The sequence below is a fragment of the Bradyrhizobium sp. USDA 4538 genome, assembly GCF_024171045.1.
Lineage (GTDB): Bacteria > Pseudomonadota > Alphaproteobacteria > Rhizobiales > Xanthobacteraceae > Bradyrhizobium > Bradyrhizobium australafricanum.
The window spans coordinates 171,748-400,905 of the sequence record NZ_JALJZE010000001.1 but is presented as its reverse complement, the minus strand read 5'-3'; the positions used below and the strand labels follow the sequence as shown (position 1 = coordinate 400,905).

Genomic DNA, 229,158 nt, shown 5'->3' with positions numbered 1-229,158 from the left:
GGTTCCGGCAAAAGTTCCGAGAGGAACGAACTGGTTGTCGCCGCGCTGCGGCCTGGCGAACTTGACGGCATATTGCAGCTGGAGATCCCGCGGCTTGTTGGGCCATTCGAGGGAAATTCCCTCGATCCGGGCCGGCGCGGACGGTCCGGCAATCCAGACATTCGAGCCGACGGTCACGTCGCCCAGGCCCGCGACATGCGCGAGCAGCTTGAGGTCGCTCAACTCGCCGGGGCCGGCCTCCGGCTCGAACATGTCGAATGGCTGGCTGGCCGGCTGCTGCTCAGCCGCCTGTCCCTGGGTCAGCGGCTCGATCTTGATATTGGCGGCGGTCGATCCGCCGACGCGCCCTGCCGTGACCTCGACGATCAGGCGGCTCGGCCGGGCGACCGACACGACCAGCGCGGTCTCGGGCGCGAACAGGGTTCCATTGACCACGTCCGGTCCGGTAATGATATTACAATTGTTAAGGCTGGCGCGATCCGCGTATACGCGCACCACCGGAGGTGACACCTTATCATCTGCGCCATTGTACCGAACCAGGAAGAGACCCCGTGCCAGATCAATGGTTTTCTGCTGAATCTGTTCGTTCATTGTCGCCTGCGAGCCTAACGGAATGATTGATAAGTCTCCCGCAGTGTGCCCCAAAAATCTGTGTGATAGAAGGGGGCTTAATGTTAATCCGGTAAGATAGTTTTACTCGCCAATCGATGACATACCGCCGGTGATGATGCAGACCCTGACCCCAATCGAAGACCGCGCGGCCGGGGGGCGCGCTCGCCCGCCAATGAACGTCCTGTTCGTCCACAATAACTTTCCGGCCCAGTACCGCCACATTGCGCGCGCGCTCGCAGAGCAGCCCGGCAACAGGGTCGTTGCCGTCGGTTCGTCGACCGCCAGCACGACGCCGGATATCCGGCTGCTCAAATATTCGACGACCAAGACGGATTCCGCGGTCGTCCATCCGTTTGCCCGGCGCTTCGATGTCGAATCGCGGCGTGCCGAAGAGGTTCTGTACGCGCTGTCATCGCTGTCGGGGCAGGGCTTCGTGCCCGACCTGATCTTCGCGCATCCCGGTTGGGGCGAGACGCTGCCGCTGCGCACGATGTTTCCGCGCGCGCGGATCATCCTCTATTGCGAATTCTACTACGGTGCCGAGGGCAGGGACGTCGGCTTCGATCCCGAGTTTCCCATGACGGGCCTCGATGGCAATGTCGCACTCCATCTGAAGAATGCGACCACGCTGCTGGCGCTCACGGAATGCGATACGGGCGTCTCGCCGACGCCATGGCAGAGGTCGACCTTTCCCGCCGAGTTTCAGAGCAAGATCGAGGTGATCCACGAGGGCGTCGACACCGACGAGGTGAAGCCCAATCCCGTCGCGCGGTTTCAGCTTCCGAACGGTGCGACGCTGTCGGCGGACGACGAAGTGATCACCTACGTCTCGCGCAACCTCGAGCCGGTGCGCGGATTCCATATCTTCATGCGGTCCCTGCCGAGGATCCTCGCCGCGCGGCCGAATGCGCAGGTTGTGATCGTCGGCGGCAGCGGGACATCCTACGGGGCGAACCCGCCCAAGGGTTCGAGCTGGAAGTCGATGTTCCTGGACGAGATCAAGTCGGATATCGACCTGCGCCGGGTGCATTTCCTCGGCCGGATTCCTCGGGAACCGTATCTCGAGCTGCTGCAGATTTCCTCGGTGCACGTCTATCTGACCTATCCCTTCGTGCTGTCCTGGTCGCTGCTGGAGGCGATGAGCGCGGGATGTGCGGTGGTGGCATCCGACACCGCCCCGCTTCGCGATATCATCTCGGACGGCAACGGCCTGCTGGTGCCGTTTTTTGATATTGATGCGCTGTCGGATCAGGTACTGTCGGTGCTGTCACGGCCCAAGGCCTTCAAGAAGATGCGGATGAAGGCGCGCAGCTTCGTGCGGGACAATTACGACGCAAAGCGGGTCTGTCTGCCCCGGATGCTGACGCTCGTTGATGAAGGTGTCCTCCCGCGCACGTACGGGGGATAACGCCAGGAGTTTGCGATGCCGCTTGTCATCTCGGTTGCCCAGCGCAAGGGCGGAGTCGGAAAGACGACCCTTGCGGTCTTGCTCGCCGCAGAACTGGATCGGCGCACGGGCGTGGTGGGACTGGTCGACGCCGACTCGCAGGCGTCCGCGTGTCACTGGGCCGAGCCCGGCAATCTGTCGTTCCCCGTCTACCAGCTTGATCCGGAAACCCGGCCGGTCGCCGAATGGGCCAGGCTGATGCGCCAGATTCCGCATCAGATCATCGTGGTGGACTCCGCGCCGAACGATCGGGTGCTGGGCGCCGTGCTCGCGGTCGCCAATATCGTGCTGATGCCATGCACGCCGTCCGGGCTTGACATCGAGGCCACCGCGCGGACGCTCGACATCGTGCGGGAAGTGCGCGCCACGCGGCGAACGGCGCTCCGTGCCATGATCGTGCCGAACCGCGTCGACCAGCGCACGCTCGAAGGCCAGCAGCTGATCGAGGAGCTCGATACGCTCGACGAGGAGATCGGGCCGATGATCGGCAGTCGCTCGGCCTATGTGCGCGCCGTCGCCTTGGGGCAATCGGTCGCCGATTTCGCCGGCGGGACGCCCGCGGATCTCGAGATCAAGATGCTCGCCGATCTCGTGATGAGCTGGTGCGGGATCGCGCCCAGGCAGCGGGTGGCGATTTAACAGAGCGCGCCGGCGGCTTCACGACAGGCCAACCATGCCGGCATGGGAACGAAAGATTTCGGGCCGCAACCGGCCCTTGACCTGACGGCGGCGCCCCGCAGGCTTGGTTAACGGACTGCTCGCGCGCACCCTCGCATTTGAAACAAATGCCACCGCGCGCTTGAGCCCAAGCTCAAGACATTTCCCGTACATGCTTCCCGTCACTGTGGGGAGTGAAGAATGTACAACGTCAAGAGAGTGATGGCCCTGGTTCTGGCCGTCCTTGCGCTCGGGACAAGCGCACAGAACACCCAGGCTGGAATGGTCGGCTTCCCGCTGCCGCTGCGCGGCGTGATCGAGAAGATCCGCTTCAGCGAGCCGACGCTGGCGCCGATGGCCTACACCATGTTCTGCATGCGCTATGCCGACGAGTGCAAGCCGAAAGCCCGCGCCCGGATGGTGTTCCGCGGCGGCGCCACACGGCTGACCAAGCAACGCATCGCCGACCTGATCGAGGTCAACGCTTCGGTCAATCGCAGCATCGTGCCACAGCGCAACGAACGCGGCCTTGCCGGCGAGGAATGGTTGATCAATCCGGCGCGCGGCGATTGCAACGACTACGCGGTCAGCAAGCGCCACGAGCTCCTGGCGCGCGGCTGGCCGATGCGCGACCTTCTGCTGAGCGAGGTTGTGACCTCCTCCGGCGAGCATCATCTCGTGCTGGTGGTCCGCGCCAAGGGTGGAGACATCGTGCTCGACAATCTGAATGCGCAGATCCGCAGCTGGTCGCAGGCGCGTTATCGTTGGGTCAGGATGCAGACCCCGGCGAACCCCGACCACTGGGCCGCCGTTGCGCAGGCCGGCGCCTGAAGTTCTGAACGAGCCCCATCGATCGAAAATGGCGCGGCGAGACATTTCGCCGCGCCATTTTTTGCATCGGAGACGATCGCCAGCGCGTCGCGGCGACATTGCCGGAACGATTGGAGGCATCAACGGTTGATCCTGATCCAACCCATCGAGGCATCGACATGAAGCTGGCCGGCCTTGTCACAACAGCGGCGCTGGTCGTCGCTCTAGCCACGCCGGTGCTTGCACAGGGCACCGGGCAGACCACGCAGGGCACAACGCGCTATTCGATCGATGGACCGGGCGGCGGCGTTCCGACATCGCGGCCGCAGGCGACCCAGCCGGTCCCGCCGGCAACACCGGCTTACCCCTATGGCAGAGCGTCGCGGCACGCGCCGCCGGTCGGTCAACGGACCAACGTGCCGCTGGGGTCGCGCTAGCCGTCGCTTCGGCTGCAAATCCGTTCGGTCTTAACGCTATTCCCATCGTCATTTTGCCGCCTCGGACGGAATGTCGTACCGATGCGATCACTGCGCCGGTTGAGGCGCGGGATTGGTTCGCGCAGGGACGACACTTTTAAATGGCGAGCAGGGGTTCGATCCTGATCACGGGCGGCGCGGGATACATCGGATCCCATTGCGCCAAGGCGGTTGCCGAGGCCGGGTTTCTGCCGGTCGTCTACGACAATTTGTCCACCGGTCACCGTGATTTCGTGCGATGGGGACCGCTTGTGATCGGCGACGTCGCCGACCACGACAGGATCGCCGCCACCGTCCGCGACTACAATGCGCTCGCCGTGATGCACTTCGCTGCGTTCAGCGCGGTCGGCGAGTCCGTGGCGGATCCGCAGAAGTATTTCACCAACAACATTGCCGGCACGCTCGGCCTGCTGCGCGGCATGCGGGAGGCGGGCTGCGACCGCCTGGTGTTTTCCAGCACCGGCGCGGTCTACGGCAACGCCGGACGCGATCCAATTCCCGAGAGTGCCGCAGGTCCGACCGTCAATCCCTACGGCCGCTCCAAATTCATGATCGAGCAGATCCTGGCCGACTACCGCGCGGCCTATCGGTTCAACTCGGTCTGTCTGCGCTATTTCAACGCATGCGGCGCCGACGCCTCCGTCACCATCGGCGAACTCCGCGATCCCGAGACGCATTTGATTCCGCGCGCGCTGATGGCGCTGCTGGGGCACGTGCCGGACTTTGCCATCTTCGGCGAAGACTATGACACGCCTGATGGCACCGCGGTGCGCGACTACATCCATGTCGATGACCTCGCGAGCGCCCATATCGCGGCGCTCGAGCTGCTGCTGAGTGGCGACGCCGGCGGCGTGTTCAATCTCGGCACCGGCACCGGCTATTCGGTGCGCCAGGTGCTCGATGCGATCCGCGCCGAGACCGGTGAAGCGGTGCCGAGCGTGGTGCGCGAGCGCCGGGCCGGCGATCCGCCGATCCTGGTGGCCGATCCTTCCAGGTCGGAGCGCGGCCTCGGCTTCAAGGCCAGCCGGTCCGATCTCGGCTACATCATTCGCACGGCCTGGGCCTGGCATCAGAAGGCGCATCCGCGCCGGCGGTAGAGCATGATCCGGAAAAGTGCGAAGCGGTTTTCCGACAAGATCATGCTCAAATAACGATCAAGCCGCGGGGGCCTCAGTTCAATGTGATGTAGTGCTGTTCGGCCAGCCGCGAGAGGAACGGCATGTCAACAAGGCTTGCCACCAGGAAGACGGCGACCAGCGCCAGCACGAGCAGCATCAGGCCGCGCTCGCCATAGAGCTTCTCGGGTTTCTGCGCCGACGAGCCCGGCGACGTCGACATCGAGAAGTAGGTGGTGAACAGCATCACCACCAGCGGCATCGCAAGGACATACTCGATGCGGTACTTCACCAGGAACACCGAGAGGAAGAACACCGAGAACAGCGAATAGCTGAGGCACGAGGCCGTCAGCGACACCTCGGTATAGTGCCCGAAGCTCGCGCGGTAGCGCGCCAGCAGCTCCCTGCCATGGGACGCGGCAATCTCGCGATATTCGGACAGCCGCTTGGCCGCCATCAGGAACGCGCCGCCAAACCAGTAGCACAGGATCACCGAGCCCGGCGGCAGCGAGGTCGGGTCGATCATCGCCCAGCCGATCAACAGCCGCAGCGGATTGTTGACGGATTCCGAGATGACGTCGAAATAGGCCTTGTCCTTGCTGCGGAGCGGCGGGACATTGTAGACGATGCCCTGCAAGGCGAAGATGCCGGTTGCGAACAGCATCAGGCGGCTGCTCGCAGATGCGCAGACGAGACCGAGTGCGACCAGCAGCAGCCACTCGATTCCGATGATCTTGCCGTCCATCGCGCTCTGCACCGCGGAGCGCTGCGACTTGGTCGGGTGATGCCGGTCGAAGTCGCGGTCGAACCATTCATTGATCACATAATTGGCCGACGCGATGCAGATCGCGGCCACGAGGCCGAGGACGATCGCGCTTGCAATATGCTCGCCTCTCGGGCCGCGCAACAGCCAGGCGAGGACAATCCCGGGAACGATGAAGATGTGCTTGGTGCTGTGATCGAGCCGCAGGATGGCGAGATACTGCCGGATGCTTGCGGCCGGCGGCTTGCCGGCTTCGACCTTGCTGTCCATCAGCGCCATCGCGCGGTCCTTTTTCTGTCGTCGTTGATCGATCGCCTAGTTGAGGAGGTAGACGTCGAAACTCTCGTCGGTCTTGGCGGGGCCGAAGCGGCGGAGCATCGTGGTCGCTTCGCGGAAATCGCGGATCTGCGCCGCTGAGGCACGGAACGTCCGCCAGTCCTTGCCTTCGTCGTAGTTCCGGTCGGGCGTGATCTCGTCGAGCCGGTAGGCCAGCAGGATGATGACGGGCGCACGGGTCGTGTCGCGAAGCTCGCGGCCAAGGCGCAGGGTCTCGCCGAGATCGCTGTCCATCTTGCCCTTGCGCGAGAAGATCACGACGCTGCCGAATTTATGGTCGCGCGCGAGATAGATCCGGTTCTTGACGTAGTAGGGCAACGCCTCGACCAGATATTCCGGCTCGGCGAGGATCACTGCATTGGTGAGATCGGCGCGCGAGGCGATCAGGCGGCCGAGATCGGCGCTGCGGCTCGCGACCACGCCGGTCACCGCGTTGCGCAAATCGTTGATGCCGGCGGCGGTCTGGATCGCGAGCACCAGCAGGAGCGACACGCGTCCGATCGCCGGCAATCGCCGGTCGAGCCATGCGCGAGAGCCGGATGGCGCGGTGACCCGGCTCCAGCCGATCCAGTAAAGCGCGATCAGGAAGCTCAGCCAGACCGCGGCATGTCGGTAGGCACCGTTGGCGGCGACGGCGAAGAACAACGACGTCAGCAACAGGGCGGCGATGGCGGCGAGGAAGGCCGGTCGCCGCGGCAAGAGCCCGAGCGTCGCGCCGAACAGCAGCGCCGATCCCGCGATCCCCGGCAGCAGATTGGCAAACAGCGCGCCCAGCGACGTCGCGCCGGGGTTCACCAGCGCAAGGATTGCCGCCGCCAGCGGTGACTCGTGCGACCAGTCCCGGGCCGCGGCGTCATTATAGGTCGGCAGCATCGTCACCGCGCAGATCACGACGCCAATCGTCGCGATCGTTGCATTGATCGCGAAATTGGTGAGTTGCGGCGACCAGCGCCAGCCATCCGTCTCGAGCAGGTCGAGCAGCCAGAACAGCAGGAATGCGCCGGCCATGATCGCGCCGACGACGTTGGTGTTGGCGAGCAGGAACAGCAGCGCGCCGAGCAGCAAACCGCGATCGCGGTGGGCCCGATAGCAGGCCGCGATCGCGAACAGGAACAGGGCTGAGATGCCGTAGTTCCTGGCCATCACGACATATTCAAACAACAGCGCATGGCCCGTGATCAGCAGCAGGACCAACGGTCGTGGGAATGGTGACCGGAAGATCAGCAGTGCGACCGTGATGAGCCCGACCACGAAGGTGACGGCGGGCAGCACCTCGACCCGATCGAATACGGCGTGCGCGCCGCGCAGCAGAACGTACCAAAGGGCAGGGTGGCCCTCGCCATGCAACCCTCTCAGCATGGCGACCGGATCGTCGCCGTTCAGGGCAATGGTGAGCGCCCGGACCTCATCGCGCCACATCGCGTGACGGCCGATCTGGAAGCCGACCAGCGCGACCCATCCCGCGAGGAGCAGGACGTCCGGCCAGGATCGGCGGTCCCGCTTGGGCGCGAACAACCACTGGTCCAGGATGGGCAGAGAACGGGTCAAATGAATCCTGCTACTGCTCGGATCGGGACGGTCAAACCGGGGCGTCATCTGCCGGCCTGGTGGTTTGTGTTAACAGTAAAATCCACATAGAATGTTGTAACATTATGGGCAAACCAGACTAACATTTATGACGCCGACGCCGGCCCAGAGAACGGTCAGGGACATCGGTCCTGCGCACCCCGAGGTGGAGTTCGCGCTGGTGCTGGCACGAACCATCGATTCCGTGAGCGCCGACCCGCAGCTGCTGCGCAGCGCGGTCTACGAGCTCGCGCGGCAGAAGCTGCAGCAGCTCGCGCACGAGGATCCGGCGGAAAAGCAGCGTCTGATGCAGGCGCTGGAAGTGGCGATCGAAGGCGTCGAAGCGCACACCAAGAGCAATGTGATCGAGAAATTCGAGGTGCCGCCAGCGCGGGCGCTGCCCGCATTCCTCGAGGCGGCGGGCGCTGCGCGGCGGATCGAGGCACCGCCCCGGATCGATGCCGAGCCGGCCTTTGTCACGACGCTCGATCGCGTCGAGCCTGCCGCGGTGGCGCGCGGTCCGCGATGGTCGTCGTCGGCGCCGCTGCGTTACGTTGTCATGCTGGCGTTCTTCGGGTTGATCGCGGCCGTTGTCCTGCTGCAGCAACGCGGCGTGTCATTGGCCGCGGCCCGCGCGATGATTGCCGGCACGCTGGCATCGGCGCCGCCTGAAACCCAAAGGCCGGCGGTGGTCGCGGCCGTGCCGGCGCCGGCCGTTGCGGCCGAGCCGCCGGCACCAAGACGGCCATTGCCGACCGCCTATGGCGTCTACGCCGAGAGCGACGGCAAGCTCTACGAGCTGCAGCTGATCCAGGGGCGTGCGCCGGATCCGCGGGTGGCGATCTCGGCGGCGATCACCAGGCCGAGCGAGACCACGCTGCCGGACGGACATCTCCGCGTCATCGTGTTCCGGCGCGAGGGTGCCGGCGGCGCCTCCGATCCGATCGATGTGCGTCTGATCGCGCATGTGAGCCAGCAGACCACGTTCGACGCGACCGGCAAGCCGGTGGTCTCGCCGGGCGACGACAGCTGGGTGATCCGCAACATCTCGATCCCGTTCCGCGCGGCGCCGCTCAAGGACGATCCGCAAATGTTCGAGGTCCTGCCGCGCGACGACGTGCCGCTGCCGCCGGGACGCTACGCGTTGATCCTGAAGGCGCAGGCCTACGATTTCACGGTCGAGGGCGCGGTCACCGACAAGCGGCATTGCCTGCAGCGGCTGGCGGCCGCAAATGGCGTGTTCTACTCGGAATGCGAGAAACCGTGAGCGGGGTGTCCGTCCGGTTCAGTGTCGTGCTGGCGCTCCTGCTGGCATCGCGTGCCGCCGTCGCCGCACCCGCTGCCGAGACCGCAAAGCGCTGCCTGCGCGCGGCCTACATGGTCTACCCCTACAAGCGACCGGGGGCCGTGCCGATGAATGGCGATCGGCTGCATTTCTTTCAGCAATGCATGGCGCAAGACGACATGAAGTCGGCGGAAGCGAAGAAGCGCGATTGAGCGCAATGCGCCGGCCGCTCAGTTCGCGGACTGCTCCACGCTCGACCTCAGCCGGCCGAGCTGGTTGCGCAGCACGAGCAGCATGAAGCGACCGACGCCGATGCCGACCAGACCTCCCGCCACCTTGACGATCGCGTCGATCAGGCGGCCGTGACGGTCCGGTGTCAGGAATTGCATCGCTTCGAGCGTGAACGCGCTGAAGATGACAAGGAGCACGATCAGCGCGGTGCGCCGCGGGTAGCCCAGCACGAAGGCCAGCGCCATCACGGCGAAAGCAGCGAAATGCTCGATCTGCGGATGGAATAGCGAGGGACGGTCCTGGATCGGGGACAGTGTCACGAAGGCGATGAACGCAAGCGCAAGCCAGCCTGCAATCACGCCGAACCTCCGTATCTTTGAAACAAGCAACGCGTTCTTCCCGGTCCATATGCGCTGGGCGCACCGCGGTTGAATTAGCGCATCGCCGGTGTCAGCGACATGAAAATGGTCGTCGAAGGTTAACTTGCCGGTCGACTGCAAATGACCCGACATGTTGTCCGCGCTCCGGTCCGCCGGAAGGTTGCCAGCAACAATCGCTTTCAAGTTTAGGGTATTAAAATACCTTGGACTGAAACCCAATCTCACTTCGCGCGCATCTCATGGAGGGAACCAGGGGTGCTTGCGCGGGTTCCCGGGATGGTGCACCTGACGAAAAAATTAGCGGCGCCTTGCGGGTCCATTCATAAGCCGTTCACGGCCGGAAGCCTCATTTGGTGCCGGAATGTCGTAATGCTCACTCTCGGAGGCCAAAGTGCGTCTGCTCGTCGTTGAGGATGATCCGGATCTGAACCGCCAGCTCACCACCGCGCTGACGGACGCCGGCTATGTGGTCGATCGCGCGTTCGACGGCGAGGAGGGGCATTTCCTTGGTGATAGCGAGCCGTACGACGCGGTGGTGCTGGATATCGGCCTGCCGAAAATGGACGGTATCTCGGTGCTCGAGGCCTGGCGGCGGAACAAGCGGGTGATGCCGGTGCTGATCCTCACCGCACGCGATCGCTGGAGCGACAAGGTTCAGGGCTTCGACGCCGGCGCCGACGACTATGTCGCCAAGCCGTTCCACCTCGAGGAAGTGCTGGCGCGGATCCGCGCGCTGCTGCGCCGCGCGACCGGGCATGCCCAGGTCGAACTGAACTGCGGGCCGGTGGCGCTGAATACCCGCACCAAGCGGGTCACCGTCAACGGCAATCCGATCAAGCTGACCTCGCACGAGTACAATCTGCTCGACTATCTGATGCACCACACCGGGCGGGTGGTCTCGCGCACCGAACTGGTCGAGCATCTCTACGACCAGGACTTCGACCGCGACTCCAACACGATCGAGGTGTTCGTCGGGCGCATTCGCAAGAAGCTGGAAGTCGATATCATCCAGACCGTTCGCGGCCTCGGCTACATGCTGTCGCCGCCGACCTAAACCATTTTCGAGCGAAATGGATGCCGGTTCGTTCGCGTGAAGAAAGCGCGGACCAAACAACGGGATAAGAGCATGTCCTATTCAATCGGATCATGCTCTTAAGGTGCTTGATCGCGATGCGGGCATTGGCATGATCCGCGCCAGGAGGACTGGATTCGCCATGTCTCAACTCGCCTTGTCGCGGCCCGCTGACGCGATGTTCGAGCTCGTGCCCTGATGGGCGGCAGCTCGCTCGCGACACGCCTGTTCGTCTCGGCGACCGCCTGGGTGGTGGTGATCCTGGCGATCACGGGCGTCATCCTGTCGTCGGTCTATCGCGACGCGACCGAGCGCGCCTTCGACCGCCGGCTCAATCTCTATCTGCGCACCCTGATCGCCGAGGTGGCGACGCCGGACGAGCCGGCGGACCGCCAGTTCCAGTCGCTCGGCGAGCCGCTGTTCGACCTGCCATTGTCGGGCTGGTACTGGCAGATCACCCGGACCGATACCGAAAAGGGCGAGACCCGCGCCTCGCGCTCGCTGTGGGACAAGAAGCTGCCCAAGCTCGAGGAGCACGGCGCCGAGCTGACCGCCGCCGGGGTCCGGCTCGGCTATGTCGACGGGCCCGAAGGCCAGAGCCTGCGCGTGGTGGAGCGGCCGGTCGATCTCGGCGCCGACGGCAAGTTCCTGGTCAGCGTCGCCGGCGATGCCACCGAGATCTTCGATGAGACGCGCAGCTTCGACTATTATCTCGGCGGCACCTTCGCCGCGCTCGGCGTCGTGCTGCTGCTGACCACGGTCTTCCAGGTGCGCTACGGCCTCGCGCCGCTCAAGCGCATTTCGGATGCGATCGCCGACATCCGCTCCGGCCGCGCCGAGCGGCTGGAGGGCCGATTTCCGGTCGAGATCGCACCGCTGGCGCGCGAGACCAATGCGCTGATCGATGCCAACCGGGAGATCGTCGAGCGCTCGCGCACCCATGTCGGCAATCTCGCCCATGCGATCAAGACGCCGCTCTCGGTGATCGTGAACGAGGCGGCCGCGCATACCGCCGATCCTTTCGCCAGCAAGGTGCTGGAGCAGGCCGATCTGATGCGGGACCAGGTCGCGCACCATCTCGAGCGCGCGCGGATCGCCGCCCGTGCCACCATCGTCAGCACCATCACCGACGTCGCACCTGTGATCGAGGCGCTGCGCCGGACCATGGAGAAGATCCATCGCGATCGCGACCTCTCGATCGAGGCGAAGGCCGATCCGGCGGCACGGTTTCGCGGCGAGCGGCAGGATCTGGAGGAGATGGTCGGCAATCTCGTCGACAACGCCTGCAAATGGGCGGCTTCGCAGGTATTCGTCGAGGTGACCGTGGTCCCGCCCGAGGCCTCGGGCGCCGGGCCGAGGCTGCGCATTGTGGTCGACGACGACGGGCGCGGCCTGTCGGAAGCCGAGCGTGCCCAGGTGTCGCGGCGCGGCCAGCGGCTCGACGAGTCAAAACCAGGCTCCGGTCTCGGCCTGTCGATCGTGACCGATCTCGCCGGCCTCTACGGCGGCAATCTCACCCTGAACAACGCGCCGATCGGCGGCCTGCGTGCCGAGCTCGTGTTGCCGGCGGTGTAGCACAAGATGACTTTACTCTGAATCGAGCGGCGGATTCCGCTTCACCTCGCCCCGCGCGCGGGGAGAGGTCGGAACGCATCGTTAGATGCGTTCCGGGTGAGGGGGAGTCTCCGTAAACGCAGCTATCACCCGATACGCGGAGACGGCCCCTCACCCCAGCCCTCTCCCCGTAAGAACGGGGCGAGGGAGCGCACCGCCGTCGCGGTCGCCATCCGACCTAAACCCATCTCGCTCTAGGCGGTGTGGACTCTAAGGATTCCCTTTTAGGAGCAAATCAGATTCAAGGCTGCTTTTGGGAGGCAGTCTTGGGTGTGATGGATCGTCTGGTGTTGAGCGATGCGGCTTGGGAGCGGATGGCGCCGCTGATCATAGGCCGGCCTGACCAGAAGGGCTCGACCGGGCGCGACAATCGGATGTTCGTGGAAGGTGTGCTGTGGATCGTTCGCACGGGCTCTCCCTGGCGTGATCTTCCGGAAGCGTTCGGGGATTGGAACAGCGCGTTCCGGCGCTTCAGCCGATGGAGTGCCAAAGGCGTCTGGTGGCGGATCTTCGAGGCAATGTCCGACGATCCGGACTTCGAATATCTGATTGTCGATTCCACCATTGTTCGAGCCCATCAGCATGCTGCCGGGGCCAAAAAAGGGGGTCTGAAGATCAGGCGCTTGGCCGTTCGCGCGGCGGCCTGAGCACCAAGATACATATGGCCGTTCGCGGCTTGGGATGTCCGGTACGGTTCACGATCACCGCAGGCCAGAAGGGCGATGCACCGCAAGCCGCCACATTGATCGAGGGATTGCCTGCCGAGGTTTTCATGGCCGATACGGCTTATGACGCCGATCACCTGCGCCAGGACATTGCAGCCAAGGGCGCGCTCGCCGTCATCCCCAACAACCCGTCACGCGCGCTCAAGTATCCGCTCGACAAGCATCTCTATGCCCAGCGCCATCTCGTCGAATGCTGCTTCTCAAAGCTCAAGCAATTCCGCCGCGTCGCAACCCGCTTCGAAAAGACCGCCCGAAATTACCTTGCCGTCATCACTCTCGCAGCCATCGTCCTATGGCTGCGATAACTGTCCACACCGCCTAGTCTGCCTTGGGAGGATCGACGCCGCTATTCTTCCTAAACGGCTTCTTAACACGCCCGCCGCTATCATTGCGGGCGGACGGGCTGCGGCGCTTGCCGGGCACCAAGCTTTCACGACCGGGCATGAGCCAGAAATCGACCGAGCGGCTGAGGGATTATCTCGCGCAGCTTCCGCCGCAATCGCAGGCGCTGCTGATGCGGGAGCTGGAGCGCGCCGTCGAACGCGGCGATGACGTCGCCGTCGCCAATCTGGTCCTCGAGCAGCTGCGCAAGATCGTGCGTGGGGCCGAGGAGGACGAGCAGATCCAGCCGCGCAGCGACGACCCGGCACGGCTTCTGTTCCGGCCGCTCGAGCCGTTCCTCGCCGAGACCAATTTCCCGACGCGAGCGGGCCAGATCCGACGCGCCTCGCTGCTGCCGATCTGGCAATGGCTGGCCCGCGAGGGCGCGCCCGAAGCGGCTCGCGCGTTCGAGGCGGCGCTCGCCGCAGCCACGGAGAGCGGTCCGATGGAGACCGCCGCGCGCAAGTTCCAGCTTGCCGCCGCGGACGCCATCCTCAAGATCGCGGCGCCAAGCCAGGACGACCGCCAGCGCGCGCTGTCGCGCGTCGGCCCGCCAAACGTGGTCGAGGACCTGCTGCCGATCGGCCTCGTGCTGCAGGCCCGCGAAGCGCTGGAAACCCTCGGCAGCCGGCTGCCGAGCCAGATCCGGGTGTTTGCCGATTCCCAGATCGCCTCCGCGATGGAGGCGCTCAAGCTGCCGTCGCTGCAGACGCCGCAGCTATTGCCGTTCGCGCTGTCATTGATCGCGCAGCGGCTCGCCGCGCCATGGCAGATCATCCGTCTCGCCATCAAGATGGCGGCCTCCGACGACGAGCTCCGCGTCGCGGCAACGCCGTATGGCATCGCCGTCACCATCGCGCTGCATGATTTGTCGTTCGTCGCGGCCTGCCTGCGCACCGACATCAGGCGCGGGCATTTCGATTATGTCGGCGAGCAGCTCAAGACCCTGCATGATGGCGTCCGCGGCCTGCGCACCGAGCTTGATCTGCGCAATGATTCCACCTGGGGCCGCCAGCTCACCTCGGTGCGCGCCGATACTTCCAACGCGCTGCAATCGGAGATCGACAGCGTACCGGGCCGGGTCCGCCGCATCCTGCGCCAGCGCGCCGAAAAGGACATTACGGCCGGCGCCAAGATCGACATGTCCGAGGTCGAGGACGCCGCCGCCCTGATCGATTTCGTCGCGGTGTGCCGCACCTATGCCAGCGAGCTCGCCATCAACGAGGTGACGCTGCGGACCTTCTCCGACCTGCAACACTATGTCGAGCAGTCGACCGAAGGACTGGTGCAGTCGCTGCGCGGCGGCGACGCCCGGGTCCGGGCGTTCCGGCAGCAGCAGGTCAAGGCCGCGATCCGCTTCTGCGAGGTATTGTTCGGCCACGACTATGCCTCGCTGATGAACCGGGCCGCCGAAAACGCCGTGACCGGCGAGCGCAAGTCGTCGCGCGCGGGGTAGCGAGATCGCGCAATTCGCGAGCATGTTCGACGACAAGCCGACGAGCCCGCCAAGGCGGGACCATCAGCATTGCGCAATTTCGGAATAATGGAAGTGTGGCACTGATTTGCCCGACGTGTCAACCGTCAATCGAGCGCTGTTGGAAGCCCGCTCCTTTGCATGGGGTTGTTTTCGATATTTTGGTCGCGCGCGCCTTTGCCCGGAAACGTTCTTGCAATACCGCCGGAACGGCACCGGAAACCGCCTGATTTCGACCTTCCGCCGATCCAGCAATTGTCAATTGCCGGGCTCGCTGCCGGTAGTGTAAAGCGATTCTAAGGCGGCTTGCCGGAAGTCGCCGTTCCATCCGGGAACCGCTTGATGACGCTGTGGTTTGTGTTCGCGCTGATGACGGTCGCGGCGATCTTTGCCGTGCTGTGGCCGCTCAGCCGCCGCGGGCGCGCGGATACCGGCGGCAGCGAGGTCGTGGTCTACCGCGACCAGCTCGCCGAAATCGACCGCGACATGGCCGCCGGCATCATCGGTGCCGCCGAGGCCGATGCCGCACGGGTCGAGATCAGCCGCCGGCTGCTGGCCGCCGCCGATCAGGGCGGACGTGAGACCCCGGTGCAAGGCAACCTCAATCTGCGGCGCACTGCCGCGATCGTCGGCCTGGTCGGATTGCCGGTGATTGCCTCGAGCTTCTATCTCGCGCTCGGCTCGCCGCGGCTTGGCGACTTTCCGCTCGCCGAGCGCGGCCGGGTGGCCGATGCCAACCAGCCGCTCGCCAACCTGGTCGCACAGGTCGAGGCGCATCTGGAGAAGAACCCGACCGACGGCCGCGGCTGGACGGTGCTGGCGCCGGTGCTGTCGCGCCTCGGCCGCTACGATGAAGCCGTCCGCGCCTATCGCAACGCCATCACCTATGCCGGCGACAGCGCCGATCGCCGCGCTGATCTCGGCGAGGCGCTGATGGGGACCGCCGGCGGCGTCGTCACCGCGGACGCCAAGGCGGAATTCGAGCGCGCGGTCGCGCTGAATGGCGACGATGCCAAGGCGAACTATTTCCTCGGTCTCGCCGCCGAGCAGGACGGCCGCAAGGCCGATGCCGCGGCGCTCTGGCAGAAGATGCTGGCGAAGGCGCCGGCGGACGCGCCGTGGCGGCCGCTGGTGCAGGCCGCGCTCGTGCGGGTTGGCGGCGCTAGCTCGCCCGGCGGCGTTAGCTCGCCCGGCGTGAGCGCGCCGGCGCTGCCCGATGGCGCGGTGGCCGCGGCCAAGGACATGAGCGAGGCCGATCGGGGCACCATGATCAAAGGCATGGTCGATCGGCTGGCGACGCGGCTGAAGACCAATGGCGACGACGTCGAGGGCTGGCTGCGGCTGGTCCGCGCCTATCTCGTGATGGGCGAGCGCGACAAGGCGATGAGCGCGCTCGCGGATGCCCGTCAGGCGGTCGCCAACGATGCGGACCGGTTGCGTCAGCTCAATGAGGGGCTGAAGAATCTCGGGCTGGATGGATAACTTATGACGTCGAAAAGTGCGCGGCGGTTTTCGGAGGATGTCATGCGCAAGGATGGACGATGACCAGGAAGCAACGGCGTTTGACACTGATCGGCTGCGCGCTCGTCGTGCTCGCGATCGCCGCGGGCCTGGTGCTGAACGCGCTGCGCGATTCCATCGTGTTCTTCTCGACGCCGTCGATGGTCGCCGAAAAGCATCTCGGTCCGGGCAAGCGTTTCCGGCTCGGCGGCCTGGTGGAGCAGGGCTCGCTCAAGCGCGGCGACAATCTCGCCGTAACCTTCACCGTCGGCGACGGCGGCGCGACGCTGCCGGTCGCCTACAAGGGCATCCTGCCGGATCTGTTCCGCGAGGGGCAGGGCGTGGTTGCCGAAGGCGCGCTCGACGCCAGCGGCGTGTTCCGCGCCGACACCGTGCTCGCCAAGCATGACGAGACCTACATGCCGAAGGACGTCGCCGACGCCTTGAAGAAGCAGGGCCACTGGAAGGACGATTACGGTGCCAAATCAGGCAATACGCCGAGTGCCTCCGCGGCGCCGACCCAGGGAGCCGTGCGGTGATTGCCGAAAGTGGACATTACGCCCTGGTGCTCGCGCTTGGGCTCGCGTTGATCCAGTCCATCGTGCCGATCGTCGGCGCGCGCTGGCGCGATGCGGCGCTGATGAACGTCGCGCGCTCGACCGCGCTCGCCCAATTGCTGTTCGTTGCGGCGTCGTTCGCGGCGCTGGTGACGCTGCACGTCACCTCGGATTTCTCGGTCGCCAATGTCTACGAGAATTCGCATTCGCTGAAGCCGCTGCTCTACAAGATCACCGGCGTGTGGGGAAACCATGAAGGATCGATGCTGCTGTGGGTGTCGATCCTGGCGCTGTTCGGCGGCCTCGTCGCTGCCTTCGGCAACAATCTGCCGCTGTCGCTGCGTGCGCATGTGCTGGCGGTGCAGGCCTGGGTCGCCAGCGCGTTCTATCTGTTCATCCTGATCACTTCGAACCCGTTCCTGCGCATCGCCAATCCGCCGCTGGAGGGACGCGACCTCAATCCGGTGCTGCAGGATATCGGCCTCGCGGTGCATCCGCCGATGCTCTATCTCGGTTATGTCGGCTTCTCGATCTCGTTCTCGTTCGCGGTGGCGGCGCTGCTCGAGGGACGGATCGACGCCGCCTGGGCGCGCTGGGTGCGGCCGTGGACGCTGATGGCGTGGATCTTCCTGACGCTCGGCATCGCCATGGGCTCCTACTGGGCCTATTACGAGCTCGGCTGGGGCGGCTGGTGGTTCTGGGATCCGGTCGAGAACGCCTCGCTGATGCCCTGGCTTGCCGGCACCGCGCTGTTGCATTCGGCGCTGGTGATGGAGAAGCGCAATGCGCTGAAGGTCTGGACCGTCCTGCTGTCGATCCTGACCTTCTCGCTGTCGCTGCTCGGCACCTTCCTGGTGCGCTCCGGCGTGCTGACCTCGGTCCATGCCTTCGCGACCGATCCGACACGCGGCGTGTTCATCCTGCTGATCCTGTTCGTCTTCATCGGCGGCAGCCTGTCGCTATACGCCTGGCGCGCGCCGGCGCTGAAGCAGGGCGGGCTGTTCGCACCGATCTCGCGCGAAGGCGCGCTGGTGCTCAACAATCTGCTGCTCACCACCGCCTGCGCGACCGTGTTCATCGGCACGCTGTATCCGCTGGCGCTCGAGGTGCTCACCGGTGAAAAGATCTCGGTCGGCGCGCCGTTCTTCAATTTCACCTTCGCGCCGCTGTTCGTGCCGTTGTTGCTCGCGGTGCCGTTCGGGCCGCTGCTGGCCTGGAAGCGCGGCGATCTGCTCGGCGCAGCGCAGCGGCTGATGGTGGCCGGCATCGTCGCGCTGGTTGCGATGGCGCTGGTGTTGGCGTGGACCTATGGCGGCGCGACCTTGGCGCCGCTCGCGATCGGGCTGGCGGTGTTCGTGATCATGGGCGCGGTGTGCGATCTCGCCGAGCGCATCGCGCTGTTCCGGATTCCGTTGTCGCTCTCGCTGCGCCGCGCGCGCGGCTTGCCGCGCGCGACCTGGGGGACTGCGTTTGCGCATGCCGGTCTCGGCGTCGCGCTGATCGGGATCGTCTGCGAGACCACCTGGAACAGCGAATATATCGGCGCGATGAAGCCGGACGACGTCGCTCGCGTCGCCGGCTACCAGTTGCGGCTCGACGGCCTGAACCCGCGGCAGGGTCCGAATTTCCGCGAGATGGTCGCGCAATTCACCGTGACGCGTGACGGCGAGAAGGTCAGCGTGATGACGCCGTCGAAGCGCAACTTCACGACGCGCGGCGCCTCGACGACCGAGGCCGCGCTGATGACGCGCGGCGCAAGCCAGCTCTACATCTCGCTCGGCGATACCTCGGCCGACGGCGCGATCGCGGTGCGGATCTATCACAAGCCGCTGGTGCTGATGATCTGGTGGGGACCGGTGCTGATGGCGTTCGGCGGCATGCTGTCGCTGTCCGACCGCCGCTTGCGGGTCGGTGCGCCGAAGCCGGCGAAAGCGGCGCGCGCATTGCAGGCGGCCGAGTGATGCGGTCGCGCGCGCTTGCAGCCGCCGTGCTTGCGACGGCCCTGATGCTCGGGGCGATGCCCGCCCGGGCGGTGCTGCCCGACGAGGTCATGGCGGATCCGGCCAAGGAGGCGAGGGCGCGCGAGCTCTCCAAAGAGCTGCGCTGCATGGTCTGCCAGAACCAGTCGATCGACGATTCGGAGGCGCCGCTGGCGCGCGATCTCCGTCTTTTGGTGCGTGAACGCATCTCGGCCGGCGACAGCGACGGCCAGGTGATCGATTTCCTGGTGGCGCGCTACGGCGAATTCGTGCTGCTGAAGCCGCGCCTCAACGAGCACACGCTGCTGCTGTGGCTGACCCCGCCGCTGGCGTTGCTGCTGGGCGGCTTTGCGCTCTGGCGCCTCGGCCGGCGCAAGGCAAATCCGGCCGCGGGCGGGGGCGATTCCGCCGCCGGACTGACGTCCGACGAGCAGGCGCGCTTGGAACGGCTGCTGGCGGCGGAATCCGCGCCGAACAAGCCGCTTTAGTTCCCTTTTAAGTCCTTTATTTACCTGCGCTATTCTGCCGCAGCGGCGGCCGCCTCGATTACAAAAGTTTAATTCCGCAGCCAGCGCGCCGTAAGGCTGATGACCCCATGTTCAGACCCATCAGGTGCTCGCCCCCGGCACCAATGATTCTGGCCCTGGAGATTTCAAGACATGACCGACCGTCCCGACCTCTCGACCCTTCCGTCCTACAAGGCGCCGAAGCGCTCGCTGTTCTCTGCCCGCAAACTCGCGCTGATGGCGTCGGTCGTGGCCGGCCTCGGTGCCGCCACCTACGGCTTCAGCCCCTCGCACAACCCCGCCGACCTGTTCACGACGCCCGCGCATGCGCAGGTCAATAACGAGGTCAAGAAGGTTCAGCAGCCGGTCGGGTTTGCCGACATCGTCGAGCGCGTGAAGCCGTCGGTGATCTCGGTCAAGGTCAACATTCGCGAGAAGGTCGCGAAGGATGACAGCAACAACAATGACGATTCGCCGTTCCAGCCGGGTTCGCCGATGGAGCGCTTCTTCCGCCGCTTCGGCGGTCCGGATGGCTTGCCCCCGGGCCTGCGCGGTGGACCGCGCGGCGGTGGCGTGGTGACGGGCCAGGGTTCCGGCTTCTTCATCTCGGCTGACGGCTTTGCCGTGACCAACAATCACGTCGTCGACGGCGCCGACAAGGTCGAAGTCACCACCGACGACGGCAAGACCTATTCCGCCAAGGTGATCGGCACCGATCCGCGCACCGACCTCGCGCTGATCAAGGTCGAGGGCGGCTCCAACTTCCAGTTTGCCAAGCTTTCCGAAACCAAGCCGCGCATCGGCGACTGGGTGCTGGCGGTCGGCAATCCGTTCGGCCTCGGCGGCACCGTGACCGCCGGCATCGTCTCGGCCTCCGGCCGCGACATCGGCAACGGCCCGTATGACGATTTCATCCAGATCGATGCGCCCGTGAATAAGGGCAATTCGGGTGGCCCGGCGTTCGACGTGTCCGGTGAGGTGATGGGCGTCAACACGGCGATCTACTCGCCGTCCGGCGGCAGCGTCGGCATCGCGTTCTCGATCCCGGCCCAGACCGTCAAGAGCGTCGTCGCCCAGCTGAAGGACAAGGGCGCGGTCAGCCGTGGCTGGATCGGCGTCCAGATCCAGCCGGTGACCTCCGACATCGCTGACAGCCTCGGCATGAAGAAGGCCGAAGGCGCGCTGGTTGCCGAACCGCAGGCCAACGGCCCCGCGGCCAAGGCCGGCATCGAGTCCGGTGACGTCATCACCGCCGTCAACGGCGAGCCGGTGAAGGATGCGCGCGAGCTCGCCCGCACCATCGGTGGCCTCGCGCCCGGTAACGCCGTGAAGCTGAACGTGCTGCACAAGGGTCAGGACAAGACCGTCAACCTCACGCTCGGCCAGCTGCCGAACAACCTGGAAGCCAAGGCTGACACCGACAAGAGCGACAAGGGCAATTCGTCCCGCGGCACCGACGTGCCGAAGCTCGGCCTCACCGTCGCGCCCGCCAACAGCGTGGCCGGCGCCGGCAAGGATGGCGTGGTCGTGACCGAAGTCGATCCCAAGAGTGCCGCCGCTGAGCGGGGCTTCAAGGAAGGCGACGTGATCCTCGAGGTCGCCGGCAAGTCCGTCGGCACCGCCGGTGAAGTGCGGGACGCGATCACCGCGGCGCGCAATGACAGCAAGAACAGCGTTCTCATGCGCGTGAAGAGCGGCGGTTCGTCGCGCTTTGTGGCAGTGCCGCTGGCGAAGGGATAACTATCTATGAGTTGGAAGGCGTCGCCGGCATCAGTCGCCCCCGCCGACGGCGCTTTCCGGGGGGCGGGCCCCTTGCTCGCTCCCTACGTTGCCTTTCGATGGAATATGCCCCCCTCTGTCGGAAGGTCTCAGGGCGGTGAGGTCCCCCAGCTTCACCGCCCACTTTTTTCAAGCAATCGAGAATATGCGCGGTCGTCTTGCATGTGCAGGCCGGCCGCGTCATGCTGACAGAGGGCCAATTCCCGTGACCGCAATCGCTCCGCAAATGCGCATCCTGATCATCGAAGACGACCGTGAGTCAGCCGACTATCTGGTCAAGGCATTCCGCGAAGTCGGCTATATCGCCGATCTCGCCTCCGATGGCGAGGAAGGGCTGTCGATGGCCGAGTCCGGCGACTACGACGTGCTGGTTGTGGATCGCATGCTGCCGAAGCGTGACGGCCTGTCGCTGATCGGCAGCCTGCGCGACAAGGGCAACCGGACGCCGGTACTCATCCTCTCGGCGCTCGGCCAGGTCGATGACCGCATCAAGGGCCTGCGCGCCGGCGGCGACGACTACCTGCCGAAACCCTATTCCTTCGCCGAGCTGCTCGCGCGCGTCGAGGTGCTGTCGCGGCGCAATGTCGGCCCGGCCGAGGAGACGACCTACCGGGTCGGCGACCTCGAGCTCGATCGGCTGTCCCATCGCGTCGCCCGCGGCAAGGACGAGCTTACCTTGCAGCCGCGCGAGTTCCGCCTGCTCGAATATCTCATGAAGCATGCCGGGCAGGTGGTGACGCGCACCATGCTGCTCGAGAATGTCTGGGATTATCATTTCGATCCGCAGACCAACGTCATCGACGTTCACATCTCGCGGCTGCGCTCCAAGATCGACAAGGGTTTTGAGCGGCCGCTGCTGCATACCATCCGCGGCGCGGGGTATATGATCCGTGACGGCATTCGGTAAACTGATCCGGACCACGGCGTTTCGGCTGACGCTGGTCTACCTGTTCCTGTTCGCGCTGTTCGCCGCCTCGCTGCTGGCTTACTTCGCATGGAACACGCGGCGGCTGATCACCGAGCAGATCACGACGACGGTCAATGTCGAGATCAGCGAGATCACCGATATCTACAACCGCCGCGGCCTGCGCGGCCTGCTGGGCACCATGGGCAATCGTGCGCTGCGGCCTGGCGCCAACCTCTATCTGGTGACGGCGCCGAACGGGCAGATGCTTGCCGGCAATGTCGGCGCGCTGGCGCCGGGCGTGATGAGCACGCAGGGCTGGACCGAGACCGCCTATCGCCGGCTCGACGACCAGGACAAGACCGATCACCGCGCGCTGGTGCGGGTCACCCAGATGGACAACGGCTTCCGCCTGCTGGTCGGGCGCGACCTCGAGGAACGGCGGCGGCTGTTCGGCATCGTCGCCAAGGCCGCGCAATGGTCGATCCTCGTCGTCGTCGTGCTCGGCATCGGCGGCGGTATCTTCGTCGCCCGCCGCGTGCTGCACCGGATCGACGCCATGACCGGAACCACCAAGCGCATCATGGCGGGCGATCTGTCCGGCCGGCTCCCGGTCGGCCGCAGCGGCGACGAGCTCGATCGCCTGGCGGAAAATCTCAATGCCATGCTCGAGCGCATCGAGGCGCTGATGACGGGGCTGAAGGAGGTCTCCGACAACATCGCCCATGACCTCAAGACGCCGCTGACACGGCTGCGCAACCGCGCCGAGGAGGCGCTGGCGCGGTCGGGCTGCGAGGCCGACTATCGCGCGGCGCTGGAGCGGACCATCGAGGAATCCGACGGGCTGATCCGCACCTTCAACGCCCTGTTGATGATTGCGCGTGCCGAGTCCGGCCAGGCGCGCGGCAACATGGACGATTTCGACGGTGCCGATGTCGCCAACGGCATCCACGAACTGTACGAGCCGCTGGCCGAGGACGACGGCATGACGCTGCAGGTGAAGACCGTGCCGGCGCCGATTCACGGCAACCGCGAATTGATCAGCCAGGCCGTCGCCAACCTGGTCGAGAATGCCATCAAATACGGCAAGCCCGACGTCAGCGTGCAGCCGCTCAATGCGGATGCGCGGGAGATCCTGATCGAGGCGCGGCGCGAGGGCGACCAGGTCCTGCTCAGCGTCACCGACCACGGTCCGGGCATTCCCGAGGCCGACCGCAAGCACGCGGTCGAGCGCTTCGTCCGGCTCGAGGCGAGCCGGACCTTACCCGGTTCCGGTCTCGGCCTCAGCTTGGCCTCGGCGGTCGCCACGCTTCATGGCGGCGAGCTCAGGCTCGGCGATGCCCATCCGGGGCTGGTCGCCACCCTGGTGCTGCCCGCGCGGGCGGGCGGCAGTGACAGGCTTGCGGCTCAAACGCAGGATGTGCCACAGAAGGCGGCATGAATGCCGCCGCGCCGGGAAACGCGGATCGACATGGTCTGGCCGCGCGGTTCGCGGACGGACCGCGTGTCGCCGCGCCCACATCCGCCGATCAGCGCCTGACCGACTGGTTCGCCGAGCTCGAGCCGGCGCAATTGGCCGCGCTCAATGCGCTGCTTGAACATCCGTTCGCACGCGACATCCTGCGCGGCATCGCCGAGTTCTCGCCCTACCTGTTCGAGCTCGCGCGTGCCGACGCCGCGCGGCTGATCCGGATCCTGTCATGCGACCCGGAGTCGCATCTGGCCAACCTGATCGAGACGACGTCGCGCGAGGTGCTCGCCGCCGGCAGCGAGGCCGACGTGATGGTTCTGCTTCGCCGCATGAAGGCGGAGGCCGCGCTGATGATCGCGCTGTGCGACATCGGCGGCGTCTGGCCGGTGATGCGGGTGACGGCGGCGCTGACCGACATCGCGGTGAATTCGGTGCAATCGGCGCTGCGATATCTGTTCCGGCAGGAAGTGGCCCGCGGCCGGATGACCGCGGCCGATCCCGATCACCCCGAAGCAGGTTCGGGCCTGATCGTGCTCGCGATGGGCAAGATGGGGGCCGGCGAGCTGAACTATTCCAGCGACATCGACCTGATCGTGTTCTTCGATCGCGCGGCCACCTCGCTCGCCGAGGACATTGAGCCGCAGCCGTTCTTCGTGCGCGTCACCCAGGCGATGGCGCGGATGCTGCAGCAGCGCTCGGGCGACGGCTATGTGTTCCGGGTCGATCTCAGGCTGCGTCCGGACCCGGCCTCGACCCAGGTCGCGATCTCGACCGACGCGGCGTTGCATTATTACGAACGCGAGGGACGCACCTGGGAGCGTGCTGCGATGATCAAGGCGCGGCCCTGCGCCGGCGATCCCAAGGCCGGCGAGGCGCTGATCGCCGAGCTCGCGCCCTTTGTCTGGCGCAAGCATCTGGATTTTGCCGCGCTTGCCGATGTCCACGACATGAAGCGGCAGATGCAGACCTATCGCGGCCAGAGCGAGATCTCGGTCGAGGGCCATAACGTCAAGGTCGGCCGCGGCGGCATCCGCGAGATCGAGTTCTTCGCCCAGACCCAGCAGCTGATCGCTGGCGGCCGCCATCCGGAGTTGCGGGTGCGGCCGACGCTGGAGGCGCTCAACGTGCTCGCCAACAGCAACTGGATCACCTTTGAAGCGCGCGACGAATTGACGACGGCCTATGAATTCCTGCGCCGGGTCGAGCACCGGCTGCAGATGATCGCCGACGAGCAGACCCATTCGCTGCCCGAAGCGCCTGAGGATGTCGAGCGCTTTGCGCATTTCTTCGGCTACGAAAATCGCGAGGCCTTCGCCAGAGACCTGCTCGGCCAGCTCAAGATCGTGCAGAACCACTATGGCAAGCTGTTCGAGGGCGACGATCCGACCGGCACCGCAAAGCTGCCGGATATCGACTACGGCGCCGGACCTGAGGACGCCCGCCTCATCGAACATCTCGCCAATCTCGGCTTCAAGAAGCCCATTGCGGTTGCCGGCACCGTGCAGCAATGGATCGAGGGCGACTATCGCGCGCTGCGCGTCGAGGCGACGCGCGCCGCGTTCCTGGAATTCATTCCCGGCCTGATCGACGGCCTCGCGCATGCCGAGGAGCCTGACGATGCGGTGGCGGCGTTTGACCGTTTCCTCGGCGCGCTGCAGCGGGGCGGGCGGCTGATCTCGCTGCTCAGCCAGAACCGCGATTTCGTCGCGCTGGTGGCGCTGATCCTCGGCGCGGCACCGCGGCTCGGCGACATGCTGGCGCGGCAGCCGCAGATCATGGACGGCCTGGTTGATCCGCGCTTCTTCGGCGCGATGCCGGACAAGAAGGAACTGTCGGAGCGGCTCGCCGCCACGCTGCAGGATGCCTCGTCCTACGAGGATTTTCTCGATCGTCTGAGATTGTTCGGCCAGGAGAGCCTGTTCCTGATCGGCACGCGGATCCTGTCCGGCACGGTATCGGCGCAGCACGCCAGCACCGCCTTTGCCGATGTGGCCGAGGGGATCGTCCACACCGTGCACGGCCTCGTCACCGACCAGTTCGCCGCGCAATATGGCCGGATCAAGGGGCAGGAGACCGCGATCATCGCGATGGGCCGGCTCGGCAGCCGCGAGATGACGGCGTCCTCCGACCTCGATTTGATCCTGCTGTACGATTTCGATAGCGAGGCGCCGGACTCCGACGGCGAGCGCTCGCTGCATGGCGCGCAGTATTTTGCCCGCTTCACCCAGCGCCTGATCAGCGCCTTCACGACCCGGACCAATTACGGCGTGCTCTATGAGGTCGACATGCGGCTGCGCCCGTCGGGGCGCGCCGGCCCGGTCGCCTCGCGGATCGATTCATTCTCCGACTACCAGGAGCGCGAGGCCTGGACCTGGGAGCACATGGCGCTGACGCGCGCCCGCGTGATCTCGTCGTCGCCGGAATTCCGCGAGAAGATCGAGACGATCATCCGCAGCGTGCTGACCCGGCCGCGCGATGCGGCGTCGACCGCGGCCGACGTCGCCGACATGCGGCGCGCGATCGCGCTGGAGAAGGGCGAGGACGACGTCTGGGATCTCAAGCTCGCCGCCGGCGGGCTCGTCGACATCGATTTCATCGCGCAATATCTCCAGCTCGCGCATGCCGCGGCGAAGCCGGAAATCCTCAGTGTCTCGACGCTGCAGGTGCTCGACAATGCCGCCAAGCTCGGCCTGCTCGGCCAGTCCGAGGCCGAGATCCTGCGCTCCGCGGCGCGGCTCTATCATGACCTGACGCAGATCCTGCGGCTCTGCGTCACCGGCAAGTTCAATCCGGAGAGCGCGGGCGAAGACCTACTGCGCGTGATGGCGCGGGCCGGGGACACGCCGGATTTCTCCGCACTGGAGGCCCGCCTGCGCGAGACCCAGAGCGAGGTGCGCCGCGTCTTCAACGCGATCGTGGGGTAGGGGAAGCTACGATCTCAATCCCGTCATCCTGAGGAGCGCGTAGCGCGTCTCGAAGGATGCACGGCCACAGTCGGGCCGTCGACCCTTCGAGACGCCGCTATGCGGCTCCTCAGGGTGACGGTGATAGAGCAGGGCGCGGCTGCCTACGCCTGCTGCTTCAGCTTCTGCAAGGCATCGCGGACGTCGGGATCGAGGCCGGTGCCGCCGGCGTCGAGATGGGCGAAGATCTGCTTGCGCATCCGCGGATCCCAGAACTTCCAGATGTGCTCGGAAATGCCCTGCACGGCACGCTCGCGCCCCTGGCTCTGGAAGAATTTTCCGATCTGGTTCGCCATATAGACCAGTTTGTCAGGCGACGACGACATAAGCGGGCTCCTTGCCGGCCATCGCGCCTGTGACGCGTTCCGGATGCGTAAAGATTTCAAATCCATCGGCGCGAGCGATCGCGGCGAGCGTGATGCCGGCGGCATCCGCCATCCGCACCGCAAGCGCGGTCGGCGCCGACACCGCAGCGATCAGCGGCGCGCCGATCGCGGCGGTCTTCTGCACCATTTCGACCGAAACGCGGCTGGTGAGCAGCACCATGCCTTCGCCGGCCATGACCTTGTCGCGGGCCAGCGCGCCGGCGAGCTTGTCGAGCGCATTGTGGCGGCCGACATCCTCGCGCAGCGCCACGACGCCGCGCGCGCCCGTCCAGAACGCCGCGGCGTGCACGGCGCGGGTCTGGTGGTTGATCTCCTGCAGCGGCGCCACCGCCGCCATCGCCGCCATGATCTCGCGCGGCGAGAAGGCGCGGCCCGCGCGTACCACCGCGGCCGGCCGGACCGCCTCGCTGATGGAATCGAGCCCGCACAGGCCGCAGCCGGTCGGTCCGGCGATGTTGCGCCGTCGCTCGGCGATCCGCTCGGCCCTGTCGGGCCTGAGCCACATCCGAAGCTCGATGCCGTCATCGAGCTCGACGATGTCGAGGGTCTCGATCTCGTCGGCCGCTTGCACGATGCCTTCGCTCAGGCTGAAGCCCACGGCGAAGTCGCCGAGGTCCTCGGGCGAGCCCATCATCACGGCGTAGGTGCCGCCATTATAGGTCAGCGCGAGCGGCGTCTCCTCCGGGATCAGGCGCGCGCCGTCGCTGAAGACGCCGTCACGCCAGACTTTCCGCCTTGATTGGTGGACGGGCTCGCGCATCGTTACTCCGCGGCTTCCACCACCGGCGCAATGCGGCGGGAGTGCCGTGCCTGCTCGTCATAGGCCTTCTGCCAGTCGGACGGACCGTTCGACGGCGAGATCTGCACGGCGGTGACCTTGTACTCGGGACAGTTGGTGGCCCAGTCGGAGAAGTCGGTCGTGATGACGTTGGCCTGGGTGTCAGGGTGGTGGAACGTGGTGTAGACAACGCCCGGCGCCACGCGGTCGGTGATCTCGGCGCGCAGCGTGGTCTCGCCGGCGCGGCTCGCCAGCCGCACCCAGTCGCCGTCGCGCACGCCGCGCTGCTCGGCGTCGTGCGGATGGATCTCCAGCCGGTCCTCGGCGTGCCACACCACGTTCTCGGTGCGGCGGGTCTGTGCGCCGACATTGTACTGGCTGAGGATGCGGCCGGTGGTGAGCAGCAGCGGGTAGCGCGGGCCGGTGCGTTCGTCGGTCGCGATGTATTCGGTGAGGATGAACTTGCCCTTGCCGCGCACGAAGCCGCCGATATGCATCACCGGGGTGCCTTCCGGCGCCTTTTCGTTGCAGGGCCACTGCACCGAGCCGAGCTCGTCGAGCCTGGCATAGGAGACGCCCGCGAAGGTCGGCGTCAGCGCGGCGATCTCGTCCATGATCTCGGATGGATGGGTGTAGTTCATCTCGAAGCCCATCGCCTTGCCGAGCATGATCGTCACTTCCCAGTCGGCGTAGCCGTTGAGCGGCGTCATCACCTTGCGGACGCGCTGGATGCGGCGTTCGGCATTGGTGAAGGTGCCGTCCTTCTCGAGGAAGGTCGAGCCGGGCAGGAAGACATGGGCGTAGTTCGCGGTCTCGTTCAGGAAGAGATCGTGGACGATGACGCATTCCATCGCCGACAGCGCCGCCACCACATGCTTGGTGTTGGGGTCGGACTGCAGGATGTCCTCGCCCTGCACGTAGAGGCCCATGAAGCTGCCTTCGATGGCGGCGTCGAACATGTTCGGGATGCGCAGGCCCGGCTCGTTGTTGAGCTTGACGTTCCACATCGCCTCGAACTGCTCGCGCACCGCATCGCCGGCGATGTGGCGGTAGCCCGGCAGCTCGTGCGGGAACGAGCCCATGTCGCAGGAGCCCTGCACGTTGTTCTGGCCGCGCAGCGGATTCACGCCGACGCCGGGCCGGCCGATGTTGCCGGTCGCCATCGCGAGGTTGGCGATCGCGATCACCGTGGTCGAGCCCTGGCTGTGCTCGGTGACGCCGAGCCCGTAATAGATGGCGCCGTTGCCGCCGGTGGCATAGATTCGGGCCGCCTCGCGCAGCACCTTCGGATCGACGCCGGTCATGATCGCGGTGGCTTCCGGGCTGTGCTTGGAATCGGCGACGAAAGCCGCCCAGTCCTGGAACTCGCTCCAGTCGCAGCGCTCGCGCACGAAGGCCTCATCGACGAGCCCTTCGGTGACGATGACATGGGCGAGCGCGGTGAGCACGGCGACGTTGGTGCCGGGCATCAGCGGCAGATGCAGCGCCTTCACGTGCGGCGATTCCACCATCTCGGTGCGGCGCGGATCGATCACGATCAGCCTGGCGCCCTGGCGCAGCCGCTTCTTCAGCCGCGAGGCGAACACCGGATGGGCGGAAGCCGGATTGGCGCCGATGATCAGCACGACGTCGGTGTCCTCCACCGAGTCGAAATCCTGCGTGCCGGCCGAAGTCCCGAAGGTTTGCGACAGGCCGTAGCCGGTCGGCGAATGGCAGACGCGGGCGCAGGTGTCGACATTGTTGTTGCCGAAGCCAGCGCGGATCAGCTTCTGCACCAGATAGGTTTCTTCATTGGTGCAGCGTGACGAGGTGATGCCGCCGACCGCGTCGCGGCCGTATTTCTGCTGGATGCCCTTGAACTTCGCGGCGGCGAAATTCAGCGCATCGTCCCACGACACTTCCTGCCAGGGATCCTCGATCCGCTCGCGGATCATCGGCTTCAGGATGCGCTCCTTGTGGGTGGTGTAACCCCAGGCGAAGCGGCCCTTGACGCAGGAATGGCCGCGATTGGCCTTGCCGTCCTTCCACGGCACCATGCGTACCACTTCCTCGCCGCGCATCTCGGCCTTGAAGGCGCAGCCGACGCCGCAATAGGCACAGGTGGTGATGACCGAGTGTTCGGGCTGGCCGATCTCGATCACGGATTTCTCGGTCAGCGTCGCGGTCGGGCAGGCCTGCACGCAGGCGCCGCAGGACACGCATTCGGAGCCGAGGAAGCTCTCGTTCATGCCGGGCGAGACGCGGCTGTCGAAGCCGCGGCCGGAGATCGTCAGCGCGAAGGTGCCTTGCACTTCCTCGCAGGCGCGGACGCAGCGCGAGCAGACGATGCACTTCGAGGGATCGTAGGTGAAGTACGGATTGGACTCGTCCTTCGGCATCCAGTTGTCGTTTTCGCAGCCGTGCGATTTGGCGAAGACGTGGTTCTCACCTTCATAGCCGTAGCGCACGTCGCGCAGGCCGACCGCGCCCGCCATGTCCTGCAATTCGCAGTCGCCGTTCGCGGCGCAGGTCAGGCAGTCCAGCGGGTGGTCGGAGATGTAGAGCTCCATCACGCCCTTGCGCAGCTTCTTCAGCCGCTCGCTCTGGGTGTGCACGACGAGGCCGGGCATGACCGGCGTCGTGCAGGAGGCCGGCGTGCCGGCGCGGCCCTCGATCTCGACGAGGCAGAGCCGGCAGGAGCCGAAGGCGTCGACCATGTCGGTCGCGCAGAGCTTTGGAATCTGGGTGCCGGCTTCCATCGCCGCGCGCATGATCGAGGTGCCCTCGGGCACCGTGATCTGATTGCCGTCGATGGTCAGCGTGACCATCGTCTCGGATTTGGATTTGGGCGTGCCGAAATCGGTTTCCTGGATCAGCGACATCGTGATTTCCTTGCTATTCCGCGGCCTGCAACCGGGCCGGTGCGGGACCTAGATCTCCGCCGAAATCTTCCCGGAAGTGTTTCAGTGCGCTCATCACGGGGTAGGGCGTGAAGCCGCCGAGTGCGCACAGCGAGCCGAATTTCATGGTGTTGCAGAGGTCTTCGACAACAGCGAGGTTTTCCGCGACGCGCTCGCCATTGATGATCTTGTTGATGGTCTCGACGCCGCGGGTCGAGCCGATACGGCACGGCGTGCACTTGCCGCAGGATTCGACGGCGCAGAATTCCATCGCAAAGCGGGCCTGCTTCGCCATGTCGACGCTGTCGTCGAACACCACGATCCCGCCATGGCCGATCAGGCCGTCGCGCGCAGCGAACGCTTCATAGTCGAACGGCGTGTCGAACAGCGCGCGCGGGAAGTAGGCCCCGAGCGGGCCGCCGACTTGAACCGCGCGCACCTCGCGCCCGGTGAAGGTGCCGCCGCCGATCTCGTCGACGAGTTCGCCGAGCGTGACGCCGAAGGCGGTCTCGAACAGCCCGCCATATTTGATGTTGCCGGCGAGCTGGATCGGCATCGTTCCGCGCGAGCGGCCCATGCCGAAATCGGCGTAGGCCTTGGCGCCGTTGTCGAGGATGAAGGGAATCGCCGCGAACGACAGCACGTTGTTGATCACACTCGGGCGGCCGAACAGGCCCTTATGCGCCGGCAGCGGCGGCTTGGCCCGCACGATGCCGCGGCGGCCCTCGAGGCTTTCCAGCAACGAGGTCTCTTCGCCGCAGACATAGGCGCCGGCGCCGACGCGCACCTCGAGATCGAACTCATGGGCGGAGCCGCCGATGCGCTTGCCGAGCAAGCCGGCGCGGCGGGCGGCCACGATCGCCGCATTCATCGCTTCGACCGCGTGCGGATATTCCGAGCGGATGTAGATGTAGCCCTTGGTGGCGCCTACCGTGATACCTGCGATCGTCATGCCTTCGATCACGACGAAGGGGTCGCCTTCCATGATCATGCGGTCGGCGAAGGTGCCGCTGTCGCCTTCGTCGGCGTTGCAGACGATGTATTTGCGGTCGGCGCTGGCCTGCGCCACGGTCTTCCACTTGATGCCGGTGGGGAAGCCGGCGCCGCCGCGGCCGCGCAGACCGGACGTGGTGACGTCGGCGAGGATCTGGTCGGAGGTCAGCGTCAGCGCCCGCTCCAGGCCCTTGTAGCCGCCATGGGCGCGGTAGTCGTCGACCGAGCGCGGATCGATCACGCCGCAGCGGGCGAAGGTCAGCCGGGTCTGGCGCTTCAGCCAGGGAATCTCATCCGTGACACCAAGCCGCAGCGCATGCTGACCGTTGCCGGCCATCGCGTCGAGCAAGGATGGAACGTCCGCCGGCGTCGTCGGGCCGAACGCGACGCGGCCCTGGGCGGTCGCCAGTTCGACCAGCGGCTCCAGCCAGTACAGCCCGCGCGAACCGGTCCTGACGATCTCGATCGGCATGCCGCGCGCTGCTGCGGCCTGCTCGAACGCGAGGGCGACGTCGTCGGCGCCGACGGCAACCGCGCCGGCATCGCGAGGAATGAAGATCCGCATTGTCATCGCTGTGCCTCCGCGACCAGCGCGTCGATCCGCGCTTCATCGAGCCGGCCGACCACGCGGCCATCCAGCATCGCCGAGGGCGCGGTGGCGCACAGCCCGAGGCAGTAGATCGGCTCCAGCGTCACGCGGTCATCCGCCGTGGCATTGCCGAGGGCAACGCCGAGCTTGGCTTCCGCGCGCGCCGCCAGCGCATCGCCGCCGGCGGCCTGGCAGGCCTCGGCGCGGCACAGCTTGAGGACGTGGCGGCCCGCAGGTTGCTTCCGGAAATCATGGTAGAAGGTGAAGACGCCGTGCACCTCGGCGCGCGACAGGTTGAGCGCCTCCGCGACCATCGGGATCGCCGGCTCGGGCACGTAGCCGAAGGCTTCCTGCAGCGCGTGCAGGATCACCAGCGTGGCGCCTTCGAGCCCGGCGTGCTCGGCGATGATTTCAGCGCCGCGCGCCTTGTCCCAAGGTTCGTATCTCACCGTCATCAGCGCTTCTCACGATCAGTTTTTTGCTTCGCACATGAGAGTTGGAATCCTTCGAAACATCAATAAAGCTGTCTCATGCGGCGATTGCGAAACGCGATTAATAGCGTCGCCGAATGGATCGATGCGGGATCGTAATAATGTTCTGGAATCACGCACTTCCGGGGCGCTTTGGATTTCGGGATCGCACCCCGATCGTGCTACCTATGGACGTGTTGGGCTGCCGCTTGGGGCGCCGTTTTCCGAAGGGATTTGAACCTTGATCGACAAGCTGGAACTTCTGCTGGCGCTGGCCAAGGAACGGCACTTTGGCCGGGCTGCGGAGGCGTGCGGCGTCACCCAGCCGACGATGTCGACCAGTCTCAAGCAGCTCGAGGAAATCCTCGGCGTCATGCTGGTGCAGCGCGGATCCCGCTTCCAGGGCTTCACGCCCGAAGGGGAGCGCACGCTGGACTGGGCGCGGCGCATCGTCGGCGATGCGCGCGCGATGAAGCAGGAGATCAACAGCCTCAAGGACAAGCTGTCGGGCGAGATCCGGATCGCGGCGATCCCGACCGCGCTCGGCATGGTGGCCTCGCTGACCACGCCGTTCCGGGCGCGCCATCCCGACGTGCGGTTCCGCATCCAGTCGTGCACGTCGGCCGATGTGCTCGGTCTGCTCGAGAATCTCGAGGTCGATGCCGGGCTGACCTATATCGAGAACGAGCCGATCGGCAAGGTCCGCACCATCCCGCTCTATAACGAGAGCTATCGCTTGCTGACGGCGCCGGATGCGATGTTCGGCGACCGCAAGCAGGTGACGTGGAAGGAAGTCGGCACCGTGCCGCTCTGTCTGCTCACGCCCGACATGCAGAACCGCCGCATCATCGATCGCGCGCTGACCTCGGTCGGCGCGGAGGCGACGCCGACGCTGACGTCGAACTCACTGCTCGTGCTCTACACCCACGTGAAGACCGGCCGCTGGGCCAGCGTGATGCCGGCCAAGCTCGCCGAGACGCTCGGCCTTGCGGATGCCGTGCGCAGCATTCCGATCGTCGATCCGGTCGTGGACTACAGCATTGGCCTCGTGATCCCGCAGCGCGATCCGATGACGCCGTTGATCGCAGCCCTAGTGCAGGTCGCACGCGAGGTCGCGCCGACGCTCGAGAGCGCGTAGCTCCCGGCATTCTCTCGCAGCCTTTTCGCCACGGTTCCGGCACGGCAGCAACCGACCACGCGTTGTGTGGTTGTGTTGAAGCAAGTCCTGGTGTTCAGCCGGCGGACAATCTTCGCTTGCTCGCAGCAAAGATGGAACTCAGCGCCGGTTCGGCGGTTGCATTGCGGCGTCCCGGTCAGCGAGCAGGAGCTGCTTTGAATCGTCGCCAGTTACTCCACGGATCGGCCGTATTGCCGACACTCATGTTCTTGCCACAGCGCCAGGCCGCCGCCGCAGGGAGCGCGACGGACGCACCCTTCAACCCAGGCATGGTCAGGGAGCTTGCGCGCAATCTCGCCGGCAAGTCGTTCGAGGCGCCGGACGAGAAGTTGCCGAACGGTCTGACGGACCTGAACTACGACCAGTACCGCTCGATCCGCTTCACGCCCGAGCGCGCGCTGTGGCGCGGCGCGAAGCTGCCGTTCGAAGCGCAGTTCTTCCACCGCGGCTTCTTCTACAAGAACAAGGTCAAGATCTTCGAGGTCGCTGACGGCAAGGTCAGCGAAGTCAAGTACAGCAAGGACATGTTCTCGTTCGGCGAGACCGTGCCTGACTTCACCGAGACCGACCTCGGCTTTGCCGGATTTCGCATCCACGCGCCGATCAACAAGCCGAACTACTATGACGAGGTCTGCGTCTTCCTCGGCGCGAGCTATTTCCGCGCGGTCGCCAAGGACGAGACCTACGGCCTGTCGGCGCGCGGCCTGTCGATCGATACCGGCGAAGCCAAGGGCGAGGAGTTTCCGTTCTTCAAGGCGTTCTGGCTCGAGCGTCCCGTGCCCAACGCGACCTCGCTGGTCATTCACGCCTTGCTCGACAGCAAGAGCTGCGCGGCAAGCTACCGCTTCACGATCAGGCCTGGAGCGACCACGGTGTTCGATGTCGAGGCATCGCTCTATCCGCGTGCCGATCTCGAGCACGTGGGCCTTGCGCCGATGACGAGCATGTTCTTCTTCGGGCCCAACGATCGCAACGAGGTCGACGACTTTAGGCCGTCGGTGCACGATTCGGACGGGCTTGCGATCTACAACGGCAAGGGCGAGAGCCTGTGGCGCCCGCTGAGCAATCCGCGCGACCTCCAGATCAGCACGTTCCAGGACGTCAATCCGCATGGCTTCGGCCTGATGCAGCGCGAGAAGAATTTCTTCGCCTATCAGGACATCGAATCGCGCTTCGAGAAGCGTCCGAGCTTGTGGGTCGAGCCGATCGGCGACTGGGGCGAGGGCGCGGTCATCCTGTTCGAGATCCCGACCAAGGAAGAGATCCACGACAACATCGCCGCGTTCTGGCGGCCGAAGGCGCCGCTCAAGGCCAAGAGCGAGACCAATTTCACCTATCGCCTGCATTGGGGGCCGGATGCGCCGAAGCCGCATTCGCTCGCGCGCTTCACGCGCAGCGGCATCGGCGCCCATGGCGAGAACAGCAAGCTGTTCGTGCTCGACCTGTTCGGGGACAATCTGAAGGGGATCGATCCCAATAGCGTCAAGGGCGTCGTGACGGCCGAGAAGTCCGAGATCACGAATGTCGTCACGCAGCCAAATCCGAATACCGGCGGATGGCGGCTCAGCTTCCAATGCGCCGTCAAGAAGGACCCGATCGAGCTGCGTGCGCATCTGGCGCAGGATGACAAGCCGCTCTCCGAGATCTGGGTCTATCGATGGGCGCCATAGTCACGTCGCCTTATCCTGACGTCGCTGCGGCGGCCGACGGCTTCCTGCCACAAGAGAGCCCGCTTGCGATGTCGGCGGCCGATCTTGGCCGGCCGCCGCTTGCGGTGAGCAAGCCGGTGTCGGTCGGTGCGGGCATGTTGATGCGCCGCGCGTTCGTCCTGATGCTGACGGCGGCGCTGACCGGTGCCGGCGCCTACGAGATGTACATGGTGGTCCAGGTCGGCGGCGTGACGATCATGGAAGGCATGGTGCTGGTGCTGTTCGTCGCGCTGCTCGCCTGGATCGCGTTTTCGTTCGCTTCGGCGCTCGCCGGCTTCTTCGCCCTGCTTCGGCGCAACGGCAACGCCTTGCCGATCCGCGACGACGGTCCGTTGCCGCAGCTCGCGAGCCGGACCGCGGTCCTGCTCCCGACCTACAACGAGAATCCGCATCAATTGATGGCGCGCCTGCGCGCCATCAACGAGTCCGTCGAGGCAACCGGGCAGGGCGACAGCTTCGACTGGTTCGTGCTCAGCGACACCCGCGATCCCGATATCTGGATCGCCGAGGAGAGGGCGTTCCTCGAACTCTGCGAGGCCTGCGGCGCGCAACGGCTGTTCTACCGGCATCGCGCCGACAACACGGCGCGGAAGTCCGGCAATGTCGGCGAGTGGATCACGCGGTTCGGCGGCGCCTACCGGTTCATGATCGTGCTCGACGCCGACAGCCTGATGTCGGGCGACACCATGGTGCGGATGGCGCACGCGATGGAGACCAACCCGCAGGCGGCGCTGCTGCAGACGCTGCCGGTCATCGTCAATGCGCGCAGCCTGTTCAGCCGCCTGCAACAGTTCGCCGGCCGGCTCTACGGACCGATGGTCGCCGCCGGTGTCGCGTGGTGGCACGGCTCCGAGGGCAATTACTGGGGGCACAATGCCATCATCAGGATCGAGGCATTTGCGGAGCAGGCGGGGCTGCCCGAGCTCTCCGGACGCAAGCCGTTCGGCGGACATATCCTGAGCCACGACTTTGTCGAGGCGGCGCTGATGCGGCGCGCCGGCTGGGGCATCTACATGGCCCCGATGCTCGGCGGCAGTTTTGAGGAGGTGCCGCCGTCGCTATTGGATTTTGCCGCGCGCGACCGCCGCTGGTGCCAGGGCAATCTGCAGCATCTCGCCGTGCTGAGGACGCGCCGGTTGCATTGGATCTCGCGGCTGCATTTCATGACCGGGATCGGCTCCTACATCACCGCGCCACTCTGGCTGTCGTTCCTGCTGCTCGGAATCCTGATCTCGTTGCAGGCGCGCTTCATTCGGCCCGAATATTTTCCGAAGGGTTTTTCGCTGTTCCCGAACTGGCCGGCGCAGGACCCGGTGCTCGCCGCCTGGGTATTTGGCCTCACCATGGCGCTGCTGATCGTGCCGAAGCTGCTCGGCTTCATCCTGTTGCTGACGCGGTCGGACGTGCGCCGGCAATTCGGCGGCGGGTTCCGGGCGCTGACGGGCGTGCTCGCCGAGGTGCTGATCTCGGCGATGATCGCGCCGGTCATGATGGTGTTCCAGTCGATCGCCGTCGTCGAGATCCTGCTCGGCCGGGATGCCGGCTGGCAGACGCAGCGGCGCGATGACGGCGCGGTCGAGCGGCGGGAGCTCTATCGCAAGTACGGCGTTCCCACCGCCTGCGGTGTCGCGATGGCGATAAGCGCCTGGGCGGTGTCGTTGCCGCTGCTGCTGTGGATGTCGCCGGTGATCGTCGGCCTGCTGTTTGCGATCCCGATCGGCGCCTGGACCGCAAGGCCCGCGATGCGCGCGCTGTTCGTAACACCGGAGGAAGCTAAGCCGCCGCGCGTGCTGGTCCGCGCCAATGAGCTCGCATCGTCGCCGGCACACGCATCGGCCCCCGCGCTCGCGACGTTGCGGCAGGATTCCGGGCTGCTGCATCGTCATCTCTCGTCGCTGCCGCCGGCGCGGCGCGGCGGTCCGGGCGAGATCGATCTTCACCTCGCGGTGGCGCGTGCGCGGATCGAGGCAAGCGACAGCTTCGACCAGGCGGTCCGCCATCTCACGCCTCGCGAGACGCTGGCCGTGCTCGGCGATTCCGCTCTGCTGGAAGGGGTGCTTGCGAAGTAGTGTGGGGGCTCAGGCCGCTTCCGGCAGCTTCGTCTGCAGGGACCGCGGATCGCGCGGCAGCGTGACGCGGACGACGGTGCCGACGCCGAGCTTGGAGCGCAGCCGCATCGAGCCGCCGTGCAGGTTGGTGAGCGAGCGCGCGATCGCAAGTCCGAGGCCTGAGCCCTGGTAGCTCTTGGTGAGCTGGCTCTCGACCTGCTCGAACGGCTTGCCGAGCCGGCGCAGCGATTCCGGCGCGATGCCGATGCCGCTGTCGGCGATCAGGAGCACGATCGAGTCATCCAGCATCTGGCCGCGCACCAGCACGCGGCCGTGGTCGGGCGTGAATTTCACTGCATTGGAGAGCAGGTTGACGATGATCTGCTTGACCGCGCGGCGGTCGGCGACGACCGAGATCGTGCTTTCGATATCCGACTCCAGCGACAATCCCTTGTGCTCGGCGCGGCCGGAGACCACGCGCAGCGACTCCGCGAGGATGCCGGAGAGATCGAGCGGCTCCATGTCGAACTTCATGCGGCCGGCCTCGATCTTCGACATATCGAGGATGTCGTTGATGACCTCGAGCAGGTATTTCCCCGACGTCAGGATGTCGTGGCAGTACTCTGCGTATTTGTCCGAGCCGAGCGTGCCGAACAGGCCGCTGCCCATGATCTCGGAGAAGCCGATGATGGCGTTGAGCGGGGTGCGCAGCTCATGGCTCATATTGGCGAGGAATTTCGACTTCGCCGCGTTGGCGTCCTCGGCGCGGGTTTTTTCCTGCGAGTATTTTTCGGCGAGGTCGGCGAGCTCGACGGCCTGCCGCTCCAGCTCGGATTGCGAGCGCTGCAGGTCGATCACGGTGGCGCGCAGGCGCAGGTCGTTGTCGACCAGCTTCTGCTCGTGGGCCTTGATGCGGGTGATGTCGGTGCCGACGGAGACGTAGCCGCCGTCCTTGGTGCGGCGCTCGCTGATGTGCAGCCAGCTGCCGTCGTCGAGCTGGGCCTCGAAGGTGCGGGCGCCGGGCGCCGGCACGCCGCTCTCGTGCAGGCGGGTGCGCACTTCCGGCATGCTGCCGACCTCGATCACGGTCTCGTAGGAGGTACCGGGGCTGACGGCGGAATCGGGCAGCTTGTGCAGCCGTTGGAAGTGCGAGTTGCAGAGCACGAGGCGATCGTCCGCATCCCAGAGCACGAAGGCCTCCGGAATGGTCTCGATCGCGTCGCGCAGCCTGAGGTCGGCTTCCACCGACTTCTCGGCGAGGCTCTTCTGCTCGGTGATGTCGACCGCGATGCCGATCAGATGCAAGCCGCCGTCGGCGGCGGCGTGGCTGAGCTCGCAGCGCACCCGCAGCCAGATCCAGTGGCCGCCGACATGGCGCATGCGGAAGCTCTGGTCGATGTGATCGATCTTACCCGAGATCAGCTGGTCGGCGATGTCGAACAGGTTGATGTCGTCCGAATTCACCAGCGCGTTGACCTCGCCGAAGGTGAGGAGGTCGTTGCGGGTGTCGAGGCCGAGCAGGGTGAACATCGACTGCGACCAGAAGATCCGGCCGCGCGACAGGTCCCAGTCCCACAATCCGCAGCGGCCGCGGTTGAGCGCGGTGTCGATCCGGCCGCGCACGGCGTCGTTGATCAGGTCGCCCTCGCGGGCGCGGGTCGATTGCCAGTGGAACGCGAAGCCGAGGATCAGCACCACGAAGCTCGTGGTCGCCGACAGCGTCACCGAGAGCGCCGCATCCGATCCCCAGATCGGCTCGTTCATCTCCTGGATGACGACGACCTGGCCGGGCAGCGACTTGACGAGCTGCGAGATCGCCAGCGCGCCGGTGCCGCCGGGCAGCGTCATGTCGCTGACCGTGCCCTGCTGGCCGGGCGCGACGAGCAGCTGCGCGGTGGAGACGATGTCGAGGATGCGGTCGTTCTCGCCGGCGCCGTCGACCGGCACGCGCGCCAGCACGCGGTGATCGGCGCTGGTGATGATGACGTGGCGGCCATAGGCGATGCCCCAGGACGGGATCAGGTCCGGCAGCAGTTCCTGCATCCGCTCGATGTTGGCGAGCCGGTCGCGCCGCACCGAGGTCAGGCGATCGAGACGTTCGGCGAGGATGTCGGAGAGCGCGGCGAGGTCGCGCTTCATCGCGCCGCGCTTCTGCCGGTTCTGGTCGATCACCTGGACGAAGGCGCCGAGGCAGATCGTGATGAGGAAGGCGATGATGAGGGTAGGGACAGCGCGGCGCAGTGCAGGCTCGGCCGTCAGGAGCCTGTGATAGGCCGGTTTCGCGATCGACTGCGCCAATCCCTTGATCGAATCGGATTGGACGCACGCGTTCGCTGCATGCGCGCGCGCCATGCCTGAGACCCCCGCTCTAAGCTGATTTTTTACCCGGTTCGGATGCTCCCCACGATGCATCCGAATCATGATCATTTGAATCCAGATTTCCGGGACTGTCGAGAGTCAACGATTCGTTAATGCGAAAAAATTCTTGTCCCGGGAAGAATCATGCGGCGCAAAGCGAGTCCGAAACGGGAACGGCTCCGTAGAATTACGCGCGCGTCGGCTCTGCGTGACTGATCACACGCTTCACGGTGGGGAACGCACGACGCAGTTTGCGTTCGATCTCGTCGACGCTTTCGTGCACCTTGATCACACTCATCGAAGGCTGCGCGCGGCAATGGAAGTTGACGACCTCGCCGGCGTCGGTGTTGCGGACCCGCACATTGTGGATGTCATGGATCGCGCCGCCATCGGCAAAACCGGTCAGCGCCGCCTTGATGGCTTCGACGCGGTCCGGCGCGGCGTCGGTTCCCCACGGCAGTTCCGGCTCGAGCGGCTCGATATGGGTGTCGACCTCGACGTCCTCGCCGAAATCCTCGCGGATCGCGCGCTCGAGCCCGTGGGCGATGTCGTGCGCTGCGTCCAGCGCCATGTCGCTGTCGACCTCGAGGTCGATGCCGACGATCAGCTTGCCGCCGATGTCGTGCACCGTGACGTGGTGGATGGCGAGGCCGGAATTGCGCGCGATCACCATGATGCGCTCGCGCACGCTCTCATTGTCGCGCGCCACCGGCACCGCGGTGAAGGTAAGGTCGGCGTCGCCGAACGTCTTGGTCACCGCCGCCTGCGCCCGGCGCTTGATGTCCTCGACGCGGTCGATCGGGTAGGTGCGCGGCACCTTGGCGATGGCATCGATGAAATGCGTCGCGCCGACCATGCGGACGCGCAACCGGTCGACATCGACCACCCCCGGCACGGCCTTGATGGCGGCGGTGGCCTTCTCCAGCGCGCCTTCGGGCGCGCGGTCGAGCAGGGTCTCGACCGTCTCCCGCGCCATGCGCAGGCCAAGCAGGGCGATCATCACCGCGACCGCGATCGCCGCCGCGGCGTCGCCCCACCAGAAGCCGAGGCCGGCCAGCACCAGGCCGACGATGACGGCGGTCGAGCCCATCACGTCGGAGGCGAAATGCAGCGCATCGGCGGCCAGCGCCTGGCTCTTGGTGTCGCGCGCGGCGCGGTGCAGCGCACGGGCCCGCCACAGATTGACGCCGATATCGATGACCAGAACGACAAAGGGAATGGCCGAGATCGACGGCGGCGGCGCGCCCTCGCGCAGATGACTGTAGGCCTGCACCAGGATGCCGCCGGCCAGCACATAGAGCAGCGCGATGATGCCGAGCGCCGAGACGCTCTCGAATTTGCCGTGGCCGTAATGATGCTCGGCGTCGGCCGGCTGGTCCGATACCCGCACCACCGCCCAGGTGATGATGGTGGCGACCAGGTCGATCGACGAGTGCAGCGCCTCGGAGATAAGCGCCAGCGATCCGATCGCGATGCCGACCACGAACTTCGCCACCGCCATGCTGCCGCTGGCGAGGATCGAGATCGCGGCGACCGATGTCTTGGTGGAGGGTGCGCTGGTGCTGGAAGAGCTCATGGGCGGCGGTTTAGCAGGGAGTTGGTGAACATCAAGTGTCGTTGATGAAACGCAATCGCCACTCAGTTGCAATTGCAGGGTTTTGCCAAAATCACGCGGTCGTCCTGGCGAAGGCCAGGACCCATGACCAAAGGGTTGTGTTGTTGAAGTGAGCTGTAGCGACTGAATCGCGTCATGACTCGCATTCGGGGTAATGGGTCCTGGCTTTCGCCAGGACGACGCTGGACGTGTTGCGCGACGTGTCAACTAAACATCCGCGTTCTCGCGGCGCGTTTCGCTAGAGCGCAGCGAAACCCATCATCTCGGCGTGCGGATGCAATCGATGGGTTTCGCTGCGCTCTACCCATCCTACGAGCTAATGATCCAAAGCTGCTCTTGCCATTTAAGGACCGATTGGTCTATATATCGGCAATGAGCCGCCAAACCACCATGCAGGCGCCCCGTGGCCGCCCGCGAAGTTTCGACGTGGACGCCGCCATCGAACGCGCGATGAATGTGTTCTGGTCGCGCGGCTATCACGCCACGGCACTCCCGGACCTGCTGCGTGCGACAAAACTCTCGCGCGGCAGCCTTTATGCCGCTTTCGGCGACAAGCACTCGCTGTTCCTGCGCGCACTCGATCGCTACATTGCCGATGCCCTGACCCGGATGGATGACGAACTCGATCCCCGCAGAGATCCGGTCGATGGCCTGCGGGCCTACCTTGCCGGTTACGTTGAACGCGCGTGCGGTGCCAATGGCCGGCGCGGCTGCCTGTTGGTGGCGACGGCGATGGAGCTGGCTGGCCAGGATGCCGAGGTTGGCCGCCGCTTCGCGAGCTTCTTCAAAACCATGGAGACCAGGGTGGCGGACGCATTTTCCCGTGCGGAGACCGCGGGCAGATTGGCCGATGGCGTCGAGCCTTCGAGTGCCGCCCGAATTCTGATCTGTTTCCTTTGGGGGCTGCGCGTGGTCGCCAAGACGGCTCCGGCACGTACCACGTCGCAGGCCACCGCTGACGCGCTCCTCGCTCGCTTCATCAAATAAGCAACTGTTGGAATGACCTTTGATGTCCACTGTACGTCCGCGGGATCTGCGTGCCGATATATGGACCGATCGGTCTTGAAAGGAAAGATGCCATGTCTGCCATCCAGATCATCTGCGCGGTGGCCGTTCCCTTGCTCTGGGGTTATCAGTTCGTGGTCATCAAGGTCGGCGTCACCGAGTTTCCGCCGCTGTTCTTCCTCGGACTGCGCTTCCTGGCCATCGCGCTGCTGCTTGTTCCGTTCGTCAGAAGGCCGACACGCCAACAGCTCGGCCCTGTCGCAGCTATTTCGGTTTTCCTCGGCGGACTGAACTTCGGGCTGTTCTATGTCGGCCTTGGGCTCGGCTCGGGGAGCATGTCGGCCGTCGCCTATCAACTCGCCCCGCCCTTCACCGTGCTGCTCGCCTGGCCGCTGCTCGCGGAGCGGCCGTCGCTCATCACATCCGCCGGCGTGGTGCTGGCGTTCGTCGGCGTGGTGGTGCTGGCGGCGGGGCCGGGGCTGTCGGCAAACGCGCTGCCGCTGCTGCTCGTGGTTGCCGCGGCGTTCGCATTCGCGGCGTCCACCGTCCTGACGAAACGCTACGGCCCTTTCGATCCCCTGATGCTGATGGGGTGGTCGTCGCTGCTCACCGTGCCGCAGGTGATGTTGATGTCGTTGCTGCTCGAATATGGACAGCTGGCGAGCCTTGGCACGGCGGATCAACGTGGCTGGCTGGCGCTCGCCTACACCGTCTTCATCGGCGGCATTGTCGGGTTCGGCCTGTGGTTCTGGCTGATCGCCCGCTGCTCCATGGCCCGCGTCGCGCCGTTCGGACTGCTACTTCCGGTGTTCGCGCTGATCTCGAGCGTGCTGTTCCTTGGCGACAGCGTGACGCCGAAGCTGATTGTCGGCGGACTGCTTGCAATCTCCGGCGTCGCCATCACACAAGTCAGGCCGGGTGCGTAGGCGAGCCAGACGTAGCGCTCGCAGGGACGGAATTCGGCCGTGGCCGATGGCTCCCGCTTCCACAACAGGGAACCGCCTTCGGGCGGCCTTCCGCTTGCGTAAAATGCGAACTGTTCGCCATCGCCAGGACGCGAGCGTGTGCGGCAAAACAGCGCTCTCTCAGCGTGGCCGGTGCGCCGCGCCTCGCCTCAGAGCCGGCCATCGCGGCATGCAGGGCTACTCGGAGCGTGATTTCGCGCGCCAGACATCTTTTTTTTGACCGCTCAGCCCGCAGCGTTGGTGTGCAGCTTGTGCCAGAGCGCGCAGCCATGCGGACGGATGCTGCCGGACATGTTTCGACGTCGCAACTTCGGGTGGAACGATTGCTCTCTGGACGTGTTTGGCGGCGATGCTCTCGGTGCTCAGGGAGTGGACCAATATCCAATGTAAAGGGAGAGGCCACATGAGGAGCGTTTTCGCGAAGGCGTCAATCCTCGGGGTTGTCAGCGCGGGGCTGATCGGTACGGCCGCGGCACAGACTCAAGATTTGCGCAAGGGCGCGGCCGATGCGACCAAGCAGACGAATTCGGTCTTGCTGAAACAGCTGCCGTTTAACGACACCTCCGATTTCGACGCCGCGAACAAAGGCTTCATGGCCGCGCTGCCTTCCGAGGCAATCAAGGGAAGCACGGGCAACGCGATCTGGAACCCGCAGCAGTATGGCTTCATCAGCGACGCGACAGCCCCCGATACGGTCAACCCAAGCCTGTGGCGACAATCCCGGCTGATCAACATCTCCGGCTTGTTCGAGGTGACCGACGGCATCTATCAGGTCCGCAATCAGGACCTGTCGAACATGACGATCATCGAGGGCAGCGAGGGCATTACAATCGTCGATCCGCTCGTGTCGGCAGAGACGGCAAAGGTGGCGCTCGACCTGTACCGCTCGAAGCGCGGAAACAAACCCGTCAAGGCCGTGATCTACACCCACAGCCACGTCGATCACTATGGTGGTGTGCGGGGCGTCACCAGCGAGGACGACGTCCAATCCGGCAAGGTCAAGATCTACGCGCCGGATGGATTCCTAGAGGCTGCGGTCGCCGAGAACGTCATGGCCGGCACCGCGATGAGCCGGCGCGCCAGCTACATGTACGGCAACCTGCTCAAGGCGGATCCGAAAGGTCAGGTCGGTGCGGGTCTCGGCACCACGACCTCGGCAGGCACGGTGACGCTCATCGCGCCGACCAACATCATCAAGGAAACCGGACAGAAAGAGAAGATCGACGGCTTGACCTACGAGTTTCTGATGGCGCCCGGTTCGGAAGCGCCTTCGGAGATGATGTGGTTCATCGAGGAAAAGAAGGCGATGGAATCCGCCGAGGACGCGACCCACACGCTGCACAATACATATTCGCTTCGCGGTGCCAAGATTCGCGAGCCGCTCCCCTGGTCGAAGTACCTCAACCAGGCGCTGGTGATGTGGGGCGACAAGGTCGATGTGGTGTTTGCGCAGCATCACTGGCCGACATGGGGCAATGACAAGGTGGTTTCACTTCTGGAGAGCCAGCGCGACCTTTACCGCTTCATCAACGACCAGACCTTGCGCATGGTCAACCACGGCATGACGATGCGCGAGATCGCCGACGGATTCAAAATGCCTGACAGCCTCGCCAATGTCTGGGCAAACCGCGGTTACTACGGCTCGATCTATCATGACGTGGCCGCCACCTATGTTCTTTATCTCGGCTGGTTCGACGGCAACCCGGCCACCCTGCACGAACTGCCGCCGGTCGAGGCGAGCAAGAAGTACGTCGAATTCATGGGCGGCAGCGACGAGGTTCTGAAGAAGGCCAAGGCTTCCTACGACAAGGGCGAATATCGCTGGGTGGCTCAAGCCGTCCACCACGTCGTGTTCGCCGATCCCGACAATCAGGCCGCCAAGAATCTCGAAGCCGACGCGCTCGAGCAGCTCGGCTATCAGGCCGAGTCCGGACCGTGGCGCAACTTCTACCTGACCGGCGCCCAGGAGCTGCGCAACGGTGTCGCCAAGCTGCCGACGCCGAACACCGCGAGCCCCGATACGGTGCGCGCGATGTCCGCGGATTTGTTCTTCGACTATCTCGGAGTTCGCCTCAACGCGGAGAAGGCCGGCAACGCGCATGCGAAGCTCAACTTCGAGTTCGGCAAGGACGGCAACTACTTCGTCGAGCTGAAGAACGGAGTGCTGAACCACACGGCGAACATGAAGTCCAACAATGCCGATGCGACGGTCGCGTTGTCGCGGGATACGCTGAACGGCATCATCCTGCAGCAGACCAGGTTTGATGATGCCATCTCGTCCGGCGCGGTGAAGGTCAGCGGAGACCAGACCAAGCTGCGCGATCTCGTGTCGTATCTCGACACGTTCGACTTCTGGTTCAATATCGTGACGCCGAACCAGACGGCTCAATCCGCCACGACGGGGCGAGGTGGAACGTCGCGATAATCATAACGATAATCACACGGTCAAGCGGCGCGGAGCATTTGCTTCGCGCCGCTTTGCTATGCGCACCTTCGCCGAAGATCGCGCGGATTTCCGCGATCGAGCGGGTGCGGAAGGTGACGCCGACACTCTTCACGCGCTGTCGAAGACAGCTCCATTCAGTCATTTTGCTGACGCAATCTCTGTTTTAGTCGAGCGAGAAACTGAAAACACGGTGTGAGGGCCGCCCAGGTTCTCACGATGGTTCCATCGCCGGAACTGGCACGAATCCGCAAGGAATTGGCACGCGTTAACGCCTTCGCGTTCGCTTGACCATGTTTTGCGGCATCGGGAACCGGACGATCGAAGAAAATCAATCAAGGAGTTATGATGCTGTTCGGCTCGAGCGCCGCAATTTGCGGCGCCCTGGTTGCGCTCGCCTTTTCTGGCACCGCTGCTCGAAGTGAAATCGGTGCGGTTCATTCAAGTGCCGTCGTCAACGCCGCGTGTGGAGATGCAATCGTTGGTGCGGCATCCATGTACAATCCGTTCAAGCCCGGCAAGGAGGAGGGCGGTCCAAGCACAGCTTCCGGCGAGCGCTATGATCACTCGGTCTGGGCGGCTGCCATCAAGACGAGCTTGCGCCGGAAGTTTGGTGGGGTCCAATTTGGCGCGAGGCCGAAATATGCCCTCGTCGAGGCTGTCGGCAAGAAGGTCATCGTTAAGATAAATGACGTGGGGCCACTAAGGCCTGGCCGCATCATTGACCTCAACGAGCGGACGATGCGCTATTTCGATCCAAGCCTGGAGCTCGGAGTCATCAGTGGCGTCAAGGTCAGCCCGCTTGCGGGGGACTATTGGATTCCAGGACCTGTCGGCTGAATCGCCCTTCGCTCGCGATGACGATGACAATCGCCGGAGCCTGCTACAGCGTCACCACGATCTTGCCGAGGTGCTTGTTGGCTTCCATGTGTTCGAACGCCTTGCCGATGTCGGCGAATTTGTAGACTTGGTCGATCGGCAGCTGCAGCTTGCGTGCCTCGACCGCGGGCCAGATGTCCTTGCGCACCTCGTCGAAGATCGCACGGATCTCCTCGATCGAGCGGGTGCGGAAGGTGACGCCGATATACTGGATGCGGCGCGCCGCGTGCAGGTCGAAGTTGAAGTCGCCATGGGTGCCGCCGAGCCGGCCGACATTGACGATGCGGCCCTTGACCTTGGTCGCCTTGAGGTTCTGGTTCGCGACCGGTCCGGAAACCTGGTCGACGATCAGGTCGACGCCTTCGCCTGATGTCGCCTGCAGCACCTGATCGACCCAGCCGGGATCCTTGGAGTCCACCGCGAGATCGGCGCCGAACTCCTTCAGCCGGCCGCGGCGCATCGCGTCGGTCGATGAGCCCACCACGAGCTTGGCGCCCTTCAGCTTGGCGATCTGCATCGCCATCAGCCCGACGCCGGAGCTTGCGCCCTGGATCAGCACGGTCTGGCCCGGCTGCAGCGCGCCATTGGTGACGACGGCGTTGTGCATGGTGGCGAGCGCGACGGGCAGGGTTGCGGCCTCGTCGAAATTCATGTTGGAGGGCGCGCGGAACAGCCGGCCGTGATCGGCCAGCGTGTATTCGGCGAACGCCGCGCCGCCGGAGCCCATGATCTTGTCGCCGACCTTGACGCCTTTGGCATCGGGGCCGAGCTCGGCGACCTCGCCGGCCCATTCCATGCCGAGCACGGTGCCGACGCCGCCGGCCGCGCCGTGGACATGGCCCTTGGTCATGCCGAGATCGGCGCGGTTCAGCCCGCAGGCATGAACCTTGACCAGCACCTGGGTGCCCTTCGGCACGGGCTTCGCAACGTCGGTGATTTCAGGGCCGTTAGGGCCGTAGACATAGGCTTTCATGGGCTTCTTCTCGTTTGTGTCTAACGCGAGATGACTTGAATTCCGTCATCCTGAGGTGGCCGCTTTTTCAGCGGCCCTCGAAGGATGGACGGCCCGGCTGGTGGCCGTCGACCCTTCGAGACGCGCTTCGCGCTCCTCAGGGTGACGGATAACACTCGTGCTCCGCTCCGCCCTATTCCGCGGCCTGGCGCTTGCCGCCAGACATCATCGCTTCCAGCCGCTCGCGAATGATCGCTTCCGCTTCGTGGACGATGCGCGACACCAGCTCGGCGCAGGACGGAATGTCGTGGATCAGGCCCTGCACCTGGCCGGCCGACCAGATGCCTTCGTCGGCATCGCCTGACGCGTAGACCATCTTGCCGCGCGCGCCGGCGACCAGCTCGCGCACGTCCTCGAACTTGGCGCCTTCCTTCTCCATCTGCACGACCTTGGTCGAGATCGCGTTCTTGGCGACGCGCGAGGTGTTGCGCATGGTGCGGAAGATCAGCTCGGTCTCGCGCTCGTCATTGGCGACGATGCGTTCCTTCACGAGCTGGTGGATCGGGCTCTCCCTGGTGCACATGAAGCGCGTGCCCATGTTGATGCCTTCGGCGCCGAGCGCCAGCGCTGCGACCAGGCCGCGCGCATCGCCGAAGCCGCCCGAGGCGATCATCGGGATCTTCACCTTGTCGGCGGCGGCAGGGATCAGGATCAGGCCGGGGGTGTCGTCCTCGCCGGGATGGCCGGCGCATTCAAAACCGTCGATCGAGATCGCGTCGGCGCCCATCCGCTCGGCGGAGAGCGCGTGGCGCACGCTGGTACATTTGTGCAGCACCTTGATGCCGTGCTTCTTGAACTCGTCGACATGCTCCTGCGGCTTGTTACCGGCGGTCTCGACGATCTTGATGCCGCTCTCGATGATGGCCTGGCGATATTCGGCGTAGGGCGGCGGCTTGATCGCGGGCAGAATAGTCAGGTTGACGCCGAACGGCTTGTCGGTCAGCTCGCGGCAGCGCGCGATTTCTTTGCGCAGATCGTCCGGCGTCGGCTGTGTCAGCGCGGTGATCATGCCGAGTGCGCCGGCATTGGCGACGGCGGCAACCAGGTCGGCGCGCCCGACCCATTGCATGCCGCCCTGCACGATCGGGTGGTCGACGCCGAACATCTCGGTGAAACGTGTCTTGATCATTCTGCCCTCGTTTCCATCAAAATTTTCCGTGGCGCGGACGGCGGCGCACGGTGTTGTTATGGGATGTCGAGGGAAGGATGCAGTCCTGTCCGGCAATTGTCTACCGGCGACCTGCGGCGCGCCCATGCGGAAATGACGGGCCGCGGCGGTCAGGCGAGGGCGGGACGGAAGTCTTTCGTCATCTGTTCAGGCGCTGGTGATCGAACACGCAGCGCCTGGCTGAGAGCAAGGCAAAGCAGGCGCGTGTTACGCCGGCACGGCGTCTTTCTTCGACGCGGCGGTCTCCTCGTCGAACGCGGCGGCGATGTCGCGCATGCTGACGACGCCGATCAGGCTGTAGTTGTCGATGACGGGCACGTGGCGAATGTGGTGCTTGGTCATGAGATGACGGATGTGCTCGAGCGTGTCGCTCGATGTGCACGAGACCAGCTGCTGCACCGAGACGAACTGCGACACCTTCATGCTCGCACCGGCCGCGCCGTGCTCGGCGATCGCGCGCACCACGTCGCGCTCGGTGAACATGCCGACGGCGGTGTTGCCCTCGGTGCGAACGACATCCTTGACCACGAGCGCGCTGATATTGCTGGCGCGCATCAGTTGCGCGGCAATCGCAACGGTCTCGTTCATGCGCACCGTGGCGACGCGGGGGGTCTTCTTGCGCAGGATATCTCCGACTTGCATGGCAACCTCCTTGGTTATCGTTCACTGGAGTCTGGTATACAAAATGCCAATTGTCAACGTGACTGTCTCAGAAATCTACCATCAGCAAAATGCTTAAATAGGCAGGTTTACTGACATTTCCGACGATTGTGAGCGGCCGTGGGCGGCGCGGGCGATCTGCCGCACTAAGCGTGGTGGCATCTGGCATCCCTGAGCTGGCAAAAAGGAGAAGAGGCGCACCGAAATGCGCCTCCATCAGTCTCCGGGGAAATGTCGGGACCAAGCGGTCCTGATCGGGTGGTCTTTAGCCAAGCCGTCTTGTTAAGCCGTCTTGTTAAGCCGTCTTGGCGCTCGTCGCGGTCTCTTCCGCGGCGGCAGCCTCGTTGCCGTTGATGAAGGCGCGGCGCATCGGCTTGATCACGAACAGCGCCATCAGCGCCGCGGTGGCGTTGAGGGCGACCGCGATCACGAACACCGCCTGCCAGCCATAGCTGGCGGCAACGATGCTGGCGGCAGGCACCAAGAGCGCTGCGGTGCCCTTCGCGGTGTAGAGCATGCCGTTGTTGGTGGTCGCGAACTTCGAGCCGAAGGTGTCGCCGCAGGTCGCCGGGAACAGCGAGTAGATCTCGCCGAACACGCCGAAATAGACCGCGGTCGCCAGCACGAACACCACCGGGTTGTGACCCCAGGTGGATAGCGTGAGCAGCATCAGCGCGCCGGTGCCGAACGCAATGAACATGGTGTGCTCGCGGCCGATATTGTCGGACACCCAACCGAAGAACGGCCGTCCGAAACCGTCGAAGATGCGGTCGAGCGAGATCGCAAAGGTCAGCGCGGCCATCTGGAAGCCGGCGAGCGTGACCGGCGTGTTCGCGATCTTGTAGTCGTGCGCGATCGGCGCGATCTGCGCCGCCGCCATCAGGCCGCCGGCGGCGACCATCACGAACACCAGATACATCACCCAGAAGATCGGGCTGCGCAGCACCTGCGGCGGCGTGAAGTCGACCTTGGTCTGCGGCAGATTGAGCTGCTTCTTCTTCGGCGGGATCGAGACCGCGGGCGGCTGGATGAAGAAGGCGAGCAGGAAGACGATCAATCCCTGTCCGATGCCGAAATCGAAGAACGCAGTCTGATAGCCGCTCGCGGCGATCATCTTTGCAATCGGCACCACCGTGAGCGCGGCGCCGGCGCCGAAGCCGGCCGCGGTTGCGCCGGCGGCGAGGCCGCGGCGATCGGGAAACCACTTCAGCGCGTTGCCGACGCAGGTGCCGTACACCGCGCCGGCGCCGATGCCGCCGAACACGGCGGCGGTGTAGAGCAGGGCGAGCGAGTCGGCATAGGAGTTCAACACCCAGGCGAGCGCGATCATGATGCCGCCGAACATGATGACGAGCCGCGGGCCGTATTTGTCGACGAACCAGGCCTCGACCGGCACCAGCCAGGTCTCGGTCACCACGAAGATCGTGAAGGCGAACTGGATCGCCGCGCGGCCCCAGTGATGCGCGCCGTCGATCGGATCGACGAACAGCGTCCAGCCATATTGCAGGTTCGCGATCATCGCCATGCAGACGATGCCCATGACGAGCTGCAGCCAGCGGAAGCCGCTGGACGAAGGTTGAGCTTGTGTGACGGCAGTATTGCTGGAAACCATCAAGTCCTCCCGAGCGCGCTGGTCTTGTGACCGAGTGTCGCAATTATTGTGGCGTATCGTCGCAAGCGCCGGCGGAAGTTGGTATACTATATTCCAGAAAGCAAGCCCTTCATGCTGCTGCAATGCAGCAAATCTGCCCTCCGACGCGCCGGTCCAGACGGCATCTCGTGGCCAGCCAAAATGAAAAGCGCCCGGCTTTTGGCCAGGCGCTTCGCAGGCTGTGGTGAGGCGGTTGCTTAAGCCGTAGCCGATTTCGCGACCACGATTTTTCGCCAGGGCTTGAGCAGCATGATCGCGAGCAGCGAGGCGAGGATGTTGGCGCCTGCCGCGATGATGAACACCTTGTCCCAGTTGCCCGACGATTGCTGCATGTAGTTGGCGATCGGCACCAAGAGCGCCGCGGTGCCCTTCGCGGTGTAGAGCAGGCCCGCATTCGTGGTGGCGAACTTGGCGCCGAACGTATCGGTGCAGGTCGAGGGGAACAGCGAGTAGATCTCGCCCCAGGCAAAGAACACGAAGCCCGAGAGCAGCACGAACCAAACCGGGTCGTGTCCCCAGAGGTAGAGCATCCAGATGCCGATGCCTTCCATGCCGAAGGCGATGAACATCGTGTTCTCGCGGCCGATCATGTCGGAGATCCAGCCGAAGAACGGACGCGTCAGGCCGTTGAGCACCCGGTCGATGGTTGCCGCGAAGGTCACGGCCGTCATCGTCACCGCCATCAGCGTGACCGGCACGCTGTCGACCTTCCAGTCGACCGCGATCGGCTTCAGGTTCGCGGTCACCATCAGGCCGCCGGCGCCGACGATCACGAACATGAAGTACATCAGCCAGAAGATCGGCTGCCGCAGCACTTCGGTCGGCTGATAGTTGCGCCGGGTCTGGATGATGTTGGCGTTCGCCACGACGGCCGGCACCTGTCCGGCCTTCGGCGCCAGCAGGAAGAAGGAGAGCAGCACGATGATGATGCCCTGGCCGAGACCGAAATACAGGAAGGTGGTCTGGAAGCCGGAGTCCTTGATCATCGCCTGGATCGGCGCGACCGTGAGCGCCGAGCCTGCGCCGAAGCCGGCAGCGGTGATGCCCGCGGCAAGTCCGCGTTTATCCGGAAACCATTTCAGCGCGTTGCCGACGCAGGTGCCGTAGACGCCGCCGGCGCCGATACCGGCGATGATCATGCCGAGATAGTAGCCGTTCAGCGTCGTCGCCTGCGCGTTGATCGCCCAGCCGAGTGCGCAGAGGATGCCGCCGACCAGCACGACGATGCGCGGACCGTATTTGTCGACGAACCAGCCTTCGACCGGCACCAGCCAGGTCTCGAACAGCACGAACAGCGTGAAAGCCCATTGGATCGATGCGCGATCCCATCCGAATTTCTTCTGGATGTCGGGGACGAAGAATGTCCACCCGTATTGATAATTTGCGATCATCACCATCGCGGCGACGCCGATCGCGAGTTGCGTCCAGCGATAGGTGTCGCTGACACGCGCGGCCGCAGGGGCCGCAGTTGCCTGAACCATGTCCGACATAGATCCTCCCAGTGCGCCCCTTGTCGTTGCTTATGAGCGCGCGATGGCCATCTTGGTATCCGATATGCCAAGGTTCAAGCTGTCGCAGGGGCAGCGCGCGCTTATGCCGCACAGGACTCAGCCCGGGCACCCCCGGGGAGACTAGTTCAGCGCGCAAGGAAATGGCCCCGAAAATCGGGGCCATTGGTCGAAGGTTCAATGTCAGGTCGCATCTTGCGACGAAAGCTGCATCCGGCGGAGAGCGCCGGAAATCCCTTGGCTTAGAGGCCGAAGCGCGGCAGGTCGCCGTTGCGATTCGAGATCTCCGCGCTCTTCATCAGCAGGCGGTCGATCGAGGCCAGCAGGCGGCCGAACAGGGTGGAGGAGGGCGCGAGCGTCAGTACAGTGGTCTTGGACATTGGTGTCCCCTTTCATTGGAGGCCAGCAATGGGCCGGCTCATCATCTGCAGCCAAACTATGTATACCAGATGCCAGATACAACGGACTTGTTTGCATAGCAGCATGCACGACTGTGCAATGCAGCAAAATCGGCGGATCGGCATTCCGGATCGGCGCGGATGGGGCGGAGCCCGGCGGCGGCGCCGGGTCAGAATTTCCAGCTAAAACTGGCCTTTACCGAGTGGTCCTGGACCTGGTCGGCAAGCTGGCCGACATAGGCGATGCCGATGCTGGCCTGCGGTGTGACCCGCAGGTCGAGCCCGCCTTCGACCAGTGCCGCGTTCCGCGCCAGCGGCACGCCGGCCACGGTGAATCCGGTTCCCAGGCCCTGGAACGCGAGCGCCGCCGTCGGGGTCACGTCGCCGAAGGCGTACTGCCACGCCACCGAGGCACGCGGCGTCAGCTGCATGCCGTTGGTGAGGGCGAAGCTGGTGGCGATGCGGGCGCCGAGCGAGGAGTAGCCGACATCCTGATCGCTGCCGGCGCCGCGCAGCGCGGCAGCGCCGCTGCCGCCGGTCTCGGCAAAACTGTCGGTGCTGAGGTGGGCCCAGGCGAGGCCGGCGAACGGCTCGAGCGCGGCGCGGCCGAGCGATAGCCCGTAGCCGATCTCGCCGAACACCTGCGCGGTGGTCGCGTCATAGCGGCCGCGCGCCGCGTCGAAGAAGCCCGGGAACACGATCGAACGGCTGGTGTCGAGCGTGCTGAAGCTTGCCGAGGCGCCGCCGCGCAGATTGACCGCGCCGTAGCTCGCGCCGACATAGCCGGCGAGATGCGCGGTCTCGATATCGGCCGAGCTCGCGCGATCGCCGATATGAACCGACGAACTGGTGTAGCCGCCGGCGATGCCGGCGATCCAGTTCGGCGCGAATCTATGATCGACGCCGCTGAAGAAGCCGGCGAGGTCGCGCGTCATTCCCGCGGCGTTGCCGGCGCCGTTCAACCGGCCCCAGGCGCCGACCCCCTGTGCCCAGAATGTGGTGTCCGCGATCGGCGCAGCACGCGCGAGTGGCGGCGCCTTGACCGGAAACGCGGACCGCTCGGTGCCGGCATAGGCGAGCGCGGTGCTGACCGACAGCTGATCCATCGCAGCGGTCTGCGGGCCACCTGAACCGAGCGCCGCCATCGGCCCGCTGCTGCCGGCGAACGAAGCTTGCCGCAGACGGCCGAGCACGGCATCGCGCAGGTAGCGCGAGTCGTCGAGCATCGCGGTCTGCGCGCTGGCATGCACTTCGCCCGACAGCGCATCGAACGCCTGTCGCGCGCCGGCGGCGTTCTGGTTCAGCACCGCGATCATTAGCGGATCGCGCTGTTGCCCGCTTGCGTCCAGTGCGCCGGCGACGGCGATCTGGTTCGGTGTCGTCGCGACGCTCGTCAGCGAGGTGGCGTTGCGGGCGAGTGTCAGGAAGACGTCGTTGGCGTCGTAGCTCAGCGTCGGCGTGAGGAATGTCAGGCTGCTCGTGACATCGGTGAAGGTGCCGTTCACGCCGCCGTTCGCGGTGAGGATCGTGTAGACCGTCTGCGGCGCATAGGTGCCGGTCTGCGCCAGCGCCAGCACATTGCCGCCGGCGAGCGTCGCGGTGCCGGTGGCTATGATCTTGTCGGACTGGCCGGCCGCATTGGCCTCGACCTGGTAGATCGAGCCGGCCGCGAAGGAAACGTTGCCGGCGACGTTCAAGGTGCCGATCGAATTGCCGGGCGCGACGATGCCGCCGGCATTGGCCGTGATGCCGCCGACGGTGCCGATGCCGCCGAGGGTGCCGCCATTGTTCACCGTGACGGCGCTGGCAAGGCTTGCGCCGCCGTGGCTGTCGTCGCCGACCACGAGCTTGCCGGCGTTGACGTTGGTCGCGCCGGTGTAGGTGCTTTGGCCGTTCAGGGTCAGCGTGCCGGCGCCGATCTTGGTGAGCGATGCGCCGGTGCCGCCGCTCGAGCCGCCGTCGGCGATGACGCCGCTGACGATCGTCGACAGGTCGTTGCCGCCGACGGTGAGTGCGTTCGCGCCGAGATTATAGCGGCCGGCTCCCTCAATCGAGCCGGCGGAGAGAACGCGGTTTCCGGCCGGCCCCGTGCTTGCGGAAAAATCCACGACGCCGCCGGCGTCGGTGACGAGACGGGCATTGCCCGCCGTGCTGCTGCCGGCAAACGCGGTCTGGCCGCTCGCTGTGGTGGTGAGCGTGACGGCGCCGGCCGAGGTCGCGTTGCGGAAATTCAGCTTGCTGTTGTTGGTGATCGTGGTCAGGCCCGAGGTATCGGCGTTGACCACCTCGAAGGTGGCGTTGTTGAGCACGCTGCCGATGATCTTGCCCTGATGCGTGGTATCGCCGAGCTGCAGCGTGCCGGCCTGGATCGTGGTGCCGCCGGTGTAACTGCTGGTGCCGGCCAGCACCTGCTTGTAGCTGCCGTCCTTGATGTAACCGCCCGCGCCGGTGATGGCGCCGTAGTAGAGCGCGGTGGTGATGGTCGACTTCAGGCTGGTGGTGAGATTGCCGCCGGCCAGATCGACGGTGCCGAAATCGGTGGTGCCGGACGACAGCGTTGCCACCGTCTCATTGCTGAGCAGGCGCAGCGTGCTGTTGCCGAGCACGATGACGCTGGAATTGTCGCCAATGGCGTTGCCACCTTGTACGACCAAGGTGCCGCCGAGCAGCTGCGTGCCACCGGTATAGGTGTTGTTGCCGGAGAGCGTCAGCGTGCCGGTCCCGCTCTTGGTGAAGAGGCCGCCGCCGCTGATCGAACCGGCAAAGGTGCTGTCGTCGGAGCGGTTGAAGATCAGCCGTCCGTTGTTGAAGACGTTACCGGTGATCGCGCCCGACGTGCCGCCATTGCCGATCTGCAGCGTGCCGTTCGCGATCGTCGTGCCGCCGCCATAGCGGCCGGTGCCGGTCAGGATGGTGGTGCCGCTGCCCTTCTGCACGAACCCGCCGCTGCCCGAGATGTCGCCGCCGAAAGTATAGGTGTCGGAGCGGTTGATGGCGAAGGTGCCATTGTTCACCACCTGGCCCAGGATGGAGCCGGAGGTGCCGCCGTTGCCGAGTTGCAGCGTGCCCGCGCTGATTGCGATGCCGCCAGTCAGGCTGCTGTTGCCGGTCAAGGTCAGCGTTCCGGCGCCGAACTTGAACAGGGTGCCGTTTCCGTTGATCGACTGGCCCAGGGTGAAATTGTTGGCGGCATCGGCGATATCGAACGCTCCGCCGCCGCTGCCCAGGTTGATGGCGCGCGTGGTGCCGGTGAAGGCTGTGCCGGTGACCCGCAGCGTGCCACCGCCGTCGAAATTCAGCGCGCCCGACGCGGCGCCGAGATTGGTGTCCGATGACACCTGCACTGTGCCACGCGACATAGTCGTGCCGCCGCCATAGCTGTTGGTGCCGGTCAGGATGGTGGTGCCGATGCCGATCTGCGCGAACGCACCGCTGCCCGAGATCGTCCCGCCGAAGGTATAGATGTCCGATCGGTTGACGGCGAAAATGCCGTTGTTCACCACGTTGCCGGTGATGGATCCGAAGCTGACGCCGTTGCCGAGTTGCAGCGTGCCGGCGGAGATGGTGGTGCCGCCGGAGTAGTTGTTGGTGCCGGTGAAGGTCAGCGTTCCGGCGCCGGACTTGGTCAGCCCGCCGTTGCCCGTGAACGAGTTGCTGACGACGAAATTGTTGGTGCCATCGACGATCTCGAAGCCGCCGCCGCCCCAATTGATGGTGCGTGACGTACCGGTGAAGCTCGTGCCGGTCACCTGGAGCGTGCCGCCGTTGAAGGTCAGGGAGCCCGAAGCCGCGCCGAGGTTGGCCTCTGACGACACCGACAGCGTTCCGCCCGCCAGCGTCGTTCCTCCGGTGTAGCTGTTGGTCCCGGAGAGTGTGAGCGTGCCTATTCCGGTCACGGCCACGCTGCCGGCGCCCGATACCACACCGGTGACTGAAAAATTGGCCGGCGTGGTGTTGAAGGCGACGAGGGAGCCGGAGCCGAGCACGATGTTGTTGCCGAGCGCGAACCCGTTGTTTTGTGCTGCAATCGTTGCAGCGGCACCCGTAATCAATTGAATATCGCCGACAAGCGTCGAGCCGGTCAGCAAATTCAGGACGTTGCTGGTTCCACCGAAACGGATCGCGGCCGCATGGGTTGCGCCGTCGGCGTTGAGCCCGCCGCTGATCGTGCCGGCATTGTTGATGGTGCTGTTTCCATTGGTCATGACACCGACGCCGGCCGTACCTGTGCCGGTCGCGGCACCGCCCGTGATGGTGCCGGTGTTGCCCAGTGTATTATCGCTGCTGACCAGATTGACGCCGGCGCCGCTGCCGCCGGTGCCGGCTCCGCCAAGGGAGCCGATCCCGCCGCTGCCGCCGCCGCCTCCGGTAATGCTGCCGGCGTTGCTTATCGACGTTCCATCGCCGAGCACCAGCAAGCCATCGCCGCCGCCCCCGCCGCCGCCGCCGAGTCCGGTCCCGCCGCCTCCGGTCCCGCCTTGCCCTCCCGTGATCGTCCCCGCATTCGAGACGAAGGCGCCGGCTGCGGTGGAGACCACGCCGGCGCCACCGCCGCCGCCGCCACCACCGCCACCGGCGCCGGGAGAATTTCCGCCAGCACCGCCGTTACCGGCGTTGACTGTCACTCCGCCATTGACGGTCAGGGATGTGCCCGAAAAATACACCCCGGTGCCGCCGCCGCCGCCGCCTGACCCAAAATGAAACCCGTCCGGTCCGGTGTCGCCGGTCACGCCGGTGGTTGGTGTCGTCACGACAGCCGTTCCGGTTAGTGCCGAGCCCGGCGCGCCGCCGTTTCCTCCAGCGTTCTCCCCCGCACCGCCGATCCCGCCGGTGCCGCCGCTGCTGGGGCTGCCAGGCACTTGCACGGTGTCGGCGCCCACCAGGTTGGTGCTGTTGCCGCCGACGCCATTGCCGTTGCCGCCGAAGCCGCCACGCCCGCCGGAGTTGGGACCACCGGCAGCGCTGCACGCCGTGGTGTCAGCCGTGCAGGCCGCCTGGGCGTGAGCCGGCAATGTCAGGCCGGCCGTGCCGAGGATCAGCGCAAGCGGCGAGACCGTGGCGAGGGTGCGAAAATAACTCGCGCGCGACTTCGCATCGAGACGGGCGGTCTGCGCGCCACCGAACTGTCCTACAGCGAAATCCTTCGCCGCGTATTCCCGCATTGTCACCGCATTCAGCCCCGGCAGCCTCGAGATGTCACCGCCTTCATCGGGCTTACGTGACTCGAGCCCTGATGATGTCGCATGATGTGTCGGAGTCGACACTGCCGACAGATTCCGTAATGGACTACGATCTGGCCACTACCCAAAAGGGTATTCAACGTGCGCACGTACGATAAGTCGCCGAGCGAGGCTTTGCTGCAACAGGCGGGTCCCACAATCGCTGCGAATTGCGCGCAAATTGAATCAAGACGGCTTGCTCTTCCCGTTAGCGGGAAGAGCGCGAGACGTCGCGTGTCACGCCAATTCAACAGCGACGATGGTGTCGAAGCCGTCGTCAGAACTTCCAGCTGAAATTGCCCTTCACCGAATGATCCTGCACCCGATCGGCCAACTGGCCGACATAGGAGATGCCGACGCTTGCCTGCGACGTGATGCGCAGATCGAGGCCAAGCAACCGCTACGGTGTCGTCGAACTGTCCTACAGCGGGACGTTCCGCTGCGTCGTCAAATGGGGCACCGCATTCAGTCCCGGTAGTAACTCGGATTGTTGCAACTTTCGCCGGGCCATGTGTGTTGCAGTCCCTGATGACGTTGCGCGATGTGTCGGACTCGACACAGCGGAGAGATTCCGTAATCGAATGCGATCTGGCCATTACCCTAAGGGGTATACCAACGCGCGCACGAACGATAAGACGGCGAGCGAGGCTTTGCTGCAACATGTGGGCACGTCGCGACGTTGCAGTGATCGCCAAAAAATCAAATCAAACCTGGTCGATCAGAATCCCATGCAACGGGACAGCACACTCGACGACGAAATCATTCGTCTCTACGAATCCGAGTCCAACCTGCACACGCTGCCGGGTGTCCTGTTCGCCGGCGTCGGCCGCCTGGTCGATGCGGAGGTGGTGAGCTTCACCGAGTTCCATCGTCCGAGCTGGGATTTCCGGTCGTTGATTTCGGTCGGCGACGATCCGGAGGTTCGTGCCCGCGGCATGCAGGCGTTTGCGAAGCACATGCACTCGCATCCGTTCTGGCAGCACGATCCGGCGTTCTATGGCGAACGCGCGCTGCGCGAGTCGGATTTCTTCAGCGACGAGGAATTCGTCGAGCTGCCGATTGCCAAGGAGGTGTTCCTGCCGTCGGGGGCGCGGCGGATCATGGGGATCGCGTTCGAGCACGCCGGTTATGTGGTCACGGTTGTCGGGCATCGCGTGGTGGGACGGCCGGCGTTCAGCGACGAGGAGCGCGACCGGATGCAGGGTTTTCGTCCGCACATCCTACGCGGCTACCGCCAGGCGCAGGAGCGAACGCTGGCGGCGCTGACACCGAGCGACCGCCTGCGTCTGGCATTTCCCGCGCTGACGCCGCGCCAGATCGAGGTGGCGTCGTGGATCGCGCAGGGCAAGTCGAACGAAGAGATCGCGGGCATCCTCGGCGTCGGGCTCGATGCCGTGAAGGCGCACGTCAAGGCGATCAACAGCAAGATCGATTCCGACAGCCGGCGCGCCGCGATCGTCATCGCCCACACCACGCCGCCCTTCGCCGATCTGCCGCCGCTGTGGAAGCTCGGCCTCGAAGATTGAGGCGGGCGGCGCGTTTATAAAAGAAGGCCGCCCAAATGCGGCGGCCTCGAGTGCGGGTTTGCTTTTCTTCTTGGCCGATGAAGGGTCGGGGCCAAGTCCCTTCACCGCATTCCCTTCACCGCGTCCAGTCTTCGCCGGCGCACAGCGTTCCCATGCAGCCGCGAACGTTCAGCGTGCCCGGCGACACCAGCGTCACCGAGCTCTCATAGGTCTTGCCGTCGTCGGCGTTGTAGATCCGGCCGGCCCATTTGTTCGGGCCGGCGGGCTGCATGTTGATGAACAGCGACATGCCTATGACCGGTCGGGTGCGCTGCGCGCGATCGGCATTCTTGTCGTCGAGCTGCGGCTTGCCGGTGGCCTTGTCTGTCGGCTCCTTCAACCAGACGACGCGGCCGCACAGCGCGCTGCCGCATCGGTGGACCTTGATCCTGGCGTCGCCGGATTGGGTCAGCCAGACGCCGGCCGGATCGTTGGCCTTGTCGCTCGCCTTGGCGGCATCGGCGGGGCTGCCGAGCAGCGGGATGTGGAACGTGGCCACGATCAGGCGGCGCGTGAGGTGAGCGTGGATCAATTGCTTCAGGGCCTTGCGCAGGCCGTTTTGGTCTGGGATTACCGTCATCATCCACCTTCTTCATGAAAAATTTCATGATAAACATGAAATAAATCGCGTTTAAGGTTGAGTCAATGACATTGCCTGGGCATGATGCAATCCGGCCGTAACGGCTTTCTGGCAAGAATTTTTCGGATGGGTGCGATGGGGAAATCGGTTCGTGAGCAGCGCCAGCTCTGGTTTCGCAGGCTCGATCGGGCGTTCTGGTTGATCTGGGCGGCGTTGCCGGTGGTGTTGTGGCTGGCCTATTACCGCACCACCACGGCGTCGGCGACGATCGCCGAGAGCCTGATCGGCGAGCAGGCGAAGTGCGCCAGCATCGTCGCCAACCCGCTGACCATGTTCGCCAAGGGCCAGGTGTTGTTCTGGTCGCTGTTCGCGCTTGGGGTATCGTTTTACGCCGTGCTGATCGGCATCCTACATCGCATGGTGAACCGATTCGCCAACGGACGGATCTTCGTGTCCGAAACGCTGCAGGGTGTCTGGTGGATGGGGATCTTCCTGGTGGTCTGGCCGTTTGTGGATACGATCACGACCATCGCGGTGACCTATGCGCTGTATCAGCTCGGCGACATCAAGTTCTTCCTGCCGAGCTACGGCGTCGACGTCGGCACCGTCGCGGGCGGCGTGTTCCTGATGGCGCTGAAATTCGTGATCGAGCAGGCCATCCTGTTGCAGTCCGAAAACGATCTGACGATCTGAGGGTGATGCTTGTGCCCATCGTGGTGAACCTCGATGTCATGCTCGCAAAGCGCAAGCGCCGCCTCGGAGACCTCGCGGACGCGATCGGCATTTCGATCCAGAACCTGTCGATCCTGAAGACCGGCAAGGCGAAGGCGATGCGCTTCTCGACGCTGTCGGCAATCTGCCGCGAGCTGGACTGCCGGCCGGGCGATATCCTGGAATATGTGCCGGGCGACGAGGGCGGTAACGGCGAGAGCGGCGAGGGTGGTTGATCCGGCGTGCGATTGATTACCACGTAGAGTCGTCTCGCTCGCCCGAGATATGTTTGCTGCGTGAGGCCGTCGCTCCGCACATTGATCTGAATCAATGTCCGCTCACCGCCGCTCCTTAGGTTGATGTCCAAGGCAGCGGCCCGGATGCCGTCCCCCCAACGTCCCAAGCGAGAGACACGATCATGGCGGTCGCAGACGGCGACGCAGATGCACGGCGTCGCCGAACGCGAATGGAAATCTTCGCCTTCCTGTTCCTGACCGCCATCCTGATGCCGGGGCTCGCGGTCGCGACTGTGGGGTCATACGGACTCGCGATCTGGATCTACCAAATGGTGGCCGGCCCTCCCGGTCCGCCCCCACCGCACTGACAGGGAGAGCATCGTTGTGCGCAAGACCGCGATCAATCGCCGTATGTTGATTACCGGCCGCGCCTTGACAGCGGAGCGCGTCGTGACGCCCCCGGGGGGCGAGATCGCCAGCATCCTGGTGCAGGCCCGCCCCGAGAGCCTTGATGCGGTCGAAGCCGACATCCTCGCCGTTTCCGGCTGCGAGATTTTCGGCCGCGACCCCAGAGGCAAGCTCGTCGTGGTGGTCGATGCACCCGATGCCGGTGCGCTCGGCGCGACGTTGAACACGATCGCTCTGTTACCGCACGTCCATTCCGCCTCGCTGGTGTTTCACGCCATCGACGTCTGCTGAAGTGCCGGGAGGCAAGCCATGACCGAAACCAAGCTCGACCGCCGCCAGATGCTGAAGCTGGAGGCCGCCGCGATCGCCGCTGCGGCCGGCGGAATGCCAGTTGCGTCGGTCGCGGCAAACCTCGTCGCTGACCGTGATGCCAGCGAACTCGACTGGAACAAGGCTCCCTGCCGCTTCTGCGGCACCGGCTGCAGCGTCATGGTGGCAACCAAGGACAATCGCGTCGTTGCCACCCACGGCGATATCAAGGCCGAGGTAAATCGCGGCCTCAACTGCGTGAAGGGCTACTTCCTCTCCAAAATCATGTACGGCCACGATCGCCTGACGCAGCCGATGCTGCGCAAGACGAACGGCAAGTACGACAAGAACGGAGACTTCACCCCGGTCGCGTGGGACGAGGCGTTCGACATCATGGCCGAGAAGTTCAAGGCGGCGCTGAAGCAGCGCGGGCCGAGCGGCATCGGCATGTTCGGCTCCGGCCAATGGACGGTCTGGGAGGGCTATGCGGCTTCAAAACTGTTCAAGGCCGGCTTTCGCTCCAACAACATCGATCCCAACGCGCGCCACTGCATGGCCTCAGCCGTGGTCGGCATGATGCGCACCTTCGGCATGGACGAACCGGCCGGCTGCTACGACGACATCGAGGCCACCGATGCCTTCGTGTTGTGGGGCTCCAACATGGCGGAGATGCACCCGATTCTGTGGACGCGGGTGACCGACCGCAGGCTTTCGGCGGCGCATGTGCGGGTCGCCGTGCTTTCGACCTTCGAGCACCGATCGTTCGACCTTGCCGACATCGGGATCGTGTTCACGCCGCACTCCGATCTCTACATCCTCAATGCGATCGCCAATCACATCATCAAGACCGGGCGCGTGAACAAGGATTTCGTCACCGCGCATACCGTGTTCAAGCGCGGCCAGACCGACATCGGCTACGGCCTGAGGCCCGATCATCCGCTGCAGAAGAAGGCGACGGGTGTGGCCAAGGCCAACGATGCCACCGATATGAGCTACGACGACTACGTCAAATTCCTCGCCGACTACACGCTGGAAAAGGCGGCGAAGATGTCGGGCGTTCCGCTCAATCGCCTGGAGGCGCTGGCCGAGCTCTACGCTGACCCGAAGACCAAGGTCGTCAGCTTCTGGACCATGGGTTTCAACCAGCACACCCGCGGCGTCTGGTGCAACAATCTGGTCTACAATCTTCACCTTCTGACCGGGAAGATCGCGGAGCCCGGCAACAGCCCGTTTTCGCTGACCGGCCAGCCCTCGGCCTGCGGTACCGCACGCGAGGTGGGTACCTTCTCGCACCGCCTCCCGGCAGACATGGTCGTCACCAACAAGGCGCATCGCGACAAGGCGGAGGAGATCTGGAAGTTGCCGGAAGGCACGATTCCGGACAAGCCGGGCTATCACGCGGTGTTGCAAAGCCGGATGCTGAAGGACGGTCTGCTCAACGCCTACTGGGTGCAGGTCAACAACAATTTGCAGGCCGGTCCCAACATCAACGAGGAAACCTATCCCGGTTTCCGCAACCCCGACAATTTCATTGTCGTTTCGGAAGTCTATCCGACCGTCACCGCGCTCGGCGCCGACCTGATCTTGCCGACCGCGATGTGGGTGGAAAAGGAAGGCGCCTATGGCAATGCCGAGCGGCGCACCCAGTTCTGGCACCAGCTCGTCACCGCTCCGGGCGAGTCGCGTTCAGATCTCTGGCAATTGATGGAGTTTTCCAAGCGCTTCAAGATCGAGGAGGTCTGGCCGGAAGAGTTGCTGGCAAAGAAGCCGGAGTATCGTGGCAAGACGCTGTTCGACATGCTCTATCGCAACGGCCAGGTCGACAAGTTTCCGGTCTCCGACGTCGCGTCGGGCTACGCCAACGACGAATCCAAGGCGTTTGGCTTCTATGTCCAGAAAGGGCTGTTCGAGGAATATGCCAGCTTCGGCCGCGGCCACGGCCACGATCTCGCGCCGTTCGATGCCTATCACGGCGAGCGCGGGCTGCGCTGGCCCGTCGTGAACGGCAAGGAGACGAAGTGGCGTTTCCGCGAAGGCTCGGACCCGTATGTCGGGCAGGGCAGAGGCGTGCAGTTCTACGGTTTTGCCGATGGCAAGGCGCGCATCTTTGCGCTTCCCTACGAACCGCCGGCGGAATCGCCTGATAGCGAATACCCCTTGTGGCTTTCCACCGGCCGGGTGCTGGAGCATTGGCACTCCGGCACCATGACCCGCCGCGTGCCCGAACTCTATCGCGCGTTTCCCGAGGCCGTCTGCTTCATGCATCCGGATGATGCGCAGGAGGCCAAGCTGCGACGCGGTGACGAGGTCAAGGTGATCTCTCGCCGCGGGTTCATCCGGGCGCGGCTGGAGACCCGCGGCCGCGACCGGCCGCCGCGAGGTCTGGTGTTCGTCCCCTGGTTCGACGAGTCGAAGCTGATCAACAAGGTGACGCTCGACGCCACCGATCCGCTTTCGCTGCAGACCGATTTCAAGAAATGCGCCGTGCGCATCGAGAAGGTGCTGCCGTCATGATCAGGGACCTGCGCGTCGTTCTGCTCGTCCTGGCGATAGGGGCCGGCACCGGCACATTGGCGGCGCAATCGCTCGATTCCGGGCTGCGGGGGCCGACGCCGCTCGATAATGAAGGCCCGGCTCCGCCGATGATGCCGACGCGCAACACGTCCGAGCGGGAGGTCAGGAACTATCCCGAGCAGCCGCCGGTGATTCCGCATTCGATCGACGGCTACCAGATCGATCTGAACAGCAACAAATGCCTGTCCTGTCACGCGCGCGCCCGCACCGGCGAGTCGCAGGCGCCGATGGTCTCGATTACTCATTTCATGGATCGCGACGGCCAGTTCCTTGCGTCGATCTCGCCGCGCCGTTTTTTCTGCACTGAATGTCACGTACCGCAGAGCGTGAGCAATCCGCCCATCAGCAACGACTTCGTCGACATCGACACCATGCTGAGCCGCGCGGGTCCGGGCGGCCGTCGATGAAGGCGGCCGACCCCCAAGCCTCGAAGGAGGGGCTCTTCCGACGCGCATGGGCCTTCGCGCGCGAGCTGTGGGACGTGCTGGTGCGGCCGAGCACGGTGTTTGGGCTCGGCGTGCTGGTGATCGCGGGCTTCGTCGCCGGGGTGATTTTCTGGGGCGGGTTCAATACCGCGCTCGAATTGACCAACACCGAGAAATTCTGCACCGGCTGCCACGAGATGCGCGAAAACGTGTTTGCGGAACTGAAGTCGACCATCCATTTCACCAATCGCTCCGGCGTCCGCGCCACCTGCCCGGACTGTCACGTTCCGCACAACTGGACCGACAAGATCGCACGCAAGATGCAGGCCTCCAAGGAGGTGTGGGGCCACCTGTTCGGTGTCATCGACACCCGCGACAAGTTTGTCGACAAGCGGCTCGAGCTCGCGCTGCATGAGTGGGCGCGTTTCAAGGCCAACGATTCACTCGAATGCCGCAACTGTCACAGCGCGGAATCGATGGATATCACCAAGCAGTCACCGCGCGCGTCGGTGGCGCACCAGCGCTTCCTGTTTACCGGCGAGAAGACCTGCATCGATTGCCACAAGGGCATTGCACATCACTTACCCGACATGCGTGGAGTTCCGGGCTGGCAATGAGCGCCGGCTTTCGCCGGGGACCTTGATCTCGCCACGACGGCGGAACTGACGACCGGCCGGAACGAAAATGGCCGCGGTTGCCCGCGGCCATTCGTGTTTCTGCTTGAGCGCTGCCTTTACTCGGCCGCCTGCTTGCGCGGCGGGTCGAGCGCGCCGGAGTCGTGGATCTCGGCGACCTGGTGATCGCTGAAGCCGAGCACCTCGCGCAGGATCTCGTCGGTGTGCTCGCCGAGCAGCGGCGAGCGCTGAACGTCGCTCGGCGAATCCGAGAGCTTAATCGGGTTGCCGACCGAGACGTACTTGCCGCGGGTCGGATGATCGACCTCGACCACGGTGCCGGTCGCGCGCAGCGACTGGTCTTCGGCGATCTCCTTCATCGACAGGATCGGACCGCAGGGGATGTCGTCCTTGTTGAGGATCTCCATCGCCTCGAACTTGGTCTTGGTCATCGTCCACTGCTCGATGCGGGCGAAGATCTCGTTGAGGCGCGGCAGGCGGGCCGGCGGCTTGGCGTAGTTCGGATCGGTCTTCCAGGTCGGCTCGCCGATCACGTCGCAGATCTTCTCCCAGACCGGGGCCTGGGTGATGAAGTAGATGTAGGCGTTCGGGTCGGTCTCCCAGCCCTTGCACTTCAAGATGCGGCCGGGCTGGCCGCCGCCGGAATCGTTGCCGGCGCGCGGCACGGCATCGCCGAACGGAATGCCTTCGCCGAACTGGCTGTATTCCTTCAGCGGACCGTGGGCGAGCCGCTGCTGGTCGCGCAGCTTGACCCGGGCAAGGTTGAGCACGCCGTCCTGCATCGCGGCGGTGACGCGCTGGCCCTTGCCGGAGTGGGTGCGATGGTACAGCGCGGTGACGATGCCGAGTGCGAGATGCAACCCGGTGCCGCTGTCGCCGATCTGCGCGCCGGTGACCAGCGGCAGGCCGTCGCGGAAGCCGGTGGTCGAGGCGGCACCGCCGGTGCACTGCGCGACGTTCTCGTAGACCTTGCAGTCCTCATACGGGCCGGGGCCAAAACCCTTGATCGAGGCGACGATCATCTTCGGGTTGATGGCCTGGATCTTCTCCCAGGGGAAGCCCATGCGATCGAGCACGCCGGGGCCGAAGTTTTCGACCAGCACGTCGCACTGCTTGATCAGCGCGGTCAACACTTCCTTGCCCTTCGGGTTCTTGGTGTCGAGCGTGATCGAGCGCTTGTTGTGATTCAGCATGGTGAAATACAGGCTGTCCACGTTCGGGATGTCCTGCAGCTGGCCGCGCGTGATGTCGCCGACGCCGGGACGCTCGACCTTGATCACGTCGGCGCCGAACCAGGCCAGCAATTGCGTGCAGGTCGGACCCGACTGGACGTGGGTGAAATCGAGAATGCGAACGCCCTTCAGCGCCTTGGTCATAATGTTTGCTCCGTACTCTGTCTGCCCCTGCACCCGCAGGGAGTGATGGGGGTTAGGGGTTACTTCTTCTTCTGCAGAACGCTCTGCGGATTGAGGTTGCCGATGCGGCCGCTCTCCGAGCCCGCCGCCGGATCGATCACCGCGTTGATCAGCGTCGGCTTGCCGGAATCCAGCGCCGCATTGACCGCGCGCTTCAACTCGTCCGGCGAGGTGGCGTTGACGCCGACGCCGCCGAAGGCTTCCATCATCTTGTCGTAGCGCGAGCCCTTGACGAACACGGTGGTCGCCGGATCGTCGCCGGCGCTGTTGACGTCGGTGCCGCGATAGATGCCGTCATTGTTGAAGATCACGACGCAGATCGGCAGCCTGTAGCGGCAGATGGTCTCGATCTCCATGCCCGAGAACCCGAACGCGCTGTCGCCTTCGACCGCGAGCACGGGCAGGCCGGTCTCGACCGCAGCGGCGATCGAATAGCCCATGCCGATGCCCATCACGCCCCAGGTGCCGACGTCGAGCCGCTTGCGCGGCTTGTGCATGTCGACGACGCCACGGGCGAGGTCGAGCGTGTTGGCGCCCTCGTTGACGAAGATGGTGTCCGGACGTTCCGCGATGATGGCGCGCAGCGCGCCGAGCGCGCCGTGATAGTCCATCGGCGAAGCGTTGCTCATCAGCTTCGGCGCCATCTTGGCGACGTTGTCGTCGCGCTTCTTGGCGATGGTCGAGAGCCAGTCGGACGGCGCCGCGGTCCAGTTCGCGCCCATGGCGTCGAGGAACGCCGAGACGCAGGAGCCGATATCGCCGACCACGGGAGCGACGATCTCGACGTTGGAATCCATTTCCTTCGGCTCGATGTCGACCTGGATGAACTTCTTCGGAGCTTCACCCCAGCTCTTACCCTTGCCATGCGAGAGCAGCCAGTTGAGGCGGGCGCCGATCAGCATCACGACGTCGGCTTCCTTCAGCACGGTCGAGCGCGCCGCACCCGCGCATTGCGGATGCAGATCGGGCAGCAGGCCCTTGGCCATGCTCATCGGCAGGAACGGCACGCCGCTCTTCTCGACGAAATTCTTGATCGCCTCGTCGGCCTGCGCGTAGGCCGCGCCCTTGCCGAGGATGACGAGCGGACGCTTCGCGCTCTTCAGCACGTCCAGCGCGCGCTTGACCGAAGACGGGGAGGGGATCTGCTCGGGCGCGGCGTCGATCACCTTGACCAGCGACTTCTGACCGGCGTCGGCGTTCATCACCTGCGAGAACAGCTTTGCGGGCAGGTCGAGATAGACGCCGCCCGGACGGCCCGACACCGCGGCGCGGATCGCGCGCGCAAGGCCGATGCCGATGTCCTGGGCGTGCAGCACGCGGAACGCCGCCTTGCACAGCGGCTTGGCGATCGCGAGCTGGTCCATCTCTTCATAGTCGCCCTGCTGCAGGTCGACGATCTCGCGCTCGGACGAGCCCGAGACCAGGATCATCGGGAAGCAGTTGGTGGTGGCGTGGGCGAGCGCGGTGAGGCCGTTGAGGAAGCCGGGCGCCGACACCGTGAGGCAGACGCCGGGCCGCTTGGTCAGGAAGCCGGCGATCGAGGCCGCATAGCCGGCATTCTGTTCATGGCGGAACGAGAGCACGCGAATGCCCGCCGCCTGGGCCATGCGGCCCAGGTCCGTGATCGGGATACCCGGCACACCATAGATGGTGTCGATGCCGTTGAGCTTGAGCGCATCGATGACGAGATGGAAGCCATCGGTCAGTTCTTGCTCGGTGCCCGGTGCCTCGGACTTCGTAGCGGTATTCAGCATCGGCATCGTCTCCCTGATCGTTCTTTGTTCGGACGATCTGATTGTCGTCTGAAGCGGGTGTGGACTCTCAAACTTAAGTGAACGGTTCTCTACGTGAATAATTCTTGGCCGTGCGCCTCGACATAGGCGGCAAGCCCAAGCGTGTGGTCGCGCGCGCGCTTCTCGGCAAGCTCGGTGTCGCGCGCTTCCAGCGCCTCGATGATCCCGAGATGCTCGGGCAGCGAGGTCGCGGTGCGGTCCTTGCGGCCGATCGTGAGCTGGCGATAGCCGCGCACATGCAGCAGCAGGTCATTGGTGAGGTCGACCAGAACAGGCGATTCCGACAGCGAGATCAGCGCCTGGTGGAAGGCGATGTTGGCCTTGGAATATTCCTCGACGTGATCCTGCGGCAGGCGATCGTCGCTGAAGTCCTTGAAGAAGTCGCGCAGCGCCGAGATGTCCTTCTTGCGCGCGGTGGTCGTGATCAGGCGCGCCGCCATGCTCTCCAGCGCCGCCCAGGCGCGGATCATGTCGACGATCTCCGCCTTGGTGCGGCGGACCACGACGATGCCGCGGCGCGGCACGGTCTTCACGAATCCGTCCTGCTCGAGCATCGCGATCGCTTCGCGGATCGGCGTGCGGCTGACGCCGAGGCGCTCGGACAGTGCGCGCTCGTCGAGCATCACCGGCTCCGGCGTCGCGTAGATGTCCATCTTCAGGATCGCTTCCTTCAAGGCTTCATAGGCCTTGTTCTTGAAGCTCGTCTCCGGCGCGATCCGGACGATGGCGATATCTGTGTCAGCCATGGTGGGCGACGCCTTGGTCTGTTTCGGTTCTGGCACGACTCGTCTCCTCCTCTTGGAGACGTCTTCTTAGCAGAAGAAATTACCTTAGATTTTTGGCATGCCAAATACCAGAATGTCAAGCTGCCTATATTTTTCGATCTTTTTGGACCTCGACCGACCTTGACAATTGCGTTTTTGGCATACCAAATGCCACGAAATCTGTCCCAGGAGGAAGCCAATGTCAAATTCGAAGGATGCGGTCCGCAAAATTCTCGATGCGGTCAGGGCCGACAAGCGCACGAGCCTCACCGCGCCCGAAGGCAAGGTGGTTTGCGACGCCTACGGCATTCCGGTGCCGAAAGAGGGTGTCGCCAAGTCGGCGGCCGAGGCCGCCCGCATCGCCTCCGACATGGGCTTCCCGGTCGTGATGAAGATCGTCTCGCCCGACATCCTCCACAAGACCGAGGCTGGCGGCGTGGTGGTCGGCGTCAAGAGCGCCGCCGAGGCCGAGAAGAGCTACGAGACGATTCTCGCCAACGCCAGGAAGTACAAGGCCGATGCCAAGATCGAGGGCATCCAGGTCCAGCAGATGCTGGGCGGCGGCACCGAGGTGATCGTCGGCTCGATCACCGACGGCTCGTTCGGCAAGCTGGTTGCCTTCGGCCTCGGCGGTGTGCTGGTCGAAATCCTCAAGGACATCACCTTCCGCCTCGCGCCCGCGACCAAGGATGATGCGCTGTCGATGCTCGACGGCATCCAGGCGCATGAGATGCTGAAGGGTGTGCGCGGCGGCGAGGCGGTCAATCGCGAGGCGCTCGCCGACGTCATCGTCAAGGTGTCGCAGTTGGTCAGCGATTTCCCCGAGATCGTCGAGCTCGACCTCAACCCGGTGTTCGCCACCAGCAAGAACGCGATCGCGGCCGACGTCCGCATCGTCGTCGACTTCAACTACAAGCCGCGCCCGGCGCCGCGTCCGACCGAAGAGATCGTCGCCGCGATGAACCGAATCATGCAGCCGAAGGGCGTTGCTGTGATCGGCGCCTCCGCCGAGGACGGCAAGATCGGCAACTCCGTGATGAAGAACCTCATCAACGGCGGCTACAAGGGCGAGATCTATCCGATCCACCCCAAGGCCGACGAGATCCTCGGCTACAAGGCCTACAAGAGCGTCAAGGACGTGCCCGGCGTGATCGACACGGCGGTGTTCGCGATCCCGGCGAAATTCGTCGCCGGCGCGCTCGCCGAATGCGGCGAGAAGAAAATCCCCGGCGCGGTGCTGATTCCCTCGGGCTTTGCCGAGGCCGGCGCGCCGGAATTGCAGGCCGAGATCGTCGAGGTCGGCAAGAAGTACAATATCCGCCTGATGGGGCCGAACATCTACGGCTTCTATTATACCCCGGCCAATCTCTGCGCCACGTTCTGCACCGCCTATGACGTCAAGGGCCACGCCGCGCTGTCGTCGCAGTCGGGCGGCATCGGCATGGCGATCATCGGCTTCTCGCGCTCGGCCAAGATGGGCGTGTCGGCGATCGTCGGCCTCGGCAACAAGTCCGACATCGACGAGGACGATCTGCTCGCCTTTTTCGAGCAGGATCCCAACACCAACCTGATCGCGCAGCACTGCGAGGACCTGAAGGATGGCCGCGCCTTCGCGGAAGCCGCCAAGCGCGTCTCCAAGAAGAAGCCGGTGGTCGTGCTCAAGGCCGGCCGCACGTCTGCGGGTGCGAAGGCGGCCTCGTCGCACACCGGCGCGCTCGCCGGCAACGACAAGATCTACGAGGACGTGTTCAAGCAGTCGGGCGTGATCCGTGCCCGCAGCCTGCGGCAGCTGCTCGAATTCGCCCGCGGCGTGCCGGTGCTGCCGACGCCGAAGGGCGAGAACGTGCTGATCATCACCGGTGCCGGCGGCTCCGGCGTGCTGCTCTCCGACTCCGTGGTCGACAACGGCCTGTCGCTGATGCAAATGCCGCCGGATCTCGATGCGGCGTTCCGCAAGTTCATCCCGCCGTTCGGCGCGGCCGGAAATCCTGTGGATATCACCGGCGGCGAGCCGCCGATCACCTACGTCAACACGGTCAAGCTCGGCCTGTCGGATGAGCGCATCCACGCGCTGATCCTCGGCTACTGGCACACCATCGTGACGCCGCCGATGGTGTTCGCGCGCAACATGGTCGAGGTGAAGAAGGAGATGGAGGCCAAGGGCTTCGTCAAGCCGATCGTCGCCTCGCTCGCCGGCGACGTCGAGGTCGAGGAAGCCGCCGAGTATCTCTACCAGAACGGCATCCCGGCCTACGCCTATTCGACCGAACTCCCGGTCGAGGTGCTCGGCGCCAAGTACAAGTGGGCGCGCGGCGCGGGCCTGCTCTGACCTTCTGATCTGTCGAATACCACAGGCCGCCTCGGACACCGTCCGGGGCGGCTTTTTTTCATGGGGGTCGCTTCCGTCCGAGCCTTCGCCGGGGTGGGCGGGCAGGGCGCAACCCGCCTGACCGTTCGAATCCAGCCAGGCCTTCCTGCTCCGTCTTGCGTGGGTTCCGCGCGCCGATCCCTTTTCCTGACCGCGTCCGGCCCACCAAGGCAGCTTGCCTTTGGCAACTGATGTGCTACTGATATGTCAGATAATGAATGACGGAGGGACCCGCGATGGAGTTGGCTGCAACAGGGATGACCGACCGCCAGCGCAAATATCGCGCGACCTACCGCGAGCGCGTGGTGGGTTGGTACAATGGCTGGCTGCATGTCGTGCTGATCTACACGATCGGATTCACGGCGCTGTACGTCTATCTGGCCAATGTGCACGACGTGAAATGGTGGGAATACCTCACCATTCCCGTGGTCTTCCTGATCGCAAACTTCTTCGAATGGGCGGTGCACCGCTTCGTCATGCACCGGCCCTCGAATGTGCCCTTGCTGCGCGCGATCTACAGCCGCCACACGCTGATGCACCATCAGTTCTTCACCGAGGAGGAGATGCGCTTCGCCGATCATCACGACTGGCGCGTCACCTTCTTCCCGCCCTATGCGCTCGTGGTGTTTACTCTGATGTCGATCCCGCCGGCGATCGTCGCGGGCCTTGTGATCTCGGCCAACACCGGCTGGCTGCTGATCACCACGACGACCTCGATGTACCTGATCTACGAGTTCATGCATTTCTGCTGCCACGTCGAGGAAAATGCCTTCGTGCGCAACATGCCCTTCGTCAACACCATTCGCCGGCATCATACCGCCCATCACAACCAGTCGATCATGATGGAGCGGAACATGAATCTGACCTTCCCGGTGATGGACTATGTGTTCGGCACCTCCGACCTCAATCGCGGCCTGCTTGGCCACGTCTTCAATGGCTACAGCACGCGCTACGTGAAGACCGACATGCGCCGCACGGCGCGGACGCCGCGGGTCGTGGCGAAGGAGCAATCGGTGCCGCATGCCGCAGCTTGAACCCAATCTCGCAGGCCTCGCCTGGTTCGGCCTGCTGTGGAGCGTGTGCTGCATCGGCTTCCTGCAACTGGCCGGGATGTACCCGCTGCGCGGGCGCGCCGTCCTGCCGGTGACGATGACGACTGCACTATGGGTGGTGCTGCTCGCCGGCACGCTGGCGTTCGCGCTGGCCGAATTGCGCTGGACCACAATCGTTGTCGTCGGCGGCGTGCTGTTCCTGTTTTTGCCCGGGCTGTTTCAGGCGCTGCCGGAATGGTGGCGCGACGGACGCGCGGGATTGCGGCTGTCCTGTTGCGCCATGATCGCCGCGCTCGCGCTGTTGGTCCGCGTGGCGGCACCGTCGTTTCACAACTGGATGACCTGAAGGGAGGTCTCGATGCCAAGCCACATCAAGCTCATGCTGTCGCTGGCGTGCCTCGCCACGGCAGCCTGCGGATACTTTTTCATGGTCTATCTGGGCCAGCAGGGACCGAGCTATGCGGTCGCCTTCCTCGGCGTGTTCGCAACCGTCGCGATGTGGATATTCCCCGAGGTCGTCAAGAAGGACCTCAAGATGCGTCCGCCGGGATCCTGACCGAGCTCCTGATATGATGCTGCAGCACAGGGAGGATCCGATGGCGAGCTATACCGGGGACCGCACCATCGACGGCATTTCGGTGCTGGTCGACGGCAAGCCGCTGTCACCGCATTACGACCAGCTTCGTCTCACCGAACACGGCTTTGAATGGAGCTACGAGGGGCCCGAGCCGGCACAACTGGCCTTCGCGCTGCTCTATGACCATCTGCACGATGCCGCTGCCGCGAAAGCGTTGCACGAGAGCTTCATGCGGCGCGTCGTCGCCAATTTCGACAATGAATGGGAGCTCTCCTCGGCCGAGCTCGACGAGGCGGTCGCGGCGCTGCGCTCCGGACAGACGGCCTGAGCCCGTGCTGATCTGATGCCCCCGGCAGAGAATTCCTGAGATGACCCTGACCTGTCGCGCGGCGGTGCTGCATCAAAGCGGAACGCCGCTCTCCGTCGAGCGCGTATCGCTTGCGCCGCCCATGCCGACCGACGTCGTGGTGAAGGTGCGCGCCGCGGGGCTCTGCCACACCGATCTGGAAGTCATCGACGGATCGTTGCGCTATCCCTTGCCGATAATCCTCGGGCACGAGGCGGCCGGCGTGGTCGAGGAAATCGGCAGCGCGGTGCGCGACATCAGCGTCGGCGATCGCGTCATCCTGTCCTGGAATCCGCATTGCGGGCACTGCTTTCACTGCGACCGCGCGCAGCCGATCCTGTGCGAGACCTATCTCGCGCGGGGCGCGGAAGGCGTGCATTTCGACGGCGCATCGAAGGCGCAGCTCGCGGACGGACGCAAGCTGACGCACCTGATGTTCCTCGGCGCGTTCTCGGAATATGTCGTGCTGCCGGCCCAGCAGGCGATCGTCGTGCCGAACGACATCCCGTTCGACCGCGCGTGCCTGATCGGCTGCGGCGTCATGACCGGCGTCGGCGCCGCGCTGAACGTCGCCGCCATCGGTCACGGCGATACCGTGATGGTCACCGGCTGCGGCGCGGTCGGGCTGGCAGCGGTGCAGGGCGCCCGGCTTGCCGGCGCAGGTGCTGTCATCGCGGTCGACCTCGATGATGCAAAGCTGGCGCTGGCGCGGCAGCTCGGCGCCACGCACGTCGTCAACGCGGCCCGCGAGGACCCGGTCCAGTTCGCAAAGCAGGCGACGGGCGGCCGCGGCGCCGACGTCATCCTCGAGGCGGCGGGCCATCCCAACGCGTTTCGGCAGACCGCGGAGGCGGTACGGCCGGGCGGCGAGGTGATCTGGCTCGGCAAGATCGACGTCACGCGGGACGTGAGTTTTCGCTGGGGCGCGTTGATGGGCGAGAAGCGATTTCGCCGCTCGAGCTATGGCGGCGCGCGGCCACGGCGCGACTTTCCCTTTCTGGCGCAGGCCTATCTGGACGGCCGGCTCAAGCTCGACGAACTGATCACAGGCCGCTGCAGCCTCGACAGCATCAATGACGGCTTCGAGGCGCTGCGGCGCGGACGTTCGATCCGCACGGTCGTCGAGCTCTGAGAGCCGTTACAGCGTCGAACGTGCAAAACTCTCGATGTAGTCGATCAGGCTATCGGAGGCCGCGCCCGCGGCGTCGACGCGGCGCTCGGCGACGGCTTCGGCGACGTCGGCATGCAGCCGCGCCGCGAGCGGCAGATCGGCCGCTTCCTTGTAATGCTGGTACCAGAACCGGCGCGACAGGCCATGCATCAGGCCCATGGCGCGGGAGGCGAACTCGTTGCGCGACGCCGCGGAGATCAGGGTGTTGAACTGGTGATCCAGCCGCATGAACAGCAGGTCGTCGGATTTCTCCGCCGCGCGCCGCATGCCGGCGGCGATCTCGGAGAACTGGGTGCGCTGCTCGCTGGTGGCGCGCTCGGCGGCGCCGCGCGCCATCAGCCGTTCCAGCTCGCGCCGGACTTCGAGCAGGCGCAGCTGGGCCCTGAGGTCGATCTCGGACACCAGCACGCCGCGGCGGGCCAGGATGTTGACGAGGCCGTCGCGCGACAGGCGCTGCAAGGCCTCGCGGATCGGGGTTCGGCCGATGTTGAGCCGTTTGGCGAGCACGAGCTCGGAGAGCGCGGTGCCCGGCGGCAGTTGCAGCGTCACGATCAGCTCTTCCAGCTCGGCATAGGCGCGATCGGTGAGCGTGACGTCGCTTTGCGGGAGCGGGGCCGGCGCGGAACCGCGCGGCTTGTCGCCGGCGGCGGACGATTGCCGTGCCGGCCGGCGGCTTCCTGCTGTGCGCACGCGCACCGTGCTGGATCGTTTGCTCGAATTTACCATCAGGATCGTGAGTGCTGCTGTACAGCAGATATCTCACACGCCCGATGGCAATGACAAGGCCGGTCGATCGGCGCCGCGCCGAACCGGACGGCGCGCCGCGCGCCCATCAGTGCGAAATGCTTTCCAGCGTCCGGCCGCGGGTTTCCTCGCCGAGCAACAGCACCGCAAGCGCCGCCACCACGAACGCGCCGGCGCCGAGCGCAAACACGCCGCCTTGTCCGGCCGCCGGCAGGATCACGCCGATCACATAGGGGCCGATCAGCGAACCGATTCGGCCGACCGCGGAGGCAAAGCCCGTTCCGGTGGCGCGGACATGGGTCGGGTACAGTTCGGGCGTATAGGCGTAGAGCGCCGACCACATGCCGAACAGGAAGAATTGCATGCAGAGGCCGGCAATGATGAGCTGGGTCTGGTCCGCCGCCGAGCCGTAGAAATGGCAGGCGATCGCGCCGCAGAGCAGGTTCATCACCAGCGTCGCCTTGCGGCCCCAGGATTCGACGAGCCACGCCGAGACCAGGAAGCCGGGGATCCCCGCGAGCGAGATCAGGATGGTGTAGAACACCGATTTGGTGATCGGGAAGCCCTTGGCCTGCAGCAGCGCGCCGAGCCACGTGGTCAGGCCGTAGAAGCCGAGCAGCGCGAAGAACCACAGGGTCCACAACATCGTGGTCCGCTTGGCATAGATGCCCGAAAACAGCGTTCTCAGGCCGGTCACTTCGGACGCGGGGGCGGCCACCTGGCGCACCACCGGCGGCAGCTCCTTGCCGCCGAGACGGTCGCGGACCCTGGATTCGATGTCGCGCACGGTCGCTTCGGCCCGCTCCGAATAACCGTGGGACGCAAGCCAGCGCGGCGATTCCGGAACGAAGCGGCGCACCACCAGCACGAACACGGCCGGGATTGCCTGCAGGATGAAGACCCAGCGCCAGTCGGCGACCTGCAGCACGAAGTAGGTCAACAAGCCCGACGCGATGAAGCCGAGCGGCCAGAATCCTTCGAGGAACGCGATGTAGCGGCCGCGGTTGCGCGCCGGCATGATCTCCGAGACCATCGACTGCGCGACCGGAAACTCCATGCCCATGCCGAAGCCGAGCAGCAGGCGGGACGCACCGAGCGCGGTCGCCGTGGTGGACAGACCGCAGCACAGGCTGCCCAGTCCCCAGAAGATCATGCTGACCTGGAAGACGCGGGCGCGGCCGAAACGGTCGGCGAGCAGGCCGGCGGACGCGGCGCCCGCGAACATGCCGAGGAAGCTCATGCTGGACAGCAGCCCGGTTTCCGCCGTCGACAGGCCGAAGGTCTGGCGGATCGAACCGAGCACGAAGGTGAGCGCGGCCAGATCCATGCTGTCGAAGAACCACGCGGTCGCGATGATTCCGAAGATCCAGCGCTGATAGGAGGTGAGCGGCAGGCGTTCGAGCCGCGCCGCGATATCGGCGACCTGCTGCGCCTGCGCGGTTCGCGCAACGGCGGCCGGAGCCCGGCTTCCCGCTGCCGCGGTGACGTCGGAAATGGTCATTGCTGCCTCCCCAAGTAGAGATTGATGGGCTCTTGTCGGCCCCTTTTAATAAAATGTCACACGGATAGCAGTGATATGTCAATTGCTGATCACGCGCGAATTGGCGGCGGGGACCGGGCTGCGGCACCGGGCGGGGCCGCGGACACATCGGCGCGTAGCGCGGTCCTCCCGTGATCCGGCCGACCATCCTTGTCGCGTCGAGCATCCTGTGAAGCGGCATCAAGAGCCGGTTAACGGCATCCGAGAAATCGGGGGCTAACGGATAATCCGGCTTTAATGGGGAGCCGACTAAACGTCACGTAGTTGCAAGGTGCCGGATGCCTGGAGGTATCCGATGTTGCGTCGGGCGGAGGCGTTTTCCCCATATGTCAGTTCAGGCCGATCTGGATTTTGCGAGCGACGATCGCGCGAGGGCGCAGATCGGCGCGGCGGTGAACTATCTGCTCAGGGACGCGACCGGCGTCGCGCGTGAGCATGCCGTCGAGACCATTGTCGAGATGGTGCGCGACATCGCAAGCCGGCCGCTCACTGTCGAAGCGGCATCGATTCAGCCGCTGATGAGCGGCGTCAGCTATCGGGATTTTGTCATCGATGCCTACCGGCGCGATGTCGATCGCTGGCGCGCGACCATCCGCCGTTCGAACGGCAAGAAGATCCGGATCGCTTCGCCGCCGTCGGTGCGCGACGAGGCGACGACCACAGCGGACGCGATCACCGCCGAGAAGGCCATCGAGTTCGCCAGGCGGGCGATCGACTTGGGCGAGGTGATCTGACCTCGCCGCCTCAAGGCTGGCATCGCCGCGACGTCTTGGCGATGCCGCCTATGCTTGGGACGCGCGATGTGCTCCGATACGGCAGCTGCGCAGGTTCCGCAGCTGTCTGCGGAATTGTCCATTCATCCTGTCCCAGCCGAGAAATGCCATGCCTTCCGAACTCCGTTCGCCTCGTCTGGCCGTCCTGATCGACGCCGACAACGCATCTGCCAAGATCGCCGATGGGCTGTTCGAGGAGATCGCCAAGATCGGCGAGGCCAGTGTGCGCCGCATCTACGGCGACTTCTCCAATCCCAGGTCCAAGGGCTGGGCCGACATACTGTCGAAGCACGCCATCATCCCGCAGCAGCAATTCGCCTATACGACCGGGAAGAATGCATCCGACATCACCTTGGTGATCGACGCCATGGACCTACTGCACAGCGGCCGGTTCGACGGGTTCTGCCTGGTGTCGTCGGACAGCGATTTCACCCGGCTTGCCGCCCGCATCCGCGAGCACGGCATCGACGTGTTCGGGTTCGGCGAGCAGAAGACGCCGGAGAGTTTTCGGCAGGCCTGCCGCCGGTTCGTCTATACCGAGAATCTGCGCGGCGGCGCGCCGAGCAATCAGGATGCCGCCGTGCGGGCGCAGCCGTTGCAGCCGCCCGAGGCCGCCACGCCGATCATCAAGAAGGTCATCAGCCAGATGGCGAGCGAAGACGGCTGGGTCACGCTTGGCGAGGTCGGACGGCAGCTGGCCAATTTCGCGTCGGATTTCGATCAGAGGACCTACGGCTTCCGCACCCTCGGCGAGCTGGTGCGCAGGACCAACGCTTTCGAGATCGAGTCGAAGGGCGGGACGATGCGAATCCGCATCAAGCCAGCGGCTGCACCGCCGCCAAGACGGCGAGCTCCGAGACGGCGAGCCGATCAAAAGCCGTCGGAATGAACGGCGCGCCGCGCGCTCTGTTCTGAACGATCTCTGAATCTGAACCCAGGATGAATGCTGCTTCGAAGGTTGTTCGGAGTAGCATTTTCGTTCGTGCCGGAATCAAGCGAATTGTGCGCGGAACTGGAGTTACGCGGGTTGCAGCGTTGGAACTGGAACGTTCTCGTTGCTTGCGATGTTGAGGGGGCATCGATCAATTCGGAGGAGGAGAATCATGAACAAGCGTTTTGCTGTGTCCCTTGTCGCTGCTGCGTCGCTGCTCGCGTCCGGCTCGGCCTTCGCGCAGTCCACGACCGCGGCGGGTGCCGCGAACGGCGCGCGGGCCGGTGGCGAAATCGCGGGCCCTGTCGGCGAGATCGTCGGCGGCACGGTGGGTGCCGCGGTCGGCGCCGGCCTCGAGATTCCGAATGCGGTGATCACATCGATCCCGCGCAGCGAGCCGTCGGTGGTGGTGCGTGAACGCGTCGTCGTCGGCGAGCCGCTGCCCGACACCGTCGTGCTGCGCCCGGTGCCGCGCTACACCGAGTATCGCTACGCGGTCGTCAATGATCGCCGCGTGATTGTGGAGCCGCGCACCCGCCGGATCGTCAAGATCATCGACTGATCGCGTGATCGCGCCTGTTCCACCGTCATTGCGAGGAGCTCGCGACAAAATTGCAAGCAATTTTGCGCTGAAGCGACCAAGCAATCCGTCGCGCCGCGTATGCTGAAGCATGGATTGTTTCGCTACGCTCGCAATGACGAAAGCAAGGAAATGACATCCTCGCGGGCCCATCGCCCGCGGGGATTTTCGTGGTCCGATTTTCGTGGGTCCCATGAATACCGGCATGGCACGGGCCCGCTTTTTTCATGAAGCGACCGGTTGGCCTGACGCCGCGATCCCCTAAACTGATCCGCAACGGATGGACGCAGCCAGCGTTCGTCTCAATCAAGAGCAGGGGATGGAGACATGGCTCGGAAGATCGCGATCGTCGGCGCGGGCGCTGTCGGCGGCTACGCCGGTGCGCATATGGTGCAGGCGGGAGAGGACGTCACCTTCATCGATCCCTGGCCCGCGCATGTCGAGCACATGCGCAAGCACGGACTGCGCGTCACGCACGCGATGGACGTCGCGGAATTCTCGGTGCCGGTGCGCGCGCTTGATGTCACCGACGCGCAGCAGCTGGCGAAAGAGAAACCGGTCGACATCGCCTTCGTCTGCATGAAGTCCTACGACACCGACTGGGCCACCATGCTGATCCGGCAATATCTGGCGGCGGACGGCTACGTCGTGTCGCTGCAGAACTGCATGAACGAGGAGACCATCGCCGGCATCGTCGGCTGGGGCAAGACGCTTGGCTGCATCGCAAGCAGCATCACCGTCAATCTGCCCGAGCCCGGCCACATCCACCGCGGCGCCGGCAAGGGCGGTGCAGCGCACACCGTGTTTCGCGCCGGCGAGGTGCATGGCCGCATCACGGCGCGGGCGGAGGAAGTCTGCCGCCTGGTCGGTTATTCCGACAGCGCCAAGGTCACCTCCAATCTCTGGGGCGAGCGCTGGTCCAAGCTCGTCGCCAACGTGATGGGCAACGGGCTCTCGGCCTGCACTGATCTAACGGGCGGCGAAGTGCTGCAAAGCGAACCGCTGCGCCGCTTCTCGACGCGGCTCGGCAGCGAGGCGATCCGCGTCGGCCAGGCGCAGGGCTATCAGTTGGAGGAGATCCTGCATCTGCCGCCCGAGACCATCGCCCGCGCCGGCGAGGGCGACGAGGCCGCAACGCGCGCCTGTGACGAGCAGCGCTTCAAGGATGCCAAGCGCACCTCGTCGGCGCAGCGTCCCTCGATGGGCCAGGACATGCAGAAGGGCCGCCGCACCGAGATCGAATTCCTCAACGGGCTCGTGGTTCGCGAAGGCGAGAAGCTCGGCATCACCTGCAATGCCAATGCCGCGCTGACCGACATCGTCAAGCGCGTCGAACGCGGCGAGCTGGCACCGGATCCGCGGCACATCACGGAGTTGAGGATGAATTGAGTCGAACTCATACGGGCCCGACTGCCGTCATTGCGAGCGCAGCGAAGCAATCCATCCAACCGCATGCGCGGATGCATGGATTGCTTCGTCGCTTCAGCGCAAAATTGCTCTGCAATTTTGTCGCGAGCTCCTCGCAATGACGGATGCGCGGCCGCCGGGTCTTGCCTACAGCAGCTGCCTCACCCCCATCCCATGCATGAACCGCTCGCGGATCTGCACGGGGTCGCGGCGGGTGGTGCCGGTGCCGGGCTTGTCGTCGATGCGGACGCCGATCAGGGTCGGGCCGGAGGTCTGTTTCGACTGTTCGATCAGCCGCTCGAAATCGTCCTCGTCGGCGGCCCATGAGCTGCTCGCGATGCCGCTGGCGATTGCGACCTGAACGATATCGGTATGGCCGGCGGCCGGCGTCGGCTGCGCGCCCGTGATCTGGTAGATACCGTTGTCCATCACCACCATGGTGAGATTCTTCGGCGCCAGTGTCGCGATGGTCGAGAGGCAGCCGAGCTGCATCAGCAGCGAGCCGTCGCCTTCGAGCGCGAATACGCGCCGCTTCGGCTGCGCCAGCGCGACGCCGAGCGCGATCGGGAAGGCGAGGCCCATGCTGCCCAGCATGTAGAAATTCTGCGGGCGGTGGCCGGCGGCCCAGAGGTCGAAATTGGTGTTGCCGATGCCGCCGATCACGGCCTCGTCCTTCAGCCCGGCGACGAGGCGCTGGGTGAGCTCGAAGCGGTTCATCACCTTGGTGTTGCGCGCGGGGGTGCTGGTCATGGCTGATCTCACTTGTCGAAGGTCTTGCCGCCGGTCAGCAGCGGCGAGAGGATCAGTGCCACCGGCGCCTGGGTGGTGACGGCCTGCTTGATCGAGCGGTCGGCAATGAATTCGAGCTCGTCGAGCCGGGTGATGGTGTGATGCTCCATGGCCAGCGAATCCAGCACCGGGCGCATGGTGCGGCAGACCAGCGCCTGGCCGTAATTGAACTCGCCTAGCGTGCCGCGCTCGGAGACGAACATGATCAGCGGAATCTGATAGGGCACCGCGAGCGAGGCCAGCACATTGGCCAGTGTGGCAAAGCCCGAGGTTTGCATCAGCACCGCGCCGCGCGTGCCCGCCATCCAGGCACCGGAAACGATGCCGACCGCTTCTTCCTCGCGCGCGGTCGGAAATGTCGTGAAATAGGGATCGGCGTGCAGGTCCTTGATCAGCGTGGTCAGCACCCGGTCGGGCACATAGGGCACCAGCTTGATCTCGTTCCGCTTCAGCGTCTGCAGCACGATGCCGTGCCAGCTGGTCGCTGACTTCTGGGACGAGGCTTGTTCCGCGGCCGCCATCCTGTTCTCCCTGCTCGCGCGACGCTGGTGGCCGCTTGCCGCACGAAACTTGACGCGGTGCCTGCGATTGTCAACATGTCGCGGCCGCAACGCGATCTGCGGAATTCGGCCATCGCAGCGCCGAACCAACGTGCGATACAGGCGTAACGAAAAAAGGGACGGGAGGCGTCGATGGCCGGATGGGTCTGGCGGACCGCCATTGCGGCAGCGGCCATTTTTGTGGCCGGGCTTGCGTCCGCGCAGCCGTTCCCGGCCAAGGCCGTTCACATTCTCGTTCCATATCCGCCCGGCGGCGGCGTCGATGTGCTGACGCGGACGCTCGCCGAAGCGGTGTCGAAGACCTGGACGCAATCGATCGTGGTCGAGAACCGGCCCGGCGCCGGCGGGGTGATCGCCTCGCAGGCGATCGCGACCTCCGCGCCCGACGGTTACAATCTGATCATGGTGGCGAGCGGCCATGCCACCAATCCGTTCCTTTATCCAAAGCTGCCCTACGACACCTTCAAGGATTTCTCGCCGATCTCGCTCTTGGCGTCGTCGCCGAACGTGCTGCTGGTGCGCGCGGATTCGCCGTTCAAATCGGTCGCCGACGTCATCGCTGCGGCGAAGGCGAAGCCCGGCAGTCTCTCCTTCGCCCATGCCGGCAACGGCACCTCGACCCATCTGGCCGGCGAGCTGCTCAACAATCTCGCCAAGATCGAGATCAGTGCGATCCCCTACAAGGGCGGAGCGCCCGCGATCAACGATCTGCTCGGCGGGCAAATTCCGCTGTCGTTCAACAACGGACCAGAATCGGTCGGGCAGCTGCAGGCCGGCACGGTTCGCGCGCTGGCGGTGACGACCGGCTCGCGTGCGCCGTTCCTGCCTGACGTGCCCAGCATGTCGGAGACCGTGCCGGGCTATGACACCGAGGTGTGGTGGGGGCTGCTCGGGCCCGGCAACATGCCGGCCGACCTCGTCGCCAAGATCTCGCATGATTTCGTCGCGGCCGTGAACACCGATGCCGTGAAGGAGCGGCTCGGCAAGCTCGGTGCGATCCCGATCGGCTCCACGCCGGACAAGTTCGCCGCCAAGATCAAGGCCGACTACGACAAATGGGGGCCGATCATCAAGGCTGCCGGAATGAAGACGGAATAGAACATGGCTGCGTCGGAAATTCCCGCCTGCCTGCCGCCGCGTCCGGTGACGCCGCCAAGGGACAAGCTGCCGCCAAAGGCCTGCGATACGCATGCGCATGTGTTCGGCCCGGCTGACCGCTTCCCCTATGCCGGCGATCGCAGCTACACGCCGCCGGACGCGCCGCTCGCGACCTATCTCGGCATGCTCGATGCACTCGGTTTCGCCCGCGGCGTGCTGGTGCAGGGCAGCGCGCACGGCCACGACAATTCGGCGATGCTGGATGCGTTGCAGCGTGAGCCCGCGCGGCTGCGCGGCGTCGCGGTGGCCGATGCCGATGTGGCGGCAGGCACGCTGCGGCAATGGCATGTGCTCGGCGTCCGCGGTCTGCGCTTCAACCATTTCTTCCGCGGCGGGCAGTTGCACTATCGCGGCGGCATTCCCTTGAACGTTGCCGAGACGCATGCGGGCGTGATGGCCGAGCTCGGCTGGCATCTGCAGCTCTGGATCGACGTGAGGGATTTGCCTGACACGATCCCGACGCTGAAGGCGCTCGGGTTGCCGGTCGTGGTCGATCACATGGGCCGCACCGATGCTGCCGCCGGCATCAACACCGCGGGCTTTCAGAGCCTGCTGCGTGCGGTGGACGAAGGCTGGTGCTGGGCCAAGCTCTCGGGCGCGCATCGCCTGAGCCGGCGGGCCCCTGATTATCCCGATGCGCGGCCGTTCCACGAGGCGCTGGTATCGGCCAATCCTGAACGGCTGGTGTGGGGCGGCGACTGGCCGCATCCGCGGGTCGAAGGCGAAATGCCTGACGCCGGCCATCTGCTGACGCTGTTCCAGGACTGGACGCCGGATGCGGCGACCCGGCACCGTATCCTGGTCGACAATCCCGCACGACTCTATGGCTTCCCAAACTGAAAGCTGCTCGAAGACATGACCGTCAACAACAAGCGCGTGTTCTACGTCAAATACCTCGCCCACGAGATCTACGTCGACATCCTGAAGAAGCGGCCGGACGTCCGGCTCGATCGTCTCGAGAACGAGACGCCGGAGGCGACGTTCGCGCCGGTTCTCGCGGACGCGCATGCCTATCAGATCGGCGCGGCCCGCGATGAGCTGGCGCCGCATTTCCATGCCCACGCCGAGCTGTTGAAGCGTGCGCCGAATCTTCTGATCGTGTCGTCGAATGGTGCCGGCTTCGATCCCGTCGATGTCGATGCCTGCACCGCGGCGGGCGTGCTTGTCGTCAACCAGTCCGGCGGCAATGCCAATTCGGTCGCCGAACACGCGCTCGGCATGATGCTGACGCTGTCGAAGCGGATCATCCAGTCCGACCGCAGGCTGCGGCGCGAGGCCAATGTCAACCGCAACGACCTGATCGGCAACGAGCTGAAGGAGAAGACCGTCGGCATCGTCGGGCTCGGCAATGTCGGCCGCCGCATCGCCGAGCTGTGCAAGGGCCTCCTGCACATGAAGGTGATCGCCTACGATCCCTATCTCACGGCGGATGAGATGGCAAAGCGGGGCGGGGAGAAGGTCGAGCTCGACGATCTCCTGCGTCGCGCGGACTTTGTTTCGATCTCGTGTCCGCTGGACAAGAACAGCCGCGGCATGATCGGCGCGCGCCAGTTCGCGCTGATGCAGCCGCACGCCTACTTCGTCACCACTGCGCGCGGCTTCATCCACGACGAGAAGGCATTGGAAGAGGCACTACGTGAAAAGCGCATCGCGGGTGCGGGCCTCGACGTCTGGGACAAGGAGCCGCCGCTGCCGGATCATCCGCTGCTGCAGTTCGACAATGTGCTGGCGAGCCCGCACACCGCCGGCGTCACCCGCGAGGCGCGCATCAACATGGGCCGGATCGCGGCCGAGCAGATCCTCGACGCCCTCGACGGCAAGCGCCCGCCGCGCATCATCAATCCCGAGGTGTGGCCGGTCTACGCAAGACGGTTCGAGAGGGCGTTCGGGTTCATGCCGGGGTAGGGTCGGGCCTTCCCCAGCGGGGGCCGCGGCTGCGCGCGGCCAAAAATATCGAAAACAACCCCATGCAAAGGAGCTGGCGGCTGTCGGCGTTCGAGCAGGCAGCTTGACGCGTCGGGCAACTCAGGGGTACATTTCCAATATTCAGAAATCGTACAAGCGCTGGGCTTTGCGGGGGAGAATACCCGCAAGGGCGGAAGGGAACTCTTCCGCCGGTGCTTCCCTCGCACAAGCGGCCAGCCGTGCGAGCGTTGTTGCGCGGGCAAAAACACCGGAGAAAATCTCCTTCGTCGTAGCCTCGATCGGGGCAATAAATCCACTGCCGGACGACCGCCTCGCAACGCGTCCGTTGTTATTTTCCCTGAGATATCGACGACTTAGCCTGAAATCGCCATTTTCCGTCGGTGCCCGTCCATTCCGGGCACGGAAGGAAGAGGTTCATGCGACAGGTCCAGTCATTGCTCCGCAACGCGCCCGCCAGGATCGGCCGCCGTCTTGCGCAGATCGTCGCGATCGCTGCCGCCAGCCTGCCGCAGGCCGGCGCGTAGCTTTCCCCGCTGCGAACAGTCGCACGCGTATCAGCCGAATTAACTCACTACCCTTTCGTGTTAGTGCTAGCGTGGTACCCCCGGGCTCTGCCGGTGCAGCAGGGAGGGTTCCATGTCACGCTTCGTCGTTCATTTCATGAAGGACGTGCTCGGCGGCAATGGCCGCGAGCGCGAGGTTTGCCAGGGCGCGCTTGAGATCGACGCCTCGAGCGAGGGCCAGGCCACCGAGATGGCCAAGGTCAAGTTTTGCCAGGAACAATCGCTGTGCGACTGGTCACTGCATGCCGACCGCATCCGGATCGAGGCGGCCGACTTGCACGCCTGAACCAGATGGACCGCGTGTGGCGGCATCCGACCTCTCCCTGTGGGAGTTTGGGGCGCGATCCAATGGTGCCGTCATTGCGAGGAGCTCGCGACAAAATTGCAGAGCAATTTTGCGCTGAAGCGTGGAAGCAATCCATGGTTCCGCATGTGCGGACAGAAGGATTGCTTCGCTGCGCTCGCAATGACACAGGAGAAGCCAACTCGCTCTTGCGAAGTGAACGGCCGAGTTCAGCTCGCCCCGATCACTCCGGCAGGATGCGAACCGCACCCTTGGCCGCGCTGCTGGCGAACGCCGCATAGGCCTTCAGCGCGGTCGAGACGGCGCGCTTGCGTGGCGCTGCCGGCTTCCAGGCCGCGTTGCCCTTGGCTTCCATCGCTGCGCGACGGCGCTTCAGCTCGGCATCGTCGACCTTGAGGTTGACCTTGCGGTTCGGGATATCGAACTCGATGATATCGCCTTCCTCGACGAGGCCGATCAGGCCGCCTTCGGCGGCTTCCGGCGAGACGTGGCCGATCGACAGGCCCGACGATCCGCCCGAGAAGCGGCCGTCGGTGATCAGCGCACAGGCCTTTCCGAGGCCTTTCGACTTCAGATAGCTGGTCGGGTACAGCATCTCCTGCATGCCCGGGCCGCCGCGCGGTCCCTCATAGCGGATCAGCACGACGTCGCCGGCCTTCACCTTGTTGCCAAGGATGGCTTCGACCGATGCGTCCTGGCTCTCGAAGATGCGGGCGGGACCTGAGAACTTCAGAATGCTCTCGTCGACGCCGGCGGTCTTCACGATGCAGCCGTCTTCCGCAAGATTGCCGAACAGCACGGCGAGGCCGCCGTCCTTGGAATAGGCGTGCGCGGCGTCGCGGATGCAGCCCTTGGCGCGGTCGAGATCGACCTCGTCGAAGCGGCGGTCCTGGCTGAACGCCTCCTGGGTCGGCACGCCGCCCGGCGCGGCACAATAGAAGTTGCGTACCTTGTCGCTCGTGGTCCGCACCACGTCCCAGCGGTTCAGCGCATCGTCCAGCGTTGCGGCGTGCACGGTCGGCCCGTCGGTCGTGAGCAGCTTGGCGCGGTCGAGCTCGCCGAGGATCGCCATGATGCCGCCGGCGTGATGCACGTCCTCCATGTGGACGTCCTGCACCGAGGGCGCGACCTTGCAGAGCACCGGCACCTTGCGTGACAGGCGGTCGATGTCGGTCATCGTGAACGGCACTTCGCCCTCGCGCGCGGCGGCGAGCAGATGCAGCACGGTGTTGGTCGAGCCGCCCATCGCGATATCGAGCGTCATCGCGTTCTCGAACGACTTGAAGTTCGCGATGTTGCGCGGCAGCACCTTGGCGTCGTCCTGCTCGTAATAGCGGCGGGCGAGGTCGACGATCAGGTGGCCGGCCTCGACGAACAGGCTCTTGCGATCGGCGTGGGTCGCCAGCACCGAGCCGTTGCCGGGCAGCGCGAGGCCGAGCGCCTCGGTCAGGCAGTTCATCGAGTTCGCGGTGAACATGCCGGAGCAGGAGCCGCAGGTCGGGCAGGCCGAGCGCTCGATCACCGCGACCTCTTCGTCCGACACGTTGGAGTCGGCGGCCGCGACCATCGCGTCGATCAGGTCGACCGCGCGCTTCTTGCCCTTAAGCAGGATCTTGCCCGACTCCATCGGTCCGCCCGAGACGAATACGGTCGGGATGTTGAGCCGCAGCGTCGCCATCAGCATGCCGGGCGTGATCTTGTCGCAGTTGGAGATGCAGACCATCGCGTCGGCGCAATGCGCGTTGACCATGTATTCGACGCTGTCGGCGATCAATTCGCGCGAGGGCAGGCTGTACAGCATGCCGTCGTGACCCATCGCGATGCCGTCATCGACCGCAATGGTGTTGAACTCCTTGGCGACGCCGCCGGCCTTCTCGATCTCGCGCGCGACCAGTTGGCCGAGATTCTGCAGATGGACGTGGCCGGGCACGAACTGGGTGAAGGAATTGACCACCGCGATGATCGGCTTGCCGAAATCCTCGTTCTTCATGCCGGTGGCGCGCCAGAGGCCGCGTGCACCCGCCATGTTGCGGCCGTGGGTGGTGGTGCGGGAGCGATAGGCGGGCATCGTAAATCCTTCTCAAATCCTTGGGCTAAGGGCATTTTTTAGGGAGATGAGGGTCCTTATGCCTGCCCGTGCACGGGGATTCAAGCGCGGAACCGCATGGCAGAACCCCGCAATTCGGGCCATCTCGGGTGGCCTGCTTGATCTCGGTCGGCGAGGTGCTTTAGGTGGACGCGCCGGGAAAGCCGGACGAACAAGAAAAAACGAAGAACAAGGGAGAGGACACGCGTGGCAAGACTGCCCCTGATTGATCCGGAGACGACGAGCGGAGAGATCCGCGCCTCATTCGACCGCATGCCGGTCAAGCTCAACATCTTCCGCATGATGGCCCATGCCGAGGCCAATATGATCCCGGCGATGCGGCTCGCCAATTCGATCCTGCACAAGCAGAAGCTGTCGGCGGTCAACCGCGAGCTCTTGATCCTGCAGGCCGCGCAGCTCGAGGGCGGCGCCTACGAATGGCGGCAACATGTGCCGATCGCGCTCGGTGTCGGCGTCACCCAGGCGCAGATCGATGCCGTCGAGCGCGGCGAATACGACGATGCTGCACTCAACGCAGCCGAGCGTGCGCTGCTTCGCTTCGGCCGCGAGGTGGTCGAGAAGGTCCGCGTCGGCGATGCGGCCTTTGCCACGGTGCGCGAGCATTTCAGCGATCAGGAGATCGTCGAGACGATCGTCGCGCTCGGCTTCTACATGATGATGGCGCGGCTGACCGAGGCGACCGAGACCGATCTCGATCCGGCCGCCGGCATGGCCGTGTTCGAAGGCGGCAAGAAGCGGGATTGACGAGATGTCGGAGATTTCGCAAGAGGCCAATAAAGACACGAAGCCGGAGCGCTATGTCCGTCCGCTCTGCGCGGAATCGGCCGGCACCGCGCCGGGCAGGGGGCGGCTCAACGGCCGCCGCATCCTCGTGGTCGGCGGCGGCCAGCGGGTGTTCGATGCCGCGACCGATCCGATCGGCAACGGCCGCGCCATGAGCCTGCTGTTCGCACGCGAGGGCGCGCATGTCGCGGTCGCCGACCTCAACCGCGCCTCGGCCGAGGACACGGTTGCGCGCATCGCTGCTGACGGCGGCCACGCTTTCGCGATCGCCGCCGATGTCACCATGGAAGCCGACGTCATCAGGATGATCGACGAGGCGCATCGCACGATGGGCGGGCTCGACGGCATGGTGCTGAACATCGGTACCTTCGGCAAGACCGGGCTCGACAATGTCAGCGCGGAGGAATGGAACAGGATCTACGACGTCAATGTCCGCGGCCCGATGCTGTGCTGCCGCGCGGCCTTGCCGAAATTCGAAGACGGCGGCTCGATCGTGTTCATTTCCTCGATCGCGGCGCTGAAGGCGGGATCGCAGATGGCGGTCTATGATTCCTCCAAGGCCGCGCTCGGCGGCCTGATGCGCAACATCGCACACACGGGCGCGCGGCGCGGCATCCGCGCCAATCTGGTCTATCCCGGGCTGGTCGACACCCCGAACGGCCGCGAGGCCGGCGCGGGCCGGCCGTCGCGCGGCAAGGGGCATATCCCGTTCGGCCGTCAGGCGACGGCGTGGGAGATCGCCTATGCGGTGCTGTTCTTCATGTCGGATGAAAGCGTCTATGTCACCGCGCAGACGCTCGCGGTCGACAGCGGGCTCAGCGGTTTGTGAGCGGCGGGGAGGGCGCATGAGCGCATTGTTCGGCAAGGTCTGTCAGAACGGCTACGTCGTTCGCGACATCGATGCGGCGCTGAAGTTCTGGACCGAGACACTGCGGGTCGGGCCATTCTTCCTGATCCCCTCGGTCAAGGTCGATTGGTTCCGCTATCGCGGCGTGGACTCCGCGGTCGAGATGTCGATCGCGCTGGCCAATTCCGGCGATCTGCAGATCGAGCTGATCCAACAGCGCAACGACGCGCCGTCGATGTATCTGGATTTTCTGGCGCGCCACGGCGAGGGCCTGCAGCACATGTCGTACTGGAGCACGGACTACCAGTCGCTCTATGACCGCGCCGTCGCGGCAGGCTTCACGGTCGGTCATGAAGGCCAGATCGGCGGCCCCAAGGGACGCTTCGCCTATTTCGACACCGCCGGCCATGCCGGCACCGTGATCGAGATCTCAGACATCTCGGGATCGAAGGGGCGGTTCTTCGAGAAGATCAGGACCGTGGCCGCGACTTGGGACGGCTCGGACCCGATCCGCGTGGTGGGCTGACGCGGCTATTCGGCGGCGAGGCTGGCCGGCGCCGGATATCCCACGCGGGGCCGCATCTTCGCGCGCCCGTTCCTGCGGCCGAACTGGCTGCCGGCCAGCAGCGCCGCCGCGGCGCGCAACTGCTCGCGCAGCCATTGATTGGTGGTGTCGTCCTCGGCGGTGGCGTGCCAGTAGAGATAATTGACGTGCGGACTGATCGGGAACGGGCAGGGGAAGCACTGCAGCAGCCCGGGATCTTCCAGCACGGAGGCGGCGCTCTCCGAGGCGGTCAGCAGCATGTTGCTGCGGCTCACGACATGGCAGGCGGTTGCGAAATTCTGGCAGGTCAGGCGAACAGTGCGGGTCAGGCCGAGGCGCTGGAGCTGAAAATCCTCGAACGACAGCCCGCTGCGCCGCGACGTCACGCAGACATGCTCCATGCGCAAATAAGCCTTCTTGTCGAGCCGGCTGCCGAGCTCGGGATGGCCGCGCCGCGCGAACACCGCGATATGCTCGGTCAGGATCTGCTCGCGCCGCACCTCCGCCGACAGCGGCAACAGCGTATCGATCGCGACGTCGAGGGTGCCGGCGGCAAGCTCGCGCTCGAGATTGTTGCGCTCGCTGCGCACGGTGGCGATCTCGACCAGCGGCGCCACGGTGCTGATCCGGTTGACCAGCGCGCTCAGCATCGGTGCCTCGAGATTGTTGCGCAGCCCGATCACGAACCGCTTCGGCGTCTGCGCCGGATCGAACCGGTGGGTGTGGGTCAGCGTCGTCTCGAGGCCGTTGAGCGCCTGGCGCACCGTGGTGATGATCTGCCGGGCCAGCGGGGTCGGCGTCATCACGTGGTTGCGGCGCACGAACAGCGGATCGTTGAACATCGCGCGCAGCCGGCTCAGCGCATGGCTTACCGCGGGCTGCGTCAGGTTGAGGCGGAAGCAGGCGCGGCTGACGCCGCCCTCGGAATAGATCGCGTCGAACACGACGAACAGGTTCAGATCGACGTCGCGTACATGCATGGAAATGATCAATCCGTATCCGTCGAATGCATTTGACGAATACTAATCGGCACTCTTAAAGTCTCAAGCAAAATAATACCTGGAGGAAACGATGAGCGTGCAATCGCCATCGCGCGGCGTTGCTGTCCCTGCGGCATCATCTCGCCTGGGCGCAATGTTTGCGAAGCCGAGCCAGGAGCAGATCGTGCTCCTGATCACCATCGCGCTCCTGATCGTGTTCGGCCTGACGCTGAACGGCTTCGCCACCGTCTCCAATCTCCTGAATTTGTTGCGGAGTATTTCCATCCTCGGCGTGCTCGGCCTCGGCATGGGGCTGATCGTGATCAGCCGCGGCATCGACCTCTCCGAGGTCGCGATCATGGCGGGTTCCTGGGCGATCGCTTTGATCTACATGCAGAACGGCATGCCTGTTTTCACGGCAGTGCTGCTGGCGCTGGCGGTCGCGGTGCTGATCGGCGTCGTCAACGGCGTGATGGTCGCCTTCGTCGAGGCGCCGGCGCTGTTCGTGACGCTGGCTGCCGGCTTCGTGATCTATGGCCTCGCCTTCTGGATCGCGCCGGCCTGGGTGGTCTATGCGCCGAAGGATGCGCCGGGCCTGATGTATCTCGGCGCCGGACGGCTGTTCGGCATCCCGGTTCCGATCCTGGTGTTCGCGGCCTGTGCAATCGCGATGCATTTGTTCCTGTCGCGCACCTCGATCGGCCGCTTCATCTATTCGCAGGGCGACAATCCGGAGGCCGCGCGGCTGACCGGCGTCGCGCTGCGGCCGCTGATCGTGCTCGAGCACGTGCTGGTTGCACTGCTCGCCTGGATTGCGGGCCTGGTCTGGGTCGGCACCACGGGCAGCATGCAGATGGCGATCACCCAGGGCACCATGATCTTCGACGTCGTGCTCGTTGTCGTGATCGGCGGCATCAGCCTGATCGGCGGCCGCGGCAGCGTGTTCAGCGTCGTGGTCGGCTGCATCCTGATCGGCACGCTGCTCAACGCCTTCACCATCATGGACGTCAACAGCGAGGTGCAGAACATCATCAAGGGCGTGGTGCTGCTGGCCGCCATCGTGCTCGACAACTGGCTGCATCCCCGCGACGAGGAGACCGCGCGGCAAGGGGACTGAGACGAGGCGACTGAGCCGGCCGCCGCGCCAAATAGATCAATCAAAAGAAATTGCTTTGTGGAGGGAGACGATGAAGACGACGACAAAATTCTGGACGATCCTGCTGGCCGGCGTGACGCTGGCCGCGATGCCGTTTGCGGCATCGGCGCAGGAGGAAGGCACCAAGACCGCGCGCGAGCTGCGTGCCGTCTACGACAAGGCGCTGCAGGGCAAGACGATCGCCTATCTGCCGATCGCGCTCGGCGTGCCGCTGTCCGACGAATGGGGCCGGGTGGTGCAGGAAGAGGCCGAGTGGCGCGGCATGAAGTATGTCGTGCGCGATCCCAACAACAATCCGTCGGCGATGCAGCAGGCCTTGACCGCGCTGGTCGATCAGAAGCCCGACGTGCTGATCGTGCAGAATCCGAGCGTCACGCTGTTGATGAAGGATCTGAAGCGCGCCGAAAGCCAGGGCACGCATGTGATCCAGATCAACATGTCCTCGAACTACAAGTCCGGCGCCTTTGTCGGCGCCGACTGGCGCGAGATCGGCAGGATGCTGGCGAACGAAGCCGTCAAGGCCTGCGGCACCGGCTCCGGCAAGTCGGGCAAGGTCCAGATCGTGCAGGGCGAACTGACCGCGGCCGCCAGCGTCGACCAGGTCGGCGGCATCATGGAGGTCTTGAACAAGGATCCGAACATCAAGGTGGTCTCGAACCAGGCCGCGAACTGGGACGCCAACACCGCGCTCAACGTCACCGCGACGGTGATCCAGCAGCATCCCGACCTCTGCGCCTCGATCGGGTTCTGGGGCATCATGGAGTCGGGCGCGGCGCAGGCGATCCGCAATGCCGGCAAGATCGACGATGTGAAGGTGTTCGCCTCCGGTGAAGGCTCGCAGCTCGATTGCGACCAGGTCAATTCGGGCAATTTCTACAAGTTCCTGAGCTACAAGGCGACCGAGCAGGGCCACGACCTGATGTTCGCCGCCGAGACCCTGTTGGTATCAGGCGAGAAGCCGGGCAGCCGCAATCTCGTCTATTACACGCGTCCGATCTGGCTCGATAAGTCGAACGCCTCGGGCGCTAACTGCTTCGCGCTACCCAAGAAAAATTAACAAGGCGCGGACAGCCGGCGCGGGGGGCATTCCCGCGCCGGCTGTATCAAAGAGCACGATCCGGCATGGTGGAGCCGGTTTTTCTCCGACCGACGCGCAGCGTTCACGGAGAGCGTGTTCATCAAGGGACGAGGTCGCGATGCGATGGCCGATCGCGTCATGACCAGGGCATGATCCGGGACGTGCAAGCCGGCTCTCCGCAAGATCGTGCGCGATCACGAGCACGATCCGGAAAAGTGGAAGCCGGTTTTCCGCAAGGTCGTGCTCAATCAAGAGGGTGCTTTGGCGATGTCGATGGCCGTTGATTCCTTTGCCGCATCGGTGCGGCGATTTTCACCCCGGCTCCTGCTGTCGGAGCTGTTGCTGAAACAGTGGTTCGAGCCGGTGGTTCCCTTCACCGTGATGATCGGGCTGTGGACGTACTTCGCGCTCACGATTCCCGACTACGCCTCGGTGCAGAACTCGGTGTCGCTGCTGCGGCTGTTCGCCGAATTCGGCTTCGTCGCGCTGGCGATGGGGTTCTGCCTCGTCACCGGCGGCATCGACCTGTCGGTCGGCGCGATCTTCGCGCTGTGCAACTTCGCGGCACTGTACTTCCTGCTTGTGCGCGAATGGCCGGTCGGCCTCGCCGTGCCGGCGACGCTTCTGGTCGGCGCGCTGCTCGGCAGCCTCAACGGCTTCCTGATCGGCTTCCTCAAGACGCGGCCGTTCCTGACCACGCTGGTGACGCTGATCATCCTGCGCGCCTCGGTCAACCTGCTCAACACCAGCTACGCTCAGGTGTTCGCGACCAACTCGGTCGAGAGCGACGCCTGGGACTTCATCGGCGGCGGCAGCGTGCTCGGCATTCCCGTCAATGCGGCGACGCTGTTCGTGGTGCTGTTGATCTGCCACATCTTCCTGTCGCGCTCGCGCTATGGCTGGCATCTCACCGCGATCGGCGCCAGCCGCAAGGCGGCGCGCCACGCCGGCATCCGCGTCCGCGTGATGCTGTTCATGACCTATGTGCTGTCGGGAACGCTGTGCGCGGCGAGCGGCATCTTCTACGCCGCGCGGCAAGCCTCGACGGATTCCACCACCGGCGTGGGGTGGGAATTCCAGGCGCTCACCGCCGTCGTGCTCGGGGGCGTGTCGCTCGCCGGCGGCAAGGGCACGGTATGGCGGGCGATGATCGGCGCGCTGATCATCTTCCTGTTGATCAACGGCCTCGTGCGGATGGGCATCCCGGGCTACGTCACCTCGGCGGTGACCGGCATGATCCTGCTCGCCGCCGTCGGCATCGATGTCAAATGGTCGAAGAACCGCGGCAAGGCGATCCAGAAGATCTATGTCAATCCGGCCTTCGTGCCGCTCGCCTCGGCGCCCGCGGTGCAGCCCGGCGCGGCCTCGCCCTACGCGCAGAACGACCGGCTGATCAATGCGCAGGCGATCGGCGTCGATCAGGTCGAGGGGCCCGAGGACGTCATCCTCGACCGCCAGGGCCGGCTCTACGGCTCGACCCGCGACGGCAATGTGATCCGCTTCTCCGGGCCGAACTTCGAGACCCGCGAGGTGTTCGCCCATATCGGCGGCCGGCCGCTCGGCATGCAGTTCGATCGCGATGAGAATCTGATCGTCGCCGTCGCCGGCATGGGCGTCTACGGCGTCGCCCCCGATGGCCGCATCTTCAAGGTCACCGACGAGACCAACCGCACCTGGTACAAGCTGAATGACGATTCCCGCCTGCGCATGGCCGACGACCTCGACATCGCGCCCGACGGCAAGATCTATTTCAGCGACTGCACCACGCGCTACGAGATGACCACCAACACCCTCGACATCCTCGAGGGCCGGCCGAACGGCCGTGTGGTCTGCTACGACCCGGCGACCAGGACCACGCGCACGGTGATCAACCACTTCTATTTCCCGAACGGGATCTGCGTCTCGCATGACGGCAAGTCGATTCTGATCGCGTCGACCTCGCTGTGCAAGGTGTTCCGCCACTGGATCGACGGGCCGAACAAGGGCAAGACCGAGGTGCTGATGGACGAACTGCCGGGCAACCCGGACAACATCAACCGCGCTTCCGACGGCACCTACTGGCTGGCGCTGGTCGGCATCCGCACACCGACCTTCGACCTTGCCGCGCGAAAGCCCGGCTTCCGCCTGCGCATGGTGAAGCAGGTGCCGACCGACGAGTGGCTGGCGCCGGCGCTCAACCATGGCTGCGTGCTGAAATTCAACGAGAACGGCGAGGCGCTGGAATCCTGGTGGGACCCGACCGGCATCTCGCATTCGACGTTGACGTCGATGCGCGAGCATCAGGGCTATCTCTATCTCGGCGGGCTCGAGAACAACCGGATCGGTCGCATCAAGCTCGACGGCGTCGACGACAGCTGGACCGGCTACGATGCCTATTGGGGCGCAAAGAGCAGGGTGACGAAGTAATGGGATTTTTCGATCATCTGCTGCGCGACATCCGCAGCGTCATCGACCGCGACGGCGGCCAGAACGCGATCCCGCCGCTCGACGGCGCGCTGAGCTCGAACGACCGGCTCGACACCGCCACACCGATCGGCGAGCCGTTGCCCGGCGTCGACGACGTGATCGACGCCGGCGACGGCACGGTCTATGTCTCGGCCGGACGCCGGGTGCTGAAGCTCGGCGGCAGTGACTTGTCGACACGTACGGTCGTCGCCGAATTCGAGGATGATGCCGGCGGGCTCGCGCTGCATCCGGACGGCCGCCTCCTGGTCTGCGTCGCGGGCAGGGGCCTTGCCGCGATCGATCCGGCGAAGCCCGATCCGCGCTGGCTGGAGTCCGTGGGCGGCAGCGCGCTCACGGGGCTGCTGTCGGTGACGGCGGCGCCCGATGGCCGCATCTATGCCGTCGAAGGCAGTAGCGGTCGCCGTCCAGGCGAATGGCGGCACGATTTGATGGAGAAGCGCGCCAATGGCCGGCTCATCAGCTGCGGCGCCGGCCTCGACAATCCGCAGGTGCTGCTGCGCGATCTGCCCTATCCTTATGGCGTGAGTGTTTCGGCCGACGGCAACAGCCTGTGGCTCACCGAAAGCTGGGCGCATCGCCTCAGCCGGTTCGCGCTTGGCGGCAACGGGCTTGGTCCGCGCGAGACCGTCGCCGCCAACATGCCGGGCTATCCGGCGCGGCTGCATCCGGACGGCCACGGCGGCATGCTGCTCGGCATCTTCGCCCGCCGCACCCATCTGATCGAGTTCGTGCTCAAGGAAGACGATTTCCGCGAGGAGATGATGGCGACGATGCCGCCGGATTACTGGGTCGCGCCGGCGCTCGCCGGCGGCAGCGATTGCCTCGAGCCGATGCAGATCGGCAGCGTCAAGGCGCTCGGTATCCAGAAGCCGTGGGCGCCGCCGCGCTCCTACGGTCTGCTGGTGCATCTCGATGCCGAGGGCGATGCGACCGACAGCCTGCACAGCCGCGCCGGCGGCCGCTTCCACGGCATCACCGCCGCCTGCGCCACGCCATCGGGCGTCGTGATCGCGGCGCGCGGCGCCGGACGCCTGCTGCGCCATACGGGAGAGCTGCGATGAATGACGGTGTGATGCAGGCGGCCCCCGGCGCCAGGACGGCAGAGAGCTCCGCAGCCCGCGAGCCGGTGCTGCGGATCACCAACGGCTCGAAGATCTATGGCGGCGTCCACGCCATCGAGGGCGTCAATTTCGACCTCTATCCCGGCGAGGTGCATGCGCTGGTCGGCGAGAACGGCGCCGGCAAATCGACGCTGTGCAAGGCGATCGCGGGCGCGATCCAGCTCACCTCCGGCGATTATCTGCTCGACGGCAAGCCGACAGGCTTCGAGCAGCCGCGCGACGCGCTCAATGCCGGCATCTGCATGGTCTATCAGGAGACCAGTCTGGTGCCGACCATGACCGCCGCGCAGAACATCGAGCTCGGCAACGAAAAGCTGCTGACGCGGTTCCGGACCCTGAACATCCAGGCCCAGCAGCTGCTGCAGTCGCTCAACTTCCACGTCGATCCGGCAACGCCGGTGGCGCTGCTCGGCACCGCCAAGAAGCAGATGGTGGAGATCGCGCGCGCGATCTACAACAAGGCGCGCATCATCATCTTCGACGAGCCGACCGCGTCGCTGACGCCGGAGGAGATCGTCCACTTCTTCCATCTGGTGCGCGACCTGCGCGCCCGCGGCGTCTCGATCATCTACATCTCGCATGCGCTGGAGGAGTCCCTGCAGATCGCCGACCGCATCACCGTGCTGCGCGACGGCAAGCTGGTGATCACGGCGCCGGCCAGGCAGCTCACCCGCGACGCGCTGGTGCAGCACATGGTCGGCCGCGAGGTGGCGCAGGCGGTCTATGGCGGCAAGGCGAAAACCCATCAGCGCCGCGAGAAGGTGCTGACGGTCGAGAACGTCACCATGGGCATGGCGGTCAAGAACATGTCGTTCTCGGTCTATGCCGGCGAGGTGGTCGGCATCGCCGGCCTGATCGGCTCCGGCCGCACCGAGATCGCCAAGATCATCTATGGCGCACTGAAGCGCAATCTGGTCAATGGCGGCACCATCCGGCTGCGCGGCAAGCCGATCCGCTACCGCGTGCCGCGGCAGGCGATCAATGACGGCATCGCCTACATCACCGAGGACCGCAAGGCCAACGGCTTCTTCGAGACCATGGTGGTCGACGACAACGTCTATATCGGCAGCCTCGCCACCGGAAAGGGCTGGAGCTTCCTGCTGTCGCGCGCGCGGCGTAGCAAGCTCGCCAGCTACTGGGTCGATCGGCTCAAGATCAGCGCATTGCAGCGCAAGGCCAGGATCATCGAGCTGTCCGGCGGCAACCAGCAGAAGGTGGTGCTGGCCAAGACGCTGGTGCAGGACCCCTCGATCATCATCTTCGACGAGCCGACGCGCGGCGTCGACGTCGGCACCATCCCGCACATCCACGGCGAAATCCGCCGCCTCGCCGACGAGGGCAAGGCGGTGGTGGTGATCTCGTCCTACCTGCCGGAGATCCTCGCGGTGTCCGACCGCATCCTGGTCGCCCGCACCGGCCGCATCGTCGCCGAGTTCGATGCGGCGGACGCGACGCAGGACAAGATCCTGTACGCCGCGGTGCATTGACGGCGCGTGCAGTGGGTAGATCCTCGGCGTAGGGCGGATTAGCGCAGCGCAATCCGCCGTCTTGCCACGCCTTCGACGGGCAAATCAGGGGCAACAAGTTCAGTGTCGTCCCGGCGCAGGCCGGGACCCATAACCACAGATCGTCATTGTTGTACGTCGCTGGAACGACGAGTCCCGCCGACAATATCTGCTGCGGCGTATGGGTCCCGGCCTGCGCCGGGACGACAGCGTTGGGTGGGGCGCCAACTCCCTTGACAATTATTTTAAGTATAAAATATTATCCCTTGTCGGCTCCAGGGGGAACACGCCTCGTCCGCACCCCCAACCCGCCGAAGCCAACGGGAGAACGCCATGCGTATCGTTTGCATTGGAGGCGGGCCGGCCGGGCTTTATTTCGGCATCCTGATGAAGATGCTGGATTCCGCGCACGTCATTTCGGTGGTCGAGCGCAACCGGCCCTACGACACCTTCGGCTTCGGCGTGGTGTTCTCGGATGCGACCATGGACAACATGCGCAAATGGGATCCGGTCACCGCTGACACGATCGAGCAGGCCTTCAACCACTGGGACGACATCGAGGTCCTGATCAAGGGCCGGCGCATGCGCACCACCGGCCACGGCTTCGTCGGCATCGGCCGCAAGCGGCTGCTCAACATCCTGCAGGCGCGCGCCGAGGAGCTCGGCGTCGAATTGATCTTCGAACGCGAGGTGAATTCCGATCTCGAGTTTCCCGACGCCGACCTGATCGTGGCATGCGACGGCGTCAATTCGAAGGTGCGCGTCAAATATGCCGAGGCCTTCCAGCCCGACATGCTGATGCGGCCGAACCGCTATATCTGGCTCGGCACCAACCGTCCGTTCGACGCCTTCACCTTCGACTTCCGCAAGACTGAGCACGGCTGGTTCCAGGCGCACATCTACAAGTTCGAGGAGGGCGCGGCGACCTTCATCGTCGAGACCACCGAGGAGGCCTATCTCGCCCACGGTCTCGACAAGATGGAGCAGGACGACTCCATAGCGTTCTGCGAGAACGTGTTCGCGGAAATCCTCGAGGGGCATCATCTGGTCTCCAACGCGCGGCATCTGCGCGGCTCGGCCTGGCTGTCGTTTCCCAGGCTGATCTGCGGCAAATGGACCGCGTTCAACGGCAACAGCCATGTCGTGCTGATGGGCGACGCCGCCCACACCGCGCATTTCGCGATCGGATCGGGAACCAAGCTCGCGCTGGAGGATGCGATCGAGCTGACCAACCAGTTCAAGATCCACGGCGCGACGCGGGACAGCATTCCCGCGGTGCTCAAGGCTTACGAGGAGCTGCGCCGGGTCGACGTGGCACGGATCCAGAACGCCGCGCGCAACGCGATGGAATGGTTCGAGGTGGTCGGCTCGCGCTATGCCGACACGCTGGAGCCGGAGCAGTTCATGTATTCGCTGCTGACCCGCTCGCAGCGCATCAGCCACGAGAACCTGCGGCTGCGCGACAAGACATGGCTCGAGGGCTATGAGCGCTGGTTCGCGGAGCGCAGCGGCGTGGCCGCGACCAACGACCGCGTCACGCCGCCGATGCTGACGCCATTCCAGATCCGCGGCCTGTCGCTTCATAACCGCATCATCGTCTCGCCGATGGCGATGTATTCGGCGGAGGAGGGCGTGCCGACCGACTTCCATCTGGTGCATTTCGGCTCCCGCGCGCTCGGCGGTGCCGGCCTTCTGTTTACGGAGATGACCTGCGTGTCGCCGGAAGCGCGGATCACGCCCGGCTGCTGCGGCCTCTGGAACGACGCGCAGGCGGCGGCCTACAAGCGCATCGTCGACTTCGTGCATCAGAATTCGCAAGCCAGGATCGGCATCCAGCTCGGCCATGCCGGCCGCAAGGGCTCAACGCGCGTCGCCTGGGAAGGCATGGACGAAGCGCTGCCGGACCACAACTGGCCGCTGGTGTCGGCTTCGTCAGTGCCTTATCTGCCCGACGGCCAGATTCCGGAGCCGATGAGCCGCGCCGAGATGGACGAGGTGCGCGAGCAGTTCGTCGCCGCAGCCAGGCGCGGTGCGGCCGCCGGCTTCGATATCCTGGAGCTGCACTGCGCTCACGGCTATCTACTGTCGAGCTTCCTCTCGCCGCTGACCAACCGCCGCACCGACGACTATGGCGGATCGATCGAGAACCGCGCGCGTTATCCGCTGGAGGTGTTCCGCGCCGTCCGCGCGGTGTGGCCGGAGGACAAGCCGATGTCGGTCCGCCTGTCTTGTCACGACTGGGCCGAGGGCGGCAACACGCCCGAGGATGCACTGGCCTTCGCGAAGCTGTTCAAGGAGGCGGGAGCCGACCTGATCGACTGCTCCTCGGGGCAGGTCTGGGCCGACGACCATCCGGTCTATGGCCGGCTCTACCAGACCCCATTCGCCGACAAGATCCGCAACGAGGTCGGCATCGCGACCATCGCGGTCGGCGCGATCTCGGAGGCGGATCACGCCAACTCGATCATCGCCGCCGGCCGCGCCGATCTCTGCGCCATCGCGCGGCCGCATCTCGCCGACCCCGCCTGGACGCTGCATGAGGCCGCGAAGATCGGCGTCAAGCAGGTCGCCTGGCCGAAGCAGTACCTGTCGGGCAAGTCGCAATATGAAGCCAATCTCGAACGCGCGGCTGCGGGAGTGAAGGCATGATGAGGTTCTGGCCCAACGCACATGCGCTGGTGACCGGTGCCGGTTCCGGCATCGGCGCCGCGACGGCGATCGCTCTCGCAAAAGCCGGCGTGCGCGTCAGCATCGCCGGGCGGCGGATCGACGCGCTGAAGGCGACGGCGGCATCGCTCGACAAGCAGGTTGGCGCCGTGGTTTCGATCGACGTGACCGATCAAGCTGCGGTGACCAAGGGTGTCGCGCAGATCGAGGCTGAGGCGGGGCCGATCGATATTCTCGTCAACAATGCCGGCAAGGCCGGAAGTGCGCCGTTCGACAAGACGGATGCGGCGCTGTGGGCGGACATGCTGGCGAGCAATCTCTCCAGCGTGTTCCTGGTGACGCATGCGGTGTTGCCGGGCATGGCGCAACGCGGCCGCGGCCGCGTGATCAACGTCGCCTCGACCGCGGGTCTCACTGGCTATGCCTACGTCTCGGCCTATGTCGCGGCCAAGCACGGCGTCATCGGCCTCACGCGCTCGCTGGCGCTGGAATATGCACGGCGCGGCGTCACCGTGAATGCGGTCTGCCCCGGCTACACCGATACGCCGCTGGTGGCGGATGCCGCCGCTAACATCGTCGCCAAGACCGGCCGCAGCGAACAGGAAGCGCGCGCAGCGTTGGCAAAAGTCAATCCGATGCAGCGGCTGGTGACGCCGGAGGAGGTCGCCGACGCCATCCTCTGGCTTGCCGCCGAGGGCGCATCGTCAATCAACGGACAAGCCGTCGCGGTCGCCGGCGGCGAAGTCTTTACCGGGTGAAGGAACACGTCATGTCCGAGATGAAAGCAAAGCTCCGGCCGTTCAAGGATTATCCCGCCAAGCACTTCCGCTGGCAGGTCGATGCGAGCGGCCGTGTCGCGACCATCACGCTGAACCGGCCGGACAAGAAGAATCCGCTGACTTTCGAGTCCTATGAGGAGCTGCGCGATCTCTTCACCAATCTCAAATATGCCTCCGATGTCCGCGCGATCGTGCTGACCGGCGCCGAGGGTAATTTCTGCTCCGGCGGCGATGTGTTCGAGATCATCGAGCCGTTGACGCGGATGGCGATGCCGGACCTGCTGGCCTTCACGCGGATGACCGGCGAGGTCGTGCGGGCGATGCGCAAATGCCCGCAGATCATCGTCGCCGCGATCGACGGCATTTGCGCCGGGGCCGGTGCGATGCTGGCGCTGGCGTCCGATTTGCGGCTGGCGACGCCGCAGGCCAAGACCGCGTTCCTGTTCACCCGCGTCGGCCTAGCCGGTGCCGACATGGGCGCGTGCGGACTGCTGCCGCGCGTGATCGGGCAGGGGCATGCGGCCGATCTGCTCTACACCGGGCGTGCGATGAGCGCCGAGGAAGGGTTTGCGTGGGGCTTCCACAACCGTCTGGTGCCGCCGGCCGAGCTCGCCGGTGCCGCGCAAGAACTGGCGCGCTCGCTCGCCGATGGACCGTGGTTCGCGCATGGCGTGACGAAAACGATGTTCAACCAGGAATGGGCGATGGGCGTCGACGAGATGATCGAGTCGGAAGCGCAGGCGCAGGCGATCTGCATGGTCACCGGCGATTTCCGCCGCGCCTTCGAGGCGTTCGCCGCAAAGCAGAAACCGGCCTTCGAGGGCAATTGAGATGATCGAGATCCTGCAACCCCAGGGATGGGCCAAGCCGATCGGCTACGCCAACGGCATCGCCGCGCGCGGCAAACAGCTCTTCATCGCCGGCCAGATCGGCTGGAACGGACAATGCGTGTTCGAGACCGACGATCTCGTCGCGCAGATCGGCCAGACCTTGCGCAACATCGTCGCGGTCGCCGCCGCCGGCGGCGCCGGGCCGGAGCACATCGTGTCGATGACCTGGTACTTGCTCGACCGCAAGGAATATTCCGCGCGGCTGAAGGAGATCGGCACGGTCTATCGCGACATCATCGGCCGGCGCTTTCCGGCGATGACCGCGATCCAGGTTGCCGGCCTGATCGAGGATCGCGCCAAGGTGGAAATCCAGGCGATTGCGGTGGTGCCGGATTGAGGGCGACGCAGTTCCGCCAATCCCGTCATCCTGAGGAGCCGCGAAGCGGCGTCTCGAAGGATGCACGGCCCGGCTGGTGGCCGTCTACCCTTCGAGGCTCGCTGCGCGAGCGCCTCAGGGTGACGGAGATGGATCGGAGTACGCTGAAGCAATGTTAAGCCTAAGCCCAATCGTCGCGGGCCCGCCCAAGTCCCAGACGACAAACCCGCTTGCGGCGGGGCGAGCGGGCATGCGACCTTAGGCCAAAGCGTAAAAGCGTCCTGTTGTGAGTGGAGGTGAGGACGATGAAGGCGATTATCGTCGGAGGCGGAATCGGAGGCCTCACCACTGCGCTGATGCTGCGCTCGCGCGGCATCGCTTGCGAGCTGTACGAGCAGTCCGAGACGATCCGCGAGCTCGGCGTCGGCATCAACACATTGCCCCATGCGATCCGCGAGCTGGCGGGGCTTGGTTTGCTCGACAAGCTCGACGAGGTGGCGATCCGCACCTATGAGCTGTTCTATCTGACGCGACATGGCCAGCAGGTCTGGCACGAGAAGCGCGGGCTCGATGCCGGCCACGACGTGCCGCAATTCTCGATCCATCGCGGCCGCCTGCAAAGCGTGATCCATCAGGCCGTGATCGACCGGCTCGGCGCGGATGCGATCCACACCGGCTGCCGGCTCGGCTCCTTCACCCAGGACGAGGGCGGCGTCTCGGCCTATTTCTTCGACCGCAGCGGCGCCCATGTGCGCACCGCGCGCGGCGACATTCTGATCGGCGCCGACGGCATCCACTCGAAGGTGCGGCAGACGCTGTTTCCGGACGAGGGCGGGCCGTGCTGGAACGGCCTGATGCTGTGGCGCGGCGCGACCGACTGGCCGGCGTTCCTGACCGGGCGCTCGATGATCATCGCCGGCGGCCTGAACGCCAAGGCCGTGATCTATCCGATCGCGGCGGGCTCGAGCCCCGCGAGCCGCCTCACCAACTGGGCGGTGCTGGTGCGGATCGGCGACGGCACCTCGCCGCCGCCGCGCCGCGAGGGCTGGTCCAATCTCGGCCGGCGCGACGAGATGATGCCCTATGTCACTGGTTTCACGATCCCGCAGGTCGACTTCGCCGGCCTGATCAACGCGACGCCTGAGTTCTGGGAGTATCCGTGCTGCGACCGCGATCCCTTGCCGTATTGGTCGAGCGGCCGGGTCACGCTGCTCGGCGACGCCGCGCATCCGATGTATCCGGTCGGCTCGAACGGCGCATCGCAGGCGATCCTCGATGCGCGCTGCCTGGCCGACCTGCTGGCGCGGGCGGAGCATCCGCGCCACGCGCTGGCGGCCTATGAGCGGCAGCGGCTGCCGATGACCGCCGACATCGTTGCCTCCAACCGCCGCGGCGGGCCGGAAGGCGTGATCGACGCCGTCGAACAGCTCGCGCCGCAGGGCTTTACCGACGTCGACACCATCCTCAATTACGAGGCGCGCGAGGCGATCGTCCGCGGCTATGCCGCCAAGGCCGGCTTTGCCGCGCGCGTGGTGGCGCGGCAATAGGTCCTTTGCAGGAGGAGACGTCCGGCAGGCCATCTCCACACCGTCATTGCGAGGAGCAAAGCGACGAAGCAATCCATCGTTCCGCGATCGCGGAAATATGGATTGCTTCGCTTCGCTCGCAATGACGGAATAAGCTACGCCGGCGGCGGCGGCAGGAAGTGGATGTTGTGCTCGGCGGCGAGCCGCACCACGTCATCCGGGTTCTGCTCCTTCATGTTGTGGATCGCCCAGAACAGGTCGTAGAGCCTCCGCGTCGGCGACACCCAGAACAGCGTCTTGGCCGGCTGCTGCGACTTGTTGAAGATGCCGTGCGGCTTGCCCATCGGCAGGCGAACCAGATCGCCAGGAGTTGCGGATTCGTCGGCGCCGTCGAGCATGAAGTCGAGCTTGCCCTCGAGGATGTAGAGGTACTCGTCCTGGTCGGGGTGGATATGCGGAGGAACGAAGGTGCCCGGCGGGAAGGTGGCGTGCCAGGAGAATGAATGCTCGGTGCGGCTCTTCGGGACGTAGGTCTGGCCAAGGATGCTCCAGGAAATGCCCTGGATGCCTTCATTGGCGCGGGTGATGCCGGCGATCTCGTCTTTCATCGTCATGTCTCTTGATCTCCATTTGACGCGTTTTCTTCACGCGAACCGATACCCATTTCGCTCGAAAACGCTTTGAGTGCCTTACTTTGCCGCGCAGTCCTTGGCGTAGCGATCGCCATAATTCGAAAACACCTTCTCGACGATCTCGGTCTGGAATTTGCCGTCCGGCCGTTTCGCGACCTTGGTGAGATAGAAATCCTGGATCGGATAGCCGTTGTTGCTGAACTTGAAGTTACCGCGCAGCGAGGTGAAGTCGGCCTTTTTCAGCGCCGCCGCGACCGCGTCCTTGTTGGAGAGGTCGCCCTTTGTGGCCTTGACCGCGCTGTCGATCAACAGCGCCGCGTCATAGGCCTGCATGGCGTAGGTGCCGGGCACGCCGTTGTAGGCCGCCTCATAGGCGGCGACGAACTTCTTGCTCTGGGGATTGTCGAGGTTCGGGGCCCAGTTCGCCCCGCCGAACATGCCGACCGCTGCGTCCTGCTGCGCGGGCAGGGTGGATTCGTCGACGGTGAAGGCGGAGAGCACCGGCACGGTGGCGCCAGCCTGCTTGTACTGCTTCACGAGATTAACGCCCATGCCGCCCGGCATGAAGGTGAACAGCGCGTCCGGCTTCAGCGCGGCGATCTTGGAGAGTTCGGGCTGGAAATCCAGCGTGTTCAGCGGCGTGTAGGATTCCTCGACGACCTCGCCCTTGTAGTCGAGCTTGAAGCCGGCGACGGAGTCGCGGCCGGCCTGATAGTTCGGCACCAGCAGGTAGACGCGCTTGTAGCCGCGGTCCTGCGCCACCTTGCCGAGGATCTCGTGCACCTGGTCGTTCTGGTACGACGTCACATAGAAGAACGGGTTGCACTCCTTGCCGGCGTAGCTGGAAGGACCAGCGTTCGGACTGATCAGGAAGGTCTTGCTGTCGGTGACCGGGCGGTGGATCGCCTGCAGGATGTTGGAGAAGATCGGGCCGACCACGAAGTCGACCTTGTCGCGCTCGAGCAGGCCACGCACCTTGACCACCGCGACGTCGGGCTTCAGTTCGTCGTCGGCGTTGACGATCTCGACATCGCGGCCGGCCATCTTGCCGCCGAGGTCCTTGATCGCGAGCGCAAAGCCGTCGCGGACCTGCTGGCCGAGCGCCGCGGCCGGGCCGGAGGTCGTGACCAGCACGCCGATCTTGATCTTCTCCTCCGCGGTCGCCGGGGTGACGGCGACACCCAGCAGCGCCGCCAATCCCGCGAGCTTCATCAATTGTTTCATGTCTCTCCCCCGACCACTGCTTTTGATGTTTCGGCTTCAGCCCAATTGGCCGCAGCTTAGTCTGACGCGCGCGACCGCTGCAAGCGATGCGGCATTGCGTCAGGATGATCGCCGCGGACCATGCAGGCGTAGCACATGCAAGCGCCGCGCCAATTGCTTGAAGTTTAAAGAAATTGCAGGATTGCCCAGACGGATCAGGCACGATTCGCAATTGTCCTTGCGGGGCGCCGCGAATTGCTTGAAGCTCAAAGCAATTGGTCCGACCGGAACCCGCCGCGGAGGCACGATCGCCGCATGATCCTCGATTCCGAAACCAAAGCCGTCGAACTGCCCGACGACCACGGCACCGAGCTCAGGCTGTGGCTGCGCCTCCTGACCTGCACCACGCTGATCGAAGGCGAGGTGCGCAGCCGGCTGCGCGAGAAGTTCGACGTCACGCTGCCGCGCTTCGACCTGATGGCCCAACTCGACAAGGTATCCGACGGCATGACGCTGTCGGACCTGTCGAAGCGGATGATGGTATCCAACGGCAACGTCACCGGGCTGGTCGAGCGCCTGGTTGAATCAGGCCATCTCGATCGCCGCACCTCGGAGACGGACCGCCGCGTGCAGTTCATCCGGCTCACAAAGCTCGGCCGCGCCGAATTCCGCAAGATGGCCGCCGAGCACGAGAAGTGGATCGCCGATATCTTCGGCGACCTCTCGCCGAAGGATATCCGCGAACTTATGCGGCTGCTCGCCAAGGCCAAGGGCTCGGCGCAGCGCTCCGCCAAGGCAAGGAGCGCTTAAAGCCGTGACCGAGGTCGATTACGAGGTCGAATACAACAACCGGGCGCGGGTGCCGGAAAATCCGGCGCTGATGGCCGGCTGGGCGAGGGACTCCGCGGCCTATCGCGAGCAGCATCCGCCGCGGCGGCTGACCTATGGTCCGGGCAGCCGCAACGTCATCGACCTGTTCGAAGGCGATCGTGACGGCCCGCTCGTGGTCTTCATCCATGGCGGCTACTGGCAGGCGCTCGACGGCTCGTCATCGAGCCACTGCGCGCGAGGGCTCAATGGCCACGGCATCGGCGTCGCGGTGCCGAGCTACGATCTCTGTCCCAATGTCACGGTCGGCGACATCATCGGCGAGATGCGTGCGGCGTGCCGCGAACTGGCCAGACTCGGCCGGCCGCTGGTCGTGTCGGGACACTCCGCAGGCGGACATCTTGCCGCATGCATGCTCGCGACCGATTGGCCGGCCTATGATGGGTCGCTGCCGAAGGACCTGGTCAGGGCTGCTTACGCGATCTCCGGCCTGTTCGAGCTTGAGCCATTGGTCGGCACCTCCATCAACAAGGCGCTTGGCCTCGACCGCGCCGCAGCACGTGCGGCGAGCCCGCTGTCCTGGACGCCGCCTGCGGGCGCGACGCTCGATGCCGTCGTCGGCGGCGCCGAGAGCGCGGAATATCACCGGCAGAGCCGGACCATCGTCGATGTCTGGGGCAAAGCGGGCGTCGCAACGCGGTTCGGCGTTGTGCCGGACGCCAATCATTTCACCGCGATCGCGCCGCTCGCCGACCCGGGCTCGGCGATGGTCGCGCGGCTGAAGCAGCTTACGCAAATCTGAGGTTCTGAAGGATCGGCCGGCGATTGCCGCGCGATTTCCACCCTTGCGCCAAACTATTTTAAGTATAAAATGATTGGCGATTGGAACGCTGCGGGGCGTCCTTGTTCTTCTCGATATTGGTCTTGGCCTTTCTGGATGGAAAGCGAGGGGCAATCGAATGTCAGGTGAATTTCCCGGGCTCGGCCCATCCGGGCATGTCGACGATTTCGCACGGCGCAACCTGCCGCCATCAGCGCAATGGCCGCAGCTGCTGCTCGACCGGCCGGAGTTTCAATATCCGGATTATCTCAACGCCGCGGTCGAGCTGACCGACCGCATCGTCGAGCAGGGGATGGGCGATCGCATCGCGCTGATCGGCAATGGCCGTCAGCGCACCTACAAGGAACTGACCGATTGGTCGAACCGCCTGGCGCACGCGCTGGTGGAGAATTACGGCGTCAAGCCCGGCAATCGCGTGCTGATCCGCTCGGGCAACAACCCGGCGCTGGTCGCGGCCTGGCTCGCTGCGACCAAGGCCGGTGCCGTCGTCGTCAACACCATGCCGATGCTGCGCGCCGGCGAATTGGCCAAGATCGTCGACAAGGCCGAGATCTCGCTGGCGCTAACCGACAGCCGCATCGCGGATGAACTGGTGGCCTGCGCCAAGACCAGCAAATTCCTCAAGCAGGTCGTCAATTTCGACGGCACGCAGAACCACGACGCCGAGCTCGACCGGATCGCGCTGAACAAGCCGGTCAAGTTCGATGCGGTGAAGACCGGCCGCGACGACGTCGCGCTGCTGGGCTTCACGTCGGGCACGACGGGCGAGCCCAAGGCGACCATGCACTTCCACCGCGATCTCCTGATCGTTGCCGACGGCTATGCGAAGGAAGTGCTCAAGGTCACACCCGACGACGTGTTCGTCGGCTCGCCGCCGCTTGCGTTCACATTCGGCCTCGGCGGGCTCGCGATCTTCCCGCTGCGCTTCGGCGCCACCGCGACGCTGCTGGAGAACGCGGCGCCGAGCGAGATGATCCGGATCATCGAAACCTACAAGGCGACGATCTGCTTCACCGCGCCGACCGCCTATCGCGCGATGATGGCCGCGATGGACAAGGGCGCCGATCTGTCGTCGCTGCGGCTCGCCGTCTCGGCCGGCGAGACGCTGCCGGCGCCGGTGTTCGAGAGCTGGACCAGGAAGACCGGCAAGCCGATCCTCGACGGCATCGGCAGCACTGAACTGCTGCACATCTTCATCACCAACCGCACCGGCAGCGCCGTCGGCGGCACCACGGGCACGCCTGTCACCGGCTACGAGGCGAAGATCGTCGACGAAGACATGAACGAGCTGCCGGCGGGCCAGGTCGGCAAGCTGGCGGTTCGCGGTCCGACCGGCTGCCGCTATCTCGCCGACTCCCGGCAGACCAAATATGTCCGCGACGGCTGGAACATCACCGGCGATGCCTTCGTCAGGGACGAGAACGGCCGGCTGTCCTTCGTGGCACGGGCCGACGACATGATCATCTCGGCGGGCTACAACATCGCCGGTCCCGAGGTGGAGGCCGCGCTGCTCGGCCATCCCGATGTCGCGGAGTGCGCCGTGATCGGCGCACCCGACGAGGAGCGGGGGCAGATCGTCTCGGCGTTCATCGTGCTGAAGCAGGGCGCGCGCTGCGACGAGGTCGAGGTCAAGCTGCTGCAGGATCACGTCAAGGCGACGATCGCGCCGTACAAATATCCCCGCGCGATCGCCTTCGTCGAGGCGCTGCCGAAGACCCAGACCGGGAAGATCCAGCGCTTCAAGCTGCGCGAGGCAAGCTGACAAGTAAAAGGGGAGGGCGACGGCCCGCGGCCGCCGCCCGACAGATCAATGCGCCGCGTCGCCGCCGGCCGCGTTCTTCGGCTTTCCGGTCAAGAGGATCGCGATCGCGGCGAACACCAGCACGATGCCGATCACGGCAAAGGTGTCGCTGAAACCAAGCACCAGGGCCTGGCGCTTCACGATATTGCCGAGCGCCACGATCGCCTGGTGGTGCGCGGTCGCCGGATCGGAGATGCCGTGGCTGAGGAAGTAATTGGTCACCTCGGCGATCCGGGTGCGCACTTCCTCGCGGCCGAGGTCGACCGACTGGCCGATGATGTTGGAGTGGAACTGCTCGCGCTTGGTGACGATGGTGGCGAGCAGGGCCGTGCCGATCGCGCCGCCGAGATTGCGCATCATGTTGGAGATGCCGGAGGCCGCCGCGGCATCCTGCGGCGCGACACTGCCGAGGCTGACCGCCGACAGCGGGGCCAGCATGATCGCCTGGCCGATCGCGCGGACGATGTTCGGGACGAAGAACTGGTCGCCGGAGTAATCGAGCGACATCGCGATGTTCATGAAGGAGGAGACCGCGAACAGGATCATGCCGGTGAAGGCGATGAAGCGCGGATCGAAGCGCTGCATCAGCTTCGGCACCAGCGGGATCAGGATCAGCTGCGGCAGGCCGGTCCAGGCCAGCACCTGGCCGATCTGCTCGGCGTTGTAGCGCTGCACCTGGCCGAGATAGGCCGGCAGCAGGTACACCGAGCCGAACAGCGCGAAGCCGACGAACACCGCCGAGATGGTGCCGAAGCCGAAGCTGCGCTGGGTCAGGAGGCGCAGCCGGATCAGCGGCTTCTCGACGACGAGCTCGATCCAGACGAACAGAGTGAGGCTGACCGCTGCGATCACCGCGAGCTTGACGATGAAGGGCGAGCCGAACCAGTCGTTCTTGTTGCCTTCCTCGAGCACGGCCTGCAGCGACGACAGGCCGATCGCCATCGTGGCGATGCCGAGCCAGTCGCCCTCGCGCAGCAGATGCAACTGCATCGGCTGGCGTTCCAGCGTGAAGTAGAGCGTGATGACCATCACCGCGGTCGGGATCACGTTGACGAAGAAGATGGTCTGCCAGCCGTAATTCTCGGTGAGGTAGCCGCCGATGGTCGGGCCGATCGCGGGGGCGAAGGTCACGGCGAGCGCGAACATGGCAAGGCCGACCGGCTGCTGGGCCTTCGGCAGCTTGGTGAAGACCAGCGTGAAGGCCATCGGGATCAGCACGCCGCCGAAGAAACCCTGCAAGCCGCGCATCGCGATCATCGAGGGCAGGTCGTGGGTGAAGGCACAGGCGACCGAGAAGATCGCGAACAGGGTGGCGAAGCCGATGATGATCTTGCGGAAGGAAAACACCCGGCTGAGATAGTCGGTCAGCGGGATCACCACGATCTCGCCGATCAGATAGGAGGTCGAGATCCAGGAGCCGTTGTCGACGCCGGTTCCGATGCCGCCCTCGATGTTGAGCAGCGAGGCGTTGGTGATCTGGATGTTGAGGATCGCCATGAAGGCGCCGATCATGGCGGCGACAATGGAAATCCAGACCGCCATGCTGGCGCGGTTGGGATCGGCCGCTACAGCTGCCGCGCGGGGCGCAGCAGCCGGGGACGAGAGCGCGAGATCGGACATGACATCACCTATTTGAAGGAGGCGACAGCGAGCTTGGGAGAGGCGCCGGAGCGCGGCGCCTCGCCAGGTTGCGACAAGGTTGCGATGGTCGGGATGACCGACATGCCGGGCCGCAATTCGACCGCCGTCGCGTCGAGTGCGATCTTCACCGGAATGCGCTGCACCACCTTGGTGAAGTTGCCGGTCGCATTGTCTGGCGGCAGCAGCGCGAATTCCTGGCCGCTGGCGGGCGCGAGACTGTCGACATGGCCGCGCACCACCTGTCCCGGGAACATGTCGACGGCGATCTCGACCGGCTGACCCTTGCGGACATTGGTGAGCTGCGTCTCCTTGTAGTTCGCGATGACATAGGCGCCGGCGGCGGGCACCAGCGACATCAGCTGGGTGCCGGCCTGGACGAACTGGCCGGTGCGCAGGGTGCGGTTGCCGACCACGCCGTCGATCGGGGCTGATATGGTGGTGTAGCCGAGGTTCAACTCGGCCTGATGCTGGAGCGCGGTCGCCCGCGCCTGCGCCGCGACCGCCTGGGCAATGTCGGCCTTGAGCAGCTCCACCTGGCGGAGCGCGGAGGCGAGGTTCGCGGTATCGCGGGCGACAGCGGCCTGTGCGCTGGCGTAGCGCGACTGCGCCTGCTGCGCGTTCTGCACGCTGCCGAAGCCGGTGCCGGCGAGGTCGGTGTAGCGCTTGTTCTCCTGCTCGGCGAAGGTCTGCGTCGCGGTGTCCACGGCGAGCGTCGCGCGGGCCGCTTCGATCACGGACTGCTGCACATCGAGCTGCGCATGCTTGCTGGCGATCGCGGCTTCGGCGGCGTCGACGTCGGCCTTGGCCTGATCCAGCGCGACCCTGAAATCGCGATCGTCGATCCGCGCCAGCATCTGGCCGGCGCGCACATGCTCGTTGTCGCCGACCAGCACCGCGCTGAGATAGCCGGAGACTTTTGGCGCGATCGTCGTGTTATCGGCCTTCACATAGGCGTCGTCGGTCGAGACCTGGAAGCGGCCGACCGTCCAGTAGTCCCAGCCGTACCAGGCTCCGCCCGAAAGGACGGCGAGCGCCGCGCCGGCCAGCAGCAGGCGGCGAAGCCTGCCCTTGGCGGCGGGCGGCCTGGCGGCCTCCGGATTTGCGATCAATTGCCTGGCGGTCTCGGCCGGAACCTGGCTTTCGGCCTTGAATGATGTCTCATGCTGGCTCATGGGCGGCGCTCCTGATCCGTCTATCCCGCTGGAAAATCTTGCAAATTTCGGTCGATGCCCGCGGGATTAATTAGGAAACTTGATGTTTTCCAAAATAGAGCCCATATTGGGAGTGTCAATAGAATGACAGGCATCATTTAAAAGCATGGCTCGCGGATGAACCGGAATGACAAGGATCAGACTGAGCAAGGCGCGCCGGCGCGGCGCGGTCGTGGGCGGCCGCAGCTGCGTTCCGACGACGAGACGCGTGCGCTGATCTATGACGCCGCGCGGCGCGAGTTCTCCGAGCGCGGCTTTGCTGCGGCCAACATCGCCGACGTGGCTTGCCGCGCCGGCGTCTCCACCAAGACACTCTATCGGCTGATCCCGACCAAGCTGGCGCTGTTCGAGGGCACGGTGACGGACCGGATGGACCGATTCATATCCGCCGTAAATCTCGGCGCCTGCGATGGCCGTGATATCGCGGCGGCACTGGAGGCCGCACTCTCGACCTGTGGCGAGCTGATCCTCGATGCCGAGGTCATCGCGCTTCAGCGCATCATCCTGGCCGACAGCGACAAATTTCCCGACATCGCCGAGATGTTCTACGAGAAGGCGATGCAGCGGACGCTTGGCGCGCTCGCTGCGTGGCTCGGCGTGCAGCAGCGGAGGGGAAGGATCGCGGTGGACGACGCGCAGGCTGCTGCGGGCATGCTGCTCGGCATGCTCGTGTTCCAGCCGCAACGCGACGTGATGTACGGCCACAGGCCGCCGCCGTCGCGGGCGCAGATCGAGGCCCGCGCCAAGGCCTGCGCGGCACTGTTCTTGTCCGGATGCGCCGTGCCGGCCGATCAGATCAAGAAGCAGAACGGAGACGCGTGATGCCCCGCGTCACTTGCCCATTGCCGCCGCCGGCGGCTGGGCCAGCACCTGCCGGATCATCCGCGCGAGATCGGACTTGCGATAGGGCTTCGGCAGCAGCGTCACATCCGGATCGAGACGGCCGTGGTGGATGATCGCGTCCTCGGTGTAGCCGGAGGTGAAGAGCACGCGCACCGAGGGCAGTTTGGCGATCACGGCGTCGGCGACCTGCCGGCCGTTCATGCCGCCGGACATGATGACGTCGGTGAACAGCACGTCGCAGACGAACCCGTTGTCGACCGCAGCCAATGCTTCCGGGCCGTTGGCGGTGACCATGGTGTGATAGCCAAGCTGCTCGAGCTGGGCGCTGACGTAATTGCGCACCAGCGGATCGTCCTCGACGACCAGGATGGATTCATTGCCGCCGCGGGTGTCGACCGGAGGAGGCGGCTCGACGTCGATCATGTCGCCGCTGCTGCGCGGCAGATAGAGCTTGATCGAGGTGCCGTGGCCCTCTTCGGAATAGATCTTGAGGTGTCCGTTGGACTGCTTGATGAAGCCGTACACCATGCTGAGCCCGAGGCCGGTGCCCTTGCCGGTGTCCTTGGTGGTGAAGAATGGCTCGAACACCTTGTCGCGGATCCCCGCCGGGATGCCCCCGCCGGTGTCGCTGACCGCGACCATCACATATTCACCCGCCCGCACATCGGGGTTGGCGACGGCATAAACCTCGTCGAGGATGACGTTGCTGGTCTCCAGCATCAGCTTGCCGCCATCGGGCATCGCATCGCGGGCATTGACCGCGAGATTGAGCAGCGCGGTCGCCATGTGGTTCGGATCGATGAAGGCCGACCAGGCATCGGGCTCGAGCGCGGTATCGATCTCGATCTGCTCGCCAAGCGAGGGGCGCAGCAGCCGCGCGGTGTCCTGCACCAGCGTGTTGAGATTCGCTTCACGCGGTTGCAGCGGCTGCAGCCGCGAGAAGGCCAGCAGGTGCTTGGTCACTTCTGCACCGCGAAACGCCGCATCGGTGATCATCTTGGCGACAGACGACAGCGCGGGATCATGTTCAACGGCTTCCGCGAGGATGTCGATCAGGCCGGTGATGACGGTCAGGATATTGTTGAAGTCGTGGGCGATGCCGCCGGAGAGGTGCCCGACGGCCTCCATTTTCTGCACCTGGCGGAGCTTTTGCTCGGCTTCGAGCTGTTCGCGGGCGGCCTCGACCTCGCGGGCGCGCATGAAGATTTCCGCTTCCATCTGCTCGGTGCGCTCGCGCAGCCGGTCGGTCAGCTGGTCCTGCTCGGCACCGCGCTGCTTCAGCTGGATGAAGCTGGTGACGTCTTCGACCCGATGGATGATGTAGGTGAACTGCCCGTTCGGCCCCAGCACCGGCGTATTGCGCGGGCTCCAGTAGCGTTCCTCGAAGCCGCCGCCCTCCGACTCGGGCTTGCGGATATCGTATTTCTGCACCGTCATGGTGTCGGGGCGGCGGAACTGGACCACGCGCTCGAGCGAGGCGCGCAGGTTCCGCACGCCGTCGGCGGTCGGATCGTCCGGATTGTCGGGAAACACCTCGAACAGCCCGCGCCCGAGGATCGCGGCGCGCTCGGTCTTGGTGGCGCGCAGATACGCGTCGCTCACTGCCACGATGCGGAAGTCGGGCTGCGTCAGCACCAGATAAAGGCCGGGCGCCGCCTCGAATAACGCCTTGAAGTCGGGCGTCGGCGGGGACTGGTTCTGCAGTTCAACCTCCCTCGCAGGGTGCGGTCCGCCGGGTGACCGCAGTCAAGATGTGACATGCGTTTCGCGGAACTTCAATGCCTAACATACGGCACCACCTCGATTTTCTGGCTCGATCGGGCGTTGCAACGTCGCCCGGGCGCTAGTTTGAATTCGGCAGATAGCGCCAGCCCTCCTTGCCGAGGAAATCCAGCATGGCCTGCGCGGGCGGCAGCAGGATCTTGTCGGCGCGCCTGATCGCGTGCCACTGCCGGACGATCGGCAGGCCCTTCACCTTGAGCACCACCAGCCGGCCGTCCTCCAGCTCATGGAACACCGTGTGCTGGGAGATGAAGGCGATGCCGAGCCCGGCCATCACCGCCTGCTTGATGGTCTCGTTGCTGTCCATCGCCATGCCGAGTTTCGGCTCCAGCCCGACCCGCTCGAAATATTGCTGCATCAGCATCCGCGTCCCCGATCCTTGCTCGCGAGTGATGAAGGTTTCGTTGGCGAGCTCCGATGGGGCGACGTGCCGCCGCCGCGCCAGCCGATGATCGGGCGCGGCGACGATGAAGTGCGGATGCCGGCCGAGCGGCTTCATCTCGACCTCGACGTCGGCCGGCGGCCGGCCCATCACCGCGATGTCGAGATCATAGCCGCGCAGCGCGTCGCGAATCTCCTCGCGGTTGCCGATCCTGAGCGTGACCTCGATCTTGGGAAAGCGGCGCGAGAACGCCGCGATCGCGAACGGCACGAAGTATTTCGCGGTGGAGACCGCGCCCATCGCGACGCGGCCGCCGCTGCGGCCGGCGATCATGTCGAGCGACTGCTCGCAATCCTTCAGCGCCGCCTCGATCCGCTCGACCAGCGTCAGCACATGCGCGCCGGCATCCGTCAGCGCCATACCGTCGCCGGTGCGCTGGATCAGCGGCAACCCCGCGAGCGCCTGCAGGTTGCGAAGCTGCAGCGTCACCGCGGGCTGCGTCAGGTTCAACCGGTTGGCGGCCGACGTGATCGATCCGGCCTCGTGCAAGGTCGACAGTGCGCGCAGCTGGCGGATGGTGAGATCCCGTGAGAAGTTGCCGGCCATGACAAGCTCCATAAGAAATACTTTGCCCGGACCAAAGATAATAAAATTTCCCTAATTGGGCAATTCGCGCGTTGATAGGGCGAAGGCGACTCCCCTGAGGTCGCCTCTCGAAGCCTCGGGACAGAGGGCGCGATCATAGGGAGAGGCCGGTGGAGATTCGTCCTGCATTGCATGCCCATCTGGAGTGGCCGACGCAACACAACCCGTTGCGCGCCGCGACCGTTGTGGTGATCGAAGCCCTTGCGCGTGCGGCGATCGAGCTCTCGCGCATCATTGCCGCCGGGCCGCTCGCCGGAGTCGGCGGCGAGAGCGGCGGCGTCAATCCCGACGGCGATCGCCAGAAGACCATCGACATCGTCGCCGACGACCTGATGCGGAACGCGCTGCGCGCCGCGCCGGTCGCCGCAGTGCTGTCGGAGGAAGTCGAACTGCCCGAGACGCTCGATCCCGACGCGCCGCTCTGCGTCGCGATCGATCCGCTCGATGGATCCGCCAATCTCGAAAACAACATCTCGATCGGCACGATCTTCTCGATCCGGCCGAAGGGAAACGACGTCATCTCGACCTTCTTCGAGCCCGGCACGGCGCAATGCGCCGCAGGTTGCTTCATCTACGGTCCACAGACCGTGCTGGTGCTGGCGCTCGACCAATGCGTCGACTGTTTCACGCTGGACCCGCGAACCGGTGAGTTCGTCCTGACCGCGCGCGATCTGCGCGTGCCGCAGGATGCGTCGGAATTCGCCATCAATGCCTCGAATCGGCGGCACTGGAGCGGCCCGGTGCGCAGCTACATCGACGAGTGCCTCGCCGGCGTGAACGGTGAGCGCGGGCAGGACTTCAACATGCGCTGGATCGGCTCGCTGGTCGCCGAGGCCTACCGCATCCTGATGCGCGGCGGCGTGTTCCTGTATCCGGCGGATGCGCGCCAGGGCTACCGCGAAGGCCGGTTGCGTCTGCTGTACGAGGCGCATCCCATCGCACTGATCATGGAATGGGCGGGCGGCGCCGCGTCGAACGGCCGGTCGCGCATTCTCGAACTGTCGGCACGCACGCCGCATCAGCGTGTGCCCCTGATCATGGGATCGGCGCGCGCCGTGCGCGACGTCGATGCGATCCACCTGACCGTCGAGCCGTTGTTCGAAAGCAGCGATGCCCCGCTGTTCGCGCGGCGCGGCCTGTTCCGCTGAGGAGGACCGCATGTCACGTCGGCATCCCATCATCTCGATCACCGGCTCCTCCGGGGCCGGCACCACCTCGGTGAAGAAGACCTTCGAGAACATCTTCCGCCGCGAGAACGTGGTCGCCGCCTATATCGAGGGCGACGCGTTCCACCGCTACGACCGCGCCGAGATGCGCAGCCTGATGGCGGAGAGAGCCGAGCGCGGCAACAAGCACTTCAGCCATTTCAGCCCCGAGACCAATTTGTTCCAGGAGCTGGAGAAGCTGTTCAGCGACTATGCCGAGACCGGCACCGGAACCACGCGGCACTATGTGCACGACGAGGAGGAGGCGCGGCTCTACGGCGCCAAGCCCGGCACCTTCACCGCCTGGGAGGCGCTGCCGGAGAATTCCGACCTCCTGTTCTACGAGGGCCTGCACGGCGCCGTGGTCACCGACAAGGTGAATGTCGCGCAGCATGCCGACCTCAAGATCGGCGTCGTGCCGGTCATCAACCTCGAATGGATCCAGAAGCTGCACCGCGATCGCAGCCATCGCGGCTACTCCACCGAGGCGGTGACCGACACCATCCTGCGCCGCATGCCGGACTACGTGAACTACATCTGTCCGCAATTCACCGAGACCGACATCAACTTCCAGCGCGTGCCGACCGTCGATACGTCGAACCCTTTCATCGCGCGCTGGATCCCGACGCCGGATGAATCGATGGTCGTGATCCGCTTGAAGAACCCGCGCGGCATCGACTTCCCCTATCTGCTCTCGATGATCCCGAACAGCTTCATGTCGCGCGCCAATTCGATCGTGGTGCACGGCGCCAAGCTCGACCTCGCGATGCAGCTCATCCTGACCCCGCTGATCCTGCAACTGATCGAACGAAAGAGGCGAACGATATGACCGCACTTGCGTCCGTAGCCAGCCGCCCCGAAATCAGCCACGACGAGATGGCCAACGCCATCCGCTTCCTCGCCGTCGACGCGGTCGAGCAGGCGAAATCCGGCCACCCCGGCATGCCGATGGGCATGGCCGATGTCGCGACCGTGCTGTTCACGGACTTCCTGAAGTTCGACCCGGCCGATCCGGCGTGGCCCGACCGCGACCGCTTCGTGCTGTCGGCCGGTCACGGCTCGATGCTGCTCTACGCGCTGCTTTACCTCACAGGCTACGAGAGCATGACGCTCGACCAGCTCAAGGCGTTCCGGCAGTGGGGATCGAAGACCCCGGGCCATCCCGAGTACGGCCACACCCCGGGTGTCGAGACCACGACCGGGCCGCTCGGGCAGGGGGTTGCGACCGCGGTCGGCATGGCGCTTGCCGAGCGGCTGATGAACGCCCGCTTCGGCGACGACCTCGTCGACCACTACACCTATGTGATCGCCGGCGATGGCTGCCTGATGGAAGGCATCAGCCATGAGGCGATCTCGCTGGCCGGCCATTTGCGGCTGAACCGCTTGATCGTGCTGTTCGACGACAATCATATCTCGATCGACGGCGCCACCTCGCTGTCCTGCTCGGACGACCAGACGGCGCGGTTCAAGGCCAGCGGCTGGAACGTCAACCGCGTCGACGGCCACGATCCGCAGGCGATCACCGCGGCGATCAGGCAGGCGCGATCGAGCGATCGTCCGTCGTTGATCGCCTGCCGGACGGTGATCGGGTTCGGCGCGCCGAACCGGCAGGGCAGCGAAAAGGTGCATGGCGCGCCGCTCGGTGCCGATGAGGTGGCGAAGACCCGTGCCGCGCTGCGCTGGCCGTATCCGGCATTCGAGATTCCCGATGCGGTGCTGGCGGAGTGGCGCGAGCTCGGCGGCCGCGGCCGCGACGCACGGCGGGCCTGGATCGAGCGTTCGCGCGGCGCCTGCAAGGGCGACAGGGCCGAGCGGTCTCCGTTCCACGATGCGCTGAACCGGAAATTGCCCTGCGCCTATGCCGAGGCGATGGCCAAGCTGGTGGAGCGGTTCGCGACCGAGCGGCCGAAGCTCGCCACGCGGCAGGCTTCGCAGCAGGTCATCGACGTGATCGCGGAGGCGTTGCCCAATTTGCTGGGCGGCTCGGCCGACCTCACGCACTCCAATCTGACGCTGGCGAAGTCGCAGGTTTCGGTGCGGCCGGAAACGCTCGACGGCAGCTACATCCACTACGGCATTCGCGAACACGGCATGGCCGCGGCGATGAACGGCGTCGCCCTGCACGGCGGGTTCATTCCCTATGGCGGCACCTTCCTCAGCTTTGCCGATTACAGCCGGCCGGCGATCCGCCTTGCGGCGCTGATGGGGATCCGCGTCATCCATGTGATGACCCACGATTCCATCGGACTCGGCGAGGACGGGCCGACGCATCAGCCGGTCGAGCATCTGGCGGCGCTGCGCGCGATCCCGAACGTCCTGGTGTTCCGCCCGGCCGATGCGGTCGAGACGGCGGAAGCGTGGGACTGCGCGCTGAAGGCAGAGACCTCGCCGTCGATCCTCTGCCTGTCGCGGCAGGCGCTGCCGACGGTTCGCGACGGCAGCAAGGACAACCAGGTCGCGCTCGGCGCCTACGTTCTCGTCGAGCCGGCCTTCGCGCGTGACGTCACCCTGATTGCAACGGGTTCGGAGGTGGCGATTGCGCTCGAAGCCGCAAAGCTGCTGGCGGAAGACGGGGTACAGGCCGCGGTCGTCTCGGCCCCGTGCTTCGACCTGTTCCGCCAGCAGCCGAGCGACTATCGCGCCCAGGTGCTGGGCAGCGCCCCGCGCGTCGGCGTGGAGGCTGCGGTCGAGGGCGACTGGACGCGTTGGCTCGGAGACGACGGTGCATTCGTCGGCATGGCCGGCTTCGGCGCTTCCGCGCCGGCCGACGTGCTCTACCGCGAATTCGGCATCACGCCCGCGGCAATCGCTGCTGCAGCAAAACAGCTCATTCAACGAGCGAATTGAAAGGAGGACGCCACCATGGCGCGGATAACCCTGAGGCAGTTGCTGGACCACGCCGCCGAACGCGGCTACGGCGTTCCGGCCTTCAACATCAACAATATGGAGCAGGGCCTCGCCATCATGGAGGCGGCGGCTTCCTGCGATGCGCCTGTCATCATCCAGGCCTCGCGCGGCGCGCGCTCCTATGCCAACGACATCATGCTGGCGAAGATGATCGACGCGCTCGAGGAGATGCATCCGCAGATTCCGCTCTGCCTGCATCTCGATCACGGAAACGAAGAGGCGACCTGCGCCACCGCGATCCGTTACGGCTTCACCTCCGTCATGATGGACGGCTCGCTCAAGGCCGACGCCAAGACCGCAGCCGACTATGACTACAACGTCGATATCACCCGCCGGGTGGTCGACATGGCGCACTGGGTCGGCGCGTCGGTCGAAGGCGAGCTCGGCGTGCTCGGCTCGCTCGAGCATGGCGGCGGCGAGCAGGAGGACGGTCACGGCGTCGAGGGCAAGCTGAGCCATGACCAGCTGCTCACCGATCCGGATCAGGCGGTCGATTTCGTCCGCGCTACCAAGGTCGATGCGCTTGCGATCGCGATGGGCACCTCGCACGGCGCCTACAAGTTCACGCGGCGGCCCGATGGCGAGATCCTGGCGATGCGCGTAGTCGAGGAGATCCATACCCGCCTGCCGAACACGCATCTGGTGATGCACGGCTCGTCCTCGGTGCCGCAGCCGCTGCAGGACATGTTCAACCAGTTCGGCGGCGAGATGCCGCAGACCTGGGGTGTCCCGGTCGAGGAGATCGTTCGCGGCATCAAGCACGGGGTGCGCAAGGTCAATATCGACACCGATTGCCGCCTGGCGATGGCGGCGGCCTTCCGCAAGGTCGCCGTCCAGTCGAAGAGTGAGTTCGATCCGCGCAAATTCCTGAAGCCGGCGATGGATGCGCTACGCGAACTCTGCCGTGACCGCTTCGAGCAGTTCGGCACGGCCGGCAATGCCGCCAGAATCAAGGTGGTTGCACTGCCGGAAATGGCTCGCCGCTATCGCGCCGGCGCGCTCGATCCGCAAATTGGAAAGATGACCCAGGCCGCCTGAGCAAATGGCGACGAACCACAGGAGATTTCGATGAATATGCAGCAGTCGATCACCGTGCGCGGCAAGGATCGCTACAAGTCCGGCGTGATGGAATACAAGCGGATGGGCTATTGGGAGCCGAACTACGAGCCCAAGGACACCGACGTCATCGCCTTGTTCCGCGTCACGCCGCAAGACGGCGTCGATCCGACCGAAGCCTGCGCGGCTGTGGCGGGCGAATCCTCGACCGCGACCTGGACCGTGGTGTGGACCGACCGGCTGACGGCCGCGGAGAAATACCGGGCGAAGTGCTACCGCGTCGATCCGGTGCCGAATTCGCCGGGCAGCTACTTCGCCTACATCGCCTATGACCTCGACCTGTTCGAGCCGGGCTCGATCTCGAACCTGACCGCCTCGATCATCGGCAATGTGTTCGGGTTCAAACCGCTGAAGGCATTGCGGCTCGAGGACATGCGGCTGCCGACTGCCTATGTGAAGACATTCCAGGGCCCGGCGACCGGCATCGTGGTGGAGCGCGAGCGGCTCGACAAGTTCGGCCGTCCATTGCTCGGCGCCACCGTGAAGCCGAAGCTCGGCCTGTCCGGCCGCAACTATGGCCGCGTCGTCTATGAGGCGCTGAAAGGCGGGCTCGATTTCACCAAGGACGACGAGAACATCAACTCGCAGCCCTTCATGCACTGGCGCGAGCGCTTCCTCTACTGCATGGAGGCGGTCAACCGCGCGCAGGCCGCGACCGGCGAGATCAAGGGGACCTATCTCAACGTCACCGCGGCGACCATGGAGGATATGTACGAGCGCGCCGAGTTTGCCCATGAGCTCGGCTCCAACATCGTCATGATCGACCTTGTGATCGGCTACACCGCGATCCAGTCGATGGCGAAGTGGGCGCGCAAGAATAACATGATCCTGCATCTGCATCGCGCCGGCCACTCGACCTACACGCGGCAGCGCAGCCACGGCGTCTCGTTCCGCGTGATCGCGAAATGGATGCGGCTCGCCGGCGTCGATCACATCCATGCCGGCACGGTGGTCGGCAAGCTCGAAGGCGATCCAAACACCACCCGCGGCTATTACGACATCTGCCGCGAGGACTTCAATCCGTTGCACCTGGAGCACGGCGTGTTCTTCGACCAGAACTGGGCGAGCCTCAACAAGCTCATGCCGGTGGCCTCGGGCGGCATTCATGCCGGCCAGATGCACCAGCTGCTCGATCTGCTCGGCGAGGACGTCGTGCTGCAGTTCGGCGGCGGCACCATCGGCCATCCCCGCGGCATCCAGGCCGGCGCCACCGCCAACCGCGTCGCGCTGGAAGCCATGATCCTCGCCCGCAACGAGGGGCGCGACTACGTCCATGAGGGGCCGGAGATCCTGGCCAAGGCGGCGCAGACCTGCACGCCGCTGCGCGAGGCGCTCGACGTCTGGAAGGACGTCACCTTCAACTACGAGTCGACCGACGCCCCCGATTTCGTTCCCACGCCGAGCATGGCGGTCTGAGAGGAGATACTCATGCGCGTTACCCAAGGCTGCTTCTCGTTCCTGCCCGATCTCACCGACGAGCAGATCGCCGCGCAGGTGCAATACTGCCTCGACAAGGGTTGGGCGGTGAACATCGAGTTCACCGACGATCCGCATCCCCGCAACACCTATTGGGACATGTGGGGCCTGCCGATGTTCGACCTGCGCGATGCGGCGGGCATCATGAAGGAGCTCGCCGACTGCCGACGGGTCTATGGCGACCGCTATATCCGGATCTCCGGCTTTGATTCCAGCCCGGGCTGGGAGTCGGTTCGCATCTCCTTCATCGTCAACCGGCCGCAGGAGGAGCCAGGCTTCCGGCTCGACCGCCAGGAGGCGGCCGGACGCAATCTGCGTTATGCGACCCATTCCTATGCAGCGGGCCGCCCCGAAGGCGAACGCTACACCGATCATTGACCGCGTCCGGCTTGCAAACCAGGCGGGTTGCTCCCTCGACCGTCCTGGTCCGGATGCACTTCTCCGTCGTCGCCGCCGCGGCGACGGAGCTTTTCCAGGCGAGAGGACAATGACGCAAGCGCAAGAACAGATCAGCGAACAAATCCGCGAGACCCCGCTCGAGACTATCGACCTTCGCCATGAATTCGCCGACCTCGGCATCGGCGACGTGCTCGACCAGCTCGATTCCGAATTGATCGGCCTGAAGCCGGTGAAGACCCGCATCCGCGAGATCGCCTCGCTGCTGCTGGTCGAACGCATCAGGCAGAAGATGGCGCTGGCGACGACGTTTCCGACCCTGCACATGTCGTTCACCGGCAATCCCGGCACCGGCAAGACCACGGTCGCGCTGCGGATGGCCGGCATCCTGCACAAGCTCGGCTTCGTGCGCCGCGGCCACGTCATCAGCGTCACGCGCGACGACCTCGTCGGCCAATATATCGGCCACACCGCGCCGAAGACCAAGGAGATCTTAAAGAAGGCGATGGGCGGCGTGTTGTTCATCGACGAGGCCTATTACCTCTATCGCCCGGAAAACGAGCGCGACTACGGACAGGAGGCGATCGAGATCCTGCTGCAGGTGATGGAGCAGCAGCGCGAGGATCTGGTGGTGATCCTGGCCGGCTATGGCGACCGCATGGAGAAATTCTTCCAGAGCAATCCGGGCTTCCGCTCCCGCATCGCGCATCACATCGATTTCCCCGACTATTCCGACGGCGAGTTGCTCTGGATCGCCGAGCTGATGTTGCAGCAGCAGAATTATCAGTTCTCTCCGGAAGCCCGCGAGGCCTTCATCCGTTACATCGCCGTGCGCAAAGAACAGCCGCTGTTCTCCAATGCACGCTCGATCCGCAATGCGCTCGATCGCATCCGGCTGCGCCAGGCCAACCGGATCGTGGCGAAGCTCGACCGCACGCTCACCGCCGACGACGTGATGTCGATCGAGGCCGGCGACGTGCTCGCCAGCCGGGTGTTCGTCAAAGGCGCCGGTGCGGCGGGCGAGGGACGATGAACGAGGCGCTCGCCGTGATCCGGACCGCCGGGATGCGCGACATCATTGCGAGCGCCCGCGCCTTGATCTTCGATGTCGACGGCACGCTCGCCGAAACCGAGGAGGTGCACCGCCGCGCCTTCAATGAAGCCTTTGCCGAAGCCGGGCTCGATTGGTTCTGGGATCAGGTCACTTACGCGCGGCTGCTGCGGGTGGCCGGAGGCAAGGAGCGCATCCGCGCCTTCGACCAGCGCAACGCGGTCCCAATGCTGACATTCGCCGAGATCGCTGACCTGCACAGGATCAAGACCGCGCGCTACGCCGTGCTGATTGCCGCGGGCGGCTGCCCGTTGCGGCCGGGCGTCAGGGCCTGGCTCGCCGGCGCGCGCAGCCGCGGCCAGCGCCTCGCGATCGCAACCACCACCTCGCACGGCAATATCGATGCGCTGCTTTCGGTTTCGCTCGGGCTGGACTGGGCCGATCAGTTCGAGGCGATCGTTGCCGGCGACGACGTGCCGCGCAAGAAGCCGGCGCCCGATGTCTACACCGAGGTCCTGACCCGGCTCGGGCTCGGGCCGGGAGATTGCGTCGCAATCGAGGATTCCGGCAACGGCCTCGCCGCCGCGGCGCGCGCCGGCATCCCCGTCGTCATCACCCGCAGCACCTATTTCGGCGACGACGATTTTGCCGAGGCTTTGCTGGTTGTTGACGATCTCTCTGACATCGACGCCTGAAGCTCGCTGCCCCCGGCCGGCAGCTCAGGCCAATTTATTCAGATGGTGAAATAAATGGCGCTTGCATCCATAGCAGGGTGAAGGCACAATCCGGCGAAAGGTTACCAGAAGCGGTGCTGCACCACCTGGGAGGCGATAGGACTTGCCAGCGATTCCGGACAGTACCCCTGCGACCCTCCGCGTCTCCGATCAATTTCTTCGGATAATGAAATAAATGGCCAGTCGGCGCTTGCGTCCACATTGCAGCGGCAACATCAACCAAAGGGTGCAGAAAACGGCAGCGCACCGCCAGACGTCCTGTCGGACGCTGGCGCTCGCCAACGATTCCGGGAGACCGGCGCCTCATGATCCTCCACGTCATTCCTGCGCCTCGTTCGTCCCACGACATGACTCGCGACTGAACCCGGCATTGCGGGATCGACATGGCCGATCGTGCGGAGCGAGCATCGGCGCTGTTGACGGGGTCGATCGACATTCCGCAATTTCGGTTCGTGACGGTCCCGGCGCCGATCCGACATCGCCGTAGATCTGCGGTCCGCCCACGAACGATAGCCGTCGATTGACGCTGTCCACGGCAACGGTACCCCAACTCAAAAAACGAGGGAGTGAAGCATGTTCAAATTGAAGACCTTGTTCGCGCTCGCGCTGGCCGGCCTTGCCGCGGCGGTGTCGGATCGCGACGCGCTCGCCCAGAGCAAGCCGACCATCGGCATCGCGATGCCGACCAAGTCCTCGGCACGCTGGATCGACGACGGCAACAACATGGTCAAGGTGCTGAAGGAGCGCGGCTACGGCACCGATCTGCAATATGCCGAAGACGACATTCCGAACCAGCTCTCCCAGGTCGAGAACATGGTGACCAAGGGCGCCAAGGTGCTGGTCATCGCCGCCATCGACGGCACCACCTTGTCCGATGTCCTGAAGCAGGCCAAGGCCCAGGGCATCACGGTGATCGCCTATGACCGCCTGATCCGCGGCACCCCCAACGTCGACTATTACGCGACCTTCGACAATTTCCAGGTCGGTGTGCTGCAGGCCCAGTCGATCGAGAACGCGCTCGGGCTCAAGGAAGGCAAGGGGCCCTTCAACATCGAGCTGTTCGGCGGCTCGCCCGACGACAACAACGCGTACTTCTTCTACGACGGCGCGATGTCGGTGTTGAAGCCCTATATCGACAGCGGCAAGCTCGTGGTCGGCAGCGGCCAGACGGGCATGAACAAGGTTGCGACGCTGCGCTGGGACGGTGCGACCGCGCAGGCGCGGATGGACAACCTGCTCAGCGCGTTCTACGGCAAGAAGCGCGTCGACGCGGTGCTGTCGCCCTATGACGGCCTGTCGATCGGCATCATCTCCTCGCTGAAGAGCGTCGGCTACGGCAGCAAGGACCAGCCGATGCCGTACATCAGCGGGCAGGATGCCGAAGTCCCCTCGATCAAGGCGATGCTGCGCGGCGAGCAATACTCGACCATCTTCAAGGACACCCGCGACCTCGCCAAGGTGACCGCCGACATGGTCGACGCTGTGCTGAGCAAGAAGGAGGTCGCCGTCAACGACACCAAGACCTACAACAACGGGGTCAAGGTGGTTCCGTCCTATCTCCTCAAGCCGGTCGTGGTGGATAAGACCAATTGGGAGAAAGTCCTGATTGACAGCGGCTACTACAAGCGCTCGCAATTCGACTAGAGCGTTTTCGAGCGAAGTGGGTACCAGTTCGCGTGCGGAAAACGCATCAAACTAGAATCTGGAGCCCCGTTCCGATTTAATCGGAACGGAATGGGCTCTAGGGCGGAGCGGCAGCGAGCCGGGCCGGGGACGATCGACGCTGCGGGACATGATCCGATGACGGCAATGCTTGAGATGCGCGGCGTCAGCAAGAGCTTTGCCGGCGTGCAGGCGCTGCGCGACGTCAGCTTCACCGTCGAGGCCGGGCAGATCCATGCGCTGGTCGGCGAAAACGGCGCCGGCAAGTCGACCTTGATGAAGGTGCTGAGCGGGGTCTATCCGGCCGGCAGCTACGATGGGTCGATCGTGTTCGACGGCGAGGAGCGGCGCTTCCGCGACATCAACGACAGCGAGGCGCTCGGGATCATCATCATCCATCAGGAGCTGGCGCTGATTCCGCTGATGTCGATTGCCGAGAACATCTTTCTGTCGCATCCGCCGTCGCGGTTCGGCGTCATCGACCGCAACGCGGTGCATCGGCGGACCGCCGAGCTGTTGGCGCAGGTCGGCCTGCGGGAGCCGCCGGATACGCTGATCACCGACCTCGGCGTCGGCAAGCAGCAGCTCGTGGAGATCGCCAAGGCGCTGTCCAAGCGGGTGCGTCTCCTGATCCTCGACGAGCCGACCGCAAGTCTTAACGAGGCCGACAGCGCCGCCTTGCTCGAGCGTCTCCTGGCCTTCCGCGAGCAGGGCATCGCCTCGATCCTGATCTCGCACAAGCTGAACGAGGTTGCGCGGGTCGCCGACCGCATCACGGTGCTGCGCGACGGCCGCACCATCGACAGCATCGACTGCCGCACCGAGCGCATCGAGGAGGACCGCATCATCCGCAGCATGGTTGACCGCGATCTGGCGCATCGTTTTCCCGAGCGGAAGGCGGAGATCGGCGAACCCGTGATGACGGTGGAGAACTGGTCAGTGTATCACCCGCTGCATACCGAGCGGCAGGTGATCAAGAACGTCGACTTCACACTGCGCCGCGGCGAGGTAGTCGGCATCGCCGGCCTGATGGGCGCCGGCCGCACCGAGTTCGCCATGAGCCTGTTCGGCCGCGCCTGGGGCACCAACGTCTCCGGCAAGGTCCGCCTCGATGGACGCGAGGCCGATCTGTCCAGCGTGCCGGCCGCGATCGATGCCGGCATCGCCTATGTCACCGAAGACCGCAAGCAGCTCGGGCTGATCCTTGCCGCCGACGTCCGCAAGAACGTGACGGTGGCGAGCCTGCGCCAGGTGTCGGATCGCGGCGTGATCGACGATGTCGCCGAGCTGAAGGCCGCGAGCGACTACCGCACCCGGATGCGGATCCGCTGCTCCGACGTCTACCAGGCGACCGGCGACCTCTCGGGCGGCAACCAGCAGAAGGTCGTGCTGTCGAAATGGCTGATGACCGATCCGAGGGTGCTGCTGCTGGACGAGCCGACGCGCGGGATCGACGTCGGGGCGAAATACGAGATCTACTCCATCATCAACGAGCTGGCGGAGGCCGGCAGGGGCGTCGTGGTGATCTCCTCGGAGATGCCCGAGCTGCTCGGCATCTGCGACCGGATCTGCGTGATGAATGACGGCGCCTTCGTCGGCAAGTTCGCAGGCCACGATGCGACGCAGGAGAAGATCATGCGCGCCATCATGCGCAATGTCAGAATGTCCGGACGCCGCGCCGACGAAAGGGTGGCACGCGCCGGAGGAGGGGCACCATGACCGACAAGACGGTATCACTTCCCGAGGCCCCCAGGCATTCCGGCTTCATCAAGAACAATCTGCGCAACTACGGCATGCTACTGTCGCTGCTCGCGATCATGCTGTTCTTCGAGATCGTGACCGACGGCACGCTGTTGCAGCCGCTCAACCTCACCAACCTCGTGCTGCAGAACAGCTACATCGTCATCATGGCGCTCGGCATGCTGCTGGTGATCGTCACCGGGCATATCGACCTTTCGGTCGGCTCGGTCGCGGGCTTCGTCGGCGCCGTCGCGGCGGTGCTGATGGTGCGCTACCATGTCAGCTACCCGATCGCCTTCGTCGCCTGCCTCCTGGTCGGCGCCGCGATCGGTGCGGCCCAGGGCTACTGGGTGGCCTATTTCGGCATTCCGTCCTTCATCGTGACGCTGGCGGGCATGCTGGTGTTCAAGGGCCTCGCGCTCGCTGTCCTGCAGGGCCAGTCGGTCGGGCCGTTCCCGCCGACCTTCCAGAAGCTGTCGTCGGGCTTCATCCCCGAGCTGTTCCCGAGCGCCGGCACGCTCTATCCGACGTCGCTCGCGATCGGCATCGTCCTGGCGTTTGTCCTGGTGCTGGCGACCGCCAGGAGCCGGGCGCGCGAGCAGGCGCACGGTATCGCCGTCGAGCCGTATGCGTTTTTCATCGTCAAGAGCATCGCGCTGGCGGGCGCGGTGCTCTACTTTACCTACCTGATCGCCTCGCATCGCGGCCTGCCCAACGTGCTTGTCATCATGACCGTCCTGATCGCGCTCTATGGCTTCGTCACGCGGCGGACGGTGATCGGGCGGCAGATCTACGCGGTGGGCGGCAATGCCAAGGCGGCGAAACTGTCGGGCGTCAAGACCGAACGGCTCACCTTCTTCACTTTCGTCAACATGGGCGTGCTGGCCGCGCTCGCCGGGCTGGTGTTCGCAGCCCGGCTCAACACCGCGACGCCGAAGGCCGGCCTCGGCTTCGAGCTCGATGTGATCGCCGCCTGCTTCATCGGCGGTGCCTCGGCCTATGGCGGCGTCGGCCGGGTCGGCGGCGCGGTGGTCGGCGCCATGATCATGGGCGTCATGAACAACGGCATGTCGATCCTCGGTATCGGCATCGATTATCAGCAGGTGATCAAGGGCCTCGTGCTGCTTGGCGCCGTCTGCATCGATGTCTACAACCAGCGCCGCTGACCGCCACGCAGTCACAATTCCACGGTAGGGTGCCGGCGCAACGCAGGAGAATGCCGCGTGAAACTGTCCCATGCCGATACGCTGAATATCGGAGCCATCCTTGCCGAAGTGGGTCGCAGCGAGATCATGCCGCGGTTCCGCCGCGTGCGGGAGATCGAGGTCCGCACCAAGACATCGGCATTCGACGTCGTCACCGAAGCCGATGAGCTGGCGGAGCAGGCGATATCGGCGGCGCTGCTGCGGGCGTTTCCGAATGCGGTTGTGATCGGCGAGGAGGGCACCGCGCGTGATCCGGCCGCGCTCGATCAGGTCGGAACCGCGGAGCTTGCCTTCATCATCGATCCGATCGACGGCACGCGGAACTTCACCTCGAGTCTTCCGCTGTTCGGCACCATGGTGGCCGCCACCATGCGCGCGAGATCGTGTTCGGCGCGATCCATGATCCGGTCAGCAACGACACCGCATTCGCGCTGCGCGGCGAGGGCGCGTGGCTCGCGATGCCGGACGGCCGGCGGCATGACCTCAAAGTGGCTCCCGCCGTGCCGGTCAAGCAGATGGATGCGATCGTCGGCGTCAACTTCCTGCCCGAGCCGCTGCGCACGATCGTCGCCGGCAATCTTTCCAGGCTCGGCGGCAGCGCCTGGCTCAGATGCGCCGCGCACGAATATCGCATGGCGGCGTCCGGACATTGCCATCTGCTGTTCTACAAAAAGCTGATGCCATGGGATCATGCCGCGGGCTGGCTGTTGCATCGCGAGGCCGGCGGCTACAGCGCGCATTTCGACGGATCACCCTACCGGCCGGTCAATCTGACCGGCGGCTTGCTGTGCGCACCCGACGAGGCGAGCTGGCACGCGGCGCGAGAGGCGATCCTGATGCCGGCTGGATAGCAGCGGACGCCGGTTCGTCGCGTTGCGGCGGTTATGAGCCACATTGGTTTTCGGATTCAACTGTCAAACAGCTTGTTCGGTGCGAAAGCAGGGACCCATACGCCGCGGCAGGTGTTGTGAGTGGGACTCGTTGTCCCAACATCGTTCAACAATCAGCATTTGTGGTTATGGGTCCCTGCTTTCGCAGGGACGACACCCAATATGGGTCGGCGTTTGTGGGTCATACCTTCGCTTAGGGCGTCAGGCCTGCACGATTTCGCCGTCCAGCAGGGGCAGATGCCTGATGCGGCGCACGACTAGGATGGCAACTGCCGCGGCGGCGATCGGTGCCAGTTGCAGGCCGTGGGCGCCCGCGGGCACCATGGCGAATGGCGTCAAATATAGCGCCGCGAGGGCGATGCGCTCATAGGGCAGCCAGCCCTGTGCAAGCGCCTGCGCGATCAGCCACGCGCCCGGGATCGCCAGGATCACGACCTCATAGTTGCCCAGCGACGGCACGCAGAGGCCGGTCATCGCCACCATCAGCGCGATCTCGGCGGCGCCGCCGGGACGTTTTCGCAGCACCAGGACCAGGACGGCGATCGCGATCGCGGCCGTGGTCACCTGGACGAGCCAGGCCGTGCTGCTGGATCCGCCGGCCAGCCTGACCGCGGCATAGGGACTGGCGAACTTCTCGAAACCGGGGCCGCCGCCGAGGCTCCAGGCGCTTGCCTCCGGCAGCACGGCAACAAACTTGATCCACGGGTCGATCCCGAAGACGGCGGTGGCCGCCAGCACAAGCACGAGCGTCGTTGCGGCCGCTGCAGCCAGCGCGCGCCAGCGCCGCGTCAGGATCAGCACCAGCGGCGCAAGCAGGGCGATCTGCGGCTTGTAGCTGAAGCACCCGAGCAGCGCGCCGGCGATCACCGGGTAGCGGTCCAGCGTGGCGGCCGATCCGCCGAGCAGAGCCGCCGAGAACAGCGAATTCTGTCCGAATAGCGCGCACACCCACACGGCGGGAAAGGCGAGCGCTGGAACGACGGAGCCGCGCTCGAGCATGGCTCTCACCGCGGCTGCATAGGCGGCGCCGGTCGCGAAGATCCAGACGACGGCCGCCGTTGCAAAGGGAACCAGTGCAAAGGGCAGCCAGAACAACAGCGACGTCGGCGGGTAGAAGAACGGTGCGTAGGTGTTCTGACCGAGCACGGCGGCTACAGCGGCGCGGCCCGCGTCGCCATAGGCGTCGCCGGCGCGGCCTTCGAGCGCGAGCTTCGCCGCGGTCCAGAACGCCGCGAAATCATGGCCGACATCCATCGTCGGCACAGCCCATGGGATGATCGCGATGCAGGCGATGAACAGGACGAGAAATACGCGGGTGAAGGCGGTGACACGGTCAGCCGTGAGCCAGTCGGCCTCACGCAGCGCGGAGACCAGCACGCCCGCGCCGGACTGCCGTGAATGCGCGATTGCCACCTGCGGCTGACCTGTGGACGTAGTTGGGCTGATGGTCGCGCGCGGCATCGCAGCGCCACGACCCGCGTCATCCGCCGCGAAGTGACGCGCGGCGTCATCAGCGAAGGCCAGCCTGTGTCCCTCGAGGTCCGACTTCTGCGACATCGGCCGCTTCATCCCAATCGCGTCGTGCACGCGCAACATTTGGATCAAATCGTCTAAGGTTGCGTAAACCCGATCGTTGCAATTGGCCGCGGCGCAATCGGAACCGATGATCGACATTGCCCCTTGTCCGCGGCCTGTCACGCCGGGCATGGTAAATGAACCCGCAACGCCGGCGGCAGCATGCGGCGATCTACGGTCAGGTTTCATCGCAAATGGCGATATTGCAGCAGTTCGGCCACGACATCTGGATTGCCGGGGGGCCGAACCTTGCGATCGCCGGGTTTCACTATCCGACCCGGATGGCCGTCGTCAGACTGGCGGACGGCGCCCTTTTCATCTGGTCGCCGGTCCGGTTGACGGAGCAATTGCAGGCCGGCGTCAACGCGCTCGGCCAGGTCAGGCACATCGTGGCGCCCAACTCGCTGCATCATCTGTTCCTCGCCGAGTGGAAGCAGGCCTATCCTGCCGCTGTGCTCCACGCCCCGCCGGGCCTGTGCAAGCGGCGCCGTGACCTCGGCTTCGATGCCGATCTCGCGGATGGGCCGAGCCTCGACTGGGCCGGACAGATCGATCAGGTGGTGATGCGCGGCAACCTGATCACCACGGAGGTGGTGTTCTTCCATGTCGAAAGCGGCACCGTGCTGTTCACCGACTTGCTGCAGCAGATTCCTCCCGAACTGGTCTCGGGTTGGCGCGCGACGATCGCGAAACTCGACCTGATGGTCGGGCCGGAGCCGTCGGTGCCGCGCAAGTTCCGCGTTGCCTTCACGGGCCGCCGTGCCGCGCGCGCGGCCTTACAGAGGATTCTGGCGTGGCCCGCCGAAAGGGTGCTGATGGCCCATGGCACGCCAGTCGAAAAGGATGCGCCGGCATTCTTGCGCCGCGCCTTCGCATGGCTCTCGGCGTGATGATTTCATCGCTGATGTGGCGTCGTTGCGGATCAACCGCTTGAACGGAAATGCCGCGGCGAATGCCGCGTTTCGCGCCGGATCAGCCGGCGGAGGGTCGAGGGCTCGGCATATCCGACCTTGCCCGCGATCTCTTCGACCGACAGGCGCGTGGTCTCGAGCAACGACCGCGCCGTCTCGATCCTGATGCGTTGCACGAATTGAATGGGCGACACGCCACAGATCGACTCGAGCCGTCTGGCAAATGTCCGCGGCGTCAGCGCGACGGCGGTGGCAACGTCTCCGACCGTGAAGTCGCGCGCGATGTTGCTGCGCACCCATTTCTCGGCCCTGGCAACCTTGGGGTCCTGGCTGGCAAGATAATTGATCGCCATGAACGGCGCCTGCGAATGCCGCTCGCCAAGCAGCAGGTAGTTGGCGCAGCCCTTGGCCAGCGCCGGGCTGCCGAAACGCGTGATTACCGCAAGCATCAGGTCCATCTGCGCCATCGCCGCGCCGGCGGTTGCGATCGGCCAGTCGGCCACCACCATCCGCTCCGTCATCAACTCGACATTCGGATAGCGTTGCCGAAACAGCGGCGCGAACCACCATGTCGTGGTCGCTCGCTTGCCGTCGAGCAGGCCGGTCTCCGCGAGCAGGAAGCTGCTGGCGCAGGACGCGGCGAGCATCGCGCCGCTCGCGAACGCCGTGACCAGCATGTCGCGGGCGTGCCGACATGCCGGTGTCGCCAGCTTCCGCTCCAGCTCGCCGGCCGATGCCGAGCCGAGCCCGGGAACGATGACCAGGTCCGCGCCGCGCAATCGGGCGGCGCGCCGCTTCGGCCCATAACGCAGCGTCGTCACCTCGAAGCGCGCGCGCTTCGACGTACTGATCCGGTTGGCGGTGGCCAGCACGTCGTGGGTGATGGCGGCCGCTGACGCGAGGCAGCCGTCGATCTCGACAACCGCGATCCTGGTCATGTCATAAAATCCGCGATCAATGTCATTTTTGACACTAGCTGCCGGGCCGGAAAATCGCAACTCTGGTGCCGAGACGCTGCCGATCTCGATCAGGAGGACCGCCGATGCCGAACCGGCCGATGACCCAGGACGATCCGCTCGAGGATTTCGAGCGCCGCCAGATTACCCTCGATGGGGCCGGCAAGACCGTCCATGTTGGCGGCGCAGGTCCTGCGGTGATCGTGATGGCGGAGATGCCGGGCATCAGCCCGCATGTGGCGCGCTTCGCCCGCTGGGTTCGCGATGCCGGATTCACCGTCTATATGCCGTCGCTGTTCGGCCGTGACGGCGCTATTGCGAGCGCGGAGGAGGGCGCAGCGGTGTTTCAGCGCGCCTGCGTCAGCGCGGAGTTTCGTGCGATGGCCGCAAACCAGTCCAGTCCCGTGACGCAATGGTTGCGCGCGCTGGCGCGATTTGCCCATGGCGAATGCGGCGGTCCCGGTGTCGGGGCCATCGGGATGTGCTTTACCGGCAATTTCGCGCTCACCATGATGCTGGAGCCGTCGATGCTGGCGCCGGTGCTTTCGCAGCCGTCATTGCCATTGAACGATCCGGCGGGCATCGAGATCGCACCGGAGCAAGTCAAGGCGGTGCGCGAGCGGTTGGAGCGCGAAGACCTGACCGTGCTGGCCTATCGCTTTGAGGGCGACAAGTTCTGCATGGCGCAGCGCTTTGCGGCCTATCGCGAGGCGCTCGGCGACCGCTTCATCGGGCGAGTGCTTCCCGACAGCGCGGCGAACCGCGATGTGCCGCCGTTCTTCCGGAATTTCGTCACGACACCGCACAGCGTCGTGACTGTGCATCTGATCGACGAGGCCGGCCAGCCGACCATCGCGGCCCGCGATGAGATCCTGGCGTTCTTCCGGCAGCGGCTGTCACCCGCGAGCGGATGAGCTTGGCTGGTCGAAATAGGCGAATGCGGCGCTCGTCAGGCTGCCCAGCAGGGACCAGAACACCAGACTGGTCAGCGTGACGGCGACCATGAACTGATGCGACAGGGACGAAGGCACGTTGGTCTCGACGTGCTCCAGCTCGGGCGCGCCGATCAGATGCGGCAGCATGATCAGGACCACGCCGGCGATGGCGGCCGGCATCGAGCGCCGGAACGCGATCAGCCCGAGGCCGGCTGCGGTCGCCAGCACCGCCGTCACCCACCAGATCTGGCGCGAAAGCAGCGGAGCGGTGGGGACCCCCGGCAATTCAGGCGGCAGTCCAAGGCCCGGAGCAATGGTGAAGACGGCGAAACCGGCGAGGCCCCACATCAAGCCTTCATGCCACGAGATCCGCTCGCCGGTCGCGCCGCTGCGAACCGCAAGGAAGCCGCAGAGCAGAAGCGCAAAACCGATCGCGGTCAGGATGTTTGCCCCCGCGGTATAGACGTTGCGTTCCAAACCGTCGCGCGGCTCCCAGGCCTCCGCGCCATGATCATGATCCGCATGATCATGGACGAGGATCACCTGCGGTGGCGCGGCGGCTTCGTGCTTGTGCGTGGCCGCCTTCTCGTAGACCTCGGCCCTGAGGATCAGGGGAACGGTGCCGAACTGCTGGACCGCCGTGACGATCAGGCCGACGATGAACCCGGCAATGACCGACGAGAAGACGATCGAGCGAAACGTGCTCATGCCAAGGAGATCAGTGGCAGGGGAAGGCGTTGGAATGGCGCACGTCATGCGCGGCGTTGTGGATTACGTCGATGTGCGAGAAGCCGACCACGCCGACGATGAACAGGCCGAGCGTCATGGCTATCAACGACTGTGCAAGCCGTCCGACCTGTCGGGTGGCGATCGGCAGATGCGTGACCTGAGCTTGAGTAACCTGGGTTTGCGCGGTCTGGGACTGGCTCATGGTCGTTCTCCACATTCGATTTGATCGGCTTCTAGCAGCTTTCGGGTGATGTCGCGACTGGTAAGATGCAAATTTGTTCCAAGGGGAATGCGCTTGCGCTCGATCTTGGCGTGTGCGGCTGCCTTGAAGGCTGGTTCAAACCGCCTGAAATGGGCGAGGCATGCGTCCACCGTCGGGTCGATGCCAAGCAGCGTGCGAAAGGCGCCCCGATGCACCGCGCAGATCGCGTTGTGCCCCGGGACGGGAAAGACCAGCGAGGCGATGTCGGCGCGCCAGTGCGCGTCACAGCTCGAGGTGCCGTCGCCGGCAGGGGCTCGGTCAGCGTCGGACGGTGAATTCATCCGGACCTCGCCGCGATTCCCACTTGGCCTGTTCGAGCTCCGGGCGGTCGCACTCGGTCTGGGGGTAACCGATGCAGAGATAGCCGATAAATTTCCAGGAGTCCGGGATTTCCAGAACGCCATGAATGCGGTCTGGATTGAGGATCGATACCCAGCCGATGCCGATGCCTTCGGCGCGCGCGGCAAGCCACATCGAGCAGATCGCGGCCACCACGGAATATTCCGACGTCTCCGGCATCGTCGCGCGGCCGAGACCGGCGCCGATCCGGTCGGTCTTCTCGGCAAACACGGCGAGGTGGCCCGGCGCCTCCTCGAGGCCCGATAATTTCAACGCGGCGTATTTTGTGGCGCGCTCGCCCGAATAGGACCGCAGCGCATCGGCGTTGCAGGCCTTGAAGTCGTCGATGACAGCGCGGCGTCGTGTCTTGTCGTCGACAATGACGAACCGCCAGGGCTGGCTCAGGCCGACCGAAGGCGACAGGCAGGCGATCTCGATCAGCCGCTCGATCGCACCATCCGGCAGCGGATCGGCCCGGAACCGCCGCACGTCGCGCCGCCACACGAACAGTTCGTGCAGTTGGCGGCGAAACGTATCGTCGAATGAGACCATCGCGGGGCCTTTGGCGGGATCGATCTCGGACTTCATTTAAGCTTCATCGGCAGGCCCGCAACGACGAACTCGACCTCGTCTGCGATGCCGGCGATAGTCTGGTTCATGATTCCTGCGGCGTCGCGGAACGTCCGCGCCAATGCATTGTCCGGCACGATGCCGAGACCGACCTCGTTGGTGACCAGCACGACCGGGCCGTGCTGGCGCGACAGTGCATCCGCCAGCCGCGTCACTTCCTGCGACCAGTCGCGCCCGGCATGCAGCAGATTGGATAGCCAGAGCGTCAGGCAATCGACCAGCCGTGCACCAGCGCCATCGGTCCCGGACAGCACTTCAACCAGATCGAGCGGCACCTCGCGCTCGATCCAGTCGCTGCCGCGCCGCGCGCGATGTTTGGCGATCCGCTCATCCATTTCTGCGTCGAGCGCCTCGGCGGTTGCGATATAGACCGGCTGTCCCGGAAAGCTGCGCGCACGAAGTTCGGCGCGCCGGCTTTTGCCGGACCGGGCTCCCCCCGTGATCAGAATGACGGCCATATCATCTCCTGTGCGACCGGTACGCACGTCGTTCACAAACGCTCTAACCACCAATCGCGGAGAAAGACAAAGCCGAAATCCGTCACGGAGGGCTTGCGCTCGGCCGATGTCTTGCGCATCAGGGGGACCGCGGCGCGGAGAGGGTCAAGTGGGTTTTGCGGGAGCGATGGCGGTGGCGATGGCTGTGGATGCTCTGATCGGCTGGCCGGCGTGGCTGTTTGCCCGCATCGGCCATCCCGTGACCTGGCTCGGCCGGCTGATCCATCTTGTCGATGGCGCCTGGAACCGCGCCTCCGACCCGCCGGCGTTTCGTCGCGGCGCTGGTATTGCGGCTGCGATCCTGGTGATCGCGCTGGTGATTGCGCTCGGTTGGGCCGTTCAGTCCGTGCTCGCATGCGGATGGGTTCGCATTGTCCTTGTCGGTGTCCTGGCATGGCCGCTGGTTGCCGTGCGCTCGCTGCACGACCATGTCGCCGCGGTGGCAAGTCCCTTGGCATCCGGCGACATCGCGGTCGCACGTTCAGCGGTCGCGCAAATTGTCGGGCGTGATCCGGCAACGCTCGACGACGCCGGCATCGCGCGCGCCACCATCGAGAGCCTCGCCGAGAATGCATCCGACGGCATCGTGGCGCCGGTGTTCTGGGGCGCGCTGTTCGGCCTGCCGGGAATCCTTGGCTACAAGGCGATCAACACGCTGGACTCGATGATCGGTCATCGCACCGAGCGGCACGAAGCCTTTGGCTGGGCGGCCGCCCGGATCGACGATCTCGCCAATCTCATTCCGGCGCGGTTGACGGGTGTTCTGTTCGTGCTGCTCGCGCCGAACCGTTCGCAGGCGTGGTCATGCATGTTGCGCGATGCGCAGCGGCATCGCTCGCCGAATGCCGGCTGGCCGGAAGCTGCGATGGCCGGCGCGCTCGGCGTGCGGCTCAGCGGTCCTCGCATCTATCACGGGCACATCGCCGATGAGCCCTGGCTGAACGAGGGGGCGCGCGATCCGGCTGCCGCTGACGTCCTCACCGGGCTGAAACTCTATCGTTACGCCATGATTCTGTTGGCTGGGGCGCTGCTGGTCCTGGCGCTGGCGTGAAGGAGCGGCGCATGCGTGAGCACGGCGGGAACCTTGATGTCGCCCGGCAGCGCTTCGGCGGCGCCGCGGACGACTGGATCGACCTGTCGACCGGGATCAATCGGGTGCCGTATCCCTTGGTCGATGTCGAGCCGCGGCAATGGAGCGCGTTGCCGTCGCGATCCGATCTTGAATCGCTGCACGACGCTGCGCGGCAGGCCTATGTCACCAAGGCGCCGATCGTGGCGATGGGTGGTGCGCAGACCGCGATTCAGTTGCTGCCGCATCTGGCGCTCAAGGGGCGGGCGCGGATTCTGGCGCCGACCTATAACGAGTATGCCGCGGTGTTGTCGGCCGCCGGCTGGGACGTTGCCGAGGTGTCCGATCTCGCCGCGCTTGCGGGTGCGGACATTGCGATCGTCGTCAATCCGAACAACCCCGACGGACGACGCCATGATCGGCGGGAGTTGCTGGCACTGCTGCCGCGCGTTGGCCGGCTCGTCATCGACGAGAGTTTTGCGGACGCCGTTCCTGACCTGTCCCTTGCACCGGAAGCAGGACACGCGGGGCTGCTGATCCTGCGCTCCTTCGGCAAGTTCTACGGACTTGCCGGCTTGCGCCTCGGCTTCGCGATCGGCAGCGAGGCGGACGTCGCCGCGCTTGCGGCGAGGGCGGGCCCATGGCCGGTTTCGGGAGCAGCAATCGCGATCGGGCGGCGCGCGTTGCTCGATCACGACTGGGCAACGGCGACGGCTGCGCGGCTCGCGGACGACTGCGTCAGGCTCGCTGCAATGGCGCGATCGCGGGGCTGGACGCTGCTCGGTGGCACGTTGCTGTTCCGGCTCTACGAGACCGGCGATGCGTTGGCCGTGCAGGAGAAGCTTGCGCGCAGCCAGATTTGGTCGCGGGTTTTCCAGCAGAAACCGGGATGGCTGCGCCTCGGCTTGCCGGGCAGTGAGCCCGAGTGGTCGCGCCTTTCCGCCGTGTTGTCGCGCTGATTGCGACGGCGCTGCGCTCCCTCTCCCCGTTCTTACGGGGAGAGGGCTGGGGTGAGGGGCCGCATCCGCATATTCGGCGACAGCTGCGGTTGCGGAGACTCCCCCTCACCCGGAACGCATCTAGCGATGCGTTCCGACCTCTCCCCGCACGCGGGGCGAGGTGAGAAGGAATCATCTCGCTTTAACGCGCCAGCGCGAGCAGGCCTTCGACATCGAGATGGGTCTCGATGTGCTCGGCAAGCGCGTCGAGTGCGCTCTCGACCCTGGCGCCGTAGGGCTGATCAGCCGCCGCGATGTCGAGTTGTGCAAGGAACGCCTTGCGGAAATCGTCCGAGGCGAACAGGCCGTGCAGATAGCTGCCGTGAACGCGCCCATCTGCGGAGACAGCGCCCTCAGCCGTACCGTCGAGTGATGCAAAGGGCCGCGCGCGATCCGGGCCGTCGGTGCGCCCGATATGGATTTCATAGGCGTTGATCGGCTGGCTGGTCGCGGCATGCACCGCGCTGGCGCGCGTCAGCGTCTTCTGTTCGGTCATGGTGGTTGCGACATCGAGCAGCCCGAGGCCGCGTGTTTCGCCGGCGGGCCCCTCGATCCCTTCAGGGTCGGCGACGGTCTGACCAAGCATCTGATATCCGCCGCACAGGCCGAGGACATGGCCGCCGCGGCGATGATGTGCCAAGAGATCGATGTCCCAGCCCTGCGCGCGCAGGAAGGCGAGATCGCCGCGGGTCGATTTCGAGCCGGGCAGGATGACGAGCTTCGCATCACCTGGGATGGCTTCGCCCGGACGTACCATCACGAGATCGACGCCGGGCTCCAGCTTCAGCGGATCGAGGTCGTCGAAATTGGCGATCCGCGACAGCGCAAGGAACGCGATCTTGCACTGGCCCGGCTTGCGCGCCTCGCCGAGCCCGAGCGCATCTTCGGCCGGAAGTTCGCCGGCGCGGACGAACCAGGGCAGCACGCCAAATCCGCGCCAGGCGGTGCGCTCTTCGATCAAGCGATAGCCGTCATCGAACAATGTCGGATCGCCGCGGAATTTGTTGATGATAAAGCCCTGGATCATCGCGGCATCATCAGGGTCGATCACCGTCTTGATGCCGACGAGCTGCGCGATCACGCCGCCGCGGTCGATGTCGCCGACCAGCACCACGGGCACGTCTGCTTTGCGCGCAAAACCCATATTGGCGATATCGGCTTTGCGTAAGTTGACCTCGGCGGGGCTGCCGGCGCCCTCGACCAGCACCAGATCGGCGCGCTGCTTCAGGCGCGCAAAACTCTCCAGCACCGCGCCCATCAGCGATGGTTTCATGCCGGCATATTCGCGCGCGCGTGCGGTGGCGATCCGTTTGCCGTGCACGATGATCTGGGCGCCGACATCGGTCTCGGGCTTGAGCAGCACCGGGTTCATGTCGGTGTGCGGCTCGACGCCGGCGGCGAGCGCCTGCAATGCCTGCGCGCGTCCGATCTCGCCGCCATCGACGGTCACGGCGGCGTTGTTCGACATGTTCTGCGGCTTGAACGGCAGCACGCGCAGGCCGCGCCGTCGGGCGGCGCGGGCGAGGCCGGCGACGATGAGCGATTTGCCCACGTCCGAGCCGGCTCCCTGGATCATCAATGCGCGCGCCATCGTGATGCCCGTCAGAACTCGACGCCCGGCTGGGCCTTGATGCCGGAGCGGAACGGATGCTTTACCAGCGTCATCTCGGTGACCAGATCGGCAATCTCGATCAGCTCCTCCTTGGCGTTGCGCCCGGTGAGCACGACATGGGTCATCGGCGGCTTCGACGTGGTCAGGAAGTCGACGACATCGGCGATCGCAAGGTAATCGTAGCGTAGCGCGATGTTGATCTCGTCGAGCACGACCATGCGCAGGCTCGGGTCCGCGATCAGCTGCCTGGCCTTTTCCCAGCCGGCTTGCGCTGCCGCGATGTCGCGGGCGCGATCCTGCGTCTCCCAGGTAAAGCCTTCGCCCATGGCGTGAAATTGACAGAGATCGCCGAAATGCCCGGTGAGCAGGCGGCGCTCGCCGGTATCCCAGGCGCCCTTGATGAACTGCACCACGGCGCAGGGAAAGCCGTGAGCCACACAGCGCACGATCATGCCGAACGCGGAGGACGATTTTCCTTTGCCGGCGCCGGTATGAACGATGATCAGGCCCTTTTCACCGCTCTTGGTCGCCATGATGCGGTCGCGGGCGGCCTTCTTTTTCGCCATCTTGTCCGCGTGGCGCGCATCCGGCGAAAGATCGGTGCCGACGGCGCCGTCTTCAGCGTCCTTTCCATCAGAAGTCATCACATTCCTTCGGCTTGACAAGTGCGAGGCTTGGACGAATGGTGGTCCTGCGTTGGTTCCTGTCCTACGACAGGCGAAGAGGGAATGCGATAGGGCTCCGCTAAATCGGGCCCGAAGCGCAGCCGCCCCCGCGACCGTGACCGGAGAGATGCCCAAGCCACTGATTCCATACGGAGTCGGGAAGGTGGGCATCGAAGGGTAAAACCTGCTCCGCAAGCCGGGAGACCTGCCAACGCAGCATGTTGTGAAACCGGCGGACGGGGTGTTCCGCGACGGGGAACGAACCTGTCCAAAATCGGTTCGTGTGCCTCATCGCTTCCCGCTGTCAATCCAGGAAGGGCGATGAGCGTCACACTTCATGTCTGCATCACCTGCCGCGCCGGCCAGACGTCGGCGGAAGGTGAACTCGCGCCCGGTGCACGCCTGCATGCCGCGCTTGTCGAGGCCGGCGTGCCCGATGACGTCAATCTGGTTCCCGTCGCATGCCTGTCGGCCTGCAGCCAGGGCTGCTCGGTCGCGCTCAGCGCGCCGGGGCGCTGGTCCTATGTCTACGGCCGACTGTCCGCTGATAATGCCGCGGATGTGATCGCCGGTGCCTCCGCCTATGCGGCGGCGCCCGACGGCATCGTGCCGTGGCGCAGCCGTCCGGAAATCTTCCGCAAGCAATCGCTCGCCCGCATTCCACCTCTTCCCGTCGTGCCGGAGGCCGCAGAATGACCACGCTCGCCAAAATTCCGGTCACCGTCGTGACCGGCTTTCTCGGCTCCGGCAAGACGACGCTGATCCAGCATCTGATCCGCAATGCCAACGGCAAGAAGCTCGCGGTGCTGGTCAACGAATTCGGCAGCGAAGGCGTCGACGGCGACATCCTGAAGTCGTGCGCCGACGCCAATTGTCCGGCCGAGAACATCGTCGAGCTCGCCAATGGCTGCATCTGCTGCACCGTCGCCGACGATTTCATCCCGGCGATGGAGCAGTTGCTGGCGCGGAACGTGAAGCCCGATCACATCGTGATCGAGACCTCGGGGCTCGCCCTGCCGAAGCCGCTGCTGAAAGCGTTCGACTGGCCGGAGATCCGTTCGCGGATCACGGTCGACGGCGTGATCGCGCTCGCCGACGCCGAGGCCGTCGCCGCCGGCCGTTTTGCGCCTGATCCGGCCGCGGTGGATGCGCAGCGTGCAGCGGACGACAATCTCGACCACGAGACGCCGCTGTCGGAAGTGTTCGAGGACCAGATCGCCTGTGCCGATATCGTGCTGCTGACCAAGGCGGATCTCGCCGGGGCGGAGGGGATCAAGGCAGCGAAAGCGGTGATCGCGGCCGAGATGCCGCGCGAGGTGCCGATGTTGCCCGTCGTCGACGGCACGATCGACGCGCGCGTGATCCTCGGGCTCGGGGCGGCGGCGGAAAGCGATCTCGCGGCGCGGCCGTCGCATCACGATGGCGAGGAGGAACACGAGCACGACGATTTCAATTCCGTCGTGATCGATCTTCCGGAAGTTTCGGATGTCGACGCGCTGGTCGCCTCGATCAAGGGGCTGGCGCGCGAGCAGAACGTGCTGCGCGCCAAGGGCTACATCGCGGTCGAAGGCAAGCCGATGCGGCTGTTGGTGCAATCGGTCGGCGAGCGGGTGCGGCATCAGTTCGACATGCCCTGGGGTGCCCGGGCGCGGCAGTCGAAGCTCGTCGTGATCGGCGAACATGCCGACATCGATGAAGCCGCGATCAGGGCACGGCTTGGTGTCTGATGCACGTCGTCTTCCGCGAGAGCCGCGGCCTTGAGGAGACCGCGACGCCAAGGGACCTCGGCCAGGATCCGGCCGATCTCGTGGTGTTGTCGTTTTCCGACAGCGATCTTGCTGCCTTCGCGGCCGGCTGGCGGCGCGGCCGTGCTGCGCTGCCGTCGCTGCGGCTCGCCAATCTCGCGGAGCTGCGCCATCCGCTGTCGGTCGATACCTATATCGAGCGGACGCTCTCGCACGCCCGCGGCATTCTGGTGCGGCTGATCGGCGGCGAGCCCTATTGGTCATACGGGCTGGCCGCGGTGCATCGGCTGGCGAAGGAGCGCGGCATCGCCCTGGTCGTGCTGCCGGCCGATGGCCGCGACGATCAGCGGCTGGATGAATTCTCGACCTTGCCGGTCTCGACGCTGCGCCGTCTGAAGGTGTTGTGCGACAAGGGCGGCCCGGTTGCCGCTCAGGCCGTGATCGCGCAACTGGCGCTGGCGTCCGGACTCTATGCCGGGCCGGTGGTCGGCGAGATCGATCTTCCCGAGATCGGCGTCTACGATCCCCGGCGCGGAGCCATCGCGGCGTTGCCGGCACCGGATGGCCGGCCGCGCGTGCTGGTTACGTTTTATCGTTCTTATCTCGCGGCCGGCGACACGGCACCGGTCGATGCATTGATCGATGCATTGCGTGAGCGGGGCTTTGATGCTCATGGCGTGTTCGTCACTTCATTGAAGGCGGCGGGCGTGGCCGATTGGCTGCGCGTTCAGTTCGCGCAATGCGCTCCAGCGGCGATCGTCAATGCGACCGCGTTTTCCGCGGCCGGTGACGACGGCACGACGCCCTTCGACGCCGCATCATGCCCGGTGTTCCAGGTCGCGCTGTCGACCGCGCGGCGCGAGGATTGGGCCTTGTCGCTTCGCGGCCTGTCGCCGGGCGATCTCGCGATGCATGTGGTGCTGCCGGAGGTCGACGGCCGCCTGTTCACAGGGGTCGTGAGCTTCAAATCGCCTGGTGAGCGCGATCCCGAGCTGCAATTCGCGCATCTTGCGCATCGACCGGATGCCGAGCGCGTCGCTGCAATTGCCGCACGCGTGGCCGCTTGGCATCGGCTTGCCGGCAAGCCGGCACAGGAGAAGCGGCTCGCGCTGGTGCTCTCGAACTATCCCGGCCGCCCGCATCAGATCGCGCATGCCGTCGGCCTCGATGCGCTGGCTTCAGTCGAGGCGTTGCTGACCGATCTCGCGGCTGCGGGATTTGACCTTGAGCCGGTGCGGTCGCTAGGCGACATTCTTTTGCGGAGGACTTTGACGTGGAACGTCGCCGACTATCGCGCGGCGCTTTCCGGCCTTCCCGAACTGCTGCAGGACGATCTCAGCCGCGCATGGGGCGCGCCGGAGGATGATCGGGATTGCCGTGACGGCGCATTTCATTTCGCTGCGATCTGTTGCGGCAAATCGGTCATTGCCGTTCAGCCGGAGCGCGGTGAGGTAGGGCAGCGCGACGCCGACTATCACGATCTCTCACGCACGCCGCGCCATGCCTATGTCGCGTTCTATCTGTGGCTCAGGCAGCAGGCCATCGATGCCGTCGTCCACATCGGCGCGCATGGAACGCTGGAATGGCTGCCCGGCAAGTCGGTTGCGCTGTCGCCCGCATGCTGGCCGGAGGCGCTGATCGGCGATCTGCCTGTTGTCTATCCCTTCATCGTCAACGATCCCGGCGAGGCGGCGCAGGCCAAGCGCCGGATCGGTGCCGTGACGATCGGCCATCTGCCGCCGCCGCTCGCGAAGGCCGCGGTGCCGGAAGGCTTGCGCAATCTCGAGCGCTTGCTCGATGAGTATTCGACCGCCGACGGTCTCGATCCGGCGCGGCGGCAGCGCCTGATCGCCGCGATCCGCGACGAAGCGCGCATCGCCGGGCTGGAGGACGATCTCGGTCTCGCCGCGTCGGTCTCCGCGGCCGAGGCCATTCCGCAGATCGATCGTTTCGTCTGCGACCTCAAGGAAAGCCAATTCGGCGACGGCTTGCATGTGTTCGGGCAGGGCGCTTGCGGTGAGGCGGAGAGGGCGGCGCTGCGCGATGCGCTCGCGGGGCGGCGCGTGGCGCCGGGGCCGTCGGGCTCGCCCTATCGCGGACGCCGCGACGTGCTGCCGACCGGACGTAATCTGTTTGCGGTCGATCCGCGCGCGGTGCCGACGCCGTCGGCGCATGCCCAAGGCGTGAAACTCGCCGAGGAGCTGTTGCGGCGTCATTTGCAGGATCACGGCGACTGGCCGAAGGGACTCGTGGTCGACCTCTGGGGCTCCTCGACGATGCGCACCGCCGGCGAGGACTTTGCGATGGCCCTGCACCTCGCCGGCATCGCGCCGCGCTGGGATCATGGATCGGGGCGGGTGTCGGGCTACGACATCATCGCGCCGGCGGAGCTCGGCCGGCCGCGCATCGACGTCACGTTGCGGGTGTCGGGGCTGTTCCGCGACGTCTTCTCAGGGCTGGCCCAGTTGTTCGAAGCCGCAGCGGAGGCGTTGTCCGAACGCAGCGACGAGGCGGACGAGAATCCTTACCGGCAGCGCATCGCGCGCGTGTTCGGTCCTCGCCCCGGACATTATGGCGTTGGCATTGCGTCGCTGTCGGATGTCTTCACCGAGGAGGCGCGCGAGGCGGCCGGCGAAGCCTGGCTGTCGGCATCGTCGTGGGCTCTCGCATCCGACGGCGAGATGCGGCCCGATCGCGCCGGCATCGAGGCGCGGCTCGCGGCTGCGGACAGTTTTGTTCACACTCAGGATCTGCCGGAGACCGATCTGCTGCTGGCGGCGGACTATGCCGCGCACGAGGCGGGCATCGCGGCGGCCGCCCGGCGCCTTGGCACAAAAGTTCCGTCGCTCTATCACCTCGATGCGACGCGGCCGGATCAGCCGCATGCCCGCGCGTTGACCGAGGAAATTTCACGGGTGGTGCGGGTGCGTGCCGCCAACCCTGCCTGGATCGCGGGCATGATGCGCCATGGCTTCCGTGGTGCCGCCGAGATATCGGCGACGCTGGAGCACATGGCGGCGTTCGCCCATCTTGCCGGCGCGGTGCCGCCGCATCTGTTCGATCTCTACTACGATGCGACGCTCGGCAATGACGAGGTTCGCGGCTTCATGGCGCGCGAGAACGCGGCGGCGCTGGCTGCGATCGAAACCTGCTTCATGAGATTGCATGAAGCCTCGCTCTGGCAGACGCGGCGCAATTCGATTGCGGCTGCGCTGCAGGAGGCCTCATGAGTGCGGTTGCGGTCAAGGGCTGGTGTCCAGGCGCGCTGCGGCCGATGCTATCAGGCGATGGCCTCGTGGTGCGCATTCGCCCGCGCGGCGGACGGTTGGACGCGGCGCAGGCAGCGGGAATCGCCAGGCTGGCGGCGCGATACGGCAACGGCCTGATCGACCTGACCAGCCGCGCCAATCTCCAGATCCGCGGCGTCAGCGATGAAGCTTATCCGCCCCTGGTCGATGGGCTCGCTGAGCTCGGGTTGCTGGACGCGGGCGCGGACATCGAGGCGCAGCGCAACATTCTGGTGACGCCGTTCTGGACTGCCGCCGACGAGACGCGCTCGCTTGCGACCGAGCTTGAGCAGGGGCTTGCCGGTGCCTCGCTTGATCTTCCAACCAAGTTCGGCTTCGCAATCGATGATGGCGATGCGCGGATGCTGGCGCGCGCGTCCGCCGACGTCAGGATCGAGCGCGATCGCAACGGCGGACTGCTGGTACGTGCCGATGGCGCACAGTGCGGGCTTTCGGTCACGCGGAGCGAGGCTGTGCGGACGGCGTTGGCGCTGGCCGAGTGGTTCGTCGCCGCCGGCGGAACCAAGGGTGAGAAACGGCGGATGGCGGCTCATCTGGCGGGCGGCGCGAGCGTTCCCGAGACACTTCGCGGCGATGCCGAGCCCGTGGCCCGATCGGCGGCCCCTGCGCCTGGCCTCTATCCGGCGGGCGCGATGGTCGGCGTCGCCTTCGGGCAGATGCCGCACCAGACGCTCAACGATCTCGCCGGTTGCGCGCAGGCTCTCCGCATGACGCCGTGGCGGATGATGCTGGTGGAGGGGATGCGCGAGATGCCGGGTGGGGCGGACCTCGTGACTGATGCCGGCGATCCGAGGCTGCGCGTGGTCACCTGCAGCGGCGCACCGCGCTGCGGCGATGCGCATGCGGATACGCGTATGCTGGCGTCGGCGCTCGCGCGGCATATCCCACCTGATGCGCGGCTTCACGTCTCCGGCTGCGCCAAGGGCTGTGCCCATTCCGGTTCTGCGGATGTTACCCTCGTTGCGACAGACAACGGCTTTGATCTGATCTGCCGCGGCACGACGCGGGATGCGCCGGTCACCCGAGGGTTGAGCAGTTCGTACCTCGTCGCAAATCCCTCCGTGCTGACGGGAGGCCGCTGATGCCGCACGTCTACGAGACCGACGGCGCAGCGATCTATCGCCAGTCCTTTGCCACCATCCGCTCCGAGGCCGACCTTGCCCGCTTCACGCCAGACGAAGAGCCGGTGGTCGTGCGCATGATCCATGCCGCCGGCATGGTAGGCCTGGAAGCGCATGTGCGCTTCACATCGGGCATGGCTGCGCGCGCGCGAGCCGCCCTGCAGGAGGGCGCGCCAATCCTCTGCGACGCGCGCATGGTGTCGGAGGGAATTACGCGCGCGCGGCTGCCGGCCGGCAATGCCGTGATCTGCACGCTCGGTGATGTCAAGGTACCTGCGCTCGCGCAATCGATGCGCAACACGCGCTCCGCGGCGGCGCTCGAGCTGTGGCGGCCGCATCTGGGCGGCGCCATCGTCGCGATCGGCAATGCGCCGACGGCGCTGTTCCATCTGCTCAACATGCTGGAGGATCCCGATTGCCCACGGCCGGCGGCGATCATCGGCTGTCCGGTCGGCTTTGTCGGCGCGGCGGAATCCAAGGCGGCATTGATGGCTGAGCCGCCCGCGCCGGCGCTGACGGTCGAGGGACGGCTCGGTGGTTCGGCGATCACGGTTGCCGCCGTCAATGCGCTGGCGAGCCGGAGCGAATAGCGATGGGACGCATCATCTGCTGCGGCCTCGGCCCAGGCGATCCGGACCTGATGAGCGTGCGTGCCGACCGCGTTGTGCGTGCCGCGAAGCACGTCGCCTATTTTCGCAAGAAGGGCCAGCCGGGGCAGGCACGCCGCATTGTCGAAGGCTTGCTCGCCGCAGACGTCAGCGAATATCCGATGGAATATCCGGTCACCACGGAAATCGCGTTCGACAGTCCGGACTATGCGCGCCTGCTGGCCGACTTCTATGACGAATGGGCCGAGCGCCTGGCGCGATTTGCGCGCGCGATCGACATCGTCGTGCTCTGCGAGGGCGATCCCTATTTCTATGGTTCGTTCATGCATCTGCATGCGCGGCTGCAGGGGCGTGTCGAGATCGAGGTGATCGCCGGCATTCCCGGCATGGTCGGCTGCTGGAATTCGGTGGGGCAGCCGATTGCGCTGGCCGACGATGTGACGACCGTTCTGATGGGGACGCTGCCGGAGGCGGAGCTCGCCGAGCGGATGCGCAGCTCCGACGCGCTGGTCGTGATGAAGACCGGTCGCAATCTTCCGAAGATTCGCCGCGCGCTGGCGTTCGCGGGGCGCCTCGATGATGCGTGGCTGGTCGAACGCGGCACCATGCCGGATCAGCGCGTCGCACGGCTTGCAGATGTCGGCGAGGCCGATTGTCCCTATTTTGCGATCGTGCTGGTGCACGGGCAGGGGCGGCGCAGGGAGGTCGCGCAATGACCGGCACGCTGACCATCGCGGGGCTCGGACCGGGCGCCGAGGCGCTGATCACGCCGGAGGTCGCTGCTGCGCTCGCGGCCGCGACCGACATCGTCGGCTATGCGCCCTATGTGACGCGCGTGCCGCCGCGCGCCGGGCTCACGCTGCATCCCTCGGACAATCGCGTGGAGTTGCAGCGCGCCGCTGACGCGCTGCGGCTCGCGTCGGAAGGAGGCCACGTCGTCGTGGTTTCCTCAGGCGATCCCGGCGTGTTTGCGATGGCATCGGCTGTGTTCGAAGCGCTGGAGGACGCGCCGCAATGGCACGACCTGCCGATTCGCGTTCTGCCCGGCGTGACGGCGATGCTGGCGGCGGCGGCAAGCGCCGGCGCGCCGCTCGGTCATGATTTCTGCGCGATCAATCTCTCCGACAATCTCAAGCCCTGGCCGCTGATCGAGAAACGCCTGCGGCTTGCGGCCGAAGCGGATTTCGCGATCGCGATGTACAATCCGCGCTCGGCCAGCCGGCCGGAAGGTTTTGGGCGCGCGCTCGAGATCTTGCGCGAGGCCGGCTGTGACGAGCGGATCGTGGTGTTCGCGCGCTCCGTCAGCACGCCCGAGCAGCGGATCGAGACGGTCGAACTGCGCGACGCAAGGCCAGACATGGCCGACATGCGGACGCTCGTGATCGTCGGCAATTCGGCGACACGGCGGGTCGGCCGCTGGGTCTATGCGCCGAGGCAGGTCCGATGACCGAGCCATTGCATCACCTCGCTCACGCTTTCCATCCGCGGCCTGTCGGGCAGCAGCGGCCGCGTGATCATGATAACGGGAAGGCCGAGCACGCGGGCGGCGTCGATTTTGGCGCGCGCGCCGGTTCCGCCGGAGTTGCGGGCGACGATCCACTCGATGCGACGTGCGCGCATCATCGCGAGTTCGCCCTCGAGCGTGAAGGGGCCGCGCGAGACGATGACGTCGGCATCGGGCAATGGCAGCGCTTGCTCGGGCGGGTCGACGAAACGCAACGTATAGGCATGCTGCGGCCGGTTGCCGAACGGCGCGATATGCTGGCGGCCGATCGCGAGGAACACGCTGGCGCGGCTGTCCGGCAAGGCCGCGGCTGCGGATACGACGTCCGCGACCTCGATCCAGCGATCACCGGAGGTTTTGTCCCAGGGCGCGCGTTCGAGCGCGAGCAGCGGCGTTGCGGTCTGCGCGCACGCCGCGATGGCGTTGCGGCTCATCTCGGCCGCGAAGGGATGCGTCGCATCGACCACATGCGTGATGGCTTCGCGTTGCAGATAGTCGGCAAGACCGCTGACGCCGCCGAAACCACCGCTGCGGACCGGCAATGGCTGGTCAGCCGGCGCACGGGTGCGGCCGCCATAGGAATAGACCGCGTCGATCCCCGCGCTTGCGATCGCAGCGGCGAGCAGATTGGCATCGGCCGTTCCGCCCAGGATCAGGGCGCGCATCATGGATAATCCCTGGTTGACCATCATCGGCATCGGCGAAGATGGCCTTGCCGGCCTCTCCGATGCAAGCCGAAAGGCGCTCCGTGAAGCCGAAACAGTTTTCGGCGGCGAACGGCACCTCGCGCTCGCCGGCATCGCCGACCGCGGCCGTGCCTGGCCGGTGCCGTTCGATGCGAACATCGTGCTGAGCTGTCGCGGCCGTCCGACGGTGGTGCTCGCGTCGGGCGATCCGTTCTGGCATGGCGTCGGCGGAAGCCTTGTCGAGAAGCTGCAGGCCGGCGAGTGGGTCGCGCACTCCTCGCCGTCGACGTTCTCACTGGCGGCGGCTCGTTTGGGCTGGCGTATCGAGAATGCTGTCTGTCTCGGTCTTCATGCCGCACCGTTTGAACGGTTGTTACCGCATCTCGTGCGCGATGCGCGGATCATCTGCCTGCTGCGTGACGGCAAGGCAGCTTCCGACCTTGCGCGCTGGCTGACGGAGCGTGGTTGGGGGGCGTCGGCAATATGGACGCTTGCGGCGCTTGGCGGACCGCGTGAATCTATCACGCAGCATCGCGCCGACTCGTATGCGGGTGATTCAGGCGAGAGCCTGGTCGCAGTCGCGCTGGAGGCGCGGGGAGCGCAGGGAATCGCAAGCAGCTCGGGTCTTGCCGATGCGCTCTTTGTGCATGACGGGCAACTGACAAAGCGGCCGGTCCGCGCGCTTGCGCTGTCGGCGCTTGCGCCGCGGCCCGGTGAGCGGCTGTGGGATGTCGGCGCGGGCTCGGGCTCGATCTCGATCGAATGGGCGCTGTGTGGAGGGACGGCGATCGCCGTCGAAGCCCGCACCGAACGCGCCGCCAACATCCGCAGCAATGCGGCGAGCTTCGGCTTGACGCATCGGATCACAGTCAGCGAGGGCGAGGCGCCCGGCGCTTTATCGGACCTCGCGGCGCCCGATGCGGTGTTCATCGGAGGCGGCCTCGACGCTGATATGTTCGATGCGATCTGGTCGCAGATCGCGCCGGGCACGCGGCTGGTCGCGCATGCGGTGACCCTGGAGACAGAGGCGCTGCTCTGCGATCTGCACCAGCGTCATGGCGGCGAGTTGATGCGGGTCGAGATCGCGCAGGCCGAGCCATTGGGCCGCTATCGCGGCTGGAAGGCCGCGCGGCCGATCGTGCAATGGAGCGCGCTCCGATGAAGGTCGCTGGTCTCGGATTCAGGCGCAATGCCAGTGTCGCGTCCTTGCGCGGCGCCCTCGACGCGGCCGGCGGTTCCGACGGCCTTGCGGCAATTGCAACGGTGAGTGACAAGGCCGATGCGGCGGCATTGAGGGACTTGGCGCGGGAATTGGGGCTGCCGGTCCGGAGCATTCCCGCCGGGGTCCTGGCTGAAATAAAGACTGCAACGCAATCCGAGTTCATCGAGGCGAGATTCGGAACGGGCTCGGTCGCCGAAGCTGCGGCGATCGCTGCAGCAGGGCGCGGTGCGCGCCTGATCTCGATCAGGACCGCGTCACCGGACCGGATGGCCGTTGCGGCGATCGCGGAAGGAGACGGCGAATGACGGTGCATTTCATCGGCGCAGGACCCGGCGCTGCCGATTTGCTGACCCTGCGCGGGCGCGATCTCATCGCCTCGTGCTCGGTTTGTCTTTATGCCGGATCGCTGGTGCCTGCAGGTGTGTTGGCGCATTGCCCGCCGGATACGCGCATCGTCAACACCGCGCCGCTCTCGCTCGACGAAATCATCGCCGAGATCGCTGCCGCGCATGCGGAGGGCAAGGACGTCGCGCGGCTGCATTCGGGCGATCTCTCGATCTGGTCGGCGATGGGCGAGCAGCTGCGCCGGCTGCGCGCGTTGCGGATTCCCTATTCGGTCACGCCGGGGGTGCCGGCCTTCTCGGCAGCCGCGGCGGCGCTGGAGGCCGAGCTCACGCTGCCGGGCCTTGCGCAATCGGTGGTGCTGACGCGCACGCCGGGCCGGGCGAGCGCGATGCCTGATGGCGAGACGCTCGCAGCCTTTGCCGCGACCGGCGCGGTGCTGGCGATCCATCTTTCGATCCATCTGCTCGACAAGGTCATCGCCGAGCTCACGCCGCACTACGGCGCGGATTGCCCGGTTGCGATCGTCTGGCGCGCGAGCTGGCCGGACCAGCGCATCGTGCGCGCCACGCTCGCGACGCTCGATACCGCCGTCGGCCCCGAGCTCGAACGCACTGCGCTCATTCTGGTCGGCAAGACGCTCGGCGCGGACGAATTCGCCGAGAGCCGTCTCTATGCAGCTGACTACGACCGTCGCTACCGTCCGGTCGGGGTGGCGCCGCGTTTTCCGGAATCATCGCAATGACCGCGGGGCTCGTCATCTCTGCGCCGGCATCCGGTGTCGGCAAGACGACGCTGACCCTGGCGTTGGCGCGCGCCTATCGCAATCGTGGTCTCAAGGTACAATGCCTCAAGAGCGGGCCTGATTACATCGATCCCGCCTTTCACGCGGTCGCCACGGGACGCCCGTCGGTCAACATCGATAGCTGGGCGATGGCGCGCGAAGCGATCGCGCATTTGGCAGGCCGCGGCGCGGACGCCGATCTCGTGCTGGCGGAAGGCTCGATGGGACTGTTCGACGGCGTCGCCGCGCGGGGCGTCTCGGGGACCGGCGCCACCGCCGACATCGCCGAGATGATGGAGTGGCCGGTGTTGCTGGTGATCGATCCCTCCGGTCAGGCGCAGACCGCGGCGGCGGTCGCGGCGGGATTGCGTGATTTTCGCGCCGGCGTTCGGCTTGCGGGCGTCGTCCTCAATCGCGTCGCGAGCGCGCGGCATGAAGCGCTGGTGCGCAATGCCATGGAAGGTGCGGGCATTCCGGTATTGGGATCGCTGCCGCGCCACGCCGAGATCGCCTTGCCGAAGCGTCACCTCGGCCTGGTACAGGCCGAAGAGCAGGCTCAAATCGACGGTCTGATTGACGAAGCCGCACGCTTCGTCGCCGAGCATGTCGATCTCGACGCCGTGCTGCGATCGGCGCGCGTCTGGTCGCCACAACCAGCCGTGCGTGGGCTGGACATCACGCCGCCCGGCCAGCGCATTGCGCTGGCGCGCGATGCCGCATTCTCGTTCGTCTATCCGCACATGCTGGAAGCCTGGCGCGCGGCCGGCGCTGAGATCGTGACGTTCTCGCCGCTTGCGGACGAAGGCCCCGACTCGGGCGCCGATGTGTGCTGGCTGCCCGGCGGCTATCCCGAGCTGCATGCCGGCCGACTTGCGGCCAACAGGCGATTTTTCGGGCGGCTCCGCGCCTTCGCCGCGACGCGGCCGGTGCACGGCGAATGCGGCGGCTACATGGTGCTGGGCGCCGCGCTGACCGACGCCGACGGCGTGCGCCACGAGATGGCGGGCCTGCTCGGCCTTGAGACGAGCTATGCCAAGCGCCGCATGCATCTGGGCTACCGGGTCGCCGAGCTTGCCGCACCGATGCCCGGCCACGGCCCATGCGCACGGCTGCGCGGCCACGAGTTTCACTATTCGACGATCATCGCGCAGCCCGACACGCCGCTCGCGGTGGTGCGTGATGCGACCGGTACGATCGTTGCGGAGACCGGATCGCGGCGCGGCTGTGCGACGGGTACATTCTTCCATCTGATTGCGGAGGACCGGTGAGCGGATTCGTTTCCTTCGTCTCGGCCGGTCCCGGCGATCCCGAACTCCTGACCATGAAGGGAGCGGCTCGGCTACGCGAGGCCGATGTGGTGCTCTATGACGATCTCGCCTCGGGCGCGATCCTCGATCTCGCGCGCTCCGGCGCCAATCTCGTCGCGGTCGGCAAGCGCGCCGGCCGCCTGTCGGCGAAGCAGCACCATGTCAGCCGGCTGCTGGTCGATTATGCCGCCGCCGGCGTGCGGGTGGTGCGGCTGAAATCCGGTGACGCCGGCATTTTTGGACGGCTCGAGGAGGAGATCGAAGCGCTGCGCGTGGCCGGCATCGGCTACGAGATCATTCCCGGCGTGACCTCGGCGTCGGTTGCCGCCGCGCAGGCCGGCATTCCGCTGACGCGCCGGTTGACCTCGCGCCGGGTCCAGTTCGTCACCGGCGCCGATGTGACAGGCGAATTGCCTGCGGACCTGAACTGGGCGGCGCTGGCCGATCCGGAAGCGACCACCGTCGTCTATATGGGGCGGCGGACCTTCCCGGCATTGGCCGCAAGGCTGATCGCGCACGGCCTCGCGCCCGACACTCCCGCACTGCTGGCGGAATCGCTCGGCCACGCCGACGAGCGGCTGCTTCGCACCACGATCGCAGCGCTGGCCGAACAGCTCACGCAGGCAGGCGCGGCCACGGCGGCTGCCGTTATCCTGTTCGGTGCGCTGGCGACGGAACGAGGGTGACGCGGCTATGTTGACGCTGTCTCTGATCGGCATCGGTTGTGGTGATCCCCGGCAGCTCACTTTCGCCGCGACCGCCGCGATCAATGCCGCCGACCTGATCCTGATCCCGCGCAAGGGGACGGCGAAGTCGGATCTCGCCGAGTTGCGTCGCACCATCTGCGCGGAAGCGTTGAGCAACGACCGCACACGCATTGCCGAGTTCGACCTGCCGGTGCGTGACGCCGGTGAGGAGGACTATCGCAAGGGCGTGGACGATTGGCACGATGCGATCGCCGCGACGTGGTCGAAGGAAATCGCGCGCCATCTCGGCGGGGAGGGACGCGTCGCCCTGCTGATCTGGGGCGATCCCTCGCTCTACGATTCGAGCCTGCGGATTGCGCGCCGGCTCGATCCGTTGCCATCGATCGAGGTGATCCCGGGCATCACGTCGATCCAGGCGCTGTGCGCGGCGCATGCGCTGCCGCTTAATGAGATCGGCGAGCCGTTCCTCGTCACGACCGGCCGGCGGCTGCGCGAGGGCGGCTGGCCGCCCGGCCTCGACACCGTGGTCGTGATGCTCGACGGCGGCGCCGCCTTCCAGACGCTGGATCCTGCCGGACTGCAAATCTGGTGGGGCGCCTATCTCGGCATGCCCGATCAGATCGTCATGGCGGGAGAACTGGCAGAGGTGGGTCCTCGCATCGTCGCCGCGCGACGCGAGGCGCGTGAGCGGCACGGCTGGATCATGGACAGCTATGTCCTGAAGCGGAGATCGTGATCCGGATTTTGCTCCGGCGGCATTCCATGCAGCGGGGCCGCTAGGTCTTCAACCCGCGAATCGAGGGTTGGATGGTCAGGCGGTAAGCGACAAGCTTGTCGCCATCGAACTGCTCGAGGGTCGTCTCGCAAACCGGGCAGCGATACTCGCCCTCACTTCCTGACCTGGATGCCAGCTCAAGGCGTCGGAATCCAGCCCCGCAACGCGGGCATGTGACGTCGTCCTTCTTCATCAACTCACCCCAGAACAACACCGGCGCTCCTTCTTAGCGCAGACCGCGCGGCGGAACTATGTTCATGGCCGGAGAGCTACCGGATCATTCGTGCATGGAAGCGGCGGTGCGTCGTCGAGCGGGCGACAGCGCAGCCGATCGCGCGGAGCGCGTGGCCGATTTTCAACGCATTATGCAAGTTCGGCAATGGGTTATGGCTCGGTTCTTAAAGAGCATGGGCCGCCGGACCGTGCAGCAATAGTGACTGCCATGTCGTTGTGTTCGAGAGAAATGCTGCGTCTGCTCAATACCACGCGCGATCGCCGGCACGCCCGAGGCCCACCGGCGATCAATCGTGATCAGCTATTGCCTGATTAGACGAACCACGTCCTGTCGCAGCAGGTAGAGCGAGACGGCGAGCAGAACGACGTCCTTCATCAGGAACGGCACGTTGCCGGTCATCGCGGGGAAGCCACCGGCGGCAACGTCCCAGCCATCAGGCATGAACGGAATGATGGTGACCGTCGCGATGAAGGTTCCGGTCGAGCCGAGGGCGCCGAGCACGCCGAGCCGCTTGTCCCAGAAGCCCGCGAGCAGCAGCGAACCGAACGTCCACTCCGAGGCGCCAAGGAAGTAGCTGGCGCCGGCGTGGCCGAACGCTGGGTACAGCCACCAGATCAGCGGCCCGTTGCTGATGAACGGGACCAGCCGTTCGAACTCGTACGGAAACCACTTCTGGTAACCGAAGAACAGGAACATGATCACCATCGCGGCCCGGACGACGTGATAGTCGAGATCTTCCGCGAGCAGGCCGGACCTATGAAGCGCGCGGACAAGCGGATTTTGTGTGGTGTTGGCAAGCGTGGTCATGGTCGTGATCCTTTTCGCGTGACATCGCCCGGTCGCTTCACGCGACTGCCGGGAAGTCGATGTCGGTGTCGTTGATGCGGTTGAAGACGTTGGTGAAGACCGTGGTCGCAAACGCCAGGCTGATCTCGACCAGCTGTGCGTCGCTGTAGCCGGCGGACTTGATCGCGGCGAAATCCCCGTCGCTGACGGTGCCGCTCGACTGCGCGAGCTTGCGGACGAAATGCACGAGCGCATCGCGCCGGGCGTCACCGGTCGGCGCTCCGTTGCGGATCTGCTTGAGCACATCGGCATTCACGCCGGCGAGCCTGGCGAGATGCGAATGCGCGGCGACACAATAATCGCAGCCGCCGGCTGCGCTGATCACGAGCTTGACGACCTCCAGGTCGCGCCGGGGCAGGCTGCCGCCGGTCAGCACGGCATCGGCCGCGAGGATCGACTTGAGCGCGGCCGGACCGTGGGCCGCAATCGCCGCGTAGGTGTTCGGGACGGCGCCGATCGCCTTCTTGATCTGGGCGTAGATCTGGCCCGACGGGCCGGTATCGGTTTCGAGATTGGGGGTTGAGAGACGAGACATGGTGGCACTCCTTGTTCGGGGTGGTGAACGATTGCGGAGTGACATTAGGATCGAGATTTGAGACATTGAATGTTCATATTGCTCGTTTATATGCTCAATCGTCTCAAGTGCTGCTTCAGGGGAATTTGGCTATGGATTGGCTGAGCCGGCTGTTCGAGATGATGCCGGTGCGCGGGCGGCTCGACCTGCGCTGCAGCTACAGCGTCCCCTGGCGTATCGAGCAGGGACCGGGTGTAACCAGTGAAATCCCCTATCATGCGGTGCTTGCCGGCTCGGCGATCCTGGACGACGCCGCGGGCGGACGGCCGTTGCTGCTGAAGCCCGGCGATATTCTCCTGCTTCCCGGCAACCCGCGACACGTGATGCACGACGGAAGCGGGGCGACACCGCTGCCGGCGCGCAACCGGGCGGCGGAGAATTTCACGATCAGCGAAAACCTCGGATCGGACGAACGGCTTGACCTGTTGTGCGGGCACTTCGCGATTGCACCGCCACACGACCGTCTGTTGCGCGGTTATCTTCCGCCGCGTCTTGTCGTGCATGCCGGCACGCGTGCGGGAAAGGGAACGGCTGCGCAGCTCGCCGGGCTCGTGTCGCTGATGCGCAGCGAAACGGCCGACGATCATCTGGGCGGCCACGCCATGCTGAATGCGCTGTCCACGGCAATGTTCGCGCTTGTGCTGCGGCTTGCCAGCGAGACCGATGCAACGTCACGGGGACTTCTCGCCCTGGTCGGCGATCCCAGGCTCGCACCGGCCGTGGCCGCCATGTTCAAGGAGCCCGCGCATGCGTGGTCGCTGCCGGAGCTCGCACGGCTTTGCAACATGTCGCGCGCCACGCTGGCGCGGCAGTTCCAGGACAAGCTCGGGCGATCGGCCAGCGATCTGCTCACTGATATCAGGATGACGCTTGCGGCGAACGAGTTGAAGGGATCATTGCTTTCGACCGGCGCCGTGGCAGAGATGGTCGGATATCAATCGGAGGCCGCCTTTCAGCGCGCCTTCAAGAGCCACATGGGCGTGACGCCGGCGCAGTGGCGAAAGACGCAACACTCCGGGGATGTGTTGGCCGGCGCCGGCGCGCCCGCCGATCCGGAGGGGAGTACGCCGGCCGCACATGCCTAGCCTGCGAGAGGAAAGCAGCCGCTGGTCACTCGCCACCGGCCAATCTGCGCGCTGTCATGCTTTCACGGTCGCCTGCTGGAGGACAGCGATCATGTCCTCGGGCTCGGGTCGGCGGGTATAGTCGGGGTTGACTTCGGAGTAGAGGATCACGCCGTCTCGTCCGATGACGTAGCGGGCCGGCATCGGCAGCGTCCAGCTCGGATCGTCGTTGAACGTCGGCAGATCGTTCTTCAGCTGCTTGTAGAGCTCGACCAGATAGTCGGGCAGGTGGAAGCGCAGTCCGAAGGCCTCGCCGACCTGACCCTTCACGTCGGACAGGATCGGGAAGGAGAGCTTGTTCTGGCGCACCGACTTGCGGCTGTTCGGCGCGGTCTGCGGCGAGATCGCGACCAGCGCGGCGCCGTATCTATCGAATTCCGGCTTGGCCGCCTCGAGTGCCTGCAGCTCCATGTTGCAATATGGGCACCAGACGCCGCGGTAGAAGCTGAGCACCAGCGGGCCGCGCTTCAACAGATCGGTCGAGTTGACGATGTTGCCCTCGGGATCGCGGAGCGAGAAGGCGGGGGCGACATCGCCCGCCTTCCTGGCGCGCTGGGCGGTACCGGATGCGATCAGCTCCGCGGTGGCGCGGTGCATGATATCGATGACTGGTCGCGGAACGTTGTAGGGCGGCTTTCCGGCTTCGAAATCGGCCTTGAAAGCGTCGAGCCTGGCTTGCAGCGACATGACGGTTCTCCTTGGTTTCTGCGTGGTGGACGGCGGAGCCGTCCGGTTTGTTGAACTCACACGCAGGAAGCTAAAGGAGATGGCCACGTCGGGTAGCGCTGCCGTCCGACTAGCGCTTATTCCTGTCCAGAATAAGCATCGACCGCTTCAAGCCACCGATGACGCGTCATGCATTGAAGCTGCGCTCGAAGAAGCTCACGAATGCGCGTGCCTTGGCGGTCGCTGCACGTCCGGTCGGAAGCACGGCCCAGAGATCGAGGGCTGGGAGGCTCCAATCCCGCAGGACCGCGCGCACGATGCCCGATTTGAGCTCCGGGGTGAACATCCATTCCGATGCGATCGCGAGCCCAGCATCGGCGAGCACCGCAGCACGGACGCCTTCGGCTGCGGTCACCCGCAATCGGCTCCGCACGGTGACGGCCAATTCGGTACTTTCACGTTGAAAGGACCACACGCTGCCCTCGCGAAGATAGACGACGGCCTGATGCCGGCTCAATTCGCTTGGTGTCGACGGCGTGCCGGCGCGGTCGAAATAGGCAGGCGTGCCCAGCACGAAGCGCTGGCATCGCGCGATACGGCGCACGGTCAGCGTCGAATCCGTCATCTTGCCCATCCGAAGCGCGACATCGATGCCCTCCTGGACGAGGTCGATCTGGCGGTCATCGAGCACGACCTCGAGCTCCAGATCGGGATGCTGCGCGAGAAACCTCGGCAGCATCGGAATGAGATGGATGCGTGCGAAGGTGACGGCCGCACAGACCCGCAATCGGCCCTTGAGGCCGGCCCCGGCGCCACGCGCCGCCAATTCGGCTTCCGCAGCCTCTTCCAGCGCGCGTCGGGCACGCTCGAGATAGCCAAGCCCCGCTTCCGTCGGCGTGAGGCCATGGGTCGAGCGGGTCAGCAGCTTGACCCCGAGAAACTCCTCGAGCTGCGCGACCGATTTCGAGACCGCCGGCTGGCCCACGCGAAGCTGCCGCGCTGCGCCGGAGAACGAGCCGGTCTCGACCACCCGCACGAATGTCTCCATCGCCGCCAGACGATCCATGCATATTCTCCGCGGGAATGAACGTGTCAGCCTATCCTGTCACGGTCTGGCGCGATTGGCCATGTCAGGACGCGTCCCGGGGCAGTGGAGGCAGCAGGCTAGGATTTGCGATGCCTTGCGTTGACCGCGATCGCGGCGGCGGCGGTGCGGTTCTCGACCCCGAGCTTGGCGTAGATCTGCTCGAGGTGCTTGTCGACGGTGCGCGGGCTGAGGCCGAGGATCTGCGCGATGTCGCGGTTGGTCTTGCCCTTGGAGAGCCAGGACAGCACCTCGCCCTCCCGGGTGGTCAGGCCGAGCTCGCTGGAGAACTCGGCCGGCATGTCGCCGCTGGTGTCCTTGGCGAGCCGCAGCAGGAATTCGTTCGGGCCGAGCTTGCCCATATATTGTAGCCGAAGCTGCTCGTTGCCGGGGAACGACGCCATGGTCGCGGTCTTCGATCCGGTCTTGCCTTTCTGCGCCTGCTCGAGCCATTGCGGCATCGGATCCGGCAGCACGAAATTGTCGGCGGCGTCGGCGAGCGTATCCGACAGCAGGCGCTGTGCCTGCGGCGTCGCCCACAGCAGCGCGCCGGCGTTGTTCACGGCGAGCAGATAGCGGCCGGAGACGTCGAGCGCCGCGCGCGCGCTTTGCGTCATCCGCGCATTGGCGAGATGGACCCGGATGCGCGCCAGCATCTCCTCGACCACGATCGGCTTCGTCACATAGTCGACGCCGCCGGCCTCCAGCCCGCGCACGATGTGCTCGGTTTCGGCGAGACCCGTCATGAAGATGATCGGCACGCCGTCGAGCCCGGCATCGCGCTTCAGCCGCTTGCAGGTCTCGAAACCATCCATGCCGGGCATCACGGCATCGAGCAGCACGATATCGGGCGTGATCTGTTCGACGATGCGCATCGCGGAGGCGCCGTCAAGCGCGACCATCACGGTCATGCCGGCGCCGTCGAGCGCATCGGTGAGCAGGCGCAACGTCTCCGGAGAGTCGTCGACGACGAGCGCGACGTCGCGCTTCTTCTGTTCAATGGTCATAGCTGTGCAATGTCTTCAACGTCGCCATATATTGATCGAGATCGAACCGGTCGATCAGCGTGCGCATCTGGCCGACGAAATCGGCATGTTCGGGACACTCATTGCCGATCTCGTCGAGCTTGAGCTGGATCGCCCTGACATAGCCGAGCTGGCCGAGGCTGATCAGCTCTTCGACATATTTCACCGGCGGCCGCGAACCGCTCTCGGGCTTCCATTGCGGAGGCGCGGCCGGCTCGGCCTCATACTGCCACTCGATCTTGAGCAACTGGCGGATGGTCTCGAGCAGCCGCGGGATGTCGATCGGCTTCATCAGGTAGCCGTCATGGAATGGTTGCGCGAGCGGCGCGCCATGGGCCTCGAGCGCGCTCGCCGAGATCATCAGGATCCGCGCCTGGTGATGGCCTTCGGAGCGCAGGGTTTCGGCGACCGTCCAGCCGTCCATGCCCGCCATCGAGATGTCGAGCAGGAACAGGTCCGGCCGGCAATGCTGTGCGAGGGCAAGGCAGCCCGGTCCGTCCGGCGCGCTGAGCAGGATGAAGCCGAGCGGCGTCAGGATCTCGCGCAGGAGGTCGCGGTGGGTCGGGTCGTCGTCGGTGATCAGGATGGTCCTGCGCGGACCGTGATAGCCGTACACGGGAGCATCGACCGGCGCATCGCGCCGCGGATTGGTGACCTCCGACAGCAGCAGCTTGACGCGGAAGGTGCTGCCGGTGCCGACCGTGCTCAAAACCTTGATGTCGCCGCCCATCACACCCGCGAGCAGGCGGCTGATGGTCAGGCCAAGCCCGGTGCCGGTCTGCGGCTGGGTGACGCCGAGTGCGCCGCGCTCGAACGGCGCGAAGATCCGCTCGAGGTCGTCGGGCTGGATGCCCGGCCCGGTATCGATCACCTCGAACTCGGCAACCGGGCTGCGGTAATGCACCACGAACTGCACCTGGCCGGATTGCGTGAACTTGATCGCGTTCGACAGCAGGTTAATCAGGATCTGCCGCAGCCGCTTCTCGTCGGCATAGACCACGACGGGCAGCACGGCCGGCCGTTTGAACACGAAGTCGATGCCTTTTGCTGCGGCTTGCAGGCGGAACATGCCGACCAGCTGCTCGAGGAAATCGTTCAGCCGCACTTCGTCGCGCGACAGGTAGAGCCGGCCGGCCTCGATCTTGGAGATATCGAGGATGCCGTCGATCAGCCCAGACAGATGATCGGCGCTGCGGCGGACGACGCGCACTTGCTCGCGCGGCCGCACCTGCAGGCTATCGTCCTGCTCCAGCAATTGCGCGTAGCCGGAGATCGCATTCAGCGGCGAGCGCAGCTCGTGGCTGAGGCCCACGACGTACCGGCTCTTGGCGAGATTGGCTGACTCGGCGACTTCCTTGGCGCGCTGCAGTTCGGCATCGGTGCGCTTGTGGGCGTCGATCTCCTGGATCAGCAGCGTGGTCTGCCGCCGCGTTTCCGCTTCCGCGGCGCGCCGGCTCTGTTGCGCCAGCACGAACAGCCAGGCGACGACGCCGATGATCAGGGTCAGCGCAAAGAACACCTTCCAGAGCACGTCGGCCAGCAATTCGTTGGCATGCACGGCTGCCGTGGTCTGCAGGTAGATCAGGCCGAGCACCAGCGCCACGAGGCCGGCCGAGACGGCGAACACGCCGAGGTAATGCCCGAGCTGTGAATTGAGGCGGGCGTAGATCGGCTGCGGCATCACCTTGCCCAGCGCGTCCGAGACCTGTGCGCCGATCCGGCCATGCGGCTTGCAGAGGTCATGGCAGCGTGCGTCGAGCGAGCAGCACAGTGAGCAGATCGGGCCGGCATAGGCCGGGCAGGAGGCCATGTCCTCGGGCTCGAACGCATGCTCGCAGATACAGCACTGGATCGATTCAATGTTCTGCCAGCTCCGCTTCGGCTTGCGGGCGATGTAGTACTTGCCGTCGGTGGCCCAGGCGATCAGGGGAGCCGTGACGAACGCGACCGCAAGCGCAACGAAGGCCGACAGCGCCTTCGCGGTCGGGCCGAACAGGCCGTAGAACGCGCTGATCGAGACCACGGTGGCGATCGTCATCGCGCCGACGCCGACCGGATTGATATCGCAGAGATGGGCGCGCTTGAACTCGATGTGCTGCGGCCGCAGGCCGAGCGGCTTGTTGACGACGAGATCGGCCACCAGCGCGCCGACCCAGGCGATCGCGACGTTGGAGTAGAGCGCGAGCGTCTGCTCCAGCGCCTTGTAGACGCCGATCTCCATCAGCAGCAGCGCGACGACGACATTGAACACCAGCCACACCACGCGGCCGGGATGCGAGTGGGTGAGGCGGGAGAAGAAATTCGACCAGGCGATCGAGCCGGCATAGGCGTTGGTGACGTTGATCTTGACCTGCGACAGGATCACGAACGTCCCGGTCAGCGCCATTGCCAGATCCGGCTGCGACAGCACGTAGCGGAACGCTTCGAGATACATGTTGGCCGGCTCGGCCGCGTGCTCGGCCGAGACGCCGTGGCTGAGCGCGAAGAAGGCCAGGAACGAACCGGCCAGTAGCTTGAGCGCGCCGAGCACGATCCAGCCGGGACCGGCGCTCAGCAGCGCGATCCACCAGGCCTTGCGCGAGGTGCGGCGGTCGCGCGGCAGAAAGCGCAGGAAGTCGACCTGCTCGCCGATCTGCGCCACCAGCGCGAACACGACGGAGGCGGCGGTGCCGAACAGCAGCAGGTCGAGATTCCCTGCGGGATCGCCGTGATCGCCGGCGAATTTGCGCCACTCGGTGAAGGAATGCGGATTGGCCCAGGCGATCGCCGCGAACGGCATGATGTGGAGGATGATCCACAGCGGCTGGGTCCAGAGCTGGAAGCGGCTGATCAGCGTGATGCCGTAGATAACCAGCGGAATGATCACGACTGCGCTGATCAAATAGCCGATCGGCCGCGGGATGCCGAAGCACATGTCGAGCGCGCTGGCCAGGATCACCGCCTCGATCGCGAAGAAGATGAAGGTGAAGGAGGCGTAGATCAGCGAGGTGATGGTCGAGCCGATATAGCCGAAGCCGGCGCCGCGGGTCAGCAGGTCGATGTCGATGCCGCTTTTCGCGGCATGGTAGGCGATCGGCAGCCCGCAGAGGAAGATGATGACGCTGACGACCAGGATCGCGGCGGAGGCATTCATCGCGCCATAGTTCAGCGTGATGGTGCCGCCGATCGCCTCCAGCGCGAGGAAGGAGATCGCGCCGAGCGCGGTGTTGGCGACGCGGGCGGCGGACCAGCGCCGCGCGCTCTTGGCGGTGAAGCGCAGCGCGTAGTCTTCCAGCGTCTGGTTGGCGACCCATTGATTGTACTGGCGCCTGACGCGGTCTATCCGCTGCCGCCCTGCCACTCGTTTGAACTCCTGGTCCACGATGCGCTGATCGCGGGCAAATCCCGTACCAAAAACCTACGTCGCTATTTTGCGGTGCAGTATACGCGATCTCACGTATCAGTGCGCTGCACAAAAGTGAGCAATCCTCGCCTGATCAATAAGCGTTCTCGAACCAGATGGGGTGCTCATGTCAGACGAACCAAAACCAGGCCTGAAGTCTCCGCTCCGGCGCAAGCTCTTGATGGGAATGGCGGCATTGCCGGCCGTTTCGATGCTGGGCCGTCCGGCATTTGCCGACGTTCCTGCAACCTCTGCGGTCAACACCACGGGTCTTGCAGTCACCGATAGCGAAGTCACGGTCGGCATCCTGCATTCCGTCACCGGCACCATGGCGATCTCCGAGACCGGGTCGGTCGAGGCCGAGAAGCTCGCGATCGAGCAGATCAATGCCGCCGGCGGCGTGCTCGGCCGCAAGATCAAGTTCATCCAGGAAGACGGCGCCAGCGACTGGCCGACCTTCGCGGAAAAGGCCAAGAAGCTGCTGGTCAACGACAAATGCGCGGCCGTGATGGGCTGTTGGACCTCGGCCTCGCGCAAGGCGGTGCTGCCGGTGTTCGAGCAGTACAACGGCATGCTGTACTACCCGACCTTCTATGAAGGCCTCGAGCAGTCCAAGAACGTGATCTACACGGGGCAGGAGGCGACCCAGCAGATCATCGCCGGTCTCGACTGGGTCAACAAGACCAAGGGCGCCAAGAGCTTCTACCTGCTCGGCTCGGACTACATCTGGCCGCGCACCTCGAACAAGATCGCGCGCAAGCACATCGAGAACCATCTGCAAGGCTGCAAAGTGGTCGGCGAGGAATACTTCCCGCTCGGCTCGACCCAGTTCAACTCGGTCATCAACAAGATCAAGCTGACCAAGCCGGACGTGATCTACGCGATCATCGTCGGCGGCTCCAACGTCGCATTCTACAAGCAGCTCAAGGCGGCCGGCATCGACTTGTCCAAGCAGACGCTGCTCACGATCTCGGTCACCGAGGACGAGATCGACGGCATCGGCGGCGAGAACATTGCCGGCGCCTATGCCTGCATGAAGTACTTCCAGTCGCTCGACAATCCGAACAACAAGGCCTTCGTGCCCGCGTTCAAGAAAATGTGGGGCGAGAAGACCGTGATCGGAGACGTCACCCAGGCTGCATATCTCGGCCCGTGGCTGTGGAAGTTGACGGTGGAGAAGGCCGGCTCCTTCGACATCGACAAGGTGGCGGCGGCGTCGCCCGGCGTCGAGTTCAAGGGCGCGCCGGAAGGTTACGTCCGGATCCACGAGAACCATCACCTCTGGTCGAAGACCCGCGTCGGACGCGCCAAGGCCGATGGCCAGTATGAGCTGATCTACGAGACCGCCGATCTCGTCGAGCCGGATCCGTTCCCCAAGGGCTACCAGTGAGCCAGTAGCCCTCATGAGCGGGGCGATATGCGGGACCGTCCCGGGTATCGCACCCGCTCACCCGGGCTACGAAGCTCCACAACGCATCGTGGCGTGGACGTCATCGTCCACGCCACGGAACGAGCGTCGCTTGACCGGCGGCGCGTGCCCCTTGGAATGACGGAGGACCAGATGTTCGGCGACTATTCGATCAGCGATCTCGGCGCCATCCTTGCGATGCAGGGATTTGCCGGGCTCATCCTGTTCTCCGTCTATGTGCTGATGGCGCTGGGGCTTGCCATCATCTTCGGCCAGATGGGCGTCATCAACATGGCCCATGGCGAGTTCATGATCCTGGGGGCGTACGTCACCTGGATGACGTCGAACGCCGTGCAGCACGTCGCGCCCTGGCTGTTCCCCGGTTACTTCTTCATCGCAATGATCCTCGCGTTCATTGCGTCAGGCGCGCTCGGCATGCTGGTCGAGTGGGCGCTGATACGCCATCTCTACAAGCGTCCGCTCGACACGCTGCTGGCGACCTGGGGCCTCAGCCTGATCCTGCAGCAGGCCTATCGTTCGGTCTTCGGCGCGCGCGAGGTCGGCGTCGAACTGCCGGAATGGATGATGGGCTCCTGGCAGGCGACCGACTCCATCCAGATTCCGATCAACGGCATGTTCGTGATGGCGCTGACCATCCTGATCACGATCGCGGTCGCCTATGTGCTGTTCTGGTCAAGCTGGGGCAAGCAGGTACGCGCCGTGGTGCAGAACCGCGTGATGGCGGGCGCCGTCGGCATCAACACCGAGAAGGTCGATCGTTACACCTTTGGCCTCGGCTGCGGCATCGCCGGGATCGCCGGCTCGGCCTTCACCATGATCGGCTCGACCGGACCGACCGCCGGCCAGCTCTACATCGTCGACACCTTCCTGGTCGTCGTGTTCGGCGGTGCGGCTTCGCTGTTCGGCACCATCGCCTCCGCCTTCTCGATCTCGCAGACCCAATCGACGCTGGAATTCTTCCTGTCCGGATCGATGGCCAAGGTGATCACGCTGCTGACGATCGTCGCGATCCTGATGGTGCGTCCGCAGGGGCTCTTCGCGCTCAAGGTCCGCAAATAAGAACAAGCAGGCTGGTCATGATCATCAACTCGCGCTTTTTCAATCGCTCCGAACTGCTCGGCTTCCTTGCGCTCGCGGTGCTGTTGTTTCTCGTCCTGCCGCTGTCGCTGGATATCTTCCGCCTCAACCTCGTCGCCAAATATTTGACCTACGCCTTCGTCGGGATCGGCCTCGTGCTGTGCTGGGGCTATGGCGGCATCCTGAGCCTGGGGCAGGGCGTGTTCTTCGGCCTCGGCGGCTACTGCATGGCGATGTACCTCAAGCTCGAGGCGTCGTCGGTCGCGAACACCAAGATCCAGTCGACGCCGGGCATCCCCGACTTCATGGACTGGAACCAGCTCACCTCGCTGCCTTTCTTCTGGAAGCCGTTCCACAGCTTCCCGGTCACGCTGCTTGCGATCTTGCTGGTTCCCGCGGTCTTCGCGCTGATCATCGGTGCCGCGATGTTCAAGCGCCGGGTCGGCGGCGTGTACTTTGCCATCATCACGCAAGCGATCGCCGCGATCCTCACTATCCTGATTGTCGGGCAGCAAGGCTACACCGGCGGCATCAACGGCATTACCGACTTGCGCACGCTGCACGGCTGGGACATCCGCACCGATCACGCCAAGTTCATTCTGTATTTCGTCGAGGTTGTGCTGCTGTTCGGCTGCATCTGCGTCGCGCAGTTCATCCGCCTGACAAAACTCGGGCGCATCCTGGTGGCAATGCGGGAGCAGGAGGATCGCGTGCGCTTCTCCGGTTACAGCGTCGCCAACTTCAAGATCTTCGCGTTCTGCGCCGCGGCGGTGTTTGCTGCGATCGGCGGCGCCATGTTCACGCTCGAGGTCGGCTTCATGTCGCCATCCTTCGTCGGCATCGTGCCGTCGATCGAGATGGTGATCTACACCGCGGTCGGCGGCCGGATGTCGATCTTCGGCGCGGTCTGGGGCGCCCTCCTGGTCAATTTCGCCAAGACCAGCCTCTCAGAGTCCTTCCCGCAGCTCTGGCTGTTCGGCCTCGGCGCGCTGTTCATCGCTGTCGTACTCGCATTCCCGAACGGGCTCTCCGGCATCTGGGCGGACCACGTCCAGCCGCGCATCGATCGCCTGCTGGCATCACGCAAATCGAAATCGGCGGCCGGCCTGATCGCCGACGGCGCACCGGCCGAGTGAGGAGGGATCATCATGCTCGTCGGCCATCAGCCCAAGGACTTCCTGCTCGCGGTCTCCGGTCTCACTGTGTCCTTCGACGGCTTCAAGGCGGTGAACGATCTCTCCTTCTATGTCGAGGAGAACGAGATCCGCGTCATCATCGGCCCGAACGGCGCCGGCAAGACCACGGTGCTCGACCTGATCTGCGGCAAGACCAGGGCGACGTCAGGCTCGATCCAGTTCCGTGGCCAGGAGCTGACCAGGTTGCGCGAGAACGAGATCGTGCAGGCCGGGGTGGGACGCAAGTTCCAGACGCCGTCGGTGTTCGAGGATCTCACCGTGTTCGAGAACCTCGAGATTTCCTTCCCGCGCGGCCGCACCGTGTTCGGCTCGTTGACCTTCCAGCGCGACGATACCGTCAGGCAGCGGGTCGAGGAGGTCGCCGAGATGATCTTCCTGAAGGACAAGCTCAATACTTATGCCGACCAGTTGAGCCATGGCCAGAAGCAGTGGCTCGAGATCGGCATGCTGCTGATCCAGGACCCGGACCTCCTAATGCTCGACGAGCCGGTCGCCGGCATGAGCGTGTCCGAGCGCGCCAAGACGGCCGAGCTGCTCAACCGCATCATCAAGGACCGTTCGGTGCTGGTGATCGAGCACGACATGAAGTTCGTCGAGGACATCGCGCACAAGGTCACGGTGCTGCACCAGGGACAGATCCTGTCCGAGGGGACGATGGAGCACGTCAAGAACGATCCGAAAGTCATCGAAGTGTATTTGGGCCACTGAGGAACTGGGACGATGCTGGCAATCAATGATCTTCACGTCGCCTACGGCCAGAGCGAGGTGCTGCACGGCCTCAACGTCTCGGTGGCACCCAACGAGATCGTCGCGATCATGGGCCGCAACGGCATGGGCAAGACCACGCTGATGAAGTCGCTGATGGGCATCCTGCCGGCCAAGAGCGGCAAGGTGACCATGGACGGCACCGAGCTCGGCGCGATGAAGAGCTACGAGCGGGTCGCGAAGGGGCTCGCCTATGTGCCGCAGGGTCGCATGATCTTCTCCACGATGACGGTGAAGGAGAACATCGAGACCGGGCTCGTGGTGTCAGGCGGCTCCGAGGTACCGGGCGACATCTATAAGCTGTTTCCGGTGCTGCTCGAGATGAAGGGCCGCCGCGGCGGCAATCTCTCGGGTGGACAGCAGCAGCAGCTCGCGATCGCCCGCGCGCTGGCGACCAAGCCGAAGGTGCTGCTGCTGGACGAGCCGACCGAAGGCATCCAGCCGTCGATCATCAAGGACATGGCGCGCACCCTGAAGCGGATCCGCGACGAGCGCGGGCTGTCGATCGTGGTCTCCGAACAGGTCCTGAGCTTCGCGCTCGACATCGCCGACCGCGTGCTCGTCATCGAGAACGGCGAGATCGTCCGCGACGATCCGCGCGCCAGCGTCGATGCCGCGCAGATCTCGAAATATCTGTCTGTGTAACCACCAGTAAACGAAGGGGAGCAATGCGATGCCAGATACACTGATCAAGGTCGATCTCAGCAAGTCGGCCTATGAAAACGACAAGATCCATAACCGCTGGCATCCGGAGGTTCCGATCGTCGAGTGGGTCAGCCCCGGCGACGACTTCATCATCGAGACCGTCGACTGGACCGGCGGCTTCATCAAGAACAACGATTCAGCCGACGACGTGCGCGATATCGATCTGTCGATCGTGCACTTCCTGTCCGGCCCGATCGGCGTCAAGGGCGCCGAGCCCGGCGATCTCCTCGTCGTCGACCTGCTCGACGTTGGTCCGTTGAAGGAGAGCCTGTGGGGCTTCAATGGCTTCTTCTCCAAGCAGAATGGCGGCGGCTTCCTCACCGACCATTTCCCGCTGGCACAGAAGTCGATCTGGGACATCAAGGGCCTCTACACCTCGTCGCGGCACATTCCCGGCGTGAACTTCGCCGGCTTGATCCATCCCGGCCTGATCGGCTGTCTGCCCGACGCCAAGATGCTTGCCGCATGGAACGCACGCGAAGCGGAACTGATCGCGACCAACCCGACCCGCGTGCCGGGCCTCGCCAACCCGCCGTTCGCGCCGACCGCCCATGCGGGCCGGGCCAAGGGCGACGTCAAGGCCAAGATCGGCCTCGAGGGCGCCCGCACCGTGCCGCCGCGCGAGCATGGCGGCAATTGCGACATCAAGGATCTGTCGCGCGGCTCGAAGATCTACTTCCCGGTTTATGTGCCGGGCGGCGGGCTCTCGATGGGCGATCTGCATTTCAGCCAGGGCGACGGCGAGATCACCTTCTGCGGCGCCATTGAAATGGCCGGCTGGCTGCACATCAAGGTCGATGTCATCAAGGACGGCGTCTCGAAATACGGTATCAAGAACCCCGTGTTCAAGCCGTCGCCGATCACGCCGAACTACAAGGACTATCTGATCTTCGAAGGCATCTCGGTCGACGAGGCCGGCAAGCAGCACTATCTCGACGTCCACATCGCCTATCGCCAGGCCTGCCTGAACGCGATCGAATATCTGAAGAAGTTCGGCTACTCCGGCGCCCAGGCCTACTCGATCCTCGGCACCGCGCCGTGCCAGGGCCACATCTCCGGCGTCGTCGACGTGCCGAATGCCTGTGCCACGCTGTGGCTGCCGACGGAGATCTTCGACTTCGACGTCATGCCGTCGTCGGCGGGACCGATCAAGCACATCAAGGGCGACGTGCAGATGCCGATCTCACCGGACAAGTGATCCTTTAGGTGATCCCTGCGCGAAGGGTGCGGGACGGCTGCGTATCGGCCGCCCCGCATCCATCGCCGAATGTCACGCACGACTGCGCAAGGATTAAGGAAATGCCGATCTACGAATATCTCTGCAACGACTGCGGCCCGTTCACCGACATGCGGCCGATGGCGGAATGCGACCTGCCGCAGGACTGCCCGCAATGCGAGGCGACGTCGCTGCGCGTGATCCTCACCGCGCCGGCGTTCTTCTGCATGCCCTCGGACAAGCGCAAGGCGCACGCCACCAATGAGCAGAGCCGGCACGCGCCGAAGACGCTCGATCAATATAAGGCCGCGCACGGCCCGGGCTGCGGCTGCTGCTCGACGGGAAGGAAGAAGCCGGCACGGCTGATGACCAAGACCAAGAGCGGCGCCAAGGGGTTTCCCACCGCGCGTCCCTGGATGATCAGCCACTGACAGCGCAGCCAATCGTCGGCTTTCCTCAACTGGCGCTGCTTCGTCATGGCCGGGCTTGTCCCGGCCAACCACGTCTTTCTTGTCCGATTGAAGCAAAGACGTGGATGCCCGGCACAGGCCGGGCATGACGGAGAAACAGGCTCTCAGGCCTGTTCGGCGACCTTCAGGGCCTCGGTGCGGATCTCTTCCACCAGCCGCTCCTTCAGGGCGACGAATTCGGGCGTGGTCTTGATCTTGTAGGACCGGGGATGCGGCAGGTCGACCGCGATCTCGGCCTTGATGCGGCCGGGCCGCGCGCTCATGACGATGACGCGGCTGCCGAGGAAGATCGCTTCCTCGATGTCGTGGGTGACGAACAGCACCGTCTTCTGGTCGCGCTCCCAGATGCCGAGCAGCATCTCCTGCATCAGTGCCCGCGTCTGGTTGTCGAGCGCGCCGAACGGCTCGTCGAGCAGCAGGATCTTCGGATCGTTGGCCAGTGCCCGGGCGATCGCGGTGCGCTGCTGCATGCCGCCTGACAGCTGCTTGGGCCAGTGATTTTCGAAGCCCGACAGCCCGACCCGGCGAATGAACGCGTCGGCGATCTCATGGCGTTCTTCTTGCGCAACGCCGCGCTCGCGCAGGCCGAATGCGATATTCTCCCGCACCGTCAGCCAGGGGAACAGAGTGTAGGACTGGAACACCATGCCACGGTCGGCGCCGGGGCCGGTGACCTCGCGCCCGTCGAGCGTGACCCGTCCGCTGGTCGGCCGGTCGAGCCCGGCGATGATCCGGAGCAGGGTGGATTTCCCGCATCCGGAGGGGCCGAGGATGGTGACGAAGTCGTTGTCGCCGACGTCGAGCGTGGTCGGCTCAAGCGCTCTCGTCGGCGCGTTGCCGGCACGAGCGGGGAAGGTTCGCGAGACCTGATCGATCCTGAGCGCGGTCATGCGAGCTTCCAGGGGAACAGCCAGGCGTTGAAGGCCTTGAACAGGAAATCGGAGATCAGGCCGATCAGCCCGATCACGATGATGCCGAAGATGATCTGGCCGGTGTTGAGCAGCGCCTGGCTGTCGGTGATCATGTGCCCGATGCCGGATGACGAGCCGATCAGCTCGGCTACGATGACGTAGGTCCAGGCCCAGCCCAGCACCAGCCGGAGGATTTCAGCGATCTCGGGCGCAGCGGAGGGCAGCAGCACGCGGCGGATGATGCCGCGGTCGCGGGCGCCGAGCGTATAGGCGGCCTCCACCAGGTCGCGCCTTGTGGCACCGACGGTGACGGCCACCATCAGGATGATCTGAAACACCGCGCCGATGAAGATCACAAGCAGCTTCTGCAACTCACCGATGCCCGCCCACAGGATCAGCAGCGGGATGAAGGCGGATGCCGGCAGATAGCGCGCAAAGGACACAAACGGCTCGAGAAAGGCCTCGATTGGCTTGTAGGCTCCCATCAAAACGCCGAGCGGCACCGCGATGACGGCAGCAAGCACAAACCCGCCGATCACGCGCCAGATCGTCATCCCGATGTCGAACAGAAAGCCCTGCTTGGCGAGCAGCTCATAGCCTTCCTGCACCATGGTGAGCGGGTTGGCGAGGAAGGTCTTCGACACGTGGCCGCCGAACGTTGCCCAGGACCAGAGGGCGACGAACAGCACGAGGAAGGCGAGGCCATAGGCCACGCGCTGCTTCGATGTCGTGGGCTCGAGAGGACGCATCAGATGATCCGGGCGTAGCTTATGCGCCGGTCCCGCCCGCTGTGTCGCGATGCGGGACCGGTGGAAAGGGTTGCTGCGTTACTTGATGAAGCTGGCGTCGTAGATGTCCTCGACCTTCGGCGCGGCCTTGATGATGCCGACCTCGAGCAGCAACTCAGCGGCGTCCTTGTTGAAGGTGAGGAAGTCGCCGGCGAAGAATTTCTGGTTGGCGGCCTTGTCCTGCCAGCGCAGGTACTTTGCCGAGTTGCCGAACTGCTCGCCGGTCTGCTTCACGTCAGCGCCCATGATCTCGTAGGACTTGGCCTGGTCCTTGGCGATCATGTCGAGCGCCTCGAAATAGCTGTTGGCCAGCGCCTGCGCAGCTTTCGGATTGTCGGTCAGGAATTTCGGCGTGCAGCCGAAGGTATCCATCACGATCGGGTAGTCGAGCGTGGTCGCGATGATCTTGCCCTTGTCGGGAGCGGCGCGCACGGTCGACAGATAGGGTTCGTAGGTCATCGCGGCATCGTTCTGGCCGGAGACGAAGGCCTGCGCCGCGGCGGCGGGCTCCAGATTCACCACGGTGACGTCCTTCACCGTGAGGCCGTTCTTCTTCAGCATCCAGGCCAGCGCGAAATAGGGCGAGGTACCCGGCGCCGATGCCGCGACGGTCTTGCCCTTGAGGTCCTTGATCGCGGCGACGTCGTTGCGCACGGCCATGCCGTCGGCACCATAGCTCTTGTCGAGCTGGAAGATCTGCTTGGTCGCGACGCCGTTGGCGTTCCAGGAGATCCAAGTCTCGACCGTGGTGGCCGCGCACTGGATGTCGCCCGACGCAATCGCGAGATGGCGGTCCTTTTGCGGAATCTTCTTCAAGGTCACGTCGAGGCCGTTCTTCTTGAAGATGCCGGCCTCCTTGGCGAGCGTCAGCGGCGCGAAGCCGGTCCATCCGGAGATGCCGATGCCGACCTTGACGTCATCCGCAAACGCGCCCGTGGACGCGAGCAAGACTGCGATTGCGGGCAATAGCTTGAAGGAACGCATGATTGTCGACCCCTTGAACGATGGATTGAACCCAGTTGATGTCTTACGTCAGTCGCGGCGGATTGCCGCATGAAGCATGTCGGCGGACGATGGCCCATGATGCATTGCATGAAATATGCCGCGCAAGGCGTCCTCAGCCTCCCTTGAAGCGAGCCACCAGGCGATGCGTCTCGCCTGGATAATGCAGCCGCACCGCCGTCACCGTGCGTGCGCTGCGCCAGGTGTAGCGGTCGATCACGAGGCAGGGCGCGCCGACCGCGATGTCGAGCGCCTTTGCCGTGCGGTCGTCGGCGACGACGGCGCTGATCGTATGCTCGGCTTCGGTCCACGGCACGTGGTGCAGCAGCCATGATCCCGGCGGTTCGCGGGCGAAGTCCGCGGTTGCAGCTTCCGGGACCGTGGAGAGATCGATCAGTCTGTCCTCGACGGCGAACGGCACATTGTCGGCGCTGTGCCGGCAGGCGATCGCGACGACCTTGCCGGCCGTGCTGACGCCGAGCCGGGCGCGATCGGCCGATGTCGCGGTACGGCGCCGGCAATCGATCAGCTGATAGCCATAGCTGCGGCCTAGCGCGGTGATCTCGGCGCGGATGTCGGCGATCTTGAGCACCGCCGACAGATGCTGCGGACGGCGCACGAAGCTGCCGGCACGGCGCCGCCGCTCGATCAAATCGGCCTGCGCCAGTTCCGACAACGCCTTGTTCACCGTCATGCGCGAGCAGCGATAGCGCGCCATCAGCTGGTGTTCGAAGGGGATGCGATGCCCGGGCGGCCATTCGCCGGTCAGGATCCGCGTCTCGATGTCGAGCCGGATGCGCTTGTAGAGTGTCGGCTTGTTCGCCGCGCCGGGCTTGGCCTGGTCGGAGGCGAGACTCATGCGACGAGCCTCCGCACGCTCGCATTGAACCGCTCGCGCGCCTTGTCGCGCAGCCGGTGCCGTCCGCCCGCGACCACCTTGTCGCCGCCGGCCCAGACGCAGTCGATCGCGTCGCTGCCGGTTGCAAACAGCCAGCCGTCGAGAACCGCATCGCCCGACCGTCCCGCGAGGGACGGATGCGCGGTGTCGAGGCTGACGATGTCGGCGCGCGCGCCGGGCGCAAGCCCGGCCTTGGTCTGTGCCAGAGCCTGCGCGCCGCCAGCGAGCGTCTGGTCGAACAGGGCGCGGCCGGTGGATGTGCCGGGACGCCCCGAGAGCACATTGCGCTCGCGGTGTTTCAGCCGCTGACCGTATTCGAGCTGGCGCAGTTCGTCGGCGACGCCGACCAGCACATTGGAATCGGTTCCGATGCCGAACCGGCCGCCCGCGGCGAGGAATTCGCGCGCCGAGAAGATGCCGTCGCCGAGACTTGCTTCGGTGACGGGGCAAAGGCCGGCAACCGCGCCGCTGCCGGCGAGTGCATTGACTTCCTGCTCCGTCATGTGGGTCGCGTGAATGAGGCACCAGCGTCGATCGACGGGCGCATGTTCGAGCAGCCATTGCACCGGCCGCTGTCCTGACCAGGCAAGGCAATCCTCCACCTCGCGCACCTGTTCGGCGGCGTGGATGTGGATCGGGTCCGCCCCGGCAAGCGGGATGATCGCCGCCAGCTCATCCGGCGCCACGGCGCGCAGGCTATGCGGAGCGATGCCGATGTTGGCGCCGGGAAGTTTTCGGATTGCCTCGCGCGAGGCGGCCATCAGCGCGGCGAACTGATCGACCGAGCAGATGAAGCGACGTTGCCCGGCATGCGGTGCGGCGCCGCCGAACGTGCTGTGAGCATAGAAACTCGGCAGCAGCGTGAGCCCGATGCCGGAGGCGTCGGCGGCCTCTGCGATGCGTACGGCCATCTCGGCGAGATTGGCGTAGGGCGCGCCGTCCCGATCATGATGCAGATAGTGAAACTCGCCGATACGGGTAAAGCCCCGCTCGAGCATCTCGACATAGAGCAGGGTGGCGACGGCTGTGACGTCGTCCGGCGTCATGGTCAGCGCGAACCGATACATCGTCTCACGCCAGGTCCAGAACGTATCGGTCGTGTCGCCGCGCAGTTCGGCAAGGCCGGCCATGCCGCGCTGAAACGCGTGACTGTGCAGGCTCGCCAATCCCGGAACCGCCATTTGGTGACGTTCGTCGCCGGCGCTGGGCGCAACGCCCGCCGTCACCGAGGCGATCGCGCCATCGACAACGACGACCTGCACGTCATTGGCCCAGCCCGAAGGCAGCAGCGCGAATGCGAAATGCAGTCGTGTCATTTTTTCACGCCGGCTGGACAGAACCCGGACACGATTATATGTCTAGACATATAAGTCAAGCATCCCACCTCGAGGGGACGATCGCATGGCAGAGCGCTTCGACCGTATCTGGCACAACGCCCGGCTCGCCACGATGCGCAGCGACCGCACTGATCTCGGCGAGATCGAGCGAGGCCTGATCGCGGCGCGCGACGGCCGCATCGTCTATGCCGGCGTGCCGTCGGACTTTCCTGTGGATGCGGACGCCGTTGAACGGATCGATTGTGCCGGCCGCTGGATCACGCCCGGGCTGGTCGATTGCCACACCCATCTCGTCTTCGGCGGCAACCGCGCGCACGAGTTCGAGCTGCGCCTGAAGGGCGCGAGCTATGAGGAGATCGCGCGCGCCGGCGGCGGCATCGTCTCGACCGTTGCGGCGACGCGCAACGCGACCGAGGCGGAGCTCGTCGCCGGCGCGCTGCCGCGGCTCGACGCGCTGATCGGCGAGGGCGCAACCACGGTCGAGATCAAGTCCGGCTATGGCCTCAATACCGAGACCGAGATGCGGCAGCTTGCGGCGGCACGCAGCCTTGCCCGCCTGCGGCAAGTTGCGATCCGCACGTCGTTCCTCGGAGCGCATGCGCTGCCGTTGGAGGCCAACGGCGACAAGGACGGTTACATCGATCTGGTCTGCAACGAGATGCTGCCGGCCGTGGCCAAGGCCGGCCTCGCCGATGCCGTCGACGGCTTCATGGAGGGGATCGCGTTTTCCGGAGAGCAGACGGCACGGGTGTTCGAGGCGGCGCGTGCGCTCGGACTGCCGGTCAAGCTGCATGCGGATCAGCTGTCCAATCTCGGCGGCGCGGCGCTGGCCGCGAAATTCTCGGCGCTCTCGGCCGATCATCTCGAGCGCACCGACGAAGCCGGCGCGGTGGCGATGGCGAAGGCCGGCACCGTCGCGGTCCTGCTGCCCGGCGCGTTCTATTTCATTCGTGAAACGCACAAGCCGCCGGTCGAGCTGTTCCGTAGCCACGGTGTGAACATGGCGCTGGCGACCGATTGCAATCCCGGCAGTTCGCCGCTCACCTCGCTCCTGCTGGCGATGAACATGGGCGCAACGCTGTTCCGGATGACGGTCGCCGAATGCCTCACAGGGGTGACGCGGGAAGGGGCGCGCGCGCTCGGCATGCTCGCCGAGACCGGTACGTTAGAGGCCGGCAAGTGGTGCGATCTGGCGATCTGGGACATCGAGCGTCCGGCCGAACTGGTCTACCGCATCGGCTTCAACCCGCTGCACAGCCGGGTGTGGAGGGGGCAATGAGCGATCGGGATGCGCCTGTCGTCGTGACGCCCGGAACCGTCGGCCTCGACGTCCTGGTGCGCGTGCTCGCGGGCGCGCCCATCATGCTCGATCTATCGTGCTGGCCGCGCGTCGAGGCGGCCGCGCAAATCGTGGCGAAGGCGGCGCATATCGACGTTCCCGTCTACGGCATCAATACCGGTTTCGGGAAGCTGGCATCGACGCGCATCGCGCCCGACCAGACTGCGCTGCTTCAGCGCAACCTCATCTTGTCGCATTGCTGCGGAGTCGGTCCGAACACGCCCGAGCCGATCGTGCGTTTGATGATGGCGTTGAAAGTGATTTCGCTCGGTCGCGGTGCATCTGGCGTGCGCCGCGAAGTGATCGAGCAGTTGCATGGTATGCTGGCGCGCGGCGTTTATCCGTTGGTGCCGCAGCAGGGCTCGGTCGGTGCCTCCGGCGATCTGGCGCCGCTCGCTCATATGACCGCGGTCATGATCGGGGAGGGACAGGCAATTCTTGATGGCAAAGCCGTGCCGGGCCGCGAAGCGCTTGCCTCCGCCGGCCTCGCGCCGCTGACGCTCGGTCCCAAGGAGGGGCTCGCGCTGATCAACGGCACGCAGTTTTCCTCCGCCTACGCCATCTCCGGCCTGCTGCGTGCGCATCGCCTGGCGTGCGCCGCGCTGGTGACCGGCGCGCTGTCGGTCGATGCGGCGATGGCGTCGACGGTGCCGTTTCGTCCCGAGATTCAATCTTTGCGTGGCCATGACGGGCAGATCGCTGCGGCCGCCGCCCTGACCGCGCTGCTTGACGGCAGCGATATCAGGCAATCGCATCTCGAGGGCGACGAGCGCGTGCAGGATCCCTATTGCCTGCGCTGCCAGCCGCAGGTTGCGGGCGCCGTGCTCGACCTGCTTGCGCAGGCCGCCCGCGGGCTGACCGTTGAGGCCAATGCCGTCACCGACAATCCACTCGTCCTGGTCGAGACCGGCGAGATCGTGTCAGGCGGCAATTTCCACGCCGAGCCGGTGGCATTCGCCGCCGACCAGATCGCGCTGGCGCTTTCGGAGATCGGGGCGACCAGCGAGCGCCGGATCGCGACCCTCGTCGATCCCGCCTTGAACTTCGGCCTGCCGCCGTTCCTGACGCCCGAGCCCGGCATCAACTCCGGATTCATGATCGCCGAGGTGACGGCGGCGGCGCTCTATGCCGAGAACAAGCAGCGCGCGATGCCATGCTCGATCGATTCCACGCCGACCAGCGCCAATCAGGAGGATCACGTCTCGATGGCCGCACATGCCGCGCGCCGGCTGTCCGATATGGCCGACAATCTCGCCGCCATCCTCGGCATCGAGCTGCTGGTCGCCGCGCAGGGCATCACGCTGCGCGCGCCGCATTCAACGAGCGCGCCGCTCGCTGCGGTCATTGCCGCGCTCCGAGAGCAGGTTCCGGCGCTCGCCGCCGACCGCTACATGGCTGACGATCTCGCCAGGGCGGCCGCTCTGATCGAAGCCGACGCGCTGCCCGCCGCTGCGATCGCGGTGCTTCCGACCGATCCATTTCCAAGACTGACTTAGAAGACTTGCTTAGCAGGAACATCCGTCATGAACCGCCGACTGGATAACGAACGCATCATCCGTGCTCCCCGCGGCACCGACATCAGCGCCAAGAGCTGGCTGACGGAAGCACCGCTGCGCATGCTGATGAACAATCTGGACCCTGATGTCGCCGAGCGCCCGAGCGAGCTCGTGGTCTATGGCGGCATCGGCCGTGCGGCGCGCGACTGGGAGAGCTTTGATCGGATTGCCGCGTCCTTGCGCAAGCTCGAAGGCGACCAGACCCTGCTGGTGCAGTCCGGCAAGCCGGTCGGCATTTTCCGGACCCATGCCGACGCGCCGCGCGTGCTGATCGCGAATTCCAACCTGGTGCCGCATTGGGCAACGCTCGATCATTTCAACGAGCTCGACCGCCAGGGCCTGATGATGTTCGGCCAGATGACGGCAGGCTCCTGGATCTATATCGGCAGCCAGGGCATCGTGCAGGGGACCTACGAGACGTTCGTCGAGGTCGGCCGCCGGCACTATGGCGGCAGTCTCGCCGGCAAATGGATCCTGACGGCGGGCCTCGGCGGCATGGGCGGTGCCCAGCCGCTGGCCGCGACGATGGCCGGCGCCTCGATGCTCGCGGTCGAATGCCAGCCGAGCCGCATCGAGATGCGGCTGCGGACGGGCTACCTCGACCGCCAGGCGGCGACGCTCGATGACGCGCTCGCGATCATTGCTGAGGCGGTCAAGAGCCAGAAGCCGGTGTCGGTCGGCTTGCTCGGCAATGCGGCCGAGATCTTTCCCGAACTGGTGCGCCGCGGCGTGCGCCCGGACATCGTTACCGACCAGACCAGCGCGCATGATCCGATCAACGGCTATTTGCCCAAGGGATGGACGCTCGCAGATTGGGAAGCCAAACGCGCGGCCGATCCGAAGGCCGTTGAGACAGCGGCCAAGACCTCGATGGTCGATCACGTCCAGGCCATGCTGGATTTTCACGCGCAGGGAATCCCGACGCTCGATTACGGCAACAACATCCGCCAGATGGCCAAGGACATGGGCCTGAAGCAGGCGTTCGATTTCCCGGGATTCGTTCCGGCCTATATCCGTCCGCTGTTCTGCCGCGGCGTCGGACCGTTCCGCTGGGCGGCGCTGTCGGGCGATCCCGAGGACATCTTCAAGACCGATGCCAAGGTTAAGGAGCTGATGCCCAACGACAGCCACCTGCACAACTGGCTCGACATGGCCAAGGCGCGCATCAAGTTTCAGGGACTGCCGGCGCGAATTTGCTGGGTCGGGCTTGGCGACCGCCATCGGCTTGGCCTTGCCTTCAACGAGATGGTGGCGCGCAGCGAGCTCAAGGCGCCGATTGTGATCGGCCGCGATCATCTCGACAGCGGCTCGGTGGCGAGCCCGAACCGCGAGACCGAGGCGATGCGCGACGGCTCCGACGCGGTGTCCGACTGGCCGCTGCTCAACGCCTTGCTCAACTGCGCGAGCGGTGCCACCTGGGTGTCGCTGCATCACGGTGGCGGCGTCGGCATCGGCTATTCGCAGCACGCCGGCATGGTGATCGTCGCTGACGGCACGCCGGAGGCGGCGCGCCGACTGGAGCGTGTGCTGTGGAACGACCCGGCGACGGGCGTCATGCGCCACGCCGACGCCGGCTATGACACGGCGATCGAATGCGCGCGCGCCAACGGGCTCGATCTGCCCAGCCTGCGCTGATGGGACCTCCTCGATCGGGAGTTGCGGCATCTCCCGACCGGGGCGCAGCTTAACGAGCAATCCCGTTGCAGCTCTCAACCTTCCGGTTGATGTACGCGAGGTGACCGGCCGGACATGCCTTGATACGGGAAATCGGCGGTGCAGCTACCGGAGATAGGTGGTCCGTGGAGCGCTGCGCCTGTGACCCGTCGCGGGTGACACATTAGTCTGCCTGCTTTCGCGTCAGCTTCGCTGACAGGATGAGCGGCCAGGGTCCTTGTCTCGCGGCAGATGGCATGCAATCTTTCGCAGCCGGCAATGCTGTTCGAGAGCAACAAGAACAATAATCCCTCTCGTCCCTCCAATTCTGTCGAGGGCCTGATCATGTCGAACCTTACCCAAACGACATCCGCTCCGTGGCGGATAGGAGTGCTGTTCTCGCGAACCGGCTTCATGTCGGTCATCGAGGAGACCCAGTATCAGGGCACGCAACTCGCGATCGAAGAGGTGAATGAAGCGGGCGGCGTCTGCGGCCGCGAGCTGGTTCCCGTTGCCTATGACCCCGGATCGGACTCGGCCGCCTATGGTCATTACGCCAAGCGGCTGATGATCGAGGATCAGGTCAGCACGATCTTCGGCTGCTACACCTCGTCGAGCCGCAAGGCGGTGCTGCCGGTAGTCGAACGGCTGAACGGTCTGCTCTGGTATCCAACGCTTTACGAAGGGTTCGAGGCGTCGCCCAACGTCATCTACACCGGCGCCTCGCCGAACCAGAACAGCCTCGCGCTGTGCCGCTATTTGATGGATACGTTCGGAACGCGGTTCTATTTCGTGGGGTCCGACTACATCTATCCGCGCGAGTCCAACCGGGTGATGCGGGAGCTGCTCAAGAGCAACGGCGGCTCGGTGGTCGGCGAGCGCTATGTCAATGTTTACGCGCGCTGGCAGGATTTTGTGCCGATCATCCAGGATATCAAGCGTGTCAGGCCCGACGTGATCTTCTCGACCGTCGTTGGCGAGGGCACGGTGTTCCTTTATCAGGCCTATGCGAATGTCGGGCTCGATCCAAAGCAGGTGCCGATCGCCAGCCTGACCACGACGGAAGCGGAAATTGCCGCCATGGGCTTCGACGTCGGCGAGGGACACGTCACGGCCGCATCGTATTTCCAGGGCGTCGAGGGCAGCGCTAATAATGCGTTTGTGCAGCGCTTCAAGAAGCGGTTCGGCGCCGATATCTCAACCAACATGTGCGCCGAAGCATCCTATTTCCAGCTGCATCTGTTCGCGAAGGCGCTCGAGCAGGTCAATTCACTCGACACCGAAGTTCTCCGCTCGATGGTGTTCGGCACCAGCTTTGATGCACCGCAAGGTGCCGTCACCGTCAACCCGATGTCGGGTCATACCGACCTCTGGACCCGCATCGGGCGCGCCAACCGCCAGGGGCAGTTCGATGTCGTCAGCCAGTCGAAGGAGCCGGTGCATGCGGATCCGTTCCTGATCGGATATGGTCGTGCAACGCAAGCAGGAAGCGTCCAATGAACGAAATGTCGCGTAAGCCGTCGCTGAGCCGAGACGTCGGCGGACGCAAGACCATGGTTCAGGAACTTGCCGATCTGTCGGCGGTGGTGGTCGCGCCGGTCGACGATCAGGTCGGCATGTTGCTGCGCGAGTTGCAGCGGTTCCGGATGCGGGTGCGGCAGGTCTGGCCGATGCCGGAGAGCGTGCCCGCCGATGCCGACGTGGTGTACTGCGAATATTCCCCTGACCTGGCGCGGCGCCTGCCATGGATTCCCGGCGACGCGCGCTCGGCGCTGGTTGTGATCCTGCCGGCGACGGAAACCGTTCACGCCGATGCGCTGTGTCATGCGACGCCGAACGCCGTGCTGCCGCGGCCGTTCACGCAGAATGCCGTGCTGTCCAGTCTCGTGCTGGCGCGCAGTCAATTTGGTTATGAACGGCGGCTTCGCAGCAAGATCGAGAAGCTCGATGACAATCTGCGCTCGATGCGCACGGTGGAGCGCGCCAAGGCGATCCTGATGGCGACGCGGCAGATGCCGGAAACCGAAGCCTATGGCTTCATCAGACGACAGGCGATGGATCGTCGCGTGTCGGCAAGTGCAGTCGCCGCGGCGATTGTTGACTCGTTCGAACTGCTTGGCTACGATCATCAACAGTAGGCCCCAATAGCGGGGCCGGCGGCGACAGCGCCGCCTTCGACACAACCGGCAACAAAGCCCTCCCAATGCTCGCGTAAGCGCGCATCGGGAGGGCTTTTTGTTTTTTCAGTCCTGAAGGGAGCTAGGGATGAGCATTTCACGGCGGACTTTGCTGAGGAATACCGCGGCGCTGGGCGCGTTTGCCGGCGCCGGACTGCCGCACATCTGGATCAAGAACGCCGACCTCGCTTACGCCGCCGGCGGCGAGATCAAGGTTGGCGTGCTGTTCTCGCTGACGGGAACGACCGCGATCATCGAGGAATCGCTCAACAAGGCGACGCTGCTCGCCATCGAGGAGATCAACGCCGCAGGCGGCATCAAGGGCAGCAAGATCGTGCCGATCGTCGAGGACCCCGCGTCCGATCCGGCGACCTTCTCGGAGAAGGCTCGCAAGCTCGTCGTCGGCGACAAATGCGTCAGTGTGTTCGGTTCCTACACCTCGGCAAGCCGCAAGGCGGTGCTCCCGGTGTTCGAGCGGCAGAACAATCTCTATTGGTATCCGACGCTCTATGAAGGCCGCGAGTGCTCGAAGAACGTCATCTACACCGGCGCGGTGCCGAACCAGCAGCAGGACGAGTTCGTGCCCTGGCTGGTCAAGAAGTTCGGCAAGAAGTTCTACCTGATCGGCTCCAACTACATCTATCCGAAGGAAGAGAACAACTACTGCAAGAAGCTGCTTGAGAAACTCGGCGGCGAGGTCGTGGCGGAAGAATATGTGCCGCTCGGCCATTCCGAATTCTCTTCCGTCATCAACAAGATCCGCTCGACTCAGCCGAACGTGATCTTTTCCACCGTGGTCGGCGATTCCGTGGTCGCGCTGCATCGTCAGTACAAGGCGGCCGGCCTCGATCCCGAGAAGATGCCGATGGCGAGTCTCACGACCTCCGAGAACGAAGTCGCTGCGATGGGCGGCGAGGCGGCCGCCGGTCACTTCACCTCGGCGCCTTACTTCATGGTGCACAAGTCGCCGGAGAACGAGAAGTTCGTCGAGGCTTACAAGAAGCGTTGGGGCGCCGACAAGGTGACGCATTTCGTGTCGGAGGCCTGCTACTTCCAGACCTACCTGTTCAAGCAGGCGGTCGAGAAGCTCGCGACCAGCGATCTCACGCCGCCGAACATCCGCGACGCGGTCAAGGGCCAGGAAGTGATTGCACCGCAGGGCAAGGTCCGGATCGAGCCGGAGAACCTGCACACCTGGCTGTGGCCCAAGATCGCGCAGGCGAAGTCGAACGGACAGTTCGAGATTCTCGTCGAGGCCAAGGAGTGGCTGAAGCCGGTGCCTTACGCGGCCTATCCCGGACAGTCGTGCACCGAGAAGGGCCTGGTCGAGAAGAGCTGACGACGGGGGCTGACGAAGGCCGTCGGCGTGCGGCGCCGGCGGCCAGCGTCCCGAAACGAATGCCGCCTCTCGCACGAACGGGGGCGAGGGGCAGGGCGCACAACGCGAACATCGAAAGCGGATCCCGACGTGGACCAATTCATCGAACAAATCGTCACCGGCCTCAGCATCGGATCGATCCTGCTGCTGGTCGCGCTGGGCCTGTCGATCATCTACGGCTCGATGGGCATCATCAATCTCGCCCATGGCGAGTTCGTGATGCTGGGCGCTTACGCGGCCTGGGTGTTCCATACCTATTTCGGGCTCGGCCTGCTCGCGAGCCTGGTGCCGATCTTCTTCGTGGTCGCCGCGTTCGGCTGGGTCATTGAGCGTTACGTCCTGAGCCTGCTCAACAACCGGCCGCTGGACACGATCCTTGCGACCTGGGGCGTCGGCATCATGCTGCAGCAGGCGGTGCGGCTGATGGTCGGCAGCGAACTGCGCTACGTGCAGCTGCCGCCGGCGCTGTCCGACAGCATGGACGTGTTCGGCATCTCGGTATCGTCCTATCGGGTGTTCCTGTTCGTGGTGTCGATCGCACTGTTCGTGGCGACCTGGTTGCTGATGAACCGCACCACGGTCGGAATGAAGCTACGCGCGATCATCCAGGACCGTTCCGTCGCTGCCTCGTTCGGCATCAACGCCAAACGGGTCTATGCGCTGACCTTCGCCTACGGTGCGGGCCTTGCGGGACTGGCCGGCGCGCTGGTGTCGCCGCTGAAGAGCGTGTCGCCCGATATGGGCACCGGCTATGTGGTCGATGCCTTCATGGTGGTGGTGCTCGGCGGCGTGCAGAGCCTCGCCGGCACCGTGGCGAGCGCCTTCATCCTCGGCGAGCTCTCCGGCGGCATTGCCTTCCTGCAGAACGACACGGTGGCCAAGGCGATCGTGCTGCTCGCCATCGTCGTGCTCATCCGTTTCCGCCCCGAGGGGCTTTTCACCGCACGCGTGCGGGCCTGAGACAGATCGCTCATCTATGCCGTCGCATGTTCCTAACTCCAGCGGATTGCAGCGCCTGATCGCGCAGCTTGCGCCTCTGCTGATCGTCTGCGCCGTGGTGTTCGCGCTGCCGGTGATGCTCAACAACGACTTCCTGCTCAACAAGGTCGCGCGTTATCTGGTGCTGGGCATCCTCACGGTGTCGCTCGGGCTGTCCTGGGGATTCGGCGGCATCCTGAATCTCGGCCAAGCGATGAGCTTCGGGCTCGGCTCCTACGCCATGGCAATGGCGCTCAAGCTCAAGACCGTGCCGGTGCACACGGGGGCGAGCGGACTGCCGGACTTCATGGTCTGGAATAATGTCCAGCATTTGCCGTGGTTCTGGGAGCCGTTCCGCTCGCTGACCTTCGCGATCGCCGCGGGCCTGATCGTGCCGGCGCTGGTTGCGGCGGCGCTCGGCTGGTTCATGTTCCGGGGCCGCGTCACCGGCGTCTATGTCTCGATCATCACGCTCGCCACCATGGTGGTGATCAATCTCGTGATCATCGACCAGCAGAGCTACACCGGCGGCTTCAACGGCATCACCGATCTCGCCCAGCTCGAGATCTTCGGCGTCGCGTTCGACGCCTATGGCCGCGCAACCTACTATCTCGTGGCCAGCTGTGTCCTGCTCAGCCTGCTTGTCGCCTTTGCCTTTACAAGGACCAAGGCCGGCCTGATCGTGCAGGCGATCCGCGACCATGAGAGCAGGGTGCGCTACTTCGGCTACGACGTCGCGCTCTACCAGATCTTCGTGTTCGCGCTGTCGGCGGCGATCGCGGGCCTTGCCGGCATGCTCTACACGGTGGTGATGGAGTTTGCCTCGCCGACCTTCCTCGGCGTGCAGCTCTCTCTTTCGGTCGTGGTGTGGTGCGCGGTCGGCGGCCGGCAGAGCCTGGTCGGTGCGTTCCTCGGCGCGGTGCTGGTGGCGGGTATGCAGGGCGCGCTGTCGGAGTCAGCGGCGTTCCTGGAAACCTGGACGCTGGTGATGGGCGCGCTGTTCGTGCTCGTGGTGTTGTTCCTGCCGAAGGGGCTCGCTGGCCTCGCACAGGTCATGCTGCGCTGGATCGTGCAGCGCCGCCATGCGGCCGCGGGCGGGGTGGCGCAAGGCGTCGGCCAGACGGAGGGCAGCACATGAGCTCCCATCTCGATCTCCGCGACGTCTCGGTCAGCTTCAACGGCTTCAAGGCGCTCAATTCACTCAACATGAGCGTGCGCAAGGGCGAGCTGCGCTGCCTGATCGGGCCGAACGGCGCGGGCAAGACCACCGCGCTGGACATCATCTGCGGCAAGGTCAAGCCGAGCGCCGGCACGGTGAGCTTCGATGGCACCGCGCTGCAGGACCTTGAGGAATACGAAATCGCCCGCGCCGGCGTCGGCCGCAAATTCCAGGTGCCGAGCGTGTTCCGCGAGCTGTCGGTCTCCGAGAATCTTGAAGTGGCGCGGGCGCGTCGCACCTCCGTGCTTGGCAATTTGCGCTGGAATATTGGCAATTCAGGGCGTGAGCATGTCGAGCGTCTGGCCGAGCTGGTCGGGCTCACCGAGCAGCTCGACCGGCCGGCCGCCTATCTGTCGCACGGTCAGACCCAGTGGCTGGAGATCGGCATGCTGGTCGCCCAGGACGCCGAGCTGATCCTGATGGACGAGCCCACCGCGGGCATGACGGTGCAGGAAACCCGCAAGACCGCCGAACTGTTCGCACGGCTGAAGGGCAAGCACACGCTGATCGTGGTCGAGCACGACATGGGCTTCGTCAAGGCGATCGGCGACATCATCTCCGTGATGCATATGGGTCAGATGCTGGCCGAGGGCACCGCGGCGGAAGTGGAGGCGCATCCGGAAGTGCGCCGCGCCTATCTCGGATCGGGAGGCATCAGCCATGCTTGAGCTGACCGACGTCGACGCCTTCTACGGCAACAGCCGCGCCCTGCAGGGCATCAACCTGATGGTTGGCAATGGCGAATTCCTCTCGGTGCTCGGCCGCAACGGCGTCGGCAAGACCACGCTGATGCGCAGCATCCTCGGCCTGATGGACCGGTGCACCGGACGGCTATCGCTCGACGGTGCCGACATCTCGCCGCTGCGGACCTATCAGCGCGCCAAGGCCGGTATTGCCTACGTGCCGCAGGGCCGCGGGATTTTGCCGCGCTTCACCGTGCGGGAGAACCTGACGCTCGGAACCTTCGCGGCGAAATCGGCCAACGGAATCGAGGAGTGGGTGCTCGAGCTGTTTCCGGTACTCAAGGACTTTCTCAATCGCTATGGCGGCAATCTCTCCGGCGGCCAGCAGCAGCAGCTTGCGATCGCGCGGGCGCTGCTGGCCAAGCCCAAGGTCATCCTGCTGGACGAGCCGACCGAGGGCATCCAGCCGAACATCGTCGAGCAGATCGAGGACGTGATCGTCAGTCTCAATCGCGAGCGCGGCATCACGGTCGTGCTGGTCGAACAGAATGTCGCGTTCGCGCGGCGCGCGTCTCACCGCTTCGCGCTGCTCGAAAAGGGACGCGTCGTCGCCAAGGGCGCGATCGGTGAGCTCACCGATGATCTCATCCAGCTGCACATGGCCGTGTAGCGGGAATTATCGCTCAGGAAAGGGAGTCGAGACATGTTGCATGGAGACATATCAAGCAGCAAGGACACGGTCGGCGTTGCCGTGGTGAACTACAAGATGCCGCGCCTGCACACCAAGGCCGAGGTGCTGGATAACGCGCGCAACATCGCCAAGATGGTCGACGGCATGAAACTCGGCCTTCCGGGCATGGACCTCGTGATCTTCCCGGAATACTCGACCCACGGCATCATGTACGACTCCAAGGAGATGTACGAGACGGCGTCGTCCGTGCCGGGCGAGGAGACCCGCATCTTCGCAGACGCCTGCCGTAAGGCCAAGGTCTGGGGGGTGTTCTCGCTAACCGGCGAGCGTCACGAGGAGCACCCCAACAAGGCGCCGTACAACACCCTGATCCTGATGAACGACAAGGGCGAGATCGTCCAGAAGTATCGCAAGATCATGCCGTGGGTGCCGATCGAGGGTTGGTATCCCGGCGATTGCACCTACGTCTCGGACGGGCCCAAGGGACTGAAGATCAGCCTGATCATCTGCGACGACGGCAACTATCCGGAGATCTGGCGTGACTGCGCGATGCGCGGTGCCGAGCTGATCGTGCGCTGCCAGGGCTACATGTATCCGGCCAAGGAGCAGCAGATCCAGATCTCGAAGTCGATGGCCTGGGCCAACAACTGCTACGTCGCGGTCGCAAACGCCTCCGGCTTCGACGGCGTCTATTCCTACTTCGGCCATTCCGCGCTGATCGGCTTCGACGGAAGGACGCTCGGCGAGTGCGGCACCGAGGAGAACGGCATCCAGTACGCGCAGCTCTCGGTGTCGCTGATCCGCGACGCCCGCCGCAATATGCAGTCGCAGAACCATCTCTTCAAGCTGATGCACCGCGGTTACACCGGCCTGATCAACTCCGGCGACGGCGATCGCGGCCACGCGGTCTGCCCCTACACCTTCTACAAGAACTGGATCACCGACCCCGAGGGGACACGGGAAATGGTCGAGGCCATGACCCGTCCGACTGTCGGAACCGACGAATGCCCGATCGAGGGCATTCCGAACCAGAAAGTCGCACATCGTTGAGTGACATCGATGATCGGCGCCGGCGCGATGTTTCGCGCCGGCGTGGTTCCGTGCAACGGCGGACACTTCCTCGCGGAGGAAACAGGGGGGACATCATGAGCGGTCAATCGAATAGCGGGCTGGTCCAGCAGACCGAAGGGCAGATCGACGATCTTCTCGGCCATGAATTCGAGCACGAGCCGGTACCGATGAGCGCTCGGCGCAGCGCCTTCTCGGTCACGATGGTGTGGCTGGGCTTTCCGATGATCATCACCGGCGCGATGACCGGATCGTTGCTGGTGCTGGGCATGGGATTCAAGAATGCGCTAGTGGCGATGATCATCGGCAATTTGATCATGTTCGCCTATGTCGGCGCGCTCGGCCTGATCGGCACCCGGCGAGGCATGAACTTCGCGCTTATCGCCAGCATCGTGTTCGGAAAGAAGGGCTACGTGCTGGCGTCGGGCCTGCTGTCGACCCTGCTGCTCGGCTGGTATGCGGTGCAGACCGGCATCACCGGCGCATTGATCTCCTCGACCTACGGCCTCAACTATGTGGCGATGACCATCGTCGCCGGCGTGCTCTATATCGGGATCACCTTCGTCGGCGTGAAGGGATTGCACTGGATCGGGCTGGCGTCGGTGCCGCTGTTTGTCGTGCTTGGCCTCTGGGTCGCGGCCGATGCCGCCTCGACCACGACGTCGGCGGCGATCTTCGGCTATGCCGGCAACAATGGCGTCGCCAGCATGTCGATGGGCGTCGGGCTTACCGTGGTGCTCGCGCTGTTCATCGATGCAGGCACGGTGACAGCGGACTTCAATCGCTGGGCGCCGAGCACGCGGGCCTCGCTGTTTGCCACGTTCAGCGCATTTCCGTTCGCCAGTCTGGTGGCGATGCTGGTCGGCGGCGTGATGACGGCGGCGCTCGCCGTGCCGAACGCAAATCCGTTCGGTGTCGACAACATGTTCGGCTACATGAACGGCAAGCAGCTGACCTGGCTCAGCATCCTCGCGTTCATCTTCCTCTATGCCAATTTAGGCTCGGTCTGCTCGCATTGCCTGTACAATGCGGCGACCGGCTGGTCGCGCATCCTCGGGACCAATATGCGGCTGATGGCGGTGGTGCTCGGCGCGCTTGGTATCCTGGTCGCTGCCGGCAATGTCTGGGCGTTCTTCATCCAGTGGCTGTCGCTGCTCGGCATCCTCGTGCCGCCGATCGGTGCGATCATTCTGGTCGATCAGTATCTGCTACGGGCCGAGGCGCGCGCGGACGTCGACTGGCGTGCGAAGCCGTTCATCGCCTGGGGCATCGGGTCGCTGTTTGCCTTTGCGGTTGAAAACCTGATGCCGGGACTGTCCACTGCGTTCTCCGCCGCGGTGGTCGCAGGCATCGTGTACGGTGCGATCGCACGGGTGGAGTCTCCGACTGAAAAGGTGGCGCGTCCGGCGTAAGCGATCAGCTCGATCAAGCAAGAAGGGTACATCAATGAGCGTCGACTATCAGATCCATGATCTCGGCAATTTGACCTTGCAGCGCGGCGCGACCATTCGCGACTGCAAGCTCGCCTACAAGACCTATGGCCAGCTCAACGCAGCCAAGGACAACGTCATCGTCTATCCGACCTGGTACTCCGGCCAGCACTACGACAATGAATGGCTGATCGGACCGGGCAGGGCGCTCGACCCGGCAAAGTACTTCATCATCATCCCGAACATGCTCGGCAACGGGCTGTCGTCGTCGCCGAGCAACACGCCGGAACCGTATAATGGACCGCGTTTTCCGCAGGTGACGGCCTATGACAATGTGCGCGCCCAGCATCGGCTGGTGACCGAGAAATTCGGCATCAAGCATATCCGTCTCGTCGTCGGCTGGTCGATGGGCGCGCTGCAGACGTTCCATTGGGGCGCGCTCTATCCCGATATGATGGACCTCTTGGCGCCGTTCTGTGGCTCGGCCAAATGCTCGCGGCACAACTTCGTGTTCCTCGAGGGCGTGAAGGCGGCGCTCACCGCGGATGCTGCGTGGAAGGAAGGCTGGTATACCGACAAGCCGGCCCGCGGCCTGCGCGCTGCCGCGCGTGTCTATGCCGGCTGGGGCTTTTCGCAGGCCTTCTATCGCGAGCAGCTCGACATCAAGACGCTGGGCTATTCGTCGCTGGAGGATTTCCTGGTGGCGTTCTGGGAAGGCTTCTTCCTGCCGAAGGATCCCAACAATCTGCTGACCATGCTGTGGACCTGGCAGCACGGCGACATCAGCGACAACGAAATCTACAACGGCGACTTCAAGGCCGCGCTGCGGGCGATCAAGGCCAAGGCCTATGTCATGCCGGGGCAGACCGATCTCTATTTCCCGCCGGAGGACAGCGCGTTCGAGGTCGAGAACATGCCGAACGCCAAGCTCGTGCCGGTGCCGTCGATCTGGGGCCACTTCGCCGGCGGGCCGGGGACCAATCCGGTCGATGTCGACTTTATCGACGGCAAGCTCAAGGAGCTGCTCGCATCGTGATATCGACCGGTTGCGAACGGCTGCCTGCGCGATCATGGGAGGCGTGAGCTTGTCCAATCCCGCTTTGCTGCTCGACCAGTACCGCATCCGGGAGGAGCCGTATTACCGGCCGCTCAAGGATGAGGTCGAACTGTTCGGTGCAGCCTACGCCAACCGCATGCCGGTGATGCTGAAAGGCCCGACCGGCTGCGGCAAGACCCGTTTCATCGAATATATGGCGTGGCGGCTGGGCCGCCCGCTGATTACGGTCGCCTGCCACGAGGACATGACGGCGGCGGATCTGGTGGGGCGCTGGCTGCTCGACGCAGAGGGCACGGTGTGGAGCGACGGGCCGCTCACCACAGCGGTGCGTCTTGGCGCGATCTGTTACCTCGACGAGATCGTCGAGGCGCGCCAGGACACGACGGTCGTGATCCATCCCTTGACCGACGATCGTCGTGTGCTGCCGCTGGAAAAGCGTGGTGAATTGATCCACGCCCATTCCGACTTCCAGCTCGTGATCTCCTACAATCCGGGCTACCAGAGCGCGATCAAGGACCTCAAGGAATCCACCAAGCAGCGCTTCGCGGCGCTGGATTTCGGCTATCCTGATCGGCCGGCCGAAACCGAGGTGGTGTCGCGCGAAGCCGGTATCGAGCCGAACCTCGCCGATCTCCTGGTGAAGATCGCCCAGCACAGCCGCAACCTGAAAGGCCAGGGGCTCGACGAAGGTGCCTCGACCCGGATGCTGGTCAATGCCGGCCGACTGATCGGATGCGGGATCAGCCTCGAAAAGGCCTGCGAGACCACGATCGTCGTTCCCTTGACCGATGATGCGGACACCAGGAACACGTTGCGCGACGTGATCTCGGCCTGTGGGTAAGTGGAAGATTGCAGGTGGCGGTCGCGCAAATCAGTTCGCTCGATAGCTTCCGGTCCGGACGTCGGCTTGCGGCACTGTTGCGCGGCCATGACGATGTAGCTGCGGCCGTGCAGGCGGCGCGCGCCGCTTTGCAGCGAACCGGTTGGTTCGATCATTTGGCGGTCTGGGACGAGGCCGTGCACGCCCTGTTCGAGGCCAATCTCGGTCAAGCCGTGGTGCAGGGTTTTCTGCGTCTATCGGAGCAATGGCCGGCGCAGCGATCGGCCGATGATCTGATCGCGATCGGCCGCGCGGTCAGGGACATCGGCTGCAGTGCCGGAAGCCGCGTCGCCCATGCCTTGCTGACCGAATTGTCCAAGGTGCTGCCCCGGCTTGCGGGTGCGGGAGAATTCACCGCAGTTCTCGCCGCGCTCGACGAACTCGCAGCCACCGGGCCGGAGTCGGCGGGGCTCGCGATCGGCCGGCTGGGGCAGTTTCTGACGCATGCCGGCGGCGACGAGTTTGCGGCGTGGGTCTCCGCTGGCTTGCGCGCCAGTGGCAGTCGCGCATCGCGCCGCCGCGCCTATTTCGCGCTCGACGATCAGCTTTCGGCGCAGCTGTTCGCAGCCGGTCGGAGCGGGGATGATTTCGCGCGGCTGGAGAAGCGCCTCGCTGCAACCACGATCGCGTTGTGGAACAGAAAGCCGCGTTTCCGCAAACTTGCCGTTGCACCGACGCCGGTGCCGCGGCGGACCTCGCTCGCCGCCGGCCTCGTCGGTCTTCCGCAGACCTTTCCCGGCTTCGAGGGCGAGGCGGCCGACGCCGTCTATCTCGCGGCGGTCGCGCATGCTGGCGCGCATCTGGTGCATTCCACCGTCCGCTTTCCGGTGAGGCGACTGAAGGCGCTGCAGATCGCGCTGGTCTCGCTGATCGAGGATGCCCGGGTCGAGGCGCTGGCGCTCCACCAGATGCCGGGGCTGCGCCGGCTGTGGCTGCCATTTCACAGCGCGACGCCAGCCGGCCAGGCAACCGCAGCCGGACTGATGATGCGGCTGGCGCGGGCGCTGATCGATCCCGATTATCAGGATCCGGATGCGTGGGTGACCAAGGGACGGACGCTGTTTGCCGCTGCCGCCGGCCGCTGGACCGATCCCGCCATCAGCCGCGAGATCGGTGGTTTGCTCGGCAACGACATCGGGCAGATGCGGCTGCAGTTCAACGCCAAGAGCTACGTCGTCGAACCTGCCTATCGCGACGACAATCTGGCGCTGTGGGATTTCGGTGACCAGCGGGACAGTCCGGCCGAGACGATCGAACTTGCCGTCGATTCCGTCCGGATCGAGCGGCGCGACGATGCGGGTGGCCAATCGGCCGACGACAACGCCAGGCCGGACGAGACGCTGCGCGCGAAGGCCAGCGCGGTAACGCTGCTGGACGGGTTTCCGGTCGCGACCTACCCGGAATGGGACTATGCGGCGCGTACCGAGCGGCCGGACTGGACAACGATTCTGGAAGCCGATGCAGCCGTTTCCGCGCAGCCCTTCGATTCCTCGACGGACGCCGAGGCGATGCGCTGGATCACGGAGTTGACCCGCGACGCGTCGATCGGCCGCCGGATCAGACACAAGGGCCAGCGCGACGGCGACGCGCTCGACATCGACGCGGCGATCGCCCTGACGATCGAGCGGCGCACCGGCAATATCAGCGAGCCCAGGGTCTACCAGCGCGATGCGCCGGGACCGCGCGATCTCGCCATCCTGCTGCTCTTGGACCTGTCGCAATCGACCGCCGACCGTGACCGCCGCGGCCGGACGGTCCTCGACGTCGAACGCAAGGCGGCTGCGATCATGGCGGCGGCGGTCGAGGCCGCGAATGATGCGATCGCGGTGCATGGTTTCAGCTCCGACGGCCGCGAGCGCGTGCGCTATCTGCGCATCAAGGGCTTTGCGGAGCCGATGGATGCCGTGGTTCGTTCACGTCTCGCGGGTCTTGGCAGCAGCCATTCCACGCGCCTCGGCGCGGCATTGCGCCATGCCGGGGGCTACCTCGCGGAACGACGCGCGTTCCGGAAAGTGCTGCTGGTTCTGACCGACGGCGAGCCGTCCGACGTCGACGTGCCGGATGCGCAATATCTCGTCGAGGACGCCCGCCGGGCCGCGCAGCAGCTGCGGCGGCGCGGCACCGATATCTTTGCCTTTGGTATCGGTGAGCACAAATTTCCCCAGCTCGATCGGATTTTCGGCGAGCGTTATGCGCTCCGCGTGCCGCGCATCGAGGTGCTGCCGCAACGGGTGATGCAGCTCTACGCAGAACTGAAGAAATAGTCCCGGCTCTAGCCCGTTGCCCGCGGCAGGGAACCCTTTGCGGTGATCTCCGCCGAGAGTTCCTCGATCGTCTTGCGCTGCTCCATGGCGGCGCGGCGGATCAGCGCAAAGGCAGCCGGCTCGGCCAGCGCATGGGTGTGCATGACCTGAAGGACCGCGGCGAGCACGACACGGCGGGATCGCAGGCGCTGCTCCAGCTTGAGCACCTGCTGCTTGAGCTCGCTGGTGCGCTCGCTTCGCTCGAAAGCCAGGACGAGCGCGGCATAGATGCCGGCCGATCGCAGCGGCTTTACCAGAAACGACGCCGGATCGAGGTCGAGCACCAGCTTCAGACGGCTTGGCGTCTCGGTGCCGAGCAGGGTGATGACCGGGCTTCGTCCAAGCGACGTCCGTTGCGCCGGCGAGGTGAGCGGCAGGAACTCGTCATCGATCAGCGTCACGTCGGGACGGCAGTCGATACTGGCACCGGGCTCCCATGTGACGATCTCGATCCCGAGACGCTCGAACTGGCGCCTGACGATCGAGGCATCGCGCTCATCCTTGATGGCGACGAGCGCCTTGCGCCCGCGCAGCGAAAATGACGACGGTTTGCTCATTTCACAACCCGCAAATGCGGCGCATTCGGCAACTTTCCATCCCTTGCCGGGCTGGCGGCGATGTCGAGCTGCGTCAGATAAGGATCCGGTCTAACCGGCGCTTCAGCTTCCCAGAAGATGTCAAACTGTCCTTCGGCGTTCGAGACGGCCAGCCGCGGCGTCAGGACGCAGTGGTTGTTGCTGCCGTCGATCCAGACCGGACCTTGCGGCGAATTGTAGCGATGGCCGGCCGCGGCGCGCCGCACCTCGCCGATATCGGATGTGCCGGCACGCTGCAGCGCGCGGGCCAGCAGATAGACCGCGACATAGGCGGATTGCCCGTCGACGGACGGGCTGCTGTGCTCGCCGTAGCGCGCCTTCCAGCGCGCCACGAAGGCCCGGTTCTCGGGCAGGCGAATGCTCTCGAAATAGGCCGACGAGGTGATGCATCCGGCCGACGCGGGACCCGCGATCTTGAGCTCGGGCTCGCACAGGCTGCAGCTCAGCATCGGGATGTCGAGGCCGGCCGCGGCGGTCGCCGCATGAAAGGCGCGGATGAAGTCATAACTCGAACTGCCGACCAAGGTGTTGAAGACGACCGGCGGCCGGCGCCGCACGATCTCGTCCACGATGTGGGTGACCGCGCTTTCACCGAGTTCGAGCAGGCGTTCGGCGAGAATGCGTCCTTTGGCCGCCGTCACCAGCTCGCGGGTGACGCGATTGGTTTCCCAGGTCCAGACGTAGTTGGAGCCGACACAGAAGATCTCGTGCGACAGATTATCGAGCACGTAACGCACCAGTGGCAGCACGTTGTGATTGGGTGAGGCGCCGACATAGATGACATTGTCGGAGCACTCGAACCCCTCGTAGCGCGCCGGATACCAGAGCAGGCGATCGGTACGCTCGACGATCGGCAGCACCTGCTTGCGCGAGGCCGAAGTGTAGCAGCCGATGATGTGCTCGACGCCGACGTTGCGAATGAGGTCGTCGCAGACCGTGTGGTACTCCGAAATGATTCCGCGGGGATCGCGGACATGCGCAGATATCGCGAAGTCGAACTCGTCCTGATTGTTGATTTCGTCGACCGCCATCATGGCGCTCTTCAGGATCTCGCGTCCCATGGCCTGATAGGGCCCGTGCTGCGAGCAGATGATGCCAACTGGAATGGAGGGCTTGGTCATTGAGTGCTTTCGGCGGCGCAACGCATCAAGGAAATCATCTTCGCAGAGGTCGGTGCAAGAGGTCATGCCGATTTGCTGCGCATGCACCTCGCGAAATTTGTGCAGCCAGCCTCGTTGACAACGCGCTGCACACCTCCTTAGAATTTTCTCCTACAGGGCTTCCTGTCGAACCTTGCGTGCGTCGATTTGGCCGATGACGTCCCGATCGCCGCGCAGAGTGCTCCGTTCGACTTCGGACCCATGCGATAGTTCATAGCCGCGGCATTTGGGCCATTCGTCACCTTCGTTTCGGAGGGGCGGGTGGTTTTTTGCTTTTGCCGCTAAACAAATTGGCGACACGTCCGTGCCGCCAAGCCGGAGGCGCATGCGCGGTGATGGGCAGTGCCTGCGCTTGCGTCATGTCAAGTGCGGGGATGAGAAACGATGCCGACGACGGATCTTCACTATCTCGGGCTCATTGAGATCGGGCAGCAAATCCAGGCCAAAAAGCTCTCGCCGGTCGAGGTGACCAAGGCGATGCTCGGGCGGATCGAGCAGCTCGACGGCAAGCTCAAGAGCTACGCCTATGTGATGGGCGAGGCGGCGCTGGCCGAAGCGGCGGCAGCCGAGAAGGACATCGCGTCCGGCAAGATCAAGGGACCGCTCCACGGCGTGCCGATCGCCGTCAAGGATTTGTGCTGGGCCAAGGGCGCGCCGGCCGCGCATGGCATGACCATTCATCGGGACTTCCGGCCGAGCGAGGATGCCACGGTCGTCGCGCGGTTGAAGGATGCCGGCGCTGTCATCCTCGGCAAGCTGCAGCAGACCGAGGGCGCCTATGCCGACCATCACCCGAAGATCGACCCGCCGAAGAATCCGTGGAATGCCGATTTGTGGTCGGGCGCATCGTCGAGCGGTTCCGGCGTCGCCACCGCCGCGGGGCTTTGCTTTGGCTCGCTTGGCACCGATACGGGCGGCTCGATCCGCTTTCCATCGGCCGCCAACGGCATCACCGGGCTGAAGCCGACCTGGGGACGCGTGAGCCGTTATGGCGCGTTCGAACTTGCGGCAACGCTCGATCACATCGGGCCGATGGCGCGCAGCGCGGCCGATTGCGGCGCGATCCTCGCCGTGATTGCCGGCCAGGATCCCAAGGACACCACCTCCGTGCCGCTGCCTGTGCCGAACTATCTCGCCGGCCTGTCCGGCGATTTGCGCGGCGTGACGATCGGGGTCGATCGGCGCTGGACCAGCGAAGGTACCGACGAGGCTGCCGGCAAGGTGCTCAGCGAAGGGCTGCGCGTTGCTGCCGATCTGGGCGCGAAGATCAAGGACATCACGTTTCCTGATCCCAAGGCCGTCATCGAGGACTGGTTCCCCTTGTGCGGCATCGAAGTGGCGGTCGCGCACGAAGAGACCTATCCGGCCCGCAAGGACGAATACGGTCCGGCGCTCGCCGGCCTGCTTGATCTCGGCCGGGCGCAATCCGGCATGAACTATCAGAAGATCGTGCTGCGGCGCGAAGCATTCCGCGGCGCGGTGCGGCTGTTGTTCGAGACGGTCGATCTGATCGCCGTTCCGGCCCAGGCGTTCGCTGCGCCGACATTGGCCAAGATGGCTGCGCTGGGTGAGGACCCGTCGCTGATTACCGGGCTGCTGCGCTTCACCTGTCCGTTCGACATGACCGGCAGCCCGACCGTCACGCTTCCCGGCGGCTTCGCGCCGAACGGCGGGCCGATCGCCTTCCAGTTCGTCGGCCGTCACTTCGACGAAGCAAGCCTCGTTCGCGCGGGCGATGCTTTCCAGCGCGTCACCGACTGGCACAAGCGCCATCCCGCGATCTGAATTGAGGAGCCGACCGCATGACCGAGGATTGGTTGAAGAGTTCCATCATGGCCAAGCGCGCCCTTGCCAAGGGCGCGACCGGCACGACCCATAGCCTGACGATCGAGCAGCAGGGCGGCTTCCATTACGTCTATGGGCCCTATGCCAAGCCGACCCTTTCGATCGACCCAGGTGGGGTCGTCGTTGTCGAAACCGAAGACGCCTTCGGCGGCGTGCTCACCAGCGAAAGCGACAGCCCTACGGCGAAGCTGAACTTCCCCTATCTGAACCCGCAATGCGGACCGATCGCGGTCAAAGGCGCCAAGAAGGGCGATTGCCTCGCCGTCTATATCCGCGACGTCGAGACCCGCGGCGCGCAGCCGGCCGGAACGACCTGCATCATTCCGGAGTTCGGCGGCCTGGTCGGGACCGCATCCACGGCGCTGCTCAATCCGCCGCTGCCGGAACGCGTCAGGAAGCTGCATGTCGACCGCAACGGCGTGCGCTGGAACGACAAGATCACGCTGCCCTATGAACCGTTCATCGGCACGATCGGCGTCTCGCCAGAGATCGAGGCGATCTCCTCGCTGCAGCCCGATTATCACGGCGGCAACATGGACCTGCCCGACGTCGCACCGGGCGCGATTATCTATCTGCCGGTGCATGCCGAAGGCGGGCTGCTCTATGTCGGCGACTGCCACGCGACGCAGGGCGATGGCGAGCTCTCGGGCGTCGCGCTCGAGCAGCGCGCGACGGTGACGCTGCAGATCGATCTGATCAAGAACTGGAGCTTCGCCTGGCCGCGGCTCGAGACGCGCGACTTCATCATGACGATCGGCAGCGCGCGCCCGCTCGAGGACGCGGCGCGCATCGCCTATCGCGAGCTCGTGCGCTGGATGAGCGCCGATTACGGCTTCGACGAGATCGACGCCTACATGCTGCTCAGCCAGGCCGGCCGCATGCGGCTCGGCAACATGGTCGATCCCAAATACACGATGGGGGCGTCGATCCTGAAGAATTACCTCAAGGCGTGACTTCAAACATCCTTCAACGACAGAGGACATCGCGATGTATTCGGGGCGTATAGTCGGAATGGCTTTGCTTGGTGCAATGCTCGGGACCGCGGCAATAGGTGTCGCCCAGGCGGCGGAGCCGCCGCTGAAGGTCGGCTTGCTGGAGGACGTCTCCGGCGATCTCGCCTTCATGGGCATGCCGAAGCTGCACGGCTCGCAGCTCGCGGTCGAGGAGATCAACAAGAGCGGCGGCATTCTCGGCCGGCAGATCGAGTTGATCCATCTCGATCCCCAGGGTGACAATGCCCGCTATCAGGAGTTCGGCCGACGGCTGCTCAATCGCGACAAGGTCGACGTGCTGATCGGCGGCATCACCTCGGCATCGCGCGAGGCGCTGCGTCCGATCGTCGATCGCACCACCACGCCGTACTTCTATACGAACCAGTATGAAGGCGGTGTCTGCGACGCCAGCATGATCAGCATGGGCGCGGTGCCGGAGCAGCAGTTCTCGACCCTGATCCCCTGGATGGTCCAGAAGTTCGGCAAGAAGGTCTATGTCATCGCAGCCGACTACAATTTCGGCCAGATCTCCGCGGAATGGAACCGCAAGATCATGAAGGACCTCGGCGGCGAGGTCGTGGGCGAGGAATTCATCCCGCTCGGCGTGTCGCAGTTCGCGCAGACGATCCAGAACATCCAGAAGGCGAAGCCGGACTGGTTGTTGACGATCAATGTCGGCGCCGCCCAGGACTCGTTCTTCGAGCAGGCGGCCGCGGCCAACCTCAACCTGCCGATGGGCTCTTCGATCAAGATCATGCTCGGCTTCGAGCACAAGCGGTTCAAGCCGCCGGCGCTCAACAACATGCATGCGACCGCGAACTGGTTCGAGGAGATCGATACCCCCGAAGCCAATGACTTCAAGAAGCGCTGGCACGCAAAATTCCCCGATGAGCTTTACATCAACGACATGGGCTACAACGCCTATAACGCGCTCTACATGTACAAGGCGCTGGTCGAGAAGGCGAAGTCGACCAAGCTCGAGGACATGCGAAAGGTGATCGCAACGGGTGATGCCTGCATCGAGGCTCCCGAGGGCAAGGTCTGCATCGACCCGAAGAGCCAGCATACGTCGCACCGCATGCGCCTGATCTCGGTCGGGCCCAAGCATGAGGTGACGGTGGAGAAGGACTACGGGACGATCCAGCCATACTGGCTCGGCGAGATCGGCTGCGACCTCACCAAGAAGAACGACAAGGATCAGTACACGCCGAGTCATCTTCCCAGCAAGTCGTGATGCGCGCAGGCACGAATCTTGCTCGTGTTTGCATCGCGGCTTTGAAGCAAGCCGGCGCCGCAATGATGCGGCGCCGCGATCAGGGAGACCGGAATGTCGGCTGAACTCTTCTCGGTATTCTATCAGTTCGCCGATGTCTTCGCGTTCCTCATCCTGTCGGCGGCGGGCCTGGCCATCGTGTTCGGCATGATGGGCGTCATCAACATGGCGCATGGCGAGTTCATCATGTGCGGCGCCTACGTCACCGTGGGGCTCGTGAATCTCGGCGTGCCGCTTCCGATCGCGCAGATCCTGGCCGCGCTGACGGCGGGGATCATCGGCATGATCGTCGAGTACCTCGTCGTGCGGCGCTTCTACAAGCGACCGCTCGACTCGCTGCTCGCGACCTGGGGCCTCAGTCTGATCGTGACGCAGTCGATGCTGCTGATCGTCGGCTCCGCGGTGCGCGGTATTGGCACGCCGGAAGGAAGCTTCGCGATCGGGGGCTATACGTTTTCGACCTACCGGCTGGTGCTGTTTGCCTGTGCGGTAGCGGTCCTTGCGGGCCTCTACGTCATCTTCATGAAGACGCGCTTTGGCGTGATCGCCCGCGCCACGATGCAGAATGCGGCGATGGCCAAGGCGCTCGGCGCGCGCACCGGGCGGATCTATTCCATCAGCTTCGGTATCGGCACCGCGCTCGCGGGGCTCTGCGGCGCGCTCTACGCGCCGACCATGACGCTGATCCCGACCATGGGCGCGACCTTTGTGGTCGAGAGCTTCGTCACCGTGGTGATCGGCGGCGCCAATGTCCTGCTCGGAACCGCGCCGGCCGCGGTGTTCCTGGCGATGATCCGAATGGCATTGAATGCCAGCTACGGGCAGATCATCGGCCAGATCGGCATGCTGTTTGCTGTCATTCTGATCATACGTGTGCTGCCCGAGGGACTATCCAGCGTGCTGGTTCGTCGTGGGCGCTAGACGGGAATTTCTGATGTTGAAGCTGCTCGAGGGCCCGCAGACGCTCGGACGCGGGAAGATCTTCTGGTCCTGTTTCCTCGCCGTGCTGGCGGGGGCGCTGATCTATCCGCTGTTCGCCGATTCCTATGACGTCGGCAATTTCGCCTACTTCCTGATCTGGATATTCATGGCGCTCGGTCTCTGCCTGATGTGGGGATACGGCGGCATGCTGTCGTTCGGCCAGACCTTCTTCTTTGGCATCGCCGGCTACGGCTATGGCGTGCTCGCCATCAATATGGGCGGGGGAACGACCACGATCGCCGCGCTGGTTCTCTCCGTGGTCATCGCGATGATCGCGGCCGGGATCCTCGGTTACTTCATGATCTGGGGCGGCATCAGCGGGATTTTCTTCGGCATCGTGACGTTGTCGGCGACGCTAGTGCTTGCCTTCTTCCTCGGGCAGACCGCGGGACCCGAATGGCATATCGGTCCGGCCCGGCTGAACGGCTTCAACGGCATGAAGGGAATGGACCCGCTCACGGTCGGCGACTTCGACATCGAGGGCTCGGCGCTCTATTACGTCATGATCGCGCTGATCGTCATCGTCTACATCGCGCTACGCATGCTGGTGAACTCGAGCGTCGGCAACGTGATCGTGGCGACGCGGGAAAATCCGCAGCGCGCCGAGATGCTCGGCTATGATGTCCGCAAGTATCAGCTTTTGACCTTCGTGATCGGCAGCGGCCTCGCAGGGTTGAGCGGCGCACTGTACACGTCGTGGGGGCAGTTCATCACGCCATCCAGCATCGGCCTGCCGGCGGCGGCGATGCCGATCGTGTGGGTGGCGTTCTCCGGACGCAACGATCTGACCGCGACCTTGGTCGGATCGTTCCTGCTGCTGTTCGGCTTTCAGACCATCACGGTCTACAGCCAGCAAGCGGCGCTGGTGCTGATGGGCGTGCTGCTGCTCGCCACCGTGATGCTGGCGCCGCAGGGCTTCGTGCTCGGCATCGGCAAGCTCGTCGTCGATTGGTGGACCAGGCGTCGGCGCCGCGACGAAGCCCCCGCGCTGGCCGATACCGCCCGCCTGCAATCGGATGAGACCTGAATCATGGCGTTAGTCGACGTAAAAGGCGTATCGAAACGTTTCGGCGGATTGACCGCCGTCTCCGATGTCGACCTGACGGTCAATGCCGGCGAGGTCCACTGCTTGATCGGGCCCAACGGGGCCGGGAAGAGCACGCTGTTCAAATTGATCGTCGGGCTCTATCCGCCGACCACGGGCAGCATCTTCTTCGACTCGATCGATATCACCGTCGAGCGGCCCTACGCGCGGGTGCAGCGCGGCATGAGCATCAAGATGCAGGCGCCGAGCGTGTTCAAGGAGCTGCCGGTGCGGCAGAACATCCAGATCGCGCTGCAGGAACGCATTTCGGGCGCGGATTGCCGTGCTGAAGAGGAGCGGCTGCTCGCATTGCTCAACCTGGCTGACGATAGCGGCAAGCTCGCCGGTGCGCTGTCGCACGGCCAGCAGCAATGGCTGGAGATCGGGATGGCGCTGGCGCTGCAGCCGCAGCTGCTGCTGCTGGACGAGCCGACCGCCGGCATGTCGCCGGAAGAGACTTTCAAGACCGGCGAGCTGATCAAGTCGTTCAATGCCGAGGGCATGACCGTCCTGGTCGTCGAGCACGACATGGCGTTCGTGCGTCAGGTTGCCCAGCGCGTTACCGTTCTGCATCTTGGCAAGATCTTCGCGCGCGGCAGCTTGGAGGCGATTTTGGAAGACGAGAAGGTCGCAGAAATCTATCTGGGTAAGACTCATGCCCACTGATCGCATTCTGGAGGTGTCGGGGCTTTGGGCGGGCTACGGCGCGACGCCGATCCTGCAAGGCGTCAGCATGTCGGTGTCGCGCGGCGAGATCGTCGGCGTGATCGGCCGCAACGGCGTCGGCAAGTCGACCCTGATGCGGTGCCTGATCGGTCTGCTGCAGACCTGGCGCGGCACCATCAGCTTCATGGATCAGGATGTCACGCAGCTCGAGGCCGATGCGCGGGCGCGCGCCGGCTTCGGCTACATCCCGCAGGGCCGCGACGTGTTTCCGCAAATGAGCGTCGAGGAGAATTTGCAGGTCGGCGAGTTGATCGGCGGGCCCGAAGGCAAGAAGCTGCCCGAGCTCGTCTACGAGTATTTTCCACGCCTGAGGGAGCGCCGGCGCCAGATCGCGGGCACCATGTCGGGCGGCGAGCAGCAGCAGCTTGCGATCGGCCGCGCGCTGATCGGCAATCCGGCGCTGATGATCCTCGACGAGCCGTCGGAGGGCATCCAGCCGTCGATCGTGCAGCATATTTGCGAGGCGCTGAAATCGTTCCGAGCGGAGCTCGGGACCACGATCGTGTTCGTGGAGCAGAATCTCGACACCATCCTGGAGATCGCGCAGCGCTGCTACATCATGGAGAAGGGCAAGATCACGCGATCGCTGGCCGGTGAGGAGGTCAACGCGGACAACGTTCGCGCGCAGCTGTTGCTGTGATCGACCGCGCGATGCGGTGAAGATCAGTGCGTTGCATAATTGATAATAATGGAGGGAATGGACATGGATCTCGGACTCAAGGGAGCAAAGGTTCTCGTTACCGGCAGCACCAAGGGCATCGGCAGGGCGATCGCCGACACGTTCGCCGCCGAGGGCGCCAATGTCGGCATCTGTGCGCGCAACCAGGGCGACGTCGACGCTGCGGTCACAGCGCTCAAGGCCAAGGGCGTTTCGGCGTTCGGTAGTGCCGTCGACGTCTCAAACGGGCCGGCCCTGAAGGCCTGGGTCGCCGACATGGCGTCCAAGCTCGGCGGCATCGATGTCGTGGTCGCCAATGTCAGCGCGCTGTCGATCGGGCAGGACGAGGAGAGCTGGGAGAAGGAATTCTCCACCGACATGATGGGGACGGTGCGCCTCGTCAACGCGGCGATGCCGTATCTGGAGAAGAGCGGCGCCGCCGCGATCGTCACCATCTCGAGCGTGTCGGGACGCGAGGTCGATTTTGCCAGCGGTCCCTACGGTACGTTCAAGGCGGCGATCATCCACTACACGCAGGGCCTTGCCTACCAGCTCGCGGCCAAGGGCATCCGGGCCAATTCGGTATCACCGGGCAACACCTACTTCGAGGGTGGTGTCTGGAACATGATCAAGGACGGCAATCCCGAACTGTACAAGACAGCACTGGCGCTCAACCCGACCGGCCGCATGGGCACGCCGCAGGAGATGGCGAACGCCGCTGTGTTCCTGGCGAGCAAAGCGGCGAGCTTCATCACCGGGACCAACCTCGTGGTGGACGGCGCGTTGACGCGCGGCGTCCAGTTCTAGGCGGGGCGCGCCGTCAGCAGAGCCGCGAGATCGCCGCCCGCGGCGGCGGTCCGGACAGGCATATTCCGATAACAGCAGGGCGTCAGATGTCAGCGGATTCATTGCACTACAAATCCATCATCGAAGTCTCCGAGCTCATTCGCCGCAAGGAGGCGAAGCCGTCGGAGGTGACCGAGGCAATGCTGGGCCGGATTGCGAAGCTGGATGGACAGTTTCACGGCTATGCGCTGGTCCTTGCGGAGCGGGCGATGGCCCAGGCCAAGCAGTATGATGCGGAGATCGCCAAGGGTGTCTGGCGCGGCCCGCTGCATGGCGTTCCGATCGGGCTGAAGGACCTCTGCTACACCTCGTTTGCGCCGACCGCGGGCGGCACGACGATCCACGCCAAGTTCGTGCCGTCCTTCAATGCCACGATCGTGGACCGGCTCGAAGTCGCCGGTGCGGTGACGCTCGGCAAGCTGAAGATGACGGAGGGGGCCTATACCAGCCATCATCCGGCCGTTCAGGCCCCGCTCAATCCCTGGAATGTGAACTACTGGGTTGGCTCGTCGTCGACCGGATCGGGCGTCGCGACCTCGGCGGGGCTCTGCTACGGTTCTATCGGCAGCGACACCGGCGGCTCGATCCGCTTTCCGTCGGCGACCTGCGGGTTGACCGGGATCAAGCCGACCTGGGGGCGGGTCAGCCGCTACGGCGTCTTCCCGCTGGCCGACTCGCTCGATCACGTCGGGCCGATGTGCCGGAGCGCTGCGGATGCCGCGGCGATGCTCGGCGTCATCGCGGGCGCTGATATCAACGACCCGACCGCTTTGCGGGCTCCGGTGCCGAACTATCTCGCTGGAGCGGGCGACGGCATCAGGGGCCTCAGGATCGGTATTGACCGCAGGTACACCCAGGAGGGCATCGATCGGCAAGTCGTCGCTGCGCTGGTGCAAGCCGAGCGCACGCTCGCCGATCTCGGCGCCGACATCCGCGAGGTGCATGTCCCGCCTTACCAGAAGCTCGTCAGCCAGTGGATTGCGATGTGCTCGGTCGAGACGGCTGAGGCGCATCTGGACACCTACCCGTCGCGGAAGTCGGAATACGGACCCGATCTCGCGCAGCTGATCGAGCAGGGCAGGGCGACGAGCGGCGTCGACATCGCGGCCATCCATCATGAACGGCAGAAGTTTAGCGGCAGCCTCGTCGCCATGTTCGAGGATATCGACCTGCTACTGATCCCGACGATGCCGGTGCCGATCCCGACGCTCACCAAGATGAGCGAATACGGTGCCGACCCCAATGTCCTCCTGAGCATTCTGCGCTTCACGGCGGTGTTCGATTTCTCGGGCAGCCCGACCATTACCTTGCCGATGGGCATGGCCTCGGACCAGATGCCGCTCAGTATGCAACTGGTCGGCCCGCATCTGTCCGAGGACGTGCTGGTCCGCGCCGGCGCCGCGTTCCAGTCGGCGACGGATTGGCACACGCGGCGGCCGCCGATCGAATAGGGGCCTCAACCGGTCTTGTCGACGTTCCAGAACAGCGGCACCGGCGCGCGGACGATGTCCTTCAGCGCCTTGCGCGTCGCGGCCGGCTGATTGTACTGCCCGGTCGGGACGTGGGTGACCACCTCGTAGGCGCGTGCCTGGATCTTGTCGGCCAGCGCCTTCTGGTCCGGCGGCGCCGCGGTGCGGGCAAAGCTGTCGCGCAGCCGCTCGAGCTCGGTATCCTCGACCCAGCCGAAGAAGCCGCCGTTCTTGCCCTTGCCGTTGACGCAGGCGTTGCCGATCGGATTGACGAGGTCGGCGCTGGCCCAGGTCGAATGGTAGAGCGACCAGCCGCCCTCGGCCGGCATCGACTGCTTGGCGCGCCGCGCCACCACCGAACCCCAATCCATCGCGAGCAGGTTGACGTTCATGCCGATCGAACGCAGCGCCTCGGCGGTGACCGTGCCGAGCGCGGTGATGATCGGGGCGTCGGTCGCGTGCAGGATCGTGATCGGCTCGCCCTTGTAGCCGCCCTGCTTGAGCAGCTCCCTGGCTTTCGCGGTGTCCGCCTTGGTCGACCATCCGACCGCGCTTTCGAACGGCGTGCCGGCGACGAAGATCGCCGGCGTGATCTTGTAGTAATCGGGATTGCCGATCTGGGTGTCGAGCCAGTCCTTCTGGTTCACCGCGTGCAGCACGGCCTGGCGGATCTCCGGCCGGTCGAACGGCGGCACCAGCCAGTTCATCCGGCACATGCCGGAGAAGCCGAGCGTGTTGTAATCGGTCAGCTCGACATTGGAGGCGCGCGCGAGCATCGGATGATGGTCGTGCGGCGGCACCTCGAAGTAGTCGATTTCGTCGTTCATCAGCGCGTTGGTCGCGATCTGGAAGTCCGGCACGCTGATCCATTCATAGCGGCCGATCTTGACGACCTTGCCGCCGCCGGTGCCGTCGGATGGTTCGTAGCGGGAAACGTAGTCCGGGTTCTTCTCATAGGCGGCCTTGACGCCGGGCTGGAATTCCGCCGTCACGAAGCGGAACGGTCCGGAGCCGAGGTGATCTGATATGGCCTGGTCGGCGGGCGTCGCGGCGATCCGCGCCGGCACGATGAAGGGCACGTTGGCGGTCGGCTTGCCGAGCGCCGCCAGAACGAAGCCGCACGGCTCCTTCAGCACCATGCGAAAGGTGCGCTCGTCGATCGCCTTCAGTTCGGCGACGAATTCGAACAGTTTCTGGCCCATCGTGTCGCGCCTGGCCCAGCGCTGCAGCGAGGGGATCACGTCGGCCGATGTCACTGCGCTGCCGTCATGGAATTTGAGGCCGGGCCGCAGGCGGAAGGTGTAGGTCAGGCTGTCGGCGGAGACCTCCCAGGCCTCGACCATCTGCGGCTTGATCTCGAATTTCGAATTGGTCGAGAACAGCGTGTCGTAGATCATATAGCCGTGGTTGCGCGCGGTCCACGCCGTCGTCATGATCGGGTCGGTGGCGCGCAGCGGCGCGTGCATGACGGCCGTGATCGTCTTCGAACTGGCCCGCGCGATGCGCGGCATCGCAATGCCGAGGCTTGCTCCCGCACTGATCTGCAACAGACGGCGGCGGTTGATCGATGGTCCCATGGTGTCCCCCTGTCGCAATCGGTCAGCTCTTGCCGGCAAGCCTGGCCGCGATCGCGCGATAGCCGCGCATCCACATGTGATCGAGATCGAGATCCATCGGCAGCGGCTGGGAGGAGACGCGTGCGATCACGGTCTCATTGGCCGGATCGATGTAGATCCACTGGCCATGGATGCCGACCGCGGCAAACGGCGTTTCGCGCCGATCGAGCGTGTACCACTTGTTGCGGTAATTGCCGTTTGGAAACACTTTCGTCAGGTCGCCGCGCGACCAGGCCTCCGCATTGCCGTTCTGCCTGATGTCGTCGATCCACCAGCCGGGGACGACCTGTCGTCCGTTGCTGATGCCGTGATTGCGCATCATCTCGCCGAAGCGGGTGAGATCCCGCAGTGTCGCGCAGATGCCGCCGGCGACGCGGCCTGCGCCGCGTGAATCGACCGTGATGTAGGCGTCGTGCTCGGCGCCCATCGGCTGCCACAGATAGTGGGAGAGGATCTTTGCGTAGGACAGGCCGCAGGCGCGCTCGTAAACCCAGCCGAGCACATCGGTGTTGGTCGAGACGTAGTGGAAGGTCTCTCCATGCGGTGCGCCGTTCGGCCGCAGCGTGCGCAGATAGTCGCGCAGATTGCTCGGCGGAATCGCCGGATCGGGCAGCTCCCAGCCGGTCGAGCGCCGGTAGTTCATGACGTCGCCGTCGCGCGCCATGTAATCCTCGTCGAAGCGGATGCCGACGCTCATGTCGAGCAGATGCCGTACCGTGCAGCCGCCGCCATAGACCGAGCCTTCCATCTCCGGGATGTAGCGCGTCACCGGCGCGTCGGGGTCGAGCTTGCCGTGATCGGCGAGGATGCCGCCGAGCGTTCCGGCGACCGACTTGCTGACGGAGAAGATCAGGTGCGGGGCATCGGGCGTGAGGCCATGGGCATACCATTCGAACGCGACCTGTCCGCGATGCGACACGACGATGCCGTCGGTGTGGCTGGCACGCAGCGCCTCGCCGACGCCGACCGTCTCGCCGCGCGGGTTGGCGAAGCTGACGTCGTCGAGATAGCGCGGCGCAAAGGACAGCGGCGCCGGCGCCGCGGCGCGCGCGATGTTCGCGGTGGGTAGCAATTCACGGACATTGCGGAATGCCCACTCGTTGAAGGGATGCTGACGCCAGTTGGCGAGCGTGACCTGTTGGTCGGCCGCCGACGGGAAGGCGGCCATGATGCGACGCGAATTCATTCTTGATCCAGCAATGACATCGGATGATGTACGAAAGTTCCGCATGGCTCGCGTCGCTCGCAATCAACCGGATGGTGGAGGGGGCCGTTGGGTTACTTCGGCGTAACCGTTTCCCCGGACGTGCGCTTCGTGCGTTTGGCCCGCAATTTGCTTGACTATGGCTCGCGCGTGCCCCAGCGTGACGGTCGCGCGACGCGCAGACGTTCGCCATCGGGAAACATCGGGAGGTAGGTCATGATCGCGCTTCTGGGCCGACCGGATCCGGCAACCACGCAGGCCATTCAGTTCGCGCGCGGCATTCTCGAGGGGTCGGCGACCGCGTTCTACGAGGTCGACGGCAATTTGACCCTCAACCGCTTCGTGCTCAGCAGCAACGTGCCGCCGAGTTTCCACGACCAGTATCTTGCCGGCATGAACCGGCTCGATCCGTTGCATCCGCGCTCGGCGAGTAACCGGCCGATTGCGCGGCTGAGCACAGCGCTCGACCAATGCGCGACCCAGGAGGCGGCGACCTACCGCGCCTTCGCCGGCCAATGCGGCGTCGCCGACATGATCGAGTTCTTCTTCCGCCGCAACGACCGCATCGTCGCCGGAATGAGCGTGCTGTGGGCGCCGGGCTGCGCGATCCCCGACGGCAGCATGCATATTGCGGAGAAAATCCACGACTACCTCGAGTTCAACCTGACCAGCCGCCTGTCGTCGAATGCCGACGAGCCGGCGCGCTTTGGCCTGACCTCGCGCGAGATGGAAGTCGTTGAGCTGTTGTGCTGCGGCCGAACCAACCGCGAGATCGGCGAGTGCCTGAACATCGGTCTCGCGACGGTGAAGACGCATCTGATCCATATCTTCGAAAAGCTCGGCGTCGAGACCCGCTCCGCCGTCGTGGCGATGATGTCGCGGCCGCATTGAGGCGCGGGCTGTCGATTAGAGTCCGCGGCTCTTCCAGCACGTCGTCCCTGCGTAAGCAGGGACCCATACGCCGCGGCGGATGTTGTGAACGAGATTCGTCACCCCAGCGTCGTGAAACAATAAACATCCGTGGTTATGGGTCCCTGCTTTCGCAGGGACGACGATGAGGATCGTTCTCGCGCGAGACAACGCACTGTCATTGCGCTCCCATCTTCGGTATCATCACCCGCGCACGCGCATGCGAGTGATCCAGTATTTCAGAGATGCCTGTGCTTGAATCGAGAGGCCGCGGCGTACTGGATCGCCCGGTCCCGTCTTCGCCAAGGCTTCAACGAGGCCATGCATCCTTGGCGCGCCGAAGCTTTAGCGGAGGCGGCGAGCCGGGCAATGACAGTGCGGATGCGACACACGATCGTCGTCCTGGCGAAAGCCAGGACCCATAACCACAGCATTTGATCATGAACGGGATCGTGGCCCCAGCGTCGCGCAACAATTGCGATCCGGGGCAATGGGTCCTGGCTTTCGCCAGGACGACATTGAGTGTGTGGCGCGGTCTGTGAGTCACACATCCGGAATTGGGCGGGACCGTCGCTCCGTGGGCCGAAGCGGCGATCCCTGATCGCGCGAGGTGCATGGTCGGGTGTGGGCAAAATGTCGGCCAATCCGCACGACTGGGGACATGATAGATCGACAAGCGCACGCGGCAATTGCCATTCTGGACTAGCCCCGAGTGACAGATTCAGCGGCAAGCATGCTCCACAGCGCAGAAGTAGTAGCGCGGCGCAGCAATCGCGGTTCCTGGTAGATGAGAGTCCGAAGAGAGGCATAACGTCATGGGTGGAGGCTGGCCGCTACGGCCTCCGAAGCCGCCGTCAGCCCCAGCTCACCCCCTGAGCTGGGGCGCCGGAGCGCACGAAGCGCAGGAGGGGTAGGCCAATCAGAGGCGCGAGCTGACTTTCGTCGTCGCGGCCTTTGACGCTGCTTTTGACTTTGCGCGCGGCGTCACGCCATGTCTGGACGATGCTGCAATTCGGGTATGACGCTTGCCGGCCAGCTTTGTGTGCCTTGATACCGTACGATGAGCAGCATACTCCCGACCATCGACCGGTGCGAGATGCGCTGGGTCTCCATTCAAGTATGGACGTCCAACTCCGAACTGCTTTTCGTGCTCGTCGATCCATTTCCATAATCGCTTGGTCTCGGCTGCACACTCCTCCTTGCTCCCGCCATTCATGCTGACGACGTCTGCGGCGAGCCCGTGACCATAGCCCCCACGCGCGCTGCCGCCGTGATAGGACTTGTCATTTGCGGCCTTCAGCCCGTTTGCAATCGATTGGCGGTAGTCATCGCGGAATCCGCTTGTGATCCCGGGTGCCAATCCGGCCTGTTCCGCTGCATGGAGCAAATAGAACAGCTTTAGCTTGAAGGCTCGATCCATCCCTCCGATCACGTAATCCATCAGAGGCATGCGGGCTCTTTCTGCCGCCTTGGGGTCCTTCCACCCGAAGTCATTTTCGACCCGCTTCGGGAAGCTGCGTGTGACGGTGATCAGCTTGCGCTTCCGTTTGATGATCACGTCCTTTTTTTCGTACACGACGATCCAGTCGGTCTTCGGCGCGCGCATGTAAAGCGCGCCAAGGAACCGGTCGATGCACGTCTCGGCAACAAAGCATTCGTCCAGGACCAAGACTGTATCGACATTGTCCGGAGTGGCCTTGAGCGGGTCGGTAACGTTGGCGGTTTGAGAGGCCTGCTCAGCTTGCTTCTCGCTTGGCGTCGTCGGCAAAGCCTCGGGCGACGCTCGGTCCGCATCCGGCAAGACACTCCCGTTGGCATCGGATTGAGCCGACGGTTCGGATGCCGTCACCTGCCGGCTCGACTCCTCATTGGGCGACGCCGCACGCACATCGTGAACGACGGCGCAGCATGACAGTGAAACCAGAGACGAGGCAATGCGTAACCAACCAGCCCCGCAACCGAACCGACTTCGCCTGGCGCCATGAAACTCTCTGAGAGATGACATCGGCATTGGCAATCGACATGAGCTAAATTGATCATGGCAGCGTGCCATCGCGCTCCGGGCTTGGCAACCAGTTACCCACCACAGAATTGCCGCCGAGCACGCAACTATTCAGATAGGCCGAAAGAATTCCTTACGTGCAGGTTTGACAGGTGTTGCCGGGTTGCCCGCCGGATCAATCCGCCGCGTCCGAGACGCGTCTGGCGGGACAACCCTCGTCCGTGTTCACCGATCCACCGTTAGGTGGATTGCTGCCTGCCCGGTGGCCAAACGAGAGTCCTCCGCGAGGACCGGTGTCGTTTTCGACAATGTTGGCGAGCGGCGGCCGCTCACAACATTGAAGGAAACGACATGCGCGATTTCATGGCCATCGGCCGTTCGGTGGCGGTTGCGGAGCGCGGCATGGCCGCGACCTCGCACCCGCAGGCGACGCTGGCCGCGGTCGAGATGCTGAAGGCCGGCGGCAACGCCGTCGATGCCGCGGTGGCGGCGGTCGCGGTGCAGGGCGTCGTCGAGCCACAGATGACCGGGATCGGCGGCGACTGCTTCGCGCTGTATTCGCCTGACGCCGGCGAGCCGATCGCGCTGAACGGCTCGGGCCGCACGCCGACCGCAACCGATGCCGAGAAATTTGCCGCAAGCGACGCGCGCGACATTCCGCCGACCGCGCCCGAGGCCGTCACCGTGCCCGGCGCGATCGATGCGTGGTGCCGGCTGGTCGCCGATCATGGCAGCAGGTCGCTGGAGGAGATCTTCCGGCCGGCGATCGCGGCTGCCGAGCGGGGCTTTTGCGTGACGCCGCGCGTCGCGGAGGACTGGCGCCGCTTCCGGGCCCGGATCGAGATCGACGGCAATGCGGCGGCGCAGTTCCTGCCCGGCGGCAAGGCGCCTGAGGTCGGCGACATCCGGACGCAACCCGCGCTCGGCCGCACCCTTCGCCGGATCGCGCAGCACGGGCGCGACGCGTTCTACGCGGGCGAGGCCGCCGACGAGATGGTGGCTATCTTGCGTGCCCTGGGCGGCGCCCATAGCACCGACGATTTCGCCGCCCAGACCTCCGACTATGTGCGCCCGATCTCGGCGCGCTACCACGACCACGACGTGGTCGAGTGTCCGCCGAACGGGCAGGGCCTGGCCGCGCTGATGATCCTGCGGACGCTTGCAGGCTTCGATGTCGGCAAGCTCGGAGAGGCCGATCGCATCCATCTGCTGGCCGAAGCCACCAAAGCGGCCTACCGCGCGCGCGACGCCTTTTTTTGCGATCCCGCCACCAGCAAGGTCGATCCGGCCGCATTCCTTGCCGACGATTATATCGGGAGAATCCGTGGAAAAATCGACATGCGCCGCGCATCCGCGCCCGCGACCTGGGACGATATCGAGCATCGCGACACCGTCTATGTCACGGTGGTCGACCGCGATCTCAACGCCGTCTCACTGATCAACTCGCTGTTCTATCCGTTCGGTAGCGGCATCTACGCGCCGAAATCGGGCATCCTGCTGCACAACCGCGGCTGGAGCTTTCGCGCCAAACCGGGACATCCCAATTCGCTCGGGCCGCGCAAGCGGCCGATGCATACGATCATTCCGGGTCTGCTGCGCAAGGACGGCAAGACCGTGATGTCGTTCGGCGTGATGGGCGGGCACTACCAGGCCGCGGGCCACGCCAATCTGCTGTCGAACATCTTCGACATGAAGATGAACATCCAGGCCGCGGCCGAGGCGCCGCGCTCCTTTGCCTTCGACGGCGCGCTGTCGCTGGAGACGACCATTTCTCCCGGGATACGCGACGACCTTCGCGCCCGCGGCCACGATGCGCGGTTCTTGGAGGAGCCGATCGGCGGCTGCCAGGCGATCCGCATCGACCATGCGAGGGGCGTTCTGTTCGGTGCCTCCGATCACCGCAAGGACGGCCTCGCGCTGGGGTTTTGAGGGGCGGTGAGGCTTTTACAGTTGTCATTGCGAGAAGCGACAGCGACGAAGCAATCCATATCACCGCCCGCGGAGTGATGGATTGCTTCGCTCCGCTCGCAATGACGTGGATGGACCGATGTGCCCCATGACTATCATCCTGAGCTGAGGCCGCCGCCCGCATTGCGGGGACGCGGCGGAGCATCCACCGGACGGTGGATTGTTCAAAATGCCGACATGCCGAACGTTTGGCCATCATGCCGGCGTCGTGCGCGGTTCAGCCTTGTGCACCGCACGGTGAGAGGCTGATCGCTCCAGGCTTTCCCAATCGAGAAGTTTGATCCGTATGAACAGGACATTCGCCGACACGGTCTTCCGCAACGGCCGGATCTACACGTCGAACCGCGGGCAGCCCTGGGCGACATGTGCGGCCGTCAAGGCCGGCCGGTTCATCGCGGTGGGCGAGGAACGCGACGTCGTGGCGCTGATCGGCGAGGGGACGGCGACCGTCGATCTCGGCGGACGCATGGCGATGCCGGGGATCGTCGACATCCACAATCACATCATGATGGGTGGGCAGGCCGATCTCTACGAGCTGCGCTTCTCCAACGCAGACAGCATTCCAAGGATCGCCGACACCCTGCACAAGGCCGCATCGGCGGCGGCGCCCGGCGCCTGGATCGTCGGCGGGCAGTTCGGCAATAATCTCCTGAACGAGATGAACACCGCGGAGTCCTGCGCATTGCTCGACGCGGCCTGCCTGGGCCATCCCGTCGTATTGCGCGACGACACCTATCATAATCGCTGGGCGAGCTCGGCGGCGCTGCGGCTGGCCGGTGTTGCGGCCGACACGGCGGATCCGACCGACGGCGAGATCGGCCGCGACCTCAAGTCCGGAACGCTCACCGGGATCATGATCGAGGCCGCCTCCGGCCTGGTCGAGCGGGCGCTCGCGGCCTCCGGCCACTACACGGCCGAGATGGACCGTGCGGCAGTGGCGCGCTCGATCTCGGTGCTGAACGCCTATGGCGTCACCGCCTTCATCGATGCCGCCAGCATGCAGCCGATCATGGCGGCGCTGAAGGGGCTCGACGATCGCGGCGAGCTCACCGCCTGGGCGGTGTGCGCGATGCCGGTGGTCGAGCCGGGCTTCATGTTCGGCAAGGCCGGCGAGGAGCTGTTCGCGCTGCGCGAGGATTACCGCGGTGCGCATGTGAAGCCCGATTATGTCAAGGTGTTCCTCGACGGCGTGCCGGGCGCCAAGACCGCGGCCTTCCACGAGCCGTATGTGGCCGACCCGGTGCGCGGCTGCTGCTTCCGCGGCTCCACCATGCTGACCGTGCCGGACCTGATCCGTTGGCTCGGGCGCTGCGAGAAGCTCGGCCTTGCCGCGAAGATCCATTGCGCGGGCGACGCCGCGGTCACGCAGGCGCTCGACGCCATCGATGTCGTGCGCAGCTTCAACGGCCCGACCCATCTGATCCATCAGATCGCGCATGCGAGCTATATCGCGCCCGACGATGTCAAGCGCTTCGCCGAGCTCGGCGTCGCCGCCGACCTGTCGCCGATCATCTGGTATCCGACCATCTTCCTCGAGGCGCACAAGGCCGCGATGGGCGAGGAGCGCGCGCAGCGCTTCTGGCCGAACCGCGATCTGAAAGAGGCCGGCGCGCTGATGGCCGGCGGCTCGGACTGGCCGGTGATCCCGATCCCCGATCCCTGGCAGGGCATCGAGGGCATGGTGACGCGGCAAAATCCGACCGGGGATTTTCCCGGCAAGTCACTGTGGGCGGAGCAGGCGCTCGACCTCAAAACCGTGATCGACATCTACACGATCGATGCCGCGCGCGCGGCCGGGCTCGGCCAGTCGATCGGCTCGATCGAGGTCGGCAAATCCGCCGACCTCATCGTGCTCGACCAGATGATCTTCGACATCCCGCCGGATCAACTGGCCGATACGCGGGTCGAGCTGACCTTCTTCGAGGGCCGCAAGGTTTACGAGCGGGGCGCGTGATGGGCACGGCGGATCAGATCCCGGTCACGGTGCTGACCGGTTTCCTCGGCAGCGGCAAGACCACGGTGCTGAACCATTTGCTGCGCCAGCCAGAGCTCAATGGCGTCGTCGCCATCATCAACGAGTTCGGCGAGGTGGCGTTGGATCACCTTTTGGTCGAGAGCAGCGAAGACCGCCTGGCGCTGCTCGACAATGGCTGCATCTGCTGCTCGGTGCGCGAGGACCTGATCGAGACGCTGGCCGACCTCGCATCGCGCCGCGCTGACGGCACGATCCCGCCATTCCACCGGGTGCTGGTCGAGACCACCGGGCTCGCCGATCCCGTGCCCGTGCTGCACACGCTGATGACGGCGTCCGATATCGTCGGCCGCTACCGGATCGACGGCGTGGTCGCGACCGTCGATGCGGTTAATGGTACGCACACTCTTGCGGCGCACAGCGAAGCCGTCAGGCAGATCGCCGTCGCCGACCGGCTGCTGGTGACCAAGACCGACCTTGCCGCCGATGATGCACTGGCGCGGCTTGATGCGCAGCTTGCGGCGATCAATCCGGTCGCAACGCGCTCACACGTGCGGAACGGGATCGTCGATCCGGCAAAAGTTCTCGATGCCGGGCTGTTCGATCCGGCGGCGCGCTCCGCTGATGTGGTGCGCTGGTTCGATCTGGCAGCGCAGGCGGCGAACACGCCGCACCATCACGGGGATCACCATTGCGACGGCGAGGCGTGCAGCCACCACAGTCATCACGCGCACGACACCGGCGTATCGTCCTACAGCCTGATCATCGACGAGCCGATCCAGCGGGAGGCGTTCGCGCGCTGGCTCGATTATGTCGCGGCGCTTAGAGGCGAGGACCTGCTGCGCTTCAAGGCGATCGTGCATGTCGCCGAGCAGCCCGATGCGCCCATGGTGGTGCACGGCGTGCAGCACGTGTTCCATCCGCCGATCGCGCTGCAGGGCTGGCCGTCGGCGGACCGGCGCTCGCGGCTCGTCTTCATCGTGCGCGGCATCCCGCGCCAGATCATCGAAAACACCTTGTGCAAATTCGCCGCGGTGAGCCGTGCGGCGATCCAGCGATCGGCGGCGTGAGCCGCGGTCAGGCATTTTCATCATTGGTTGTGGAGGGAGAGGGACATGACTGAGACAAAGAACAATACGGCGTTCGGCCGGCTCGACCGGCGCACGCTCTTGAAAGCGGCCGGTGCCACCGGCCTCGCATCGGCGATGAACGTGCCGCTGGTCAATATCGCGCGGGCGGCCGGCAACACCCTCAAGATCGGCTGGGTCGGCTGCCTCTCCGGCGTCCGGGCGCAGTTCGCCGAGCCCGATCCCTGGATCCATGAGCGCATCAAGGCGCGGCTGAAGGATGGTCTGAAGATCGGCGGCAAGACCTATCAGGTCGAACTGGTGTTCAAGGACAATCAATCCGATCCGAATCGATCGTCGGTGATCGCGAGCGAGCTGGTGCTCCGTGAAAAGTGCGACCTGATCCTGATCGAGGACGGTGACGCCCAGCCGCCGGTACAGGAGCTCGCCGATGCCCGCGGCATTCCCACCATCTCGACCATGGTGCCGTGGCAGGGCTGGATGTTCCCGCGCAAGTCGACGCCGGACAAGGGTTTTCCCTACAGCTACCATTTCTTCTGGGGCGCCGACGACGTCGCCAAAAATTTCTTGGGCATGTGGCAGTCGGTCGAGACCAACAAGAAGGTCGGCACGCTCTACATCGATAACCCGCCGGGCCAAGCGTTCTCCGATCCGAAGCTCGGCCTGCCGGCTGGCATCTCGGGAGCGGGCTATCAGGAGTTCTCGGCCGGAAAATTCCAGATCGCGACCGACGACTTCACCAACCAGATCGCGCTGTTCAAGAACAACGGCGTCGACATCGTCTCCGGCTTCACCTTCAGCAATCACTGGGTGACGCTGTGGAATCAGGCGGCGCAGGCCGGTTTCAAGCCGCAGGTCTGCACGGTGGCGGCGGCCTTCCTGTTCCCGGCCGCGGTGAATGCGCTCGGCGATCGCGGCGACGGCATGTCGACCGAGGTGTGGTGGACGCCGGCCTATCCGTTCAAGTCCTCGCTGACCGGGCAGAGCGCTGGCGAGCTCGCCGCGGAGTGGGAGAAGACAACGGGCAAGCAGTGGACCCAGCCGATCGGCTACGCCCATGCGCTGTGGGAGGTCGGGCTCGCAGCGTTGCAGAACAGCGATCCCAAGGACAAGAACTCATTGCGCGATGCGATCGCCGGTCTCGACATGGAGACCGTGGTCGGCCGGGTCAAGTTCAAGGACAGCCCCATCAAGAACGTCGCGGTGACCTCGCTGTCGGGCGGGCAATGGCGCAAGGCCAAGGGCGGCAAGTCGAAATACGAGCTCCTGATCGTGCACAACGGAACGGCGCCGTTCATCCCGAAGCAAGCCGATCTCCAGCTGCTCTCCAAGCTGGCCTGAGATGGCACCGCTTCTGCGCGTCAGCGGGCTGGCCAAGCGCTTCGGCGAGATCGTGGTCGCCGACAATGTCAGCTTCGAGCTGGCGCGCGGCGAATGCCTCGGCGTGATCGGCCCGAACGGCGCCGGCAAGAGCTCGTTGCTGAACCTGATCGTCGGCCTGCTCACGGCCGACGGCGGCTCGATCATGCTCGACGACAGGGAGATATCAGCCCTGCCACCGCATCGCCGGGCACGGATGGGCCTCGGGCGGGCGTTCCAAATCCCGCAACCGTTCCCGCATCTGTCGGTCTACGAGAATGCACTGGTCGCGGCATCCTACGGCGCCGGCCTCACCGGCGAGGCGGCGTCGAGCTGGACCATGGAGGTGTTGCAGCGTACCGGGCTCGACGCCAAGGCGAACAGGCTCGCCGGCGCCTTGCCGTTGATCGACCGCAAGCGGCTGGAATTCGCCAAGGCGCTGGCCTCGAAGCCGAAGCTGATCCTGCTCGACGAGATCGCCGCCGGGCTGACCGAGCCCGAGGTCGAGCGCCTCGTTGCCATCATCCAGTCGGTGAAGGCCGACCATGCCACGATCTGGATCGAGCACATCCCGCACGCGCTGCGCGCGGTGTCGGATCGCATCCTGGTGCTCGACTTCGGCCGCAAGGTGCTGGAGGGACCGCCGGCCGAGGTCATGGACAGCGCCGTGGTGCGCGAGATCTACATGGGATTGAAGGCCGATGGCGTTGCTTGATGTGAACGGCCTGCAGATCTTCTACGGCGATCTGCAGACCGTGTTCGATATGAACTTCACCGTCGCGGACGGCGAGGCGGTGGCGCTGGTCGGCGCCAATGGCGCCGGCAAGTCGACGTTCCTGAAGGCGCTGGTCGGTCTCAACGAGGAGCGACGAGGGGCGGTGCAGTTCGACGGCGTCGATATCTCGCAGATGCCGGCCGAAGAGGTGTCGCGGCTCGGCCTCATCATGGTGCCCGAGGGCCGCCTGCTGTTCGACTCGCTGACGATCGAGGAGAACCTGCTGATGGGCAGCGTCAACCGGCGCAAAGGCAGCTGGACCTTGCGGCGGGTGTTCGACCTGTTCCCGATCCTCGAGGAGCGGCGGCGGATGTTTCCAGGCCAACTCTCCGGCGGCCAGCAGCAGATGGCGGCGATCGGCCGCGCGCTGATGTCGAACCCGCGGCTCCTCTTGTGCGACGAGATCTCGCTCGGGCTCGCCCCCGTCGTGGTCGAGCAGATCTACCGCTCCTTTGCCGACATCCGCCGCGAGGGCACCGCCGTCGTGCTGGTCGAGCAGGACGTCAAGCGCGCGCTCGCGACGTCAGAGCGGATCTATTGCCTGTTGAAGGGGCGGGTGTCGCTGACCGGCCCGGCGCAAGGCTTGCAGCCGGAGCAGCTGACGCACGCCTATTTCGGTAACTAGCCAGGATTGGCAACGACATGATCTGGGTTGAGACATTGATCAACGGGGCCCTGCTTGGCGGGCTCTATGGGCTGCTCGGCATCGGGCTCGCGCTGGTGTTCGGTGTGATGCGCGTCGTCAACATCGCGCATGGCGAGTTCATGGTGCTGAGCGCGTTCTGCGCCGTGCTGCTGGCCAACCTGTTTCCGCAGGTGTCGCCGCTGTTGATGCTGATCCCGGTGATCGCTCTGTCCTTTGCGGTCGGATGGCTCTATCAGGCCGCCATCGTCAATCGCGTCGTGACGTCGCCCGATCCGCTGTCGCCGCTGCTTTTGACCTTCGGCGTGTCGGTGATCCTGCGCAACGTGATGGTTGAGGTGTTCGGCGCCGACGTGCGCAACCTTCAGGTTGGCGAGCTCTCTCGCGCCAGCCTCGAGGTCGCCGGGCTGAACATCGGCATCATGCCGCTGCTGACACTGGTGCTCGGCGCATTGCTGTTCATGGCGCTGCAACTCGTGCTGCGCCATACCGAGTTCGGCCGGATCGTGCGCGCCACCGCCGACCGCCGCGATATCGTCCGGCTGTCCGGCGTCAAACCGGACCGGGTTTATAACTACGTCATGGGCCTGTCGCTCGCGCTTGGCGCGATCGGCGGCGTGCTGCTGGCGGTGCGCTCGAGCTTCACGCCGTTCTCGGGCGCCGAGCGGCTCCTCATCGCGTTCGAGGTCGTGGTGCTCGGCGGGCTCGGCTCGTTCTGGGGCGCACTGCTCGGCGGCATCGCGCTCGGCATGGCGCAATTGATCGGGCTGAAAATCGATCCGAATGCCGGGCTGCTCTATGCGCACCTCCTGTTCTTCATCATGCTGCTGATCCGCCCGTCGGGTCTCGTGTCGAGCAGGGTGTGATGCCGATGCCGACACGGACAATTCTCGTAGCCTCTGCGATCGTGCTCGTCGCGGTGATTGCCGGCGCGCCCTTCGTGCTGAACGAGGGATTCCTGCGGCTCGCGACCGAGTGCCTGCTCTTGCTGACGATGGCGCAGATGTGGAACCTGCTGGCGGGTTATGCCGGGCTGGTGTCGCTTGGCCACCAGGTCTTCATCGCCTTCGGCGCTTATGCGCTGTTCCTGACCTCGGGCTGGCTAGAGGTCACGCCGATCTGGGTGCTGCCGGTCGCGCCGCTGGTGGCGGGCGCCGTTGCGGCCATCATCGCCTTTCCGCTGTTTCGGCTTCGCGACGCCTATTTCTCGATCGCGATGTGGGTGTTCGCGGAGATCATCGGCGCGTTCACGATGAAGTCGCAGGCCGTCGGCGGCACGTCGGGCGTGCCGCTCGCGACCAGCAAGCTGATCGATTTCGACTGGTTCGAGCCGACGATGTTCTGGCTCGCCGGCGGCCTGACGCTGGTGACCATCGCAGCGCTGTACAGGATGATGACGTCGAGCTTCGGGCTCGGGCTGATGAGCGTGCGCGACAATGACCTTGCCGCAATGAGCGTCGGCGTCGACGTCCGGCACAATCGTTTCGTCGCCTTCGTGCTCTCGGCGGCGGGATGTGGGCTTGCCGGCGCGCTCAGCTTCATGGGCAATCTGTTCATCGCACCGCTGGCGGCCTTCGACGTCAACTGGTCCGTTTACATGATGTTCATCGTGATCATCGGCGGTATCGGAACCCTGGAAGGCCCGATCCTCGGCGTCATCATCTTCTTCGGCCTGCGCGAGCTGATGACCGGACCGCTCGGCCTGTCCGGCGGCTGGTATCTGGTCGGGCTCGGCATCATCGCCGTCGTGGTGATGATCGTGGCGCCGCGCGGCCTCTGGCCGGCCTTGCGCGATCGCATCGGCGTGCGGCTGCTCGATGTCCACCGCGCCGCGCCACGCCCTGCTGCGGCCGCGATTCTGCCGGCGGCGTCTGAATAGGTTACCGGATGAAGAAGCGGGCCTTCACGTCGCCACCGTTGCTTGTATTCTGACAGTTCTGGCTTTGAGTGGAGGGCGGAATGGCTCTGATTTTCAGGCATGGCGTGTGGGCAGTGGCCGGTCTGGTGGTCGCGACATTGGCGGCGCCGCTGCCGGCGCAGGCCGAGCGGCGGATGTGGCCGCAGGCGGCCGCAACGCACCCGCTGGACGGGCTCACTACCGACGAAATCCGCTCGGTCTCCGATATCCTGCGCGGCGCCGGCAAGCTCGACGATTCGGCGCGGGTCGTCTCGATGTCGGTCGAGGAGGATCCCAAGGACGAGGTGCGGGCGTGGAAGCCCGGACAGCCCTTCACGCGCCGGGCCAGCGCGACGCTGCTGAGCGGCGGGCATCTCTACGAGGCCCATGTCGATCTCGCCGCGCGCAGCCTGCTCGGCTGGCAGGAAGTCAGGGATCATGAGGCTGCGCTGACCATCGACGAGCTGATCTCCGCCGGCGATCTGCCGAAGCAGGATCCGCGCTGGATCGCCGCGATGGCCAAGCGCAGCATCACCGATTTCCGCAACGTGCTGTGCCTGCCGCTGACCGTGGGTCCAGTGACCGATCCGGCGTTGAAAGGCCGCCGCCTGCTCAACGTTCCCTGTGTCGACACCACGGGCGCCGCCAACAATCTCTGGGGCAAGCCGATCGAGAACCTGTTCGCCCAGGTCGATCTCAAGAGCAAGACGGTGCTGTCGGTGACTGATCTCGGCGTGGTGCCGCCGCCGCCGCAGACGCCCTCGCACGCCTATGCCGACTCCGGAACATATCGCAAGCCGCCGAAGCCGATCGAGATCGCCGCGCCCGAAGGCAGCAATGTGAAGGTGGAGGGCGGTCAGGTCCGCTGGGACAACTGGTCGTTCCATGTCCGTCTCGAGCCGCGCGTCGGCGCCGTGCTGTCGCTGATCCGCTACGACGACCACGGCACGCTCCGCGACATCGCCTACCAGATTTCGGCGAGCGAGATGTTCGTGCCCTACATGGATCCGGCGCCGACCTGGTCGTTCCGCGCCTATATGGACATCGGCGAGTACGGCTTCGGCGTGCTCTCCAGCGAGTTGCAGCGCGGCGTGGATTGTCCCGAAGGCGCGCATTATCTCGACCTGACGATCTCGGATACCAAGGGTGCGCCGGTCGTTTCCAAGGGCGCGGTGTGCATCTTCGAGCGCCCGACCGGCCACCCGATCTGGCGCCACAGCGAGCTGATCAACAACACCGCCGAGGTGCGGCCGAACAACGAGCTGGTGGTGCGGATGGCGCCGGTGGTCGGCAATTACGACTATCTGGTGGACTACGTGTTCGACCGTGCCGGCAATATCGATGTGCGGCTCGGCGCCTACGGCATCGATGCCACCAAGGGCGTCGCGAGCAAGACACTGAGCGACCCGACGGCCGCGCAGGATACCGCCTTTGGGACGCTGGTCGACGAACGGCTGCTCGCGGTCAATCACGATCACTACATGACGTTCCGGATCGACATGGACGTCGACGGCACCTCGAACCGGCTGGTCGAGGATCGCTTCAATGTCCGCCGGCTGGAGCAGGGTCAGCGCAAGAGCCTTTGGCAGGTCGACACCAGGCCGGTTGCGACCGAAGGGCCGATCACCATGCCGCTGAACGCGGCGCAATTCAGGGTCGAGAGCACGGGCAGGACCAACGGCCGCGGTTATCGCACAAGCTATCAGCTGATGCCCGGCCACTCCGACGTCTCGCTGCTCGCCAAGGACGATCCGATCCAGCTGCGTGCCGGTTTCAGCGCCTACACGCTGTGGACCTCGGCCTACGCCAAGGACGAGCGCTACGCCGCGGGCATGTATCCGAACGGAAATCCCGAGGTCGACGGCCTGCCGAAATGGACGGCGGCGAAGCGGCCGATCGAGGACCGCGACCTCGTGCTGTGGTACACGGTCGGCTTCCGCCACGTGCCGCGCGCCGAGGATTGGCCTGTCATGCCCGGCCTGTGGCACGGCTTCCGGCTGCGTCCGTTCAACTTCTTCGATCGCAATCCCGCGCTCGACGTGCCGCCGATGGTGAATGCCAGGGAGACGAAATGAGCGGGCGCGCGCATCGCATCGGGGCGGTGGCCGGCGCGCTGCTGGCGCTATTGGCGGCAGGGCCGGTTGCTGCCGGCGCGGCGGCCGAGAGCAGCGTTGACGACGCGTCCTTGCTCTATCTGAGCAGCAACGATTGGGAGCGCCAATCCGCGCCGCGCAAGGTCACGCTGGCGGCCGACTTCATGCGCGTCTTCTGCACCGATCAGACGATGTCGGCCATATCGCTGGCCGATTGCCTCGACCGCGACAAGGCTGATGGCGCCCTGTTCGAGCGCGCCATGGCCTGTGTGAGCGCGCTGTCAACCGGCCGCTGAGAGCCCGGCGTCGATCCCTTCGGCGATCCGCCTCACATCCGCTGCCGTGAGGATCAGGGGCGGGGACAGGATCAGGTTGTTGCCGGAGACGCGCAGCATCACGCCGGCCTCGTAGGCGGCATCGGCAACCTTCGCCATCGTCTTCTTGTCGGCGGGCTTCCTGCTGTCGCGATCGGCGACCAGTTCGAGTGCGGCCATCAAGCCCTTGCCCCTGACGTCGCCGACCAGCGCGTGCTTCGCCTTGAGCGCCGCAAGCGCCCGCGCAAGGTCCTCGCCGCGCGCGGCGGCATTCTCGTCCAGCTTGAGGCGGCGGGTCTCGGCGAGTGCGGCAAGGCCTGCGGCGCAGCCGACCGGATGGCCGGAATAGGTGTAGCCGTGGCCGATCGAGCCGAACGTGGTCGTGTCGGCCTCGAAGGCTTCCGCGATCTGCTCGCCGATCAGCGTCGCGCCGAGCGGGAAATAGCCCGAGGTGATCGCCTTGGCCATTGTCATCATGTCGGGCTTCACGCCCCAGAGCCGCGAACCCGACCACGCGCCGGTGCGCCCGAAACCGGTGACGACCTCGTCCGCGATCATCAGGATGCCGTGACGGTCGCAGATCTCACGCGCCAGCTTCATGAAGCTGTCCGGCGGCACGATCACGCCGCCGGCCCCCAGCACCGGCTCCATGATGAAGGCGGCGATGGTGTCGGCGCCCTGGAACGCGATCTCCTCCTCCATCGCCGCCGCGCACAGCTGCGCGAGTTTTGCGGGATCGGTCTCGTTGAAGGGATTGCGATAGGTCGACGGCGCGGGGATATGGAACACGCCGGGCAGCATCGGCTCATAGTTGCGACGGAAATTGGCGTTGCCGTTGACGGAGGCACCGCCGAAATGGGTGCCGTGGTAGCCCTTCTTCAGCGCCAGGAACTTGGTGCGGTCAGCCTGGCCCTTGATCTTCCAGTATTGCCGCGCGAGCCGCAGCGCGGTCTCGACCGAGTCCGAGCCGCCCGAAGTGAAGAAGGCGCGCACCATGCCTTCCGGCTTGAACCATTCGGTGAGCTCGTAGGCGAGCTCGATCGAGGGGCCGGATGAGGTGCCGCGAAAGCCGGAATAATACGGCAGCGCGCTGAGCTGGTCCGCAATCGCCTGCTTGATCGGATCGCAGCTGTAGCCGAGATTGACATTCCACAATCCGCCGACCGCATCGATCACGGTCTTGCCATCGATGTCGGTGACTTCAACACCTTCGCCTTTCATCACGATCCGCGGCGGCTGCGCCCGCATCTCGGCGGGATGGGCCATCGGGTGCCAGATCGGCTTGGCGTTGTTCTCAACCAGGAAGTTTCTGTCGCGCATGATCGTTCCCTGTCCGGCCGGAGCCTTTTCCGTTCCGATGGAATCGGGACGGGGCTCCAGATTCCAGTTTTGATGCGCTTTCTTCACGCGAACCGGTACCACTTCGCTCGAAAGCGCTTTAGTCGAATTGCAGCCCGAAATGCCGCAGCGCCTCGCTGTAGGACGCGGCAGGATTGCGCACATCGAACAGCACCGTGCGCATGTTGCACGCGGCGGCGCCTGCGATGTTGCGGCGCTGGTCGTCGACGAAGACGCAATTGTCTGCCTCCAGTGCCAGTTCGTCCAGCACGCTTTGATAGGCGCGGGGGTCGGGCTTCAGGATCCCGGTATGCGTGGCATCGACGATGGTGTCGAAGCGCTTGAGGATGGAGAGACGGCTGCGGAAATCGGTGCCGTAGAACAGGTCGAGCTCGTTGGAGAGGATGGCGAGCCGGAACCCGGCATCGGCGGCGAGGGTGATCGCGCGCGCTGCCTCGGGGCGGATCACGGTGTCGGGATCGGCGCCGCGCGCGCGTTTCACGAAGGTCTCCATGTCGCGCCAGTCCTCGCCGACCAGGCGCCCGACCTCGCGGCTGCGGATGAGCCAGTAGTCGCGTTCCGAAATCTCGCCACGCTGCATGCTCGTCCAGAGCGGATCGCTGTCGGGTGCGAACGGTCCGAGCCATTTCAGCGTGCACGGGGCGAGCCCGAGCGCGCGCTCGGTCAGGTCATGGGTCTCGAACAATGTCTTCGAGATCACCCCGCCGAAGTCGAGCACCAGCGCCTGGGTACGCGGCCTCCTCATGCGGCAACCGTGGTGCGGCCGCGAGGGACAATGCCGGCAGCGACCCATCGGTCGAAGATGCCGAGCACCGTTTCGTTGAATGCGGCGCTGTTGATGTGATCCTTGATCTCGTGCAGCTCGACCGGCGCCTTGATCGCCGATCGCATGGCGTCGACGAAGGCGGCGAGGGCGTCGGGATCGTGCAAGGCTTCGCCTTCGCGATCCCATTGCTGGATGCCGCCGGCGGGCAGCACGAAGGCAACGGGAGCGTTGGCCTGGGACAGTTTTTCAGCGATCGCGCGGGCGATCCGTTGGCGATCGGTGGATCCCGACGTCGCCGATGCAAGCAGCCGGTTATGCGCGTGGAACGGGCGATCCGACAGCTCGTTCGGAACCCCAAGCCATGCCGGGAAGTCGACCATGTCGATCGCCCCGGGCGCGACGATCTGCGGAATGCCGGCTCTGCCCGCATTCTCCAGCCTGTCGGCGCCGGAATTGACCACCGAGCCGGTGAGCTGGTTGGCGACCTCCTGCAGGCTGAGGTCCAGCACCGCGGCAAAGCCGCCTTGCGTGGCGATCGACTCCATCGCGCGGCCGCCCATGCCGGTGGTGTGGAAGACGACCACCTCGTAGCCGCGCCGTTCGAGCTGCGGCTTGAGCTCGACCATGTAGCGCAGGCAGCTCTTGCCGAGCGAGGTGATCGCAACGACCGGCCGGTCCTTGCGCGGCCTGATTGCGCTTCTGGCGGCGCCGACGATCGCGCCGCAGGCCTGCGACAGCACGGCGGTGCAGGTGCCGTTGAGGCCGTAGAGGCCGCCGGCCCACAGGATCATCATCAGATCGGCGGCGACGCGCTCGGGCGGGATCAGATGCGAGAAGGCGACGGTCGAGACGATCAGCTTCGGCAGGCCGAGCGGCAGCGCCTGCGCGACGTCGAGCGCAAGGTCGGTGCCCATCGTGCCGCCGATCGCGATCACCCCGTCGATGGCATCGCGCTCCGCGAGCGCGCGCGCCAGATTGGCGGCGCCAACTGCCATCAGTGACATCGCGGAATTCTCGTCGCCGCTCGATGCGATCGCCTCGATCGTGGTTTGTGCGGCGGCCGCCACCGCGTGCTTGTCATGTGCCGCCTGGTACGGCGGATCCCCGAGCACGCTGATGTCCATCATGATGGTTCGTCCACCGGCGCGCGCGATGCACTCGCTCATGAACAGCAGTTCGTCGGCCTTGGTGTCTCCCGTTCCGATCAGGAGAATGCGGGGCTGCGTCATCTCAGGCATGACCTTCGGCTCGCCGGCAGGCGTAAGGGATGGTGACAACCGGTTTGCATAACGCAGGCGGAGCGCTCGGCCATCGTGCGATCACGCTATGGGGACGCGCCTTGCCGTGACATCCACCTATCGGTTGATTGCTGCCAAAGCCTTGATTTGGCGAGGATTGCGCCGTGCCAGCGGTCTCGCTTGGAAGCCGCTTTTGTCATCGTCACAATTATCTCGCATGCAG

Annotated in this window: 203 protein-coding genes, 1 pseudogene and 1 riboswitch (2 of these 205 cut by a window edge); of the genes and pseudogenes, 140 read left to right on the top strand and 64 right to left on the bottom strand. The window is 65.1% G+C overall.

Annotated elements, in window-relative coordinates; genetic code table 11:
• Positions 1-591 carry the 5' portion of a hypothetical protein gene (locus J2R78_RS01720; protein WP_225641897.1) on the bottom strand. 336 nt of this gene lie to the left of the window's left edge, so the window shows 591 of its 927 coding nt (coding positions 1-591); the start codon lies at positions 589-591; the stop codon falls past the left edge of the window.
• Between the two features lie 193 nt (positions 592-784).
• On the opposite strand from J2R78_RS01720, the gene J2R78_RS01715 reads away from it, so the two are divergent.
• The 5 genes from J2R78_RS01715 (at position 785) to galE (ending at position 5,099) form a co-directional block, all read left to right on the top strand.
• A complete protein-coding gene (locus J2R78_RS01715; protein WP_057020241.1) occupies positions 785-2,020 on the top strand; it encodes a glycosyltransferase family 4 protein in 1,236 nt (411 codons plus the stop codon).
• Positions 2,021-2,035: 15 nt separating this feature from the next.
• Positions 2,036-2,698: a ParA family protein gene (locus J2R78_RS01710; RefSeq protein WP_016841664.1), complete on the top strand. Its 663-nt coding sequence runs from the start codon at positions 2,036-2,038 to the stop codon at positions 2,696-2,698.
• A gap of 219 nt (positions 2,699-2,917) precedes the next feature.
• Complete coding sequence (locus tag J2R78_RS01705) at positions 2,918-3,547, top strand: transglutaminase-like cysteine peptidase (RefSeq protein ID WP_253609491.1); 630 nt, start codon at positions 2,918-2,920, stop codon at positions 3,545-3,547.
• Positions 3,548-3,705: 158 nt separating this feature from the next.
• The gene (locus tag J2R78_RS01700) at positions 3,706-3,963 is read left to right on the top strand and encodes a hypothetical protein (protein ID WP_253609490.1); all 258 of its coding nucleotides are present in this window, start codon (positions 3,706-3,708) and stop codon (positions 3,961-3,963) included.
• 140 nt (positions 3,964-4,103) lie between these two features.
• Entirely contained in the window at positions 4,104-5,099 is a 996-nt protein-coding gene (galE, locus tag J2R78_RS01695) for a UDP-glucose 4-epimerase GalE (RefSeq protein ID WP_253609489.1), read from the top strand.
• A gap of 73 nt (positions 5,100-5,172) precedes the next feature.
• Here the strand turns inward: galE and J2R78_RS01690 are convergent, their stop codons facing one another.
• Together J2R78_RS01690 and J2R78_RS01685 are read right to left on the bottom strand one after the other, a co-directional pair.
• Positions 5,173-6,159: a UbiA family prenyltransferase gene (locus tag J2R78_RS01690; RefSeq protein WP_253609488.1), complete on the bottom strand. Its 987-nt coding sequence runs from the start codon at positions 6,157-6,159 to the stop codon at positions 5,173-5,175.
• A gap of 36 nt (positions 6,160-6,195) precedes the next feature.
• The gene (locus tag J2R78_RS01685) at positions 6,196-7,731 is read right to left on the bottom strand and encodes a hypothetical protein (RefSeq protein WP_253609487.1); all 1,536 of its coding nucleotides are present in this window, start codon (positions 7,729-7,731) and stop codon (positions 6,196-6,198) included.
• A gap of 160 nt (positions 7,732-7,891) precedes the next feature.
• Here J2R78_RS01685 and J2R78_RS01680 point away from each other — a divergent pair, with 160 nt between their 5' ends.
• Positions 7,892-9,049 (top strand): hypothetical protein, encoded by a 1,158-nt coding sequence (locus J2R78_RS01680; protein WP_253609486.1) that lies wholly within the window; start codon positions 7,892-7,894, stop codon positions 9,047-9,049.
• Entirely contained in the window at positions 9,046-9,279 is a 234-nt protein-coding gene (locus J2R78_RS01675; protein ID WP_253609485.1) for a hypothetical protein, read from the top strand. Before J2R78_RS01680 ends, J2R78_RS01675 begins: the two co-directional genes overlap by 4 nt.
• A gap of 18 nt (positions 9,280-9,297) precedes the next feature.
• Here J2R78_RS01675 and J2R78_RS01670 read toward each other — a convergent pair whose 3' ends face one another.
• Positions 9,298-9,897 carry a VanZ family protein gene (locus J2R78_RS01670; RefSeq protein WP_253609484.1) on the bottom strand — a complete coding sequence of 200 codons (600 nt, stop codon included), beginning with the start codon at positions 9,895-9,897 and terminating at the stop codon, positions 9,298-9,300.
• Positions 9,898-10,069: 172 nt separating this feature from the next.
• Between J2R78_RS01670 and J2R78_RS01665 the strand changes: the two genes are divergently transcribed.
• The 12 genes from J2R78_RS01665 (at position 10,070) to J2R78_RS01610 (ending at position 26,564) form a co-directional block, all read left to right on the top strand.
• Positions 10,070-10,732 (top strand): response regulator transcription factor, encoded by a 663-nt coding sequence (locus tag J2R78_RS01665; protein WP_016841655.1) that lies wholly within the window; start codon positions 10,070-10,072, stop codon positions 10,730-10,732.
• Positions 10,733-10,948: 216 nt separating this feature from the next.
• Positions 10,949-12,325, top strand: coding sequence for a sensor histidine kinase (locus tag J2R78_RS01660; RefSeq protein ID WP_253609483.1), 1,377 nt, complete (start codon positions 10,949-10,951; stop codon positions 12,323-12,325).
• Positions 12,326-12,630: 305 nt separating this feature from the next.
• Positions 12,631-13,394, top strand: a protein-coding gene (locus tag J2R78_RS01655; RefSeq protein ID WP_092083899.1) for an IS5 family transposase whose coding sequence is annotated in 2 segments (ribosomal slippage) — positions 12,631-12,966 and positions 12,969-13,394 — 762 coding nt in all. Because the reading frame shifts where the segments join, the coding sequence is not laid out codon by codon here.
• 137 nt (positions 13,395-13,531) lie between these two features.
• On the top strand, positions 13,532-14,926 hold the full coding sequence (locus J2R78_RS01650) for a hypothetical protein (protein WP_253609482.1): 1,395 nt from the start codon (positions 13,532-13,534) through the stop codon (positions 14,924-14,926).
• Positions 14,927-15,286: 360 nt separating this feature from the next.
• Complete coding sequence (gene ccmI, locus J2R78_RS01645; protein WP_253609481.1) at positions 15,287-16,426, top strand: c-type cytochrome biogenesis protein CcmI; 1,140 nt, start codon at positions 15,287-15,289, stop codon at positions 16,424-16,426.
• Positions 16,427-16,485: 59 nt separating this feature from the next.
• The gene (gene ccmE, locus J2R78_RS01640; protein WP_253609480.1) at positions 16,486-16,983 is read left to right on the top strand and encodes a cytochrome c maturation protein CcmE; all 498 of its coding nucleotides are present in this window, start codon (positions 16,486-16,488) and stop codon (positions 16,981-16,983) included.
• Positions 16,980-18,962: a heme lyase CcmF/NrfE family subunit gene (locus tag J2R78_RS01635; RefSeq protein WP_253609479.1), complete on the top strand. Its 1,983-nt coding sequence runs from the start codon at positions 16,980-16,982 to the stop codon at positions 18,960-18,962. The genes ccmE and J2R78_RS01635 overlap by 4 nt, the downstream gene beginning before the upstream one ends.
• A complete protein-coding gene (locus tag J2R78_RS01630; RefSeq protein WP_253609478.1) occupies positions 18,962-19,468 on the top strand; it encodes a cytochrome c-type biogenesis protein in 507 nt (168 codons plus the stop codon). Before J2R78_RS01635 ends, J2R78_RS01630 begins: the two co-directional genes overlap by 1 nt.
• Before the next feature lie 171 nt (positions 19,469-19,639).
• Positions 19,640-21,226 carry a Do family serine endopeptidase gene (locus J2R78_RS01625; RefSeq protein ID WP_057020253.1) on the top strand — a complete coding sequence of 529 codons (1,587 nt, stop codon included), beginning with the start codon at positions 19,640-19,642 and terminating at the stop codon, positions 21,224-21,226.
• Between the two features lie 265 nt (positions 21,227-21,491).
• Complete coding sequence (locus J2R78_RS01620) at positions 21,492-22,172, top strand: response regulator transcription factor (protein WP_028331552.1); 681 nt, start codon at positions 21,492-21,494, stop codon at positions 22,170-22,172.
• A complete protein-coding gene (locus J2R78_RS01615) occupies positions 22,156-23,610 on the top strand; it encodes an ATP-binding protein (protein ID WP_253609477.1) in 1,455 nt (484 codons plus the stop codon). The genes J2R78_RS01620 and J2R78_RS01615 overlap by 17 nt, the downstream gene beginning before the upstream one ends.
• Entirely contained in the window at positions 23,607-26,564 is a 2,958-nt protein-coding gene (locus J2R78_RS01610; protein WP_253609476.1) for a bifunctional [glutamine synthetase] adenylyltransferase/[glutamine synthetase]-adenylyl-L-tyrosine phosphorylase, read from the top strand. The genes J2R78_RS01615 and J2R78_RS01610 overlap by 4 nt, the downstream gene beginning before the upstream one ends.
• Before the next feature lie 143 nt (positions 26,565-26,707).
• Here the strand turns inward: J2R78_RS01610 and J2R78_RS01605 are convergent, their stop codons facing one another.
• From J2R78_RS01605 to J2R78_RS01585, 5 genes are read right to left on the bottom strand one after another with little or no spacing between them, the layout of a single operon-like run.
• The gene (locus tag J2R78_RS01605) at positions 26,708-26,929 is read right to left on the bottom strand and encodes a formate dehydrogenase subunit delta (protein ID WP_076833312.1); all 222 of its coding nucleotides are present in this window, start codon (positions 26,927-26,929) and stop codon (positions 26,708-26,710) included.
• Positions 26,913-27,749 (bottom strand): formate dehydrogenase accessory sulfurtransferase FdhD, encoded by an 837-nt coding sequence (gene fdhD, locus J2R78_RS01600; RefSeq protein ID WP_253609475.1) that lies wholly within the window; start codon positions 27,747-27,749, stop codon positions 26,913-26,915. The genes J2R78_RS01605 and fdhD overlap by 17 nt, the downstream gene beginning before the upstream one ends.
• Before the next feature lie 2 nt (positions 27,750-27,751).
• A complete protein-coding gene (fdhF, locus tag J2R78_RS01595) occupies positions 27,752-30,628 on the bottom strand; it encodes a formate dehydrogenase subunit alpha (RefSeq protein WP_253609474.1) in 2,877 nt (958 codons plus the stop codon).
• Between the two features lie 13 nt (positions 30,629-30,641).
• Positions 30,642-32,210: an NADH-quinone oxidoreductase subunit NuoF gene (locus J2R78_RS01590; protein WP_253609473.1), complete on the bottom strand. Its 1,569-nt coding sequence runs from the start codon at positions 32,208-32,210 to the stop codon at positions 30,642-30,644.
• Positions 32,207-32,683: a formate dehydrogenase subunit gamma gene (locus J2R78_RS01585; RefSeq protein WP_253609472.1), complete on the bottom strand. Its 477-nt coding sequence runs from the start codon at positions 32,681-32,683 to the stop codon at positions 32,207-32,209. Before J2R78_RS01585 ends, J2R78_RS01590 begins: the two co-directional genes overlap by 4 nt.
• 256 nt (positions 32,684-32,939) lie before the next feature.
• Here J2R78_RS01585 and J2R78_RS01580 point away from each other — a divergent pair, with 256 nt between their 5' ends.
• The 3 genes from J2R78_RS01580 to mdoH all read left to right on the top strand — a co-directional run bounded on the left by J2R78_RS01580 (position 32,940) and on the right by mdoH (position 37,653).
• The gene (locus J2R78_RS01580; protein ID WP_018270739.1) at positions 32,940-33,836 is read left to right on the top strand and encodes a LysR family transcriptional regulator; all 897 of its coding nucleotides are present in this window, start codon (positions 32,940-32,942) and stop codon (positions 33,834-33,836) included.
• 242 nt (positions 33,837-34,078) lie between these two features.
• Entirely contained in the window at positions 34,079-35,545 is a 1,467-nt protein-coding gene (locus tag J2R78_RS01575) for a glucan biosynthesis protein G (protein WP_253609471.1), read from the top strand.
• Positions 35,533-37,653 (top strand): glucans biosynthesis glucosyltransferase MdoH, encoded by a 2,121-nt coding sequence (gene mdoH / locus J2R78_RS01570; RefSeq protein WP_253609470.1) that lies wholly within the window; start codon positions 35,533-35,535, stop codon positions 37,651-37,653. Before J2R78_RS01575 ends, mdoH begins: the two co-directional genes overlap by 13 nt.
• A 9-nt stretch (positions 37,654-37,662) precedes the next feature.
• Here the strand turns inward: mdoH and J2R78_RS01565 are convergent, their stop codons facing one another.
• Together J2R78_RS01565 and J2R78_RS01560 are read right to left on the bottom strand one after the other, a co-directional pair.
• Complete coding sequence (locus tag J2R78_RS01565) at positions 37,663-39,984, bottom strand: PAS domain-containing sensor histidine kinase (RefSeq protein WP_225161184.1); 2,322 nt, start codon at positions 39,982-39,984, stop codon at positions 37,663-37,665.
• 193 nt (positions 39,985-40,177) lie between these two features.
• On the bottom strand, positions 40,178-41,566 hold the full coding sequence (locus J2R78_RS01560) for a cation-efflux pump (protein ID WP_253609469.1): 1,389 nt from the start codon (positions 41,564-41,566) through the stop codon (positions 40,178-40,180).
• Between the two features lie 429 nt (positions 41,567-41,995).
• On the opposite strand from J2R78_RS01560, the gene J2R78_RS01555 reads away from it, so the two are divergent.
• The 5 genes from J2R78_RS01555 to J2R78_RS01535 all read left to right on the top strand — a co-directional run bounded on the left by J2R78_RS01555 (position 41,996) and on the right by J2R78_RS01535 (position 46,858).
• Entirely contained in the window at positions 41,996-42,592 is a 597-nt protein-coding gene (locus tag J2R78_RS01555) for a TetR/AcrR family transcriptional regulator (protein ID WP_253610059.1), read from the top strand.
• A gap of 92 nt (positions 42,593-42,684) precedes the next feature.
• Positions 42,685-43,536 carry a DMT family transporter gene (locus tag J2R78_RS01550; RefSeq protein WP_253609468.1) on the top strand — a complete coding sequence of 284 codons (852 nt, stop codon included), beginning with the start codon at positions 42,685-42,687 and terminating at the stop codon, positions 43,534-43,536.
• Between the two features lie 442 nt (positions 43,537-43,978).
• Positions 43,979-46,000 (top strand): alkyl/aryl-sulfatase, encoded by a 2,022-nt coding sequence (locus tag J2R78_RS01545; RefSeq protein WP_253609467.1) that lies wholly within the window; start codon positions 43,979-43,981, stop codon positions 45,998-46,000.
• Complete coding sequence (locus J2R78_RS01540) at positions 45,984-46,217, top strand: hypothetical protein (protein WP_253609466.1); 234 nt, start codon at positions 45,984-45,986, stop codon at positions 46,215-46,217. The genes J2R78_RS01545 and J2R78_RS01540 overlap by 17 nt, the downstream gene beginning before the upstream one ends.
• A gap of 146 nt (positions 46,218-46,363) precedes the next feature.
• Complete coding sequence (locus J2R78_RS01535) at positions 46,364-46,858, top strand: septal ring lytic transglycosylase RlpA family protein (RefSeq protein WP_253609465.1); 495 nt, start codon at positions 46,364-46,366, stop codon at positions 46,856-46,858.
• A 43-nt stretch (positions 46,859-46,901) separates the two neighbouring features.
• Here J2R78_RS01535 and J2R78_RS01530 read toward each other — a convergent pair whose 3' ends face one another.
• From J2R78_RS01530 to J2R78_RS01500, 7 genes are all read right to left on the bottom strand, one after another.
• Positions 46,902-47,870, bottom strand: coding sequence for a zinc-binding dehydrogenase (locus J2R78_RS01530; protein WP_253609464.1), 969 nt, complete (start codon positions 47,868-47,870; stop codon positions 46,902-46,904).
• Positions 47,871-48,042: 172 nt separating this feature from the next.
• Positions 48,043-49,038 (bottom strand): nitronate monooxygenase family protein, encoded by a 996-nt coding sequence (locus J2R78_RS01525; protein ID WP_253609463.1) that lies wholly within the window; start codon positions 49,036-49,038, stop codon positions 48,043-48,045.
• A gap of 246 nt (positions 49,039-49,284) precedes the next feature.
• The gene (locus tag J2R78_RS01520; protein ID WP_028331534.1) at positions 49,285-49,719 is read right to left on the bottom strand and encodes a CBS domain-containing protein; all 435 of its coding nucleotides are present in this window, start codon (positions 49,717-49,719) and stop codon (positions 49,285-49,287) included.
• 313 nt (positions 49,720-50,032) lie between these two features.
• Positions 50,033-51,349, bottom strand: coding sequence for an oxalate/formate MFS antiporter (oxlT, locus tag J2R78_RS01515; RefSeq protein WP_028331533.1), 1,317 nt, complete (start codon positions 51,347-51,349; stop codon positions 50,033-50,035).
• A 236-nt stretch (positions 51,350-51,585) separates the two neighbouring features.
• Positions 51,586-52,878 carry an oxalate/formate MFS antiporter gene (gene oxlT / locus J2R78_RS01510; protein ID WP_057020267.1) on the bottom strand — a complete coding sequence of 431 codons (1,293 nt, stop codon included), beginning with the start codon at positions 52,876-52,878 and terminating at the stop codon, positions 51,586-51,588.
• A 260-nt stretch (positions 52,879-53,138) separates the two neighbouring features.
• Complete coding sequence (locus J2R78_RS01505; RefSeq protein ID WP_167350443.1) at positions 53,139-53,276, bottom strand: hypothetical protein; 138 nt, start codon at positions 53,274-53,276, stop codon at positions 53,139-53,141.
• A gap of 188 nt (positions 53,277-53,464) precedes the next feature.
• Positions 53,465-58,456, bottom strand: coding sequence for an autotransporter domain-containing protein (locus J2R78_RS01500; protein WP_256559051.1), 4,992 nt, complete (start codon positions 58,454-58,456; stop codon positions 53,465-53,467).
• A 785-nt stretch (positions 58,457-59,241) separates the two neighbouring features.
• Here J2R78_RS01500 and J2R78_RS01490 point away from each other — a divergent pair.
• Entirely contained in the window at positions 59,242-60,039 is a 798-nt protein-coding gene (locus tag J2R78_RS01490) for a helix-turn-helix transcriptional regulator (RefSeq protein WP_253609461.1), read from the top strand.
• 115 nt (positions 60,040-60,154) lie between these two features.
• On the opposite strand, the gene J2R78_RS01485 is transcribed toward J2R78_RS01490, so the two are convergent.
• Positions 60,155-60,661, bottom strand: a complete 507-nt coding sequence (locus tag J2R78_RS01485; RefSeq protein WP_156436518.1) for a DUF2147 domain-containing protein — start codon at positions 60,659-60,661, stop codon at positions 60,155-60,157.
• 132 nt (positions 60,662-60,793) lie between these two features.
• Here J2R78_RS01485 and J2R78_RS01480 point away from each other — a divergent pair, with 132 nt between their 5' ends.
• From J2R78_RS01480 to J2R78_RS01450, 7 genes are all read left to right on the top strand, one after another.
• Complete coding sequence (locus tag J2R78_RS01480; RefSeq protein WP_253609460.1) at positions 60,794-61,351, top strand: DUF2975 domain-containing protein; 558 nt, start codon at positions 60,794-60,796, stop codon at positions 61,349-61,351.
• A 5-nt stretch (positions 61,352-61,356) separates the two neighbouring features.
• Positions 61,357-61,605: a helix-turn-helix transcriptional regulator gene (locus tag J2R78_RS01475; protein ID WP_256558764.1), complete on the top strand. Its 249-nt coding sequence runs from the start codon at positions 61,357-61,359 to the stop codon at positions 61,603-61,605.
• Between the two features lie 182 nt (positions 61,606-61,787).
• Positions 61,788-61,973 carry a periplasmic nitrate reductase, NapE protein gene (gene napE / locus J2R78_RS01470; RefSeq protein WP_225163708.1) on the top strand — a complete coding sequence of 62 codons (186 nt, stop codon included), beginning with the start codon at positions 61,788-61,790 and terminating at the stop codon, positions 61,971-61,973.
• Positions 61,974-62,016: 43 nt separating this feature from the next.
• Entirely contained in the window at positions 62,017-62,304 is a 288-nt protein-coding gene (locus tag J2R78_RS01465) for a chaperone NapD (RefSeq protein WP_256559050.1), read from the top strand.
• A gap of 18 nt (positions 62,305-62,322) precedes the next feature.
• The gene (gene napA, locus J2R78_RS01460) at positions 62,323-64,836 is read left to right on the top strand and encodes a nitrate reductase catalytic subunit NapA (RefSeq protein ID WP_253609459.1); all 2,514 of its coding nucleotides are present in this window, start codon (positions 62,323-62,325) and stop codon (positions 64,834-64,836) included.
• Positions 64,833-65,303 carry a nitrate reductase cytochrome c-type subunit gene (locus tag J2R78_RS01455; RefSeq protein WP_225163706.1) on the top strand — a complete coding sequence of 157 codons (471 nt, stop codon included), beginning with the start codon at positions 64,833-64,835 and terminating at the stop codon, positions 65,301-65,303. Before napA ends, J2R78_RS01455 begins: the two co-directional genes overlap by 4 nt.
• Positions 65,300-65,938: a NapC/NirT family cytochrome c gene (locus J2R78_RS01450; protein WP_225163705.1), complete on the top strand. Its 639-nt coding sequence runs from the start codon at positions 65,300-65,302 to the stop codon at positions 65,936-65,938. The genes J2R78_RS01455 and J2R78_RS01450 overlap by 4 nt, the downstream gene beginning before the upstream one ends.
• A gap of 116 nt (positions 65,939-66,054) precedes the next feature.
• Here J2R78_RS01450 and frc read toward each other — a convergent pair whose 3' ends face one another.
• From frc to J2R78_RS01435, 3 genes are all read right to left on the bottom strand, one after another.
• On the bottom strand, positions 66,055-67,332 hold the full coding sequence (gene frc, locus J2R78_RS01445; protein WP_057020269.1) for a formyl-CoA transferase: 1,278 nt from the start codon (positions 67,330-67,332) through the stop codon (positions 66,055-66,057).
• 59 nt (positions 67,333-67,391) lie between these two features.
• Positions 67,392-69,125, bottom strand: a complete 1,734-nt coding sequence (gene oxc, locus J2R78_RS01440) for an oxalyl-CoA decarboxylase (protein WP_253609458.1) — start codon at positions 69,123-69,125, stop codon at positions 67,392-67,394.
• Positions 69,126-69,214: 89 nt separating this feature from the next.
• Entirely contained in the window at positions 69,215-69,910 is a 696-nt protein-coding gene (locus J2R78_RS01435) for a GntR family transcriptional regulator (RefSeq protein WP_050387017.1), read from the bottom strand.
• 217 nt (positions 69,911-70,127) lie between these two features.
• Here J2R78_RS01435 and J2R78_RS01430 point away from each other — a divergent pair, with 217 nt between their 5' ends.
• The 6 genes from J2R78_RS01430 (at position 70,128) to J2R78_RS01405 (ending at position 75,403) form a co-directional block, all read left to right on the top strand.
• Positions 70,128-72,257 carry an acetate--CoA ligase family protein gene (locus J2R78_RS01430; protein WP_057020270.1) on the top strand — a complete coding sequence of 710 codons (2,130 nt, stop codon included), beginning with the start codon at positions 70,128-70,130 and terminating at the stop codon, positions 72,255-72,257.
• 275 nt (positions 72,258-72,532) lie between these two features.
• Positions 72,533-73,330: a sterol desaturase family protein gene (locus J2R78_RS01425; RefSeq protein ID WP_253610056.1), complete on the top strand. Its 798-nt coding sequence runs from the start codon at positions 72,533-72,535 to the stop codon at positions 73,328-73,330.
• Positions 73,317-73,694, top strand: a complete 378-nt coding sequence (locus J2R78_RS01420; RefSeq protein ID WP_253609457.1) for a DUF4175 domain-containing protein — start codon at positions 73,317-73,319, stop codon at positions 73,692-73,694. Before J2R78_RS01425 ends, J2R78_RS01420 begins: the two co-directional genes overlap by 14 nt.
• 12 nt (positions 73,695-73,706) lie before the next feature.
• Positions 73,707-73,904, top strand: coding sequence for a hypothetical protein (locus J2R78_RS01415; RefSeq protein ID WP_024579640.1), 198 nt, complete (start codon positions 73,707-73,709; stop codon positions 73,902-73,904).
• 40 nt (positions 73,905-73,944) lie between these two features.
• Positions 73,945-74,253: a DUF6166 domain-containing protein gene (locus J2R78_RS01410; protein ID WP_253609456.1), complete on the top strand. Its 309-nt coding sequence runs from the start codon at positions 73,945-73,947 to the stop codon at positions 74,251-74,253.
• Between the two features lie 40 nt (positions 74,254-74,293).
• A complete protein-coding gene (locus J2R78_RS01405; protein ID WP_253609455.1) occupies positions 74,294-75,403 on the top strand; it encodes a Zn-dependent alcohol dehydrogenase in 1,110 nt (369 codons plus the stop codon).
• Between the two features lie 6 nt (positions 75,404-75,409).
• Here the strand turns inward: J2R78_RS01405 and J2R78_RS01400 are convergent, their stop codons facing one another.
• Both J2R78_RS01400 and J2R78_RS01395 read right to left on the bottom strand, forming a co-directional pair.
• On the bottom strand, positions 75,410-76,168 hold the full coding sequence (locus J2R78_RS01400; RefSeq protein WP_253609454.1) for a GntR family transcriptional regulator: 759 nt from the start codon (positions 76,166-76,168) through the stop codon (positions 75,410-75,412).
• Positions 76,169-76,274: 106 nt separating this feature from the next.
• The gene (locus J2R78_RS01395) at positions 76,275-77,687 is read right to left on the bottom strand and encodes an MFS transporter (protein WP_057020275.1); all 1,413 of its coding nucleotides are present in this window, start codon (positions 77,685-77,687) and stop codon (positions 76,275-76,277) included.
• Positions 77,688-78,052: 365 nt separating this feature from the next.
• On the opposite strand from J2R78_RS01395, the gene J2R78_RS01390 reads away from it, so the two are divergent.
• The 4 genes from J2R78_RS01390 (at position 78,053) to J2R78_RS01375 (ending at position 81,399) form a co-directional block, all read left to right on the top strand.
• Positions 78,053-78,460, top strand: coding sequence for a hypothetical protein (locus J2R78_RS01390; protein ID WP_253609453.1), 408 nt, complete (start codon positions 78,053-78,055; stop codon positions 78,458-78,460).
• Between the two features lie 148 nt (positions 78,461-78,608).
• Positions 78,609-79,388 (top strand): NYN domain-containing protein, encoded by a 780-nt coding sequence (locus J2R78_RS01385; RefSeq protein ID WP_253609452.1) that lies wholly within the window; start codon positions 78,609-78,611, stop codon positions 79,386-79,388.
• 214 nt (positions 79,389-79,602) lie between these two features.
• Complete coding sequence (locus J2R78_RS01380; protein ID WP_253609451.1) at positions 79,603-79,992, top strand: DUF1236 domain-containing protein; 390 nt, start codon at positions 79,603-79,605, stop codon at positions 79,990-79,992.
• 345 nt (positions 79,993-80,337) lie between these two features.
• Positions 80,338-81,399 carry a ketopantoate reductase family protein gene (locus tag J2R78_RS01375; protein ID WP_253609450.1) on the top strand — a complete coding sequence of 354 codons (1,062 nt, stop codon included), beginning with the start codon at positions 80,338-80,340 and terminating at the stop codon, positions 81,397-81,399.
• A 165-nt stretch (positions 81,400-81,564) separates the two neighbouring features.
• On the opposite strand, the gene J2R78_RS01370 is transcribed toward J2R78_RS01375, so the two are convergent.
• A complete protein-coding gene (locus tag J2R78_RS01370) occupies positions 81,565-82,167 on the bottom strand; it encodes a thiamine pyrophosphate-dependent enzyme (protein WP_253609449.1) in 603 nt (200 codons plus the stop codon).
• 8 nt (positions 82,168-82,175) lie between these two features.
• A complete protein-coding gene (locus tag J2R78_RS01365) occupies positions 82,176-82,727 on the bottom strand; it encodes a thiamine pyrophosphate-binding protein (RefSeq protein WP_253609448.1) in 552 nt (183 codons plus the stop codon).
• A 171-nt stretch (positions 82,728-82,898) separates the two neighbouring features.
• Between J2R78_RS01365 and J2R78_RS01360 the strand changes: the two genes are divergently transcribed.
• The 4 genes from J2R78_RS01360 (at position 82,899) to J2R78_RS01345 (ending at position 86,699) form a co-directional block, all read left to right on the top strand.
• A complete protein-coding gene (locus J2R78_RS01360; RefSeq protein WP_253609447.1) occupies positions 82,899-83,864 on the top strand; it encodes a tripartite tricarboxylate transporter substrate binding protein in 966 nt (321 codons plus the stop codon).
• A gap of 3 nt (positions 83,865-83,867) precedes the next feature.
• Positions 83,868-84,764, top strand: coding sequence for an amidohydrolase (locus tag J2R78_RS01355; RefSeq protein WP_253609446.1), 897 nt, complete (start codon positions 83,868-83,870; stop codon positions 84,762-84,764).
• Positions 84,765-84,779: 15 nt separating this feature from the next.
• On the top strand, positions 84,780-85,829 hold the full coding sequence (locus J2R78_RS01350; protein WP_253609445.1) for a hydroxyacid dehydrogenase: 1,050 nt from the start codon (positions 84,780-84,782) through the stop codon (positions 85,827-85,829).
• Between the two features lie 657 nt (positions 85,830-86,486).
• Positions 86,487-86,699, top strand: coding sequence for a hypothetical protein (locus tag J2R78_RS01345; protein WP_028345217.1), 213 nt, complete (start codon positions 86,487-86,489; stop codon positions 86,697-86,699).
• A 241-nt stretch (positions 86,700-86,940) separates the two neighbouring features.
• Here the strand turns inward: J2R78_RS01345 and ilvD are convergent, their stop codons facing one another.
• A complete protein-coding gene (gene ilvD, locus J2R78_RS01340) occupies positions 86,941-88,785 on the bottom strand; it encodes a dihydroxy-acid dehydratase (protein WP_253609444.1) in 1,845 nt (614 codons plus the stop codon).
• A 225-nt stretch (positions 88,786-89,010) separates the two neighbouring features.
• On the opposite strand from ilvD, the gene J2R78_RS01335 reads away from it, so the two are divergent.
• The 3 genes from J2R78_RS01335 to J2R78_RS01325 are packed head-to-tail and all read left to right on the top strand — an operon-like array spanning position 89,011 to position 90,980.
• Positions 89,011-89,568, top strand: a complete 558-nt coding sequence (locus J2R78_RS01335; protein WP_057020285.1) for a carboxymuconolactone decarboxylase family protein — start codon at positions 89,011-89,013, stop codon at positions 89,566-89,568.
• Between the two features lie 4 nt (positions 89,569-89,572).
• On the top strand, positions 89,573-90,436 hold the full coding sequence (locus J2R78_RS01330) for an SDR family NAD(P)-dependent oxidoreductase (protein WP_253609443.1): 864 nt from the start codon (positions 89,573-89,575) through the stop codon (positions 90,434-90,436).
• Between the two features lie 16 nt (positions 90,437-90,452).
• Positions 90,453-90,980, top strand: a complete 528-nt coding sequence (locus J2R78_RS01325) for a VOC family protein (protein ID WP_092079822.1) — start codon at positions 90,453-90,455, stop codon at positions 90,978-90,980.
• Between the two features lie 5 nt (positions 90,981-90,985).
• Here J2R78_RS01325 and J2R78_RS01320 read toward each other — a convergent pair whose 3' ends face one another.
• Entirely contained in the window at positions 90,986-91,978 is a 993-nt protein-coding gene (locus J2R78_RS01320; RefSeq protein WP_253609441.1) for a LysR family transcriptional regulator, read from the bottom strand.
• 91 nt (positions 91,979-92,069) lie between these two features.
• Between J2R78_RS01320 and J2R78_RS01315 the strand changes: the two genes are divergently transcribed.
• The 10 genes from J2R78_RS01315 (at position 92,070) to J2R78_RS01270 (ending at position 105,503) form a co-directional block, all read left to right on the top strand.
• Positions 92,070-93,095: an ABC transporter permease gene (locus J2R78_RS01315; RefSeq protein ID WP_225163682.1), complete on the top strand. Its 1,026-nt coding sequence runs from the start codon at positions 92,070-92,072 to the stop codon at positions 93,093-93,095.
• Between the two features lie 70 nt (positions 93,096-93,165).
• Positions 93,166-94,191 (top strand): sugar ABC transporter substrate-binding protein, encoded by a 1,026-nt coding sequence (locus J2R78_RS01310; RefSeq protein ID WP_028331499.1) that lies wholly within the window; start codon positions 93,166-93,168, stop codon positions 94,189-94,191.
• 294 nt (positions 94,192-94,485) lie between these two features.
• Entirely contained in the window at positions 94,486-96,618 is a 2,133-nt protein-coding gene (locus J2R78_RS01305) for an SMP-30/gluconolactonase/LRE family protein (protein ID WP_309144977.1), read from the top strand.
• Complete coding sequence (locus J2R78_RS01300) at positions 96,618-97,739, top strand: SMP-30/gluconolactonase/LRE family protein (RefSeq protein WP_253609439.1); 1,122 nt, start codon at positions 96,618-96,620, stop codon at positions 97,737-97,739. Before J2R78_RS01305 ends, J2R78_RS01300 begins: the two co-directional genes overlap by 1 nt.
• 11 nt (positions 97,740-97,750) lie before the next feature.
• On the top strand, positions 97,751-99,286 hold the full coding sequence (locus J2R78_RS01295; protein WP_092079835.1) for a sugar ABC transporter ATP-binding protein: 1,536 nt from the start codon (positions 97,751-97,753) through the stop codon (positions 99,284-99,286).
• 351 nt (positions 99,287-99,637) lie between these two features.
• The gene (locus tag J2R78_RS01290; RefSeq protein ID WP_253609438.1) at positions 99,638-101,953 is read left to right on the top strand and encodes a bifunctional salicylyl-CoA 5-hydroxylase/oxidoreductase; all 2,316 of its coding nucleotides are present in this window, start codon (positions 99,638-99,640) and stop codon (positions 101,951-101,953) included.
• Positions 101,950-102,729: an SDR family NAD(P)-dependent oxidoreductase gene (locus tag J2R78_RS01285; protein WP_253609437.1), complete on the top strand. Its 780-nt coding sequence runs from the start codon at positions 101,950-101,952 to the stop codon at positions 102,727-102,729. The genes J2R78_RS01290 and J2R78_RS01285 overlap by 4 nt, the downstream gene beginning before the upstream one ends.
• An 11-nt stretch (positions 102,730-102,740) precedes the next feature.
• Positions 102,741-103,580, top strand: a complete 840-nt coding sequence (locus J2R78_RS01280; RefSeq protein WP_193375388.1) for an enoyl-CoA hydratase family protein — start codon at positions 102,741-102,743, stop codon at positions 103,578-103,580.
• A 1-nt stretch (position 103,581) separates the two neighbouring features.
• Positions 103,582-103,977: a RidA family protein gene (locus J2R78_RS01275; protein WP_253609436.1), complete on the top strand. Its 396-nt coding sequence runs from the start codon at positions 103,582-103,584 to the stop codon at positions 103,975-103,977.
• Between the two features lie 284 nt (positions 103,978-104,261).
• Positions 104,262-105,503 (top strand): flavin-dependent oxidoreductase, encoded by a 1,242-nt coding sequence (locus tag J2R78_RS01270; RefSeq protein ID WP_253609435.1) that lies wholly within the window; start codon positions 104,262-104,264, stop codon positions 105,501-105,503.
• Between the two features lie 134 nt (positions 105,504-105,637).
• Here J2R78_RS01270 and J2R78_RS01265 read toward each other — a convergent pair whose 3' ends face one another.
• Together J2R78_RS01265 and J2R78_RS01260 are read right to left on the bottom strand one after the other, a co-directional pair.
• A complete protein-coding gene (locus J2R78_RS01265) occupies positions 105,638-106,090 on the bottom strand; it encodes a cupin domain-containing protein (RefSeq protein WP_026192554.1) in 453 nt (150 codons plus the stop codon).
• Positions 106,091-106,171: 81 nt separating this feature from the next.
• The gene (locus J2R78_RS01260) at positions 106,172-107,338 is read right to left on the bottom strand and encodes an ABC transporter substrate-binding protein (RefSeq protein WP_253609434.1); all 1,167 of its coding nucleotides are present in this window, start codon (positions 107,336-107,338) and stop codon (positions 106,172-106,174) included.
• 294 nt (positions 107,339-107,632) lie between these two features.
• On the opposite strand from J2R78_RS01260, the gene J2R78_RS01255 reads away from it, so the two are divergent.
• From J2R78_RS01255 to J2R78_RS01245, 3 genes are all read left to right on the top strand, one after another.
• Positions 107,633-108,127: a MarR family winged helix-turn-helix transcriptional regulator gene (locus J2R78_RS01255; RefSeq protein ID WP_016845834.1), complete on the top strand. Its 495-nt coding sequence runs from the start codon at positions 107,633-107,635 to the stop codon at positions 108,125-108,127.
• A gap of 4 nt (positions 108,128-108,131) precedes the next feature.
• Positions 108,132-108,947 carry an alpha/beta hydrolase gene (locus tag J2R78_RS01250; RefSeq protein WP_141339868.1) on the top strand — a complete coding sequence of 272 codons (816 nt, stop codon included), beginning with the start codon at positions 108,132-108,134 and terminating at the stop codon, positions 108,945-108,947.
• 157 nt (positions 108,948-109,104) lie between these two features.
• Positions 109,105-110,748 (top strand): benzoate-CoA ligase family protein, encoded by a 1,644-nt coding sequence (locus tag J2R78_RS01245; RefSeq protein ID WP_253609433.1) that lies wholly within the window; start codon positions 109,105-109,107, stop codon positions 110,746-110,748.
• Positions 110,749-110,793: 45 nt separating this feature from the next.
• On the opposite strand, the gene J2R78_RS01240 is transcribed toward J2R78_RS01245, so the two are convergent.
• Both J2R78_RS01240 and J2R78_RS01235 read right to left on the bottom strand, forming a co-directional pair.
• Positions 110,794-112,407, bottom strand: a complete 1,614-nt coding sequence (locus J2R78_RS01240) for a DHA2 family efflux MFS transporter permease subunit (protein WP_375166970.1) — start codon at positions 112,405-112,407, stop codon at positions 110,794-110,796.
• An 8-nt stretch (positions 112,408-112,415) separates the two neighbouring features.
• On the bottom strand, positions 112,416-113,600 hold the full coding sequence (locus tag J2R78_RS01235) for an HlyD family secretion protein (RefSeq protein ID WP_253609432.1): 1,185 nt from the start codon (positions 113,598-113,600) through the stop codon (positions 112,416-112,418).
• A 156-nt stretch (positions 113,601-113,756) separates the two neighbouring features.
• Here J2R78_RS01235 and J2R78_RS01230 point away from each other — a divergent pair, with 156 nt between their 5' ends.
• Positions 113,757-114,461, top strand: coding sequence for a TetR/AcrR family transcriptional regulator (locus tag J2R78_RS01230; protein WP_253609431.1), 705 nt, complete (start codon positions 113,757-113,759; stop codon positions 114,459-114,461).
• A gap of 9 nt (positions 114,462-114,470) precedes the next feature.
• On the opposite strand, the gene J2R78_RS01225 is transcribed toward J2R78_RS01230, so the two are convergent.
• Together J2R78_RS01225 and J2R78_RS01220 are read right to left on the bottom strand one after the other, a co-directional pair.
• On the bottom strand, positions 114,471-116,186 hold the full coding sequence (locus tag J2R78_RS01225) for an ATP-binding protein (RefSeq protein WP_256521540.1): 1,716 nt from the start codon (positions 116,184-116,186) through the stop codon (positions 114,471-114,473).
• A 139-nt stretch (positions 116,187-116,325) separates the two neighbouring features.
• Entirely contained in the window at positions 116,326-117,252 is a 927-nt protein-coding gene (locus J2R78_RS01220) for a LysR family transcriptional regulator (RefSeq protein WP_028331483.1), read from the bottom strand.
• A gap of 155 nt (positions 117,253-117,407) precedes the next feature.
• On the opposite strand from J2R78_RS01220, the gene J2R78_RS01215 reads away from it, so the two are divergent.
• The 12 genes and pseudogenes from J2R78_RS01215 to J2R78_RS01160 form a co-directional block, all read left to right on the top strand.
• A complete protein-coding gene (locus J2R78_RS01215) occupies positions 117,408-118,439 on the top strand; it encodes a class 1 fructose-bisphosphatase (protein WP_375167101.1) in 1,032 nt (343 codons plus the stop codon).
• 10 nt (positions 118,440-118,449) lie between these two features.
• A complete protein-coding gene (locus J2R78_RS01210; protein ID WP_092080122.1) occupies positions 118,450-119,325 on the top strand; it encodes a phosphoribulokinase in 876 nt (291 codons plus the stop codon).
• Positions 119,322-121,343, top strand: coding sequence for a transketolase (gene tkt / locus J2R78_RS01205; RefSeq protein WP_253609430.1), 2,022 nt, complete (start codon positions 119,322-119,324; stop codon positions 121,341-121,343). Before J2R78_RS01210 ends, tkt begins: the two co-directional genes overlap by 4 nt.
• A gap of 15 nt (positions 121,344-121,358) precedes the next feature.
• The gene (gene fba, locus J2R78_RS01200) at positions 121,359-122,441 is read left to right on the top strand and encodes a class II fructose-bisphosphate aldolase (protein ID WP_076833454.1); all 1,083 of its coding nucleotides are present in this window, start codon (positions 121,359-121,361) and stop codon (positions 122,439-122,441) included.
• Positions 122,442-122,477: 36 nt separating this feature from the next.
• Entirely contained in the window at positions 122,478-123,935 is a 1,458-nt protein-coding gene (locus J2R78_RS01195; protein ID WP_038382128.1) for a form I ribulose bisphosphate carboxylase large subunit, read from the top strand.
• 12 nt (positions 123,936-123,947) lie between these two features.
• Entirely contained in the window at positions 123,948-124,373 is a 426-nt protein-coding gene (locus J2R78_RS01190; protein ID WP_076833455.1) for a ribulose bisphosphate carboxylase small subunit, read from the top strand.
• A gap of 109 nt (positions 124,374-124,482) precedes the next feature.
• Positions 124,483-125,424 carry a CbbX protein gene (cbbX, locus tag J2R78_RS01185; RefSeq protein ID WP_253609429.1) on the top strand — a complete coding sequence of 314 codons (942 nt, stop codon included), beginning with the start codon at positions 124,483-124,485 and terminating at the stop codon, positions 125,422-125,424.
• Positions 125,421-126,137, top strand: a complete 717-nt coding sequence (locus J2R78_RS01180; RefSeq protein WP_253609428.1) for an HAD family hydrolase — start codon at positions 125,421-125,423, stop codon at positions 126,135-126,137. Before cbbX ends, J2R78_RS01180 begins: the two co-directional genes overlap by 4 nt.
• Before the next feature lie 612 nt (positions 126,138-126,749).
• Positions 126,750-127,820 carry a multiple monosaccharide ABC transporter substrate-binding protein gene (gene chvE, locus J2R78_RS01175; protein WP_253609427.1) on the top strand — a complete coding sequence of 357 codons (1,071 nt, stop codon included), beginning with the start codon at positions 126,750-126,752 and terminating at the stop codon, positions 127,818-127,820.
• A gap of 156 nt (positions 127,821-127,976) precedes the next feature.
• Positions 127,977-129,557, top strand: a complete 1,581-nt coding sequence (gene mmsA, locus J2R78_RS01170; protein WP_253609426.1) for a multiple monosaccharide ABC transporter ATP-binding protein — start codon at positions 127,977-127,979, stop codon at positions 129,555-129,557.
• Complete coding sequence (gene mmsB, locus J2R78_RS01165) at positions 129,554-130,744, top strand: multiple monosaccharide ABC transporter permease (protein WP_168857111.1); 1,191 nt, start codon at positions 129,554-129,556, stop codon at positions 130,742-130,744. The genes mmsA and mmsB overlap by 4 nt, the downstream gene beginning before the upstream one ends.
• Positions 130,745-130,870: 126 nt before the next feature.
• Positions 130,871-131,095 (top strand): annotated as a pseudogene (locus J2R78_RS01160) (inositol monophosphatase family protein); the annotation flags it as partial.
• Here the strand turns inward: J2R78_RS01160 and J2R78_RS44645 are convergent.
• Positions 131,050-131,184 carry a hypothetical protein gene (locus tag J2R78_RS44645; RefSeq protein WP_256558763.1) on the bottom strand — a complete coding sequence of 45 codons (135 nt, stop codon included), beginning with the start codon at positions 131,182-131,184 and terminating at the stop codon, positions 131,050-131,052. The pseudogene J2R78_RS01160 and the gene J2R78_RS44645 overlap by 46 nt on opposite strands.
• Between J2R78_RS44645 and J2R78_RS01155 the strand changes: the two genes are divergently transcribed.
• Positions 131,167-131,634, top strand: coding sequence for an inositol monophosphatase family protein (locus J2R78_RS01155; protein WP_253609425.1), 468 nt, complete (start codon positions 131,167-131,169; stop codon positions 131,632-131,634). The two genes, J2R78_RS44645 and J2R78_RS01155, sit on opposite strands and share 18 nt — an antisense overlap.
• A 240-nt stretch (positions 131,635-131,874) precedes the next feature.
• Here the strand turns inward: J2R78_RS01155 and J2R78_RS01150 are convergent, their stop codons facing one another.
• Positions 131,875-133,230: a glycosyltransferase family 87 protein gene (locus J2R78_RS01150; RefSeq protein ID WP_253609424.1), complete on the bottom strand. Its 1,356-nt coding sequence runs from the start codon at positions 133,228-133,230 to the stop codon at positions 131,875-131,877.
• A 212-nt stretch (positions 133,231-133,442) separates the two neighbouring features.
• On the opposite strand from J2R78_RS01150, the gene J2R78_RS01145 reads away from it, so the two are divergent.
• Positions 133,443-134,138: a DUF4336 domain-containing protein gene (locus J2R78_RS01145; RefSeq protein WP_253610053.1), complete on the top strand. Its 696-nt coding sequence runs from the start codon at positions 133,443-133,445 to the stop codon at positions 134,136-134,138.
• A 32-nt stretch (positions 134,139-134,170) separates the two neighbouring features.
• Here the strand turns inward: J2R78_RS01145 and J2R78_RS01140 are convergent, their stop codons facing one another.
• On the bottom strand, positions 134,171-135,097 hold the full coding sequence (locus J2R78_RS01140) for a GlxA family transcriptional regulator (protein WP_253609423.1): 927 nt from the start codon (positions 135,095-135,097) through the stop codon (positions 134,171-134,173).
• Between the two features lie 104 nt (positions 135,098-135,201).
• On the opposite strand from J2R78_RS01140, the gene J2R78_RS01135 reads away from it, so the two are divergent.
• Complete coding sequence (locus J2R78_RS01135) at positions 135,202-136,029, top strand: dienelactone hydrolase family protein (protein ID WP_253609422.1); 828 nt, start codon at positions 135,202-135,204, stop codon at positions 136,027-136,029.
• Here J2R78_RS01135 and J2R78_RS01130 read toward each other — a convergent pair.
• Genes J2R78_RS01130 through cobU form a run of 5 tightly spaced genes read right to left on the bottom strand, consistent with a single transcriptional unit; the run spans position 136,012 to position 138,468 of the window.
• Positions 136,012-136,758, bottom strand: coding sequence for a CbtA family protein (locus tag J2R78_RS01130; protein ID WP_253609421.1), 747 nt, complete (start codon positions 136,756-136,758; stop codon positions 136,012-136,014). The two genes, J2R78_RS01135 and J2R78_RS01130, sit on opposite strands and share 18 nt — an antisense overlap.
• A gap of 10 nt (positions 136,759-136,768) precedes the next feature.
• Positions 136,769-136,981, bottom strand: coding sequence for a CbtB domain-containing protein (locus tag J2R78_RS01125; RefSeq protein WP_253609420.1), 213 nt, complete (start codon positions 136,979-136,981; stop codon positions 136,769-136,771).
• A complete protein-coding gene (locus J2R78_RS01120) occupies positions 136,978-137,322 on the bottom strand; it encodes a hypothetical protein (protein ID WP_253609419.1) in 345 nt (114 codons plus the stop codon). Before J2R78_RS01120 ends, J2R78_RS01125 begins: the two co-directional genes overlap by 4 nt.
• Positions 137,300-137,932, bottom strand: coding sequence for a 5,6-dimethylbenzimidazole synthase (gene bluB / locus J2R78_RS01115; protein WP_253610052.1), 633 nt, complete (start codon positions 137,930-137,932; stop codon positions 137,300-137,302). Before bluB ends, J2R78_RS01120 begins: the two co-directional genes overlap by 23 nt.
• A 32-nt stretch (positions 137,933-137,964) precedes the next feature.
• Positions 137,965-138,468, bottom strand: a complete 504-nt coding sequence (gene cobU, locus J2R78_RS01110; RefSeq protein WP_057015887.1) for a bifunctional adenosylcobinamide kinase/adenosylcobinamide-phosphate guanylyltransferase — start codon at positions 138,466-138,468, stop codon at positions 137,965-137,967.
• Between the two features lie 166 nt (positions 138,469-138,634).
• Here cobU and cbiB point away from each other — a divergent pair, with 166 nt between their 5' ends.
• Both cbiB and cobD read left to right on the top strand, forming a co-directional pair.
• Positions 138,635-139,558 carry an adenosylcobinamide-phosphate synthase CbiB gene (cbiB, locus tag J2R78_RS01105; protein ID WP_253610051.1) on the top strand — a complete coding sequence of 308 codons (924 nt, stop codon included), beginning with the start codon at positions 138,635-138,637 and terminating at the stop codon, positions 139,556-139,558.
• An 11-nt stretch (positions 139,559-139,569) separates the two neighbouring features.
• Positions 139,570-140,535, top strand: coding sequence for a threonine-phosphate decarboxylase CobD (gene cobD / locus J2R78_RS01100; protein WP_253609417.1), 966 nt, complete (start codon positions 139,570-139,572; stop codon positions 140,533-140,535).
• A gap of 181 nt (positions 140,536-140,716) precedes the next feature.
• Here the strand turns inward: cobD and J2R78_RS01095 are convergent, their stop codons facing one another.
• Together J2R78_RS01095 and cobO are read right to left on the bottom strand one after the other, a co-directional pair.
• A complete protein-coding gene (locus tag J2R78_RS01095) occupies positions 140,717-142,165 on the bottom strand; it encodes a cobyric acid synthase (protein WP_253609416.1) in 1,449 nt (482 codons plus the stop codon).
• 11 nt (positions 142,166-142,176) lie between these two features.
• On the bottom strand, positions 142,177-142,830 hold the full coding sequence (cobO, locus tag J2R78_RS01090; protein WP_168857103.1) for a cob(I)yrinic acid a,c-diamide adenosyltransferase: 654 nt from the start codon (positions 142,828-142,830) through the stop codon (positions 142,177-142,179).
• A gap of 36 nt (positions 142,831-142,866) precedes the next feature.
• A riboswitch (cobalamin riboswitch) is annotated at positions 142,867-143,079 on the top strand.
• Between the two features lie 93 nt (positions 143,080-143,172).
• Between cobO and J2R78_RS01085 the strand changes: the two genes are divergently transcribed.
• From J2R78_RS01085 to cobJ, 7 genes are read left to right on the top strand one after another with little or no spacing between them, the layout of a single operon-like run.
• Positions 143,173-143,547, top strand: coding sequence for a DUF1636 domain-containing protein (locus J2R78_RS01085; protein WP_253609415.1), 375 nt, complete (start codon positions 143,173-143,175; stop codon positions 143,545-143,547).
• The gene (cobW, locus tag J2R78_RS01080; protein ID WP_253609414.1) at positions 143,544-144,578 is read left to right on the top strand and encodes a cobalamin biosynthesis protein CobW; all 1,035 of its coding nucleotides are present in this window, start codon (positions 143,544-143,546) and stop codon (positions 144,576-144,578) included. The genes J2R78_RS01085 and cobW overlap by 4 nt, the downstream gene beginning before the upstream one ends.
• Positions 144,578-147,826: a cobaltochelatase subunit CobN gene (gene cobN, locus J2R78_RS01075; protein ID WP_253609413.1), complete on the top strand. Its 3,249-nt coding sequence runs from the start codon at positions 144,578-144,580 to the stop codon at positions 147,824-147,826. Before cobW ends, cobN begins: the two co-directional genes overlap by 1 nt.
• Positions 147,823-148,986, top strand: coding sequence for a precorrin-3B synthase (gene cobG / locus J2R78_RS01070; protein WP_253609412.1), 1,164 nt, complete (start codon positions 147,823-147,825; stop codon positions 148,984-148,986). The genes cobN and cobG overlap by 4 nt, the downstream gene beginning before the upstream one ends.
• Positions 148,986-149,615, top strand: coding sequence for a precorrin-8X methylmutase (locus J2R78_RS01065; protein WP_253609411.1), 630 nt, complete (start codon positions 148,986-148,988; stop codon positions 149,613-149,615). Before cobG ends, J2R78_RS01065 begins: the two co-directional genes overlap by 1 nt.
• A 2-nt stretch (positions 149,616-149,617) precedes the next feature.
• Positions 149,618-150,349, top strand: a complete 732-nt coding sequence (locus tag J2R78_RS01060; protein WP_253609410.1) for a precorrin-2 C(20)-methyltransferase — start codon at positions 149,618-149,620, stop codon at positions 150,347-150,349.
• Positions 150,346-151,080, top strand: a complete 735-nt coding sequence (gene cobJ, locus J2R78_RS01055; protein WP_168857099.1) for a precorrin-3B C(17)-methyltransferase — start codon at positions 150,346-150,348, stop codon at positions 151,078-151,080. Before J2R78_RS01060 ends, cobJ begins: the two co-directional genes overlap by 4 nt.
• Here the strand turns inward: cobJ and J2R78_RS01050 are convergent.
• On the bottom strand, positions 151,056-151,805 hold the full coding sequence (locus J2R78_RS01050; protein ID WP_253609409.1) for a cobalt-precorrin-6A reductase: 750 nt from the start codon (positions 151,803-151,805) through the stop codon (positions 151,056-151,058). The two genes, cobJ and J2R78_RS01050, sit on opposite strands and share 25 nt — an antisense overlap.
• On the opposite strand from J2R78_RS01050, the gene cbiE reads away from it, so the two are divergent.
• Genes cbiE through cobF form a run of 6 tightly spaced genes read left to right on the top strand, consistent with a single transcriptional unit; the run spans position 151,804 to position 156,921 of the window.
• Positions 151,804-152,985 carry a precorrin-6y C5,15-methyltransferase (decarboxylating) subunit CbiE gene (gene cbiE, locus J2R78_RS01045; RefSeq protein ID WP_253609408.1) on the top strand — a complete coding sequence of 394 codons (1,182 nt, stop codon included), beginning with the start codon at positions 151,804-151,806 and terminating at the stop codon, positions 152,983-152,985. The genes J2R78_RS01050 and cbiE overlap by 2 nt on opposite strands.
• Entirely contained in the window at positions 152,982-153,350 is a 369-nt protein-coding gene (locus J2R78_RS01040; RefSeq protein WP_176936762.1) for a cobalamin biosynthesis protein, read from the top strand. The genes cbiE and J2R78_RS01040 overlap by 4 nt, the downstream gene beginning before the upstream one ends.
• On the top strand, positions 153,347-154,132 hold the full coding sequence (cobM, locus tag J2R78_RS01035) for a precorrin-4 C(11)-methyltransferase (protein WP_253609407.1): 786 nt from the start codon (positions 153,347-153,349) through the stop codon (positions 154,130-154,132). Before J2R78_RS01040 ends, cobM begins: the two co-directional genes overlap by 4 nt.
• On the top strand, positions 154,129-155,439 hold the full coding sequence (locus tag J2R78_RS01030) for a cobyrinate a,c-diamide synthase (protein ID WP_253609406.1): 1,311 nt from the start codon (positions 154,129-154,131) through the stop codon (positions 155,437-155,439). Before cobM ends, J2R78_RS01030 begins: the two co-directional genes overlap by 4 nt.
• Positions 155,436-156,164 (top strand): uroporphyrinogen-III C-methyltransferase, encoded by a 729-nt coding sequence (gene cobA / locus J2R78_RS01025; RefSeq protein WP_253609405.1) that lies wholly within the window; start codon positions 155,436-155,438, stop codon positions 156,162-156,164. The genes J2R78_RS01030 and cobA overlap by 4 nt, the downstream gene beginning before the upstream one ends.
• A 7-nt stretch (positions 156,165-156,171) precedes the next feature.
• Positions 156,172-156,921: a precorrin-6A synthase (deacetylating) gene (gene cobF / locus J2R78_RS01020; protein WP_253609404.1), complete on the top strand. Its 750-nt coding sequence runs from the start codon at positions 156,172-156,174 to the stop codon at positions 156,919-156,921.
• Positions 156,922-157,495: 574 nt separating this feature from the next.
• On the opposite strand, the gene J2R78_RS01015 is transcribed toward cobF, so the two are convergent.
• The gene (locus J2R78_RS01015; protein ID WP_057015903.1) at positions 157,496-158,002 is read right to left on the bottom strand and encodes a YkgB family protein; all 507 of its coding nucleotides are present in this window, start codon (positions 158,000-158,002) and stop codon (positions 157,496-157,498) included.
• 37 nt (positions 158,003-158,039) lie between these two features.
• Positions 158,040-158,576 (bottom strand): carboxymuconolactone decarboxylase family protein, encoded by a 537-nt coding sequence (locus J2R78_RS01010; RefSeq protein WP_253609403.1) that lies wholly within the window; start codon positions 158,574-158,576, stop codon positions 158,040-158,042.
• Positions 158,577-158,707: 131 nt separating this feature from the next.
• Here J2R78_RS01010 and J2R78_RS01005 point away from each other — a divergent pair, with 131 nt between their 5' ends.
• Positions 158,708-159,700 carry an AraC family transcriptional regulator gene (locus J2R78_RS01005; protein ID WP_253610050.1) on the top strand — a complete coding sequence of 331 codons (993 nt, stop codon included), beginning with the start codon at positions 158,708-158,710 and terminating at the stop codon, positions 159,698-159,700.
• 54 nt (positions 159,701-159,754) lie between these two features.
• Here J2R78_RS01005 and J2R78_RS01000 read toward each other — a convergent pair whose 3' ends face one another.
• The 4 genes from J2R78_RS01000 to J2R78_RS00985 all read right to left on the bottom strand — a co-directional run bounded on the left by J2R78_RS01000 (position 159,755) and on the right by J2R78_RS00985 (position 165,854).
• On the bottom strand, positions 159,755-160,426 hold the full coding sequence (locus J2R78_RS01000) for a peroxiredoxin-like family protein (RefSeq protein ID WP_253609402.1): 672 nt from the start codon (positions 160,424-160,426) through the stop codon (positions 159,755-159,757).
• A gap of 166 nt (positions 160,427-160,592) precedes the next feature.
• Positions 160,593-161,471 carry a LysR family transcriptional regulator gene (locus tag J2R78_RS00995; protein WP_253609401.1) on the bottom strand — a complete coding sequence of 293 codons (879 nt, stop codon included), beginning with the start codon at positions 161,469-161,471 and terminating at the stop codon, positions 160,593-160,595.
• Positions 161,472-161,569: 98 nt separating this feature from the next.
• Positions 161,570-162,496 carry a response regulator gene (locus J2R78_RS00990; RefSeq protein ID WP_253609400.1) on the bottom strand — a complete coding sequence of 309 codons (927 nt, stop codon included), beginning with the start codon at positions 162,494-162,496 and terminating at the stop codon, positions 161,570-161,572.
• A complete protein-coding gene (locus J2R78_RS00985) occupies positions 162,486-165,854 on the bottom strand; it encodes an ATP-binding protein (protein ID WP_253609399.1) in 3,369 nt (1,122 codons plus the stop codon). The genes J2R78_RS00990 and J2R78_RS00985 overlap by 11 nt, the downstream gene beginning before the upstream one ends.
• A 169-nt stretch (positions 165,855-166,023) precedes the next feature.
• Here J2R78_RS00985 and urtA point away from each other — a divergent pair, with 169 nt between their 5' ends.
• The 7 genes from urtA to J2R78_RS00950 all read left to right on the top strand — a co-directional run bounded on the left by urtA (position 166,024) and on the right by J2R78_RS00950 (position 172,715).
• Positions 166,024-167,286: an urea ABC transporter substrate-binding protein gene (urtA, locus tag J2R78_RS00980; RefSeq protein ID WP_057015907.1), complete on the top strand. Its 1,263-nt coding sequence runs from the start codon at positions 166,024-166,026 to the stop codon at positions 167,284-167,286.
• A gap of 171 nt (positions 167,287-167,457) precedes the next feature.
• The gene (gene urtB / locus J2R78_RS00975) at positions 167,458-168,384 is read left to right on the top strand and encodes an urea ABC transporter permease subunit UrtB (RefSeq protein ID WP_076833517.1); all 927 of its coding nucleotides are present in this window, start codon (positions 167,458-167,460) and stop codon (positions 168,382-168,384) included.
• 17 nt (positions 168,385-168,401) lie between these two features.
• Positions 168,402-169,538 carry an urea ABC transporter permease subunit UrtC gene (gene urtC, locus J2R78_RS00970; protein ID WP_092079986.1) on the top strand — a complete coding sequence of 379 codons (1,137 nt, stop codon included), beginning with the start codon at positions 168,402-168,404 and terminating at the stop codon, positions 169,536-169,538.
• Between the two features lie 12 nt (positions 169,539-169,550).
• Complete coding sequence (urtD, locus tag J2R78_RS00965) at positions 169,551-170,306, top strand: urea ABC transporter ATP-binding protein UrtD (RefSeq protein ID WP_057015909.1); 756 nt, start codon at positions 169,551-169,553, stop codon at positions 170,304-170,306.
• Between the two features lie 12 nt (positions 170,307-170,318).
• Positions 170,319-171,008, top strand: a complete 690-nt coding sequence (urtE, locus tag J2R78_RS00960) for an urea ABC transporter ATP-binding subunit UrtE (RefSeq protein WP_253609398.1) — start codon at positions 170,319-170,321, stop codon at positions 171,006-171,008.
• 28 nt (positions 171,009-171,036) lie between these two features.
• A complete protein-coding gene (fmdA, locus tag J2R78_RS00955; RefSeq protein ID WP_253609397.1) occupies positions 171,037-172,266 on the top strand; it encodes a formamidase in 1,230 nt (409 codons plus the stop codon).
• Positions 172,267-172,367: 101 nt separating this feature from the next.
• Positions 172,368-172,715 carry a zinc ribbon domain-containing protein gene (locus tag J2R78_RS00950; protein WP_253609396.1) on the top strand — a complete coding sequence of 116 codons (348 nt, stop codon included), beginning with the start codon at positions 172,368-172,370 and terminating at the stop codon, positions 172,713-172,715.
• Positions 172,716-172,858: 143 nt separating this feature from the next.
• Here J2R78_RS00950 and J2R78_RS00945 read toward each other — a convergent pair whose 3' ends face one another.
• From J2R78_RS00945 to J2R78_RS00925, 5 genes are all read right to left on the bottom strand, one after another.
• The gene (locus J2R78_RS00945; protein WP_253609395.1) at positions 172,859-173,644 is read right to left on the bottom strand and encodes an ABC transporter ATP-binding protein; all 786 of its coding nucleotides are present in this window, start codon (positions 173,642-173,644) and stop codon (positions 172,859-172,861) included.
• The gene (locus J2R78_RS00940; RefSeq protein WP_253609394.1) at positions 173,641-174,414 is read right to left on the bottom strand and encodes an ABC transporter permease; all 774 of its coding nucleotides are present in this window, start codon (positions 174,412-174,414) and stop codon (positions 173,641-173,643) included. The genes J2R78_RS00945 and J2R78_RS00940 overlap by 4 nt, the downstream gene beginning before the upstream one ends.
• A 78-nt stretch (positions 174,415-174,492) precedes the next feature.
• Positions 174,493-175,437 carry an ABC transporter substrate-binding protein gene (locus tag J2R78_RS00935; RefSeq protein ID WP_253609393.1) on the bottom strand — a complete coding sequence of 315 codons (945 nt, stop codon included), beginning with the start codon at positions 175,435-175,437 and terminating at the stop codon, positions 174,493-174,495.
• 133 nt (positions 175,438-175,570) lie between these two features.
• Positions 175,571-176,314 carry a histidine utilization repressor gene (gene hutC / locus J2R78_RS00930; RefSeq protein ID WP_253609392.1) on the bottom strand — a complete coding sequence of 248 codons (744 nt, stop codon included), beginning with the start codon at positions 176,312-176,314 and terminating at the stop codon, positions 175,571-175,573.
• Positions 176,311-177,669: a formimidoylglutamate deiminase gene (locus J2R78_RS00925; protein ID WP_253609391.1), complete on the bottom strand. Its 1,359-nt coding sequence runs from the start codon at positions 177,667-177,669 to the stop codon at positions 176,311-176,313. The genes hutC and J2R78_RS00925 overlap by 4 nt, the downstream gene beginning before the upstream one ends.
• Positions 177,670-177,754: 85 nt before the next feature.
• Between J2R78_RS00925 and hutI the strand changes: the two genes are divergently transcribed.
• The 15 genes from hutI (at position 177,755) to J2R78_RS44920 (ending at position 196,063) form a co-directional block, all read left to right on the top strand.
• On the top strand, positions 177,755-178,969 hold the full coding sequence (gene hutI, locus J2R78_RS00920) for an imidazolonepropionase (protein ID WP_253609389.1): 1,215 nt from the start codon (positions 177,755-177,757) through the stop codon (positions 178,967-178,969).
• On the top strand, positions 178,966-180,525 hold the full coding sequence (gene hutH, locus J2R78_RS00915) for a histidine ammonia-lyase (protein ID WP_253609388.1): 1,560 nt from the start codon (positions 178,966-178,968) through the stop codon (positions 180,523-180,525). The genes hutI and hutH overlap by 4 nt, the downstream gene beginning before the upstream one ends.
• Before the next feature lie 27 nt (positions 180,526-180,552).
• Positions 180,553-182,220, top strand: a complete 1,668-nt coding sequence (gene hutU, locus J2R78_RS00910; RefSeq protein ID WP_253609387.1) for a urocanate hydratase — start codon at positions 180,553-180,555, stop codon at positions 182,218-182,220.
• A gap of 363 nt (positions 182,221-182,583) precedes the next feature.
• Positions 182,584-183,738 carry a transporter substrate-binding domain-containing protein gene (locus tag J2R78_RS00905; RefSeq protein ID WP_253609386.1) on the top strand — a complete coding sequence of 385 codons (1,155 nt, stop codon included), beginning with the start codon at positions 182,584-182,586 and terminating at the stop codon, positions 183,736-183,738.
• Positions 183,735-184,376, top strand: a complete 642-nt coding sequence (locus J2R78_RS00900) for an ANTAR domain-containing response regulator (RefSeq protein WP_016845707.1) — start codon at positions 183,735-183,737, stop codon at positions 184,374-184,376. The genes J2R78_RS00905 and J2R78_RS00900 overlap by 4 nt, the downstream gene beginning before the upstream one ends.
• Positions 184,377-184,503: 127 nt before the next feature.
• Complete coding sequence (locus tag J2R78_RS00895; protein WP_057015919.1) at positions 184,504-185,754, top strand: transporter substrate-binding domain-containing protein; 1,251 nt, start codon at positions 184,504-184,506, stop codon at positions 185,752-185,754.
• A 129-nt stretch (positions 185,755-185,883) separates the two neighbouring features.
• On the top strand, positions 185,884-186,753 hold the full coding sequence (gene urtB, locus J2R78_RS00890; RefSeq protein WP_253609385.1) for an urea ABC transporter permease subunit UrtB: 870 nt from the start codon (positions 185,884-185,886) through the stop codon (positions 186,751-186,753).
• A gap of 16 nt (positions 186,754-186,769) precedes the next feature.
• A complete protein-coding gene (gene urtC, locus J2R78_RS00885) occupies positions 186,770-187,909 on the top strand; it encodes an urea ABC transporter permease subunit UrtC (RefSeq protein ID WP_253609384.1) in 1,140 nt (379 codons plus the stop codon).
• A complete protein-coding gene (gene urtD, locus J2R78_RS00880; RefSeq protein WP_253609383.1) occupies positions 187,906-188,658 on the top strand; it encodes an urea ABC transporter ATP-binding protein UrtD in 753 nt (250 codons plus the stop codon). Before urtC (J2R78_RS00885) ends, urtD (J2R78_RS00880) begins: the two co-directional genes overlap by 4 nt.
• Entirely contained in the window at positions 188,651-189,343 is a 693-nt protein-coding gene (urtE, locus tag J2R78_RS00875) for an urea ABC transporter ATP-binding subunit UrtE (RefSeq protein ID WP_050386944.1), read from the top strand. Before urtD (J2R78_RS00880) ends, urtE (J2R78_RS00875) begins: the two co-directional genes overlap by 8 nt.
• A gap of 33 nt (positions 189,344-189,376) precedes the next feature.
• Entirely contained in the window at positions 189,377-190,414 is a 1,038-nt protein-coding gene (locus J2R78_RS00870) for an aliphatic amidase (RefSeq protein ID WP_253609382.1), read from the top strand.
• A 95-nt stretch (positions 190,415-190,509) separates the two neighbouring features.
• Positions 190,510-191,844: a cytosine permease gene (locus J2R78_RS00865; RefSeq protein WP_253609381.1), complete on the top strand. Its 1,335-nt coding sequence runs from the start codon at positions 190,510-190,512 to the stop codon at positions 191,842-191,844.
• 34 nt (positions 191,845-191,878) lie between these two features.
• Positions 191,879-192,898, top strand: coding sequence for an alpha/beta fold hydrolase (locus J2R78_RS00860; protein ID WP_225647402.1), 1,020 nt, complete (start codon positions 191,879-191,881; stop codon positions 192,896-192,898).
• 34 nt (positions 192,899-192,932) lie between these two features.
• Positions 192,933-193,760: a CbbQ/NirQ/NorQ/GpvN family protein gene (locus tag J2R78_RS00855; protein WP_051002629.1), complete on the top strand. Its 828-nt coding sequence runs from the start codon at positions 192,933-192,935 to the stop codon at positions 193,758-193,760.
• A gap of 14 nt (positions 193,761-193,774) precedes the next feature.
• Positions 193,775-196,063 carry a nitric oxide reductase activation protein NorD gene (locus J2R78_RS44920; protein ID WP_253609380.1) on the top strand — a complete coding sequence of 763 codons (2,289 nt, stop codon included), beginning with the start codon at positions 193,775-193,777 and terminating at the stop codon, positions 196,061-196,063.
• A gap of 8 nt (positions 196,064-196,071) precedes the next feature.
• Here the strand turns inward: J2R78_RS44920 and J2R78_RS00845 are convergent, their stop codons facing one another.
• Together J2R78_RS00845 and J2R78_RS00840 are read right to left on the bottom strand one after the other, a co-directional pair.
• The gene (locus J2R78_RS00845) at positions 196,072-196,659 is read right to left on the bottom strand and encodes an ANTAR domain-containing response regulator (protein ID WP_253609379.1); all 588 of its coding nucleotides are present in this window, start codon (positions 196,657-196,659) and stop codon (positions 196,072-196,074) included.
• Positions 196,656-197,819, bottom strand: coding sequence for a transporter substrate-binding domain-containing protein (locus J2R78_RS00840; protein WP_253609378.1), 1,164 nt, complete (start codon positions 197,817-197,819; stop codon positions 196,656-196,658). Before J2R78_RS00840 ends, J2R78_RS00845 begins: the two co-directional genes overlap by 4 nt.
• A 423-nt stretch (positions 197,820-198,242) precedes the next feature.
• On the opposite strand from J2R78_RS00840, the gene J2R78_RS00835 reads away from it, so the two are divergent.
• The 9 genes from J2R78_RS00835 to J2R78_RS00795 all read left to right on the top strand — a co-directional run bounded on the left by J2R78_RS00835 (position 198,243) and on the right by J2R78_RS00795 (position 207,714).
• Complete coding sequence (locus J2R78_RS00835) at positions 198,243-199,643, top strand: amidase (protein WP_253609377.1); 1,401 nt, start codon at positions 198,243-198,245, stop codon at positions 199,641-199,643.
• A gap of 17 nt (positions 199,644-199,660) precedes the next feature.
• Positions 199,661-200,656, top strand: a complete 996-nt coding sequence (locus tag J2R78_RS00830) for an acetamidase/formamidase family protein (protein WP_057015930.1) — start codon at positions 199,661-199,663, stop codon at positions 200,654-200,656.
• Between the two features lie 58 nt (positions 200,657-200,714).
• Positions 200,715-201,929 (top strand): urea ABC transporter substrate-binding protein, encoded by a 1,215-nt coding sequence (locus tag J2R78_RS00825; RefSeq protein ID WP_092080051.1) that lies wholly within the window; start codon positions 200,715-200,717, stop codon positions 201,927-201,929.
• Between the two features lie 93 nt (positions 201,930-202,022).
• A complete protein-coding gene (locus J2R78_RS00820) occupies positions 202,023-202,889 on the top strand; it encodes a branched-chain amino acid ABC transporter permease (RefSeq protein WP_253609376.1) in 867 nt (288 codons plus the stop codon).
• Positions 202,890-202,902: 13 nt separating this feature from the next.
• Complete coding sequence (locus J2R78_RS00815) at positions 202,903-203,976, top strand: branched-chain amino acid ABC transporter permease (protein ID WP_057015931.1); 1,074 nt, start codon at positions 202,903-202,905, stop codon at positions 203,974-203,976.
• Between the two features lie 3 nt (positions 203,977-203,979).
• A complete protein-coding gene (locus tag J2R78_RS00810; RefSeq protein ID WP_253609375.1) occupies positions 203,980-204,699 on the top strand; it encodes an ATP-binding cassette domain-containing protein in 720 nt (239 codons plus the stop codon).
• Positions 204,689-205,399 (top strand): ABC transporter ATP-binding protein, encoded by a 711-nt coding sequence (locus J2R78_RS00805; protein ID WP_016845725.1) that lies wholly within the window; start codon positions 204,689-204,691, stop codon positions 205,397-205,399. The genes J2R78_RS00810 and J2R78_RS00805 overlap by 11 nt, the downstream gene beginning before the upstream one ends.
• Before the next feature lie 63 nt (positions 205,400-205,462).
• Positions 205,463-206,224 carry an SDR family NAD(P)-dependent oxidoreductase gene (locus J2R78_RS00800; RefSeq protein WP_225647396.1) on the top strand — a complete coding sequence of 254 codons (762 nt, stop codon included), beginning with the start codon at positions 205,463-205,465 and terminating at the stop codon, positions 206,222-206,224.
• 86 nt (positions 206,225-206,310) lie between these two features.
• Positions 206,311-207,714, top strand: coding sequence for an amidase (locus tag J2R78_RS00795; RefSeq protein ID WP_253609373.1), 1,404 nt, complete (start codon positions 206,311-206,313; stop codon positions 207,712-207,714).
• 5 nt (positions 207,715-207,719) lie between these two features.
• Here the strand turns inward: J2R78_RS00795 and J2R78_RS00790 are convergent, their stop codons facing one another.
• Positions 207,720-209,309: an ABC transporter substrate-binding protein gene (locus J2R78_RS00790; protein WP_253609372.1), complete on the bottom strand. Its 1,590-nt coding sequence runs from the start codon at positions 209,307-209,309 to the stop codon at positions 207,720-207,722.
• A gap of 22 nt (positions 209,310-209,331) precedes the next feature.
• Complete coding sequence (locus tag J2R78_RS00785; RefSeq protein ID WP_253609371.1) at positions 209,332-210,534, bottom strand: serine hydrolase; 1,203 nt, start codon at positions 210,532-210,534, stop codon at positions 209,332-209,334.
• Positions 210,535-210,768: 234 nt separating this feature from the next.
• Here J2R78_RS00785 and J2R78_RS00780 point away from each other — a divergent pair, with 234 nt between their 5' ends.
• Positions 210,769-211,443, top strand: coding sequence for a LuxR C-terminal-related transcriptional regulator (locus tag J2R78_RS00780; RefSeq protein WP_028345120.1), 675 nt, complete (start codon positions 210,769-210,771; stop codon positions 211,441-211,443).
• A gap of 937 nt (positions 211,444-212,380) precedes the next feature.
• Here J2R78_RS00780 and J2R78_RS00775 read toward each other — a convergent pair.
• Positions 212,381-213,310, bottom strand: coding sequence for a D-alanyl-D-alanine carboxypeptidase family protein (locus tag J2R78_RS00775; RefSeq protein WP_253609370.1), 930 nt, complete (start codon positions 213,308-213,310; stop codon positions 212,381-212,383).
• Positions 213,311-213,814: 504 nt separating this feature from the next.
• Here J2R78_RS00775 and J2R78_RS00770 point away from each other — a divergent pair.
• The 10 genes from J2R78_RS00770 to J2R78_RS00725 all read left to right on the top strand — a co-directional run bounded on the left by J2R78_RS00770 (position 213,815) and on the right by J2R78_RS00725 (position 225,554).
• Positions 213,815-215,392 carry a gamma-glutamyltransferase family protein gene (locus J2R78_RS00770; protein ID WP_253609369.1) on the top strand — a complete coding sequence of 526 codons (1,578 nt, stop codon included), beginning with the start codon at positions 213,815-213,817 and terminating at the stop codon, positions 215,390-215,392.
• Between the two features lie 325 nt (positions 215,393-215,717).
• Positions 215,718-217,385, top strand: a complete 1,668-nt coding sequence (locus tag J2R78_RS00765; RefSeq protein ID WP_253609368.1) for an amidohydrolase — start codon at positions 215,718-215,720, stop codon at positions 217,383-217,385.
• Entirely contained in the window at positions 217,385-218,473 is a 1,089-nt protein-coding gene (locus tag J2R78_RS00760) for a GTP-binding protein (protein ID WP_253609367.1), read from the top strand. The genes J2R78_RS00765 and J2R78_RS00760 overlap by 1 nt, the downstream gene beginning before the upstream one ends.
• 45 nt (positions 218,474-218,518) lie before the next feature.
• Positions 218,519-219,832, top strand: a complete 1,314-nt coding sequence (locus J2R78_RS00755; RefSeq protein ID WP_253609366.1) for an ABC transporter substrate-binding protein — start codon at positions 218,519-218,521, stop codon at positions 219,830-219,832.
• Between the two features lies 1 nt (position 219,833).
• Positions 219,834-220,565 carry an ABC transporter ATP-binding protein gene (locus J2R78_RS00750; protein ID WP_253609365.1) on the top strand — a complete coding sequence of 244 codons (732 nt, stop codon included), beginning with the start codon at positions 219,834-219,836 and terminating at the stop codon, positions 220,563-220,565.
• A complete protein-coding gene (locus tag J2R78_RS00745; RefSeq protein ID WP_253609364.1) occupies positions 220,552-221,250 on the top strand; it encodes an ABC transporter ATP-binding protein in 699 nt (232 codons plus the stop codon). Before J2R78_RS00750 ends, J2R78_RS00745 begins: the two co-directional genes overlap by 14 nt.
• Before the next feature lie 17 nt (positions 221,251-221,267).
• Positions 221,268-222,134 (top strand): branched-chain amino acid ABC transporter permease, encoded by an 867-nt coding sequence (locus J2R78_RS00740; protein ID WP_253609363.1) that lies wholly within the window; start codon positions 221,268-221,270, stop codon positions 222,132-222,134.
• Entirely contained in the window at positions 222,134-223,147 is a 1,014-nt protein-coding gene (locus tag J2R78_RS00735) for a branched-chain amino acid ABC transporter permease (protein ID WP_253635986.1), read from the top strand. Before J2R78_RS00740 ends, J2R78_RS00735 begins: the two co-directional genes overlap by 1 nt.
• Positions 223,148-223,227: 80 nt before the next feature.
• On the top strand, positions 223,228-225,240 hold the full coding sequence (locus J2R78_RS00730) for a tyramine oxidase (protein WP_253609361.1): 2,013 nt from the start codon (positions 223,228-223,230) through the stop codon (positions 225,238-225,240).
• The gene (locus tag J2R78_RS00725; RefSeq protein ID WP_253609360.1) at positions 225,237-225,554 is read left to right on the top strand and encodes a hypothetical protein; all 318 of its coding nucleotides are present in this window, start codon (positions 225,237-225,239) and stop codon (positions 225,552-225,554) included. Before J2R78_RS00730 ends, J2R78_RS00725 begins: the two co-directional genes overlap by 4 nt.
• Here J2R78_RS00725 and J2R78_RS00720 read toward each other — a convergent pair.
• The 3 genes from J2R78_RS00720 to J2R78_RS00710 all read right to left on the bottom strand — a co-directional run bounded on the left by J2R78_RS00720 (position 225,540) and on the right by J2R78_RS00710 (position 228,935).
• The gene (locus tag J2R78_RS00720; protein ID WP_253609359.1) at positions 225,540-226,892 is read right to left on the bottom strand and encodes an aminotransferase class III-fold pyridoxal phosphate-dependent enzyme; all 1,353 of its coding nucleotides are present in this window, start codon (positions 226,890-226,892) and stop codon (positions 225,540-225,542) included. The two genes, J2R78_RS00725 and J2R78_RS00720, sit on opposite strands and share 15 nt — an antisense overlap.
• Before the next feature lie 118 nt (positions 226,893-227,010).
• Complete coding sequence (locus J2R78_RS00715; protein WP_253609358.1) at positions 227,011-227,676, bottom strand: HAD family hydrolase; 666 nt, start codon at positions 227,674-227,676, stop codon at positions 227,011-227,013.
• Positions 227,673-228,935 carry a Tm-1-like ATP-binding domain-containing protein gene (locus tag J2R78_RS00710; RefSeq protein WP_253609357.1) on the bottom strand — a complete coding sequence of 421 codons (1,263 nt, stop codon included), beginning with the start codon at positions 228,933-228,935 and terminating at the stop codon, positions 227,673-227,675. The genes J2R78_RS00715 and J2R78_RS00710 overlap by 4 nt, the downstream gene beginning before the upstream one ends.
• Before the next feature lie 217 nt (positions 228,936-229,152).
• On the opposite strand from J2R78_RS00710, the gene J2R78_RS00705 reads away from it, so the two are divergent.
• Positions 229,153-229,158, top strand: the 5' end (the start) of a protein-coding gene (locus tag J2R78_RS00705; RefSeq protein ID WP_253609356.1) for an aldehyde dehydrogenase. Its footprint extends 1,479 nt past the window's final position; 6 of the gene's 1,485 nt are visible here — the first part of the coding sequence; it begins with the start codon at positions 229,153-229,155; its stop codon lies off the right edge, out of view.

What these genes read in the sequence shown, in the direction of transcription:
- J2R78_RS01715 (WP_057020241.1), top strand. Translation starts at nt 785, where the DNA reads ATGAACGTCCTGTTCGTCCACAATAACTTTCCGGCCCAGTACCGCCAC.
- J2R78_RS01710 (WP_016841664.1), top strand. Translation starts at nt 2,036, where the DNA reads ATGCCGCTTGTCATCTCGGTTGCCCAGCGCAAGGGCGGAGTCGGAAAG.
- J2R78_RS01705 (WP_253609491.1), top strand. Translation starts at nt 2,918, where the DNA reads ATGTACAACGTCAAGAGAGTGATGGCCCTGGTTCTGGCCGTCCTTGCG.
- J2R78_RS01700 (WP_253609490.1), top strand. Translation starts at nt 3,706, where the DNA reads ATGAAGCTGGCCGGCCTTGTCACAACAGCGGCGCTGGTCGTCGCTCTA.
- galE (WP_253609489.1), top strand. Translation starts at nt 4,104, where the DNA reads ATGGCGAGCAGGGGTTCGATCCTGATCACGGGCGGCGCGGGATACATC.
- J2R78_RS01690 (WP_253609488.1), bottom strand. Translation starts at nt 6,159, where the DNA reads ATGGCGCTGATGGACAGCAAGGTCGAAGCCGGCAAGCCGCCGGCCGCA.
- J2R78_RS01680 (WP_253609486.1), top strand. Translation starts at nt 7,892, where the DNA reads ATGACGCCGACGCCGGCCCAGAGAACGGTCAGGGACATCGGTCCTGCG.
- J2R78_RS01660 (WP_253609483.1), top strand. Translation starts at nt 10,949, where the DNA reads ATGGGCGGCAGCTCGCTCGCGACACGCCTGTTCGTCTCGGCGACCGCC.
- J2R78_RS01650 (WP_253609482.1), top strand. Translation starts at nt 13,532, where the DNA reads ATGAGCCAGAAATCGACCGAGCGGCTGAGGGATTATCTCGCGCAGCTT.
- ccmI (WP_253609481.1), top strand. Translation starts at nt 15,287, where the DNA reads ATGACGCTGTGGTTTGTGTTCGCGCTGATGACGGTCGCGGCGATCTTT.
- ccmE (WP_253609480.1), top strand. Translation starts at nt 16,486, where the DNA reads ATGACCAGGAAGCAACGGCGTTTGACACTGATCGGCTGCGCGCTCGTC.
- J2R78_RS01630 (WP_253609478.1), top strand. Translation starts at nt 18,962, where the DNA reads ATGCGGTCGCGCGCGCTTGCAGCCGCCGTGCTTGCGACGGCCCTGATG.
- J2R78_RS01625 (WP_057020253.1), top strand. Translation starts at nt 19,640, where the DNA reads ATGACCGACCGTCCCGACCTCTCGACCCTTCCGTCCTACAAGGCGCCG.
- J2R78_RS01620 (WP_028331552.1), top strand. Translation starts at nt 21,492, where the DNA reads ATGCGCATCCTGATCATCGAAGACGACCGTGAGTCAGCCGACTATCTG.
- J2R78_RS01610 (WP_253609476.1), top strand. Translation starts at nt 23,607, where the DNA reads ATGAATGCCGCCGCGCCGGGAAACGCGGATCGACATGGTCTGGCCGCG.
- J2R78_RS01605 (WP_076833312.1), bottom strand. Translation starts at nt 26,929, where the DNA reads ATGTCGTCGTCGCCTGACAAACTGGTCTATATGGCGAACCAGATCGGA.
- fdhD (WP_253609475.1), bottom strand. Translation starts at nt 27,749, where the DNA reads ATGCGCGAGCCCGTCCACCAATCAAGGCGGAAAGTCTGGCGTGACGGC.
- fdhF (WP_253609474.1), bottom strand. Translation starts at nt 30,628, where the DNA reads ATGTCGCTGATCCAGGAAACCGATTTCGGCACGCCCAAATCCAAATCC.
- J2R78_RS01590 (WP_253609473.1), bottom strand. Translation starts at nt 32,210, where the DNA reads ATGACAATGCGGATCTTCATTCCTCGCGATGCCGGCGCGGTTGCCGTC.
- J2R78_RS01585 (WP_253609472.1), bottom strand. Translation starts at nt 32,683, where the DNA reads ATGACGGTGAGATACGAACCTTGGGACAAGGCGCGCGGCGCTGAAATC.
- J2R78_RS01575 (WP_253609471.1), top strand. Translation starts at nt 34,079, where the DNA reads ATGTTCTTGCCACAGCGCCAGGCCGCCGCCGCAGGGAGCGCGACGGAC.
- mdoH (WP_253609470.1), top strand. Translation starts at nt 35,533, where the DNA reads ATGGGCGCCATAGTCACGTCGCCTTATCCTGACGTCGCTGCGGCGGCC.
- J2R78_RS01565 (WP_225161184.1), bottom strand. Translation starts at nt 39,984, where the DNA reads ATGGCGCGCGCGCATGCAGCGAACGCGTGCGTCCAATCCGATTCGATC.
- J2R78_RS01560 (WP_253609469.1), bottom strand. Translation starts at nt 41,566, where the DNA reads ATGAGCTCTTCCAGCACCAGCGCACCCTCCACCAAGACATCGGTCGCC.
- J2R78_RS01555 (WP_253610059.1), top strand. Translation starts at nt 41,996, where the DNA reads ATGCAGGCGCCCCGTGGCCGCCCGCGAAGTTTCGACGTGGACGCCGCC.
- J2R78_RS01550 (WP_253609468.1), top strand. Translation starts at nt 42,685, where the DNA reads ATGTCTGCCATCCAGATCATCTGCGCGGTGGCCGTTCCCTTGCTCTGG.
- J2R78_RS01545 (WP_253609467.1), top strand. Translation starts at nt 43,979, where the DNA reads ATGAGGAGCGTTTTCGCGAAGGCGTCAATCCTCGGGGTTGTCAGCGCG.
- J2R78_RS01535 (WP_253609465.1), top strand. Translation starts at nt 46,364, where the DNA reads ATGATGCTGTTCGGCTCGAGCGCCGCAATTTGCGGCGCCCTGGTTGCG.
- J2R78_RS01530 (WP_253609464.1), bottom strand. Translation starts at nt 47,870, where the DNA reads ATGAAAGCCTATGTCTACGGCCCTAACGGCCCTGAAATCACCGACGTT.
- J2R78_RS01525 (WP_253609463.1), bottom strand. Translation starts at nt 49,038, where the DNA reads ATGATCAAGACACGTTTCACCGAGATGTTCGGCGTCGACCACCCGATC.
- J2R78_RS01520 (WP_028331534.1), bottom strand. Translation starts at nt 49,719, where the DNA reads ATGCAAGTCGGAGATATCCTGCGCAAGAAGACCCCCCGCGTCGCCACG.
- oxlT (WP_028331533.1), bottom strand. Translation starts at nt 51,349, where the DNA reads ATGGTTTCCAGCAATACTGCCGTCACACAAGCTCAACCTTCGTCCAGC.
- oxlT (WP_057020267.1), bottom strand. Translation starts at nt 52,878, where the DNA reads ATGTCGGACATGGTTCAGGCAACTGCGGCCCCTGCGGCCGCGCGTGTC.
- J2R78_RS01505 (WP_167350443.1), bottom strand. Translation starts at nt 53,276, where the DNA reads ATGTCCAAGACCACTGTACTGACGCTCGCGCCCTCCTCCACCCTGTTC.
- J2R78_RS01500 (WP_256559051.1), bottom strand. Translation starts at nt 58,456, where the DNA reads ATGCGGGAATACGCGGCGAAGGATTTCGCTGTAGGACAGTTCGGTGGC.
- J2R78_RS01490 (WP_253609461.1), top strand. Translation starts at nt 59,242, where the DNA reads ATGCAACGGGACAGCACACTCGACGACGAAATCATTCGTCTCTACGAA.
- J2R78_RS01485 (WP_156436518.1), bottom strand. Translation starts at nt 60,661, where the DNA reads ATGATGACGGTAATCCCAGACCAAAACGGCCTGCGCAAGGCCCTGAAG.
- J2R78_RS01480 (WP_253609460.1), top strand. Translation starts at nt 60,794, where the DNA reads ATGGGGAAATCGGTTCGTGAGCAGCGCCAGCTCTGGTTTCGCAGGCTC.
- J2R78_RS01475 (WP_256558764.1), top strand. Translation starts at nt 61,357, where the DNA reads ATGCTTGTGCCCATCGTGGTGAACCTCGATGTCATGCTCGCAAAGCGC.
- napE (WP_225163708.1), top strand. Translation starts at nt 61,788, where the DNA reads ATGGCGGTCGCAGACGGCGACGCAGATGCACGGCGTCGCCGAACGCGA.
- J2R78_RS01465 (WP_256559050.1), top strand. Translation starts at nt 62,017, where the DNA reads ATGTTGATTACCGGCCGCGCCTTGACAGCGGAGCGCGTCGTGACGCCC.
- napA (WP_253609459.1), top strand. Translation starts at nt 62,323, where the DNA reads ATGACCGAAACCAAGCTCGACCGCCGCCAGATGCTGAAGCTGGAGGCC.
- J2R78_RS01455 (WP_225163706.1), top strand. Translation starts at nt 64,833, where the DNA reads ATGATCAGGGACCTGCGCGTCGTTCTGCTCGTCCTGGCGATAGGGGCC.
- J2R78_RS01450 (WP_225163705.1), top strand. Translation starts at nt 65,300, where the DNA reads ATGAAGGCGGCCGACCCCCAAGCCTCGAAGGAGGGGCTCTTCCGACGC.
- frc (WP_057020269.1), bottom strand. Translation starts at nt 67,332, where the DNA reads ATGACCAAGGCGCTGAAGGGCGTTCGCATTCTCGATTTCACCCACGTC.
- oxc (WP_253609458.1), bottom strand. Translation starts at nt 69,125, where the DNA reads ATGCTGAATACCGCTACGAAGTCCGAGGCACCGGGCACCGAGCAAGAA.
- J2R78_RS01435 (WP_050387017.1), bottom strand. Translation starts at nt 69,910, where the DNA reads ATGGCTGACACAGATATCGCCATCGTCCGGATCGCGCCGGAGACGAGC.
- J2R78_RS01430 (WP_057020270.1), top strand. Translation starts at nt 70,128, where the DNA reads ATGTCAAATTCGAAGGATGCGGTCCGCAAAATTCTCGATGCGGTCAGG.
- J2R78_RS01425 (WP_253610056.1), top strand. Translation starts at nt 72,533, where the DNA reads ATGGAGTTGGCTGCAACAGGGATGACCGACCGCCAGCGCAAATATCGC.
- J2R78_RS01420 (WP_253609457.1), top strand. Translation starts at nt 73,317, where the DNA reads ATGCCGCAGCTTGAACCCAATCTCGCAGGCCTCGCCTGGTTCGGCCTG.
- J2R78_RS01415 (WP_024579640.1), top strand. Translation starts at nt 73,707, where the DNA reads ATGCCAAGCCACATCAAGCTCATGCTGTCGCTGGCGTGCCTCGCCACG.
- J2R78_RS01410 (WP_253609456.1), top strand. Translation starts at nt 73,945, where the DNA reads ATGGCGAGCTATACCGGGGACCGCACCATCGACGGCATTTCGGTGCTG.
- J2R78_RS01405 (WP_253609455.1), top strand. Translation starts at nt 74,294, where the DNA reads ATGACCCTGACCTGTCGCGCGGCGGTGCTGCATCAAAGCGGAACGCCG.
- J2R78_RS01400 (WP_253609454.1), bottom strand. Translation starts at nt 76,168, where the DNA reads ATGGTAAATTCGAGCAAACGATCCAGCACGGTGCGCGTGCGCACAGCA.
- J2R78_RS01395 (WP_057020275.1), bottom strand. Translation starts at nt 77,687, where the DNA reads ATGACCATTTCCGACGTCACCGCGGCAGCGGGAAGCCGGGCTCCGGCC.
- J2R78_RS01390 (WP_253609453.1), top strand. Translation starts at nt 78,053, where the DNA reads ATGTCAGTTCAGGCCGATCTGGATTTTGCGAGCGACGATCGCGCGAGG.
- J2R78_RS01385 (WP_253609452.1), top strand. Translation starts at nt 78,609, where the DNA reads ATGCCTTCCGAACTCCGTTCGCCTCGTCTGGCCGTCCTGATCGACGCC.
- J2R78_RS01380 (WP_253609451.1), top strand. Translation starts at nt 79,603, where the DNA reads ATGAACAAGCGTTTTGCTGTGTCCCTTGTCGCTGCTGCGTCGCTGCTC.
- J2R78_RS01375 (WP_253609450.1), top strand. Translation starts at nt 80,338, where the DNA reads ATGGCTCGGAAGATCGCGATCGTCGGCGCGGGCGCTGTCGGCGGCTAC.
- J2R78_RS01370 (WP_253609449.1), bottom strand. Translation starts at nt 82,167, where the DNA reads ATGACCAGCACCCCCGCGCGCAACACCAAGGTGATGAACCGCTTCGAG.
- J2R78_RS01365 (WP_253609448.1), bottom strand. Translation starts at nt 82,727, where the DNA reads ATGGCGGCCGCGGAACAAGCCTCGTCCCAGAAGTCAGCGACCAGCTGG.
- J2R78_RS01360 (WP_253609447.1), top strand. Translation starts at nt 82,899, where the DNA reads ATGGCCGGATGGGTCTGGCGGACCGCCATTGCGGCAGCGGCCATTTTT.
- J2R78_RS01355 (WP_253609446.1), top strand. Translation starts at nt 83,868, where the DNA reads ATGGCTGCGTCGGAAATTCCCGCCTGCCTGCCGCCGCGTCCGGTGACG.
- J2R78_RS01350 (WP_253609445.1), top strand. Translation starts at nt 84,780, where the DNA reads ATGACCGTCAACAACAAGCGCGTGTTCTACGTCAAATACCTCGCCCAC.
- J2R78_RS01345 (WP_028345217.1), top strand. Translation starts at nt 86,487, where the DNA reads ATGTCACGCTTCGTCGTTCATTTCATGAAGGACGTGCTCGGCGGCAAT.
- ilvD (WP_253609444.1), bottom strand. Translation starts at nt 88,785, where the DNA reads ATGCCCGCCTATCGCTCCCGCACCACCACCCACGGCCGCAACATGGCG.
- J2R78_RS01330 (WP_253609443.1), top strand. Translation starts at nt 89,573, where the DNA reads ATGTCGGAGATTTCGCAAGAGGCCAATAAAGACACGAAGCCGGAGCGC.
- J2R78_RS01325 (WP_092079822.1), top strand. Translation starts at nt 90,453, where the DNA reads ATGAGCGCATTGTTCGGCAAGGTCTGTCAGAACGGCTACGTCGTTCGC.
- J2R78_RS01320 (WP_253609441.1), bottom strand. Translation starts at nt 91,978, where the DNA reads ATGCATGTACGCGACGTCGATCTGAACCTGTTCGTCGTGTTCGACGCG.
- J2R78_RS01315 (WP_225163682.1), top strand. Translation starts at nt 92,070, where the DNA reads ATGAGCGTGCAATCGCCATCGCGCGGCGTTGCTGTCCCTGCGGCATCA.
- J2R78_RS01310 (WP_028331499.1), top strand. Translation starts at nt 93,166, where the DNA reads ATGAAGACGACGACAAAATTCTGGACGATCCTGCTGGCCGGCGTGACG.
- J2R78_RS01305 (WP_309144977.1), top strand. Translation starts at nt 94,486, where the DNA reads ATGGCCGTTGATTCCTTTGCCGCATCGGTGCGGCGATTTTCACCCCGG.
- J2R78_RS01300 (WP_253609439.1), top strand. Translation starts at nt 96,618, where the DNA reads ATGGGATTTTTCGATCATCTGCTGCGCGACATCCGCAGCGTCATCGAC.
- J2R78_RS01295 (WP_092079835.1), top strand. Translation starts at nt 97,751, where the DNA reads ATGCAGGCGGCCCCCGGCGCCAGGACGGCAGAGAGCTCCGCAGCCCGC.
- J2R78_RS01290 (WP_253609438.1), top strand. Translation starts at nt 99,638, where the DNA reads ATGCGTATCGTTTGCATTGGAGGCGGGCCGGCCGGGCTTTATTTCGGC.
- J2R78_RS01285 (WP_253609437.1), top strand. Translation starts at nt 101,950, where the DNA reads ATGATGAGGTTCTGGCCCAACGCACATGCGCTGGTGACCGGTGCCGGT.
- J2R78_RS01280 (WP_193375388.1), top strand. Translation starts at nt 102,741, where the DNA reads ATGTCCGAGATGAAAGCAAAGCTCCGGCCGTTCAAGGATTATCCCGCC.
- J2R78_RS01275 (WP_253609436.1), top strand. Translation starts at nt 103,582, where the DNA reads ATGATCGAGATCCTGCAACCCCAGGGATGGGCCAAGCCGATCGGCTAC.
- J2R78_RS01270 (WP_253609435.1), top strand. Translation starts at nt 104,262, where the DNA reads ATGAAGGCGATTATCGTCGGAGGCGGAATCGGAGGCCTCACCACTGCG.
- J2R78_RS01265 (WP_026192554.1), bottom strand. Translation starts at nt 106,090, where the DNA reads ATGAAAGACGAGATCGCCGGCATCACCCGCGCCAATGAAGGCATCCAG.
- J2R78_RS01260 (WP_253609434.1), bottom strand. Translation starts at nt 107,338, where the DNA reads ATGAAACAATTGATGAAGCTCGCGGGATTGGCGGCGCTGCTGGGTGTC.
- J2R78_RS01255 (WP_016845834.1), top strand. Translation starts at nt 107,633, where the DNA reads ATGATCCTCGATTCCGAAACCAAAGCCGTCGAACTGCCCGACGACCAC.
- J2R78_RS01245 (WP_253609433.1), top strand. Translation starts at nt 109,105, where the DNA reads ATGTCAGGTGAATTTCCCGGGCTCGGCCCATCCGGGCATGTCGACGAT.
- J2R78_RS01240 (WP_375166970.1), bottom strand. Translation starts at nt 112,407, where the DNA reads ATGTCCGATCTCGCGCTCTCGTCCCCGGCTGCTGCGCCCCGCGCGGCA.
- J2R78_RS01235 (WP_253609432.1), bottom strand. Translation starts at nt 113,600, where the DNA reads ATGAGCCAGCATGAGACATCATTCAAGGCCGAAAGCCAGGTTCCGGCC.
- J2R78_RS01230 (WP_253609431.1), top strand. Translation starts at nt 113,757, where the DNA reads ATGAACCGGAATGACAAGGATCAGACTGAGCAAGGCGCGCCGGCGCGG.
- J2R78_RS01220 (WP_028331483.1), bottom strand. Translation starts at nt 117,252, where the DNA reads ATGGCCGGCAACTTCTCACGGGATCTCACCATCCGCCAGCTGCGCGCA.
- J2R78_RS01210 (WP_092080122.1), top strand. Translation starts at nt 118,450, where the DNA reads ATGTCACGTCGGCATCCCATCATCTCGATCACCGGCTCCTCCGGGGCC.
- tkt (WP_253609430.1), top strand. Translation starts at nt 119,322, where the DNA reads ATGACCGCACTTGCGTCCGTAGCCAGCCGCCCCGAAATCAGCCACGAC.
- fba (WP_076833454.1), top strand. Translation starts at nt 121,359, where the DNA reads ATGGCGCGGATAACCCTGAGGCAGTTGCTGGACCACGCCGCCGAACGC.
- J2R78_RS01195 (WP_038382128.1), top strand. Translation starts at nt 122,478, where the DNA reads ATGCAGCAGTCGATCACCGTGCGCGGCAAGGATCGCTACAAGTCCGGC.
- J2R78_RS01190 (WP_076833455.1), top strand. Translation starts at nt 123,948, where the DNA reads ATGCGCGTTACCCAAGGCTGCTTCTCGTTCCTGCCCGATCTCACCGAC.
- cbbX (WP_253609429.1), top strand. Translation starts at nt 124,483, where the DNA reads ATGACGCAAGCGCAAGAACAGATCAGCGAACAAATCCGCGAGACCCCG.
- J2R78_RS01180 (WP_253609428.1), top strand. Translation starts at nt 125,421, where the DNA reads ATGAACGAGGCGCTCGCCGTGATCCGGACCGCCGGGATGCGCGACATC.
- chvE (WP_253609427.1), top strand. Translation starts at nt 126,750, where the DNA reads ATGTTCAAATTGAAGACCTTGTTCGCGCTCGCGCTGGCCGGCCTTGCC.
- mmsA (WP_253609426.1), top strand. Translation starts at nt 127,977, where the DNA reads ATGACGGCAATGCTTGAGATGCGCGGCGTCAGCAAGAGCTTTGCCGGC.
- mmsB (WP_168857111.1), top strand. Translation starts at nt 129,554, where the DNA reads ATGACCGACAAGACGGTATCACTTCCCGAGGCCCCCAGGCATTCCGGC.
- J2R78_RS44645 (WP_256558763.1), bottom strand. Translation starts at nt 131,184, where the DNA reads ATGGATCGCGCCGAACACGATCTCGCGCGCATGGTGGCGGCCACCATG.
- J2R78_RS01150 (WP_253609424.1), bottom strand. Translation starts at nt 133,230, where the DNA reads ATGTCGCAGAAGTCGGACCTCGAGGGACACAGGCTGGCCTTCGCTGAT.
- J2R78_RS01145 (WP_253610053.1), top strand. Translation starts at nt 133,443, where the DNA reads ATGGCGATATTGCAGCAGTTCGGCCACGACATCTGGATTGCCGGGGGG.
- J2R78_RS01140 (WP_253609423.1), bottom strand. Translation starts at nt 135,097, where the DNA reads ATGACCAGGATCGCGGTTGTCGAGATCGACGGCTGCCTCGCGTCAGCG.
- J2R78_RS01135 (WP_253609422.1), top strand. Translation starts at nt 135,202, where the DNA reads ATGCCGAACCGGCCGATGACCCAGGACGATCCGCTCGAGGATTTCGAG.
- J2R78_RS01130 (WP_253609421.1), bottom strand. Translation starts at nt 136,758, where the DNA reads ATGAGCACGTTTCGCTCGATCGTCTTCTCGTCGGTCATTGCCGGGTTC.
- J2R78_RS01125 (WP_253609420.1), bottom strand. Translation starts at nt 136,981, where the DNA reads ATGAGCCAGTCCCAGACCGCGCAAACCCAGGTTACTCAAGCTCAGGTC.
- J2R78_RS01120 (WP_253609419.1), bottom strand. Translation starts at nt 137,322, where the DNA reads ATGAATTCACCGTCCGACGCTGACCGAGCCCCTGCCGGCGACGGCACC.
- bluB (WP_253610052.1), bottom strand. Translation starts at nt 137,932, where the DNA reads ATGGTCTCATTCGACGATACGTTTCGCCGCCAACTGCACGAACTGTTC.
- cobU (WP_057015887.1), bottom strand. Translation starts at nt 138,468, where the DNA reads ATGGCCGTCATTCTGATCACGGGGGGAGCCCGGTCCGGCAAAAGCCGG.
- cbiB (WP_253610051.1), top strand. Translation starts at nt 138,635, where the DNA reads ATGGCGGTGGCGATGGCTGTGGATGCTCTGATCGGCTGGCCGGCGTGG.
- cobD (WP_253609417.1), top strand. Translation starts at nt 139,570, where the DNA reads ATGCGTGAGCACGGCGGGAACCTTGATGTCGCCCGGCAGCGCTTCGGC.
- J2R78_RS01095 (WP_253609416.1), bottom strand. Translation starts at nt 142,165, where the DNA reads ATGGCGCGCGCATTGATGATCCAGGGAGCCGGCTCGGACGTGGGCAAA.
- cobO (WP_168857103.1), bottom strand. Translation starts at nt 142,830, where the DNA reads ATGACTTCTGATGGAAAGGACGCTGAAGACGGCGCCGTCGGCACCGAT.
- J2R78_RS01085 (WP_253609415.1), top strand. Translation starts at nt 143,173, where the DNA reads ATGAGCGTCACACTTCATGTCTGCATCACCTGCCGCGCCGGCCAGACG.
- cobW (WP_253609414.1), top strand. Translation starts at nt 143,544, where the DNA reads ATGACCACGCTCGCCAAAATTCCGGTCACCGTCGTGACCGGCTTTCTC.
- cobN (WP_253609413.1), top strand. Translation starts at nt 144,578, where the DNA reads ATGCACGTCGTCTTCCGCGAGAGCCGCGGCCTTGAGGAGACCGCGACG.
- cobG (WP_253609412.1), top strand. Translation starts at nt 147,823, where the DNA reads ATGAGTGCGGTTGCGGTCAAGGGCTGGTGTCCAGGCGCGCTGCGGCCG.
- J2R78_RS01065 (WP_253609411.1), top strand. Translation starts at nt 148,986, where the DNA reads ATGCCGCACGTCTACGAGACCGACGGCGCAGCGATCTATCGCCAGTCC.
- J2R78_RS01060 (WP_253609410.1), top strand. Translation starts at nt 149,618, where the DNA reads ATGGGACGCATCATCTGCTGCGGCCTCGGCCCAGGCGATCCGGACCTG.
- cobJ (WP_168857099.1), top strand. Translation starts at nt 150,346, where the DNA reads ATGACCGGCACGCTGACCATCGCGGGGCTCGGACCGGGCGCCGAGGCG.
- cbiE (WP_253609408.1), top strand. Translation starts at nt 151,804, where the DNA reads ATGGATAATCCCTGGTTGACCATCATCGGCATCGGCGAAGATGGCCTT.
- J2R78_RS01050 (WP_253609409.1), bottom strand. Translation starts at nt 151,805, where the DNA reads ATGATGCGCGCCCTGATCCTGGGCGGAACGGCCGATGCCAATCTGCTC.
- J2R78_RS01040 (WP_176936762.1), top strand. Translation starts at nt 152,982, where the DNA reads ATGAAGGTCGCTGGTCTCGGATTCAGGCGCAATGCCAGTGTCGCGTCC.
- cobM (WP_253609407.1), top strand. Translation starts at nt 153,347, where the DNA reads ATGACGGTGCATTTCATCGGCGCAGGACCCGGCGCTGCCGATTTGCTG.
- J2R78_RS01030 (WP_253609406.1), top strand. Translation starts at nt 154,129, where the DNA reads ATGACCGCGGGGCTCGTCATCTCTGCGCCGGCATCCGGTGTCGGCAAG.
- cobF (WP_253609404.1), top strand. Translation starts at nt 156,172, where the DNA reads ATGTTGACGCTGTCTCTGATCGGCATCGGTTGTGGTGATCCCCGGCAG.
- J2R78_RS01015 (WP_057015903.1), bottom strand. Translation starts at nt 158,002, where the DNA reads ATGACCACGCTTGCCAACACCACACAAAATCCGCTTGTCCGCGCGCTT.
- J2R78_RS01010 (WP_253609403.1), bottom strand. Translation starts at nt 158,576, where the DNA reads ATGTCTCGTCTCTCAACCCCCAATCTCGAAACCGATACCGGCCCGTCG.
- J2R78_RS01005 (WP_253610050.1), top strand. Translation starts at nt 158,708, where the DNA reads ATGGATTGGCTGAGCCGGCTGTTCGAGATGATGCCGGTGCGCGGGCGG.
- J2R78_RS01000 (WP_253609402.1), bottom strand. Translation starts at nt 160,426, where the DNA reads ATGTCGCTGCAAGCCAGGCTCGACGCTTTCAAGGCCGATTTCGAAGCC.
- J2R78_RS00995 (WP_253609401.1), bottom strand. Translation starts at nt 161,471, where the DNA reads ATGGATCGTCTGGCGGCGATGGAGACATTCGTGCGGGTGGTCGAGACC.
- J2R78_RS00990 (WP_253609400.1), bottom strand. Translation starts at nt 162,496, where the DNA reads ATGACCATTGAACAGAAGAAGCGCGACGTCGCGCTCGTCGTCGACGAC.
- urtA (WP_057015907.1), top strand. Translation starts at nt 166,024, where the DNA reads ATGTCAGACGAACCAAAACCAGGCCTGAAGTCTCCGCTCCGGCGCAAG.
- urtB (WP_076833517.1), top strand. Translation starts at nt 167,458, where the DNA reads ATGTTCGGCGACTATTCGATCAGCGATCTCGGCGCCATCCTTGCGATG.
- urtC (WP_092079986.1), top strand. Translation starts at nt 168,402, where the DNA reads ATGATCATCAACTCGCGCTTTTTCAATCGCTCCGAACTGCTCGGCTTC.
- urtD (WP_057015909.1), top strand. Translation starts at nt 169,551, where the DNA reads ATGCTCGTCGGCCATCAGCCCAAGGACTTCCTGCTCGCGGTCTCCGGT.
- urtE (WP_253609398.1), top strand. Translation starts at nt 170,319, where the DNA reads ATGCTGGCAATCAATGATCTTCACGTCGCCTACGGCCAGAGCGAGGTG.
- fmdA (WP_253609397.1), top strand. Translation starts at nt 171,037, where the DNA reads ATGCCAGATACACTGATCAAGGTCGATCTCAGCAAGTCGGCCTATGAA.
- J2R78_RS00950 (WP_253609396.1), top strand. Translation starts at nt 172,368, where the DNA reads ATGCCGATCTACGAATATCTCTGCAACGACTGCGGCCCGTTCACCGAC.
- J2R78_RS00945 (WP_253609395.1), bottom strand. Translation starts at nt 173,644, where the DNA reads ATGACCGCGCTCAGGATCGATCAGGTCTCGCGAACCTTCCCCGCTCGT.
- J2R78_RS00940 (WP_253609394.1), bottom strand. Translation starts at nt 174,414, where the DNA reads ATGCGTCCTCTCGAGCCCACGACATCGAAGCAGCGCGTGGCCTATGGC.
- J2R78_RS00935 (WP_253609393.1), bottom strand. Translation starts at nt 175,437, where the DNA reads ATGCGTTCCTTCAAGCTATTGCCCGCAATCGCAGTCTTGCTCGCGTCC.
- hutC (WP_253609392.1), bottom strand. Translation starts at nt 176,314, where the DNA reads ATGAGTCTCGCCTCCGACCAGGCCAAGCCCGGCGCGGCGAACAAGCCG.
- J2R78_RS00925 (WP_253609391.1), bottom strand. Translation starts at nt 177,669, where the DNA reads ATGACACGACTGCATTTCGCATTCGCGCTGCTGCCTTCGGGCTGGGCC.
- hutI (WP_253609389.1), top strand. Translation starts at nt 177,755, where the DNA reads ATGGCAGAGCGCTTCGACCGTATCTGGCACAACGCCCGGCTCGCCACG.
- hutH (WP_253609388.1), top strand. Translation starts at nt 178,966, where the DNA reads ATGAGCGATCGGGATGCGCCTGTCGTCGTGACGCCCGGAACCGTCGGC.
- hutU (WP_253609387.1), top strand. Translation starts at nt 180,553, where the DNA reads ATGAACCGCCGACTGGATAACGAACGCATCATCCGTGCTCCCCGCGGC.
- J2R78_RS00905 (WP_253609386.1), top strand. Translation starts at nt 182,584, where the DNA reads ATGTCGAACCTTACCCAAACGACATCCGCTCCGTGGCGGATAGGAGTG.
- J2R78_RS00900 (WP_016845707.1), top strand. Translation starts at nt 183,735, where the DNA reads ATGAACGAAATGTCGCGTAAGCCGTCGCTGAGCCGAGACGTCGGCGGA.
- J2R78_RS00895 (WP_057015919.1), top strand. Translation starts at nt 184,504, where the DNA reads ATGAGCATTTCACGGCGGACTTTGCTGAGGAATACCGCGGCGCTGGGC.
- urtC (WP_253609384.1), top strand. Translation starts at nt 186,770, where the DNA reads ATGCCGTCGCATGTTCCTAACTCCAGCGGATTGCAGCGCCTGATCGCG.
- urtD (WP_253609383.1), top strand. Translation starts at nt 187,906, where the DNA reads ATGAGCTCCCATCTCGATCTCCGCGACGTCTCGGTCAGCTTCAACGGC.
- urtE (WP_050386944.1), top strand. Translation starts at nt 188,651, where the DNA reads ATGCTTGAGCTGACCGACGTCGACGCCTTCTACGGCAACAGCCGCGCC.
- J2R78_RS00870 (WP_253609382.1), top strand. Translation starts at nt 189,377, where the DNA reads ATGTTGCATGGAGACATATCAAGCAGCAAGGACACGGTCGGCGTTGCC.
- J2R78_RS00865 (WP_253609381.1), top strand. Translation starts at nt 190,510, where the DNA reads ATGAGCGGTCAATCGAATAGCGGGCTGGTCCAGCAGACCGAAGGGCAG.
- J2R78_RS00860 (WP_225647402.1), top strand. Translation starts at nt 191,879, where the DNA reads ATGAGCGTCGACTATCAGATCCATGATCTCGGCAATTTGACCTTGCAG.
- J2R78_RS00855 (WP_051002629.1), top strand. Translation starts at nt 192,933, where the DNA reads ATGGGAGGCGTGAGCTTGTCCAATCCCGCTTTGCTGCTCGACCAGTAC.
- J2R78_RS00845 (WP_253609379.1), bottom strand. Translation starts at nt 196,659, where the DNA reads ATGAGCAAACCGTCGTCATTTTCGCTGCGCGGGCGCAAGGCGCTCGTC.
- J2R78_RS00840 (WP_253609378.1), bottom strand. Translation starts at nt 197,819, where the DNA reads ATGACCAAGCCCTCCATTCCAGTTGGCATCATCTGCTCGCAGCACGGG.
- J2R78_RS00835 (WP_253609377.1), top strand. Translation starts at nt 198,243, where the DNA reads ATGCCGACGACGGATCTTCACTATCTCGGGCTCATTGAGATCGGGCAG.
- J2R78_RS00830 (WP_057015930.1), top strand. Translation starts at nt 199,661, where the DNA reads ATGACCGAGGATTGGTTGAAGAGTTCCATCATGGCCAAGCGCGCCCTT.
- J2R78_RS00825 (WP_092080051.1), top strand. Translation starts at nt 200,715, where the DNA reads ATGGCTTTGCTTGGTGCAATGCTCGGGACCGCGGCAATAGGTGTCGCC.
- J2R78_RS00820 (WP_253609376.1), top strand. Translation starts at nt 202,023, where the DNA reads ATGTCGGCTGAACTCTTCTCGGTATTCTATCAGTTCGCCGATGTCTTC.
- J2R78_RS00815 (WP_057015931.1), top strand. Translation starts at nt 202,903, where the DNA reads ATGTTGAAGCTGCTCGAGGGCCCGCAGACGCTCGGACGCGGGAAGATC.
- J2R78_RS00810 (WP_253609375.1), top strand. Translation starts at nt 203,980, where the DNA reads ATGGCGTTAGTCGACGTAAAAGGCGTATCGAAACGTTTCGGCGGATTG.
- J2R78_RS00805 (WP_016845725.1), top strand. Translation starts at nt 204,689, where the DNA reads ATGCCCACTGATCGCATTCTGGAGGTGTCGGGGCTTTGGGCGGGCTAC.
- J2R78_RS00800 (WP_225647396.1), top strand. Translation starts at nt 205,463, where the DNA reads ATGGATCTCGGACTCAAGGGAGCAAAGGTTCTCGTTACCGGCAGCACC.
- J2R78_RS00795 (WP_253609373.1), top strand. Translation starts at nt 206,311, where the DNA reads ATGTCAGCGGATTCATTGCACTACAAATCCATCATCGAAGTCTCCGAG.
- J2R78_RS00790 (WP_253609372.1), bottom strand. Translation starts at nt 209,309, where the DNA reads ATGGGACCATCGATCAACCGCCGCCGTCTGTTGCAGATCAGTGCGGGA.
- J2R78_RS00785 (WP_253609371.1), bottom strand. Translation starts at nt 210,534, where the DNA reads ATGAATTCGCGTCGCATCATGGCCGCCTTCCCGTCGGCGGCCGACCAA.
- J2R78_RS00780 (WP_028345120.1), top strand. Translation starts at nt 210,769, where the DNA reads ATGATCGCGCTTCTGGGCCGACCGGATCCGGCAACCACGCAGGCCATT.
- J2R78_RS00770 (WP_253609369.1), top strand. Translation starts at nt 213,815, where the DNA reads ATGCGCGATTTCATGGCCATCGGCCGTTCGGTGGCGGTTGCGGAGCGC.
- J2R78_RS00765 (WP_253609368.1), top strand. Translation starts at nt 215,718, where the DNA reads ATGAACAGGACATTCGCCGACACGGTCTTCCGCAACGGCCGGATCTAC.
- J2R78_RS00760 (WP_253609367.1), top strand. Translation starts at nt 217,385, where the DNA reads ATGGGCACGGCGGATCAGATCCCGGTCACGGTGCTGACCGGTTTCCTC.
- J2R78_RS00755 (WP_253609366.1), top strand. Translation starts at nt 218,519, where the DNA reads ATGACTGAGACAAAGAACAATACGGCGTTCGGCCGGCTCGACCGGCGC.
- J2R78_RS00750 (WP_253609365.1), top strand. Translation starts at nt 219,834, where the DNA reads ATGGCACCGCTTCTGCGCGTCAGCGGGCTGGCCAAGCGCTTCGGCGAG.
- J2R78_RS00745 (WP_253609364.1), top strand. Translation starts at nt 220,552, where the DNA reads ATGGCGTTGCTTGATGTGAACGGCCTGCAGATCTTCTACGGCGATCTG.
- J2R78_RS00740 (WP_253609363.1), top strand. Translation starts at nt 221,268, where the DNA reads ATGATCTGGGTTGAGACATTGATCAACGGGGCCCTGCTTGGCGGGCTC.
- J2R78_RS00735 (WP_253635986.1), top strand. Translation starts at nt 222,134, where the DNA reads ATGCCGATGCCGACACGGACAATTCTCGTAGCCTCTGCGATCGTGCTC.
- J2R78_RS00730 (WP_253609361.1), top strand. Translation starts at nt 223,228, where the DNA reads ATGGCTCTGATTTTCAGGCATGGCGTGTGGGCAGTGGCCGGTCTGGTG.
- J2R78_RS00725 (WP_253609360.1), top strand. Translation starts at nt 225,237, where the DNA reads ATGAGCGGGCGCGCGCATCGCATCGGGGCGGTGGCCGGCGCGCTGCTG.
- J2R78_RS00720 (WP_253609359.1), bottom strand. Translation starts at nt 226,892, where the DNA reads ATGCGCGACAGAAACTTCCTGGTTGAGAACAACGCCAAGCCGATCTGG.
- J2R78_RS00715 (WP_253609358.1), bottom strand. Translation starts at nt 227,676, where the DNA reads ATGAGGAGGCCGCGTACCCAGGCGCTGGTGCTCGACTTCGGCGGGGTG.
- J2R78_RS00710 (WP_253609357.1), bottom strand. Translation starts at nt 228,935, where the DNA reads ATGCCTGAGATGACGCAGCCCCGCATTCTCCTGATCGGAACGGGAGAC.